Here is a 227879-nt window from a genome sequence, read left to right on the forward strand (position 1 = left end):
ATCTGATGCGGCTTGCCAACTCGGGCAGCATGAACATCGGCCGCAAGGTGACGACGCTGCGCGAGGCGATCAATGCGACCGGCACCAACGCGATCGCGCGCTGGACGCAGTTGCTGCTCTACGCGGACGGCCGCAAGATCGCCGCCGAAGACGACCCGCTGCTGCAACTCGTGGCCACGCGCGCGCGCTTCATGGAGATCGCGGTGACGCAACTTGCCAAGGCACATCTCGAAGAGGAAGACGCGGCGTTCCTCGTGGGGGTGTTCTCGTTCGTCGAGGCGGTGTTCGGCGGTCCGCTCGAAAGCACGCTCGAAGTGCTCACGCTGGCCAAGCCGATCCGCACGGCGATCGTGAAGCGTGAAGGCGCGCTCGGGCGGCTGCTCGAACTTTCCGAGGCGCTGGAGCGTGCGGACTGGGCCCGTGTGGACGCGCTGTGCGCGGAACTCGAGCCGCTCGACGCCGCAACGGTCGCGGCGATCTCGCTCACGGCCGCGGAATGGGCAGGCACGTCCGGCCGCGATGCGGAAGACGAGGGGCTGGAGCGGATCGAGGATTGAGCGGGCGGGGCGGTGCCGCAAAGCCATGCGGCGCCGCGCTCAGTCGTGACTCAGTCGGAGTCAGGCGGTTAGCGGTACGTGGGTGAAGAAGCGCGCGAGCTGCTGCGCGAGATCGTTCAGCGCGCTCATCTCTTTCTGTGAAATGCGGCGTGGCTCCTGGGTCACGAGCCAGTCGCCGTACATCAGCGCCACGGGCTCGACGCCGGGCGCGCCCACGGGCAGCAGGACGAACGCGCGCGCGTCGTCGAAGCTCGAGCGATACCACCCGGGCAGGCGCGCGAGTATCTTCGCATCGCGCGCATTCTCGATGAAAATGCCGACCTTGTTCGCGATGGCGAGGTGAAACACGTCGGGCTGGAACGCAGCGGAAAACGCGAGCTTGGGCAGCACGTCGCCCATGTGCGGGCCGAAGCCGTGCTGCGCCTCGAACATGTTCGCCCCGCGTCGCACGAATACCACGCTGCGGGCGAAACCCAGGCCCGCGAGCACGGTTTCGGTCGCGAGCGTGAGGGCGGTGCTCAGCGCGCTGTCCGCCGGCAATGCGCGCAGGTCCTCGACGCCAGCCGCAATGCGCGCCTCGGGATCGAGCGCTTCGCGAGCGATGGCGTCGGCATTGGCGCGCAATTCGACGATCTCGCGCATGACGCCGTCTTCGGCTTCTTCGCGCGCAAGCGCGAGGCTCATCTGCACGAGCACGTCGGCATCGGTCGAGAGCGCGCGGCCGTAGTGCTGCGCCAGTTCGGCGATATGCGTCTCGCGCATCTCTTCCGAGAGGCCCTGCGTGGTCAGCACGCGCGCGACTTCCGTCGAATAGTTGGTGATGGCGCGCAGCCACTGCACGTCGCGCGGTTCCTTGTCGGCCGGGTCGTACTGGCGCATGCCCGCACGGATCGTGTCGGGCAGGCGCCAGCGCGTGGCGGCTTCGAGGCCGAGCTCTTCGAAGGTCACGCCGAGCACTTCGAGGCAGGCCTCGTCGTCGCTCGCGCCTTCGTCGATCTCGCGGCGGATCTGGTCCCACTCGGGCTCGAGATAGAACACCACGAGCAGCTTGCCCACCTGGCGCATGAGCGTGCAGACCACGGCCTCTTCGCCCGCGCGCAGGTCGCCGTGCTCGGTGAGCTTGCGTGCGACGCAGCCCGAGAGCATGGTGCGGTTCAGTTCGAGCTTGGCGTCGATGCGGCGCGGCGCGCTGTGGTGAAAGTGATCGACGATCTTCAGGCCGACGACGAGATGGCCGACCGCGTCCATGCCGAGGACCATCAGCGCGCGCGTGACGGTCGTGATGTTGCCGCCGAACGCCATGTACATGGCCGAATTCGCGAGACGCAGCACCTTCTGCGTAAGCGCGAAATCCGAGAGCACGACCTTCACGAGCGCGCTGAAATCGTAATCGTCGTTGGTCATCGCCGCGACTGTGGTGCGCAGCGATTGCGACAGCAAGGGGAAGTCCCCGCGTTCATTCATGCGGGCCCACAAGCGGTCTAGCAGGACGGCCTTTACCATCTGAACCATGTCAATTTCGCGAAAGCCCTGCTGTTTGCGATGCCCGCATCATTGCACCTCGTGCACGTGCAACGCACCCGAAACGAAGCGCTGCTGCAATTCTTCTGAAGGCAGCGCCTTGCAGACGAGCCATCCCTGGATATGCTCGCAACCCATGTTCGTCAGCAGCTCGCGCTGCGCCTCCGTCTCCACGCCCTCTGCCACGAGCTCGAGATCGAGCGTACGCGCGAGCCCCACCACCGCGTTCACGATCGCCTGATCGTTGCGCGAAGTGATGAGGTTCTCGACGAAGCTTCGATCGATCTTCAGCTTCGAGAGCGGGAAGCGCTGCAGATACGCCAGACTCGAATACCCGGTGCCGAAGTCGTCCACCGCGAAGCGAATGCCAAGCGAGGTGAGCTCTTCGAGCAGCGTTTTCGCATGCTGCGGATCGTGCATGAGCAGGCTTTCGGTGATCTCGAACACCAGCCGGCCCGGGTCGACCCCGGTGAGCTCGATCGCCTCCTCGACACTTTCCCTGAACCGCGGATTGCGGAACTGCTGGGGCGAGACATTGACCGCCACGTACTGCAGCTCGATGCCTTGCTCGTCCCATTGGGTCAGTTGCATACAGGCAGCCTTCAAAACCCAGTTGCCGAGATAATTAATCAGGCCGACGGATTCCGCAAGCGGAATAAACGTTGATGGCGGCACGAGACCGTGCAATGGATGTTGCCAGCGGATCAATGCCTCCACGCCGACCACGCCGCGCGAAGCGCTGCTCGTGATGGGCTGGAAGTGTAGCGAGAATTCGCCGTTGCGCACACCGTCGTAGAGGTCCGACTCCAGCTTCAGGCGTATGGCGTCGGTGGGATCGTCGACGGGCACGTGCAACGTCAGCGTGTTGCCGCCGATCGCCTTGGCCTGCTGCAGCGCCTGGTCCGCGCGGCGGATGAGCGGCGTGGTGTCGGCGCTGGCATCGGCCTCGCCCTCGCCCGCCCCGGAGGCGTCCGTGCGCTGGTCGGGATGGAAGGCAATGCCGATGCTCGCCGAAAGGTGCACGGGCTGGTTGCGAAACGAGTACGGCTGCAGGATGGAGGTGAGCAGGCGGCGGCCGAGCGCTTCGGCGGCGGCGCGCACTTCGTCGGGCGCGGCGTGGCGTTGCGGCGTGATCAGGATGGCGAACTCGTCGCTGCCGATGCGCGCGATCATCTCGCCCTGCAGCGCGAGGTGGGTGAGGCGCCGCGCGGTCTCGCGCAGCAGCTCGTCGCCGGCGTCGTAGCCGAGCGCGCGGTTCACACGCTGATAGTCGTCAAGGTCGAGCAGCAGCAGCGCCACCGGCACGCCGAAATGGTCCGCGTCGGCCTGGGCGCGCTGCAGCTCGGGCGCGAGCGCGGTCTGGTTGGGCAGACCGGTGAGCGGATCGTGATGGAGCGCGTGCGTGAGCGCGGCCTCGGTGCCCTGCCAGCCGGAGACGTCGAAGCCCGCCACGGCGAAGCCGGTCGTCTCGCCATACTGGGCGCGCTGCACGCGCAGCTCCACGGGAAGCGGGTAGGTGAGCGCCTTGACGAGGTCGATGGTGTCCTTTTCCACGGCGCCGCTGTGCGCGGCGCGCGCGATCAGCGCCTCGAGGCGCTCGTGATGCTCGGGGGTGACGATGTCGGCGAGCGTCGCGCCGAGCAGGAACTCGCGGTGATATCCCGCGAAGCGCAGGCTCGCGTCGGAGACGTAGAGAAAGTGCAGCCTCGCGTCCACGTGCACGAGGAAGTCCACCGCGGCGGCCGTGTTCTCGAACGAGAGCGAAACGGCGTCGGCGTAGTCGGGTTCGGCGGCGGGAGGCGAGGGGGGCACGAGCGGCGCGGCGGCTTTGTCGTCGGCTGTTTCGGCTGCGCGCGCCGCGCTCTGCGCCTGCGCGGCATGTGAGGCGTTCGCGTCGCCAGGCATGGGCGGGTCGCCGGCAACGCCCTTGAGGCCGGCAAGCGCGTAAAACCGGTCGACGACCGTGCGCAACCAGCCCTCGCGGGGCGCGGAGATCCTGTTCGCTTCCATGTCTGTCGCTGGCAACCCTTTGTTTGTCTGTGGCATCCCGGCCGGTTTCCACGTCCGGCTGAAGCCGCCCATCAGAGCAAGTTATCGACCCGGGACGGGAAATCTTTAGCCGCGGCGACCGAAAAAACACCTAACGCATAAACGTGACGGGAGATCGGTGCGGTGGCGTCCAGATTCGGTTAAAGTGGCGCCGGTCGAGACGCCGTTCGCCATGCGCGATGGGTCGGCGCGCGTGAAGCGCCCGTCTTGCGGGCCGCAGGGGCGGCCCGGCGCGTCGGCGGCCATTACCGGCCATTCCATCCGTACGAGTCATCCGCCATGTCCGATTCATCGTCAGCGTTTGCCGCGCCGGCAAGCGAGGCTGCGCGAGACGATGCGGGCAGGGGCACCCCTGGTTCCGCGCCTTCTATGCCGTCAGCTTCACAACCGGACCTTGCTACCGGGTCATCAACGGGTCCGCAGCCGTTCGTCTATCTCGGGCGGCAGCCTATTCTCGATCGCAATGGCGCGCTCAACGCCTATGAGCTGCTGTTCCGCGGCGGCGCGCAGAACCGCGCGGACGTCGACGACGACGCGCTCGCCACGGCCCAGGTGATGACCCGCACGATCGGCCAGCTCGGCGTGCCCGCGGTGCTTGGCCGTCACTACGGCTATGTCAATATCAGCCGCGAGTTGCTGTTCGACGACATCGTGCATCTGCTGCCGCCGGGCCGCTTCGTGCTGGAGGTGCTCGAACACGTGCGCTTCGACGCCGCGGTGCTGGAGCGTCTCGCGCAACTGCGCCGCGCCGGCTACCGCATTGCCTTCGACGACGTGTGCGAGATCACGGAGAACCTGCTGCGCGCGTTGCCCTACGCGGACATCATCAAGGTCGACCTGCTGCAGACCGAGCGCGCGGCATTGCCTGGGCTCGTCGCGAGCCTCGCCGCGCACGGCAAGACGCTGATCGCCGAGAAGGTCGAGACGGGCGAGGATTTCGAGCTGGCCTCGTCGCTCGGCTTCGAGCTGTTTCAGGGCTACTTCTTCGCGCGCCCGCAGGTGCTGCGCGCGCCGCGCGTGCGCGCGTCGCGCCTCGCGCTCGTGCGCCTGCTCGCGCTGGTCGCCAACGACGTCGGCACGGCTGAACTCGAGCGCGAACTGCGCAGCCACCCCGGCGTAGTGGTGCAACTGTTGCGTCTCGTCAATTCGAGCGCGTACTCGCCGGGGCGGCCGATTTCGTCGCTGCGCGAAGCGGTGCTCGCGGCGGGCACGCGCCAGATCGCGCGCTGGGCGCAACTGCTGCTCTACGCGAGCGGACGCGACCTGCCGTGGGGCTCGGACCCGCTCGTGCAGCTCGCGGGCACGCGCTCGCATTTCATGGAACTTGCCGCGCGCAGCCTGAGCCCGCAGGACCCCGATTTTGCCGATGCCGCCTTCATGACCGGCATCTTCTCGCTCGTGCACGTGCTGGTCGGCTCGACGCCCGAGCACACGCTCGATCGTCTCGGCCTTGCACGCGAGATCGTCGAGGCCGTGGACGGTCATCGGGGCGAGCTCGGCACGCTGCTGCGCATCGCGACCGCGGCCGAGCGCGGCGATCACGACGGCGCGCAGCGCCTCGCGCGCGAGGCGGGGGGCATGTTCAATGCGCTCACGCCGCCGCTGCTCGGCGAGTTGAACCTGTGGGCCGGCGCGTGGTTCACGGCTTATGCCGAGGGTTGAATACAGCTTGTCAGGTTTGCGCCCGCGGGGACGCGCTGCGAGTGCCGCAATTGTGTGATCCAATATCGGTATCGTCGCGGCGTCATGCGTCTCATTTGCATGATGGGCAAGACCCGCGGGCAAAACGCGCGCCGGCGTGGCGATTCAACTCGAGGGCATTTGACATGAAACCGAGGTTCTTTGCGGCGGGAGCCGCGGCGCTCGTCTGCGCCGGGCTTGCGCTCTTTACGCTGTCTGCGCAGGCAACGCTCAAGCCAGGCGATTCCGCCCCCGACTTCACGACCCAGGCATCGCTGGGCGGCAAGACCTACACCTATTCGCTCGCTTCGGAGCTCAAGAAGGGGCCAGTGGTGGTGTACTTCTATCCGGCTGCGTTCACGAAGGGCTGCACGATCGAGGCGCACGAATTCGCTGAAGCGGTCGATCAGTACAAGCAGTACGGTGCGACCGTGATCGGCGTTTCGCACGACAACATCGACACGCTCACGAAGTTTTCGGTGAGCGAGTGCCGCAGCAAGTTCCCGGTTGCCGCCGACGAAGACTCGAAGATCATCAAGTCGTACGACGCGTCGATGCCGCTGCACGAGTCGATGGCCAATCGCGTGTCGTATGTGATCGCGCCGGACGGCAAGATCATCTACGAATACACGAGCCTGTCGCCGGACCAGCACGTGAGTAACACGTTGCGCGCCTTGAAGGAGTGGGCCGCGCAGCATCCGCAGCAGTAGGGATCGCGAGTCATCGCAAACCGTAGTAAGCCATGAGGCCCGCCACGCGCGCGGGCCGCGTCGCGATCTGTCCCAGTCGTCCCTCCGCGTTTCGCCCTGGTTTTTCTCTCCCGCCGCACGGATTCCTCGCATGCCGATCGTCGTCGTTCTACTTGCCTTTGCCGCGCTCGTCTACGGCGCGTACTGGTCCTTCAACGCCATCGCGGCGCACTTCGGCACGGGCGTTGCCGTGGGCGCAGCGGTGGTTGCCGCAGCGTTGTTCGCCGCGCTCATCGCCTGGGTGTGGCGCCGGATGCGCGACGTGGCGCCCAATGTGCGCGGCGAAGGCGACTGGACACACCGCGTGGCCGGCGCCTGGGGCGAGGCCCGTCTCGCGGCGGGCAAGCGCTTCTGCGAGCTGACGCAGGGCGGCGCGCATGGCGCGTATATCTTCGCCGACCTGCAAGGCGCCCAGGCGGCGCGCGATGCCAACGGCTGGCACGTGGCGCTGCGAGTGGCCGACCCGAAGCGCCCGCTCTGGCAATTGCCGATGCCAAGCGAGCGCGAAGCGAAGCGCTGGGCGCGTATTTTCACGCTGGCGATTGCGCAAAAACTCTGAGCGCGGCGGCGGCGCTGAACGATCCGGGCGCAGCGCTGTCCCAACTACTTCCCGGCAACGCAGACTGGATATGTCACGAAAACCCTGGATCGCGGCGGCCTTGATCGCCGTCTGCGCCACGCTGCTCGCGGCGTGCGACCAGCAAAAGGTCGCCGACGCCGTCAACGCGATCAAGCCCGATTCGATGGCGTTCGGCGGCCTGCGCATTGGCGTGTCGACGGTCGAGGACGTGCGCCGGCAGGCGGGCAAGCCCGAAATGGTGTGGGAGGACGACGACGGCGCGCAGCGCCTCGAATACCCGCGCGGGCCCAACGGCCTCACCACGTGGATGCTCGACTTCGACGCGAACGGCAAGCTCGTGGCGATGACCCGGGCGCTCACGGCGCAGAATATCGCTCAGGTCGTGCCTGGCATGACGCAGGACGAAGTGCGGCGCCTGCTCGGCAAGCCGGCCACGGTAGCAAAATATGCGCTGAGCCACGAGGAAGTATGGAGCTGGCACTGGGCCGAAGGCGGTGTGGCGGGGGACGGCATGTTCAACGCCCATTTCGCGCCGGATGGGCTCGTGGTCAGGACCTCGCGCTCGGACGCACCGGGTCACGAGCAGCATTGAGTCGGCGAGCGCGCCGATCGCATCGATCGCGCCAGCCGCAAGGAGAAAGCAGATGAAACGTATCGCGTTGCTATGGCATGTGGTGAAGGGCGATGCGCGCGTGCTGTGGCACGCGCTGCGCCAGCCGGGGCGTCCCGTGTGGCTCGTGCCCGCCACGGCGCTGCTCGCGCTCTATGCGCTCGACCCGTTCAACATCGCGATGCCGGTCGCCGGTGTCGTGGACGACGGCATCATCGTGCCGCTCGTGCTGCACCTGATCGTGCGTTGCCTGCCTGCGCATTTGCGCCACCCGCGCCCTCGCCAGGCACGCGCATAAAAAAACGGCTGAAGCCACGCTTCAGCCGTCTTCTACTGAGGGAGCGCTCGCTCACTCCGCTTGCGCCGCGGGCGCCGCGCGCCCGCGCTTCGCATCCCACCACACGCGCAGCCGGTCCATGTACAGGTACACCACCGGCGTCGTATAGAGCGTGAGCATCTGGCTCACGATCAGCCCGCCCACGATCGAGATACCGAGCGGCGCGCGCAACTCCGCACCTTCGCCGCGCCCGAACGCGAGCGGCAGCGCGCCGAGCAGCGCCGCACAGGTCGTCATCATGATCGGCCGGAAGCGCAGCAGGCAGGCCTGGTGAATCGCGTCGCGCGAGCTCAGCCCCTCACGCGAGGCCTGGATCGCGAAGTCCACCATCATGATCGCGTTCTTCTTCACGATGCCGATCAGCAGAATCACGCCGATCAGCGCGATGATGCTGAACTCCGTCTTGAAGAGCAGCAGCGCGAGCAGCGCGCCCACGCCCGCCGAGGGCAGGGTGGAGAGAATCGTGAGCGGGTGGATATAGCTCTCGTACAGAATGCCCAACACGATATACACGGCCGCGAGCGCCGCGAGAATCAGCAGCGGCTGGTTGTCGAGCGACTGCTGGAACGCCTGCGCCGTGCCCTGGAAGCTGCCGTGGATCGTCGCGGGCATGCCGATCTCGCCCATCGTGTCGTAGATCGCCTGGGTGGCGTCGGAGAGCGATTTGCCGGGCGGCAGGTTGAACGAGATCGTCGAGGCCACGAACTGGCTCTGGTGATTCACCGAAAGCGGCGTGGTGCCGGGGCCGAAGGAGGCGAGCGACGAGAGCGGCACCATCGTTTCCTTCGACGTGGACACAGCCGCGCCCGACGACGCGCTCGACTTGCCGCTCGCGGCGAGCGAGTTGGTCGCGAGGTTGCGCGCGGAGTCGGCTGCGATGGCCGCGGCGCTCGTCGCCGTGGTGGCGGCCGTGCCGCCCGTCTTGGCGGTGGTGGGGCCCGTCACCGTGCCCGCCGTCGCGTTGGTGCTCTGCGCGCCGCTCGCCGTGCCGCCCGAGGTGCTCACCCAGATCTCGTTGAGCATGGTCGGGCTCTGCCAGTACTTCGGCGCGACTTCCATCACCACGTGGTACTGGTTGAGCGGGTTGTAGATCGTCGAGACCTGGCGCTGGCCGAACGCGTCGTAAAGCGTGTTGTCGATCTGCGAGGGCGTGATGTTCAGCCGCGCGGCGCTCTGCCGGTCGATGTTGATCATCGATTCGAGGCCGCCTTGCTGCTGGTCCGAATTCACGTCGGCGAGTTCGGGGCGCGCCTGCAGCGCTTCGGTGAGCTTCGGCCCCCACTTGTAGAGGTCGGCGGTGTTGTCCGCGAGCAGCGTGAACTGGTACTGCGCGTTCGACTGCCGGCCGCCCACGCGAATATCCTGCACCGCTTGCAGGAAGGTTCGCGCGCCCGCCACGTTCGAGAGCGGCCCGCGCAGTTGCGCGATCACTTCGTCGGCGGAAATCTTGCGCTCGCTCTTGGGCTTGAGCGAGACGAACATGAAGCCCGAGTTGGTCGCGCGCCCGCCCGAGAATCCCGCGACCGATTCCACGGCGGGGTTCGCCTGCACGATGCGCATCATCTCGGCGAACTTCACCTTCATCGCCTGGAACGAGGTGGACTGGTCGGCCTGGATGCCGCCGACGAGGCGCCCCGTGTCCTGCTGCGGGAAGAAGCCCTTGGGCACGATCACGTAGAGCGCGACGTTCAGCGCGATGGTCGCGACGAGCGTGAGCAGGATGACGAACGGATGCGCCAGCGCCCAGCCGAGCGTGCGCTCGTAGCCGCCCTGCATGCGCTGGAAGCCGCGCTCGAGCCACTGCGCGAAGCGGCCTTCTTCCTTCTTCTCGTGCGCTTCTTCGAGCAGGCGCGAGCACATCATCGGCGTGAGCGTGAGAGAGACGGCGAGCGACACCGCAATGGCGAGCGAGAGCGTGAGCGCGAACTCGCGGAACAGGCGCCCGACGATGCCGCCCATCAGCAAAATAGGCAGGAACACGGCGACGAGCGAGACGCTGATCGAGAGCACCGTGAAGCCCACCTCGCGCGCGCCGAGCAGCGCCGCCTTCATGCGCGGCACGCCGTTTTCGATATGCCGCGAAATGTTCTCCAGCACGACGATGGCGTCGTCGACGACGAAGCCGGTCGCGATGGTGAGCGCCATCAGCGAGAGGTTGTCGAGCGAAAAGCCCATCAGGTACATCGCCGCGAAGGTGCCGATGATCGAGATGGGCACGGCCACGCTCGGAATGAGCGTCGCGCGCCAGTTGCGCAGGAACAGGAACACCACCATCACGACGAGCGCCACGGCGATGATGAGCGTGCGCTCGGTGTCCTTGAGCGAGGAGCGGATCGTGACCGAGCGGTCGGACGTCGGGATCACCTCGACGTCGGCGGGCAGCGACGCCTTGAGCTGCGGCAGCATGGCGATCACGCGGTCCACGGTCTCGATGATGTTCGCGCCCGGCTGGCGGTAGAGGATCACGAGCACGGAACGCTTGCCGTTGGCGAGTCCGATGTTGCGCAGGTCTTCCACCGAATCGACCACTTCGCCCACGTCGGAGAGCTTCACGCCCGCGCCGTTGCGGTAGGCGATCACGAGGTCCTTGTACTGGCTCGCCTTGCTCGCCTGGTCATTGGTGTAGAGCTGAAAGCGCTGCGGACCGAATTCGATATCGCCCTTGGGGCTGTTCGCGTTGGCCGAGGCGAGCGCGGCGCGCACGTCCTCGAGGCCGATGCCGTAGTGAAAGAGCGCATGCGGCTCCAGCTCCACGCGCACGGCCGGATTGGCCGAGCCGCTCACGTCGACTTCGCCCACGCCGTCCACCTGCGAGAGCGACTGCTGCAGCACCGTCGCCGCCGAGTCGTAGAGCTGGCCCGCGCTCAACGTGGGCGAGGTGAGCGCGAGAATCAGAATCGGCGCGTCGGCGGGGTTGACCTTGTGGTAGGTCGGGTTCTGCCGCAGGCTCGTGGGCAGGTCCGCGCGCGCCGCGTTGATCGCCGCCTGCACGTCGCGCGCCGCGCCGTCGATGTCGCGGTTCAGGCCGAATTGCAGCGTGATGCGCGTGCTGCCCACCGAGCTTTGCGAGGTCATCTCCGAGACGTCGGCGATCGAGCCCAGATGCCGCTCCAGCGGGCTCGCCACGCTGGTTGCCACCGTCTCGGGGCTCGCGCCCGGCAAGGTGGCCTGCACGGAGATGGTCGGAAAGTCCACCTGCGGCAAGGGCGCGACCGGCAGCTTCGTGAACGCGAAGAGGCCGGCCAGCGCGATGCCGACGGCGAGCAGCGTGGTCGCGACGGGGCGCGAGATGAACGGGCGCGAGAGATTCATCGCGTCAGCTCTCCGACGAAGACGACGCCGCGCCGTGCGAACCGCCGCCAAAGCGCTGGCGCAGACGCTGCGCGATCCGGTCGAACGCGAGGTAGATCACCGGCGTCGTGAAGAGCGTGAGCGCCTGGCTCACGATCAGGCCGCCCGCAATCGCGATGCCGAGCGGCCGGCGCAGCTCGCTGCCCGCGCCGTAGCCGAGGATCAGCGGCACGGCGCCGAGCAGCGCCGCCATCGTCGTCATCATGATCGGCCGGAAGCGCAGCAGACACGCCTGGTAGATCGCCTCGCGCGGCGGCTTGCCTTCGTGGCGCTCGGCCTCGAGCGCGAAGTCGATCATCATGATGGCGTTTTTCTTCACGATGCCGATCAAGAGCACGATGCCGATGATGCCGATGATGTCGAGGTCGTGCCCGGTCAGGATCAGCGCGAGCAAAGCGCCGATCCCGGCCGACGGCAGCGTCGAGAGAATCGTGATGGGATGCACGAAGCTCTCGTACAACACGCCGAGTACGATATACATCGTGACGATGGCCGCGAGGATCAGGAACAGCTCGTTGGACAGCGACGCCTGGAACGCGAGCGCGGCGCCCTGGAAGCGGGTCTGGAACGAGCCCGGCAGGCCGATGTCTTTTTCCGCCTGCTGGATCGCCTTCACCGCCGCGCCGAGCGAGGAGCCCTGAGCCAGGTTGAACGAGATCGTCGTGGCCGGGAACTGCGAGAGATGCGTGACGAGCAGCGGCGCGGGCCGCTCGTGAAACTTCGCGATGGCCGAGAGCGGCACCTGGCCCGTGCTGGAGGTCGAGGAGGGCAGGTAGATCGAATTCAGCGCGTCGGTGTAGTGCTGCAGAACCGGATCGGCTTCCAGAATCACGCGGTACTGGTTCGACTGCGTGAAGATCGTCGAGATGATGCGCTGGCCGTAGGCGTCGTAGAGCGCGTTGTCCACCGTCGCGGGCGTGATGCCGTAGCGCGCGGCGCTCGCGCGGTCGATCTCGATGAACACCGAGCTGCCCTGGTCCTGCAGGTCGGTCGCCACGTCCGCGAGTTCGGGCAGTTGCTTCAGGCGCTGCACGAGCTTCGGCACCCAGATCGCGAAGTCCTGGATGTTCGGCGTGGTGAGCATGAACTGATACTGCGTGGGGCTCACCGTCGAGTCGATCGTGAGGTCCTGCACCGGCTGCATATAGAGCGTCGCGCCCGGCACGTGGGCCACACTCGTTTGCAGGTCGCGGATGATCTCGCTCGCCGTTTCGCTGCGGTCGTCGCGCGGCTTCAGGTTGATGAGCATGCGGCCGCTGTTGAGCGTGATATTGGTGCCGTCCACGCCGATGAACGAGGTGAGGCTCTCGACGTTCTCGTTCTTGAGAATTTCCGCGGCGAGCGCCTGCTGGCGCTCGGCCATCGACGCATACGACACCGATTGCGGCATCTGTGTGATGGCCTGGATCACGCCCGTGTCCTGCACGGGGAAGAAACCCTTGGGCACGATCACGTAGAGAATGCCGGTGAGCACGAGTGTGATGAGGAACACGATCATTGTGAGGCGCTGGCGTGCGAGCACCCATTCGAGCGCCACGCCGTAGCGGCCGATCACATAGTCGAAGAACGCATGCACGCGCGCCTCGAAGCGGTGGCTTTCGGGCGGCGGCGTGTGGCGCAGCATTTTCGCGCACATCATCGGCACGAGCGTGAGCGAGACCACGGCCGAGATCACGATCGTCACCGCGAGCGTGATGGCGAATTCGTGGAACAGGCGGCCCACCACGTCGCCCATGAACAGCAGCGGAATCAGCACGGCGATCAGCGACACCGTCAGCGAGATGATGGTGAAGCCGATCTGCTTCGAACCCTTTAGCGCCGCTTCGAGCGGCGTGTCGCCCGCCTCCACGTAGCGCGCGATGTTCTCGATCATGACGATGGCGTCGTCCACCACGAAACCGGTCGCGATGGTGAGCGCCATCAACGACAGGTTGTCGAGCGAGAAGCCGCACAGGTACATGACCGCGAGCGTGCCGATCAGCGATAGCGGCACCGAAAGGCTCGGAATGATCGTGGCGTAGATGTTCGCGAGGAACAGGTACATCACGAGCACCACGAGCACCACCGACATCAGCAGCTCGAACTGCACGTCGCGCACCGAGGCGCGGATCGTGGTGGTGCGGTCGGTGACGATCTGCACGTCGAGCGAAGACGGCAGCGATTCCTGCAACTGCGGCAACAGCGCCTTGATGCTGTCCACCACCTGGATCACGTTCGCGCCCGGCTGGCGCTGCACGTTCAGGATGATCGCGGGCGTGCCGTCCGCCCATGCGCCGAGCTTGGTGTTCTCCGCGCCCTGCACGATGTTCGCGACGTCGGTGAGCATGACGGGGCGGCCGTTGCGGTAGGCGATCACGGCGTCCTTGTACGCGTCGGCGTCGGTGAGCTGGTCGTTCGCATTGATCGTGTAGGCGCGCGTGGGGCCGTCGAAGTTGCCCTTGGGCGTGTTGACGTTCAGGTTCGAAATGCTCGTGCGCAGGTCGTCGAGGTTCAGGCCGTAGGCCGCGAGCGCGCGCGGATTCGCCTGGATGCGCACGGCTGGGCGCTGGCCGCCCGAGAGGCTCACGAGGCCCACGCCCCCCACCTGCGAAATCTTCTGCGCGAGGCGGGTGTCGGCGAGATCCTGGATCTGCGTGAGCGGCAGCGTCTTCGAGGTGATCGCGAGCGTGAGGATCGGCGCGTCGGCGGGGTTGACCTTGGCGTAGATCGGCGGTGCGGGCAGATCCGAGGGCAGCAGGTTGCCGGCCGCGTTGATGGCGGCCTGCACTTCCTGTTCGGCCACGTCGAGCGGCAGGTCGAGGCTGAACTGGAGCGTGATGACCGAGGAGCCCGCCGAACTCTGCGACGACATCTGGTTGAGCGACGGCATCTGCCCGAACTGACGTTCGAGCGGCGCCGTGACCGAGGACGTCATCACGTCCGGACTCGCCCCCGGGTAGAAGGTCTGCACCTGGATGGTCGGGTAATCGACTTCGGGCAGCGCGGAAAGCGGCAGAAAGCGCAGCGCGACGAGACCGACCAGCATGATCGCCGCCATGAGCAGCGCCGTGCCGACCGGCCGCAGGATAAAGGCGCGGGATGGATTCATGCTGGCTTACTGGGCTTGCGTCTGCGAGGCGTGGCGATGGCCATGACGCGCGCCCGAGGCCGCGCTGGCCCCTGATGCGCCTTGCGCGCCCGCGGCTCCCGACGCTCCCTTGGCGTGTTGCGGATGCTCGGCGGGAATCGTGATCTTCGCGCCTTCGCGCAGACGGTCGGAGCCGTCGGTCACGACGCGCTCGCCCACGGTGAGGCCCGAGGCGATGCTGGTGCGTTCGGCATCGACGGGGCCGACCTTCACGAGCCGCACCGTCACCGTGTTATCGGGCTTCGCGACATAGACGTACTGCCCCTGCGAGCCGTTGAGCACGGCCGAAGTGGGCACGATCACGGCGTCGTGGATCGTATCGACGAGCAGGCGCGCGTTCACGAACTGGTTCGGAAAGAGCCCCTGCTCATGGTTCGTGAAGCTCGCGCGCAGCTTGACGGTGCCCGTGGTGGTGTCGATCTGGTTGTCGATGGTCTGGAGCGAGCCGGCTTCGAGCAGCGTCGTGTTGCTGCGGTCGTAGGCCGTGACCGACATTTTCGTGCCCGCGCGCAGCTGCTTCATGATGGGGGGCAGGTTGTCCTCCGAAGTCGTGAAGATCACGCTGATCGGCTCGAGCTGCGTGAGCACGACGATGCCGTTGGTGTCGCTGGGCGTCACGTAGTTGCCCGGATCGACCTGGCGCAGGCCCACGCGGCCCGAGACGGGCGCCGTGATGCGCGCGTAGGTCAGGTCGAGCTTGTAGGTATCGACGCTGGCCTGATCGGACTTGACGGTGCCCTCATATTGCTTGACGAGCGAGGCCTGGGTGTCGACCTGCTGGCTCGCGATCGAGTCTTGCGAGAGCAGCGTCTGGTAGCGCTTGAGGTCGAGGCGCGCCGTGGCGAGCAGCGCCTGGTCGCGCGCGAGCTGGCCTTCGGCGTTGGCGAGCGAGATCTGGTAGGGGCGCGGGTCGATCTGGGCGAGCACGTCGCCCTTTTTCACCATCTGGCCTTCCTGGAAGTACACGTCCTGAAGCGTGCCGGATAGTTGCGTGCGCACCGTGATGTCGGCAAGCGGCGTGACCGTGCCGAGCGCGGTGATGACGATGGGCATGTCGCCGGCCTTCGCCGTCGCCACGCTCACGGGCTGCGGCATGTTGGCCATGGCGCCCGGACCGCCGCGCCGCGCGTGCGCGCCGGCCGCCGGTGCGGCGTTGCCGCCCGAGAGCGCCTTGTTCCACGGCTGCCAGCGCGCGAGCACGATGCCGGCGATCACGATGACCACACCCAGTGCGATGAACTTGCCCTTGCCGCGCCTCGCGGCGACCGGAGCGGGGGACTGCGGCGTCGTGTCTTTATGGGGGGAATCCGGGCGCTTTTCTTGTTGATCCATCGGTCAGGTCGGTAACAGGTTCTCGAAGCGGGGTTCTCGAAGGCTCTTGGCGGAGCGCACTACAGGGGGCCGGCCGCGAAGCGCTCGCACAAGCGCGCCGCAGCGCATGGCGCCGGCGCAACGGCGCGCGCCGATGCCACCCAGGCCGTGCGCTAGCAAGATGTCAGGACGCGCCGCGCTGCGGCCCGGGTGCCGCGCCATGCGCTCACGGGCATGGACGGCGTCGCTGGCGGCTGGCTGGCGTAACGGGCGAAGGGCGGCGGCGCGGCTGGCCCTTGCCGCCAAAAAGCATGATGCTACGTTGCCCCCTTCGTTACAGTCCAGTGCCGTTTCTTTCGAGACGTTACGAGCGTTACACCCTTCGAGTGCTTTTTGTAAGGCGCAGCCGCTCGTGTTGTCAGGTCGCGTGGGGCAGGCGCAGGGCGCCGCCGATTTCGTCGACGACGTGCGCAACGCATTCGCGCATCAGCGGCACGACGTGGCTGACGAGCCACTCGCGCGGGCACTGCTGCGCGGCGCCGCCGCAGTTGATGGCGTAGATCTCGCCGTTGGGACCCGCGAACGCCGTGGCGATGGCGTTGAGCCCTTCGTACCATTCGCCGATCGCGAGCCCGTAGCCGTGGGCGGCGGTCTCGGCGAGCGCGGCGTCGAGACGGCTGCCGAAGACGCCCCAGTCGTTGCCGGTCGAAGTCTGCAACGCGGCGGTGAGTTCCGCGCGCGCGTGCGGGTCGAGCGCGGCGAGGTAGGCGCGTCCGACGGCGGTGCGGCCCATGTCGATGCGCGAGCCGACCTCGAGGCGCGTGACGAGCACGGCGGTGCGCGGGCGGATCGCGTCGATCACGACCATGTCCAGACGGTCGCGCACGGTCAGGTGCACCGAGAGCGCGGTGCGCTCGGCCAGCCGCGTGAGAAACGGCCGCGCCCGGCTGCGGATGTCGGCGTTGCGCAGGAAGCCGTTGGACAGTTCGAGCACCGACGAGGTGAGCACGAAGCGTTCGCTGTCGGGCAGCCGGGCGAGAAAGCCCGTGCTCACGAGCGTGCCCGTGAGGCGCGAAAGCGTGGGCTTGGGAATGCCCGTCAGTTCGGTCAGTTCGCGGTTGCTGAGCGGCGCGTCGGCGGCCGCGACGCAGCGCAGGACGGCAAGGCCGCGCGCGAGCGCCGTCACTTCGTCGGCGCCACCGTCTTTATCTCGCGGAGTGTCTTCAGGAAGGCGCGAATCGGGTGCGGAAGTCATTGGCGGGACAATTTTCCGAAACAGGATTTCAGTTTTGAGATTTCGCGCGAGCCGTTACAAAGTCAGCGCGGGCGTGCCACGCGATACAGCCGTTTGCGTTCGATCAAGGCGGCGCTCCCTAAATTAGGGCGCTAATTCTCAGACGATTGTAATGGATGCCAGAAGCTCGACGATTGGCGCATTTTGGCGAGATTTTGCTTGACTTAGTCAGCATGTAGGTAAAAAATGGAATGCGATTTCGGCAATCCGCCTCGACCCCGCAAAATTGCGGGGTTTTAATGTGCCATGCGGTATGCAATTCGCATAATTGCGCATCTTTTTCCGACGGCACGGCGCATCCGAATACCGGCTCTCAGGTTCTAGCACGGCCCTCGGAATGGCTAGAACTTTTCAAGGCGCCACGTGCAAACGTGGCGCTTTTTTTTCCGCCGGCTCCAAATCCACGAACGTGCGCCAGGCGGCCGGTCAGGCGACCTCGCCGCTATAGCGCTCCCGCAACTCACGCTTGAGCACCTTGCCGATCGGGCTGCGCGGTAGGGCGTCGACGATCACCACGTCGGCAAGCCGCTGCATCTTCCCCAATTGCCCGTTGGCCCAAGCGGCGAGCGTGACGGCGGTCAATGCCGAACCGCGCCGGAGCGTGACGAACGCCACCGGCGTTTCGCCCCAGCGCGCCGATGGAACGCCAACCACCGCGGATTCGGCGACTTCGGGGTGTCGGGCGAGCACCTGTTCCAGATCACTTGGATAGATGTTGAAGCCGCCCGAGATGATCATGTCCTTCTTGCGGTCCATCAGCACGAGGAAGCCGTCTTCGTCGAAGCGGCCGACATCCCCGGTTCGAATGAAGCGCCGCCCATCGCCGTCGTACCACTCGGCTTGCGCCGTCTTGTCCGGTTGCCGGTAGTAGCCGGTCATCATGGCAGGCGAGCGCCCGACGATTTCACCGGCTTCCCCGGCGGCGACCTCGCGTCCGTCGGCATCGATCAGGCGCATTTCATGGCCGTTCAGCGGGCGGCCAACGGTGTGCAGCTTGTCGGGAAACTCGTCCGCGCAAAGCTCGCATGACGCGCCGCCTTCGGTCATGCCATAGAACTCGGTGAGTTTGCCCGGCCACCTGTGCAGGGCGTCCGCCTTGAGGGCCGCCGCGAACGGCGCGCTCGTGCAGAACTTCGAGTGGAAGCTGGACAGGTCGTAGCGATCGAAGTCCGGATGGCCGAGGATGCGTTGGTATTGCACCGGAACCAGCATGGTGTGCGTGACGTGCTTGCGCTCGGCAAGCTCGAGATATTGCTTCGCATCGAACTTCGGCATGAGGACGACCGTTCCGCCGAGCGCGAGCGTCGGGAAGAAGCTCACCAGCGTGGTGTTCGAATAGAGGGGCGTCGCAATCAAGGTGACGGCGTGCGGCCCGTATCCGCGCTCGAGACTTCGCAGCGTATAGGCGTAGCGCATCGCGTGCGACTGGACGATCCCTTTGGGCGCGCCCGTCGTGCCGGACGAGTAAATGATGTTGAACGCCCACTCCGGCCGAATTTCCACGTGCGAGGGCGCGGCGCCCACGGGCGCGAGCCACGCATCGAATTGCCCGGCTGCACCGATGTCGACGACGCGCAGCGCAGGCGGCAGCGTGACGCCCGCAAGCAACTGGCAAACCGCCGCATCGGCGAAGAGGATTTGCGCCCGCGAGTTCTCCAGCATGGCGACGAGGCTGTCCACATGCGTGGAGGGCGACAGCGGGGCGACCGCGAGTCCTGCCCGGAGCGCGCCGAAGAAAACGGCGGCATAGGGGATCGAACTCGACGCACAAATGGCCACGACGTCTTCGGGTGCCAGCCCGTCACGCTGCAGCGCGGCCGCACAGCGGTCGATCAGCGCATCGAGCGCGGCGAACGTGACGGTCTCGTCTTCGCAGACAATGGCCGCGCGCGCGCCGTGTTCCGCCGTGCGTTGGCGAATCATGGCGGTCAAGTCGACGAACGGGGAGTCGGGGGACGGGGACTGCACGGACATGGCCTCATACCTCACTGGAAAGATGTTTTCGCGGGCGTGATGCAGTTCTCTTGCGCAATGGTCTCCCTTTTGATGGGCGCGCGGGCACGCTTCACGGTTTGTGAACGTGCGTTCGATTCTCGGGCTGGTCATTGCGCCAGGCAACGACAATTTTGTTGGACAGACCGTCAAGGCGACTTTGACAGCTCGCCCCCAAGGACGCGGCGTCATGTGAACCGACCTACGTTCCCTTTCTGCCATACCATCGCTCATCACCCGTTCGATGGAGTCGCACATGCTCTCCGAAGAGGAACTGGCGTTGCTCGACGCCATCCGCGAAACCGGCAGCCTGTCGCGCGCGGCGGCACGGCTGAACAAGGCGCCTTCCACGATCTCCCATGCGGCGCGCCAACTCGAGGCGCGCTTCGACGCGCTGCTCTTCGACCGCCGGCGCTACCGGCTGCAGCTCACTCCAGCCGGGCATCTGCTCGCCGAGGAGGCGAGCCGCCTGATGCAGGACGTCGCGCGCATGACGCAGCGCGTGCGCCAGGTCGCGAACGGCTGGGAAGACCGCTTGTGGATCGTCACCGACGAGATTCTCGAATTCGAACTGCTCATGCCGGTGATCCGCGACTTCGACGCGCTGCAGTCGGGCGTCAAGCTGCGTTTCACGCACGAGGTGCTTTCCGGCACCTGGGAGGCGCTGCGCGACGGCCGCGCCGATCTCATCGTCGGTGCGACCAACGAACCGCCCGCCATCGACGGCCTGCACTGGTTCGAACTCGGCGTGATGGAGTGGGTGTTCGCGGTGGCGCCGCGCCATCGGCTCGCGGGCGAGAAGGCGCCGCTCACGCGCGAGCGCATGCTGGCCGAGCGCGGCGTAGCGGTCGGCGATTCGGCACGGCTCACGCCGGGCCGCGGCTACGGGCTGCTCGGGGGGCAGGAGGTGCTGGCGGTGCCGTCGATGCGCGCGAAGATCCTCGCGCAGCGCGAGGGCCTGGGTGTCGGCTGGGTGCCGCGGCGGCGCGCGGCGAAGCTCATCGAGCGCGGTGAACTGGTCGCGAAGGTCACGGCGAACCCGCGCGAGCCGAACATGCTTTACGTGGCGTGGCGCGGTGAACACGTGGGACGCGCACTGCAATGGTGGATCGACCGGCTGCGCGAGCCGCGTCTTGCCAGGCGCCTCGTGGACGGAATCGAGGTCACGGGCTGAAGCCGGCTGCCCGTGCAAAACGTTCGACAGATTCGAACGTCTGCGCCAAAACCGTCGTACGGCAGAAAGCGCGCCGCCCGGCAATATGGCATCACAGTCTCAGATCGAGACTATCCCCTTCAAGGAGAACGTCATGAACCGCTTTGCAAACAAAACTGTCCTCGTCACCGGCGGAACCAGCGGCATCGGCCTCGCTGCCGCACAGGCCTATGCCGCCGAAGGCGCGCACGTCATCGTCACGGGCCGCGACGAAGCCGGCCTCGAAGCCGCGCGGCGCGCGCTCGGCCCGAACGCGCACGCATGGCGCAACGACGCGGCCTCGATCACCGGCGCGCGCGAGCTGGCCGCCGCCGTGCGCGACGCCGGCCTGCGCCTCGACGCGGTGTTCATCAATGCGGGTGTGGCGAAGCTCGCGCCGTTCGAGCAAGTGGACGAAGCGCTCTGGGACGTCACCTTCGACACCAACGTGAAGGGCGCGTACTTCCAGATTCAATCGCTCCTGCCGGTGCTGGGCGACGGTGCGGCTATCGTGCTCAACGGCTCGATCAACGCGCATATCGGCATGCCCACGTCGTCGGTGTATGCGGCGAGCAAGGCCGCGCTGATCTCGTTCGCGAAGACACTTTCGGCCGAACTGCTGCCGCGCGGCATTCGCGTGAACGTGGTGAGCCCCGGGCCCGTGAAGACGCCGCTCTACAACAAGTTCGGCATGGATGCAGCCGCGCTCGCGGCGGCCGAGGAATCGATTCGTGGGCTGGTGCCGCTCAAGCGCTTTGCGACGGCGGAAGAGATCGCGTCGACCGTGCTGCATCTGAGCGCGGCGGAATCGGCCTTCATGATCGGCACCGAAGTGATCGTCGCCGGCGGCATGGGCCAGCTTTGATGATCCGTTAGTGATGCGTACGGAATGCGGGCGGCAGGGCGCCGCCCGCGTGAGCGTACTGCGCGTCGGTCAGGAAACCGTTTCGCGTTCCGGCGTGGCCGTGATCTTGTGGATCGACAGGTCGGTGCCGTTGAATTCCTGTTCGCGATCGATGCGCAGCCCAACGAATTTGCGCAGCAGGCCGTACACCACGAGCCCGCCAAGGAAGGCGATCGCGATGCCCGCAATCGTGCCGACGATCTGCGCGGCGAGCGAGACGCCGCCCAGGCCGCCGAGCCAGCGCTGGCCGAAAACGCCCGCGGCGATGCCGCCCCATGCGCCGCACAGGCCGTGCAGCGGCCACACGCCGAGCACGTCGTCGATGCGCCAGCGGTTCTGCACGCAGGTGAACATATAGACGAACAGCGCGCCGGCAACCGCCCCCGTCACGAGCGCGCCGAGCGGATGCATGATGTCCGAGCCCGCGCACACGGCCACGAGCCCCGCGAGCGGCCCGTTGTACGTGAAGCCCGGATCGTTGCGGCCTGCGAACCACGCGGCGAGCGTGCCGCCCACCATCGCCATGAGCGAGTTGACGGCAACAAGACCGCTGATCTTGTCGATGGTCTGCGCGCTCATGACGTTGAAGCCGAACCAGCCCACCGCGAGCACCCATGCGCCCAGCGCGAGGAACGGGATGTTCGAAGGCGGGTGCGCGGCGATGCGGCCGTCGCGCGTATAGCGGCCGTGGCGCGGCCCGAGCAGCAGCACGGCCGGCAGCGCGATCCAGCCGCCGAACGCGTGGACGACTACCGAGCCCGCGAAGTCATGGAACGGCACGCCGAACACGTGCGTCATCGCATCCTCGAAACCGAGGCGGTTGTTCCACACCATCCCCTCGAAGAACGGGTAGATGAAGCCGACGATCACGAAGGTCGCGAACAGCTGCGGATTGAACTTCGAGCGCTCGGCGATGCCGCCAGACACGATGGCCGGAATGGCCGCCGCGAAGGTGAGCAGGAAGAAGAAGCGCACGAGCGCGTAGCCGTTGTGCTCGGCGAGCACGTCCGCGTGCGAGAAGAACTGCACGCCGTAGGCGAGCGTATAGCCGATGAAGAAGTAGGCGATCGTCGAAATCGAAAAATCGACGAGGATCTTCACGAGCGCATTGACCTGGTTCTTCTTGCGCACGGTGCCGAGTTCGAGAAACGCGAACCCCGCGTGCATGGCGAGCACCATGGCGGCGCCCAGCAGCAGGAATAGCGTGTCGGTGCCGGTTTTTAGATTGTCCATCTGGCGTACCCAGTTTGCCCAAAATGGCGCATAGTGAGCAAGATATGGGCCAGCTTCAGCGCCAAACTGGTGAATTCGCAGCCAAAGCAGGCGTCAAGCCGGTGCGGCCGTGCACCGATGCGGAAAAATGGCAGGCGCCGTATCGCCGGTGCCGGTGCTGATTTCCGGGGCGTATGCACCATGTTCCGGCACAATCCCGGGGCTTCCGCGCAAAGGTGGGGAACTCGCGCGCCAAGTTAGGGCGCTTAATTCGATTTTCCTTTCCGCATCAATGGATTGTCGGCGAATCGAAATCCTCTCGCGTTTTCGCGAGGATAAATTTCGGGCGCACATAGGGCGCAAACGCCGACATAATGGCCGGATTGCCACTTCACGCACGTCCGGTCGCCCGGTACCCGCCACGCAATGCGCCTCACGACCAAAGGGCTTCTGCTGATCGCGATTCCCGCCGTGTTCGAACTGAGCTTGCTGTCGGCCATCGTGAAGGCCGAGACCGACGCCGCCGCCGCGGAGCGCTGGGGCCAGCACAGCCAGGCGGTGCTGGCGCAGGCTTCGCGCGTGCTCGAACCGGTGCTGGTCGAGTCGGTCAAGCTGCGCGGTGCGGTGGCGGCCAACGACACGAGCTATGCCACGCCGGTCTCGATGTGGATGGACGTGGACCGCCGCATCGACCGGCTCGTCGAACTCGTGGCCGATAATCCCACACAGGTCGAGCGCGCCGTGCAGATTCGCCACGCCGTGCAGAACTATCGCCAATGGTCGGACCGCGTGCAGGACCTCTTGCGTTCTGGCCGGCGCGTCGACCTGGCCGAGCGCTTTCGCGCGCTCATGGCCGCCGACGTGCTCGACCGCGTGCGCACGCAGATCGTCTCGTTCCAGACCGAGGAGCGCCGCCTCGACGTATTTCGGGTGTCCGCCGCCGAAGCGGCGCGCGCCCAGCAGCAGACGCTCGTGATGACGGCAGTGCTTGGTTCGATCGTGCTGGTTGCGCTTGCCGTCTGGGTCTTTACGCGCGGGGTGCGCGGGCGGCTCGATGCGCTTTCCGACAACGCGAACCGGCTGGCCGCGAACGAACCGCTTGCGCCGCTCACGGCGGGCAACGACGAAATCGCCGAACTCGACCTCACGCTGCACCAGATCAGCCAGCGGCTGATCGAAGCCGAGCGGCTGCGCCTCGGTTTTCAGGCCGACCTTGCACGGCGCGCAGACCAGCTCGCACGCATCAACGAAAACCTTCGCCAGCAGACTCAGGAAAACGAGATGTTCATCCACGGCGTGTCGCACGATCTGCGCGCGCCGCTCGTGAACCTGCAGGGCTTTTCGCGCGAGCTCAATCACGCGTGCAACGACCTGCGCGAGCGTATCGCGCATTCTTCGCTCTCGCCGCAGGTGCGCGCGCGCATCGAGCGCACCATCAACGAGGATATCGGCGAGGCGCTGCGCTATCTGCAAACGGCGGTGCTGCGCGCATCGCACATCATCGACGCGCTGCTGCGGCTCGCGCGCGCGGGGCGCGTGGAGTACCGGCGACAGCGTATCAGTGTGCAGGAACTGGTGCAGCGCGTGGTCGACGCGATGCACGCGTCGATCCGCGCACGCGGCGCGCAGGTGAGCGTGCAAACGCTGCCCGACGTATGGGGCGACCCTACTGCGCTCGAACAGGTGTTTGCAAACCTGATCGGCAACGCGCTCAGCTATCTCGATCCGGCGCGCGACGGGCGCGTCGAGATCGGCACGGCTCATGCACCGCCGGGCGTGGAGTCGCTGCAGATTTTCTATGTGCGCGACAACGGGCTCGGTATTCCCGAGGTCGGCCTGCCGCGGCTCTTTCAGGCGTTTCAGCGCATGCACGGCAACGTGGCGCCAGGCGAGGGCATCGGGCTCGCGCTCGTGCGCCGCGTGGTCGAGCGGCACGGCGGGCGCGTGTGGGTGGAGTCGACGGAAGGCGAGGGGACGACGTTCTATCTGTCGCTGCCCGATGCGCTTGCGGTCGCGCCGCCGTTGCCCGGCGACGCGGAGCAGATCATCAGCGCGCTCGAACGCGCGGAGCGCTCGGAGGCTTCGCCCAGTAGCCTTGCGGAATAAGGTGCGGGCGATGGCGCGGGTGGCGCGAATGCGAAGGCAAGCGAGCGAAGCGAATCGCGGGCGGCGCCTGCAACGGCGTTGCGACCACCGGCAGGCGCTTAGACGTCCAGACAAGCGCGCTCTATCGGAGCTGTCCGAATTGGCGGCTGGCGCGCGCGTCGCCCCGTGCGAAACAGGGGCGACGCGCGCGTGGGATCAGCGCTCGCTCACGGCTCGATGCGCGTGCCGAGGAGCACGAGGAACTGGCGCAGCCATTCGGGATGGGCGGGCCACGCCGGCGCGGTGACGAAGGGCGCGTCGGTCACGGCGATGTCGATGGCGATGTCGGCATATTCGCCGCCCGCGAGCCGCACCTCGGGCGCGCAGGCCGGATAGGCCGAAATGCGCTTGCCGCGGATCACCTCGGCCGCGGCGAGCAGCTGGGCCGCATGGCAGATCGCCGCGATGGGCTTGTTCGCCTGGGCGAAGTGACGCACCATCTCGATGACCTTCGGGTCGAGGCGCAGATATTCGGGCGCGCGTCCCCCTGCGATGGCGAGCGCATCGTAGCTGGCGGCGTCGATTTCGTCGAAAGTCGCGTTGAGCGCGAACTGGTGCCCCGGCTTTTCGGTGTAGGTCTGGTCGCCCTCGAAATCGTGGATGGCGGTCTTCACGCGCTCGCCAGCCTTCTTGCCGGGGCATACCGCATCGACGCGGTGGCCGACTGCCTGCAGCGCCTGGAACGGCACCATCGTTTCATAGTCTTCGGCAAAATCGCCGGTGAGGAACAGGATCTTCTTGACGGCCATCGTTTGTCTCCGGAGGTGGACGGTGGAACAGATCGTGCGCCTGGGCAGTCTACTCCATCATGTTTGACGATTTCGCAAAGCACGGCGTCGCGGGCGCCGCACTGCACACCATCGACTGGCGGCGCTACGTGCCGGGCCGCGATGCGAGCGCGCTGGCCGCGTTGTTCCGCGCGTCCGTGACCACGCTCGCTGCCTCGTTCTACGACGCGGCGCAGCGCAGCGCGTGGGCTGCGGCCGCCGACGATCTCGCGGACTTCGACGCGCGTCTTTCTCGCGGGGTCACGCTCGTGGCGTACTGTGACGGCGCGGCAGCGGCGTTCGGGCAGCTCTTTCCGCTCGATCACGTCGAGATGCTTTACGTCGCGCCGGTGTGGTCGCGCCGCGGCCTCGCGACGCTGTCGCTGGCGCGGCTCGAAGCGCTCGCGCGCGAGGCCCGCTCGACGGTATTGAGTGCCGACGCGAGCGCGGTGTCGCGGCCGATTTTCGAGCGCGCGGGCTTTTCGCTCATTTCGTCGGAGTCGGTGTTGCGCGACGGCGTATCATTGCCGCGTTTTCATCTATGCAAGCCGCTTCATGCGGCGAATTTTTCAGGATGACCATGTATTCGAAGGTTTCGACGCAAACGCTGACGCTGGCCTCCCTGCTTGTGTGTGCGGCGCTCGCCGGCTGTAACAAGCACGATGCTTCCGCACCCGATCTGAGCAAGCAGTCCGCCGACGCCGTGAAGCAGGCCACGCAGGACGCCGCCAACCAGGCCGCGCAGCAGGCTGCGCAAACGCTCGACAAGGCCGCGAGCTTCGTGAACCAGCAACTCGGTGCAGCGCAGCAGAAGCTCGATTCGGCGGCCTCGCAAGGTCAACAGGCGAGCGCGTCCACGGCCGAGCTGGCTTCGGCGGCGCAGGGCCAGTTGCGCGGCGCGGCAAGCACGGCGCAGGCCTTGCTCGGGCAGGCCGCCGCGGCCACCGGGACCGGCTTGACGAGTGCGGGGCATTCGTTGCAGCGCTGGGCGAGCAACGCGGCCGCGTCGGCGCCGGCATCGGATGCTTCGAAGTAAGGCCGCAGCCGTGCGGGCCGCGACTGACGGGTTGACGCTACGAATTAATGTAATTATGATGGTTACACTTTTTGACGCGCGTGGTTCGAACCATTCGTGCGCCGCACAGCAGTGGCAGGTTTGCCGTGAATACGAGTAGCCGTTTCGCTTTTGCCGTTCACGTGCTCGCGCTGCTGGCGCAGCAGGAGGGCGTGCCGCTGTCGTCGGAGATCATCGCGGGCAGCGTGAACACCAATCCCGCGCTGATCCGCCGGCTCCTGTCGATGCTTGCCAGCGCGGGCCTCACGTCGTCGCAACTGGGCGCGGGCGGTGGCGCGCTGCTCGCACGCGAGCCGCAGGCAATCACGCTGCTCGACGTCTACCATGCAGTCGACGACGCGCAGTTGTTCGCCATGCACCGCGAGGAGCCGAATCCGGCCTGCCTCGTCGGGCGTCACATCCAGCAGACGCTGCGCGGCGTGATCGACGACGCACAGCGCGCCATGGAGGCGTCGCTCGCCACGCGCACGCTCGCGGACGTCGTCGACGACATGACGCGCAGCGAGCGCAAGCTCGAACGCGCGCGGGCGCGGCGGGCCTGAGCGGGCTGCGCGCAAGCAGAATCATCAGCGGGGCATTGCCCCGTTTTTTCACCCCCGAAATGTAACTTCGTTAGTTACATAATTACGGAAAACAGGAGTCAGTTCATGAGCAAGACGCTGAAAATCGCCCTCTTTGGCGCAACCGGCATGGTCGGTTCTCGCATCGCCGCCGAAGCGGCGCGCCGCGGCCACCAGGTGAGCGCGCTGGTGCGCCAGCCCGAGCGCGTGGCGGCCGCACCGAACGTCCACGCGGCGAAGGCCGATCTGCTCGACGCGGCGAGCGTCGCAGCCGCGGTGCGCGGTCACGATGTGGTGGCGAGCGCCTATGCGCCGCCCAAGGATCAGCTTGGCGACCTGCTGGTCGCGAGCCGCGCGCTCGTGGAAGGCGTGCGCGCCGCGGGGCTCGAGCGTCTCGTCGTGGTGGGCGGCGCCGGCTCGCTGGAAGTGGCGCCCGGCAAGCAGCTCGTCGATACCGAAGGCTTCCCCGACGCCTACAGGGCGATCGCGCTCGCCCATCGCGAGGCGTTCGACTACTACCGTACCGTCACCGACATCGACTGGACCTTCTTCGCGCCGGCCGCGATCATCGCGCCCGGCGAGCGCACGGGCACATTCCGCACGGGCGCCAATACGCTGATCGCCGATGCGAAGGGCGAGAGCCGCATTTCTGCCGAGGACTACGCAATCGCCTTCGTCGACGAACTCGAGCAGGGCCGCTTCATTCGTCAGATCACAACGGCGGCCTACTGAGGCGCGACGCGGCGCGTCCTGCGCGCTGACAAACTGTTACGCACGCGCGCGGCGCGGCGAGGTGGAGTGCGGCTAAACTGGAACGTCCTGTTTTTGCCCCTCCGCCATGAATACCAGCATCGGACGCGATGGCGCGGGCGCCGGGCCGTCGCGCATGCGCATCGACCCGGCGGATCGTGCACTTCTTTCACGCGCCGCGCCGGCGCGCCCGGGTCTACGCGCGTTCCTGCGCGCACTCATGCTCCTCGCTTGCCTCGCGGCGTGCCTTGCCGCGCCGCTGCGGGCCGCCGCCCAAGCCGCGCCGGCGCCCGTGCTGCCGGTGCTCAAGAGCATCATCACCGGGGCGCCGGCGGCTGCCTCGGGGGCTTCGGCGGCCGAGGCGGCCTCTGCGCCGTCACCGGCGAGCCAGGCCGAGTTCACGCGCTCGCTCGACAGCGTCATCAATACGCTCGACAACGAGCGCCAGCGCACCGCGCTCCTGAATCAGCTCAAGAAGCTGCGCAGCGCGTCGCAAAACGTGGCGCCCGCGCCCGCTTCGGGCGCGGCGGCGAACTCGGCGGGGCTGCTGGGCGCAATCGCATCCGGGCTCGCCTCGGTCGAGGCGGACGCCCGCCGCGGCCGCAGTCCGTTTCACTACTGGGCGGGGCGCTTCAGGGCAGCCGGCGTCGAGCTTTACGACATCGCCTCGGGCGGAGAAGGCGAAAGCCTCGGCCGCATCGTGTTCGATCTGTTCGCCATGCTGGCCGGCTGGGGCGCATGCGCCGCGGTGCTGCGCTGGATCGAGCGGCGGCTGCTCAGGCGTTTCGATGTCGAGACCGGCCTGCGGCCCGATCCCCGCACCATCGATCTGCTGATTTTCGTCGTGCATCGCGCGGCGCCGTGGATCGTGGCGTTCCTCGGCGCGCTCGTGGTCGAGCGTTCGCTGCCCGACGCGCTCGGGCGCACGCTCGCCCTCGTGATCGCCTACGCGATCGTCGCGGGCGCGGTGTTCTCGTCCATCTGCCTGATCATGTTTTCGCTGTTCGGTTCGGGGCACCGGCGCGCGGCCGTGCGCCTGCTGATCGCGCGCTCGCGCCGGCTGCTCTTTGCGATCGGCGTGCTGGCCGCGCTCGGCGACGCCGCGACCAATTTCGAAGTCGCGCGCCAGCTGGGCGCGAACACGGCGGCACTGGTGAGCACCGCCGCGAACATGGCGGCCGCAGTGCTGACGGTGGTGTTCGCCTTTGGTTTCCGGCGCCCGGTCGCGCATCTCATCCGCAACCGCAGCTATTCGCTGCGCCACGGCCACAAGGCGCTCACCGAAGTCCTCGACGTGCTCGCCTCGCTCTGGCAACTGCCGATGCTGCTGCTCGCCGGCGCTTCGATCGTCGCCACGTTCGGCGGGATCGGCAGCCGCGACGACGTGCTGCAGATTTCCGTGGTCTCCGCGCTCCTGCTCGTGCTCGCGTTCTTCCTCTCGGCGGTCGTGCTGCGCATCACGCGCCCGAACCCCGCGCGCGTGCGGCGGCGCTCGCCGTATCTGCGGCGCCTGCTGCGCTTTGCCGGCACGCTGCTCGTGGTGTTCATCTGGTTCGCGTACTTCGAATCGTGCGCACGCCTGTGGGACATTTCGCTCGCCGCGATCATCGAGGCGAGCGTGGCCGCGCGCGGCATCGCGCACGCCATTTTCGCGATCGTGTCGACGGTGTTCCTCGCGTGGCTCGTGTGGATCACGGTCGATACTGCGATCCTCGAAGCGCTCAATCCGAGCGGTCCGCGCACCAAGGGCCGCGCGCCCAGCACGCGCGCGCGCACCATGCTGCCGCTCGTGCGCAACGCGGTGCTCGTGACGATCCTCACCATCACCGGAATCGCCACCGCGGCGAATCTCGGCATCAACGTCACGCCGCTGCTCGCCGGCGCGGGCGTGATCGGTCTCGCCATCGGCTTTGGCGCGCAGTCGCTCGTGGCCGATCTCATCACCGGTCTGTTCATCATCATCGAAGAGACGATTTCGGTGGGCGACTGGATCGACATCGACAACGGGCATGCGGGCACGGTCGAGCATCTGTCGATCCGCACCGTGCGGCTGCGCGACGGGCAGGGCGCGATCCACGCGATTCCGTTCTCGCAGATCAAGATCGTGAAGAACCTTTCGCGCGATTTTGCGTTCGCCGTGTTCGAAGTGCGCGTGCCGTTCTCGGTCGATCTCGATACGGTCACGCGCATGATTCGCGAGACCGGCGCGGAACTCGTGGCCGATTTCCGCTATCGCCGCGAGATACTCGGGCCCGTGGAAGTGTGGGGGCTCGACCGGTTCGACCCGAACTGGATGGTCGTGAAAGGGCAGATCAAGACGCGGCCGCTGCAGCAGTGGAGTGTGGCGCGCGCGTTCAATGCGCGCCTGAAGCGCCACATGGACGAAGCCGGCATCGAGATGCCGGTGCCGCAGATGCAGGTGCACATGTCCTCGCGCGGCGGCGATGTCGAGGAGCCGCATGGTCATCCGCATCCGCATGGCGTGCACGTGGGCGGCGGCGTGGCACGCGATGCCTCGCACGAGCCGCGGCCCGCGCCGCCGCCGACGGCGGGCCCCGAGGGCGCACCGCCCCAGATTCCCACGGCGGGCAGCCGCGGCTGAAGGTCTGCGCCGCTCAGGTCAAACTCAAATCACCTGTGACGCCTTCGATGGATAGGGGCCAGTCGCGTTAAGACACGAGCGCCGTCTTGCGCACGAGCGGCAGCACGTCGTTGACCTGCGTTGAGATGTGCTCGGCGGCGACGCCGTAGACATGCAGCGAGACGGCCTGCGCGTCGCTGCCGTTCGACAGCCGGTGAATGCTGGCGCGCCCGCGCCCGCGTCCGCCGAACGACACCGCGCCGCTCGCGCGCGGATGCGAGCGCATCACGTCGGCGCCCTGGCGTGCGTCGTCCCACGCGTAGAGCGTTTCGGTCAGCGTGCCGTCGAGCACGGCGTAACCGCACCAGGTGTGATGCGCATGGATCGGGCTCGCGTGGCCCGGCTGCCAGACGAGCGCCGCGACCGCGTAGCGGCCGCGGCTGTCGGCCGCGATGACATGACGCCGATACGTCTGCGCGCTGCCTTCGCGCTGCGCGGGAGTGACGAGCGCCGGATCGGCGAGCGCACGCGTGAGCGCCGCGCGCAGGCCGCGCGCGAAGCGGGCGCAGCGCGACGGGTCGTCGGGCGTCGCGCAGGCATCGAAAGCGGCGTCGAGCGCGGCGGTGAAGCGGGCGACGGCGGCAGCGTGCTGCTCCGCGGTGTGGAAGGCGTTCAGCAGGGCGAGTTCGGCAGGGGCGTTCATGGCGTGTTCTTCTTCCGGTTTCTACAAGAAGATTTATAGCCGTTCGCGCCTGGAAAGCGTTTTCCTATTCTTTTCCCGTTTGCCCATCGTGTAGAATAAATTTCTACGCTTCGGGGAGTGCGGAAATGGATCTCATCGACAGAAAGCTGGTTGAGTTGCTGCAGCAGGACGCGACCATGCCGGTCGCGGAGTTGGCGCAGCGCGTCAATCTTTCGCAAACGCCGTGCTGGAAGCGCGTGCAGCGCCTGAAGGAAACGGGCGTGATCCGCGCGCAGGTCGCGCTGTGCGACCCGCGCAAGCTCGGCGTGGGGACGACGGTGTTCGTCGCCGTGCGCACGAACCAGCACACCGAGGCATGGGCGCAGACCTTCACGCGCGCCGTGCAGGAGATTCCCGAAATCGTCGAGGCGTATCGCATGAGCGGCGAGACCGACTATCTGCTTCGTATCGTGGTCTCCGATATCGACGACTTCGACCGCGTCTACAAGCAGCTCATCCGCGCCGTGCCGCTGTTCGACGTCAGTTCGAGCTTCGCGATGGAGCAGCTCAAATATTCGACGGCGCTGCCGGTGCGCAGCGGCACCTAGCGGCATCTGGCGGGACCCGGCGGCTCGCGCCGCAAGCCGTCTGCAAGGTATGGCGGCGTAGAATGCCCGTTCCTGTCATCCAACTCGAGGCTGGGCACGACCGATGAACGAACCGCGCAGGAAGAACCCCACTGTCGGCGTTGCCGTGCTCATCGTCGTAGTGGTGCTGTTCGTGATCGGCACCGTGCTGTTCAACGCACTGAAAAGCAAGCGCGAGTACGACGAGACCGTGGGCGCCGGCGCGGCGCACGCATCCGCGAGCACGGCCGCGTCGCAAGCCAGCGGCTCGACGCAGTGACGCGCCGGGCCGTTTTCTTCTTATTCCTCCGGTAGCCGGATGATGCTCGCGTCCCGGCGAATCAACCAGGACGCTGTGATCATCTGCTTGCACTGGTGGGCGAGCAGCTTGAGTTCCTGCGGCAGTTCCGCCGAGGCGCCGAGCGCGCGCTCGGCTTCCACCACCATCGCATCGAGTTCGCGCGTGAGCTGCTTCGTGATGTCGGCCTGATCGGCGGGCGCAGGCGTGCCCGCTTCGGCGGCGACGAGGTTCTCGCGCACGCACGACAGCGCGCGCTCGAGTGCGTCGAGCTTGACCTCCGGCTGGTCGGGCCGCGCCGTGCTGCGCAGGAGCGGGGCGGTGGCGGTGATCTGCGAGGCGAGCACGTGGCTGCGCACGAGCAGGTCGTTGAGCTCGGGCACGAACTTCTGCGCGGCCTTCGGTTCGAGCATCATGCGCTGGAACGCCTGGCCGAGATTCGCGAATGCCACGTGCACGTTCTTGCGCGCGAGCCGGTAGCGGAAGTCGCGCGCGAGCGACGGTGCCGCTGCGGCTACGCTCGCCGTGGCTTGCGCGGTCTGTGCAGCGGTTTTCGCGCCCACGGCCGACACGGGCGAGCCGGGAGCGCCGGCGGTGGGCGAGTCGTCGAGGGTCGCGGCGGCGGCTGCGGGTTCGTCGATGACGCTCGCCGCGTTCGCCGAAGCGCTCGCCATGGCGCTCACGCTGCTCGTCACCGGATTCGCCACGCCGCCCGCATCGCCTGCGCGCGTCGCCGCCGGCGCTGCATGGGCGGCCACGCGCGCGCCTGCCTCGCTCACCCCGGCCCCCGCGAACGCCGGCTGCGGCGCGCTCGTGCGCCCGCTCCACCACCAGCTCGCTTCGAGATAGCTGCGCGTCGCGGCGATCATGTCGTGCACGAGCTTGCCCATCAGGCGGTATTCCCAGTACGGAAACAGATGGCTCGCGGCGATGGCGATCATGCAGCCCACCACCGTATCGATCGCGCGCTCGCCGATGATGCGCATGCTGCCCGGCGCGAGCAGATGGAACATCAGGAGCACATAGGCCGACGTGAACACCACGCTCGCCGTGTAGTTGAAGAGCAGGAGGCTGTAGCTCATCACCATCGCCGCGAACATCGAGACGAGCAGCACGAGCGGCTGCTTCACGAGCAGGATCAGCGCAATGCTCGCGATACAGCCGATCAGCGTGCCGACGATACGCTGCGCGTTGCGCTGGCGCGTGAGCGAGTAGCCGGGCTTCAGGATGATGATGCTCGTCATCACGATCCAGTAGGCGTTGGTGAGTGGCAGAAGCCGCCCGAGCCAGAAGCCGACCGCCACGGCGATCGTCACGCGCAGCGCGTGGCGAAAGCTAGGCGAGGCCATCGTGAGATTCGAGAAGATCTGCAGCCAGGACACGCGGCGGTTCGTCACGAAACGTGTGAGCGCTTCGTCGATGCGCAGTTCGGTTTCGGTCGTCGGCACTTCGCTCGCGAGGCTGCGGCGCATGCGGTCGATCAGGCGTGTCGCGCTCCAGATGCGCCGGAACGACGCCGAGATCGCCGCATAGGCCTCCGGGTCGGTCGCGGCCAGGTCGCGCTTTTTCAGCAGCTCGAGTTCGTATTCGATGGCGCGCAACTCGGCTTTGACATTCACGCTCGCGCGCGGCGCCTCGTTTTGCAGCACTGCAAGGCCGATGTCTTCGAGATCGGCGGCGGCCTTGCGGATCAGGTCGCGGTAGAACACGAGCAGGTCTGAGCCGCCGAAGGTGTTGCGCACGAGCGGGTAGTCGGTGTGTGCGCCCACGAACAGCTCGTGCAGATCGACCGTGTTGATGAACAGGTTGAAGTGCATCGCGCGCCGCGCATCGATCTTGCCGGCCCTGAGCTTGGGCAGGTTGCGCAGCACGATGTCGCGTGCCGCGTCCTGGCGCTCGACGGCGGCGATCTGCTTCGCGACGAGGTTGCGATAGCACTCGTCGAGATCGTTGTCGAGGTCGAAGAACTGGGCGCGCGCGAGCAGATAGTCGGCGCAGGCGAACACGCTTTCGGCGAGCGCCTGCTGCTCGATGCGATCGAGCATGAGCTGGCTGATCATGGTCGACCACGCCGTGTACCAGAGGCCGCCCAGCAGGATCCACAGCGCATTGACGAGCGCGAGGTGCGGCGTGAAATGCTCCTCGAGCGTCATCACCATCATGAAGAGGGTGGCGAAGCTGATCTGCGGCCACCGGTTGCCGTAGACCACGATCAGCGAGAGCACGAAGGTGAGCGGCACCACGGTGGCCCAGAGCGCGACGGGGCTGAAGGTGGCGAGGCCGGTGGCGTAAGCGGAGAGAAACCCGATTACGCTGCACGCGAGCATTTCGTTGCGCTTGTACTTGAGCGGCCCCGGCATGTCGACCACGCAGGCGCCGAGCGCGCCGGTCGAGATGGTGAAACCCAGCTCGCTCTTGTGAAGGACGAACAGGCACAGGACGGCCGGAAGCGAGATGCCGATCGCGATGCGCAGGCCGCCGTAAAAGTACTGGCTATAGAGGAATTTCCTGATTTCTACGGAGTAGCGCATCGACTGCCGAGGGAGTTCGAGAGCGGACGGTACGCCGCGGACTGTGGCGCTGAGTCTAACGTATTTCGGGCGCGATCTGACCGTCGATGCATGCCGGAACGGGCCGAAGCTGGCGCCGGCGTCTCAGTCCACGCTGAGCGTGCTCGCGTTCGCTGCGGCGGCCGCGTCGCCGAGCAGGCCGTGCGTGCCGTTGATGCGCCGCATGCGCGTGCGATACCAGAAGGTCCAGGCCATCAGGCCGCCGAACACGCCATAGCCGATGATCGGCGAGACGACGAGAAAGCGCTCGATCGGCCAGGTGGCGGCCAGGTACGTGCGGAGCGCGGAATCGAGACAAAGCCCGAAGCCCCAGATGAACGTGAGCAGCCGCATGGCCGCCGCGAAGCTCGTGTTTTCCTTCCAGAGCTGTTCGAGCCGCGCGACGCCCTCGCGCGTCTCACGCGCGACCGTCGCTCGCGTGAGATAGAACACGAGCGGGCGCCTGGCGAGAAGCGAGATCAGAAACGCGGCGCCGATCGCGCCCGAGGCGAGGCTTTCGCGCATCAACAGCACGCGCGGGCTGCCGCCGAATGCCACGGCGAGCACAGAGAGTACGATGCCGAGCAGAATGACGGCGGAGAGCGCATCCACCCGCCGAAAGCGCACCAGTTCGACGATGCTCCAGGCAAGCGGCGGCGCGGCCGAGGCAATGAGGCCGCCGACTTCGCCCCAGTGCGGCTCGGCGAGACGGTAGGCGACCCAGGGAAGCAGGAGATTGACCGCCAGTTCGGCAACGAATGCGGGACGCAGCTTCATGGGGTGCGTGCTCCTGTGGGTTCGCCCAAGGGAATGTCGCAAGTATGGTTCATGCGCCGCGCGGCGGCAAACTGGCTGCACAGCGGCCGACGGCGGATCGGCTTGCCCCTTGCGCGAGGAGGTGTCACGCCTGTGTCATGCCTGTGCCGATTCAGCCGCGCTGTGCGACACTGCCGCGTGTCCGGCCCGATGCGGCCTGCTTTCTTTCTCGTTGCCCATGACCGCACGCGCGCCCATCCCGTTGCAGGAAATCGAACTCGTCGCCGTTCGCGCGCAGGGCGCGGGCGGCCAGAACGTGAACAAGGTGTCGAGCGCGATTCATCTGCGCTTCGACATCCGCGCCTCGTCGTTGCCCGAGGTGCTCAAGATGCGCCTGCTCGCGCTCGCCGACCGCCGGATTACGAGCGAGGGCGTCGTCGTGGTCAAGTCGCAGGAATACCGCACCCAGGAACAGAACCGCGTGGCCGCGCTTGCGCGCCTGGAGGAACTGGTCGACAGCGTGAGCGTGACGCGCAAGGCGCGCGTGGCGACGCGTCCCACGCGCGCCTCGAAGCTGCGCCGGCTCGACAGCAAGGCGCGCACCGGTGAGCTGAAGGCGGGGCGTCGGCGTGTCACCGACTAGCGACCCGGATCACGCGGCGGCTTGACCCGGCTCGCGCCACGGGCGCTCGCGCGGCCCGTGCTCGGGCGGAAAGTCCGCGCACAACATGTGCGCCAGACGCGGTCGAAATTGGAGATGCCCGCACCGAAGTCGGGTTCGGCATGGCTTGGGACGGACGGCGGCGCGGGCGGTTCGCGGGCGCCTCTACCGCCAGGGCCGCGCAACTGCCTTCCAAAGCAGGCGCTCGCCTTCGGTGCGAGCGCCTCGCATGCCGACCGCCGGCGGCCTGGGTTTGCCGCTCAGTGCGCCGTGTTGGGCACGTCGAGAATCAGGATGATGGTCCAGTCCGCGTCGCCTTCGTGGTGGTATTGGCGCTCCGCCACGATGAACGGCTGCTGCTTGCCGGCCGGGCCGAGAAACAGCACGTCGCCTTCCATCGGCAGGCATTCGATGGGGGGCAGCGCGAGATACGCATCCTGGTTGCCGCCGCGCGGCATCAGTTTTTCGATCTTGCGTGAGGCCGCTTCGGTCCATTCGATGTCGAGCTGGATGTTGCTCATTGCGTTTCTCCGCGCGTGGCGCGCACAAAAGGTTGGGTCTGCCGACCGCGTCTAGCCGACCGCGTCTAGCCGACCGCGTCTGGCCGACCGCGTCTAGCCGACCGCGTCTAGCCGACCGCGTCTAGCCGACCGCGTCTAGCCGACCGCGTCTAGCCGACCGCGTCTGGCCGACCGCAACTGGCCAACCGCGGCGTTTTCGAGGTGCGCGACTTTAGCATACCGCGCCGGCGCGTCGGCGCGGGCCGCTGCGCGCGAGGCCACAAACGCAGCGAAGTGCCGCGGCGAAGAAAAAAGCCGATGGCGGCTAAACCGGCATCGGCTTCATTCCCGGGAAGGCGTCGCCCGCGTGCGCTGGGCTGCGCGCGGCCAGCCTCGTCCGTTCTTACTGGGCAGGGGCCTTCTTGTGATGCGGATGCCCCGACTTGTGATGCATCATGGGCGCCGGCGCAGGCGCGGCTTCCTGTTGCTGCTGCAGCGCCTGCGCGCGTTGCAGGACGTCGTCGGCCTTGGCCGGGTCGGTGCTCATCGTGATGCCGTTATCCGACTGCGCATGCGCAGCGCCCGCCAGTGCGGAAAGTGAAATCAGGACTGCGAGGGACACTTTTTTCATCTCTACCTCCGAAGGAGCGGTTTATGGACCCAGCCGGTGCCTGTCCAAGCAGGATGGACACCCCATTCTAACGATCAAATACTCGCTCCAGATGACATCACGTAAGCCGTTCGTGCGGGAGTTACATCTCGTTACATCTAACGTCGCCTAACGGTCATATTAGAACCAGCCGATCATCCGATACACATAGAACTGGGCAACCCCAATCGATTCGTGGAGCGCCGTTTCAGCGGACTTGAGATTTGCGAGGCGCGGAAGCAGGCCGCGCTCGACATGCCGCACGCTGGAAACCGCAGGCAGCGGGTCCATGTCGAAACGCCGGAAATCGAGCATCGCACGGCGCATCTGGTACGAGGACGTGACGAGCAGGAGCGTTTCGTCATTCCCGGCGCGGACGATGGGCGCGACGTTGCGCGCGTTCTGATACGTCGTGAGGCTCTGGTTTTCGAGCACGAGATCGGCGCTCGGCACACCGGCGCGCAGCAGGTAGGGCGCGTAGTTGTCGGCCTCGGCGCTCGCATGGTGCTCCGGGTTGCCGCCACTCACGATCACGCGGCATGTGCCGCCCGCGCGCGCGCACTGTGCGTACAACTCGGCGGCAAGCGCGATGCGTGCGTAGACGTCGCGCGCGGGGAACAGCCGGCCGCCGTGCGATTCGGTGCCGCCGCCCAGCATGATGATGGCGGTGCGCGCACCGAAGTGCGCCGGGCCGATTTTCGCCTGATCGTAGGGAGTGCGATACAACTCCGGCTGGGCGATATCGAGCAGCACCGCGGTGAGCCAGCCGGTCGCGAGCAGCCAGAAGACCGCGGCCGCGCAGACCGCGACACGCCAGCGCGCGCTGCGCCACAGCAGGCCGAGCGCAACAAATAGCACAAACAAAACGAATAGAATCAATTTGGATGAGGTAACGTATTGTTTTCGGGAAAATGCGCGTCCAACCGACCTTTGCGCCGCGAGCGTGGCGCGGCGTTGGCCGTGCGGGAAGCGGTGAAGCCGCTTTCACGGGGGCCCGGATAACCTGCAGTCCCTGCCGCTGCTCATCGCACGGATAGGGCGCGTGGGCCCGCCAGGGCACAGACTGCGCCATTCTCAGGTCCGCGTTGCGCCGCAGCCGGCTCGCGTGAGACTCAATGATCGCAGGACTGCATTTTAAGAAAGAAGTGAGATGACCACGTATTCCAACGAAGCAGTACTCGAAGCGCTGAGACGGGTGCAGTATCGACAGGTCCCGTGGGCGCGTCGTCCTGAGGTGTTCCAGTATTTGCGCGATCTCGGCATGATGGACATCGTCCGGCAGCGCACGGTTGCGCCGGCGCCGGGTTTCCATGCGCCGGTCGATATCGCGGTGCTGACCGATCGCGGCCGCGCCGAATTCGCCCGGCTCGCTCGCGACGAGCGCACGGTGCAGTGGAGCGCGCATCGCGTGGCCGACTATGTCGCGGAGCGCGTACCCCAATCCGGCCTCGAAGCCAGCCAGTAGTACCCCCGTTTGTACCCCCGTCCTCTTCGTCCCGCCAAAAAAAAGCCCGCATCGAAAGATACGGGCTTACCGGAATTACTGCTGCCACGCTGTGCTTGATGGCGTAAGGATAGACCGCACATGAAGCGCGGTGGTTCCCCGGGGCAGGGTATTTGCTGAGCCCGCGACGTGCCGGACGCTCTTACCGTCATCGCTGCTCGTTCGTCGGTTCCGGCCGTCCCCTCGATGGTGTTTCGCTGGCCGGCTTACCGGCGCTGCGCTGGTTCCTGCCTCTGCGGCGCGCTGCGACGGGCATTGTCCGCAATATCGCCCCGCAAGTCGCCGCGCGGCACTGGCGGTTTGCTCGCGTTCGGGCCAGGCGCTACGGGCGGCATGGCGTGCGCGCCGGTGCGCGCGATCGACCATGTCGGTACGGAGGCATGCGGCGGGTGGGCCGCGGCGCTGAACGACACGAACGAAGCGGTCGGCGCGAAAAGGGCGAGGGCGAACAGCGAAACCATGATGCCCCGGATGTGCAGGTTCATGGATTTCATGGTGATTCCCCGTCAATCCAGTTTCTTGACGTTAGTGGACATGCTCCTAAGCTAACGTCGGGCACGAAAGCGCGCTGTAAATATTAGTAAAGAGATGTATCGCGCGATGCCGATCGCCTGGTTGCGGACGCAGCGACGTCGATGCGGCCCGCATCAGTGGGGAGGGGTGGCGCTACTGGCACGACCGGAAAGCGGTCTGCAGCGGCCAAGAAATACGCAAGGATGGGGAGAAAAACACGCCGGGCGCACGATGCGCCCGGCGGGAAAGCAGTTCAAGCGCGGCTCAGGCCATCTTGACCGGCGCGCGCCACGATTCCGGATTGGTCCAGAACGCGCCGCGCAAGCGATCACGGCTGGGCGGTGCGGGCGGCTTGGTCGCCGTGGCGCCGATACGGCCGCGCAGCGAAATTTCACGCCCGTTCGTGCTCAGTCGCTTGACGATCTCCGCAAGCGTGCCGTCTGCCTGCCACTCGTCGAAACGACGGCGGCAAGTCGGCGGCGAGGGGTAGCGGCCCGGCAGCTTGGACCAGCCTTCACCCGTCGAAAGCACCCAGAGCACCGCGTTGACCACAGCACGCGCTTCGACGCGAGGCCGTCCGCGCCGTTCGCTCCGTGCCGGTTCAGCACAGAACAACGCCTCGACCAGCGCCCATTCGTTGTCTCTCAAATCGTCGAACAGCATCATGTTTCACCTCAGCGAAGCTATCTCCGGTGCGCTGCCCCGCGCTGCGCACTCTTCATGGACTCCCGGCCGGATGCCGGAGTACCAGGCGGGCCCGGCTGGATCGTCCCGGACTGCATGCTTCCGGTACGTCCATCGAACCTGTGCGTGCCTTAATGCGAAAACCGTGCCAGCACGTACGTTCTCGTCTTGAAGCCGCGTGGCGCCAAGCCCGCGCGGGAGATTGCCAGGGGCGTATAAGACTCGAAAACACTTATCGAGAAAATCGGGAGAATCACCAATCTTGTGCAGACAAGCCCGTCCGCCGTGCGTTTGCGCCGTATTGCTGCATTGCGGCGAATAATGGGTGGCGAGGTTCCTCTATACGTAACGAGGGGTGACCGGCATAAAATTGCATGAAAACGGACAATTCATGAGGCAAGCGGATGAATGTGACGCTGCGGCAGTTGCGGGTTTTCATCGAGGTTGCCCGGCTGCAGAGCTTTAGCCGGGCCGGGGACGAAATCGGGCTCACGCAGTCGGCGGTGAGCCGATGTGTACGCGAGCTCGAAGCCGAGATTGGCGTGAAGCTCGTCGACCGGACCACGCGCGAGGTGCAGCTCACCGATGTCGGCGCGAACCTGATCGCGAGCATTCCGCGCCTGCTGGGCGATCTCGATGACGCCCTGCGTGAAATTCGCGAGATCGGCGAGCAGCGGCGCGGCCGCGTCGTCGTGGCGGCCAGTCCGACGGTCGCGTGCCGCTTGATGCCCCAGGTCGTCGCCGCGTGCGGGCGGCAGTTTCCCTACATCACGCTTGGCTTGCGCGACGACGTGCAGAGCGACGTCGTGCGCAAGATCCGCTCGGGCGAGGTGGACTTCGGCGTCATCATCGGGCCCTTTGCCGCTGAGGATCTCGAAACCGAATGCCTGACTACGGACTCGTTCTGCGTGGTCGTGCGCGGCGATCACGCGCTCGCGCTGAGCCAGGAAGTCGCGTGGAAGGAGCTGGACGGCGAGCGTCTGGTGATGCTGGATTACGCTTCGGGCAGCCGCCCGCTCATCGACGCCGTGATGAGCGAGCAGGGCGTGCGTGCACGCGTGGTGCAGGAGCTGGGCCATCCGGCCACGGTCTTCGGTCTCGTCGAAGCGGGGGTGGGCATCAGCGTGTTGCCCTGGCTCGCGCTGCCCATGCCGGCGGGTGCTCCCTTGCTTGCGCGGCCGCTCGTGCCGCGCGCGCAGCGCACCGTCGAACTCGTGCGGCGGCGCGACCGCTCGCTTTCGCCGGCCGCCGAGGCGGTCTGGTCGCTGATCCGTCAACTTGCCGGCCAGCCCGAAGCGCGGCACTGAAACCGCTGCGCGTATGCCTGGAGGCGCGGAGCTCGTCGCGCGGGGCCGCGCGATACACTGCATGCTTTCCCACATTCTGTGCCACCCGGAACCCCGATGAGCGATTTCGAACCGTCGTCCTCCGTCTGTCTGCCCCGTGAAGCGGTGCGTGCGTTGCGCTCGTCGCAGATCCGCGAAGTGGCGAACGCCGGGTTCGGCGTTCCCGACGTGCTGCCGTTCTGGTTCGGCGAGTCCGACCGTGTGACGCCACCGTTCATCCGCGAGGCGGCGGCCGACGCGCTGGGGCGCGGCGACACGTTCTATACGCACAACCTCGGCATCGCGCCGCTGCGCGAATCGCTCGCGCGATACGTGAGCGAACTGCACGGCGCAACGTCGGTGGATAACGTGGCGGTCACGAGCGCGGGCGTCAACGCGTTGATGCTGGCGGCGCAGCTCGTCGTCGGCGCGGGCGACCGGGTGGTGGCAGTGACCCCGCTGTGGCCGAACCTCGTCGAAATCCCGAAGATTCTCGGCGCCACGGTCGAGACGGTCTCGCTCGACTACGGTGAGCGCGGCTGGACGCTCGATCTCGACCGGCTGCTGGCGGCGCTCACGCCCGAGACGCGTCTTCTCATGATCAACTCGCCGAACAATCCGACCGGTTGGGCGATGACGCGCGACCAGCAGCGCGTGGTGCTCGAGCATTGCCGGCGCCTCGGCATCTGGATCGTCGCCGACGAGGTCTACGAGCGCCTTTACTACGGCGCCACGAGCGAGCGCACCGCGCCCTCGTTCCTCGATCTTGCGTCGCGCGAAGAGCGCCTGATCTGCGTCAATTCGTTCTCGAAGGCCTGGCTCATGACCGGCTGGCGGCTCGGCTGGATGGTCGTGCCGCGCACCTTGACCGACGATCTGGGCAAGCTGGTCGAGTACAACACCTCGTGTGCGCCCGCGTTCGTGCAGCAGGCCGGCATTGCGGCCGTCGAGCACGGCGAGCCGTTCACGCGTGCGCTGGTGGCCGATCTGCGCGCCTCGCGCGACCACCTCGCCGCGGCGCTGGCGAAGCTGCCCGGCGTCGATGTGAAAGTGCCGCACGGGGCGATGTACCTTTTTTTCCGGCTGGCGGGCGCGCAGCACAGCCTCGAGTTGTGCAAGGCGCTGGTGCGCGACGTGGGCCTCGGCCTCGCGCCGGGAAGCGCGTTCGGACCGCAAGGGGAAGGCTTCGTGCGCTGGTGCTATGCGTGCGACCCCGCGCGGCTCGACGCCGGCGTCGAGCGACTCGCGCGCTACCTCGAGACGGTGGGAGCGCATTGAGTGTGCGTCGGCGCGGCTTGCACCGCGCCATGCACCGGCGTGGCGCCAGCGGGCATAAAGCGGTGACGGGGCCCGGATTAAAATGAGGCCCCTCATGCGGAATGGCGTCTTTACGCACCCGGCGTTTTTGCGTAATATGGCGCTCAGTCAAGCGATTCCCTGCGGGAACTTCGCGGCTCCCTCCGGCTGGGTCTGGCTCTTTGCCTGAATTTCGGCCCCCCGGTGCGTGCTCCCATCAATATGACCGATCAGAATCGGGCGAGCGCGTCTCCAAGTTCCATATCGTCTTTCGTCTGTCTGATCCGGTTCCTTGAACCTGATTTACCTTACTTAGGGTCTGACCTGGCTGCATGAATACCCAAGAGGCGAAAATCGTCCTCGAGACTGCATTGATCTGCACGCAGGAGCCGTTGAAGATCGGCGAACTGCGCAAACTGTTTGCCGACGACATTTCGGCCGACACGGTCCGCAACCTGCTCGAAGACCTGCGGCATGAATGGTCCGGGCGCGGCGTCGAGCTGGTGGGGCTCGCGTCGGGCTGGCGCTTTCAGAGCAAGCCGGCCATGCGGACGTACCTTGACCGGTTGCACCCCGAAAAGCCGCCGCGCTATTCGCGCGCGGTCCTCGAAACGCTCGCGATCATCGCGTACCGGCAGCCGGTCACGCGCGGCGATATCGAGGAAATTCGCGGCGTCACGGTCAACACGCAGGTCGTCAAACAGCTCGAGGACCGTAACTGGATCGAAGTCATCGGTCATCGTGACGTGCCGGGCCGCCCGGCACTCTATGCAACGACACGGGAGTTTCTCGACGATCTCGGCCTGAAGTCGCTCGACGAATTGCCGCCGCTCGACGATCCGTCGAGCCAGTTCGGCGAGCAACTGCTTGCCCAGCATGCGATCGAGTTTCCCGATAGCGCCGCGGCACAGTTCGTTGCGCAAGGCCAGCCCGAGGCTGACTCCGGTGTCGCGGGCGCGGAAGATGCGCTGACGCCGGTAGCGGAAGGGGAAACGCCGGGCGATGAAACGCCCGCACAGCCCGAAAGCGAAGCGCGCGAGACGCACGCAACGGAAGAAGCGGAACCAACGCACGAGGCGGCAGGCGCAAACGTTGCATACGCAGCCGATGCCCCGGGCGAAGCGGTACATGACGAAGCAAGCCTCGCGCAGCACGGGTCAGCCCCGGACGCTCACGCGCAGGATGCCGCGCACGCAGCAGATGCGGCGGGCGAAGAAGAACACGAAGACCGCCGCGACGCGGCGCAGGACGACCCCGTCTCGACGACGGACGACGAAGCCGCACGACGCGGCATCTGAAGCAACAAGCATTTTTGACGCGCCCCGCAAGCGGGCGCGCAACCTGACATTTTGAGGTTGTTTTGACTGATATCCACGACACCGATTCGACCGACGCGTCCTCCGCGCGCGACGACGACACGCGGGCTTCGCAGGTCGAAGGCGAAGCACAGGGCGGCGAGGGCGAAGAGCGTCCGCGCCGCGGCCTGCGCCGCGGGCCGCGCAGCCTGATCGCGCGCCGCCGCGCGGGTGCGAAGGCCAAGGCCACAGAAGGCGCGGAGGGCGCGGACGCGCCCGCAGCGCCCGCTGACGCGCCGCAAGCGGCGCCTGAGCGTGCTCCTGCCGGGCGCGCACCGCGCAACAAGGACGCAGGCGCGAAGAAGCCGGGCCGCCGCCAGAATGCGGGCGCTGCCGCTCAAGGTGAGCGTCAGGGCGAACGCCAGCAGGGCGAGCGCCAGCAAGGCGCGGGCAAGCGACAGAAGGGCCAGGTGCGAGGCGAAGGCCAGCCGGCCGCCGCCGCGGGCGAGTCCACGCAGGACGACCTGTTCCTGTACGTGACGTCGCCGGCGTTCGACGCCGACAACGGCGCCGGTTCGGGCGTGCGGGCGCCGATGCTGCGCCGCGGCCGTGCCCAGCAGCCCAAGCGCGTGCTGAGCCCGGACGACGACGCACCGAAGCTGCACAAAGTGCTGGCGGATGCGGGCATGGGCTCGCGCCGCGACATGGAAGAGCTGATCATCGCCGGGCGCGTCTCGGTGAACGGCGAGCCCGCGCACATCGGCCAGCGCATTCTGCCGACCGACCAGGTCCGCATCAATGGCAAGCCCATCAAGCGCAAGCTGCAGAACAAGCCGCCGCGCGTGCTGATCTATCACAAGCCGACCGGCGAAATCGTGAGCCACGCCGATCCGGAAGGCCGTCCGTCGGTATTCGATCGCCTGCCGCCGATGAAAACGGCGAAGTGGCTGGCCGTCGGCCGTCTGGACTTCAACACCGAAGGTCTGCTGATGCTGACCACCTCGGGCGATCTGGCCAACCGTTTCATGCACCCGCGTTACAGCGTGGAGCGTGAATACGCCGTGCGCGTGGTGGGTGAGCTGACCGAGGGGAATCGCCAGAAGCTGCTCAAGGGCGTCGAGCTCGAGGACGGCCCCGCGAGTTTCCTGCGCATCCGCGACGGCGGTGGCGAAGGCACGAATCACTGGTATCACGTCGCGCTGGCCGAAGGCCGTAACCGCGAAGTGCGCCGGATGTTCGAGGCGGCGGGACTGATGGTGAGCCGCCTGATCCGCACGCGCCACGGCCCGATCGCGCTGCCCAAGGGTCTCAAGCGCGGCCGCTGGGAAGAGCTCGAAGACAACCAGGTGCGCGCGCTGATGGCAGCGGTCGGCCTGAAGGCGCCGAGCGAAGAGAAGGGCGGTCGCGGCGGCAAGGAGCAGGAGCGTCGCCAGCCCGATCCGATGCAGACGTCGATGGGCTTCATCAACCGCGAGCCGGTGCTGAGTTCGCACGGTGCGATGGGTCAGCCGCGTCAGGGCCAGGGACGGCGCGGTGCGGCGGGCGGCTTCGGCGGCGGCGCGGGTGCCGGTCACGGCAATTTCGGCGCGGCCTCCGGTTTCGGCGGCCGTGGCGGCAACCGTGCGGGCGGCCGCGAGGTCGACGGCAACCGTGCGCCGGGCGCGCAGGGCAAGCGTGCGGGCGGCAATGCCGGCGGCAACCGCCGCAGCGGTCCCGGCAACGGCGGCAACGGCGGCAATGCCAACCCCAACGGCAACCGCGCGGGCGGCAACAGCCGTGGCGGCCCGCGTGGCACGCCGCGCAACCGCACGCGCGGGCACTGACGCGTGAAGCGCGCGACGCCCGGCTGCGACATGCGGCGGGCGTCGCGGCGATGCAACGGCGGCAATGCGCGCGGTTCGCGCATAAAACACCGGAAAATCCCCTTGCTAGCCCATAAATAACGGCAAAAGGCGGCTTGGGCTTGACCGGTGATTTGCGTTAATGTGCAAAAAAGGCTAGAATCACAAAGTCGCTGGGCGTGCGGCTGTTTTTCTGCGCTGTAATACGCGCCCCAGGTGCGACCACCTGGCTAAGTGAGAAGATGGGCGTTTCGCCCATTTTTTTTTGGTTCGCCCCAAATTGGATACCAACAGATGCCGACGTTTCACGTTCGGCATTGTCAATTTGGGGGCCTCCAATCATCCGGGTCGTTCGTCATCGTGGGGCAGGTAGGTGAGAAGCGCGCGCGCTCACCTGGCGCGCGGCCCGCGAATCCCTAGCGAAGCAAGAATTAGAGCGAAGGAAGTTGCCGGCCCGCTGCGCAGAACATCTGGAGTGGGCATTGTGCAACTGACGGAACTGATTGAAACCACGGTCACCGGGCTCGGTTACGAGCTGGTCGACCTCGAGCGCACCGGGCGCGGCATGCTGACCATCTTCATCGATCAGCCCGCGGGGATCGCGATCGAGGACTGCGAGAAGGTCACGCGTCAGCTGCAGCACGTTCTGACGGTCGAGAACATCGACTACGAGCGACTCGAGGTTTCGTCGCCCGGTCTCGACCGTCCGCTGAAGAAACTGGCGGACTTCGAACGCTTCGCAGGCTGCGAAGCGGTAATCACGTTGAAAAAGCCATTGGACGGACGGAAATCGTACCGGGGTATCGTGCATGCTCCCGAAGGCGATTCCATCGGTCTGGAATTCGAAGGGAAGGCGGGTCCCGCGATGCTCGATTTCACGCTCGCGGACATCGACAAAGCACGCCTTGTCCCCAAAGTTGACTTTAGGAGCCGCAAACAATGAGTCGCGAAGTGTTGATGCTGGTGGATGCGCTGGCACGCGAGAAGAATGTCGACAAGGACGTGGTGTTCGCCGCCCTTGAAGCGGCGCTTGCGTCGGCCTCCAAGAAACTCTTCGACGAGGATGCGGATATCCGCGTGCATATCGATCGCGAAAGCGGCGAGCACGAAACGTTCCGCCGCTGGCGCGTCGTGCCGGACGAGGCGGGCCTGCAGGAGCCGGACCAGGAAATCCTGCTGTTCGAAGCCCGCGAGCAGGACCCCGAAGCGCAGATCGACGGTTTCGTCGAGCAGCCGGTACCTTCGGTCGAGTTCGGCCGTATCGGCGCGCAGGCCGCCAAGCAGGTCATCCTGCAGAAGGTGCGCGACGCCGAGCGCGAGCAGATCCTGAACGACTTCCTCGAGCGCGGCGAAAGCATCATGACCGGTACGGTCAAGCGCATGGACAAGGGCAACTTCATTGTCGAATCCGGCCGTGTGGAAGCGCTGCTGCGCCGCGACCAGTTGATTCCGAAGGAAAACCTGCGCGTGGGCGACCGCGTGCGCGCGTGGATCGGCAAGGTCGATCGCACCGCTCGCGGCCCGCAGATCGAACTCTCGCGCACGGCGCCCGAGTTCCTGATGAAGCTGTTCGAAATGGAAGTGCCCGAAATCGAACAGGGCCTCCTCGAGATCAAGGCGGCGGCGCGCGATCCGGGCGTGCGCGCCAAGATCGGCGTGGTGGCTTACGACAAGCGCATCGACCCGATCGGCACCTGCGTCGGCATCCGCGGTTCGCGCGTGCAGGCCGTGCGCAACGAGCTCGGTGGCGAAAACGTCGACATCGTGCTATGGTCGGAGGATCCCGCCCAGTTCGTGATCGGCGCGCTCGCGCCGGCTGCCGTGCAGTCGATCGTCGTCGACGAGGAAAAGCACTCGATGGACGTCGTGGTCGACGAGAGCGAACTCGCGGTCGCGATCGGCCGTAGCGGCCAGAACGTGCGTCTCGCCAGCGAACTGACCGGCTGGCAAATCAATATCATGACGCCGGACGAATCCGCGCAAAAGCAGAATCAGGAGCGCACGGTGCTGCGCGACCTGTTCATGGCGCGTCTCGACGTGGATGAGGAAGTCGCCGACATCCTGATCGACGAAGGCTTCACGAGCCTCGAAGAGATCGCCTACGTGCCGCTCAACGAAATGCTGGAAATCGAGGCGTTCGACGAGGACACCGTGCACGAACTGCGCAACCGCGCTCGCGACGCGCTGCTCACGCAGGCGATCGCGAACGAGGAGAAGGTGGAAAGCGCCGCGCTGGACCTCAAGAGTCTGGACGGTATCGACCCGGACCTGCTCGCGAAACTGGCGCAGCATGAAGTTCACACCCGCGACGAGCTCGCCGAGCTGGCCGTGGATGAACTGGTCGAAATGACGGGAATGGAAGAGGACGCCGCCAAGGCGTTGATCATGAAGGCACGTGAGCACTGGTTCCAGTAACCCGCCAACGGGAAACTGCATCAGGGCGCGACGAGCAGGAAGCGACCATGACCCACTGAACTGAACGCGGCGGAGCCTTGCAGAACGCGAGGCACCGAAGGCCGCATGACCCGATGTCAACCGCAAGGAATCGGTCCTTGCATTAAGAGGAATGAATGGCGAGTAACAACGTAGCCCAATTTGCCGCGGAACTGAAAATGCCTGCCGGCGTGCTGCTCGAGCAGCTGCAGGCGGCGGGCGTCACGAAAGCGAGCGAGAGCGATGCCTTGTCGGAGACCGACAAGGCGCGTCTGCTCGATCACTTGCGCAAGTCTCACGGCTCGACTGATGCAGACAAACGCAAGATCACGCTGACGAAACGGCATACGTCGGAGATCAAGCAGTCCGATTCGACGGGTAAGGCACGCACCATTCAGGTCGAGGTGCGCAAGAAGCGCACGTTCGTCCGCCGCGACGAGTCCGCCGGAGAGGCGGAGGCATCGAATCATGCAGCCGACGCAGCTGCTGCCGCCGAAGAGGCGGAGCTGCAGCGCCGCGAGGAAGAAGCGCGCCGCGAGGCAGAACTGCTCGAGCGTCAGGCCCAGGAGCTCAAGGAGCGCCAGGAACTGCTCGCCCGTGAAGAGTCGGAGCGCCGTGCGCGCGAAGAGGCCGCCGAGGCCGAACGCCGCCGCGCCGAAGAAGAAGCTGCAAAGAAGAGGGCAGCGGCCGATACCGCCGCTCGCGAACTGGCCGCTCAGGCCGTGGCTGCGCAGCGCAATGCCGAAGCGGAAGCGAAAGAAGTGAAGCAAGCGCAGGATCAGCAGGAAGAACAGCGCGCCGCAGCCGAGCGCGCCGCGCAGCGCGAGGCGGCCCAGAAGGCCGAAGCCGCCGCGCGCGAAGCCGCCGATAAGGCGCAGAAAGAACAGGACGAGATCGCCCGCCGCCGCGCGGCTGCAGAAGCCGAAGCGCGCGCGATCCGCGAGATGATGAACACGCCGCGCAAGGCGCAGGTGAAGGCGCCCGAGCCGCCCAAGCCCGTCGAGCCGGCCAAGCCCGCCGAAGCCAAGGGCACGCTGCACAAGCCGGCCCGTCCGGAAGGTGCGCCGGCACGTCCGGCCGCCGGAGCAGGCGCCGCGGCGAAGAAGCCGGCCACGACTGCCGCGCCTTCGACGAGCGCGCCGGGTGCCGGTGCGGGCGACCGCAACAAGAAGCCGGGCGCAGGCAAGGGCGGCTGGCAGGACGACGCGGCCAAGCGCCGTGGCATCAAGACGCGCGGCGACTCGTCGGGCGGCGTGGACCGCGGCTGGCGCGGCGGCCCGAAGGGCCGTGGCCGTCACCAGGACGCGTCGACGTTCCAGGCGCCGACCGAGCCGATCGTGCGTGAAGTGCACGTGCCGGAAACCATCACGGTGGCCGACCTCGCGCACAAGATGTCCGTGAAGGCATCGGAAGTCATCAAGGCGATGATGAAGATGGGCCAGATGGTCACCATCAACCAGATGCTCGACCAGGAAACGGCGATGATCATCGTCGAGGAACTCGGCCACCGTGCGGTTGCCGCGAAGCTCGACGATCCGGAAGCGCTGCTGGTCGAAGGTCAGGGCACGGCTACGGACGCCGAGCAACTGCCGCGTCCGCCGGTCGTCACGGTCATGGGTCACGTCGACCACGGCAAGACCTCGCTGCTCGACTACATCCGCCGCGCCAAGGTTGCCGCGGGCGAAGCGGGCGGCATTACGCAGCACATCGGCGCTTACCACGTCGAAACGCCGCGTGGCGTCATCACGTTCCTCGACACGCCGGGTCACGAGGCCTTCACGGCCATGCGTGCTCGCGGTGCAAAGGCAACCGACATCGTCATTCTGGTGGTCGCAGCCGACGACGGCGTGATGCCGCAAACCAAGGAAGCGATCGCGCACGCCAAGGCTGCGGGTGTGCCGCTCGTCGTGGCGATCAACAAGATCGACAAGCCGGACGCGAATCTCGAGCGCGTGAAGCAGGAGCTCGTCGCAGAAGGCGTCGTGCCGGAAGAGTACGGCGGCGACTCGCCGTTCGTGCCGGTGTCGGCGAAGACCGGCGCAGGCATCGACGACCTGCTCGAAAACGTGCTGCTGCAAGCCGAAGTGCTGGAACTCACGGCACCGGTCGCAGCGCCGGCCAAGGGTCTCGTGATCGAAGCGAAGCTCGACAAGGGTAAGGGGCCGGTTGCAACGATCCTCGTCCAGTCCGGCACGCTGAACCGTGGCGACGTCGTGCTCGCTGGCAGCGCCTACGGCCGCGTGCGCGCCATGCTCGACGAAACCGGCAAGCCCACGAAGGAAGCGGGCCCGTCGATTCCGGTCGAGATCCAGGGTCTGTCGGAAGTGCCGGGCGCGGGCGAAGAAGTCATCGTGCTGCCGGACGATCGCAAGGCGCGTGAAATCGCCATGTTCCGTCAAGGCAAGTTCCGCGACGTCAAGCTCGCGAAGCAGCAGGCCGCGAAGCTCGAAAACATGCTCGAGCAGATGGGCGAAGGCGAAGTGCAGAACCTGCCGCTCATCGTCAAGGCGGACGTGCAGGGTTCGCAGGAAGCGCTGGTGCAATCGCTGCTCAAACTGTCGACCAGCGAAGTGCGCGTGCAGATCGTGCACAGCGCGGTCGGTGCGATCAGCGAGTCGGACGTCAACCTGGCAACGGCATCGAAGGCGGTCATCATCGGCTTCAATACGCGTGCAGATGCGCAGGCGCGTAAGGTTGCCGAGGCGAATGGCATCGACATCCGTTACTACAACATCATCTATGACGCAGTGGATGAGGTGAAGGCGGCGATGTCGGGCATGCTGGCGCCGGAGAAGCGCGAGACGGTCACGGGCATGGCCGAGGTGCGTCAGGTGATTCGCGTGCCGAAGGTCGGCCTGATCGCAGGTTGTATGGTCACGGACGGTTTCGTCAAGCGTTCGTCGTCGGTGCGCGTGATCCGCAACAACGTCGTCATCCATACCGGCGAACTCGACTCGCTCAAGCGCTTCAAGGACGACGTCAAGGAAGTCAAGCAAGGCTTCGAGTGCGGTATGTCAATCAAGAACTTCAACGACATCGTCGAAGGCGACCAGTTCGAAGTGTTCGAGATCACCGAAGTCGCGCGTACGCTGTAATACAGCGGCGCCTGCGGGCAGACCTTCGGGTCGCCCGCCTGACCGCGGGTTTGCCGCGGTTTTGCCGATAACGGGCGGGGCAGGCGCTGGCCAGCCCCGCCCGTTTTGTTTTTTGCGCGGCCGTGTGCGCCTTCATGGACGCAACGCCGCCCGAATGCCTCGCAGATCAAGAGGTGGAACCATCATGCCGAAAAAACGTACTTCCCCGAATCGCAACGTGCAGATCGCGGATCAGATCCAGCGCGATCTGTCTGAGCTGATGCGCGAAGTCAAGGACCCGCGAATCGGGCTCGTGACGATCCAGAGCGTGGAACTCACGCCCGACTATGCGCACGCCAAGGTCTACTTCACGACCCTCACGGGCGACCCGAAGACCACGCAGGAAGCGCTCAATCACGCCGCAGGTCATCTGCACAACCAGCTCTTCAAGCGCCTGCATATTCACACGGTGCCGACGCTGCATTTCCACTATGACCAGTCGGTCGAGAAGGGTGTCGAGATGTCGCGCCTGATCGACGAGGCGAACGCGACGCGCGCGAAGGACGACTGACGCGGGCAATGACTGGATCATCGAAACAGGATCAGGGCGGGCAGCGATCTGACGCGGCGCGACCGAGAGTCCCGCGCCGCCTGCTCGACGGCGTGCTGCTGCTCGACAAGCCCGTTGGCCTTTCGAGCAACGACGCGTTGATTCGTGCGAAGCGCCTGTACCGCGTGAAGAAGGCCGGCCACACCGGTACGCTCGACCCGCTCGCGTCGGGTCTGCTGCCGCTGTGCTTCGGCGAGGCGACCAAGTTTTCGCAGGATCTGCTCGAAGCCGACAAGACCTATGAGGCGACCATGCGCCTCGGCATTCGCACGGCCACCGGCGACGCCGAAGGCGAGGCGATCGAAACGCGCGAGGTCACCTGCGACGAAGCCGCCGTGCGTGAGACGATGACACGCTTCCTCGGCGACATCGTGCAGGTGCCGCCGATGTATTCGGCGCTCAAGCGCGACGGCAAGCCGCTCTATGAATATGCGCGTGCGGGCCAGACGGTCGAGCGCGAAGGGCGCGAGGTGAAGATCCTTGCGTTGGAGATGATCGCCAGCGCGCTTCCCGAGGTTCCCGAGGTGACGTTTCGCGTGACCTGCAGCAAGGGCACGTACGTCCGCACGCTTGCCGAAGATATCGGCGAGGCACTTGGCTGCGGCGCGCATCTCGTGATGCTGCGGCGTACGGGTGTGGGCGCGCTCACGCTCGAGCATGCAGTGACGCTCGACGCACTCACCGCCGCCGACGAGCCCGAGCGCGACACCTGGCTGCGTCCCGTCGATGCGCTGCTCTCCACGTTCCCCGCCGTGACGCTCAATGTAGAGGCGGCGCGCCGCTTCACGCATGGCCAGCGCTTGCCGCTCAACGAGCTGGTGCTCGATCGCGCGGTTTGCGAAGCGGCTGGACGCGTGCGCGTCTATGCAGAGGATGGGCGCCTGCTTGGCGTCGCGAAGGCCGCGAACGGCGTGCTTGCGCCGGAGCGGCTGGTGGTCAGCGGCGCAGCCTGAGCACGCTTGCGTCGCGCCTGGCGCGCACGAATAAAAACGGCACGTCGGTGAGGAAGCGGACGTGCCGTTTTGCTATGGATACCCGCAAGCGCTAGCGCATCGACCTCAATGCGCTGCCGAAGCCGCTGCACCCGCGTCCGCGCCACCGGCACGCTCGGGCCGCGTGATCCAGATGAGTGCGATCAGCACGATGAAGATCATCGAGGAAATCCAGAACAGGTCGTTCACGCCAAGTTGCGCGGCCTGCTGCGAGAGCATCCGGTCGAAGAGCCCGTGCGCCTGGGAAGGATCGAGACCCGCGCCCTGGAACTGCTGCATCGACTGGTTGAAGACCGGGTTGGTCGGCGTAGCCACTTCGTTCAGGCGCGCGTGGTGAAACGTCGTCCGGTGATCCCACGCTGTTTCGAAGATCGAGGTGCCGATACCGCCGCACATGATCCGCACGAAGTTCGACAGGCCCGACGCCGCGGGAATGCGATGGCCCGGCAGACCCGACAGCGTGATCGACACGAGTGGAATGAACAGACCCGCCATGCCGATGCCCTGGATGAGCGTAGGCAGCGTAAGCGCCCACGTGTCCACGCCCGTCGTATATTGCGAGCGCATCCAGAAGCACAGCGCGAACACGATGAAGGCTGTCGTCGCGATATAACGCGGGTCGGTGCGCGGCAAGATCTTGCCCGTGATCGGCGAGAGCAGGATGGCGAAGAAGCCCACGGGCGCCATCACGAGGCCCGCGTCCGTTGCGGTGTAGCCGAGGGTGGTTTGCAGCCACAGCGGCAGTAGCACGAGATTGCCGAAATACAGCCCGTAGCCCACCGAAAGCGCAATCGTGCCGCCCGTGAAATTGCGTCGCGCAAACAGCGACAGGTCGACCACAGGGTGATCTGCGGTCAGCTCCCACACCACGAAGAACGCGAATGCGATCACGGCGGTGAGCGCGAGCACGACGACCGTGGTGGACGAGAACCAGTCGAGGTCCTTGCCCTTGTCGAGCATCACCTGCAGCGAGCCCACCCAGATGATGAGGAGCGCGAGGCCCACGCCGTCGATCGGCGCCTTCCTCACCTCCGAATCGCGATTGCGGAAGATCGCCCACGTGGCGAGCGCCGCGACGATGCCCACCGGAATGTTCACGTAGAAGATCCAGGGCCACGAAATGTTGTCGGAGATCCAGCCGCCGAGAATCGGGCCGGCCACCGGCGCGATCAGCGTGGTCATCGACCACATCGAGAGCGCCATGGGCGCCTTCGCGCGCGGGTAGCTCGCGAGCAGCAGCGTTTGCGAAAGCGGGATCATCGGGCCGGCGACGGCGCCTTGCAGCACGCGCGAGGCGAGCAGGAAGGGCAGCGTGGGCGCGAGGCCGCACATCCATGACGAGATCACGAACAGGATAATCGACGCCATGAACAGGCGCACCTGGCCGAAACGCTGTGTGAGCCAGCCGGTGAGCGGCACGGAGATCGCGTTGGCCACCGCGAACGAGGTGATGACCCACGTGCCCTGGTCCGACGACACGCCGAGGTCGCCCGAGATCGACGGGATCGACACGTTCGCGATCGAGGTGTCGAGCACGTTCATGAACACCGCGAGCGACACCGCGATGGTGCCGATCACGAGTTGCGCGCCCTGTAGCGGCGGATGCGCGACGGGTTGTTGTGCTGCTGCCATGGCGTCCTTTCTTGTTGACCTGTTGGAGGCCGCGCGAAACAAAGCGGCGCGGGCTGACGATCAGCCCGCGCCGGCGTCTGCGAGTGCTTTTATCAGGGCTTCAATCAGCCTTTTGCGCCCGGCTTCGCCGCGTGAGCGGACGACACCTGCGCCTTTGCGGATGCGTTGCCGGTCACGCCGCTGGCGTTGTTGCTGACGCTAGCCGCCTTGTGCGCGTTCGGACCGGCGTTTTCGGCGATGATGCGCGCGATTTCCGCGTCGGCTTCCGCGCCGTACTTGGCGAACACATCGGTCTCGTAGACGGTGTTCTGCGCATTGCCGAGCTGCGTGCCCGAATCGTTGCGGATGCTCACGTCCACCTGCATCGAGAGGCCGATACGCAGCGGGTGCTTCTGCAGGTCTTCCGGATCGAGCGAGATACGCACCGGCAGGCGCTGCACCACCTTGATCCAGTTACCCGTCGCGTTCTGCGCCGGCAGCAGCGAGAAGGCCGAACCCGTGCCCGCCGAGAAGCCCACCACCTTGCCGTGGTAGACGACCGACGAGCCATAGACGTCGGCCGTCATCTCGACCGGCTGGCCGATGCGCATGTGCTTGAGCTGCACTTCCTTGAAGTTGGCGTCGACCCACAGCGAGTTCAGCGGCACCACCGACATGAGCGGATTGCCCGGCGAGACGCGCTGGCCCACCTGCACCGAGCGCTTGGCCACGTAGCCGGTAACCGGTGCGGGCAGCGTGTTGCGCGCATTCGCCAGATAGGCGTCGCGCACCTTGGCGGCGGCGGCTTCCACGTTCGGGTGATTGGCGATGGTCGTGTTCGCGGTCAGCGCGCGGTTTGCGGCGAGCTGCTGCTGTGCGGCTTCGAGCGCGGCTTCGGCACTGCGCACGGCGTCGCGTGCGTGCGAGATCTCTTCCTGCGAGACGGCGCCCGTCTGCGCGACCTGCATGCGGCGGCGCAGGTCGTCCTGCGCACGCGAGAGGTCGGACTGACGCTGGGCGACTTGCGCTTCGTACTGGCTGTCGTCGGCGAAGAGGCCGCGCACCTGGCGCACCGTCTGCGCGAGTTGCGCTTCGGTTTGCTCGAGCGTTACGCGTGCGTCGGCCGGATCAAGCAGCACGAGCGGGTCGCCTACGTTCACGGTTTGCGTGTCGTCCGCTTTCAGTGCGATCACCGTGCCGGTGACCTGCGGCGTAATCTGCACGACGTTGCCATTCACGTAGGCGTCGTCCGTGCTTTCGGTGAAGCGTGCGACGAGGAAGTAGTAGAGGCCGTAGGCAACGGCTGCAATCACGATCACGAGGACAAGCAGCGTCATCATGCGCTTGCGCTTGCCGCTGTTCGCGTTCGGCTGCGGGTTGGCCGCCGGCTGCTGGGGGGTGCTCATGGAAGGATCTCCGGATGCTTGCGTGCTGTTCGTTCAGTTTTTGATGTTCGTGTGCTGCTCGGCGCTCAGTTCGACACGGGCGCGGCGTTTGCAGCGTTCGCCGCCGCTGCCGCGTTCTGCGGCGAGCGCGTACCGCGCCACGGTGCGCCGTTCACGTCGCTCTGGCCGCGCGCTTCGCTGCCGACTTCGGCCGGTGGCGTGAGCCCCGCGCCTTGCGCTTCGAAGCCGCCGCCAAGCGACTTGATGAGCGCCATCTGCTGGTCGCGGCGCTGCGCCTTCAGGTTCGACACCGTCTGCTCCGCGGCCAGGCGGTTCTGGTCGGCGGTGAGCACCTGAAGCTGCTCGGAGAGCCCCGCCTTGTAGCGGATCACCGCGAGCTGCCAGGCCTTGGTCGACGCGTCGAGCGCGCGATCGGCGTCCACCAGTTGCCGGTCTGCCGAACGGATCGTCGACACGTTGGTCGCCACGTCCTGGAACGCGCCGATCAGCGTCTGGTTGTAGTTCGCGACATCGAGCTCGAAGTCGGCGTAGCGGCCCTTCAGTTGCGCGCGCAGCGCGCCCGCGTCGAAGAGCGGCAAATGCACGGCCGGGCCGATGTTCGCCTGGCGGCTCGTGAAGTTCAGGAATTTGCCCCAGCCGAACGCGTCGAAGCCGAAGCCGGCCGCAAGGTTCACGTCGGGATAGAACTCGGCCTTGGCTTCCTTCACGTCGTGCATCGCGGCTTCCACCTGCCAGCGCGCGGCGACGATGTCGGGGCGGCGCGCGAGCAGGTCGGCGGGCAGATTGTCGGGCAGGGCGACGTTGGCGACCGGGTTGAGCACCGGTTGCGCGATCTGCAGGCCGCGGTCGGGGCCCTTGCCGAGCAGCGCGCCGAGCTGGTAGCGCACGGATTCGATCTGGCCGTCGATCTGCGAGAGGTTCGCCTGGCTCGTCGCGATGTTGCCGTTCGCGGTCTGTTTCTCGACGTTGGTATCGAGGCCCGCCACCACGCGGCCGTTCGTGATCGTGCCGATGGTCTTGCGGTTGTCGATCTCGTGCACGGCGATGTCGCGCAGCTCGTAGAGCTGGGCGAGCTGGTTGTACGTGCGGGCGACCGACGAGGCGAGCGTGATGCGCGCCTGCTGCATGTCGGCCTCGGCGGCACGCTGCGAGGACACGGCTTGCGCGAGGCGCTGACGGTTCTTGCCCCAGAGGTCCAGATCCCACGAGGCGCTGGCGAGCACGTTGTTCTCGCTATACCAGGTGCCGCCATACGGGGGCGGGAACAGGGCGTTGGCCGAGTATAGCTCGCGGGTCCACGAGTAGCTCAGGTTGGCCTTCGGGAAGAGCGCCGAGCGCGAGGTTTCGATATACGACGAGGCCTTGGCGAGGCGCGCCTGCGCCTGAGCGATGGTCGGGCTGCCTTCGAGCGCCTCGTCGATCAGCTTGGGCAGCTGCGGATCGCCGAACTGGTTTGCCCAGTCGAGCGTCGGCCACTGGCCGCCTTGCGCCGGAATGCTCTGCGAGCTTTCGAACTGCTGCGGCTGATCGATGGTCTTGTCGCTCTTGATGCCGATGTAGTTCGCGCAACCCGCAAGGGCGAGCGCCGCGACCGCGGCGGCGACCGCCGCCCGGCAGGACAGTGCCCGCACGGCCGGAACGGGCGCAAACTCGGTTTGGGATTTCATTGCTCGTCTCGATGCGTGAGAGTGTGTGGTGATACTGGACGCTGCAGCTATTTTCTTGTTCGGCGATTTCAAATTTGCTTGCCCCGTCATCAATTCTCGGGCGGATTCGGGTTCGAACTCTGGCTAGCTTCGCAGCTATTCGAAAGAATCCGCCGCAACATGCTCTTCAGGAAGCCCACTTCCTCAGGCGTGAATCCGGCCGACAGATGCTCGGTGACACTGCGGAAAATCGCCGGCATGCGCGCGGCGATGGCAAGGCCCTCGGGCGTGAGCGCGAGGCGCACCGCGCGGCGATCTTCGGAGCTGCGCACGCGCTTGAGGAGCCCGCGCTTCTCCAGCCGGTCGACGAGACGTGTGACGGCGCTTGCGTCGATGCCGTACTCGCGGGCGAGTTCGGCTGCGAGCGTGCATTTGCCGGTCGCCACCATGAAGAGGATGCTGGCCTGCTGGCTCGTGACGCCGAGTTCGGCGACGGCGCGCTGGGTGACCATGTTCGACATCGTCGATTTCACCCGCGAGATCAGGTAGCCGACGCTTTCGCCGAGGTCGTAGTCGCGGACTTCGGGCGGGGGCGTGGGAGTCGAATCCGTCATGATTCTGCTGCGAGTGCAATGGTTGACCAGGCAGGGATTATAGGGGCGGTTAGTTGACGCGGCAAGGTTTATTCTGCCTTTGCCGAGAAACCTTTGCAGAGTAGGGGCTTAATCCGGCCCCGTGGGCATGGGAAAATCCGGCGTGAACGGCGCGCGGCGGCGCCCGTCGAATTTTTACCCGCGTTGCGCGGTTGCGACGCCGGCCGCCCCGATCCAGGGTGCTTCCTGATATGCGCGAGATCAATTCATCTGCGCGTGCTATAATTTCAGGTTCCCAAAAGTGCGTCATCGCAGCGATGCTGAATTGACCCGCCGGCAGCAAGTCCGGGGCGGGTCGAAGCGGCGGCCGCGCGCCCTCGCCGGGCCTGCCAGCAGGGCATGCGCGACGCACTCAACTGTACCCAGGTTCCTATGTCCCGCGCTCTTCGCAACATCGCCATCATTGCCCACGTCGACCACGGCAAGACCACGCTCGTCGACCAACTGCTGCGCCAGTCCGGCACCTTCCGCGACAACCAGCAGATCGCCGAACGCGTCATGGACTCGAACGACATCGAAAAAGAGCGCGGGATCACGATTCTGTCGAAGAATTGCGCCGTCGAGTACGAGGGCACCCACATCAACATCGTCGACACCCCGGGCCACGCCGACTTCGGCGGTGAAGTGGAACGCGTGCTGTCGATGGTCGACTCGGTGCTGCTGCTCGTCGACGCCGTCGAAGGCCCGATGCCGCAAACGCGCTTCGTCACGAAGAAGGCGCTCGCGCTCGGCCTCAAGCCGATCGTCGTCGTGAACAAGATCGACCGTCCGGGCGCCCGTATCGACTGGGTGATCAATCAGACCTTCGACCTGTTCGACAAGCTCGGCGCGACCGAAGAGCAGCTCGACTTCCCGGTGGTCTACGCTTCGGGCCTGAACGGCTACGCTTCGCTGTCGCCGGATGCGCGCGAAGGCGACATGCGCCCGCTGTTCGAAGCCGTGCTCGAGCACGTGCCGGTTCGCGACGCCGATCCGGAAGGCCCGCTGCAGCTGCAGATCACCTCGCTCGACTACTCGACCTACGTCGGCCGTATCGGCGTGGGCCGTATCAAGCGTGGCCGCATCAAGCCGGGTCAGCCGGTGGCGCTGCGCTTCGGCCCGGAAGGCGAGGTGATGAACCGCAAGATCAACCAGGTGCTGTCGTTCAGCGGCCTCGAGCGCGTGCAGGTCGAATCGGCCGAAGCCGGCGACATCGTGCTGATCAACGGCATTGAAGACATCGGCATCGGCGCGACGATCTGCGCGGTCGACACCCCCGAAGCGCTGCCGATGATCACGGTGGACGAGCCCACGCTGACGATGAACTTCCTCGTGAACTCGTCGCCGCTCGCCGGCCGCGAAGGCAAGTTCGTGACGAGCCGCCAGATCCGCGACCGTCTCACGAAAGAACTGAACCACAACGTCGCGCTGCGCGTGAAGGACACCGGCGACGAAACCACGTTCGAAGTGTCGGGCCGTGGCGAACTGCACCTCACGATCCTGATCGAAAACATGCGCCGCGAAGGCTACGAGCTGGCCGTGTCGCGTCCGCGTGTGGTGCTGCACGAAGTCGACGGCGTGAAGCAGGAGCCGTACGAAATGCTGACCGTGGACGTCGAAGACGGCCACCAGGGCGGCGTGATGGAAGAACTGGGCCGCCGCAAGGGCGAAATGCTCGACATGGCTTCGGACGGCCGCGGCCGCACGCGTCTCGAGTACCGTATTCCGGCGCGTGGCCTGATCGGCTTCCAGGGCGAGTTCATGACGCTCACGCGCGGCACGGGCCTGATGAGCCACGTGTTCGACGCCTACGGTCCGATCAAGGAAGGCTCGCTCGGCGAGCGCCGCAACGGCGTGCTGATCTCGCAGGACGACGGCGCCGCTGTCGCCTACGCACTGTGGAAGCTGCAGGACCGCGGCCGCATGTTCGTGAAGCCGGGCGACGCGCTGTACGAAGGCATGATCATCGGCATTCACAGCCGCGACAACGACCTCGTCGTGAACCCGATCAAGGGCAAGCAGCTCACCAACGTGCGCGCCTCGGGCACCGACGAAGCCGTGCGCCTCGTGCCGCCGATCCAGATGTCGCTCGAATACGCCGTGGAATTCATCGACGACGACGAACTCGTGGAAGTCACGCCGCAGTCGATCCGTCTGCGCAAGCGTCACCTCAAAGAGCACGAGCGTCGCCGCGCGAGCCGCGAAGGCGCTGCCGAGTAATTGGCATTTTTAGCGCTTTTTTCTGCACTGCAATGCACAAAGACTCACAGAAAAGCCGCCGCTTTAAGGGCGGCTTTTTTGCGTCTGGCGGGGATTGTATTGCGGTGCGGGAAGAGTGCGTTGCGAATGCCGCAAGGGCCCGTGGAAAAAGGGTTCCCGCGTGGTGTTCGGTCGCATTGCATCCTGTGGCGAGATGCGCATATGCGCTATACTCCGCGGATGCATGATTTAGGTCCTTCCAAGCAGACTTGATTCGCAATCCGCTAAACGGTCAGGCCGTGGCGCGGAAGGTTGAGTAACCCGCTATTTCTCGAGAAACTCGAAGAAAGGTGAGCGTAAATGTCGGAAACGATGAAGCAATTCCAGCTGAACTCCTATTTGTTCGGCGGCAATGCTCCGTATGTCGAAGAGCTATACGAAGCATATCTTGACAACCCTGCGTCCGTTCCGGACAACTGGCGTGAGTACTTCGACGCACTGCAAAACGTGCCGTCGTCGAGTGGCACGGCAGACAACGACATCGCCCATGGGCCGATCGTCGAATCCTTCGCTCAACGCGCGAAGGCCAACGCATTTGTTCCGCGCGGCGGCGGCGAAGATCTCGCCACGGCACGCAAGCAAGTCTACGTTCAGTCCCTGATTGGCGCGTATCGATTCCTCGGCTCGCAATGGGCGAATCTCGATCCGCTCAAGCGCCGCGAACGTCCTCCCATTCCCGAACTCGAGCCTGCGTTCTACGACTTCACCGAAGCCGACATGGACCAGACGTTCAGCGCCACGAACCTGTATTTCGGTTTCGAGCGCGCGACGCTGCGCGAAATCGTCAAGGCGCTGCGCGATACGTACTGCGGTACGATCGGCGCCGAGTACATGTACATCAGCGATCCTGAACAGAAGCGCTGGTGGAAGGAACGTCTCGAGTCGATCCGCTCGACGCCGAACTTCTCGAACGACAAGAAGAAGCACATCCTGCAGCGCCTGACGGCCTCCGAAGGCCTCGAGCGCTTCCTGCACACCAAGTACGTCGGCCAGAAGCGCTTCTCGCTCGAAGGCGGCGAGTCCTTCATCGCCGCGATGGACGAAGTCGTTCGTCACGCGGGCGCGAAGGGCGTGCAGGAAATCGTCATCGGCATGGCTCACCGCGGCCGTCTGAACGTGCTGGTCAATACGCTCGGCAAGATGCCGGCTGACCTCTTCGCCGAATTCGAAGGCAAGCACGTCGACGACCTGCCGGCAGGCGACGTGAAGTACCACAAGGGCTTCTCGTCGGACGTCGCAACCGAAGGCGGCCCGGTCCACCTGTCGCTCGCGTTCAACCCGTCGCACCTCGAAATCGTCAACCCGGTGGTCGAAGGCTCGGCCAAGGCCCGTATGGATCGCCGCGGCGATGCAGACGGCCTGCAGGTGCTGCCGGTGCAGATCCACGGCGACGCGGCCTTCGCAGGCCAGGGCGTCGTGATGGAAACGCTGAACCTCGCGCAAACGCGCGGTTACGGCACGCACGGCACGCTGCACATCGTCATCAACAACCAGATCGGCTTCACGACCTCGGACCCGCGCGACGCGCGTTCGACGCTCTACTGTACCGACGTGGTCAAGATGATCGAAGCGCCGGTGCTGCACGTGAACGGCGACGATCCGGAAGCGGTCGTGCTGGCGATCCAGCTCGCGGTCGATTTCCGCACGCAGTTCCACAAGGATGTCGTGGTCGACATCATCTGCTTCCGTAAGCTCGGCCACAACGAGCAGGACACCCCGGCGGTCACGCAGCCGCTCATGTACAAGACGATCGCGAAGCACCCGGGCACCCGTGCGCTTTACGCCGAGAAGCTCGTGCAGCAAGGCGTGATTACGGCGGAAGACGGCGACAACTACGTCAAGGCGTACCGCGCCGCGATGGACGAAGGCCACCACACGGTCGACCCGGTGCTCTCGAACTACAAGAGCAAGTACGCGGTGGACTGGGTTCCGTTCCTGAACCGCAAGTGGACCGACGCTGCCGACACGGCCGTGCCGCTCGCCGAACTCAAGCGTCTGGCTGAGCGCATCACCACGGTCCCCGAGAACTTCAAGGTTCACCCGCTGGTCGAGCGCGTCATCAACGACCGCCGCGCGATGGGCAAGGGCGAAGCGAAGCTCGACTGGGGCATGGGCGAGCACCTCGCGTTCGCGTCGCTGGTCGCTTCGGGCTACGCAGTTCGCCTGACGGGCCAGGACTCGGGCCGCGGCACGTTCACGCACCGCCACGCCGTTCTGCACGACCAGAACCGCGAGCGTTGGGACGACGGCACGTACGTTCCGCTGCAAAACATCGGCGAGAACCAGGCGCAGTTCACGGTGATCGACTCGGTGCTCTCGGAAGAGGCAGTGCTGGGCTTCGAATACGGCTACTCGACCGCCGAGCCGAACACGCTCGTCGCGTGGGAAGGCCAGTTCGGCGACTTCGTCAACGGTGCGCAGGTCGTGATCGACCAGTTCATCTCGTCGGGCGAAGTGAAGTGGGGCCGCGTTTCGGGTCTCACGATGCTGCTGCCGCACGGCTATGAAGGCCAGGGTCCGGAGCACTCGTCGGCACGTATCGAGCGTTTCCTGCAGCTGTGCGCCGAGCACAACATGCAGGTCGTTCAGCCGACCACGCCGGCCCAGATCTTCCACGTGCTGCGCCGCCAGATGATCCGCCTGTTCCGCAAGCCGCTCATCATCTTCACGCCGAAGTCGCTGCTGCGTCACAAGGAAGCCGTGTCGGACCTGTCCGAACTCGCGAAGGGCACGTTCCAGCCGGTCATCGGCGAAGTGGACGAAGCCATCGACGCGAAGAAGGTCAAGCGCGTGGTCGCCTGCTCGGGCCGCGTGTACTTCGACCTCGTGGCACATCGCCGCGAAGCGAAGGCGAACGACGTCGCGATCATCCGTATCGAACAGCTCTATCCGTTCGCACACAAGCAGTTCGAAGCCGAGCTGAAGAAGTACGACAACGCGACCGAAGTGGTCTGGGTGCAGGACGAGCCGCAGAATCAAGGCCCGTGGTTCTACATCGAGCACCACCTGAAGGAAGGCATGAAGGAAGGCATGAAGCTCGCGTACAGCGGCCGTCCTGCTTCCGCCTCGCCGGCTGTTGGCTACTACGCGAAGCACTACGAGCAGCAGAAGGCGCTGATCGAAGGTGCATTCGGCCGCCTGAAGGGCGCGCAGGTCGCGAAGTAAGCACTAGAGCAACCGAACCGGGAAAGCGTGTGAATGCAACGCGCGCTTTCCCGCGCTCAAGTGCGCGACCCGGTTCGTCATACGGGGAAGTCCCCGAAAAAGTATTCAGGAAAATCACATGGCTATCGTAGAAGTGAAAGTCCCGCAGTTTTCGGAGTCGGTGTCGGAAGGCACGATGCTGCAGTGGAAGAAGAAGCCGGGCGAAGCTATCGCCCAGGACGAAGTGGTCATCGAGATCGAAACCGATAAGGTCGTGCTCGAAGTGCCCGCGCCGGCTGCCGGCGTGCTGGCCGAGATCATCGTCGGCGACGGCGCAACCGTCGAGAGCGAACAAGTGATCGCGAAGATCGACACGGAAGCCAAGGCTGGCGCCGCTGCGGCTCCCGCAGCCGCAGCCGCTCCGGCTGCTGCCGCGGCTCCCGCCGCTGCACCGGCTGCTGCTGCCGCCGCAACGACGGCAAGCAGCACGGTTGCCTCGCCCGCAGCGACGAAGCTGATGGCAGAGAAGGGTCTCGCCGGCGGCGACGTCGCCGGCACGGGCCGTGACGGCCGCATCACGAAGCAGGACGTGCTCGGCGCAGGCGCACCGAAGGCCGCTCCCGCAGCCGCCCCGGCTGCGAAGCCGGCTGCTGCCGCCAAGCCGTCGCTGCCGCAAGTCAGCGCACCGGCATCGGCTGCGAACTGGCTCAACGACCGTCCGGAACAGCGCGTGCCGATGTCGCGTCTGCGTGCGCGTATCGCCGAGCGTCTGCTCGAGTCGCAGCAAACCAACGCCATCCTCACGACGTTCAACGAAGTGAACATGGCGCCGGTCATGGATCTGCGCAACAAGTACAAGGACAAGTTCGAGAAGGAGCACGGCGTGAAGCTCGGCTTCATGTCGTTCTTCGTGAAGGCTGCGGTGCACGCCCTCAAGAAGTTCCCGCTCGTCAACGCGTCGATCGACGGCAACGACATCGTCTACCACGGCTACTTCGACATCGGTATCGCAGTCGGCTCGCCGCGCGGTCTGGTGGTGCCCATCCTGCGCAACGCAGACCAGATGAGCCTCGCCGACATCGAGAAGAAGATCGCCGAATTCGGCCAGAAGGCCAAGGACGGCAAGCTGTCGATCGAAGAAATGACGGGTGGTACGTTCTCGATCTCGAACGGCGGCGTGTTCGGCTCGATGCTCTCGACCCCGATCATCAACCCGCCGCAGTCGGCGATCCTCGGCGTGCACGCGACGAAGGAACGCGCCGTGGTGGAGAACGGCCAGATCGTGATCCGCCCGATGAACTACCTCGCGATGTCGTACGACCACCGCATCATCGACGGCCGCGAAGCCGTCCTGTCGCTGGTCGCGATGAAGGACGCGCTGGAAGATCCGGCTCGTCTGCTGCTCGACCTGTAAAGATCGGCCTCATCAAGCATCAAGTCTCACACTGAGCGCCGTGCGCGCGGACTCCGGAAACCGGGCTCCGCGTGCCGCGCTCACGTCTCGAAAGGATGACCATGTCCAAAGAATTTGACGTCGTCGTGATCGGCGCCGGCCCCGGCGGCTATATCGCGGCGATCCGCGCCGCGCAGCTCGGCAAGTCGGTTGCGTGTATCGAAAAGTGGAAGAACCCGGCCGGCGCGCTGAAGCTCGGCGGCACCTGCCTGAACGTCGGCTGCATTCCGTCGAAGGCGCTGCTCGCCTCGTCGGAAGAGTTCGAGAACGCCCAGCATCATCTCGTTGACCACGGCATCAGCGTCGGCGACGTGAAGATCGACGTCGCGAAGATGATCGCCCGCAAGGAAGGCATCGTCGAGAAGATGACGAAGGGTATCGAATTCCTGTTCCGCAAGAACAAGATCACGTGGCTCAAGGGCCACGGCAAGTTCACCGGCAAGAACGAAGCCGGCGTGCAGATCGAAGTGAGCGGCGAAGGCGAAACCGAAGTCGTCACGGCGAAGAACGTGATCATCGCGACGGGCTCGAAGGCTCGCCATCTGCCGGGCATTCCGGTCGACAACAAGATCATCTCCGACAACGAAGGCGCGCTCACGTTCGACAGCGTGCCGAAGAAGCTCGCTGTGATCGGCGCAGGCGTGATCGGTCTGGAGCTGGGCTCGGTGTGGCGCCGTCTCGGTGCCGACGTCACGATCCTCGAAGCGCTGCCGGAATTCCTCGGCGCGACTGACCAGGCGCTCGCGAAGGAAGCCGCGAAGCTCTTCAAGAAGCAGGGCCTCGACATTCACGTTGGCGTGAAGGTGGGCGAAGTGAAGGCGACGGACAAGAACGTCACGATCAACTACACGGACAAGGACGGCAACGCGCAAGTGCTCGAAGCCGACCGCCTGATCGTGTCGGTTGGCCGCGTGCCGAACACCGACAACCTCGGTCTCGAAGCGATTGGCCTGAAGGCCAACGAGCGCGGCTTCATCGACGTGGACGACCACTGCGCAACGTCGGTGCCGAACGTGTACGCGATCGGCGACGTGGTGCGTGGCCCGATGCTCGCGCACAAGGCCGAAGACGAAGGCGTGCTGGTGGCCGAGATCATCGACGGCCAGAAGCCGCACATCGACTACAACTGCATTCCGTGGGTGATCTACACCGAGCCGGAAATCGCATGGGTCGGCAAGACGGAGCAGCAGCTCAAGGCAGAAGGCCGCGACATCAAGACGGGCCAGTTCCCGTTCATGGCGAACGGCCGCGCACTGGGCATCAACAAGGCGGACGGCTTCGTGAAGATGATCGCCGACGCCAAGACCGACGAGCTGCTCGGCGTGCACATCATCTCGGCCAACGCATCGGACCTGATCGCGGAAGCCGTGGTGGCGATGGAATTCAAGGCTGCTGCCGAAGACATCGGCCGCATCTGCCATCCGCACCCGTCGCTGTCCGAAGTCATGCGCGAAGCTGCACTCGCCACTGACAAGCGCGCGCTCAACATGTAAGCGCCAAGGGCAGGGCGGCCGACTTTTTTGGCCGCGCTGCCCCGCAGTACCCAGCATCACGTACGGAGGCGGGTGGGCTTTTGCTCTCCCGCCTTTCCTCATTTGCGGCCCGGAAAATGAACGTCACCGAATACTACGAAAACGAACTGCAGAAGCGGGGATACAAGCCCGATACGGCGCAGCGCGCCGCGATCGACCGGCTGCAGCGGTGCTACGACGAATGGGCCGCATACAAGTCGCGGCGTTCGAACGCCTTCAAGAAGTTTCTCATCCACCCGGACCTGCCGCGCGGCGTGTACATGTGGGGCGGGGTTGGGCGCGGCAAGAGCTTCCTGATGGACAGCTTCTACGCGGTCGTGCCGCTGCAGCGCAAGACGCGTCTGCACTTTCACGAATTCATGCGCGAGGTGCACCGTGAGCTCGAAGAGCTCAAGGGCCAGGCCGATCCGCTCGACGAACTCGCGCGCCGCATTGCGAAGCGTTATCGCCTGATCTGCTTCGATGAATTCCACGTCTCGGACATCGCCGACGCGATGATCCTCTACCGTCTGCTCGACCGTCTCTTCGAGAACGGCGTGCAGTTCGTGATGACGTCCAACTACGATCCCGATCTGCTTTATCCCGACGGCCTGCATCGCGACCGCATGCTGCCTGCGATCGAGCTGATCAAGAGCAAGCTCGACGTGCTCAACGTCGATGCGGGCGTCGACTATCGCCAGCGCACGCTCGCGCAGGTCGAGGTCTATCACACGCCGCTCGGCGCCGCCGCCGACAAGGCGTTGCGCCACTCGTTCGCGGAGCTTGCCGCCGTCCCCGACGAAAGCCCGCTGCTGCGCATCGAAAAGCGCGAACTCAAGGCGCTGCGCAAGGCCGACGGCGTGGTGTGGTTCGATTTCGCGACGCTGTGCGGCGGTCCGCGTTCGCAGAACGACTATCTGGAGCTGGCGAGCCGCTTTCACGCCGTGATCCTCTCCGACGTGCCGCAGATGACGCCTCGTATGCAGTCCGAAGCGCGCCGCTTCACCTGGCTCATCGACGTGTTCTACGACCACAAGGTCAAGCTGCTGATGTCGGCCGCGGTGCCGCCCGAGGAGCTCTACGTAGAAGGGCCGATGGCCAACGAGTTCACGCGCACGGTGTCGCGCATCGTCGAAATGCAGTCGAAGGAATATCTCGAAACGCCGCGCCGCATTGTCGATACGGCGCTGACCTGAGCGCGCGGCGCCCGCGCCGGTCCCGGATGGTGTCACGCAGGCGCCAGGCCAGTCTCACATAGCGCGCCGGCACCCTTTTCAAGATTCGGACTCGTCTGATATGGGCGGCGGGGGCGAGTGGATATCGTTTGTCAGCACACCCGCTGACAAAGGACCTTCCATGACCCCGCATCGCGATATTACCGACGAAGAATGGCAGCGCGTGATGCTGCTCCTGCCCGAACTGCGCCCGCGCACCGAGTTGCGCGGCCGGCCGCTCGCCAATACGCGCTCGGTGCCCAATGGCGTGCTATGGGTTATGTATAGCGGTGCGAACTGGGCGGCCATGCCGCGCCGCTACCCCTCGTATCAAACCTGCCATCGCCGCTTCAAGACCTGGCACTACAACGGCGCGCTCACGCGTGTGATGGGCGAGTTGTTCGGCGAAGACGGCGTGAGGTTGTGCGGCACCATCGAAACGCGCATGCGCAAGCACGCGAGCCGTGCGGAAAAAGCGGCGCGCAGGCAGGAAGCGGCGCGCAACGCGCCGCGCAATTCGCCGTTCGTCCCGCTGGCGAGCGCGTCCGCGCAGTCGCAGCCTTTCAACTATCGCTCCGTGTATCGTCACACGGCGTAATACCGGCGCTTACGAAGTCCGGCCGAAGCGGCTCATGGGCGCGCTTCGGCCGGTTTCGTCTCTCAGGTCCCCTTGCCGGTTTGCGCACCGGTCTTCAGGTCGATCCGCTCACTCATCCACTTACTGCTGACGCACCCACGTCTGCGAGCGGCCGAGCAGCGAAATGCCCATGTAGCCGCGCACGACGAGCTTCTGGCCGCCGTCTTCCGTATGCATCTTGCAGCGGTACAGCTTGCCGTTCTCGGGGTCGAGAATGTGGCCGCCGTCATAACCCTCGCCGGTCTTCTTCATGCTGTCGATGATCGTCATGCCGAGGATCGGCTGATCCTTGCGCGAGTCGGTACAGGCAGTGCAGCGCCGGTCGGGCTGGTCGTTCGCGCCGAGTCCCTTGATGACCTTGCCGCTCAGGTCGCCGTTGGCGTCGGCGCTGATCTGCACGAGCGCTTTTGGCTGGCCGGTGTGATCGTCGATCGTCTGCCAGACGCCGACGGGCGTGTCGGTTTGAGCGTGTGCGGCGAGGGCGCCGCACAGCAGGGCACTCGCAAGCGCGACATGGCGCGCCGCGCGTCCGATGACTCGGTTCATGTCTTCCTCCACTGATGTTGTTTATCTGTCGATGCCGTCCTTGCGTCGCGCCTGGCACGCCGCAAGGTCAGGGCAGGATACTGGAAAGCACCGTGTGCGTTTGAGAGAAGGAACTCTAGTTTGGTCGGCCCGCTCGCCGCGCTGGACCAAAACGTCTGGCGATGCAAGGACACCGCGCAATTCCCAGGAAATTCTTGCTATGTGTTGTGGGAAAAGATACGTAATCGGCAAATTTTCTACGAGGGGCCCGAAACAAGTGAAAGTGAGTAATAATTGTGCCGATTTGTAAAAGTTAGAACTGTTCAAAGCAGGTACTACATGGACTACAAGTGGAGAGTTCGTCGCATCGCCTTGGCGGTGCTGGTATTAATCGGGGGAATCGGTACGGGCTGCGCACAGACGCCGCCTGACAATTCAGCAGCAGCGAATGCAGCAGCAGCGGCGCCCGTAGCACAGACCACCGCCGCACCCGCAGTACAGGACGACCAGGCCGCAACCCCTGCGCTGCCTTTGGCAGCGAGCCAGCCGAGCGTGCTCACGCCGGATGAAGCGAAGCAGAACGCCGCGGGCAACGTCGCCGAGCTGCAGCAGATGCTGCGAGGCTCGGAGCTCGCCGAGCTGCGCACGACCTACAACGGCTCGTATGGTGCGAGCTTGCTGTTTTACGGCAAGGAAATGACGTACTACGTCACGCTGTTCCAGAACAAGACGTTCTGGCGCGTGATCAAGACGAGCGACGAGACGCGCGCCGAAGCCATCTATCGCGACTTCGCGGTGAAGTCGGGACAGCTCGCCGAAGTGGAAATCCGCCGCACGCGCCTCGAAGCGCAGAAGGCGTTCACGGACCGCATGATCGCGCTCACGCAGGACCACGCGAACCGGCTCCAGGCGGATCTGGCCATCGCGCGCGAGCAGCAGGCGCTCGTCGCGGACCAGCAGAAGCAGGGCCGCGATCAGGCGAGCGCATTGCAGGCGCAGAAGACGGCGGCCCAGGCGCAACTGCGCACGGTTCAGCGTCAGGTGCGTGAACTGCAGCAACAAGTGGAAGGCGGTCTGCCGATCCGCTGATCGCCGGTGCGCGGTGTGGCCGGCGTGCTCACCCGGCGCCCGGCTGTGCAACCGGTTGCGCGGAACACGCGTATGCGGCACGCAAAAGGCGGAGCGTCATAGGCGCTCCGCCTTTCTTCATGGTGCGATCGTTCGGGTCGCGCTCAGTGCTTGCCGTGGCGATGCGTGTCGCGACCCTTGTGGGTTTCGTCTGCGGAATGGGGCTTCGGTTGAGAGCCGGCAGGCGAGGGGTCGACGGCGATCGGATCGCTCGCGGGGAACGTTTCTTCGAGCGCTTCGTCGAGCGGGTCTTGTTGCGAGGGTTGCGGGGCTTTCGGCTTGGATGCGCTCATGGCGGTCTCCGTTGCGATATGCGTCACGCCCAGAATAACGCAAAGCCGGAATCGTGACCGCGAGTCACGGCTGTCAGAGCGTGTCGGAAGACGGTGGAACGAAACTGAACGCAACCGCACCGTAGCTGTACAAAACGCGCGCACAAACAAGCAGGCGCGCCAAGGCGCGCCCGTACTGTACTGAATGTCGGCGTGATCGGCGTACCGTGCAGCGAGTACGCCAGCCAGCAGCGGCTTAGCTGTTGCCCGAGCCTTCGCCGCCGTTGCCGCCGTTGTTCACCGCGCCGTAGAGGCGGCGGCGGCGCGTGACGACGACCGGGCCGTCCTGAGAGCCACGGTCATTGCCGGGGGCGCTCGATGCGCCCGACGGCGCGCCGGACGGCGCCGACCAGTTTTCACGCGGCTCGCGCGGTTCACGCGGTTCTCGTTGTTCACGCGGGCCATGGCCACCGTGGCTGCCGTGCGGGCCGCGGCTCGTATGCTCGCCGTGCGAGCTGCGAGCGCCGCCCGGGCGCGGACCCGGACGGGTGCCGGTGTCGAGCTGGATGGTCGAAATGGCGCGCTTGTAGATGCCTTGCAGGCCAACGGGCGTGCGCAGCATCACCAGGTACTGATCGAACGACTCGATGCATCCGGTCAGGCGAATGCCGTTGACCAGATAGATTTCGACGCGCTTTCTTTCCTTACGCGCGGCGTTCATGAAGTCGTTTTGCGGGTGCGATTCTGCGGAAGGCATGGACTAGATTTGGCCAGGCGGCGCAATGCCGCAATCAGTTGGAAACGTTTGCTCGCCGCGATTCTACCTTGTGTCGGCGAAGCGCGCGTGCGGGAAAGTAAGCTTACTGCAGAACTATACCGGCTCGCGGCCGCGACCGCAGATTGACGAAAAATGCATCGCTGCGTCCCTTGTCGTCGGCTGCCGGGAAGGGGCGTGTCCGGATGACAGGTAGCGATGGGCAGCGACAGCGGTTTTCGGAAAGAGGCCTGCCGACGATAGGCCCGCGGATTGACAGACCCGCGCGACCTTTCGACGCGCATGCACTCACTCACACAGCGTAGTCCAAGACGGCCAGCCATGCTCGACCGATTCGAGGCGGATCACACGCTTATACGATTACACGATGGTTTTCGATCCGCTTGCGATGATTCTCGCGGTGCCCGAGGGCTTCGTTCCGTGCGGCGGCACACGAAAAGCGAAATCGCCGCCTGCGCGGAATAAGCGCACCCGCTGCAACGTTTAACGCGATATCGGTGATGAACCCAGTGGAGGTGATCATGGAGCGGTTTCGCAAAGGTCTCGCGTGTCTCGTTTGTGTGGCGCTGGCAGGCGTCGCGGGAGCCGGCCTCACGGCTTGCAGCGACATGAATTCAGGCGGGGCGTCGTCGAGCAGTTCGGGCGGCTCGTCGGGCGGCGGCTACTGAGCGGCGTGCGGCGTGTTGCGTCATCCGTCGCCGGAGTTCGAAGCGCAGGTCGTGGCGCAGCTCGGACCCATGCGCCGCTATGCGCGCGCCTTGACGGGCGACGCCGCCTGGGCTGACGACCTCGTGCAGGACGCCGCGGAGCGTGCGCTTTCGCGCTGGACTTCGTTTCGCCCGCAGAGCAATCTGCGCGCGTGGCTGCTCACGATCCTGCGCCATCTGTACATCGATCAGTTGCGCGGCCGGCGTGAGATTGCCGTCGACGACGAAGCTGCGCCGTGGCGCACGCTCGAGGCGCCGCACGGCGAGGTCGACGGTCTCGTGCTGCGCGATCTGCAGCGCGCGCTCTATGCGTTGCCTGCGGCGCAGCGCGAGGTGCTGCTGCTCGTGTGCGTGGAGGAGTTGAGCTACAGCGAGGCGTCGGCGGTGCTCGGGGTGCCGGCCGGCACGGTGATGTCGCGCCTGTCGCGAGCGCGCGAGCATCTGCGAGCGTTGCTCGATACGGGGCCGGTGCAGGATCCGGGGCGCGATCCGGCGCAACGCGCGGCGCCGCTCAGGGTGGTGGGGACGCTACGATGAACGACAACGATCTCGGCCACGAACGCGACGGCGAAGGCGTGCCGCCTGCTTCGCCAGAAGAGGACCTTACGATGCTGGGCGCTTTCGTCGACGGCGAACTGCCCGCGGGCGAGTGCGAGGCGCTGCAGGCGCGCCTCGCCGACGATCCGCGTGCAGCGGCGCGCGTCGCGGCCTATCGCGCGCAGAAGGCCGCGCTGCAGGCGTTGTGTGAAGGCGCGCGCGTCGCGGGCGAGGATGCGGCGTCCGGCGCAGCCGAACCGGCAGGCAGCGCGCCCGCCGTGTTCGTCCTGCGTGCGGGCGAGCCGTGGTGGTGGCGCGCCGGCATCGCGGCGTCGTGGGTGGCGGTGGGCGCGGGGCTCGCGGTGGCGGCCACGGCGCTCGTGCCGCGGCTCGCGCCGGGCCTGGCTCCAGAACTGGCAGCCGTCTCCGCGCCGGCGGCCGCGCGCAGCGAAACGCCCGAAGCGTTTGCGCGCCGCGCCGACATCGCGTACGCGGTGTATTCGCCGGAGCAGCGGCATCCCGTGGAAGTGGGCGCGGCCGACGAGGCGCATCTCGTCGCGTGGCTCTCCAGGCGGCTAGGCAAGCCGCTCTCGGTGCCGTCGCTGGCCGAATACGGCTATACGCTGGTGGGCGGGCGTCTCTTGCCCGGCAACACGGGGCCGGCCGCGCAATTCATGTACGAGAACGATGCGGGCGAGCGCCTCACGCTCTACGTGGCCAGTTCGGCCAGCGACCGGGATCCCGTGCGCCTCTTGCGCGATGGCAACCGCCGGACGTTCTACTGGAGCACCGAACGCACGGGCTATGCGCTCTCGGGGCCGCAGACAGAACCGAAGCTGCGCGAGATCGCGCTGGACGTATGCGGCGCGCTGGGCGGCAAGCCCGGGCAGTGGTGATGCGCGACGCCGGCGGAGCAGGCCCATGAGCGACCCCGCGCGCCGTGCCGCGCCGACCTTGCCTCCTGGCATCGACGAGGCCCGTTTCGCGCGTGCGCTCGCCGCGTTCGAAGGCATCGTCGGCGCGCCGAACGTCAGCCGTGGCGGCGCAGCGCTCGATCCGTATTTCGATCCGTTCGTACCGCTCGCCGATGCGCACGCCTTCGCCCCTTCCGCTGCGATCCTCCCCGCAAGTGTCGAAGAGATCCGCGCGATCCTGCGTGTCGCGAACGACACGCGCGTGCCGCTGTGGACCGTTTCCGCGGGGCGCAACTTCGCCTATGGCGGTGCCGCGCCGCGTCTGGCGGGTTCGGTCGTCCTCGACCTGCAGCGCCTGAACCGGATCCTCGAAGTGGACGAGCGCCTCGCATGGGCGCGCGTCGAGCCGGGCGTGAGCTACTTCGATTTGCACGCACATCTGCGCGAACAGCATCTGCGCCTGTGGGTCGATCCGCCCGCGGCGGGCTGGGGCAGCGTGGTCGGCAACACGCTCGAGCGCGGCTTCGGGACGACCGCCTATGGCGACCACGCCGCCTCGCAGTGCGGCATGGAGGTCGTGCTCGCCAACGGTGATGTAGTGCGCACCGGCATGGGTGCGATCGAAAACGGCACGGCGTGGCAACTCTACCGGCCGGGCTACGGGCCTTCGTTCGATGCGCTCTTTACGCAGTCGAACTACGGTGTCGTCACGAAGATGGGGCTCTGGCTCATGCCCGCCCCGCGGGCCTTCGTGATCGGCGAGATCCAGTTCGCGCGTGAGGACGATCTCGGCGTGCTCGTCGATACGCTGCGAGCGTTGCAGCTCGGCGGCACGATACGTCAGCACGCAGCGATCGAAGGCGCGATCCGCCGCGCCGCGAGCCTCGCGCCTCGCGCTCGCTGGTACGAAGGCGAGGGCGCGATGCCCGAGGCCGCCGTCGCCGCGATGCAGCGCGATCTGGGCGTGGGCCGCTGGAATCTGCACTATGCGCTTTATGGCGAGCCCGAGGTGATCGACGTGGAACGGCGCATCGTCGAGCGTGCGTTTGCCGGCGTACCGGGTGTGCGTTTCTCGGCGCGTCGCTATGCCGAAGGCGACGAACCGCGGGGCGGCGCTGACCGCAATCTCGCCGGCATTCCCGCGATGAGCGCGTTTCGCATGCTCGACTGGCGCGGTGGCGACGGCGCGCACGTGGACTTCTCGCCGCTGTGTCCCGCCGATGGCCGCGACGCGCTGCGCCAGTACGCACTCGTCAAGGCGCGCGCGGCCGAGTACGGTTTCGATTACTACGGCGGTTTGACCGCGGCGGGGCGCTATCTGCATCATGTATTCGCGGCGATCTTCGCGCGTGAGCGCCGCGACGATGCAGCCCGCGCGGGGGACCTGCTGCGCGCGCTGATGAGCGACGCGGGCGCGGCCGGCTACGGCGTCTACCGCTCGCATCTGCTCTACATGGACTACGCCGCGGCACAGTACGCCTTCAACGACGGCGCGCTGTTGCGTCTCGCGCAAACCGTGAAAGACGCACTCGATCCGCAGGGTGTGCTCTCGCCGGGCAAGCAGGGCATCTGGCCCGAGGCGTGGCGTGCGGAGCGCGGCTATACGTGATCGATTTAATCAAGACTGCGTAGCGATTGGCGGGAAGGATTCGTTGCAAGGCGCACGGAGGACACGATGGACAGGCGGGCTTTTCTCTGCGATGCCGGGGCCGTGGCGCTAGGCGCGGCTTGGCAGGCGCATGCGCTCAGCGTTGCGTTGGGCGTACGCGCGCCTCGTGCGGGTGCAGCGTTGGATGCGCCAGGCGCCGCAGTGTTCGACCCGGCACTCGAGCAGGGCCGCGTGCTCGCGCGCGCAGCGGCCCGCGCGGGATGTGTTGCGTGGGCCATCGGCGACGGCTGCGCCGACACGGCCGATAGCGACATCGGCACACTGTGGCACGCGCGGATCGCCCGGCGCCTCGAGCCTGGCGCGGACTTGACTGGCGCGTTGCGTCCCTCGGACCGATTCGTACTCGCGCGGCTAGCCAGCGCGCGCGGGGTGACGCTGCGCGACTTCGCTTAGGCAACCTTAGCAATAGCGCATCGACATCTCATGTCTGCGACTTCTTCGCCGCTTTTGCGATTTCTTCGTCGCGCAGCTGGCGGCGCAGGATCTTGCCGATGGTCGATTGCGGCAGCGACTCACGGAACTCCACGATGCGCGGCACCTTGTAGCCCGTGAGCTGCTGGCGGCAGAACTGGATCAGCGCGGCTTCCGTGAGCGCGGGATCGCGCTTCACGATGAACACCTTCACGCGCTCGCCCTGCACCGGATCGGGCACGCCGATCGCCGCCACCTCGCGCACGCCGGGGTGCATCGCGACCACGTCCTCGATCTCGTTCGGATACACATTGAATCCCGACACGAGAATCATGTCCTTCTTGCGGTCGACGAGACGGATATAACCGCGCGCATCCATCATGCCGATGTCGCCGGTCGTGAGCCACCCGTCGGCAAACACCTCTGCCGTTTCGTCCGGGCGATTCCAGTAGCCCTTCATCACTTGCGGACCCTTGACACAGAGCTCGCCGGCTTCGCCGATGCCGGCCCACGTGCCGTCGTCCCTGCGAAAGCGCACCTGCGTGGACGGCGCGGGCAGCCCGATCGAGCCTTCCGGATGCGCCTCGTCCCCCTCTGCATGCGTGATATCGACGGGATTCATCGAAACGATCGGCGAGCACTCGGTGAGACCGTAGCCTTCCACGACGGGCTTGCCCGTGACGGCCCGGAACCGGTCGGCAACGGCCTTCTGCATGGCCATGCCGCCCGCCATCGCGAGTTTGAGGCCCGAGAAGTCGCGCTGGCGGAACGCCGCGTTGTCGAGCAGCGCGCTATAGAGCGTGTTGACCGCGCTGATGCAACTGAACGTCTCGTGCTCCAGTACCTTCATCACGCGCTTCATGTCGCGCGGATTGGCGATCAGGATGTTGCGTCCGCCGAGCGCGAGGAAGATCAGCGCATTGATGGTGAGCGAATAGATGTGATAGAGCGGCAAGGGTGTAAGCACCGTCTCGGCGTTGGCGTCGAACTGGTTGCCAATCCACGCCTTTGCCTGCTGCACGTTCGCGAGCACGTTGCCGTGCGTGAGCATCGCGCCCTTCGCGACACCCGTGGTGCCGCCCGTGTACTGGAGGAACGCGAGATCGTCGGCGTGGGTCGCCATCGGCGCGTGCGGGGCGCGCGCGCCTTGCGCGAGTGCGTCGAGCAGGCGCACGGCACGCGGCAGGTGGTAGGGCGGCACCATCTTCTTCACGTGGCGCAGCATGACGTTGACGAAGCGGCCCTTGAGGTTTAGCCCTTCGCCCAGCAAGTCGCCGAGCGCCGTCACGACGATGCGTTGCACCTGTGTGCCGGGCAGCGCCGCTTCGAGCGTGGCGGCGAAGTTCTCGAACACGACGATGGTCTGCGCGCCGCTGTCCTGCAACTGATGCTCGAGCTCGCGCACGGTGTAGAGCGGGTTGACGTTGACGATCACGGCGCCGGCCTTGAGCGCGCCGAAGAGGGCAACCGGATATTGCAAGGTGTTGGGCAGCATGATCGCGACTCGCTCGCCTGGCTGCACGCCCGCGCCTTGCAGCCAGGATGCGAACGCCGTGGCCTTGCGGGCGAGTGTGGCGTAGGTCATCGGCGAGCCGGCGCTCACGTAGGCGACGCGCTTGCTGAAGCGCGCCGTGCAGTCGTCGAAGTAATGGGTGAGCGAGGCGTACTGGCTTGCGGGGATTTCGCGCGGCACGCCGGGAGGGTACGAGGCGTACCAGATGCCGTCGGTGTTGGGAGGGGCCGCCTGAGGTGGTGCCGCCTGAGGTGCGCAAGCTGCCACCGGGCTCGCCGGATCGGGCTGGGGCGTGTCGCTCATAGTGGATCTCCGGACGGTAGCGCAACCGAGTGCCTTTCATCATGCAACGCCGCGCGCCGTGCGGCCAGGAGGTCTTACCCTGTGTGCGCACGCGGGTGTTCGACCATCGTCAAAACCAGCAAAAAAGGCCGTGCGGGCGAACCCGGCACGGCCTTTCATGGTGGTGCTGCGGTGCGGCGTTACGGGGCCGCGGGCACGTCAGACGCCCGACACCTCTTTCGCGGTCTGCGTCATGTCGATGCCTCGACGTTCGCGGCTGAACGGGATCAGCACAGCGATCACGATGGCGACCGTGCCGGCGACGATCGCCATGGCCATCGAGTAGTCCTGGTTGTGCGTTTCGGCGAGCGACGCCTGCAGCGTGGCGTTCACCGAAGCGAACAGGTTACCGAGCTGATAGACGAGGCCCGGGAAGGTCGCACGCACTTCGTCAGGCGAAATTTCATTGAGGTGAACCGGGATCACGCCCCAGGCGCCCTGCACCGAAATCTGCATGAGGAACGCGCCGAGCGCGAGCAGCACCGGCCCTTGCGAGAACGCCCACAGCGGCAGCACCGGCAGCGCGATCAGCGCGGCGATGAAGATTGCCTTGCGGCGGCCGATACTTTCGGAAATCCGACCGAAGAAGAGGCCACCCACGATCGCGCCGATATTGAGCACGATGGTGATGATCGAAACCGTGTGCGGATCGAAGTGATGCTGTTCGCGCAGGAAGGTCGGATACAGATCCTGCGTGCCGTGCGAGAAGAAGTTGAACGCCGTCATCAGCACGATGGCGTACAGGGAGAGCTTCCAGTTGTGCTTGAGCGTGGTGAGCAGGCTCGGACGCGCGCGCTTTTCCATCTCCTTGAAGGCCGGCGACTCGGGCACGTGCATACGCACATAGACCACGAGCAGCGCGGGCAGCACGCCGACGAAGAACATGCCACGCCAGCCGATGTACTGGTACAGCACACCGAACACGATCGAGGCGAGCAGATAGCCGCTCGGATAGCCCGCCTGCAGCAGCCCGGAAATGATGCCGCGCGACTTGGGCGGAATGGTTTCCATGGTGAGCGCCGAGCCCACGCCCCACTCGCCGCCCATCGCGACGCCGAAGAGCGCACGCAGGACGATGAAGGTCGCGAGGTTGGGCGAGAAGCCCGTGAGCAGTTCGAGTATCGAGTAGCACGCGATGTTGACCATCAGCGTGGGACGACGGCCGTATTTGTCGGCGAGGCGGCCGAATATCAGCGCGCCGAGCGGACGCATGGCCAGTGTCAGCGTAATGGCAAAAGCCACTGCGGGGATTTTGGTGTTGAATTCGGTGGCGATGTCTTTCAGAACGAAAACCATCAGAAAGAAATCGAATGCATCGAGCGTCCATCCCAGGTACGCCGCGATCGTGACGTTCTTCTGTTCACGCGTCCAGCTCATGTTGATTGTTCTCCTGTGATACTAGGGGCAATGCCATGTCTCCTGTCGATCGCAATTGGCGCTTGCGCACCTCGCGCGATCTCATGCATGTGTCGGCATTGCCTTGTGTGGCTTGATTGTGTGGCTTGGAGCGGCCCCCCCGCAATGGGCTACGCGCCAGCAGTGTACGCCCGGCATTAAACATTTGCATGCATGTTGACTGGAACCCGTAGTAATCCCTGGGGGATTCAGCTAAATGCGAAAGCTTTTTGTTTTATTCGTAATTTAAATGTAATTTAAATGAAGGTCACTCAATGTGCGAATGAGTTAATCGATGCGCATGAATGAATGCAAACGAGCGGGCATTTGTCCGCTCGTTTGCGTTGAGAAGGCGCGCGTTGACACTCGTGTGCGCTATCCAGATGCCCCGCCGCCGCCGTGCCGGTCATCAGACCCGGCGAGGCAATCCGCTACTAAAAGATGTTGCGAAAGCCGACGGCGACGCCGGTCTGGTTGTTGCGACCCGGAAAGTCGGCCGTTGCCGAACCGGTGCCGCGCATGAAGTCGACCGTGCCATAGACTTCGGTGCGCCTCGACAGCGAGTACTCGGCCAGCAGGACTGCCGAGTAGCGCACGCCGGTGCTGAGCGTCACGCCGTCTTCATTGAGGCCGTTCTTTGCGTGGTCGTAGTAGTACGCTGCGGTCAGCAACAGCGGCGAGCTGACCTGCCACGTGGCACCCGCATAGAGACCGTTGTCGATACGGTTGGTTTTCGTCACGGGCGTCACGAAGTTGATCGCCGCGGGCGAGTTTGCGGCTGCCATGTACTGGTCGACCACGCCCGTATTGTCCTGCCCCCACAGCCAGCCGCCGTACAGGTGCACCGGACCGAGCGCATAGACCGCGCCGAGGTTGGCCACGCGGTACTTGTTGTTGTGTGCGTCGCTATTCTGCTGGTAGCCCGCGAGCAGCGAGACCGGACCGGCTGCGTAGGTGGCCGTGAAGCCGTACATGTTGCTCGCGCCGACGCTGCCTGCCACGCCGCCGAAGCTGTACATGCCTTCGACTTCGAGGCCGCCGAACTTGCCGTCGTACTTGACCGAGTTGTTCTCACGCAGACCGTAGCCGAGTGCGCCCGGCAGCCAGCCGTCCTGGTCGAAGTTGCCTACGGTCAGCGGGTCGAAGGTGTTACCCAGTTGATCGAACAGGGGCGTGTTCTGACGGCCCATCGTGACCGTGCCGTACTTGTTGCTCGACAGCCCCACGTACGCCATCCGGCTGAACAGCGTATTCGAGCTGGCCAGTTGGCCGTTCCAGAGATTGAACCCGTTCTCGAGGCGGAATACGGCCGAGAGGCCGCCGCCCAGATCCTCGGAGCCCTTCAGGCCCCAGCGGCTGCCGGTGACCGGACCTTGCGTCATCTGCAGTTCGTTGTCGTTGTGCGCGTTGGCGTTCGTGAGGTAGCGGATGCTGGTGTCGACGATGCCGTACAGCGTGACCGAGCTTTGCGCGAAGCTGTGCTGGCAAGCCAATGCGAGGGCGAGGCCGCCGACGGCGGATGCGATCTGGGTATGTCTCACGGTGGAATCCTTTCTTCTGCTGCGTGTTGTCAGTGCGTCGGGCCGCCGGGGTGCCGGGGCCCGAATTTTTCGTATGCCGAGCCAGTGGATGCCGGCCGGGGGGCCGATGATAGACGCTTGGTGAAGGGGTGAAAACGCTGGCTGTCGCGCGATTGCAACGGTTGCGCGCGCAATTAACTCGCCGCATGTTTGCTTTTTCAGCCGACTCAGCCCGCATATCGCCGGCGGCAAAAGCACAAATGCCGTTTAATGAACGGTCGTGCTTTTCCCTATTTTCCTGACTAGCGGGCGTCGCTAGAATCCTTGGCATCTCATCGCGTTCCGCAATCCGGAACGTCGGCCGGTCGACAGACATCAAGGAGACGAAAGCATGCGGGTCAGGGAAATGTTCGAACTGGGCGGTCAGGTCGCACTCATCACCGGCGGCTCGCGCGGGCTGGGTCTGCAGATGGCGCAGGCGCTCGGCGAGATGGGCTGCCACGTGGTGATCACGGCGCGCAAGGCCGACGAGCTGGCCGAGGCGGCGGCCCATCTGCAGGCGCTCGGCATCAAGGCGACCACGATCGTGAGCGACCTGCAGTGCGCCGAGGCCGTCAAGCCGCTCGTGGACGAGACGCTGGCGGCCGGCGGGCAGATCGACATTCTCGTGAACAATGCGGGCGCCACGTGGGGCGCCCCTGCGGAGGATTATCCCGACGAGGCGTGGCACAAGGTCATGAACCTGAACGTGAACGCGCCGTTCTTCCTCGCGCGCGAAGTGGGCAAGCGCAGCATGATCCCGCGCCAGCGTGGCAAGATCATCAACGTGGCTTCGATTGCCGGCCTGAAGGGGGCGCTCGGACCCATGCAGACCATCGCGTACAACACCTCGAAGGCGGCGGCCATCAACTTTACGCGTGCGCTGGCTGCCGAATGGGGCAAGTACAACATCAACGTGAACGCGATCTGCCCGGGCTTCTTTCCCTCGAAGATGTCGGCGGGCCTGCTCGATAAGCTGGGACAGGTGGTGATCGACCATACGCCGCTGCACCGTCTCGGCGACGACGACGATCTCAAGGGCGCCGTGGTGTTTCTCGCGAGCCGGGCGTCTCGGCATATGACGGGTCAATATCTCGCCGTGGATGGCGGCGCGAGCATCGTCTGATTGCGCACGGTACGCGGCGCCAGCGCTCAGCGAGCAGTTGGCGGCCGCGTTCTTCACAAGTCTTGCCCGACGGAGCCCGCCATGTCCACGTCCGCCCCGACGCCTTCTGCACATTCACCGTCATCGCCGCTGCCGGCCTCGCCGCATTGGCCCTCGCATCTTTCCCCGCATCTGAGCATTCCGCAAACGAACCTCTTCTATAACGCAGAGGTGTCGGCGGCACGCTATCCCGACAAGCCGTTCATCGTCTTCTACGACACCCCCGTCACATTCGCGCAGTTCAAGGACGAGGCCGAGCGCGTAGCCGGTTATCTGCAGCAGGAATGCGGCGTGAAGGCCGGCGACCGCGTGCTGCTCTACATGCAGAACAGCCCACAGTGGGTCATCGCTTACTACGGCATCCTGCGCGCCAACGCCGTGGTCGTGCCGGTCAACCCGATGAACCTCACCGAGGAACTCGCGCACTACGTGGAAGACAGCGGCGCGACCACGGCTTTCGTCGCGCAGGACCTCTACCCGCGTATTGCGCCGCTCGTGCAGGAAGGTGAGGGCCTGCAGCATCTGCTCGTTGCGACGTATAGCGACTATCTGAGGTGCGAGCCGTTTTCGCCGCCGCCCGAGTTCGTGAGCGCACCGCGCACTGTGAGCGGTCCGGGCGTTGCGCACTGGGTCGACGTGCTCGAGGCGCGCTGCGTACCCGGCGCGCTGACCGCCGGTCCCGACGACCTCTGCGTGATGCCGTACACCTCGGGCACGACGGGCAAGCCCAAAGGCTGCATGCACACGCATCGCAGCGTGATGGCGACGGCCGTGGGCGGTTGCAACTGGTTCGGAAGCAATCAGGATGCCGTACAGCTTTCGGTGCTGCCGCTCTTTCACGTAACCGGTATGCAGGGCGGCATGAACAGTCCGATCTACAACGGCTCGACGGTGGTGTTGCTGCCGCGCTGGGATCGCGACGCTGCAGCGCGTGCGATCGAGCATTACCGCATCAACGGCTGGCAGGCGATCTCGACGATGGTGGTGGACTTCATCTCGAACCCGCGCATTCACGAGTACGACCTGTCGAGCCTCGCCTGGATGCGCGGCGGCGGCGCGACGATGCCCGACGCAGTCGTCAAGAAGCTCAAGGATCTCACCGGGCTCGACTTCGTCGAGGGCTACGGCATGTCGGAAACGATGGCAGGCACCCATATCAATCCGCCGCAGCGTCCCAAGCCGCAATGTCTCGGCATTCCGGTATTCGATGTCGACTCGCGCGTGATCGATCCGATCACGCTGGAGGAGGTCCCGCCAGGCGAATCGGGCGAGCTGATCATGCATGCGCCGCAGCTGATGCAGGGCTACTGGCGCGACCCCAAGGCGACGAGCGAAGCGTTCATCGAACGCGACGGCAAGCGCTTCCTGCGCACGGGCGACCTCGTGCGGCGCGACGAAGAAGGCTATTACTTCATGACCGACCGCCTCAAGCGCATGATCAACGCGTCGGGGTACAAGGTCTGGCCGGCCGAGGTCGAGGCGCTGATGTACCGGCATCCGGCGATCAACGAGGTGTGCATCATTGGTACCCAGGACGCGCGCCGCGGCGAGACCGTGAAGGCCGTGGTCGTGCTCGATCCGAAACAGGCCGGCAGCGTGAACGAAGACGACATCATCGCCTGGGCGCACGACAACATGGCCGCGTACAAAGCGCCGCGCATCGTGCAGTTCGTGGACGCCCTGCCGAAGTCGGGCAGCGGCAAGATTCTGTGGCGCAAGCTGCAGGAACAAGAGGCCGAGGCGCGCCGCAACGCCTGAACGCGCAGGCCCGCGCAATTCTCTTTCGTTGTCCTTCAATATCGACCCCGTCTGGATAGCGCGCTAATGCGCGCGAATCCAGCCGGGTTTCGTCTTTATCGGGCTCGCACTTCGCCCTTGCGCATCAGGCGCCGGCAAGTGCAGGCAAACCGCCTTCGCGCCAATCCTGCTCCATCGCGGCTGCCATTCCCCATTCCTGTGAACCGCGTTGAGCGGGCGCGGCCAACGGCCATTCACCGGGCGCCTGTGCGTTCTTGCGAGCAAGGATCGCCTCGCACAGGAACTCCATGCTGTACGCCTTCAGCAGATGCGGGTGATTCGTCTCGATATAGGCGGCGACGCACGCATATTCGCCGGCGATCGATGCGAGCGAGTAGAGCGTACGTGCATCCCAGCGAAAACGCAGGCCGAGTTCGGCGAATGCCGTATTGAACGCGCACAGCTGCGCTTCCAGTTGACGATCTTGGCGGGTGTCCAGGTGGCTCATGGCTGTCTCCTCATGTCGAGTGGCGTGAAGCAAGAGTAGAAGCGCCAATGAATAACCGATAGTTAAAGTTTTTTTAGAAAAATATAAGTAAGGCTGTATGGATTGAGGATTAGGCTGGCCAATCTAGCGAGACCTGCATCCGGTCCGCGTAAACCCCGCTTAGCCATGAGCGCTGTACTGATATATTGTATTGGAAATATGAAATTATCCAGCAGCGCCGGCTAAACAGAACGTTGGAGACAAACGACCGATGTCCGCCGAAAGAGAATTCGTCACCGGGATGCCCCCGGTCACCTTGACGCTGGAGCCGATCAACGCAACCGCTTCGCTGCGCGATCAGGCTTACGCGAAGCTCAAGCAGGCCATTGCCGAAACCGACATCTACCGCTCGCGAGACGAGATCCGGCTAGACGAGAAGGAATTGACCGAGAAGCTCGGCGTGAGCCGAACGCCGGTTCGCGAGGCGATGACGCTGCTGGAACAGGAGGGCTTTCTGCGCACGGTGCCGCGCCGCGGTGTTTACATCCTGCGCAAGACGCGCAAGGAGATCGTGGAGATGATCTATATGTGGGCCGCGCTCGAAAGCATCGCCGCGCGCCTCGCCACGCAACGCGCCTCGGACGACGACATCGCGGGTCTGCGGCGCATGTTCGCGACCTTCGGCGATTCGACGCCATCGGACCACATAGAGGAGTACTCGGAAGCGAACATCATGTTTCACCAGTCACTGGTGGAGCTATCGAAGTCGCCCATCATCGTCGACACCATCAAGAACATCTTCATGCATGTGCGCGCGATCCGGCGCATGACGATCGCGCAGAGCGATCGCGCGTCGCGCTCGATCGTGGAGCACATGCGCATTATCGAAGCGCTCGAGGCGCGCGACACCGAGCGCGTCGAGCAGCTCGTGCGGCAGCACTCGATCGAACTCGCGCTGTTCGTGGAAGCCAACTGCGATTTTCTGGACTGACACGTAGGGGCGCCGCGTCGATCCGCCGGTTCATATCGGCTCGGCGCATGAGTCAGGGGCATCGATACGCAGGCCGTCTGAATGAGCCTCGCGATGCTGAAATAAAAGTATGGAGTCCGTAACAAGTTAGTTGGGACGTTTGGGCCGATTGTAGGTGTTTGCCCATGGTGTGCCGCATCAACGTTTGCCGCTTGGCGAGCGATCGAACGAGACAGCAACGGTGCAGCGCGGCGCGATGCAGTGCAGCAAACGCGGCATGGATAAAAAAACGTCTTGACTAATACTGTGTGTGGAATATTGTATATCACGGATCGCACAACGCCCCGCCAAAGAGGAGACGTCATGGCAGAAGCAGGCATCAACGAGGCACAGCAGAACCCTGTGCCGGAAGCGCAGCAAACGACCGATGGTTTTCATCTCGTCATCGACGCGCTGAAACTCAACGATATCGACACGATCTTCGGTCTCGTCGGTATTCCGATTACCGATCTCGCCCGTCTCGCGCAGGCCGAGGGCATGCGCTTCATCGGCTTCCGGCATGAGCAGAACGCCGGCAACGCCGCGGCCGTGGCGGGCTACATGACGAAGAAGCCGGGCATCTGCCTGACCGTCTCCGCGCCGGGTTTCCTGAACGGCCTCACGGCACTGGCCAACGCGACCACGAACTGCTTCCCGATGATTCTCATCAGCGGTTCGAGCGAGCGCGAGATCGTCGACTTGCAGCAGGGCGACTACGAAGAGATGGACCAGCTCAACGCGGCGAAGCCTTATGCCAAGGCGGCGTATCGCGTGCTGCACGCCGAGGACATCGGCGTCGGCATTGCGCGGGCGATTCGCGCGGCCGTCTCGGGCCGCCCCGGCGGCGTGTATCTCGACCTGCCGGCCAAGCTGCTTGCGCAGACCATCGACGCGGTGAAGGGCCAGCAATCGCTCATCAAGGTCGTCGACGCGGCGCCGCGCCAGATTCCCGCACCGGATGCGGTGCAACGCGCTATCGAAGTGCTCAGGAATGCAAAGCGTCCGCTGATCCTGCTCGGCAAGGGCGCCGCCTACGCCCAGGCCGACGCGCAAATCCGCGAACTGGTCGAGAAGAGCGGTATTCCGTATCTGCCGATGTCGATGGCCAAGGGGCTCTTGCCCGACACGCACGAGCAGTCGGCGTCGGCCGCGCGCTCGTTCGTGCTGGCCGAGTCGGACGCCGTGGTGCTGATCGGCGCTCGCCTGAACTGGCTGCTCTCGCATGGCAAAGGCAAGACCTGGGGCGCGGCCGCCGGACCGAAGAAGTTCGTGCAGGTCGACATCGCCCCGACGGAAATCGACAGCAACGTCGCCATCGAAGCGCCGGTGATCGGCGACATCGGTTCATGCGTGGAAGCGCTCGTGGCCGGTCTCGGCACTGACTTCCCGAAGCCGCCGGCAGAGTGGCTCGATGCCGTGGCCGAACGCAAGAACAAGAACCTCGAAAAGATGGCCGCGACGCTCGCGAAGAACCCGTCGCCGATGAACTTCCACAGCGCGCTGCGCGCGATCCGCGACGTGCTCAAGACGCGCCCCGACATCAACGTGGTCAACGAAGGCGCGAACACGCTCGACTACGCGCGCAGCATCATCGACATGTACCAGCCGCGCAAGCGCTTCGACTCGGGCACGTGGGGGATCATGGGCATCGGCATGGGCTTCGCGATCGGCGCGGCGGTGACGAGCGGCACGCAGGTCGTGGCGATCGAGGGCGACAGCGCGTTCGGCTTCTCGGGCATGGAGCTGGAAACGATCTGCCGCTACAACCTGCCGGTCTGCACCATCGTGTTCAACAACAACGGTGTGTATCGCGGCACGGACGTCAACCCGAGCGGCGGCTGCGACGTCGCGCCGACGGTGTTCGTGAAGAACGCGCGCTACGACAAGATGATCGAGGCCTTCGGCGGCATCGGCCATCAGGCGACGACGCCCGAAGAACTCACGAGCGCGCTGCTCGAAGCGATCGCGTCGGGCAAGCCCACGTTGATCAACGCAGTCATCGACGAATCGGCCGGGACCGAAAGCGGTCGTCTCACGAATCTGAATCCGCAAAGCGCGGCCATGAAGAAATAAGCCCCATAAATCAGCTAGATCAGATCGATCAGGTAGACCAGGAGATACGAGAAATGAGCAAACCCCTCGACGGTATCAAGATCATCGACTTCACGCACGTACAGGCCGGTCCCGCCTGCACGCAGATGCTCGCGTGGTTCGGTGCGGACGTGATCAAGGTGGAGCGCCCCGGCGCCGGCGACGTGACGCGCTCGCAATTGCGCGACATTCCCGAAGTCGATGCCCTGTACTTCACCATGCTCAACAGCAACAAGCGCTCGCTCACGCTCGACACGAAGAAGCCCGAAGGCAAGGAAGTGCTGGAAAAGCTGATTCGCGAATCGGACGTGATGGTCGAAAACTTCGGCCCCGGCGCACTGGACCGCATGGGCTTCACGTGGGAGCGCATCAAGGAACTCAACCCGAAGATGATCGTTGCTTCGGTGAAGGGCTTCAGCGAAGGCCACCACTACGACGACCTCAAGGTCTACGAGAACGTCGCGCAGTGCGCGGGAGGCGCAGCCTCGACCACGGGCTTCTGGGACGGTCCGCCCACGGTGAGCGCCGCTGCGCTCGGCGACAGCAACACGGGCATGCACCTCGCCATCGGCATTCTCACGGCGCTGATCGGCCGGGACAAAACGGGTAAGGGCCAGAAGGTGGCCGTGTCGATGCAGGACAGCGTGGTCAACCTGTGCCGCGTGAAGCTGCGCGACCAGCAGCGCCTGGACCGCCTGGGCTACCTCGAGGAATACCCGCAGTACCCGCACGGCACCTTCAGCGACGTCGTGCCGCGCGGTGGCAACGCAGGCGGCGGCGGCCAACCGGGCTGGGTTCTGAAGTGCAAGGGCTGGGAGACAGACCCGAACGCGTATATCTACTTCACGGTGCAGGGCCACGCGTGGGAGCCGATCTGCCGTGCTCTGGGCAAACCCGAATGGATCGACGACCCGAACTACGCTACGGCGCAGGCGCGCCAACCGCATATCTTCGACATCTTCGCGACGATCGAAGCGTGGCTCGCCGACAAGACCAAGTTCGAAGCGGTCGACATCCTGCGCAAGTTCGACATTCCGTGCGCGCCGGTGCTCAGCATGAAGGAAATTGCTAATGACCCGTCGCTGCGCGCGAGCGGTACTATCGTCGAAGTGCCGCACAAGGCGCGCGGCTCGTACCTCACGGTGGGCAGCCCGATCAAGTTCTCGGACCTGAAGCCGGAAATCACGGGTTCGCCGCTGCTCGGCGAGCACACCGACCAGGTGCTGGCCGACCTCGGCTACACGGCGCAGCAGATCGCGGCACTGCACGAGGTGCGCGCGGTTTGAGCTCCGCGTCGAGTTCCGCAAGCTGAATGCAGGAAGCAGGCGCGGCCGACGCTGCGCCCGCGCAGCACCGCAATACCAGAGTGGCAGGCAGGACGCCGCGCGGCATGTGCAATGCGTGCCGCGCGGCGCCGATAAACGACATCCCCCACAGAGTCATCGCATGCAATCCGCCATCGATTTCGAGCAGCTCGCAAACGCCATCGGGGACGCCATCGTCATCTCGGACGCAGCCGGCGACATCACATTCTGGAATCCGGCGGCCACGCGTATGTTCGGCTATACGCAGGAAGAAGCGCTCGGCAAGACGCTCGATCTGATCATTCCCGAGCGGCTGCGCGGCCGCCATTGGGATGGCTATCACAAGACGATGGCGACCGGCCAGACGCGCTATGGCAACGACGTGCTGCGCGTGCCGGCCGTGGACAAGGCGGGCAAGGCGCTTTCCATTGCCTTCACCGTGGCGTTGCTGCACTCGCCGCAGGGCGAACTCGACGGCATCGTCGCCGTGATCCGCGACGAAACGGCGCGCTTCCAGGAGGAGCGCGCGCTCAAGAAACGCATCACCGAACTCGAAGCACAGGCCCAGCAATCCTGAAACCTCGGGAGCTCTTCGATGCATACCGAAAGACTCGGACATTTTGAGGTCGAACTCTCGGCCCGACAAATGATTCACAACGGGGGCTGGGCCGCGTTCGCCGCGATCCACGCGGTCGAGCCCGCTGCCGACGAACCGGCGGCGGCTGTATTGCCCCGTCAATGGGTGGTCGACGAAACCGTATTCGAAAGCGAGGCGGCTGCGATTGCCGGTGCGCGCCAGGCGGCGCTCGCTTTCCTCAAGAGCGGCAATTCGCCCAGCCTGGGCACGTCATAGGGCAAAGCCCTCATCGAGCCGCGGCATACAGAATTCCAGCATCAGGCAAAAATCCAAACTGCGTGGGACCAGAATAAGGCGCTGAAGCGCAAACTCTGGCCGACATAGGAGACGTTTCATGAAGTCGTGGCTACGCTTTCGGCGCGCCAGATGCATTGGCGCGCCGCCGATTCCGTTTGTTCTCGCCGCAGCGCGCGCTCTTGTGCAGCAGGGAGGCGCATCATGGCGATGACGATTGCGGTCCCCCGTGAGATACACGAAGGCGAACGACGCGTAGCGGCGACGCCAGAAAGTGTGGCACAACTGATCAAACTGGGCTACGCCGTCGAAGTGCAAACGACGGCGGGCGCCAGTGCCTCCTACCCGGACGACGCTTACCGTGCGGCAGGCGCGCGCGTCGTGGACGACGCGCAGGCGCTCTTGAGCGGCGCGGATATCGTCATCAAGGTGCGTCCGCCTTCGAGCGAAGAAGTGCAGCGACTCAAGCCCGGCGCGACGCTGATCGGTTTCATCTGGCCCGCGCAAAACGCCGCGCTGCTCGAACAACTCGCGGCGCGTGAGGTAACGGTGCTCGCGATGGACTGCGTGCCGCGCATCTCGCGCGCGCAGAAGCTCGACGCGTTGAGTTCGATGGCGAACATGGCCGGCTATCGCGCGGTCGTCGAAGCGGCCCAGCATTTTGGGCGCGTTTTCACCGGGCAGATCACGGCAGCCGGCAAGATGCCGCCCGCCAAGGTGCTCGTGATCGGCGCAGGCGTGGCGGGGCTTGCGGCGATCGGCGCCGCGCGCGGTCTTGGCGCCATCGTGCGCGCGTTCGATACGCGCCCCGAAGTCGGCCAGCAAGTCGAAAGCATGGGCGCGGAGTTCCTGAGCATCGACATCGAGGAGGAAGGCGGCGGTTCGGGCGGGTACGCCAAACAGATGAGCGCGAAGTTCATCGAAGCGGAGATGGCGCTGTTCGAGGCCCAGGCGCGCGAGGTCGACATCATCATCACGACGGCGCTCATTCCCGGCAAGCCGGCGCCGCGCCTCATCGACGCGAAGACGGTGGCGTGCATGCGCGCGGGCAGCGTGATCGTCGACATGGCGGCCGAGCAGGGCGGCAACTGCGAACTCACTCGCCCGGGTGAAGTCGTGAATGCGAACGGCGTGACCGTCATCGGTTACACGGATCTGCCAAGCCGCATGGCGAACCAGTCGAGCCAGCTTTACGCGACCAACGTCCGCCATCTGCTGACCGATCTCACGCCTGCCAAAGACGGCGAGTTGAAGGTCGATATGGACGACGTCGTGCAGCGCGGCACCACTGTCATTCAGCGCGGCCAGGTGTGCTGGCCACCGCCGCCGGTGCAGGTTTCGGCCACGCCGCAAGCGGTTGCACAGGCGAAGCACGTCGCCGTCGCGACCGGCAACGGGAAAGAAGCCGCCGCGCAGGCCGCGCGCCGCAACGGTGTCTGGTCGCTCGCGGCGCTCGTCGTTGCCGCGTTGCTGCTGCTCGCGCTCGGCGCGGTCGCGCCGCCCGCGTTCGTTGCGCACTTCACCGTGTTCGTGCTGGCCGTGTTCGTCGGCTATCAGGTGGTCTGGAACGTCACGCCCTCGTTGCATACGCCGCTCATGAGCGTGACGAATGCGATCAGCGGGATCATCGTGATCGGCGCGTTGCTGCATCCGGGCAACGCCGGCACGATCGTGACCGTGCTGGCGGGCATTGCGCTCGTCGTCGCGACCATCAACATCGCGGGCGGCTTTCTCGTCACCCAGCGCATGCTGAAGATGTTCCAACGGACCTGAGGAGACGTCATGCTCAACGGAATCGGCAACATGGCGTGGCTCGGTGCGGCGACGCTCTTCATCCTCAGTCTGCGCGGGCTGAGTCATCCCGCCAGTGCGCAGCGCGGCAACCTTTATGGCGTGACCGGCATGGTGATCGCCGTGCTTGCCACACTGCTCGTCACGGGCGGTGCGGGCCTGCAAATCGCGCTCATCGCCGCGCTGGTGGGCGGCGGGATGGGCGCGATGCTCGCGCGCCGCGTGGAGATGACGCAGATGCCGCAGCTCGTCGCGGTGTTGCACAGCTTCGTCGGTCTTGCGGCCACGCTCATCGCCTTTGCGAACTTTCTCTCGCCCAAGGCGCCGATGAGCGGCGTCGAGCGCGCGATTCACGACACCGAGATCTATGTCGGGGCTTTCATCGGCACGGTCACGTTCAGCGGTTCGATCGTCGCGTTCCTGAAGCTGCAGGGCACGGTGAGCGGCAAGCCGTTCGTGCTGAGCGCGCGGCATCTGCTCAACGCGGTCGTGCTGGGCGCGTGCATCGCGCTCGGCTATCGCTTCGTCAGTGCTCCTGATGGCGGCGACGCGCTCTACGCGCTCATCGTGATGTGCGTGCTGGCGGCGGCGCTCGGCGTGCACCTCGTGATGGCGATCGGCGGCGCGGACATGCCCGTGGTGGTCTCGATGCTCAACAGCTATTCAGGCTGGGCCGCAGCGGCAACGGGCTTCATGCTCGACAACGATCTGCTCGTCACGACGGGTGCGCTGGTTGGATCGAGCGGCGCGATTCTCAGCTACATCATGTGCCGCGCAATGAATCGCAGCTTCGTTTCGGTAATCCTCGGCGGTTTCGGTACGGTGAGTTCCACGGCAAGCGAGGCGCCGCAAGGCGAAGTCGTGCCGACCAGCGTGGACGAAGTGGGGTCGCTGTTGCGCGATGCGCAGGAGGTCGTGATCGTGCCGGGCTATGGCATGGCCGTCGCGCAGGCGCAAGGCACCATCAGCGAGATCACGCGGCGGCTGCGCGCGCTGGGCATTCGCGTGCGTTTCGGCATTCACCCCGTTGCGGGGCGCTTGCCTGGCCACATGAACGTGCTGCTCGCGGAAGCGAAGGTGCCCTACGATATCGTGCTCGAAATGGACGAAATCAACGAAGACTTCACGAGCACCGACGTCGTGCTCGTGATCGGCGCGAACGATATCGTCAACCCGGGCGCGCAGGAAGATGCGGGTAGTCCCATCGCCGGCATGCCGGTGCTGGAGGTTTGGAAGGCGCGTACCGTGGTCGTCTCCAAGCGCAGCATGGCGACCGGCTATGCGGGCGTGGACAATCCGCTCTTCTATAAGGACAACACACGAATGCTGTTTGGCGATGCGAAGGGCAGCGTCGACGCGCTGCTGCGGCAACTCGAAGCCGCTTGACGTTTGAAGCAAGGCGCGGCGGGCTCACGTCTGCCGCGCTCGCTGTAACGGGGGAAGTGGCGGACGCACCGGCGTCGAGGCGATGCGCAACCAGCCCGCGCGCAATCACAACAGATGGAGGCAGACAACGTGGCATATACCGATCGTATCGATGGCGGCTACACCGCCCGGCGGCACAACCGCTGGGTGCAGCTCGTCGCTGGCATTCTCTGCATGGGGCTCGTGGCGAACCTGCAGTACGCGTGGACGCTCTTCGTCGTGCCGATGGATGCACGGCATCACTGGGGGCAGGCTGCGATTCAGCTCGCCTTTTCGATTTTCATCGTGACGGAAACGTGGCTCGTGCCGGTGGAGGGTTGGCTCGTAGACCGCTTCGGCCCGCGCCCCGTGGTCATGGGCGGCGCCTGTTGCGTGGCGCTCGGCTGGGTGCTCGACGCGTGGGCGCCCGCGCTGCCGGTGCTCTACGTCGCGGCAGTGATCTCGGGCATCGGCGCGGGGTGCGTGTATGGCACGTGCGTCGGCACTGCGCTCAAATGGTTTCCCGACCGGCGCGGTCTCGCCGCCGGCATGACGGCGGCAGGTTTTGGCGCGGGCGCGGCGCTCACGGTCATTCCGATCTCGAACATGATCCAGCAGTCGGGCTATGAGCGCGCGTTCGTGTTCTTCGGACTCCTGCAGGGTGCCTGCATCATGCTGCTCGCGCTGGTGATGGTGCGGCCGAAGCCTCCCGCTCACGCGGCGGGCATGAAGCGCATCGTCGCGACGAAGACCGACTACACGACGAGGCAAATGGTTCGCGCGCCCGTCTTCTGGGTGATGTATGCGATGTTCGTCTGCGTGGCGGCGGGCGGCATCATCGCGACGGCGCAGATCGGCCCGATCGCGAAGAGCTACGGCTTCGCCTCGATGCCGGTCACACTCGTCGCGGCGACGCTGCCGCTGCTCACCATGACGCTCTCGATCAACAATCTCTGCAACGGCTTTACGCGGCCGCTGTGCGGGTTGATTTCGGATCGCATCGGCCGCGAGAATACGATGTTCATCACGTTTCTCGGCGAGGGACTCGCGCTGCTGGGCTTGCGCGCGTTCGGCCACGACCCGTATCTCTTCATGTTGTTCTCGGGGCTCGTGTTCCTGTTCTACGGCGATATCTTTTCGAACTTTCCGGCGACCTGCGCCGATACGTTCGGAGCGAAGTACGCGGCCGGCAACGCGGGCACGCTCTATACCGCGAAGGGGACCGCGGCGATGCTCGTGCCGGTCGCTACGCTGCTGGCGATCCACGGCGGGTGGAACATGGTGTTCGACATGGTCGCCTGCGTGGCGATGATGGCGGGCGTGAGCGCAAAGGTGATCTTGCAGCCGATGCGCCGGCGCTGGATCTTTCAGTCGGGTGAGGAGTCGAGGATTGCCGATTCGGCGTTCGTCCCTTCGCCGCTGGGTTCGCATGAGTGAGCGCGATTGAGGCGCGCCCAGAAGCGTTACGGGCGGGCGGTGCGGTCGTGATCGCGGCGAGCGATTGCGGGGCGCAACGCCCGCATCATCCGCGCGGCGCCCTGTATTCTTGCGCGCACGCGTGAGCGCCGTACGCGCCGCGTATCGATGCGGGCTTGCTCGCGACGCGGGTCCGCTTCGGCGGCGCGCTCGTTTTCCAACCCGAGATGGGCATAACGGCCCTCACTGGCGCTCTTGCCGAGCCAGTGTTCGGGCAGCCGGGTTGCGAGCAGCCAGGTCGCGGCGGCGCCAAAGCTGACAGCGACGATCGCTGCGACGACAACGAGTTCCATTCGGTCTTCCTCAATCGGCTTGTCATGGGTTTGCACGCACGCGCCGTGCCGTGTGGCAATGTATACCATGAAACATAACGGAGCGAGGCAGGCGGATACAGGCCGCAAAACGAAAAAGCCCGCAGATTTGCGGGCTTTTTCGATGAATCCTGTGTGCTGCTAACTTCTGCTTGATGAGACGTGGTGCCCAAGAGAGGACTCGAACCTCCACAGTGTTGCCACCGCCAGGACCTGAACCTGGTGCGTCTACCAATTCCGCCACCTGGGCACGTCTTCAAGCTAGAACAAGATTGTGACGCGATTTCGCGTGCCTGTCAATAAATCTTTTCAAAAAATCTTCATCCCGGGAACGCGGCTGCTGCGTTTTACGCGATAGCAGGGCAGTTGTACTCGCTGCTGCCGCCGGAAATGAAAAAGGCCGGCATGAAGCCGGCCTTTTGAATCTGGTGCCCAAGAGAGGACTCGAACCTCCACAGTGTTGCCACCGCCAGGACCTGAACCTGGTGCGTCTACCAATTCCGCCACCTGGGCAAGGTGTCGTTTGCTGTTCAACGTGTTGTGCAGCAAAGACCAAAATTATAGCGGGATCGGAACGGCTGTCAAGCGTTTTATGGAAGGCGATAAAGCGCGGCTGCCCAGGCGTTGCAGACCGCGTGCAGTGGCCGTCTCGTCGCGCCGCAAGGCCGCTCCCACGGCTCGTAGGGTGCGATGCGAGTGTTAGAATGCCTCGCAGAAGTTCCGCCGGCCAAAGTCCGTGATTCTGGTGCTGCGTGCAGCGTGGCGCACGCAGCGCGAGCGGTCAGGCAATCCACGTACAGGCCGGCAGATTGCAGCACTCGAAGACCGGGCGCCGCCCGCATGTATCGCACATTCGGGCCGCGCGAAATCCGACGTCCACGCAACGAGAACAACCATCGATAAGCCCTTGAGCAAATATCCGTATCCGATTCCCAGCCGCGAAGAGATTCTCGGCGTGCTGCGGACCAGCGACTCGCCGTGCACCGCGAACGATATCGCCGAGGCGCTCTCCATCAAGCGCCAGGAGCGTGAAGGGTTCTTCAGGCGGCTCGCCGCCATGGAGCGCGACGGGCAGATCCGGCTCGACTCGCGCGGCCACTACCAGCTCGCCCATCCTTCGAATTTCGTCGCCGGTCGCGTGCAGGGGCATCGCGACGGCTACGGCTTCCTCGTGCGCGACGACGGGCAGGACGATCTGTTCCTGCCGCAAGGCGAAATGCAGAAGGTCATGCACAACGACCGCGTGCTTGCGCGCATCGTCGGCTATGACCGGCGCGGGCGGCCGGAAGGGCATATCGTCGAAGTCACCGACCGTGCGAACCGCAGTGTCATCGGGCGCCTGCTCAACGAGAACGGCGCGCTGATCGTCGCGCCGGAAGACAAGCGCATCGGCCACGATATCCTCGTCACGCAGAATCCCAAGAAGGCCAAGGTCGGCCAGGTCGTTGTCGTCGAGCTCACCGATTTCCCCAGTCGCCACTCGCAGCCGCTCGGCCGCGTGATGGAAGTGCTTGGCGACATCGACGATCCGGGCATGGAGATCGAGATCGCCGTGCGCAAGTACGGCGTGCCGCACGAGTTCAGCAAGAGCGCGCTCGACGAAGCCGCGAAGCTGCCCGACGCCGTGCGTCCCACCGACATTCGTTATCGCGTGGACTTGCGCGACGTGCCGCTCGTCACCATCGACGGCGAAGATGCGCGCGACTTCGACGACGCCGTGTATTGCGAGCCGATGCAGGTGGGCAAGGGCGAGGGCTTCCGCCTGATCGTCGCCATCGCCGATGTCTCGCATTACGTGCTGCCGGGCGGCGGTCTCGATGTGGACGCGATCGAGCGCAGCACGTCGGTGTATTTCCCGCGCCGCGTGATTCCTATGCTGCCCGAGAAGCTCTCGAACGGGCTCTGTTCGCTCAATCCGCACGTCGACCGCTGTGTGCTCGTGTGCGACATGGTGATCACCGCGCGCGGCGAGATCAAGGCCTACCAGTTCTATCCGGGCGTCATGCATTCGGCGGCGCGGCTCACGTATACCGAAGTCGCGGCGGTGCTGACCAACACCAAGGGCCCCGAGGCAACGCGCCGCGCGGCGCTGCTGCCGCAACTGCAGAATCTCTATGGCGTGTACAAGTCGCTCTTCGCCGCGCGCCAGAAGCGCGGCGCGATCGATTTCGATACGACCGAGACGTACATCGTCTGCAATGCGCAAGGCAAGATCGAGCAGATCGTGCCGCGCCAGCGCAACGATGCGCACAAGCTGATCGAAGAGTGCATGCTCGCGGCCAACGTGTGCGCGGCGGACTTCATGAAGCGCCACAAGCACCCGGGCCTGTACCGCGTGCACGCGGGGCCGACCGCCGAAAAGCTCGAAAACCTGCGCACCTTCCTGCGTGGCATGGGCCTTTCGCTCGGCGGCGGCGACACGCCGCACGCGAGCGACTACGCCGCGCTGATGGCGCACATCCGCGACCGCCCCGACGCGCAGATGCTGCAGACCATGCTGCTGCGCTCGATGCAGCAGGCCGTGTACAGCCCGGACAATATCGGTCACTTCGGTCTTGCGTACGAGGCTTACGCGCACTTCACGAGCCCGATTCGCCGCTATCCCGACCTGCTCACGCACCGCGCGATCTACGCGATCCTGCAGGGCAAGAAGTACCAGCCGCAGGCGCCCGAGGGCGTCGAGCTCAATACCGCGCTCTCGCCGCGCGCCCGCGCGCTGCAGGCCGAGGACGAGGAGAAGCGCGGCAAGCGCGCCCGCGGCGCCAACACGGCGATCTGGGAAGAACTGGGCCTGCACTGCTCGGCGAACGAGCGCCGCGCCGACGAAGCCTCGCGCGACGTCGAAGCCTGGCTCAAGTGCTACTTCATGCGCGACAAGCTCGGCGAAGAGTACGGCGGGATGGTGAGCGGCGTGACGTCGTTCGGCATTTTCGTGCAGCTCGACGCGCTCTTCATCGAAGGTCTGGTGCACGTGACGGAACTGGGCTCGGACTACTTCCAGTACGACGAGATCAAGAACGAACTGCGTGGCGAGCGCACGGGCATTCGCTATCGTCTGTCGGACCGCGTGCGCGTGCAGGTGAGCCGCGTGGATCTCGACGCACGCAAGATCGACTTCCGCCTCGTGCGCGATACGCCCGTGAAGCCGGGCGGCAACCGGCCGATGCCGGTCGACAAGAGCACCATGGAAGGTGGACCGCGTGTGCGCGCGCTGCCGGGCGGCGACATGGCGCGCCAGAAGAAGGCTGCGCCGGCGCCGAGCGTCGCGGTGAAGGAGGCGCGCGCGGCACGCGGCGCCGCCAAGACCGCGAAGAAGCGCTCGGCCGTGAAGCCGGCGCCCAAGAAGCAGGCGCCGCGCAAGAAGCGCTGAGCGCCATGCATGCGGAGCGTCAAACGCGCTCCGCAGCCAGTACCTATCCGGGCCGCGCCGCCGTGCGCGTGCCCGGTTTTTTCACTTGCTTGCCGCGCCGGGTTTTGCCGCATGGGCGCGCGGCTTGCATACGCCGGACCGCACGATGCGGCCGGCTGACTATCGTTGCTGGCGGCGCTGTGTCTGCGCCGCGAAACGTTCATCAGGGGTTGTATCAGTCATGTCACGTCTCAAGGTTCTTTACGGGTTTCATGCGGTGACCGCACGCTTGCGGCACGACGCGTCCACGGTCGAGGATGTCTACTACGATCCGACGCGCCGCGACCGCCGCATGCAGGACTTCCTGCACACCGCGAAGGAAGCCGGCGCGCGCGTGATCGCGGCCGACGAAACGCGCCTCTGGGGTCTCGCGCACACGGAGCGCCACCAGGGCGTGGTGGCCCGCGTGCACGATCTGGCGCTCGCGCAGAATCTCGCGGAGCTGCTCGACGGCATCCAGGGCTCGCCGCTCTTGCTCGTGCTCGACGGCGTGACCGATCCGCACAATCTCGGCGCGTGCCTGCGTGTAGCCGACGCGGCCGGCGCGCACGCGGTGATCGCCCCGCGCGACCGCGCCGTCGGTCTGAACGCCACGGCCGCGAAGGTGGCGAGCGGCGCGGCGGACACCGTGCCCTATATCACCGTGACGAACCTCGCGCGTGCGCTGCGCGAGCTCAAGGACGCGGGCGTGTGGGTGGTCGGCACCGCCGACGACGCGAGCGCGAGCCTCTACCAGACGAAGCTCGACGGTCCGGTCGCGCTCGTGCTCGGCGCCGAAGGCGAGGGCATGCGCCGCCTCACGCGCGAAACCTGCGACGAAGTCATGCAGATTCCGATGGCGGGCACGGTCGAGAGCCTGAATGTTTCCGTCGCTTCGGGCGTCTGCCTGTTCGAAGCGGTGCGCCAACGCTCGGCCGCGCGCTGACCGCCGGCAGGGTCAGCCGTTTCGCGATCCTGCGAGATGCGGGCAGCCCGTGCCCGCATCTCCGGTAAACTATGCGGATTCCGCGTTTTTCTCCTCCTCGGGCTGTACTCCCATGACTCAAGACGAACTCAAGCAACTGGTCGGCCAGGCCGCCGCCGACTATGTCAACGCGAACGTGCCGGAAGGCGTCGTAATCGGCGTCGGCACGGGCTCCACTGCGAACTGCTTCATCGACGCGCTGGCGGCGAGCAAGGGCCGCTACCGCGGCGCCGTGTCGAGCTCGGTCGCGACCACCGCGCGCCTCGAAGCACACGGCTTCAAGATTTTCGACCTCAACGAGATCGAATCGCTGCCCGTATACGTGGACGGCGCCGATGAAATCGACGGCGCCGGCGCCATGATCAAGGGCGGCGGCGGCGCGCTCACGCGCGAGAAGATCGTGGCTTCGGTGTCGGACGTGTTCGTCTGCATCGCCGATGCGAGCAAGCGCGTCGACGTGCTCGGCCAGTTCCCGCTGCCCATCGAAGTCGTGCCGATGGCGCGCACGGCCATTGGCCGCCGCGTGACGGCGCTCGGCGGCGTGCCGGTGCTGCGCGTGCAAAAGGACGGCTCGCCCTTTATCACCGACAACGGCAACGAGATTCTCGACGTGAAGGGTCTGCGCATCAGCGACCCGCGCACGCTCGAGGCGCATGTCAACGCATGGCCGGGCGTGGTGACGGTGGGTCTGTTCGCCGCACGCGGCGCGGACTTCTGCCTGCTCGGCGGCGAATCCGGCGTCGAGCGCATCGATTACCGCAAGGCCTGAGCGGCCTCGCGCGAGCGGCGCGTGCAACAGGCTTGCGCCTGATTGCCTGTGCGCTGCCGCTCTTTATTCCGGCAGGCCTGCGTGGCCTGCCGAACCGAACGTCGCGATTAATCATTAAAAGAACGCGATTTTCCGGATCTGGTTGTCCGCGCATCTATCTGAGACTTCAATTTGCCCTTCGATGATTTTTGAAAGGGAATCTCCGAATTCAAGGCGTTCGCAATTCGCTACGTTGAGAACCGCACACAAAAATGCGAATGACGTAGCAATAATCTGACTGTCTGAGATATAAATTCACCGTCCGGCGGCGTTATGCAAAAAGTTCGCTAAAAGAGACGTCGAAGCGACCGGACAGGGGAAGGGCGGCGCGCGAAAATGCGCGGCGGCTCATGGGTTTCGGTCAGGCGGTGCGTGAAAGTTGCTGGCGTACGCTGCGTGGCGCACGGGGAAATAATGACAACAGCGGGTGTTGAACGATTTGTGTCGGACTACTATTCAATGCAGGTCCGAAAAAAGGCACAGGGTTTTACGGGGTATTCCTTTTTGCTCTCTGGATTTTCAATTCTGCATTGATCGCCTGATTTGCGCGAATGCGTAAAGCTTGGTGGCGTTCTGCGCGCGAATCTAATCTGGTAACTCCATTAAACGGTCTTCCTATATCGGGCTGGTCCGCGGGGATATTCGCGCGTCGTAAATGCAGTGATTTTATCGACATTGCAATTGAAGTCGTGTTAAATGCGCCCGCACTATCAGGGGAGTGTGCGCGCATTCATCCAACGTTCCCCTGTTTTATCAGGAAGACCACAATCATGAAGAAGATTCAGGCCATTTCGCTCGCCGCCATGCTCTCTTTCGCTTCGGCTGCCGCATTCGCAGGCGGTGCCGGCGGTATGGGCGCGCCGTCGTCCTCCACCACGTCGGCGGTGGGCGCAGCGGGCGTCGGCTTTGGCGCTACGGCACTCACGTCGAACTCGACCTCGTCGGTCAACGGCAGTTTCACGTCGGCGCTGACGGTGCCGGGTCATATCGACGCTACGGTGTCGCAAGGCAACCAGTCGTTCTCGAACGCGAGCCTCACGTTCGGTTCGAGCTACACGACGCAAAACGGCAACTCGCAGACTTACGGCCAGACGGCTAACGGCAACGTCGGCCAGACCGGCACGACGACCACGAACCAGAATTCGTCGACGCTCGGCTTCACGAGCGCCACGCAGTCGGGTTCGCAGAACTTCAATTCGTCGGTGATCAACACGTCGTTCAACGGTTCGAGCGGCAGCTACGGCGGCTCGGGTTTCACGTCGAACGCGAGCGCGAACGGCACCGGCACGGCCAATGCCGATGGCGGCGTCGGCATCGTCGCAGCGGGCGGTTCGGGTTCGCTCACGGGCGGCATGCACTGGTAATCCGAACGGGTCAGCCGTTCACTAGCGCGTCGGAGAGGGGGCGCTGCCCCCTTTCCGTTCACGGAGAGAAGAATGAGCAAGCTGAAACAAAAAATGGCCGTTGCCGGGGTGTTGCTGTTTGCAGGCGCCGCGTGGGCGCAAACCACGCCGACGATGACGTCGGGGACCACGTCCACGTCGAGCCAGATGAGCACGGTTTCCAATACCGTCGTATTGCCGAGCGGCGGTACGTCGGACGTCACGTATCACGGCGGCTACGATGTGCGCACGACGCCGACGGTCTATGCGCCGGCCTTGACGGCCTCGGTGACCGAGACCTGCTGGGGCAGCATTTCCGCCGCGGTGTCGGTGGTGGGCGTGGGCGCGACGGCGGCGGGCACCATCAAGGACATGGACTGCAACAAGCGCTTGAATGCGGCTGTGGCATGGCGCATGGACCGCAAGGACATTGCGTTCAACATCATGTGTCAGGAAGACGACTTCCGCGAGGCTGCCGCGCTGACCGATCATCCTTGCGGCGACAATCGCAAGGTCGCGAAGAACGACGGCGCACCCATGCAATTGCGCAATGCCGACACGAGCCCGGACTCGAAGCTTCAGGAGCCGACCGACCCGTTCGTGCGCGAACGCGAGCATTTGCCCGCCTTGCCGCTTGCACAGGCGGTCGTGCCTTCGGCTCATTGAATCGCGCAAGGCTGAAGAGAAGAGGGCGCGCTCCTGTTCTCTTCAGCTGGCACCGCAAGATGCGATCGATTCGGAATCCTGTGCAATGCTGTTCCCTTCGACTTTGCTTGACGAGACGCGAATGAACTCGCGGTGCGCAACGAAAACGCGCGCGATTACGCGCTCATTCGACTGTTTCCGCCTGGTGCAGGCGCGGCAGCAGCCGGTCGAATTCGCGGCGCACGAGCCCGTAGCACTCGCAGGCGCGGGCTTCGAGGCCCTCGCGATCGAGCACGCGGATATGGCCGCGGCTGTGATGGATCAGGCCTTCGTCGTGCAGCTTGCCGGCCGCTTCGGTAACGCCTTCGCGGCGCACGCCGAGCATGTCGGCGATGAGCTGCTGCGTGACGCTGAGATCGTTGGACGCCACGCGGTCCACTTCGATCAGCAGCCAGCGGCACAGCTGCTTGCTGAGCGAGTGGTGACGATTGCACGCAGCGGTCTGTGCGACCTGCGTGAGCAGCGCGTGCATATAGAGCAGCATGAGGCGGCGCAGGAAGTCCGAGCGCGCGAATTGCTGCTTGAGGGCTTGCGCGCTCATGCGATAGGCGAAGCCCGCGCATTGCACCTGCACGCGGTTCGGCATCGTTTCGCCGCCCGTGAGCACGGGCACGCCCGTCATGCCTTCGCGGCCGACTGCCGCGATTTCGACCGAACTGCCGTCCTCCATCGTCGAAAGCAGCGAGACGATCGCGGTAGTCGGAAAGTACACGTGATGAATGCGCTGGCCGGAATCGCAGATCAACTGTTCGGTGCGCAGATGAACGAGTTCGAGGTGCGGGGCGAGAGCCTGCCATTCGTACGACGGGAGGGCGCCCAGCAAATGGTTGCCGTGAAGATCGGATTGAAGGGTTAACATGACTGGTCCTCGTGCGAAGCGGCGCGAGCCGCCTCCTGTTTTTTGATTCCGTGCGCCGAACTCGTTGTTGTCTGCCGTTTCCCGTGCGGCTCTTGTGTTCGTCGTGCCGGCCCCATAGTCCCGCTTGTTCGTGCCTCGTCCCACTCTCGCGTTTGTCTGCGCGGTTTCGTTCGTCCGCATCTGCGCTCGTGTGGCGATCTCTCTTTAGCAGGGTGTGTGCCAGTTGGTGCGAAAGCACGCATTGAAGCGGCTGAGCGCGAGTCGGCCATGCGGCAGCGCGGCGAAACACCGCATTTTTGTTTCAGTTTTGTACGGCGAATTCGCGGACCACCGCCCTGCGCATCGCCTCGGTGGAAGTCGCAAGCCGGTGATTTCATTGAATTATTTCCCCTGTCGAGCGGGGGATTCAGAAATGGCTCCTCGTTGAAACATGGCTCCGGGGCGATTCGGGCAGCGACCAGAAAACAAGCGGTTTTGATTCAGTTCTGTTGCAACGCAAACGAAGCCGCCGAAAAAAAGTTCGGCGCTGAAACGTCGCGTGCGAGTGGCTTTACGGCGCGCCCGCCGTTGCGCATGCGATCAGTGTGGGTATGCGTACAGATTGGCATGCCGAGGTTTGCTCCAATGAGGTCCGTAAAAAGCCTCGAGGCGTTGTGAGGCTTTAGAGGTCCGGGAGGCGCGTGACGCTTCGCACGAGCCCGCCGGCAGGCAGGCGCGGCGTTCGTCGACGTGACCCGACGTATTTCAACGGGGAGCTCACTGCATGAATCAGCTTGTGACGCCTGCCGGTTTGATCGCGGCAGCCAATGAACCCGAAGTCGCGCTCATCGTTCAGCCCGTGGTGCTGGCCGGGGGCTCGGGCACGCGGCTTTGGCCGCTCTCGCGCGAGCACTGCCCGAAACAGCTGATCGACGTGCTCGACGGCGAGTCGCTGCTCGAAGCCACGGTGCGGCGGCTCGACGGGGTGTATGCCGAGGCGGGCGCGGCGATCCGCAAGGCCGCGCCTGTCGTCGTGAGCAGCGAGGAACTGCGGCTCATGACCGTCGACCGGCTCGGCCGCAGCGGCACGCCCGCTCGCGTCGTGCTCGAACCGGTCGCGCGCAACACGGCGCCGGCGCTCACTGTGGCGGCGCTGGCGGCGCGCGCCGGGCACGAGGCGACGCTCGGTCGCGATGGCGCGCTTGCCGGATGCGACAGCGACCCGGTGCTCATCGCCATGCCGGCGGACCACCTGATCGCGGATCGCGCCGCGTTTGCCGCCGCACTCGAAGAAGCGGTGGGGTATGCGGCGCGCGGCGCGATCGTCACGCTGGGCGTGCCGCCGCAGCGCGCGGAGACCGGCTACGGGTACATCGGCGCGGGCGCGGCGCTCGGCGCGAGCGGCGCACGCGTGATCGAGCGCTTCGTGGAAAAGCCGGGCGCCGAACTCGCGGCGACTTACGTGGCCTCCGGCGATTACCTCTGGAATAGCGGCATTTTCGTGGTGCGCGCATCGGTGTGGCTTGCCGCGATCGCGCACTGCCGGCCGGCTATCGCGGCGCAATGCGCGGCGGCGTTCGAGGCGGCCGCCATCGACGCCGACGGCACCGTGCATCTCGACGCAGCAGCGCTCGCCGCGTGCCCGTCCGATTCCATCGACTACGCGGTGATGGAGTCGCTCGGCGCCGACGCACGGCTCGCGGGCGTGGTCGTGCCGCTCGTGGCCGGCTGGTCCGACGTGGGCGCGTGGGATGCGGTGTGGCAGGTGTCGAACAAGGACGAGAGCGGCAACGTGGCCCGCGGGCGCGTGATGTTCGAAGACGTGACCGACACGTTCGCACATTCGGACGGACGGCTCGTGGCCTGCGTGGGTGTCCACGGCGTGGTGGTGGTCGAAACGGCCGACGCGGTCCTCGTCGCGGCGAGAGATCGCGTGCAGGACGTCAAGGCGATCGTGGGCAAGCTCAGGCAGGAGCGCAGCGCGGTCGCGCAGCATCACCGGCGCGTGGAGCGGCCGTGGGGCTGCTACGACTCGCTCGATCAGGGCGAACGCTTCCAGGTCAAGCGCATCGTCGTGAAGCCGGGCGGGCGGCTGTCGCTGCAGATGCATCATCACCGCGCGGAGCACTGGACCGTGGTGCGTGGCACGGCGCGCGTCACGCGCGGCGAGGAGGTTTTCCTGCTTTCGGAAAACGAATCGACCTATATCCCGCTGGGAGTGAGGCACCGGCTGGAGAATCCGGGCAAGACGCCGCTCGAGATCATCGAGGTTCAGTCAGGCGGTTATCTGGGCGAAGACGACATCGTGCGCTTCGACGATGAGTACGGCCGGATACAACGGTGAACAAGTACAACATTGAAAAGCACGATGTTGGGCCGCGCGCGAAAAAGCGTGCGCAGAAGAAACATGCACGCCGGCATCCCTGCATATGCACAGCCAGGGACTGCCGATCGATTTGAAGCCAGTTGAAAGCGTGCCGATTGAAGTAAGCGGGCGATCCATACGATCGCCTTACAAAAACAGCAGCGCAAGGGCCGACGTAACACGCGTAAATACGAACAAGATGCATGCCGCAAGCATCATGTCAGGAGATATCCTGGCTGGCGAATTATGCGAAGCGCATGCAACGTAATACCTAAGTTCGACGACGCACGAGGGCCCGCGCAGTATCCGGCAAACAGGGGCGATAACGCCCACATCGGGGGGGTAGGGTCATGGAACTGGGGAACAAGGAACGCTCGCTCGTCAGCAAGGTGATGGACGGGCTGATTTCAGGCATCGTCGAGGAGCGGTATGGCGCCGTGCTGCCACCGCAGGACATCCTCTCGAAGGAGTTCGACGTGAGCCGCACGGTGATGCGCGAGGCGCTCTCCATGCTGCTCGCGCGTCATATGCTCGACGTGCGGCCGAAAATAGGCACGCGCATCCGGCCCATGCGCGACTGGCGCATGATCGACGAGGACGTCGTGAACTGGCGTTTCCGCTCGAAACCGGACAAGACGTTTTTGCGCGACGTAATCGAATTTCGCGGCCTGATCGAACCGGCGGCGTGCGCGCTCGCGGCCACACGCGCGAGCGCGGCCGACATTGCCGGCATTCGCGAGGCGTTCGAGGCGCTGCGCCAGACGAGCACCGACGATCCGAATTTCCAGACCGCCGACGCGCTTCTGCACACGCGCATCCTCGCGGCGAGCGGGAATCAGTTTTATCAGCAGATGGCCGCGATCATTCGTGGCGCGCTCTCGCTGGTGAATCCGATTCTCAGCACGCGTGACGGCGGCTGGAACAACGTCGTGGCGGCCCATGGGCGCATCGTCGAAGCGATCGAGCGGCGTGCGCCGAAGGAAGCCGAAGCGGCCGCGCTCGCGATGATCGAATACACCGCCGACGAACTCACTCGCGCGCTCGCGCCGGAGTTGGAGCAGCGCTAAGGCCGTTCGCGGCGTCGCTTCGCTCGCATCGATCCAGGCGCTGTGCGTGGATCGATGCGAGCGCATTGCGGCGCGCCGCGTGTGCCGGTATCGTGCGTGTCTTTGGGTGCGCCGCGCGTGACGTACATGACGTACGTCGTGCGGCCGCCCTCGACTTCACAGCCGGAGCACGCAGCACATGAGCGAAACACAAACGATACGTTGGGGCATCGTCGGCGCGGGCCGCATTGCGCATCGCTTCGCGCAGGGCGTCGCGCACGTGCCGCATGCGCGCGTCGAAGCGGTCTGGTCGCGGCGCGCGGCCACTGCGCAGGCGTTTGCCGCGACCTGCGGCGCGCAGGCGTGCGAGAGCGTGGATGCGCTCTTCGCGAGCGGCATCGACGCCGTGTATATCGCCACGATGCAGGACAGTCACGCCCAGTACGCCATTGCCGCGCTCGAAGCCGGCCTGCCCGTGCTGTGCGAAAAGCCCGCCACGGTCAACGGCGCGCAGCTCGAACGCGTGCTCGACGCGGCGCGCCGCGCGCAGCGCCTCTTCATGGAGGCGATGAAGCCGCCGTTTTATCCCCTCTATCGAAAGTTGCGCGCGCAACTGGACGATGACCCCATCGGGCCGGTCGGGCTCGTGCGCGCGGGCTGTTCGGTGGCCAGCGTGCCTGCTGACCATCCATCGCTTTCGTTCGAGCAAGCGGGCGGTGCGCTGCTCGACATCGGCGTGTACGAAATGTTTCTTGCCGTCGACTGGCTCGGCGCGCCGCGCGAGGTGCAGACCGTCGGGCGCCTCGGCTCGACTGGCGTGGATACCTTCGCGAGTCTCAATTGCCAGCATGAGCGCGGTATTGCGCAATTATTCTGCGGGCTCGATCTGCACGGTTATGGCGACGCACTGCTGGCGGGGCCGCACGGCAACGTGACGATACACGCGAACTGGTGGAATCCGGTTCGCGCAACGGTGCGCTATGTGGATGGCCGCGTCGTCGAACTCGACGAGCCGTTCGAGGGTGGCGGCCTCAACTACGAAACGGCGCACTTCTGCGAGCTGCTGCGCGCGGGTGCGCTCGAAAGCCCGGTGATGACGCACGATACCTCGCGCCGCATGCTCGCCATGGCCGACGCGGCGCGAGCGGCGCTCGGACTGCGTTTTCCGTGCGAATGACACGCTAAACAGCGGCCCGTAAGCGAAACGGCCCGCATGTGCGGGCCGTGTCTGTAAACGCATGTGCTATCAGTGGCGCGCAGGCAGCGCGAGGCGCCTTTCGTACCAGTGCTGCACCCATTCGAGCACCTGGCAAAGCACCCAGTACACGGCGGCGGCCGCGAGATAGAGCGGCAGCGGCTGATACGTCGAAGCGATGATTTCCTGCGCGCTGCGCAGCAGCTCTGTCACGGTGATGACCGAAACGAGCGAGGTGTCCTTGATGAGGCTGATGAGGCTGTTCGAGAGACTCGGCACGGCGATGCGCAACGCCTGCGGCGCGATCACGTAGCGCAGCGTCTGCGTGCGCGAGAGGCCTAGGCTATAGGCCGCAAGCCACTGTCCGCTATGAATGCCGAGAATCGCGCCACGCATGCTCTCCGAGAGATAGGCCGCCACGTTCGCAGAGAGCGCAATCACGCCTGCGGGCGTCGGGTCGAGCGAGATGCCGACGCTCGGCAATCCGTAATAAATGACGAAGATCTGCACGAGCAGCGGCGTGCCGCGCATCAGGCTCACATACACGCGCGCGATGAACACGAGCGTGCGGTTCGAGCTGATGCCCATGAGCGCGAGCACGGCACCGCCGATGAGCCCGAAGATCATCGAAAGCACGGCGAACTTGACCGTCAGCACCGCGCCCTGTGCGAGCACCGGCAGCGACTGGATGATGAGCGTATAGATGGGCATGGGCGTAGGTAACGAATGGAAGTGGCGCGGTTTGCAATGGAGGCATATGTGCGAAGGGCGGCATCGTGCGATGCCGCCCTTCGCGTCAGCCGGACTGTGCGGCGCTCGCGATCATTGCCGGATCATTGCGAGATCGGCTTGGTCACGTCGATGCCGAACCACTTGTCCGAGATCTTCGTGAAGGTGCCATCGGCTTCGAGTTGCGTCATCGCGTCGTCGATCGCCTTGGCGAACTTCGGATTGCCCTTCTTGAACGGGATGGCCGACGGGTTGCCGGCGCCGACCATCGCGCCCGTGCGCAGCGGCAACTGCGAGTTCTTCAGCAGGTAGGCGAGCATCAGGCGGTCGTTGAGCGCCGCGTCGAGGCGGCCCGCTGCGAGGTCGCGCAGATACTCGGGAGCGCCCGGGTAGGTCTTTACGTCGATGCCCGGCACCGACTTGGCCATGTCCATGTAGTTGGTGCCGAGGCCGACGCCGAGCTTCTTGCCCTTCAGGTCTTCGAGCGTCTTGAACTCGCGCGTGTCGTCCTTGCGCTGGATGAGCTGCGCGGCCGAGTACGTGTACGCCGGCGAGAAGTCGAGCACAGCCTTGCGCTGGTCGGTCACGCCGACCTGGTTCACGATCACGTCGAACTTGCCTGCCTGCAGGCCCGCGATGATGCCGCTCCATTCGGTCGTGACGAATTCGGGCTTGAGGCCCATTTTCGCGGCGACGGCTCGGGCGATGTCGACGTCATAGCCGACCAGTTCGCCGTTGGGCGCCTTCGAGTTGAACGGGGGGAACGTGCCTTCGAGACCGATGCGCAGCGTGCCGCGCGCCTTGACCTGGTCGAGCAGGTCATCGGCGTGGGCGCTGGCTGCGACGAACGATGCGCCAACGATTGCAAGTGCAAGGAGTTTTTTCAGCAAACCGGATTTCATGTTTTCCTCTTGTTCTGCTGCTGCGATTCTGGTGCTAGCGCACAGCGCCTCCGATGCGCCATGACTAGCCTGCCACTATAGCTTTACGCGCGGCCCGGGGCCAGCGCCCGCGCACATTCGGCGACGAGTGCCGGGCCGCGGTAGATGAAGCCCGTGTAGACCTGCACGAGCGAGGCGCCGGCCGCGATCTTCGCGCGCGCGTCGTCGCCCGAAAAAATGCCGCCCACGCCGATGATCGGCACGTCGCCGCCCAATTCGGCGCGCAGCTTACGGATCACGTTGTTCGAGGTGTCGAATACCGGGCGTCCCGAGAGGCCACCCGTTTCGTTCGCATTTGGCATGCCTTCCACCGCCGCGCGCGAGAGCGTGGTGTTGGTCGCGATCACGCCTTCGATCTTGTGGCGCAGGAGCGTATCAGCGATTTCCTTGACCTGCTCGTCGTCGAGATCGGGCGCGATCTTCAGCGCGAGCGGCACGAGCTTGCCGTGCATGTCTGCGAGACGCTGCTGCTTGTCCTTGAGCGCGGCGAGCAGCGCGTCGAGTTCGCCGCCGCCTTGCAGCTGGCGCAGATTCTTCGTGTTCGGCGACGAGATGTTGATCGTCACGTAGCTCGCGAACGGATAGACGCGCTCGAGGCAGAAGAGATAGTCGTCGGCGGCGCGCTCGATCGGCGTGTCGGCGTTCTTGCCGATATTCAGGCCGAGAATGCCGCGATAGCGCGCGGCCTGCACGTTCTTCACGAACTGCTCGACGCCGTGGTTGTTGAACCCCATGCGGTTGATGATGCCGCCCGCCTGCGGCAGCCGGAAAATGCGCGGGCGCGGGTTGCCCGGCTGCGGGCGCGGCGTCACGGTGCCCACCTCGATGAAGCCGAAGCCGAGCGCGGCGAAACCGTCGATCGCGGCGCCTTCCTTGTCGAGGCCCGCGGCGAGTCCCACCGGGTTGCGGAAGGTGAGGCCCATGACGGTGCGCGGCGAATCGGGCACGCGCGGGGCGAGCAGGCCCGCCATGCCGGTGCGGCCGGCGGCGCCGATCATGCGCAGCGAGAGGTGATGGGCGTCTTCGGCGTCCATGCGAAAGAGCTGGTCGCGGACGAACGGGTAAAGGGTGCTGAACACGGGAAGAAGGCGCGGGCGCCAGAAAATGGGAACCCGCTATTTTAGCGGTAACGCGGACCCTGGGCGATGCGCCGCGGGCTCAGGCTTCGGGCGTGAGCGGCGTGAGTGGCGCCCATGCGCCGTCGAAGAGCCCTTCGAGCGGCTGAAAGTGCGCCTTGTAGGCCATTTTCGGGCTCTCGCGGATCCAGTAGCCGAGATACACGTAAGGCAGCTGAAGGCTGCGGGCCTGCTCGATCTGCCAGAGGATGTTGTAGGTGCCGTAGCTCGTGTGGAGCGTGTCCGGGTCGAAGAACGTGTAGACCGACGAGAGCCCGTCGCCGAGGATGTCGATCATGCTCACCATGCGCAACGCGCCGGGCTCGTCCGGATGAGCAGGGTCCGGTTCGCGGAATTCGACCAGCCGTGAGTTGATCCGGCTTTGCAGCAGGAACTGCTCGTACTGGTCGCGGCTGTCGCGATCCATGCCGCCGCCCGCGTGGCGCGCGGACTGATAGCGCATGTAGAGCGCGTAATGCGCCTCGTCGTAGTGCAGCGGCGCGACCGTGGCGACGAGCGCGCCGTGCCGCTTCCACGCGCGACGCTGCGTACGGCTCGGCGTGAAGCGCTCGACCGGCACACGCACCGGCACGCACGCGCGGCAGCCATCGCAGTAGGGGCGATAGGTGAACACGCCCGAGCGCCGGAAGCCGGCCTTCACGAGATCGGTATAGACGTCGGAGTTGATGAGATGACTGGGCGTTGCCACCTGCGAGCGCGCGATGCGCCCCTCCAGGTAACTACAGGGGTAGGGCGCCGTTGCATAGAATTGCAGCGCGGAAAGCGGTGAAAGCGGCAGCTCGTTTGGATGCGTCACGTTGGCAGCTCTCGTAGCAGTTCGGATCGTCGCGTGGCGCGCGCGTCGCGCACCCAGCCTCACGCGCAAGCCTTGCCAGGCCATACGGCGCGCCGCACAGGGCGTGCCAGGGAAGGCCGGGCTGCGATGGGTTCGCTATTCAGTCTAACATTGACGCCGAACATGTATCCATCGAATTGCGTGGGCTGTCGCAAGCCCGCACGCGAGCGATCATACGCCGCTCATGTGCCACTCATTTGCCGCTCGCCTGCCATTCACGCTGCGGGCAAGAACTCGTCTGGCGCGCCCCTGCCGCCGAGCAGATCGGCGAGCACGGCTTTGTCGAACTTCCAGGGAATGGGCGCGGCATTCACGTGCGTGCGCACGTGGGCGATGAACGCCTTGCGCGAGATTTCGCGCCCGCCGAGCGAGGCGAGATGCGCGGTGTTCTGCTGGCAATCGATCAACTCGACGCCGTGACGGCGCAGATGCGCGACGAGGGCCGCGAGCGCGATCTTCGACGCGTCGGTCATGGAAGCGAACATCGACTCGCCGAAGAACATCGTGCCGAGCGCCACGCCGTAGAGGCCCCCCACACGCTCGCCGCCGAACCAGGCCTCGACGCTGTGCGCATCGCCCACGCGGTGCAGGGTGGAGTAGGCGTCGATCACGTCGCCGGTGATCCACGTGCCGCGCTGGCCGCGCCGCGGCGCGTTCGCGCACGCGCGCATCACGGCGGCGAAATTGTTGTCGACGCGAATTTCCCACGCGTCCTCACGCAGCACACGCTTGAGCGTTTTCCTGAAGGAGGGCGAGACCTTGAATTCGTCGGGGCGCAGGATCATGCGCGGGTCGGGGCTCCACCAGAGCACCGGCTGGCCGTCCGAGTACCACGGGAAAATGCCGCGCCGGTAGGCATCGATGAGGCGTGACGGCAGCAGGTCCGCGCTGGCGGCGAGCAGGCCTGGCGCGCCGCTCGACGCGCCGAGTGCGCGCTCGACGGCGGGAAACGGTTCGTCGGGCGAAAGCCAGGGGACCATCGTCGCGGGCTTGGTTAGAAGGGCGATCAGCCGTCGCGCAGCGAGCGCAGGACGTCGCCGGTGTGCAGCCCGAAGCTGCCCGACTGGCGATCGGCGAAGAAACAGCGCAGGGTCTGCCCGACCGTTGGGAACGCAATGTCGTCCCAGGGAATTTCGTGCTCGTCGAAAAGCCGCACTTCGAGACTTTCCTCGCCGGCTGCGATATCGATGTCGAGCAGGCGCGCGAGATAGAACAGATGCACCTGATGCACACGCGGCACGTTCAGGAGCGAAAAGAGGTTCTGCACCTCGACGCGCGCGCCGGCTTCCTCGAGCGTTTCGCGTGCCGCGGCTTCGGCGGTCGTCTCTCCCATCTCCATGAAGCCGGCGGGCAGCGTCCAGTAGCCGTAGCGCGGCTCGATCGCGCGGCGGCACAACAGCACCTTGTCTTCCCAGACCGGAACCGTGCCGACCACGTTGCGCGGATTCTGATAGTGGATGGTGCCGCAGTGTGAGCAGACGTAGCGTTCGCGATTGTCGCCGGGCGGAATGAGCAGGCTGACCGCCTGACCGCAAGTCGAGCAGAATTTCATGGGCACGATAGGGGGATGGGTGATGCGAGTTTATCACCGCTCAGCGGCTTCGCTCATGTGCCCAACGATGGGAAGACCGCGCCTGGAAGAGGCGTAAACGGAAAAAGGGTTACAGGCCAATGACCTGTAACCCTTTCGAATTCTGCTGGTTGCGGGGGTAGGATTTGAACCTACGACCTTCGGGTTATGAGCCCGACGAGCTGCCAGACTGCTCCACCCCGCGTCCGTCGAAGAAAAGATTATATGACAGTTCGCGCCGCGTTGCAACAACAAATGACGAGCGCCTTTCCACGCGTTTGCAAAAAGTTTGCAGGACACGCGTGGATGGCTTCTTGAATCGTCAGGATAGAATCGGGGCTCGTTCGGCGCCGTGCACGCTCTTCGCGATGTTCACGCTGCGCCGTTGCCTTGTACAACGCACTGCGACAACGCACTGCGCCTCATTTGCCTCTTCCATGGACATTCCCCTCGATCTGCAATCGATAGCCGCGCAAGAGCATGCGCTGGTGTTCCCGCGTTTCGACGCCGATCGTGCCTGGCAGCTCGGCTCGCATCTGCATGAACTCGCGCGCGCCCGCGCGCTGCCCGTCGCCATCGATGTGCGCACCTTCGGCCAGCAGCTCTTCTTTTGCGCGCTGGACGGCGCCACGCCCGACAATGCCGACTGGGTGCGCCGCAAGTCGCGCGTGGTCGAGCACTTTCGGCGCAGCTCCTATGCGATCGGCCTGCGCATGCAGCAAACCGGTTCGACGCTTGCCGACAAGCACGGCCTGCCGATCGCCGATTTCGCGCCGCATGGCGGTTCGTTTCCGCTCACGGTGGAGGGTACGGGCGTGATCGGCTCGATCACGGTCTCGGGCCTGCCGCAGCGCGCCGATCACGAACTGGTAGTCGAAGCGCTCTGCGCGCAACTCAACGCCGACTACGCGCAGCTCGCGCTCGCGAAGGTCTGAGACGATGCGCATTCCTCCGTTCTCGGCCTGGACCTGGCTCGTCATCGCGATCGTCGCGGAAGTCATCGCCACTTCTGCGTTGCGCGCGTCGGATGGCTTCACGCGGCTCGTGCCGTCGGCGATCGTCGTGGTGGGGTATGGCATTGCGTTCTACGGGCTCTCGCTCACGTTGCGCAGTTTGCCGGTGGGCATCGTCTATGCGGTGTGGTCGGGCGTGGGCATCGTGCTCATTACGCTCGTGGCGATGGCGCTCTATCGGCAGGTGCCCGATCTGCCGGCCGTGCTCGGGCTCGGGCTCATTGTGGCCGGCGTGGTCGTGCTGAATCTGTTCTCGAAGATGCAGGCGCATTGAAAGACGGCGGCCGAACCGGCCACCGCACTGGCCACATTCGCGCCAGACATTGCGCCTCGCGCGTAACATGGCCGGTTACCGCCGTGCACCGCGTCGTCCTCCGGCGGCAGTGCTTTCTGCTGATTTTCCCCATTGGGGCTGGACATGATCATTCGTTTTCCCGCCGACGCGCCGCTCTATCGCGACGCCAATCTGACCGTGGTCTTTCCCGCGCTCGTCGACGGCACACGCGTTCCCTGCGCGATTTCCGTCGAGGCGCTCGAGGACCATTTCGGTGCGCTGCCCGCGAACCGCGACGCGTGGATGCAGGCGTTCGACGCCGGCCGATCGCGCATCGAAGCTGTGGCGCGCGCCCATCTCGAACTCAGCAACGGCACGCCGGTGCTGCTCAAGAGCGGTCACTTTCCCCCCGGACGCCTGGACTCGTAGGCTTGTACGCGTAGTCAGGCACGCCCCGCACGGGCGTCACGGGAAATTTCGGTTGCCGCAACTGGCTAGCGTCGTCATGAGCATCGTCGAACGCAAGGACCGCGAACTCCACGCAAGGCACGCAGCGCGCGCGCACGATCAGCGCGAGCGCATCCTCGACGCTGCGCGCCGCATCGTCATGCGCGAAGGGCTCGCTGCGCTCTCCATGCGCAAGATCGCCGACGCGATCGGTTATTCGCCTGCGTCCCTCTATCTTTATTTCGCCGGCCGCGACGAGATTGCCGAGGCGCTCGGCCGCGAATGTTACGCGCAACTGCTTGCGCAGCTCGAACCGCTCGGGCTGATCGCCGACGCGCGCGAACGGCTTCATGCCCTCGCGCATGCATACGTGGCGTACGGCTGCGACCATCCGCAGACTTACGAACTCATCTTCATGGCGCACAAGACGCGCGCAGAGCACGTGGGAGCGGCCGCACGCCGTCATCGCGCCGCGCTGGCCGAGGCGGCGGGCGAGCCTGAGGCCGGCGCTGCGCCGGCCTGCGGCGCACAACTCTTTGCCGCGACGCTGTCCGTGCTGACGCCGCCAAGCGGGGCGCATGTCGATGGGCCCCTGCTTGCGCAGTCGCTTTGGGCCACGCTGCACGGCGCGGTGATGCTCACGCTCGCGCGTGCCGGCTTTGAGCACGCGGCGCCCGGTCCGTTGATCGACGCCACGCTCGATGCGTGGTTCGGCGCGCGCGCCGCTGCGGCTGCGTCGCCGGCCGCGCAAGCGCCCGGTGTGGCGTCGTGATAGCCTCAGAATGCCTGTGATCGCGCCTCGCCCGATTCAGGCGCCGCTCATCGTTCTGCCTTGCCAATCGCCATGTCACACGAAGCCAACGCAAGCCCGACCGCAGCCGACGCCGACTCGCACGTGCTTACGCGCGTAGCGAACCGCATCGGCTATATCGAACTCGAGCGCCCGCAGGCGCTCAATGCGCTCACCACCGCCATGGTCCGCACGATGCACGCCGCGCTCGATCGCTGGCGCGACGACCCGGACGTGCTCGCGGTGATCGTGCGTACGCGCCACCCGCGCGCGTTCTGCGCGGGCGGCGACATTCGCTTTTTGTACGAGTCGTACCGCGCGGGCGACCAGGCGGCGCTCGACACGTTCTTCGCCGACGAATATCGCCTCAACCACGCCATCTTCACGTTTCCGAAGCCGTACATCGCGATGCTCAACGGCGTGGTCATGGGCGGCGGCATGGGCATCTCGCAGGGCGCGCATCGCACGGGCGGGCTGCGGCTCGTGGGTCCGACCACGCGCATGGCGATGCCGGAGACGCGCATCGGCCTCTTTCCCGATGTCGGCATGGGCTGGTTCCTCGCGCGCACGCCTGGCGCGATCGGCCGGTATCTCGCGGTGACAGGCGAGACGCTCGATCAGGCGAGCGCCGTGTATGCGGGCCTGGCCGATGCGTCGCTCGACGAGTCTGCGTGGCCGGCGCTGCTCGATGCGCTGGAGAGCGAGCCGTTTGCGAGCGGCGCGGAAGTGGTCGCGCGCATGCGCCAGGCGGCGCTGCCCGCGCCCGAATTGCGGCGCCTCGCCGAAGGATCGTCGCTGGCCGCGGTGCGCGGCTGGATCGACCAGCATTTCTCGCTTGCCGATGTGCCGGCCATGCTGGCATCGCTCGAAGCCGCTCGCCATGCGCGCGCGGGCGACGAGGCAAAATGGGCCGGGCAGATGGTGGACGTTCTGCGCGAGCGTTCGCCGCTTTCCATGGCGGTGTCGCTCGAGGTGGTCTCGCGCGCGGAGGGCACGATGGCCGACTGTCTGCGCCGCGACCTCGACCTCACGCGCTCGAGCTTCGCGATTGGCGACGTGCTGGAGGGCATCCGTGCGCGCATCATCGACAAGGATAATCAACCGCATTGGCGCTTCGCGAATATCGAAGACGTGCGCCGCGAAGACGTCGAGCGGATGTTCGAGAGCCCCTGGCGCTTGATGGAGCACCCGCTGCGCGAACTCATCGGTTGAGCTGGCTGGCGCGAGGGAGCAGTGGAGGAGGTGTGAGGGGGAAAGCGCGGTGGGAAAACGCGGGCCGCGCATGGCGCACGGCCCGCAGGCGCAGTCAGTCTTCGGCCGTTTCGCTCATGAACGCGCGCATGAAAACCAGCGCGCCCCAACCCCACATCGCATTCGAGGCGAAGCCCGTGGCAAGCCGCGGCAGCATGTTGCCGGTCGGCCAGATGCCGCGCAGAGGATCGACGACGAACACCATTGCCGCAGTGAGGACGATGCCGCCGAACACGAAGGCCTGAACCCACGGCGCGGGCCGCGAAGGCGACACGCGCAGCAGCCACGCCATCAGCACGGCCCAGATGGCGCTCCAGATCGCATTCACGAGGAACTCGGGCAGCCCGAGCGGCTGGAATGGGTTCGTCGAAAATCCGGCCGCGTCGATGACCTGGGCGGCATGCAGGAGCGCGAGCGTCGCTTCGCGAAAGAAGAGCGACGCGAGAAAGCCGGATACGAACGGCAGAATCAGTTTTTGCATGGAATCGTGCGAGAGCTTCTTGGCCTCGCTGCGCAACGCGCCTTATGGAGCGTGATGCGCGCGGCGTGCCGGTGTTTTTGTGGGTGCGTGCGCCATTATATCGGCGCGCGGTGCGCGCGAGGCGCACCGTACGCTAAAGCGTCGGGTAAAGCACGAAAGTGGAAAACCTAAGCTCAAAAAAATCGTTCTAAAGGGTGCGAGCGGTCCCTAGACTGGTTCCCCATGAAGACGGCGCCGCCGTCGCCGGGCGCTCTCGCGAGGCGCACGGGGAACGCGCCGGCGCATTCCGTCTGCTGTCGAATCCTCTCAATCGAGCCACGAGCGGCGCATTCGCTTGCGCGGCGTGCCCGCGCGTGCTCGCTGGCCGGCAGTCACCCGATTCGTTTCGAATTTCCAGGCAGGAGCAATGCATGAATGTGTTCTGGTTCATCCCGACCCACGGCGACAGCCGCTATCTGGGCACGACCCAGGGCGCGCGCGCGGCCGATCTCGCGTATTTCCAGCAGATCGCCGTCGCCGCCGATACGCTCGGCTATGAAGGCGTCCTGCTGCCTACCGGGCGCTCGTGCGAGGACGCGTGGGTCGTGGCGTCGAGCCTCATCGCCGCGACACGGCGCCTGAAGTTCCTCGTGGCGATCCGCCCCGGCCTCTCGTCGCCGGCACTCTCCGCACGGATGGCCGCGACGTTCGACCGGCTCTCCAATGGCCGTCTGCTCATCAACGTCGTGACGGGCGGCGACACGGCCGAGCTGGAAGGCGATGGCCTCTTCGTCGATCACGACACGCGCTACGAAATCACCGACGAGTTCCTGCATGTCTGGCGCAAGCTGCTCGCCGCGTCGCACGCGAACGAGGCGATCGATTTCGAGGGGCGACATCTGCGCTCGGTAGGCGGCAAAGTGCTGTATCCGCCAGCGCAGCATCCGCATCCGCCGTTGTGGTTCGGCGGCTCGTCGCCGGCCGCGCACGCCATGGCGGGCGCGCACATCGACACCTATCTGACGTGGGGCGAGCCTCCCGAAGCCGTCGCGCGCAAGATCGCCGACATCCGCGCGCGCGCCGCCGAGCACGGCCGCACGATCCGCTTCGGCATTCGCCTGCACGTGATCGTGCGCGAGAGCGAAGACGAAGCGTGGGCCGCCGCCGACAAGCTCATCAGCCACCTCGACGACGAGACGGTTGCGCGCGCCCAGGCCGCATTCGCGAAGATGGATTCGGAAGGCCAGCGCCGCATGGCCGCGCTGCACGGCGGCAAGCGCGGCACGCGCAAGGACCTCGAGGTGTATCCGAACCTGTGGGCTGGCGTGGGCCTCGTGCGCGGCGGCGCGGGCACGGCGCTCGTCGGCAATCCTGAACAGGTGGCCGCGCTCATGAAGGAATACGCGCAGCTTGGCATCGAGACGTTCATCTTGTCCGGCTATCCCCATCTCGAGGAATCCTACCGGTTTGCGGAACTCGTGTTCCCGCTGCTGCCTGGGCGCACGGCGAAGGGCGCGGGCGGCCCCCTTTCGGGGCCTTTCGGCGAAGTGGTCGGGAATCACTATCTGCCGAAAGTGAGCCAGAGCTGAGGCGCTGGAGAACGGCAGCAATCGTGGAGGATGCAACGATGACGCAATCCGTAGTAAGGGCCGCACCCGCGCGCGATCACACCACCCCAGGCGGTGCGCTGCGCGCCGCGCGGAGATTCGTGCGGGGGAGCCGGCGGCGGCTCGCGCCCTGGCTCGTGCCGCTGGCGGTGTTGGTGATCTGGGAGATCGCCGCAAGAAGCGGCGCGCTCTCCACGCGCGTGCTGCCCGAGCCGCTCGCCGTAGTGCGGGCGGCCTGGTCGCTGATCGAGTCGGGCGAAATGTGGGCGGACGTGCGCGTGAGCACGTGGCGGGCGCTTTCGGGGTTCGCGATCGGCGGCGGCATCGGGCTCGTGCTCGGATTGGCTACCGGGCTTTTCAAGCCCGCGGAAACCGCGCTCGATTCGACCGTGCAGATGGTCCGCAATATCCCGGCGCTCGCCATGATTCCGCTCGTGATTCTGTGGTTCGGCATTGGCGAGGAGGCGAAAGTCTTTCTCGTGGCGCTGGGCGTGTTCTTTCCCGTCTACGTGAATACGTTTCACGGCATCCGCTCGGTGGACGCCAATCTCGTCGAGATGGCGCGCAGCTATGGGCTCAAGGGTTTCGCGCTCTATCGCGAGGTGATATTGCCGGGGGCGTTGCCATCGATTCTCGTCGGCGTGCGCTTTGCGCTTGGGCTGATGTGGGTGACGCTGATCGTCGCCGAAACGATCTCCGCGCAGTCGGGCATCGGCTACATGACGATGAACGCGCGCGAATTCCTGCAAACCGATGTGGTGGTGGTCGGCATCCTGCTCTATGCGGCGCTCGGCAAGCTCGCCGACTGGCTTGCGAAGTCGCTCGAACGCGTGGCGCTGCGCTGGCACCCCGCTTATCAACAGGAGAACGAAGCATGAGCGCGAGTCAACTGGCGTCGAATTACGGTGTGGGGTGGGAAGATGCCGGTCGCGTGCAGGCGCGCGAGCGCAACGACAGGGCGCAAGCGGCGCGCGAGGGCGTGGCACCGCGTACGCCTACGCCCGAAGTGGACGCCGCCGTTGCCCTTCGCGGTGTGGGCAAGCGCTACGGCGAGCACGCCGTGCTCGCCGGCTTCGACCTCGCGATCGAGCGCGGCAGTTTTGTGTCGATCGTCGGACGCAGCGGTTGCGGCAAGTCCACGTTGCTGCGCCTGATCGCCGGCCTCGAAACGCCCGACGAGGGCGTGGTCGAGCGGCGCGGCGCAGATGGCGCGCCGCTCGATACGCGCATCATGTTTCAGGACGCGCGCCTCTTGCCGTGGAAGACCGTCTTGCAGAACGTGATGCTCGGACTCGGGCGCGGCGCGCGTGACGACGCCCGCGCGGTGCTCGACGAAGTGGGCCTGCTCGCGCGCGCCGACGAGTGGCCCGCGCGCCTCTCGGGAGGCCAGCGCCAGCGCGTTGCGCTCGCCCGTGCGCTCGTGCATCGTCCGAGCCTGTTGCTGCTCGACGAGCCGCTCGGCGCACTCGACGCGCTGACGCGCCTCGAGATGCATGCGCTGATCGAGCGCCTGTGGCGCGAGCATCGCTTCACCGCGTTGCTGGTGACGCACGACGTGCACGAAGCTGTCGCACTCGGCGACCGTATTCTGCTCGTCGAGGCAGGGCGCATCGCGCTCGATCAGCGCGTGCCGCTCGAGCGCCCGCGGGCGCGCGTCGACGCACGCTTTGCTGCGCTCGAGGAGAGCGTGCTGCAGCGGGTGCTAGGCCACGGCCCACTGCCAGCCGCCGGGCGGCCAACGGGCGCAGTGGCTTAAATTATTCATCAGGAATCCTGTTGTTTTTACCCGAACCCACGGAGCCGAATCTATGAGCATTACCGCTATCAACGTGCGCAACCAGTTTCGCGGCAAGATCAAGGAAATCATTCGCGGGCCCGTCGTTTCGGAAGTCGATGTCGATACGGCATTCGGCATCGTCACCTCGGTCATCACCACGCGCTCGATCGACGAACTCGAGTTGAAGGTGGGCTCGGAAGTGGTCGCGCTGGTGAAGTCGACGGAGGTCTCGATCGCGCGCCTGTGAAGCGTGCCCGCGCGCCGGCGCCGCCTGCGAGTCGCGGCGCGCGCAAGTGCTAGCATGAACCGTCAACGGAAGACGGAAGAGGCGAGCATGGAGCCGAAGGGCATCGACATGGGCGACTACCAGGAGCGCTACAAGGACTACGATATTGAAGTCGCAGTCGAGCAGGTGCTCACGGGCGTGAAGGCGCACTATCGTGTGCTGAAGGACGATACGATCGTGGAGGACTGGCAGCTCGTGCCTATCACGCGCCTCTGGTCCACCGAGCACGCGGCGGCCGAGGCGGGCTTCGAAGCGGCGCGCGCGTGGATCGATGCGCGCGGCACGCAAGCGAGCTAGCGTTTGCCTTGCGAACTCGCGCTGGGCGACTGGCTTGCCCGGCGCGCTGCATCGGCGAACATGTCGCGTAGTTGCTGGCGCTCGGCCCCGGTCAAATGTGCAGCGGCGGCCGGCATCGTGAGGACCAGGTGCAGCGTGAGGTTGCCGCGCCCGCCGTTGCGGTCCGCGAGTCCAAGACCCGGCAGACGGATCGGCGTGCGCGCATTCGCGTTCGCCGGAATTTTCACGTCGAACGTGCGGCCGAGCACCTTGGCCTGAACGCCGCCGCCTAGCATGGCCGTCACGAAGTCGACTGGAAGCTCGCAAGCGAGATCGAGCCCGTTGCGCGTAAAGCCCGGGCCGCAAACGATGGAGACGGAGAAAGTCGCGTCTCCCGGTGGGCCGCCGTTCACGCCGGGGTGGCCGCCGTCGGCCACCACCAGACGCTGGCCGTCCCATGCGCCGTGTGGAATTGCGACCACTTCCGACTTGCGCCATGTCTTTACGCCGGTGCCGTGACATTGTTCGCAAAGCGCGCCGCGATCTTCCTGTTCGCACGCGGGACACGGACCTTTGACAGGGTAGTGGGCTTGAACGCCGCCGCCATTGATCGCGACTTCTAGCGGCACGAATAGCTCGACGAGGCAGTTGGCGCCGCGCATGGGCGGCGCCGCGCGACGCTGACGCGGTTGCGCTTCGCCGTTGCGGGTCTTGCCGGCCGAACTCGCGGCGCCAGTTGTCCTCGCCGTTGGCGCGATGCGCCTGCCGCTCAGAATCTCGAAGGCCTCCTGAATGAGCTTGAAGACCGGCTCGACTGCCGCCTCGCGACCCTTGTTGCGGTCGGGGTGGTACTTCGCGCGCAGTTGACGGTAGGCGCGCTTGATTTCTGCCGGGGACGCAGTCTCCGGCAGGTGCAGCCGCCTGTAGTATTGCTCGAAGCTCAAAGACGTTCCCGGGTGTCTCTCGTGCACAGACGCAATTGAGCCCGCAACCCGTGCGGGCTCATTTGTTCACTGCTGAATTCTTTGGGGTGGCTGATGGGACTCGAACCCACGACAACAGGAATCGCAATCGAGTCGGCGAACAGCAAATTCAGGTTAAAAATCAAAGCGCTGTGATTTTGATTTCGGAATATGGCCCACTTTATCGACCCACACCGGTGTGGGTTTGCGGCGGGGCATTCCGAAATGCTGTCGCTATTTTAGCCGCTCCTCCTAATTTCGTTGCTCTGGTATCCGCACTGAGTCCAAGCCAGTCGGCGAGTTCGTTCGTGGTCAGGTAGTCGCTCATCGATGGCTCTATTCGCTACTTGCCTTGAGTGCGTGGGTTCCCAGCTATTGGGGGGCGATTACCTGTTACATGCATAACTGCGACGTCGGCCATGCTACTATTTCCTTTCAATTTGAAAGGAGACTGCCGATGGGCTGGAACGTGCGTTTTACCGACTACCGTGGTTACGACCTCCATTCGGAAATCCTTGAGTGCCCCAATGAAATGTGGGTATGGCGCGCGAAAGTAAGCAGGGGCCCAGAACGCGAGATCGCTTCGAGTGAAGACCTGAAGACGAGCCACAGGACTCGGGACGATGCCGAAAGCGCCGGGTTCGCTTGGGGGCGCGCGATGGTCGATGAAATCTTGATGGGCTAGGCAAACCTGTTTCACTCGGCGCTCTCGTCGCATCGGAAGGCGCGAGAGCGGCTCGTTCGCCGGCTGCTGCTATGACGCTCCCGCGCGCTTCGCTTGTCGATCTCGGTGTAATAGGCAGTCATTTCCCTGCCGCTATGTGATGGGGGGATTGCCCCAAGTCGCTAAAGGTTGCTGCCACAGCGGCCGTTAACGATTTCCGTGGCGCGTCCACATTCACTTAACGATCTCTAAAAATTCACCCTCGGCGCCGGTGTTAGATTGCAACCGGGAGGAGAGCCAATGAACAATCACGTCATTCGCTACAAGGGATACATCGTCGATTTCACGCCGTTTGATGTTGGCAACGGAGAATTCGGTCCGCGGTGGGCCATCGCAATGGACGATACTGTCTGGGCTGGCAGTGTCCCGTTGTCTAGTGGTCGTTTGATGCATCGCGGTACCTACGAAGAGGCAACAGCAATCGGGAAGCTGCAAGCTTTGCAAATGATTGACCTCGACTAATGCTGCGTGTCAGGTTACGCAATCACTGCGCTGCGTATTGATTTGATTGATCTCGTCGTCGTACTTGGCCATCTCTCTGCTGTTGTCTGGCAGGGATCCGGCAGCGCACGAATGTACTGAACGCTGCCTCGAAAATCCTTGGTCGTTTCCGACGCAAATGTGTGATTAACTTGCTCCCGCTCGCGCCCATGCGAGCGCGCAGCAAGCGAAATCGGTGCAATGGTTCGGGAGAATCATTGCCAGTCGTCGGGGACAGACTTTGGACAAAGTTGACGAGCTCACAACTGCCTACGAGGCTTGGGTTGCGGCACGCGAAGGATTGGCGCGTGATCTGCCGCCGCTGATCCTCGAAAACCCAAACGACGATTTGATACGCGCCCTGATCGCGCGCGAGGTCGCTACCCATCGCCAATTCGTTGCTGCGAAAGAGCGGGCAAACGGCATTACTTAGGCGACGGTTCGAAGGTGTTTCATGCCGGGCTCAGGCTGACGACCCAGGCCAGCTACGCGCACACTCAAAAGATTGCAGCGTCGCATGCGGGATCGCTTTCGCGACCAACCGCTCGCGCCGCTTCGACTTGAATTGCTTACACCGGCGCTTAAACGGATTCCAGAAAGCAAAAAGCCCAGTTCATCGAACTGGGCTAAGTGCTTGAATTCTTTGGGGTGGCTGATGGGACTCGAACCCACGACGACAGGAATCACAATCCTGGACTCTACCAACTGAGCTACAGCCACCGCTGTTTTCTCAACTAGCGCTGCTTCGAAAGCGGCGTCAATCAAGAAGCAAGATTATATACATACTAAAGTTGCCTTGCCTAGCCCTTTATTCAAGAATTTCGTCCGGAACGCGCAGATATTCGCGGGCCTCGTCGAAGATCGCGAGATCTGCCTTCGCGAGCTTGCGGCTGTCCGAGAGGATGCGGCGCCAGCCGCGCGCGCCGGCCACGCCGCGGTAGAGGCCCAGCGCATGGCGCACGATCGCGCCCAGGTAAGTGCCGCGTGCGATTTCGCTCGCGCAGTACTCGATGAGCTTCGCTTCCACTTCCTCGCGCGTAAGCGCAGCATCGGTCGAGCCATAGAAGCGCGCATCGACGTCGGCGAGCACGTAGGGGTTGTGGTACGCCTCGCGGCCGAGCATCACGCCATCGACGTGCCGTAGATGCTGCTCGACTTCGTCGAGCGTCTTGATGCCGCCGTTGATGATGATTTCGAGCTGCGGGAAGTCGCGCTTGAGCTGGTACGCGTAGTCGTACTTGAGCGGCGGGATCTCGCGGTTTTCCTTCGGGCTCAAGCCCTTCAGGATCGCGTTGCGCGCGTGCACGATGAAAACCTCACAGCCCGCTTCGGCAATCGTGCCGACGAAGTCGCGCACGAACGTATAGTCCTCGACCGTATCCACGCCGATGCGGTGCTTGACCGTAACGGGTACGGATACGACATCGCGCATCGCCTTCACGCAGTCCGCCACCAGTTGCGGTTCGTTCATCAGGCATGCGCCGAACGCGCCGCGCTGCACGCGCTCGGACGGGCAGCCGCAGTTCAGGTTGATCTCGTCGTAGCCCCACTGTTCGCCGAGCTTCGCGGCGCGCGCGAGGTCGTCGGGTTCGCTGCCGCCCAGCTGAAGCGCGACCGGCGCCTCGGCCGGCGTGAACGCGAGATGGCGCGGCACGTCGCCGTGGATGAGGGCGCCCGTCGTCACCATCTCCGTATACAGCCACGTGTGCCGGGAGATGAAGCGATGCAGCGAACGGCAGTGGCGATCGGTCCAGTCCATCATCGGCGCGACAGAAACGCGGCGGGGGCTGGCTTGACGGGTGGCGGACATGGCGATGGGAAACCGGGGAGTAACGGCTGACGTGGATCAACCTTGCATTTTAACGCATGCGGGCCTGGCTCTTCGTACCCTTTGCGCACTGCGCCAATTTGCCGGATACCTAAGCAGGAAGTGCGCCCAATGGCCATTTTCGGCCGAAAAACCCTATCCGCGTTATGTAATCCGCCTGCAATTTGCTGCGTCGCGCAAATTTTTTTGGGAGCGCTTTTAGGGTCTGTTCGGCGCTCAGCCCCGTCAGATCTGCCTGACAGGATTGTTGTGGAACGGAGAATAGTAAATTCGGATTATCGCGATTATTTTCCGATAGTAGGTGTATACACTGAGTTTCGTTGACGCAGCTCGTGGGCACTGACCTCCCAGGCGCGGCGCCTTCCCGATCCGCAACTGAACCTGATATTGGAGTCCACCATGAAGACCAAACTCATCGCAGCGCTGCTGGTCGCAGCTACCGCTTCTGTTGCCGCTCCGGCGTTCGCCAGCGGCTACGGCCCGGCACCGTTCTATCGCCCGGACGTCGGCGCGCCCGCTTCGCAGCGTGGCCAGAGCGTCCAGACCGTGGCCGCCGAACGCGTCCAGGAACAAGGCGCCCAAACGGCTTACGGCGGTGTCGCCGGCTCGGCTTCGCAGTCGGGCAGCCACGCAAAGGCCACGGGCCCGCAATCGGTTTTCTTCGGCCAGTAAGTCGCGCCGAAGTTTCCGATTCGTTGCTGAGCCGCCCGCGAGTCGGGCGGCCTGAAAGCCGGATGTCGTTGCGACGTCCGGCTTTTTGCTTTTCTGCGGCCGTTCTGTTTCTTTCCCGTGCGCCGCTCAGGAAGCGGCGCGCAGGCGCTTGTCGATCGCTTCGCGAATGCGATCGAAGGCCGCGTCGAAGGCGTTGTCCTGGGTCGGAAAGCGGCCAGCGGCGATGCCGTCGACCGGCACGTTGGCGTTTTCGGCGTCCGTGAGGCTCTGGATGATCTGCGTCGAGACGTAAAAACCGGCTTCGTGATCGCCGTCCACGCCGGCTGTCATGTCGAAACCCATATATTCGTAGCTGCGTCGGTTTTCCATGCCGATTTCTCCTGGTAGGCGCACGTGCGGATTCTGGCACGTCTGTCGCCGAGCGGCGCCGCGACCGCCGCGGCGCATTGCGCCACTTGCGGAAGCATGCGGTCGTATTCTGCAACTCCTGAAAAATTTCCCGCGTCGTGGTAGTTTCGGCGCTCCCCAACCGAACTGATGGACAACGTTTCCATGGAATACCGCACACTCGGCGAGACCGACGTCAAGGTGAGCCTGATCGGGCTCGGCACGATGACGTGGGGCGAGCAGAACACGGAGCGCGAGGCGCATGCGCAGATCGACTACGCGCTCGACCAGGGCGTCACGCTGATCGATGCCGCTGAAATGTACCCCGTGCCGCCGCGCCCGGAGACACAGGGACAGACCGAGCGCTTCATCGGAACGTGGCTCGCGCAGCATCGCGCGGCGCGCGAGCGTATCGTGCTCGCCACCAAGATTGCAGGCCCGGCGCGCCAGCCGCACAATCCGCAGCACATTCGCGGGCCGCAGAACCAGTTCGACCGCAAGAACCTGACCGAAGCGCTCGACGGCAGCCTGAAGCGCCTGCAGACCGATTACGTCGACCTGTATCAGCTGCACTGGCCCGATCGCAGCACGATGACGTTCGGCCGCAGCATGTACCCGTATCTCGACGATGCATACACGGTACCGATCGAGGAAACGCTCAACGTGCTCGCCGATTTCGTGAAGGCGGGCAAGATCCGCCATATCGGCGTGTCGAACGAAACGCCGTGGGGCGTCGCGCAGTTCCTGCGTGCGGCCGAAAAGCTCGGGCTGCCGCGCATCGTGAGCATCCAGAATCCGTACAGCCTGCTCAACCGGACGTTCGAGAGCGGCCTGTCCGAATTCGCGCACCGCGAAGCCGTGGGCCTGCTCGCGTATTCGCCGCTCGCGTTCGGCTGGCTTTCGGGCAAGTACGAGGGCGGGGCGCGTCCCGAAGGCGCGCGCATCACGCGGTTCGAGCGCTTCAAGCGCTACAGCAAGCCGGAATCGGTGGCCGCAACGACGCGTTACGTGGAACTCGCCCGCGCCCATGGCTACACGCCTGCGCAGTTCGCGCTCGCGTTCGTCAACAGCCGGCCGTTCCTCACCAGCAATCTGATCGGCGCGACCTCGCTCGAGCAGTTGAAGGAAAACATCGCCAGCGCCGACGTCAAGCTCACCCCCGAAGTGCTCGCGCAGATCGACGCGCTGCACGAGCAGCAGCCGAATCCGGCCCCTTAAAGGGAAAGCGGCAAACCGCGCTGTCCCTCACCGGGCCGCGCGGCGTCGCGTGAGGCGCCAACGCAGCAAAGGCGTTGGCGATTCGCAAGGCATACACTACGATCCAGCATGCGCCGCCGGGGCGCCATCACGCCTCGCGTGACGGCGCGCCGGCGGCCGTTCATACGCTCAATCCCGGAGAATTTTTACAATGACGAGCGCACGTCCAGCGCAATCGCCCCCGTCTTACGGCTGGCCCATTTTTATTTTGCTGGCGGTGGCCGGCCTCTTCTACGTGAAGTGGTTCCCGTACTATCACCGCGCATTTACCGCCGAGGAGACGCACTCCATCGGCAAATCGATCCTGATGGGCGGCGCGGCCACCGCCCCCGATCCCTCGTTCTCCGCCGCGCTCGATTACGCCTATGCCTACGGCAAGGCGATCTGGCAGGCCATGGTGCTCGGCCTGCTGCTCGGTTCCGGCGTGCAGGCGCTCCTGCCCGTGCAATGGGTCGCGCGCGTGCTCGGCCGACGCGGCTTCGGCAGCGTCGCGGCGGGCGGCCTGCTCGCCGTGCCCGGCATGATGTGCACCTGCTGCGCCGCGCCAGTGGTCGTGGGCCTGCGCGCGCGCAATGCGTCGGCTGGTGGCGCGATTGCGTTCTGGCTCGGCAACTCCGTGCTCAATCCCGCGACGCTCGTGTTCATGGGCTTCGTGCTCGGCTGGCAGTGGAGTGCGCTGCGTCTCACGCTGGGCCTGCTGATGGTGTTCGGCCTCGGCTGGGTCTGCAACCGGCTCGTGACGCCCGAGGAATCGCGTGCCGCCGACGATCGCCTCGCGCAACTCGCCCAGCAGCAGGCCGAAGGCGGCAACGTCTTCGTGCGCTGGGCGCGCATCTTTGCGCGCATGGCCGTGCGGCTGGTGCCGGAATACATCGTGCTGGTGCTGTTGCTTGGCGCCGCTCGCGCATGGCTGTTCCCGCATATCGGCCCGGAAGTCACGAGCGGCCTTGGGTGGATCGTCACGTTCGCCGTGGTCGGCATGCTGTTCGTGATCCCTACGGCCGGCGAGGTGCCGATCATCCAGGCGATGCTGGCGCTCGGCATGGGTGTGGGTCCAGCGGGCGCGCTGCTGATGACGCTGCCACCCGTGAGCGTGCCGTCGTTCGCGATGCTGGCGGGCTCGTTCCGGCCGCGCATGCTCGCGGTCGTGGGCACGACGGTGGTGTTCTTCGGCATCGCCGCCGGGCTCGCGGCGGTGGCGCTAGGCTTCTAGGGACGCCGGGACGAGGCAGGCGCCATGCGTTCAGCGTTGGCATTCTTGTAATACGCGGGCGGTTCGCCGTCCGCCACGGAGCGGGCCGCGGCCCGAAAACCAGCATGGCAAAGCAAAAAACCAATCCGAAACTCGAGCAGGCGCTCACGCGCGGCGATCTCGCCATTCGCCAGGCCAATTCGGCACGCGCCACGGCGGTGCTTCGTGCGCTCGGCAAGATGATCGTCGAGGCTTCGGCCACCATCGGCGTCGAGGCGGATACCTCGATCCCCGACGGCGATCGCATCTACGACCCGGCCGACGGTCTCTGGCCGCAGTCGCTGCTGGTCTCGCTCGATGGCCCGGTGGAGGAGTCGGATCCCGAAGAGATCCGCACGGTGCGCTTGCTCGCCCAGACCCAATCGACGATGTTCCGCGTGGAATGGCATCGCGCCGACGGCAAGGTCGGCCGCCAGGAAGGCGGCCCGTTCGCGACGGTCGCGTTTATTTCGGACGTCGATATTCCCTGGGGCGACGACGAGGACTGAACGCCGCGCTATGGGGTGTCAGCGCATCATGCGCCGGCGGAACAGCACGGATGCGATCGCGAACGGCACCACTACGTAGATCGCGAGCACGAGCAGGTGCAGGCCGGCCTGCTCGACAGGCCGGTCGAGCATGGCGGGGCGGATCAACGCAACGGCATGCGCGAGCGGTAGCATCAACGTGATGTGCTGCGCGGCGGCGGGCAGTTGCGCGATCGGAAAGAACACGCCGGAGAGCAGCAGCATCGGCGTGAGCACGAGCGTCTGATAGAACATGAAGAAGTCGTAGGACGGTGCGAGCGCGGTGACGATCATCGCGCAGCTCGCGAAGGCGAGGCCCGCGAGCGCGATCACGGGCAGCGCGAGCAGCATGGAAGGAAAGCTCGCGTAGCCGAGCAGGCCCGCCACCACCATGATCGCCACCCCCGATAGCATCGACTTGCTCGCGGCCCACATCACCTCGCCGAGCACCACGTCGCCGAGCGTGAGCGGCGTGTGCATGATCGCTTCCCAAGTGCGCTGCACGTGCATGCGCGAGAAGCCCGAGTACATCGACTCGAAGCTCGCCGACATCATCACCGAAGACGACACCGTGCCTGCCGCGAGAAACGCGATGTACGAGACGCCGTCGACGTGCCCGACCATCAGCCCGAGCCCGAAGCCCAGACCGAAGAGATAGATCATCGGATCGGCGAGATTGCCGAACATCGACGCGAGGGCGAGCTTGCGCCAGACCAGATAGTTGCGCCGCCACACGGCCATCCAGTGCGTCGCGTTCGAAGGCAGCGCGGCGCGCGGCTCGCGCACGCTCGCATGTTCGGGGCGCGAGGGCGTCGGGTTGTTGGTGCGTGTCTGCATGGTGTCCTTGGCGATTCGTACGCGGGCGTTGATCCTGCCGCCGTTAATCCTGCATCTCGCGGCCCGTGAGCCGCAGGAACACGTCTTCGAGATTCGCGGGCCGGTGCAGATAGCGCAAATCAGAGCGATGGCGCAGCTTCGCATGGACAGGCGCAGGGTCGTCGACATAACAGAACAGCGTCTCGCCGCTGATCTCGGTGCGCTTCGCGTCGGCCGCAAGTTCATCGCGCAACGCGACCGGGTCCGGTCCGTACACCTCGATCACATCGCAGCCGATCTCCGATTCGATCAGCGCCTTGGGTGCGCCCTCGGCGATCTTGCGGCCTTCCTCGATCACGCAGACCCGATTGCAAAGCCGTTCGGCCTCCTCCATGAAATGCGTGGTGAGGAGAATCGTTTTGCCGCGCGCGAGCAGCGAGCGCAGCCGCTCCCAGATCAGATGCCGTGCCTGTGGATCGAGGCCCGTAGTGGGCTCGTCCATCACAAGCACGTCCGGGTCGTTCACGAGCGCGCGCGCGAGTGTGAGACGTCGGCGCATGCCGCCTGAGAGTTCGCCCACGCGTGCGTCGGCCTTGCTTTCGAGGCGCGCGAATTCGAGCAACGGCGCGACGAGGTCGCGCGTTTCGCGCGCGGACAAGCCGAAGTAGCGGCCGAACACGAGCAGGTTCTCGCGCACGGTGAAGTCGGGGTCGAGATTGTCGAACTGCGGCACCACCCCCACGCGCTGGCGGGCGTGGCGCGCGCGCGCCGGCACCGGCTCGCCGCACAGGCTGATGCGACCCGCATCGGGCGAAACGATGCCGAGCAGCATGCGCAGTGTCGTGGTTTTTCCCGCGCCGTTCGGGCCGAGCAGTCCGAAGCACTCGCCGGGAACGACGTCGAACGACAGGCCGTTGACGACCGTCCTGTCTCCATAATGTTTGATGACCTGCTCGAATTCGATGGCGGGTGCGGGCATGGACCGGTTGAACGTGAGTCGATCGGGCATCGCGCGAGTCGCTCGAAGTACCGAACGAAAAATCGCACGAAACGAGGCGGCCCATTTTAGTGCATTGCTGCGCGGCGGGTCGGGCGTCGCTCACAAGTGTTTTGACGATGCACGAGGTAAATGCATGTCGCGGCAAGCATCCAGCACTGTGCAAGATGCATGCGCCGATTGGGACGCGCCTGGCGTTTTTCGATGCACACCTGGCGTTTTCCAGCCCTTGCGTGTGGAATTGCGGCGCACCATCATGAGAATCGCACAGCCTGCAAATCACGCGGGCGGGGAGAAGCGATCATGGCGAGCTATAAAAAAATTCTGCTCTGTTACGACGGCTCGCGCGAAGGCCGCAAGGCGCTGCGGTGCGGCGCCGATCTTGCACTCGATCTGCAGGCCGAGACGCACTTGCTCTCGGTCGTCGACATGCGTTCGACGATTGCCCAGAGCGCCGGCCTGTTGACCGACGTGGCCTGCGGCCGCTTCGAGGAAACGGCGCGCGAGATTCTTCAGGAAGGCGTGGACTGGCTAACTGAGCGCGGCGTGCGCGCTCAGGGGCATTTCGCGTTCGGTCATCCGATCGACGAAATCGCGAATCTGGCCAACGAGCTGAATGCCGACCTCGTGGTGGTGGGCCACCGCTGCCGCACAGGGCTCTCGCGTTGGTGGATGGGCGCCGGCAACACGCCGCTGCTCGACCGCGTTTCGTGCAGCATTCTCGTGGCGTGTTCGTCGGCGGCTGAGGAAAAGCAGCAGCAAGCCGCCGCGTAGGGGATCAAGCGGGCCGGCTCGCCTGGAACCGGCCTGTTAGCGCTGCCACTGCCGATCTGTCTCAGTTCGAGACGTTTCCTTCGCTTAGCTCGACCGCCGAGAGCTTCCACGAGAAGAGCCCGTGACGCTGCAGAATGGCGGCGTAGTGCTCGCCCGTACTGCCGCGGTCCCACGTGAGCGCGAACTCATTGAGGCCGCGATAGCCCGCCGTGGTCACCGGCCGCGCCTCGGGCGCGGGGGTGCCGGATACGGCCGGGGCCGGTGGCGCGGCGGAGGCGGCTGCCGATTGCGGCGGCTCTGCCGATTGCGCGGATGGCGCGCCGGATTCCGCTGGCGGCGGCGCGTGTGGCCGGTCGCCGGGCTTGCCCGTCGGCGGCATACCATCGAGCAGGGCGGCCACGCCTTCCGGTGTGGCGTAGGCATCCACGAGCGGACTAATCAGTGCCGCGCCAATTACGGCGCCGAGGATCAGCAACGGATTGCTGCTGTGCTGCCCCTCGACGCGCCGGTGCAGCATCTCGCCCACCTGCTGTTTCAGGCTCAGGCGCAGCGCAGGGTAATCGACGTATTCGTTGAGCGCGACGGCGTCACGCGCGTCGGCCGCGGCTTTCATGTGTTTCACCGCGATATAGGGCGACGCATAGGCGTAGCCGATCGCGGCAACGACCATTGCGACGGCGACCGTGATCGCAACGGGCTTTTTCCAGCCTTGGGTCTTGCGCGGGGTAGAGAGAGATTCCGTCATCGGCATAGGGCAAATCGTTTAAACACGGTGTTGACCGCAAACCGGGCCAAACGATCCCGCCCGTAACCTCTTCTCACATTTGGGCAGCGTTGCTGCTTACTTCGCGAGTGCCGCGGGCAGGTCGCTGTGCTGCTCGGCGATGCAGCGGTCGATTGCGCGGCAAACCGCGTCGACCGTGCCGACTAGGATGAGCCGCGACGGACCCTGATAGACGCGCACGGGCGCGCGGCGCATGGGCTGTTCGGTGTTGAGCGTGCTGTTGAGCGACACGCGCGCAAACGCCGGCTGTGCCGAGGGCAGCACGGGCAGGTCGGCTGTGCTGGCCGCCTCCATCTCAGGCGAGTCTTCGAAGAGCGAGCCGCTCAGTGCGGCAGCCGAACCGCGGACTTCGCGGACCGCGCACGAGGCGATTCCACGGAGATGGCGAAGGCGGCCGAATTGGCGGAAGGGCAGCAGGCGGGCAAGACGTTCCATGACTCTCTCCAGGTATGCGCAGATGGTGCGCAAACAATATGCAAACCGCGCTGAGACGGATTCCTTAGAATTCGGTGGGGCGGATCAGCCCGACCGCGATGCCTTCGAGCGCGAATTCCGCGCTGCCGGCCTCGACGAATATATTGTCGTAATCGGGGTTCTCGGCGATGAGCTCGAGCCCGTTCGGACGGCGCTTCAGGCGCTTGACGGTGACGTCGTCGCCGAGGCGCGCCACGATGATCTGGCCGTCTTTCGCTTCGGCCTTTTTCTGCACGGCGAGCAGGTCGCCGTCGAGGATGCCGGCGTCGCGCATGGAAAGGCCGCGCACCTTCAACAGGTAGTCGGGGCGGCTCGAGAAGAGCGCCGGGTCGCACATGTAGTTCTGCGAGATGTGCTCCTGCGCGAGGATCGGGCTACCCGCAGCGACGCGGCCGACGAGCGGCAGCGAGAGCTGCATGATGCTCGGGTGCGGGAGCGTGAACTGGTGCGGCAGGTCGTCGGGCCCCGGCACGAGGCGGATGCCGCGCGAGGCGCCCGCAGCCAGTTCGATCACGCCCTTGCGCGCCAGCGCACGCAGATGCTCCTCCGCGGAGTTGGCGGAGCTGAAGCCGAGTTCCGCCGCGATCTCGGCGCGCGTGGGCGGAAAGCCTGTGCGCTCGATGGCCCGGCGAACCAGATCGAAAACCTGCTGCTGTCGTGCGGTGAGTTTGGTCATGGCGCCACTGTATGTTTGAACAGGTAACTGTATTTTTATACAGTACTCGCCACTTTTCAAGTGTTACTTGAAGTTCATCGACTGAACGTTGCCATCAGGCCGTTTTCCCGTGTTTGCGCGGATGAAGCCACGCTTTAACAGCGACTTCCTCTGTCCTTACCACTTTTGCGTATTAAAAAATAAGAAAACATCATTTTTAATAATGTAAGGAGATCGCTAGACTGGCCTCCATCGTTAGCTGCAGTTTCATCAATGAGCGCAAACGAGCACACACGAGAACGGAGAACAGATAGATGGGCACGACACATACGGGGCGCGCGGGCTGGCTGAAAACACTGGCGGCAAAACTGGTCATCGGCGTTGCGCCGCTCGTCGGCGTCACGGCGATGGCGGCTATGGTGCCGCTGGCCGCTCACGCGGATACATCGCTGCTCAACGTCTCCTACGATCCGACGCGCGAGCTGTACCAGGACATCAACGAAGCCTTCATCAAGCAGTGGAAGGCGAAGACGGGCGAAACGCTCACCATCAAACAGTCGCATGGCGGCTCGGGCGCACAGGCGCGCTCGGTGCTCGACGGTCTGCAGGCCGACGTCGCGACGCTCGCGCTGGCATGGGACATCGACGCGCTCGCCAACAAGGGCATCGTCGCGAAGGACTGGCAAAAGCGCCTGCCCGACAACGCCTCGCCATACACGTCGACCATCGTGTTCCTCGTGCGCAAGGGCAACCCCAGGCACATCAAGGACTGGGACGATCTGACCAAGCCGGGTGTCTCGATCGTCACGCCGAATCCGAAGACCTCGGGCGGCGCGCGCTGGAACTATCTCGCGGCGTGGGCGTATGCGCTGCACCAGCCGGGCGGCAACGAGCAGAAGGCGAAGGACTTTGTCACGAAGCTCTACAAGAACGCGGGCGTGCTCGACTCGGGCGCGCGGGGAGCCACGACGAGCTTCGTGCAGCGCGGCATCGGCGATGTGCTGATCGCATGGGAAAACGAAGCATTTCTCTCGCTCAAGGAGTTCGGCCCGGACAAGTTCGAGATCGTGGTGCCTTCGGTGAGCATTCTGGCTGAGCCGCCGGTTGCCGTGGTGGACAAGGTCGTCGACAAGAAGGGCACGCGCAAGGAGGCCGAAGCCTACCTGCAGTTCCTCTATAGCGAAGAGGGCCAGGAGATCGCCGCGAAGAACTTCTACCGTCCGCGTTCGGACAAGGTCCCAGCGGCGCTCACGGCGAAGTTTCCGAAGCTCAAGCTCTACACGGTCGACGACACGTTCGGCGGCTGGCCCAACGCGCAGAAGACGCATTTCGCGGATGGCGGCGTGTTCGATTCGATCTATCAGCCGCAGTAAAGCTGTCGAGCAGTCAAGCAGCAGGCGGTCAAGCAGTAAGCGGTCCGCATAACGACGTGACCGCATAACAACGAAGCGCGCCTCCGGGCGCGCTTTTCGGCGCGAATCTGCAACGCACGAATCGCGCAACCCATGTCTGGACGATGAGCATGACAACGTTTCGATTGCGCAAGCCCAGTGCGCTGCCTGGCTTCGGTTTGACGCTTGGCATCACGGTGGCCTATCTGAGCCTCGTGGTGCTCATTCCGCTTGCCGCCACCTTTCTCAAGACGGCGACACTCGACTGGAGCCAGTTCGTGCGCGCCGTGTGGTCGCCGCGCGTGATCGCGTCGTACCGGCTCACGTTCACCGCCGCGCTCGGCGGGGCGCTGATCAACGCGGTATTCGGCTTCCTGCTCGCGTGGGTGCTCGTGCGCTATACGTTTCCGTTCAAACGGGTGATCGATGCGCTCGTCGATCTGCCGTTCGCGCTCCCGACTTCCGTGGCGGGCATTTCGCTCGCCGCCGTGTATGCCGGCAACGGCTGGATCGGCCAGTTCCTGCAGCCGCTCGGTCTGAAGATCGCCTTCACGCCGCTCGGCGTGCTCGTGGCGCTGACCTTCATCGGCTTGCCGTTCGTCGTGCGCACGGTGCAGCCGGTGCTCGAGGACTTCGAGCGCGAACAGGAAGAGGCCGCTGCGTGCCTCGGCGCCTCGCGCTGGCTCACGTTCCGCCGTGTCGTGCTGCCCGCGGTGCTGCCGGCGCTCCTCACGGGTTTCGCGCTCGCGTTCGCGCGTGCGCTGGGCGAGTACGGCTCGGTCATCTTCATCGCCGGCAACGTGCCGATGAAGTCGGAGATCACGTCGCTGCTCATCATCACCAAGCTCGAGCAGTACGACTATGCGGGCGCAACGGCGCTTGCCGTGATGATGCTCTGCGTCTCGTTTGTCATGCTGCTGCTCATCAATTCGCTGCAGTGGTATTTGCAGCGCCGCACGAGCCGGGGTGTAACGGCCGGCAGCGCGCCGAGTGCCGTGGTGGGCGCAACCGTCGCGGGAGGTGCGCAATGAGCACGCTGCCGCAACAACGAAGCACGCGCCGGCCGGACCCGGTCACCGAATCACCGTGGGTGCGCTGGCTGCTGACCGGCATTGCGCTCGCGTTTCTCGCGCTGTTTCTCGTGGTGCCGCTCGTCGCGGTGTTCTGGCAGGCGCTGTCGAAGGGTATCGGCTTCTACTTCACGTCGCTCGTCGATCCCGACGCGCTCTCCGCGATCAAGCTCACGCTCATCACCGCGGCGATCGCGGTGCCGTTGAATCTGGGCTTCGGCCTCGCGGCGTCGTGGGCGATCGCGAAGTTCGAGTTTCGCGGCAAGGCGCTGCTCACCACGCTGATCGACCTGCCGTTTTCAGTTTCGCCCGTGATTTCAGGTCTCATCTACGTGCTGCTGTTCGGCGCGCAGGGCTGGCTCGGGCCGTGGCTCGAAGACCGCAACGTGCAGATCATCTTCGCGGTGCCGGGTATCGTGCTCGCCACCATCTTCGTGACGTTCCCGTTCGTCGCGCGCGAGCTGATTCCGCTGATGCAGGCGCAGGGCAACGACGAAGAAGAGGCCGCCCACGTGCTGGGCGCCTCGGGCTGGCAGATGTTCCGCCGCGTGACGCTGCCCAATATCCGCTGGGGTCTGCTGTACGGCGTGATTCTCTGCAACGCGCGCGCCATGGGCGAGTTCGGCGCGGTGTCGGTGGTGTCGGGTCATATTCGCGGCCAGACCGACACGATGCCGCTGCACGTCGAGATTCTTTACAACGAGTACAACTTCGCGGCGGCGTTCGCCGTGGCATCGCTGCTCGCGTTGCTCGCGCTCGTCACGCTCGGCCTGAAGCTGCTCGCGGAGCGCCGCCTTTCGGCGGAACTGCGCGGCGCGGACGAGATTCCCGCCTACGCCGGCCCGCAACCCGTGGCCGTGCAACATGTTTCACAACACGCAGCGCCTCGCGCCGTGCGCCAACCGATTCAAGTAGGGGAGCAGTAAACATGGGCATCACCGTCAGCAATCTGCACAAGCGCTTCGGCGACTTCACCGCCCTCGACAACGTCTCGCTCGACTTTCCGCCGGGCGAGCTGGTTGCGCTGCTCGGACCTTCCGGTTGTGGCAAGACCACGCTCCTGCGCGTCATTGCGGGCCTCGAATACGCCGACGCGGGCCAGGTCGTGCTGCAAGGCCAGGACGTGGGCGAGGTGGGCGCGCGCGAGCGCCAGGTGGGCTTCGTGTTCCAGCATTACGCACTGTTCCGCCACATGACGGTGTTCGAGAACGTGGCGTTCGGCCTGCGCGTGAAGCCGCGCGGCGAGCGGCCCTCGGAGGCCGTGATTCGCGAGAAGGTGCATGAACTGCTCAAGCTCGTGCAGCTCGACTGGCTCGCGCAGCGCTATCCGTCCGAGCTGTCGGGCGGCCAGCGTCAGCGCATCGCGCTTGCGCGCGCGCTCGCCGTCGAGCCGAAGGTGCTGCTGCTCGACGAACCGTTCGGCGCGCTCGACGCCAAGGTTCGCAAGGAGTTGCGCTCGTGGCTGCGCCGCCTGCACGACGACCTGCATATCTCGACGATCTTCGTCACGCACGACCAGGAGGAAGCGCTCGAGGTGGCCGATCGCATCGTCGTGATGAATCATGGGCACGTGGAGCAGGTCGGCAGCCCGCAGGACGTCTATGATCATCCGCAGACGGCCTTCGTCTACGAATTCCTGGGCGCCGCGAACCGGCTGCGCGGCAGCGTCGATGCACGCGGTTTCGTCGCCGAGGGCGCGGCGCAGCCGATCTCCGTGCACGCGAGCTTCGAAGGGCCCGCGCTCGCCTACGTGCGGCCGCACGACCTCGTGCTGCACCGCCAGGCGAGCGATCATCGCGACGGCATCGTCGTCGACGTGCGTCGCGTGGTGACGCTGGGCGGCTCGGTGCGCGTGGAGCTGGAAAGCCGCACGGGCGGCGCGCTCGAAGCCGAGCTCGACCGCGAGTCGTGGCGTGCGCTGGGCCTTTCGGTCGGCGAGGGCGTGACGGCCGTGCCGCGCGGGCTTCGCGTATTTCCGGCGCAATGAGCGCTGTAAAAAGCGGCGCAGCAAGCGTTACAGTGCTCACATCGACAAAAACGAATAATCGGTCAGCAGTCCCGGAGAGAAGACCATGAATTTTCAGCAGTTGCGTTTCGTGCGCGAAGCCGTACGGCAGAACATGAACCTGACCGAAGTGGCGAACGTGCTGTATACGTCGCAATCAGGCGTTTCCAAGCAGATCAAGGATCTCGAAGACGAGCTCGGCGTGGACATTTTCATTCGCCGCGGCAAGCGCCTGACCGGCCTCACGGAGCCCGGCAAGGCCGTGCATCAGCTGATCGAGCGCATGCTGCTCGACGCCGAGAACCTGCGCCGCGTGGCGCGCCAGTTCGCGGACCAGGACAGCGGCCACCTCGTGGTCGCGACGACGCACACGCAGGCGCGTTACGCGCTGCCTAAGGTCGTGCACCGGTTCCGCGAAGTGTTTCCGAAAGTCCATCTCGCGTTGCGTCAGGGCAATCCGCAGCAGATCGCGCAGATGATCATCAACGGCGAGGCCGACATCGGCATCTCGACCGAGGCGCTCGACCGCTTCCCGGACATCGTCACGTTCCCGTGCTACTCGTGGCATCACGTGGTGGTCGTGCCGAAGTCGCATCCGCTCGTGGGCCGCGAAAATCTCACGCTCGAAGACGTGGCCGAGTATCCGGTCATCACCTACGACCAGGACTTCACGGGCCGCTCGCACATCGACCAGGCGTTCGCGAAAGCGAGCGTGGTGCCCGACGTGGTGCTGACCGCCATCGACGCGGACGTGATCAAGACCTACGTCGAACTCGGCATGGGCGTGGGCATCGTCGCGGCGATGGCCTACGACCCGAAGCGCGACAGCGAACTCGTCGCGCTCGACACGGAGCATCTCTTCGATGCGAGCACGACGCGAGTGGGCCTGCGCAAGGGCGCATTCCTGCGCCAGTACGCGTACCGGCTCATCGAAATGTTCGCGCCGCAGCTCACCGAGCAGCAGATCGCGAGCCAGCTGCGCGAGGCAACCTGAAAAGCGCGCTGACTTTCTCGGCGGGCGGCGGATCGCTTAAAATCGCCGCCATGAATACTTCCACTTCCTCCTCAGCGGCGGCGCCCAGGCTGCCGCGCATTGCCGTGCTCGCCACGGGCGGCACGATTGCGGGCTCCGCCGCGGACGCCGCGAACACCGCGGGCTACCAGGCCGGCGTGATCGGCGTCGCGCAGCTGCTCGCAGCCGTGCCGGGCCTCGACGCCATCGCCCAGATCCATGCCGAGCAGGTCGCGAGCATCGACAGCAAGGACATGTCGCTTGAGCTGTGGACTACGCTCGCGCAGCGCGTGAACGAACTGCTGGCCAGCGACGAGATCGACGGCGTGGTGATCACGCACGGCACGGATACGCTCGAAGAAACCGCGTACCTGCTGCATCTCACGGTGAAGAGCGCGAAGCCATGTATCTTGACGGCCGCCATGCGGCCCGCCACGGCGCTTTCCGCCGACGGCCCGCTCAATCTGCTCAATGCCGTCACGCTCGCGGCGAGCGAGGCGGCGGCGGGACAGGGCGTGCTGGTGGCGTTCAATAACCGCATTCATTGCGCACGCGACGTCGCGAAGATCAGCACCTATGCGGTGGATGCATTCCAGTCGCCGGAAATCGGCGCGCTGGGCTGGGTGCAGGATGGGCGCGTGGAATTCCAGCGCCGCGCGCTGCGCCCGCATACGGTCGATGCGCCGTTCACGGCACCGGTCCAATGGCCGCAGGTCGAGATCGTGACGAGCTACGCGGGCGTGTCGCGCGCGGCGGTCGAAGCACTCTTTGCCGCCGGTGTGGATGGGTTCGTCGTGGCCGGCACGGGCAACGGCTCGATTCACGGCGCGTTGCAGCAGTCGCTGGCCGAAGCGGCCGCCAAGGGCGTGGCCGTCGTGCGCGCCTCGCGCGTCGGCTCGGGCCACGTGATGCACAACGGCGCGGCCAAGGACGATACGCTCGGCTTCGTGTCTTCGGGCACGCTTAGCCCGTACAAGGCGCGTGTGCTGCTGCTGCTCGCGCTGGCGGCTGGCACGACCGACAAGGCGGGGCTGCAGGGCGTGTTCGACACGTACTGAGCCTGGCCGCGTACAAAGTAAAACGGGCCTGGCGGATCGCTCCGCCAGGCCCGTTTCGTTTCTGGCCCTGTTCGTGTGTCGCCGCACTTACTGCAGCGGCGGAATCACGAGCACCTGACCCGGATAGATCTTGTCCGGGCTCTTGAGCATCGGCGTGTTCGCCTCGAAGATCGCGTCGTTCTTCGCGCCGCTGCCATAGTACTTTTCGGCGATCTTCCAGAGGTTGTCGCCGGCAACGACCGTGTGGTGCTGCGCTTCGGGCGCGGGGTTGGTCACGGTCATCTGGTCGTCGACCTTGTCGACGTTCTGCACGTTGCCGGCCGCGACGAGGATCTTCTCCTTGGTGGGCTGGTCGGCGGCGTTGCCGGTGACCGTCACCGTGTGCGAGACGCCGTCGTAGGTCACGCCGAGGTTGTCGGCGTCGAGGCCCTGCGAGCGGATATAGGCCGCGATCGCGTCGCCGGCCTTCTGGTTCAGCTCGGCGAGATTCGCGGCGGGGTCTGCCGGTGCGGCAGCGGGTTCCGCGGCGGCGGCCGGCGCGGCAGCCGTGCCGAAGAGTTTTTCGCCTGCTTCCTTGATGAAATTGATAATGCCCATCGATCACACTCCTCACGTGCTGGAAATGACTGGGTGGTCACGCGTCGGGTCCACATTGACCCGTCGGCATGACAGCCCGATGAAAGCACGATTCTAGAAACGTGGTCGCGAACGCGTCCATCGGGGCAGCGTCAAAGAGTGTGAAACCGGGGAAAGAAGAGAGAAGGCAAAGAAAAACGGGCATCCGACACGCGGACACCCGATGACGACGTCTGACCGACCAAGGCTTCCCCGCCGTCACCGGGCGCCGCTTTCGGACCCCACTGGCCGCCCTCAGCCCAGAGCGGCACCGATTTGCCTCGCGACGGTTGCCGCCGCCGCGAAGCGCCCCACGGGAGGCTGATGCACACGCTCGAATGCCTGCGCACCAGCCGGTATGCGTGATCCGGTTCTACAGGCGGTCCGCCCGTTGCGTCGCGCGAACCGCCGTGCTGCTACCTGCTACCGCTGAAAATCAAGCCACCTTCACCTGCGCTTGCGGCTCGGCGATCTCGAAGTTCGCCATGATCTCGAGCGCGCGGATCATGGCCGAGTGGTCCCATGCCTTGCCGCCGTTCGCGGCGCACACGCTGAAGAGCTGCTGCGCGCTCGCGGTATGCGGCAGCGCGATGCCCAGCTTGCGCGCGCCGTCGATCGCGAGATTCAGGTCCTTCTGGTGCAGTTCGATGCGGAAGCCCGGATTGAACGTGCGCCTGGTCATGCGCTCGCCGTGCACTTCGAGAATGCGCGACGAAGCGAAGCCGCCCATGAGGGCCTTGCGCACGCGCTCGGGGTCCGCACCCGAACGTGCTGCGAACAGCAGCGCTTCGGCCACGGCCTCGATGTTCAGCGCGACGATGATCTGGTTCGCCACCTTGCAGGTCTGGCCCGCGCCGTTGTCGCCGATGAGCGAAATATTCTTGCCCATCAATTCGAACAGCGGCTTGGCAAGATCGAACGACTTCTGCGGGCCGCCCACCATGATCGTGAGCGTGGCTTCGCGTGCGCCGACTTCACCGCCCGAGACCGGCGCGTCGAGATAGTCGCAGCTGAGTGCGTTGATCTGTTTGGCGAACTGTTGCGTTTCGAGCGGCGAGATCGAGCTCATGTCGATCACGAGCTTGCCGGCCGAGAGACCCTTGGCGACGCCGTCGTCGGCGAACAGGACGTTGGCGACATCAGGCGTGTCCGGCACCATCACGATGACGATGTCCGATACCTTCGCGACAGCCGTCGAATCGGCGACGACTTCGGTTTGCGTGCGCAGGTCGTCGGGCACCGGATACTTGCCGTTCACGGCGAGCGTGTGGCCGCCCTTGATGAGATTACGCGCCATGTGCGCGCCCATGATGCCGAGTCCGATAAAGCCAATCTTTGCCATCTTGTGTCTCCGTTTAAGCGAATGCGTGAATGTGCGTCGTTGCGTCCGATTGCGGGCTCAGGCGAGTTCGGCGGTGCGCTGCTTCGCGCTGCGCAGCCAGCCGAGGCCTTCGACGGTCGTCGTGCGCGGCTTGTACTCGCAGCCGATGTGGCCTTCGTAGCCGAGCGAGTCGAGCAGATCGAACAGGAACGGGTAGTTGATTTCGCCCGTGCCGGGTTCATTGCGGCCAGGATTGTCGGCGAGCTGGACGTGGGCGATTTTCGCGAAGTGCTTCTTGATCGTCGCGGCGAGTTCGCCTTCCATACGCTGCATGTGATAGATGTCGTACTGCAGGAACAGGTTGTCCGAGCCGGTCTTTTCGATCACGTCGAGCGCTTCGCCGGAGCGGTTCAGCGCGAAGCCGGGAATGTCGTACGAATTGCACGGCTCGACCAGCAGGCGGATGCCTTCGCGTTTCAATTCACCCGCGGCGTAGCGCAGGTTCTCGACGATCGTGGCGAGCGCCGTGTCGCGATCGACGCCTGCCGTCGGAATGCCGACGAGGCAGTTCAGTTGCGGCACCTTCAGCGCCTTCGCATAGTCGATCGCGCGGCCCACGCCTTCCTGGAATTCGCCGCGGCGCTCGGGCAGGCAGGCAATGCCGCGCTCGCCCGCTTCCCAGTTGCCGGCGGGCAGGTTGTGGAGGACGAGCTTCAGCCCGTTGACCTCGAGGCGCTCAGCCAGTTCGGCGGCGTTGTACGGATACGGGAACAGGAACTCCACGGCGTCGAAGCCCGCTTGTGCGGCCGCTGCGAAGCGGTCGAGGAAGGGCACTTCGTTGAACAGCATGGTGAGGTTCGCGGCGAATTTTGGCATGGTGCTGGGTCTCGCTGGTCGGTCAATGAAAGAAGTCAGGCGGAAGGTCACGCAGTCAATCATTCAGGCAGCGCGCCGATGCCGGGCGCGCTGCTCGTGCTGCGTTGATGCGGGCTCGAGTGCGCTCAGTCGAGGGCATTGATCGCGCTGATGGCAGTCGGCGCGTGCTCGGGTTTTTCGGCCAGTTCCTCGAACTCGTTGATGGCGTCGATCTCGGTGCCCATCGAGATGTTGGTCACACGCTCGAGTATCACTTCGACGACGACCGGCACGCTGTGCTCGGCGGCGAGCGCCTGGGCCTCTTTAAGCGCCGGGGCGATCTCTTCGGGCTTGAACACGCGCAGCGCCTTGCAGCCGAGGCCTTCGGCGACCGTCACGTGATCGACGCCATAGCCGTTCACTTCAGGCGCGTTGATGTTCTCGAACGCGAGCTGCACGCAGAAGTCCATGTCGAACGCGCGCTGCGCCTGGCGGATCAGGCCGAGATACGAGTTATTCACGACGACGTGCACGTACGGCAGCTTGAACTGCGCGCCCACGGCCAGCTCTTCGACCATGAACTGGAAGTCGTAGTCGCCCGAGAGCGCCACGATGGGACGCGTCGGATCGGCTGCGCGCACACCGAGCGCCGCGGGAATCGTCCAGCCGAGCGGGCCCGCCTGGCCGCAGTTGATCCAGTTGCGCGCCTTGTACACGTGCAGGAACTGCGCGCCGGCGATCTGCGAAAGGCCGATGGTGCTCACGTAGCAGGTGTCGCGGCCAAACGCCTTGTTCATCTCTTCGTACACGCGTTGCGGCTTGATCGGCGTGTTCTCGAAGTGCGTCTTGCGAAGCATCGTGCGCTTGCGCTCCTGGCAGTCGGCCACCCACGCGCTGCGATCCTTCAGCTTGCCCGCGGCCTTCCATTCCCTGGCGATTTCGACGAACAGTTCGAGTGCGGCCTTCGCGTCCGAGACAATGCCGAGATCCGGGCCGAACACGCGGCCGATCTGCGTCGGTTCGATATCGACGTGCACGAACTTGCGACCCTTCGTGTACACCTCGACGCTGCCCGTATGGCGGTTCGCCCAGCGGTTGCCGATGCCGAGCACGAAGTCTGAGGCGAGCATCGTGGCGTTGCCGTAGCGTTGCGAGGTCTGCAGGCCGACCATGCCGGCCATGAGCGGATGGTCGTCGGCAATCGCGCCCCACGACATGAGCGTCGGGATCACGGGCACGCCCACGGTTTCGGCGAACTGCACGAGCAGGTCTTCGGCTGCCGCGTTGAGCACGCCGCCGCCCGAGACGATCAGCGGCTTGTCGCTCGCGTTGAGCAGTTCGAGTGCGGCTTCGATCTGCTTGCGCGTCGCGCGCGGCTTGTAGACCGGCAGCGGCTCGTACGTGTCGATGTCGAATTCGATTTCGGCGAGCTGCACGTCGATCGGCAGATCGACCAGCACCGGACCCGGACGGCCCGAGCGCATCAGATGGAACGCCTGCTGGAACACGCGCGGCACGAGCGCCGGCTCGCGCACGGTGACGGCCCACTTGGTGACGGGCTTGGCGATCGACTCGATGTCGACGGCCTGGAAGTCTTCCTTGTAGAGGCGCGCGCGGGGCGCCTGGCCCGTGATCGCGAGGATCGGAATCGAATCGGCCTGGGCCGAGTAGAGGCCCGTGATCATGTCGGTGCCCGCGGGACCCGAGGTGCCGATACACACGCCGATGTTGCCCGGCGTGGCGCGCGTGTAGCCTTCGGCCATGTGCGAGGCGCCTTCGACGTGGCGCGCCAGCACGTGCGTGATGCCGCCGGCCCTTTTCATCGCCGAATAGAACGGATTGATGGCGGCGCCCGGCACGCCGAAAGCGGTGTCGATGCCTTCTTTTTCGAGCACCAGAACGGCGGCGTCGACGGCTCTCATTTTGGCCATGATTGTCTCCTGAATGTCTCGTATGCGAGGAATGGCGATGCGTTGAGGCCCACTTTAGGGGCGCAGGAAAGGTTTGATAAGATCAGTCCAGGTCGTTTATTCCGAAACAAAAAGTATGGAATGCCGGCGGGAGGGGGCTTTCCGGCTCGCAACCCGACGGGGGAGACACGCAATGGACCGCTTCAAGCAGATCGAGACCTTCGTGCGCGTCGCGGACGCGGGCAGCCTCGCGGCGGCGGCGCTCGAGGAAGGCGTTTCGCCGGTGATCCTCGGGCGTCGTATCGACGCGCTGGAAAAGCGCCTCGGCGTGAAGCTCATCTACCGTTCCACGCGGCGGCTCGTGGTGAGCGAGGAGGGCGCGGCCTTTCTCGAACGCTGCCGCGGCCTGCTCGCCGACTGGGATCAGGCCGAAAACGAACTATCCGCCGGGCGCCAGGTGGTGAGTGGCCATCTGATCGTCTCGGCGCCGGCGGCGTTCGGGCGCAAGCACGTCGCGCCGCTCGCGCCCGAGTTCCTCGCCGACAAGCCCGAACTGCAGGTGTCGTTCAACCTCACCGACCGCGTGGTCGATCTGGTGCGCGAGGGCTACGACCTGTCGATCCGCATCGGCGGCGCGGTGGACCCGAACTTCGTCGCCGTGAAGCTCGCCACCAACCGGCGCGTCGTGTGCGGCACGCCCGAATATTTCCGCAGGCACGGGCGGCCGAAAACGCTCGAAGACCTGCCAAACCACAATTGCCTCGCGTTCAACCTGCAGGGCGGCCAGAACCGCGGCTGGTACTTCAGCCGCGGCGGCAAGCTCGTCACCGTGCGCGTGGGCGGCACGCTCGACTGCAACGACGGCGAGCTGCTGCATCGCTGGGTGACCGAGAGCCTCGGCCTCGGCTGGCGTTCGACCTGGGAGATCGACGCCCAGCTCGCGCGCGGCGAACTCGAAACGGTGCTCGACGAATACGCGCTGCCCGATTACGACATCCTCGCGGTGTATCCGCAGCAGCGCTACGTGCCGGCGCGCGTGCGCTACTTCATCGACTACCTCAAGGAGGTCTACGCGCGGCCGGGGTACTGGGCCGGCGCGTAGTCGCGCATTTCGCATTTATTTTTCGTTTTCGTGCACACGGAGCGGGAATAAACTGGCCCGAGCTTCGGTAGTGCCTGTATGCGGCCACGGTCGCGTAAGCCAAACGAAGACGCGAGGGGACGACGTGGGAGAAACCGCGTACGAGCAGGATGAGGCCGCACGCAGCCGCCGCTTTCAGGCGCTGGCGCTGCCGCATCTCGATGCGGCCTACAACCTCGCGCGCGGGCTCTCGCGTAACCCGGGCGACGCGGAAGATATCGTCCAGGAGGCGTTTCTACGGGCGTTCCGCTTCTTCGACGCGTTTCGCGGCGACGAGGCCCGCCCCTGGCTGCTCGCGATCGTGCGGCGCGTCTGGTACGACGAATGGCGGCGGCGCGCGGGCGCGGAAGAGGTGGCGCCGTTCGACGAGTTGCGCGACGACGCGCCGCTCGAAGGCTGGGAAACGGGCGGCGTCGATCCCGAGACGCTCGCGATCCGCGCCGAAGACACCCGTTATGTGCAGGATGCGCTCAGGCGCCTGCCGGTGGAGTATCGGGAAGTACTGGTGCTGCGCGAGCTGGAGGAGCTGGGTTATCGCGAGATCGCGGCGATCGCCGATCTGCCGCTCGGCACCGTGATGTCGCGGCTCGCGCGTGGCCGCAGACGGTTGGCGACGCTGCTGGCGGCGTACCACGGCGGCGAGCGAAACAGGTCAGCGGCAGGCAGTGCAGTCGGTGAGACTGCAAACGATTCGGTTGTCCGCGCCCCCGGCTGCGCGGACGACAGGGCAGGAGTCGGGGGAAGCAGTCAAGCCAGGAGACCATCCGGCCGGGGGAACGGCGGTCGGTTCCGCGAGGAGCCGGCCGCCGACGGCGGAGCGCCGTTGCGCACTCGCTCTCAAACCGAAGGCCGAACGACGGAGGCGCCCGATGAACTGTAACGAAGCGCGCCCGCTGGTCGACGCGAGCGTCGACCGCGAACTGTCCGCCGCCGACGAATGGCGTGTGCGCGAGCATCTCGCAGGCTGCGAGCCATGCCGGCGTGTCGCCGACGACGCGCAGGCCATCTCTCGAATGATCCGATCCGCGCCATACCACCGTGCGCCGGCTGGGCTGGCTGCACGTATCGTCGCGGCATTGCCGGCGACGGACGTACCGCCGGCGAAAGCAGTGCCTTCGCCAACCCCCGCGCGCGCTTCGGGCGGCTGGCGCGCCTGGCTGCGCAACTGGTGGCCGGGCAGCGGCGGCGGGGCGCGAGGCGAGGCGGGCGGTCGTGGCTGGGGCGCTGCGTCCGTCAACGCGGGGCCGCGCGCGGCCACGCTCGCGTGGTTCGGCTGCGCGGTGTTGGTTCTTTGCGCGCTGGCAGTGATTGCCACGCTGCAACTGCGCCGCCCGGCCGCTGAGATGGCCTTCGTCGACGATCTCGTGTCCAGCCACGTGCGGGCCCAGATTTCGGGCCGCGATATCGACGTGATCTCGACCGACCGCCATACCGTGAAGCCGTGGTTCAATGGCCGGATCGACTACGCGCCGCCTGTCTTCGATCTGGCGCAGCAGGGCTTCGCGCTCGCGGGAGGGCGCCTCGATTATGTGGGGCGCGAACGCGTCGCCGTGCTCGTCTATCACCATGGCAAGCACGTGATCGATGTCTATGTGTTCCCGCCAGGCGCGAACGGGCCGGCCGTCTCGGGCGCCGTGCCGCAGAGTTCGAGCGAAGGCTACGCACTCCTGCGCTGGCGGGCGGCGGGCATGACATTGTGGGCGGTGTCGGACGCCGGTGCGGACGCGCTCGACGGCCTGCGCGCGGCGCTCGACGCCCGTCTCGCGGGCGGCGCGAGCGAGGCGGCCGGCAGCTAGGCTGTCGCCTCACACGGCCGCACAGGGGCGCCTTCATGGCGCTCCTCGCCGCGCAAGTCATTGAAAACACGCCCGAATCATCGCCCGAACGCACGATCTGTCTTGCGTGCGTAGCCCATCCGCGCTACAATCTTCGGCTTCTCACTTGCCGCACCGGTTCCGACGCCCGGGTGGCTTAAATCCACAAGGAGTGATACATGCGTCATTACGAAATCGTCTTCATCGTGCACCCCGATCAGAGCGAGCAGGTGCCCGCCATGATCGAGCGCTACAAGAGCACGATCACCTCGCACGGTGGCCAGATCCACCGCATCGAAGACTGGGGCCGTCGTCAACTGGCCTACATGATCGAGAAACTCGCGAAGGCTCACTACGTCTGCATGAACATCGAATGCGACCAGGCCACGCTCGACGAACTGGAACACGCGTTCAAGTTCAACGACGCTGTTCTGCGTCACCTCATCGTCAAGATGAAGAAGGCCGAAACCGGCCCGTCGCCGATGATGAAGGAAGTGCAGCGCGAAGAAGCCAAGAAGGCGGCTGCCCAGCCGACCGAAGCGCAGGCTTAAGTACGTAAGCCATCAGGATTCAAGCAAAGTCATAGCCAACCCCGCGTGAACAGGCTTCAACTTACCGCTAGCGTCGTCGAACGCGAACCGGTGCGGTATACCCCCGCCGGCGTTCCGATCGCAAGCGTCACGTTGCAGCATCGCACGGAGGTCGTCGAAGCCGGCATTCCCCGCTTCGTCGAACTCACGATGCCCGCGGTCGCGGCCGGCAAGGCCTGCGGTCTCGTAGAAAGCTGTGAGATGGGCGTGGAAGCGCTCTTCACCGGTTTTCTGGCGAAAAAGCACCGCAATGCGCGAACCCTGGTGTTTCACATCACCGAAATGCAAGGCACAGGAAAGGACTAATCATGCCCCGCCCGACTGGTAAGAAATTCGACAAGCGTCGTCAGCAACAAAACCCGCTCTTCAAGCGCAAGAAGTTCTGCCGCTTCACGGCTGCAAACGTCGAACAAATCGACTACAAGGACCTCGACACGCTGAAGGACTTCATCGGCGAAAACGGCAAGATCACGCCGGCTCGTCTGACGGGTACGAAGGCCCACTATCAGCGTCAGCTGGACACGGCTATCAAGCGCGCGCGTTTCCTCGCGCTGATGCCGTACACCGACCAGCACAAGGCCTAATAAGACGACGCGATAAGGAGCAATAGAATGCAGATCATTCTTCTGGAAAAAGTCGTCAACCTGGGTAACCTCGGCGACATCGTCAAGGTGAAGGACGGTTACGCACGTAACTTCCTGATCCCGAACAAGAAGGCACGCCGTGCTACGAAGGACGCAATCGCTGAATTCGAAGTCCGCCGCGCAGAACTCGAAAAGGTCGCCGCTGAAAAGCTGGCAGCCGCTCAAGCCGAAGGCGAAAAGCTGAACGGCCTGACCGTCCAGATCGGCCAGAAGGCCGGCGTGGACGGCCGCCTGTTCGGTTCGGTCACGAACGCGGACATCGCCGTTGCGCTCACGAAGCAAGGCTTCGCAGTGGAAAAGGCGCAAGTGCGTCTGCCGGAAGGCCCGCTGAAGATGGTGGGCGACCACCCGGTGCAGGTTGCACTGCACACCGACGTCCTCGTCGACGTCACGGTGTCGGTGCTGGGCGAGCACGCCTAAGTACCCACGTGCGGCCCTCACGGGCCGCGCGGTTTGACGCAAGATTCAGGAAGGGCAGGAGCCGCAGGGCTTCTGCCTTTTTTGTTGTGCGCTGCCTGGACGCTCCGCGCATTGCAAGTTTTCAAGCTTGTTCGAGGCACCCCCTTGTCCGATAATTGCCCTCCATGAACGCTCCGAAAGATCCCCAACTCGACTCGCTGAAAGTCCCGCCGCATTCGATCGAAGCCGAGCAATCGGTGCTCGGCGGCCTGCTGCTGGATAACGGCGCATGGGACCGGATTGCCGACTTCCTCTCGCAAAGCGACTTCTATCGCTACGATCACCGCATCATCTTCGAGCACATTGGCCGGCTGATCGCCGCCACGCGCCCGGCCGACGTGGTGACGGTGTACGAGGCGCTCGGCACCTCGGGCAAAGCGGATGACGTGGGTGGCCTCGCGTACCTGAACGCGCTCGCGCAGAACACGCCGAGCGCCGCGAATATTCGCCGCTACGCGGAAATCGTGCGTGACCGCGCGGTGCTGCGCCGCCTCGTTTCCGTCGCCGACGAAATTTCCGCCGACGCCTTCAACCCGCAGGGCAAGGAAGTGCGCCAGCTGCTCGACGAGGCCGAGTCGAAGGTGTTCTCGATCGCCGAAGACGGCGCGCGCGGCACCCAGGGCTTCCTCGAGATCGGGCCGCTGCTCACGCAGGTCGTGGAGCGCATCGACACGCTCTATCACACGGCCAACCCGAGCGACGTGACGGGCACGCCTACGGGCTTCATGGACCTCGACCGCATGACGTCGGGCATGCACGGCGGCGAGCTGATCATCGTGGCAGGGCGCCCCTCGATGGGTAAGACCGCGTTCTCGATGAACATCGGCGAGTACGTGGCCGTCGAGTATGGTCTGCCGGTGGCCGTGTTCTCAATGGAAATGCCGGGCACGCAGCTCATCATGCGTATGCTCGGGTCGGTGGGCCGTCTGGATCAGCACCGCATGCGTACGGGCCGTCTGACCGATGAGGATTGGCCGAAGCTCACGCACGCCGTGCAGAAAATGAGCGAGGCGCAGATCTTCATCGACGAAACCGGCGGCCTGAATCCGATGGAATTGCGCTCGCGCGCGCGGCGTCTGTCGCGCCAGTGCGGCAAGCTCGGGCTCATCATCATCGACTACCTGCAGCTGATGAGCGGCTCGGGCACGGGCGAGAACCGTGCGACCGAAATTTCGGAAATTTCGCGCTCGCTCAAGAGCCTGGCGAAGGAACTGGATGTCCCTGTGATCGCGCTCTCGCAGTTGAACCGCGGTCTGGAGCAGCGTCCGAACAAGCGGCCGGTGATGTCGGACCTGCGCGAATCGGGCGCAATCGAACAGGACGCGGACGTCATCCTGTTCATTTATCGCGACGAAGTCTACAACCCCGACAGCCCCGACAAGGGCACGGCCGAAATCATCATCGGCAAGCAGCGTAACGGTCCGATCGGACCCGTTCGCCTCACGTTCCACGGTCAATACACGAAGTTCGATAATTTTGCCGGAGCGCAGACCTTCTACGGCGAATAACGCAAAGCGTTGCGCGGCTTGCGCCAAAGTGGCGCAAATGCCGCGTTGGCGACTGCCGATCCATGCGGCAGCTCTCGCCTGACGATACAATGTTGCCGTTTTATGACAGTCATCTCTGTCACTTATTTTGCCGCCCGATTGCCGCGAAGTGACCGCGAAGTCACCGCTTCGTGACGGCAATCCGAGACCAATTTCCGGGATACCAATGTTCGGTCGATTCATGCCCACCGAGGGCAAGTTCTTCGAGATTTTCAATGCGCATGCGAAATGCATCGTTTCCGCGAGCCGCGAACTCGAACTCCTGATCGATAACCTCGCTGACGCCGAGGTTCACAAGCAGAATGTGCAGGCCTCCGAAAAGGCCGCCGACAAGCTCACGCACGAGGCGATCGACCTTCTGCACAAGACCTTCATCACACCGCTCGACCGCGACGAGATCCACAAGCTGATCACCACGATGGACGACTGCCTCGACCTGATGGAAGACGTCGCCACGGCCATCTCGCTCTACGACGTGCAAGCCGTGACCGCCGAGGCGAGCCAGCTGGCGCACGTGGTGACGGCCACGGCCGAGCGCGTGCAGCTGGCGGTGGGCCTGCTCTCCGATATGAAGCAGGCGCGCGAGATCCTGCAGGCCTGCGAAGACATCGACCGTCTGGAGTCCGACGCCGACCGCTTGCTGCGCGGGGCCATTTCGAAGCTCTTCCGCGAGGAAGACGACGTCAAGAACCTGATCAAGCTGAAGGCGATCTACGAACTGCTCGAAGCGATCACGGACAAGTGCGAGGATGTCGCGAACATCATCGAAGGCATCGTGCTAGAGAACGCCTGAGCACACTGCGATGCAATCGATACAACTCGCTCTCTGGGCGGTCGCGACGCTGGTCGCCATCGCTCTCGTCTTCGACTTCATGAACGGCTTTCACGACGCGGCGAATTCCATCGCCACGGTCGTGTCAACGGGCGTTCTGAAGCCGCAGCAGGCGGTGGCTTTTGCTGCCATGTTCAACGTGATCGCCTATTTCGTGTTCCACCTGAAGGTGGCGCAGACGGTAGGCAAGGGCACCATCGATCCCGATATCGTCGACCACTACGTGGTGTTCGGCGCGCTGATGGGCGCGATCGGCTGGAACGTGCTCACCTGGTACTACGGCATTCCGTCGAGTTCGTCGCACGCGCTGATCGGCGGTCTCGTGGGGGCGGCGCTCGCGAAGTCGGGCTGGGCCTCCCTCAACTTCGACGGCCTCATGAAGACCGTGGCGTTCATCTTCATCTCGCCGCTGCTCGGTTTCGTGCTGGGTTCGTTCTTCATGCTCACGGTGTCGTGGCTGTACTTCCGCACGCCGCCCAGCAAGGTCGACCGGCGCTTCAGGCGCCTGCAACTGCTCTCCGCGAGCCTCTATAGTCTCGGCCACGGCGGCAACGACGCGCAGAAGACCATCGGCATCATCTGGATGCTGCTGATCGCAACGGGCTACTCGGCGATCGGCTCGGACGCGCCGCCCATCTGGGTGATCGGCGGCTGCTATCTATCGATGGGTCTCGGCACGCTGTTCGGCGGCTGGCGCATCGTGCGCACGATGGGGCAGAAGATCACCAGGCTCAAGCCGGTGGGCGGTTTCTGCGCGGAGGCGGGCGGGGCGCTCACGCTCTTCACGGCTTCGTGGATGGGCATTCCCGTTTCGACCACGCACACGATCACCGGCGCGATTGTCGGCGTTGGCGCGACGCAAAAACTCAGCGCGGTGCGCTGGGGCGTGGCGGGCAACATCGTCTGGGCCTGGGTGCTGACCATACCGGCCTCGGCCACGCTGGCCGCGGCCGCATGGTGGCTCGGTCACCGCTTCATGTAAAACCTGCGGCGCCTTCGGGCGCCGCAGTGCTTTTGAGGCTACGCCCGCGCGCTGACGCGCGCTTCAGATCAGTGGCGTGCTGGCCCCGTCCATCGGAATGAGCGCGCCGGTGACGTAGCTCGCGCGGCGGCTCGCGAGGAAGAGCGCGACATCGGCAATTTCCTCCGGCTTCGCGTAGCGCCCGAGCGGCACCTTCGATTCGCCGTTCGCCAAGGCCTCTTGCGCACCGACGCCCGTGCGTTGCGCCTCCAGGTGAACGGCCTCCTGCAGCCGCTCCGTGAGCGTGGCGCCGGGGTTGATCGCGTTGATGCGGATGCCATAGCGCGCGTGGTAATGCGCGAGGCCCACGGTCGCGAGCATCAGCGCCGCGTTGGCCGCGCCGCCCGCGATATGGATGTCACTCGCGAACTTGCCGCCCATGCCGATGATGTTGACGATCGCCCCGGGTTCCATGCTCTCGCCCGACTTGATCCGCTGCACCATGCGGCGCAGCACCTCCTGCTGCGGGTAGATGTAGGGAAAATATTTCGCCTCCATCGTGGCCCTGAACGCGTCCGCATCGAGGGTTTCCGGGTCGTAGCGGCGTGCCGCGCCCGCGCTGTTGATGAGGATATCGATGGGGCCGACCGCGGTGGAGACTTCTTCGACCACGTCGGCGGCGCTATGCGCTTCGTGCAGGTCCGCGCGCGTGAGGTGCACGTGCAGGCCTTCGCTCGCTAGTTGCTCACGAGCACGCGCGAGATTGGCGGGGTCGCGCGAGACGATCGCCACGCGGGCGCCTTCCTGCGCAAAGGCGCGCGCGCAGGCAAGGCCAATGCCCTTGCTGCCGCCCGTCACGAGTACCACCTTCTTGCTGAGTCCAAGATCCATCGTCGCCTCGCTGCGCGAAAGTATGAAAAACGGTCCCAAAACGATAGCAGAGGCGCGGGGCGCCGCAAACCGCTGCAAGCATGCTCGGCCGTTCGGCCAGGGGCAACGTGCCGCGCAGCGCCGTGGCCGGGTCGCTTCAGTCGCCGCCGTTGGCAAAGCGCGCGATGGGGTCGTCGCTGGACTGGGTCGGGGAGGGCGAGGCCGGGCCGGCCGTCGAGGCGCGCATGATCTGCGCGCCTCCCGCGGCTGGCGAAGTCGCCTGGATCGGCGTCGAGCCCACCTGGCCGGCCTGGCGCGCCGCTGCGCTTGCCGTGGGCGGAGGGGGCTCGAAGGCGTCGGCGGCGGCGTCGATGGCGTCGCGCGGGGCGCTGGCGGCGGAGTTGGTAGCGTATGCAGGCGCGTTGTTGGCGGGCGCGGCCGCCGGTGCGAGCGCGCCCGCGTTGCGTGCCTGCGTCTGCGCCGCGCCGAGCGCGGCGGGCGGCGGCTCGCACGCGTCGGCCGGCGTGGTCGCCGGCGTTGCCGCATAGGCCGCCTGCGGTGCGCCGACGACGCGGTTCTGGCTCGCGGCCGCGACTCGCGGCACGGGCTGCGCCGCCGCAGTCGGCGCGACGCTCGCCATTGCGGCAGCCGGTGGCGCGGTGTTCGCGCCAGGCACGCGTTCAGCCGGCGCAGACGCTTCCCAGGTCGGCGTCTCGAAAGGCGTGCGTTTGGGCGGCGCCATGCGGCGGATCCCGTCGAAGCGCTTCGCCCAGTATGGGTTGGTCAGATAGTCGAGTCGCACTGTGCCGCCGGTCGAAGGCGCGTTGACGAAGCGCAGGTTGCCGACATATATCCCGACGTGCGAATGCGGCCGCCCCGTCGTATTGAAGAAGACGAGGTCGCCGGCGGCAATCTCGTCGGGCTCGATCGTTTCGCCGCGCATGCTCATGTCGGCCGTGGTGCGGGGCAAGTCCACCGAGGCCGAGCGCGCGAGCACGTATTTGACGAGACCGCTGCAATCGAAGCCGCTGTCGGGCGTATTGCCGCCCCAGCGATACGGAATGCCGACGAGGCCCATCGCCTGGATGGAGATTTCCTCGCGGCCCACACTGTGATCGACGAAATTGGGGAAGCCCGCAGGCTTGGTGCGCCACGCGTTTTCGCCGGCAGACGAACCACTGCGCGATACCCTTTGCGGCGCACTGGAGCACGCGGCAAGCAGGACTGCGATCAGAAGCGGAAGCCAGAGTCGACGCATGAAGCGGAGGTGGCGCGCGCGACGCTCGCGCCATCGGGAAAACGGATCATGGGCGGATGGTAGCCCGCCCGTCAGCGCTTTCGCAAGAATTCTTCACAACTTACTTGAAGTTCGTGCGCCAACTGTTGTGCCTGGGGGACGCCTGGCCAATAAAAAAAGGACCGTATCCGGTTCCCCGGATACGGTCCTCGCCATCTGCACGGGCGCCCCAGAAAGGCGGCGCCCAAGCGAATGGATTACAGGATATCGGACGCGTAATCGGCAAGCCGGGAGCGTTCGCCGCGTGCGAGCGTCACGTGGCCGCTGTGCGCCCAGCCCTTGAAGCGGTCCACCACGTAGGTGAGGCCGGAGCTGCCTTCGGTCAGATACGGCGTGTCGATCTGCGCGATGTTGCCGAGACACACGATCTTCGTGCCCGGACCCGCGCGCGTGACGAGCGTCTTCATCTGCTTCGGCGTCAGGTTCTGCGCCTCGTCGATGATCAGATACTTGTCCACGAACGTGCGGCCGCGCATGAAGTTCATGCTCTTGACCTTCAGGCGCGAGCGGATCAGTTCCTGGGTCGCGGCGCGCCCCCATTCGCCGGCGGCGTCATCGGTCTTCTGAAGCACTTCGAGGTTGTCGTCGAAGGCGCCCATCCAGGGCTGCATCTTTTCTTCTTCGGTGCCCGGCAGGAAACCGATGTCCTCGCCGACCGGCACGGTCGCGCGCGTGACGATGATCTCGTTGTAGCGCTTCTCGTCGAGCACTTGCGCCAGGCCCGCCGCGAGCGCGACGAGTGTCTTGCCCGTGCCGGCCTGGCCGAGCAGCGTGACGAAGTCGATCTCCGGATTCATCAGCAGGTTCAGCGCAAAGTTCTGCTCGCGGTTGCGCGCCGTGATGCCCCACACATTGTTCTTGTGGTGGCCGTAGTCGCGCAGCGTTTGCAGGAGCGCCGTCTTGCCGTTGAGCTCGCGCACGATCGCGTGGAACGCCGGTTCGCCGTTCTGCGGCTCGAGATAGACGAACTCGTTCACGAGCATCGAGAGGCACTCGGGACCCGTCACGCGGTAATACGTCGTGCCGGTCTTGGTGTCCTGCCAGGACTCCATGCCCTTGGCGTGCTTCGACCAGAAGTCCTGCTGGAGCGCACGCACGCCCGAGTAGAGCAGGTCCTTGTCTTCGAGAACCTGGTCGTTGAAGTAGTCTTCCGCAGGCAGGCCGAGCGCATGAGCCTTGATGCGCATGTTGATGTCTTTCGACACCAGCACGACGAGGCGGTCCGGCCGATCGCGCTGCAGCGCGCGCACCACGCCGAGGATCTGGTTATCGGCTTTGCCCTGGGGCAGGCCGTCGACCGGATCGATATGCGTGAGCGTGGTCTGGAAGTACAGGCGACCAAGCGCCTCGCGGCTGCCGAGGCGGCCAAGCGAAATGCCTTCCGAGATCGGGCCCGCATTGGCGACCAGCTGGTCGAGCGTGCGGCTCACCTGGCGCGCGTTGCGCGCGACTTCCGACATGCCCTTCTTGTGGTTGTCGAGTTCTTCCAACGTCATCATCGGCAGATAGACGTCGTGTTCCTCGAAACGGAACAGGCAGGTCGGGTCGTGCATCAGCACGTTGGTGTCGAGCACAAAAAGCTTCTGGACTTCGGTGCTCTCTTCGGGATGCACGCGTTTTTTCGCGCCGGCGCGCGTGGCGGGCGCAGCGGCGCCGCCGGAGGCTTTTGCCGAGGCGGGTTTGCCGCCGCGCGCAACGGGTGTCTCGTCGGCATCGGTGCGGGCCTCGAGAGGCTGCAGCAGCGCTGCCGTGACTTGCTTGCTGTGGTTGCGCTTGTTGCGCGCGGGCGCCGGTGCGACCGGTTCGAGCGCGGCCAGTTCGGCGCTGGCGCTCGAAAGCGGCACCGTGCGCAAGGTGGTTGCGGCGTTGGCGGCCTGAGTCATCGGCTCGGCGACACTGCCGGGGCCGTATTCTGCAACGTCGGCCGCGTCGTTCTCGCTCGCGGCCTTGCGTGTGCTGCGCGTCGTGCGGGCACGCGCCTTGTATTCTTCGGGCGGCAGCAGGTTGCCGAGCTTGCTGGGGGGAGTAGGCAAAGGCATGGTGTCCCTCGAAAAAATCGGGTCGAGTGGTCGCGGGGTTACCCAGTAAGGCGCGCTTTCGGGCGGTGCGTGCGGGTGCCGGGTAGGCCTCCGCCGTTACTGCGCAAGGTGCGCGCTCATGTCAGAAAATGCCGGTTCGCCTGGTTTTCGATCAGCTCCTTGATGTTTGCGCGCGCCGGGTCGCAAAGCCGGCACGAACGGGGAGAAAAGCGGAAGAGAACAGCATCGAACAAACAAAAAAGCCGCCGCCCCGGATGACGAGGCAAGCGGCTTCACTTCGGTGTTGTCCCGTTGCCTCGGATACGCCCTTCCGGTCATTCCATGACCGGCTGCGAAACCGCCGCAACGCGACGTAAAAAGGGTTGGACAGGCACTCATTGCAGCCCAATATAACGCTCCTCAAAGCGCTTGTACAGCCTCCAGCACTTCATCGACATGGCCCGGGACCTTGATGCCGCGCCACTCCTGGCGCAACACGCCAGTTGCGTCGATGAGGAAGGTCGAGCGTTCGATCCCTCGTACCTGTTTGCCATACATTTTCTTCAGTTTGATGACGTCGAAGAGCGTGCACAGCGCTTCGTCGGCATCCGATACCAAGGTAAACGGCAGTTCGAGCTTGGCCTTGAAGTTATCGTGCGAACGCACGCTGTCGCGCGACACGCCCACGATCTGCGCGCCGGCCTTTTTGAACTTCGGATAGAGGTCGCGGAACTGCAGGCCTTCGGTCGTGCAGCCGGGCGTGTTGTCTTTCGGATAGAAGTACAGCACCACCTTGCTGCCCTTCAGGCTCGACAGCGTGAAGTCGCCGCCGGTAGCAGGGGCGGTGAAGTCCGGGACGGGGTGGTCGACTGCGATGGTCACGTCAGGCACGTGGCTCTCCCTTTGTTATTGGCTGGCTTTGCCGCAGCGCACGGCGCCGTTTCGCCGGGACGGCGTGCCGCCCGCGGCGGGCGGTGTTGCGCGGGCGCGGGTCCTGGCAGACACCCCGCGGCGCGCAGGCGGCGGATTCAGTCGGGCTGCACGATCAGCTGGCCGGAGCGGCCGGCGATCTCGCCCCAGGTGACAGGGTACGATGGCAGCGAATCCGGGTCCAGCGTCGCATGGTAGTCGCCCATCGTGGCAAACGTATGGCCTTGTGCGCGCCAGCCGGCGAGCAGCTGTTCGAACACCGGTGCGAGCTTCTGGCCTTCGAGTTCGGCGTGCAGCGTGAAGACCTGATCGTGCGGGTTGTTTTCGGTGCGCTTGAGCATCCACGCCGCGACCGTATCGGTATCGACGCCATCGACACCGAGCACCTCGTCGAGCGTGGGCAGCGTGGTGGGCATCTGCACGTGGTTCAGCGTGCGGCCCGCCACCACCGGACGGTAGGGCGAATGACCGCGCCCGTCGGAGGCGTAGCGCATGCCCCACGTGTCGATCTGCTCGAAGGCGGCTTCGTTCATCTGCCAGCCTGCCGCGCCGTGCGTGACGGGCGGCGTGCCGAAGATCCGCGTGAAGCGGTCGTGGCTCTTCTGCATCTGGCGCGCGGTCCACCGCGCGTCGCGCTTGCGCACGTTGTCCTGCCAGTACACGTGATCCCACGTATGGATGCCGCACTCGAAGCCGGCTTCGTGAATCGCGCGCATTTCCGCCGCGGCTTCTACGCCGATGTCGGGCCCCGGCAGCAGCACGCCGTACATCAGCTGCTTCACGCCGTAGTGCTCGACCACCGACGTGCGCGAGACCTTCTTGAGAAAGCCAGGTCGCAACACGCGACGCAGCGCCCAGCCCGTGTGATCGGGGCCGAGGCTGAACAGGAACGTGGCGCGCGCCTTGTAGCGGTCGAAGATGCGCGCGAGATTCGGCACGCCTTCGCGGGTACCGCGCAGCGTGTCGACGTCGATTTTCAGGACGATGCGGGCCAAGAGGCGATGACCTTTCTCTAACGCTTAATGTTGCTCGACGAGCGCACGCGCTTCGGCGACATGGCTGCGGTATGCTTCGAAGATCTTGCGCAGCGCTTCGTCGAAGGTCGACTTCGGCGCCCAGCCGAGTTCCTGCTTCGTGTTGTCGATCTTCGGCACGCGGTTCTGCACGTCCTGATAGCCTGCGCCGTAGTACGCGCCCGACGACGTTTCGACGAGCTGCACCTTCTTGGCCGTTTCCGCGTATTCCGGGAATTCGGCGGCGAGCGCGAGCATCTTGTGCGCGAGTTCGCGCACCGAGAAGTTGTTGGTCGGGTTGCCGATGTTGTAGATCTTGCCCGTGGCGACGCCGTCCTTGTTCTCGATGATCTTCATCAGCGCAGCGATGCCGTCGTCGATGTCGGTGAACGCGCGCTTTTGCGCGCCGCCATCCACGAGGCTGATGTTCTCGCCGCGCACGATGTGGCCGAGGAACTGCGTCACGACGCGCGACGAACCTTCCTTCGGCGTGTAGATCGAGTCGAGGCCCGGGCCGATCCAGTTGAACGGACGGAACAGCGTGAAATTCAGGCCTTCCATGCCGTAGCCCCAGATCACGCGGTCCATCAGCTGCTTCGAGCACGCGTAGATCCAGCGCGGCTTGTTGATCGGGCCGTAGGTCAGGGCGGACGCATCCGGGTCGAACTGCTCGTCCGAGCACATGCCATAGACTTCCGATGTCGACGGGAAGACGAGGTGCTTGCGGTACTTCACGGCCGAACGCACGATCGGCAGGTTCGCTTCGAAGTCGAGCTCGAACACGCGCAGCGGCTGCTGCACGTAGGTGGCGGGCGTCGCGATGGCGACCAGCGGCAGGATCACGTCGCACTTCTTGACGTGGTACTCGACCCACTCCTTGTTGATCGTGATGTCGCCTTCGAAGAAGTGCATCCGCTCATGCTTGACGAGGTCGCCGAGGCGATCCGTCTGCATGTCCATGCCGAACACTTCCCAGTTCGTGCTTTCGAGGATGCGCTTGGAGAGGTGGTGGCCGATAAAGCCGTTCACACCCAGGATCAGAACTTTTTTGGTCATGGACGGGGGACAGATGAAATGAGTTCGGAGAACGCGGCGGGGCTAATGACGGTCTCCTGACCGTTATGCTGATGCCGCAGTTCGTGGATCGCGATGGCGCGTGCGTCGCCGCAAACGGCGAAAAGCGCATTATCGCTTACGTGGATGCCCACGGGCAATCCGGCGAGGGTGCGGACCCTTTCGGCGTCTTGCGAGCCGGGGCGCACGAGACGCGCGCGGGCAATCACGAAACGTTCGTTGCCGATGTCGGTGAACGCGCCCGGATAGGGCGGCGCGACGGCGCGGATCAGGTTGTACACGTGCTGCGCGCTCTCGCCGAAGTCGATGCGGCCGTCTTCCGGCTTGCGCCCGCCGTAATAGCTGCCCTTCGTGAGATCGTTCGGCAGATGCGGCGCTTCGCCCGCGATCAGCGCGGGCAGCACGCGCCAGAGCGTCTGCTCGGCGGCGACCGTCACCTTGTCGAAGACCTGCGCGGCGGTGTCGTCGGGCAGGATCGGCACCGGGGTTTGGGCGACGATCGCGCCCGCGTCGGGCTTCGCGCCCATTTCGTGCAGCGTGGCGCCCGTTTCGGTTTCGCCGTTGAGCACGGCCCAGTTCGTGGGCACGCGGCCGCGGTATTTCGGCAGGAGCGAGCCGTGCACGTTGTACGCGCCGCGCCCGGCGAGGGCGAGCAGGTCCACGGGCAGCATGTGCCGGTAGTAGAACGAGAAGATGAAGTCCGGGCGCGCTGCCGAAACGGCCGCGCGCAACTCGGCGCTCTTCGGGTCGGCGGGCGTGACGACTTCGATGCCATGCTCCTCGGCCACCGACTTCACGCTGCCGAACCAGATGTTTTCGGTCGGGCTGTCTTCATGCGTGACGACGAGCGCAACGTCGACGCCGCCCGCGAGCAACACCTGCAGACAGCGCACGCCCACGTTGTGATACGCGAACACAACGGCGCGCGGTTTCATTGGCCGGCTCCTTCATTGGCCGCGTTCGTGGTGGCCGGCCTTGCAGCCGCACCTGCCGCTCGCGCGGGTTCAGCCGGTTGCGCGAAGGCGGCCGCCTGCATGAAATCCTGGCGCGGCGTATCGACGACGGCGCGGCCATTGCGCTCCTCGAGGATCGTCTGGATCAGGTAACGCGGACGCGCGCGCACCTGCTGGTAGATGCGGCCGATGTACTCGCCGAGCAGCCCGAGCGCGAAGATGATCACGCCGAGCAGGAAGAACGTGATGGCGAAGAGCGTGAACACGCCTTGCACTTCCGCGCCGAGGACGAAGCGGCGAATCAGCAGCAGCAGGAAGAGGCCTGCCGAGCCGAGCGAGAGGATCACGCCGATGAACGAGAGCCATTGCAGCGGCACGACGGAGAAGCCCGTCACGAGGTCGAAATTCAGGCGAATGAGGCTGTAGAGCGAGTACTTCGATTCGCCCGCGAAGCGCTCCTCGTGCGCGACCTCCACCTCGACCGGGTTCTGCGAGAACGTGTACGCGAGCGCCGGGATGAAGGTGTTGATTTCGCCGCAGCGGTTGATCGTGTCGATGATGCGGCGGTTGTACGCGCGCAGCATGCAGCCCTGATCGGTCATCTTGATGCGCGTGATGCGCTCGCGCAGACGGTTCATCGCCTGCGAGGCCTTGCGCCGCCAGAGGCTGTCCTGGCGCTGCTTGCGGATGGTGCCGACGTAGTCGTAGCCCTCGCGCATCTTCTCGACGAGCTTGCCGATTTCCTCGGGCGGATTCTGCAGATCGGCGTCGAGCGTGATGACGATCTCGCCGCGGGCCTGCTCGAAGCCCGCGAGAATCGCCATGTGCTGGCCGTAGTTGCCGTTGAGCAGGATCGCGCGCGTGGTATCGGGCCGCGCGCGGAACTGCTCCGCGAGCATCGCGGCCGAGCGGTCGCGGCTACCGTCGTTGATGAAGATCACTTCGTACGAGGTGCCGAGCTTGTCGAGCGCCGGATACAGGCGCGCGAACAGCTCGGGAAGGCCAGCTTCCTCGTTGTAGACCGGAATGATGACCGAGACTTCCGGCGTGTCCGGGGTCAAGGTGCCTTGTTCCGTTTGACTCATGTGTGCGTCGATTCCGTTATTGGATGCTGCGGTTTGCTGCATGCGCAAATCGGCGGCGCATGCGCCGCGCCGTCCGCCTGCGTTTCCCCTGTGTCGACCCGAGTTGGCGCTTTAGCGCTGCCACGGGTCCCATGCCCGTCGGAGCGGCGTTATCCCGTCCCCGACTTCCGTTACTGCCTGTTTTGCCAACTACTTCGCAAACTTCGCGCAAATCTCGTCCACCGCGCTGCACACGCGCGCCACGTCGGATTCGGTCATCTGCGTGAAGAGCGGCAGCGTGACCGTGCTCGCACCGAAGCGCTCCGCGTGCGGGAACATGCCCGCCTTGAAACCACGCTCGCGGTAGAGCGTGAAGAGGTGGATGGCCGGGTAATGCACGCCCGAGCCGATGCCGCGCTCCTTGAGTTCGCCCATGAAACCGGCGCGGTCGATCGCGAGCGTGTCGAGCGGCAGCGTGATCTGGAACATGTGCCAGTTGCTGTTGGCGAAATCGGCGAGCGGCAGGCCGACGCCGAGCTTAACCGCCGCGCCGCCTTCGAAGCCCGCGAAGTAAGCCCGCGCAAGCTCGCGGCGCTGCCGGATGAAACGCTCGATGTGCTTGAGCTGGCCGAGCCCGACGCGCGCCGCCACATCCGTGAGATTGTACTTGCCGCCGAGCACGTCGCAGTCCATGCCGTCGAAGCCCGTGCGCGTAATGCCCTGGAGACGGTATTTCTGCGCGAGCACGGCCTCGGCTTCGTCGTTGAGGACGAGCGCGCCGCCTTCGATCGACGTGAGGTTCTTGTTGGCGTGGAAGCTGAACGAGACGATGTCGCCGATCGCGCCGATGCGCTTGCCGTTCCAGCTCGAGCCGAACGCCTGCGCGGCGTCCTCGATTACGCGCAGCTTGTGCTGGCGGGCGATCGCGTAGAGCCGGTCCATGTCGACGGGCAGGCCCGAGAGAAAGACCGGGATGATGGCTTTGGTCTTCGGCGTGATGGCGGCTTCGAGCTTGTCGAGATCGATGTTGCGCGTGACGGGATCGATGTCGGCGAACACCGGCGTCGCGCCCACCTCGTAGATCACGTTGCTCGTGGAAACCCACGACGCGGGCGTCGTGATGACTTCGTCGCCGGGACCCACGCCGGCAAGGCGCAAACCGATTTCGAGCGTCGCCGTGCCCGAGTTGAAGGTGCGCACCGGACGGCCGCCGCAATACTCCGAGAGCGCCGCTTCGAACGCCTGGTTCTGCGGGCCGGTCGTGATCCAGCCCGAACGCAGTACGTCGGCGACGCCCTGGATGGTTTCCTCGTCGATTTCGGGACGCACGAACGGCAGGAACGGAAGGGTCGACTGCGGGGATGACTGGGTCATGAGTGCTTGCTCTTTGCTCGTCAGAAAGTGGGGCCGGGCGGCAAGGCCGCCGCGGCGCATCTTACGAAATACTTATATGGGCGCAATATGCCGCGCTGCAAGCGGCCTCGCCACGCGCGCCACAGCGCGCCGCGGCGCGTCAGCTGCGCGCCAGCACGAACACGCCGATCAGGATGATGCCGATGCCCACGAGCCGCTGCACGCTCAGCACCTCGCCGAACAGATACCACGCCGCGAACGCGTTGACCACGTAGCCGAGCGAGAGCATCGGGTAGGCGATCGAGACGTCCACGCGCGAGAGCCCGACGATCCACACGACCACGCTGAACACGTAGCAGGTGAGGCCGCCGAGAATCGGCACTTGCGTCGCGAGCTTCAGGCCAATGGGCAAGATGTTCGCACGGCTGAATTCGAAGTGTCCAACGGCATTGACACCCGCTTTCAGCAACAGTTGCGCGCAGGCGTTGAGGCCGACGCCGGCGAGGATGCAGATGAGGGAAATCGGATTCATCGGAAAGGGTGGTTCAACGGTTATCGGGTTGGGGCGGAAGCTGGGCTGCAGGCCGACCGTGCCGTTCAGGCCAGCCTGGGCCGCCGCGCACCCGCGGCCCGGCCCGATTATCGCCCATGCGTCAATCGGGGCCAGGAAGCGCTCAGGATTGCGGCTTTTCAACGATCACGCGGCGCGCGTCACGCGCGATCACCTGCATCGGCAGGCCTTGCGCAGCCAGTTCTTCGTAGCGTTTCACCGGAATCAGCGCGAGCGCATAACGGTCGGACTTCCAGCGCGCCTCCCAGTCGGCAATGGTCGGCACCCATTTTTGCGGCTCCTCGGAGATGCCGAAGGCCAGCTCGTCGGTGACCTCGACCATCGTCATCGTGTGGCGCACGTAGAAAGGCATCGTGTGGTCGAGTACGCCCACCGAGTAGAACGGCGCGTCCGGCGGCAGTTTCGCGATGGCGGCGCGCACTGCGGGCGCGAGCGGCGCGCCGGAACTCAGCGTGCCGAACACGTCGTGGCCCGTGCCCGCAATGGTCGCGAGCAGCAGCCACGCGGTGCCGAGCGCAACCGCTGGCGCGCGCGCGCCGTTTTGGGGCGTGCGTTTCGCGCGGTTCAGGCGCAGGCCGACCATGGTGACGACGAAGGCCACCGCGGCCGCGCCGAACACCCAGACCTGGAACTCGCGGTAGAGCGCGTTGGGATTGCGCGCGTCGCCAAGCCGCGTGAGCACGAACGAGCCCGCCATCAGCGCGACGGCGAACACCGCGTAACCCGCGAGGTGCTTGTTCCACTGGGCGCGCGTCATGACCGGCAGATACATGCCGATGATGAGCGCCACGGGCGGCGCGATCGGCAGGACGTAGGAGACGAGCTTCGAGTGCGAGGCGCTGAAGAACAGGAAAATGAACACCGTCCACACGAGCATCAGCATGACGGGCGAGAACCCGTTGGGCTGGCGCGGCGCGCGCAGCGCATGGCGCACGCTCTGCACGCTCACCGAAAGCCACGGCAGGAAGCCCACCAGCATGACCGGCACGAAGTAGTAGAACGGGCCGGGGCGGTTCTGCGCGGGCGTGAGGTAGCGCTGGAACTGCTGGACGATGAAGAAGAAGTTGAAGAACTCGGGATTGCGCTGCTGCACGAGGATGAACCACGGCGACACGATCGCGAAGAAGACGATCAGACCGCTCACGAGATAGAGGCGCTTCCAGAGCGCCCAGTCGCGCGAAATCGCCGTATAGAGCACCAGCACGGCGCCTGGCAGGATCAGGCCGACGAGGCCCTTGGACAGCACCGCCATCGCCATGGCGGCCCAGCACACCCACATCCACAGGCGCGCGTTCGCCTTGGGCAGGGTCGGGCGCTGGGCGAGCAGCAGCGCACACAGCGTGAGTTGCATCCAGAACGCCAGGCCCATGTCGAGCGTGTTGAAGTGGCCCATCAGGTTCCAGTACGGCGCGCAGGCGAGCACGACCGCGGCGAAGAAACCCGTGGCGGCGTTGAACACGCGCGCGCCGGTGAAGCCGATCAGCAGCACGCCCGCGAAGCCGGTGAGCGCCGTGTAGAGGCGCGCCTGCCACTCGCCGATGCCGAACCACGCGAAGGTGAGCGCGTTCATCCAGGTTTGCAGCGGCGGCTTTTCGAAGTACTTGTAGTCGTTGTAGCGCGGCGTGATCCAGTCGTCGCTCGCGAGCATTTCGCGCGCCATTTCGGCGTAGCGGCCTTCGTCGCTCGGCAGCAGGTGGCGCCAGCCGAGCGGCAGGAACCAGATCACGGCGAGGGCGAGGATCAGGAGCAGGATCGCGCTGCGGTTGAGCGGTAGCCTCGATGGCGTATCGTTCATGGGTTTCAGCCTGTTCTTGTTGCAGTCGTTGCGGTCGGGGTGCGAAGCGCGCGCTGGCCGCGCGCGGTGTGCGGCCGGGTCCGGGGCGCGCGCTACGCACACGGCGCGCAAGTGTACTACGCCGCCGCGCGGCGACCTGATGGCAAGCTTAAGGGGAGCTTTCGATCAGAAGCGCGGCCGCCACACGGCGGCCTTCGGCCATGAGGATGTTGTAGGTGCGGCAGGCGGCCTTGAAGTCCATCGCCTCCACACCGATGCGCTTCCTGGCGAGCGCCGCGGTCAGGCGCGGATGCGGAAAGCGCAACCGCTCCCCGCTGCCGAAGACGACCACTTCGGGGTTCAGCGGGAGAAGCAGCTCGAAGAGTTCGGGCGTGAGGGCGTCGAACGACTGCACCGGCCAGGGGGTGACCGGCGATTCGGGCATCACGATGATGCTGCCCGTATGGCGTTCGAGGTTCACTTCCACATAGTCGGCGCCGTAACCGGTCACGGTGTTCAGCGCGGCGCTGGAGTCCTGGTGTAATTTCAAAACGGGGTTCCGGGGTAAGGGCAGGTCGGGTGCGCAAGCGAGGGGGCGCATATCCTGTGCCGCCGCCGGCCTCGGCGAACCGCCTTGCAGCCCGCCGTGTCACCCGCTTCGCGACCCGCCTCGTGGCCGATTGCGCATTGCGGAAGTTGGTCAAAATCCGCTAAATTATAGCTTTTTAGCCGCCGCTGCGGCGGGGCTCGCGGGTAGACCGCGCCGGCAGGCCGCTACGCGCGCCATCCGCGCATCGGGCGAGGGCAGCCACAAGCTGCTGGGGCGGTTTTGGGGTAGTCGGGTCGGCCAGCGCACGCTTTGCGAAGCGTCGCGCGCGCGCCCCGTGCTCCCCACGCAATCGTGCACGGCTTTTGTCCCGCCGGGGGCGCCCCTCCGGCTCCCTTGCCTGTCCTGTCCACCAAGGCGCCATCCGCCGGCCGGTCGACGGCATTTCAGCCTGTTCCAGCCCTTTTACCGCGTCTTAATCGCCTCTGACGCCCTGACTGATTCTCTGACCGCTTTACTGACCGATAACGATAGCCCGCCGTGAAACCGATTCTCAAATCCAACAAGCTGCAGAACGTTTGCTACGACATCCGCGGGCCGGTGCTCGAGCACGCGAAGCGCCTCGAAGAAGAAGGCCATCGCATCATCAAGCTGAACATCGGCAATCTCGCGCCGTTCGGTTTCGACGCGCCCGACGAGGTCATTCAGGACATGATCCTGAATCTGCCGGGCTCCTCGGGGTATTCGGATTCGAAGGGCGTGTTCGCCGCGCGCAAGGCGATCATGCATTACGCGCAGCAAAAGGGCATCAAGGGCGTCGAGCTCGACGACATCTACATCGGTAACGGCGCGTCCGAACTGATCGTGATGGCCATGCAGGCGCTCCTGAACGACGGCGACGAAGTGCTGCTGCCCGCGCCCGACTATCCGCTGTGGACGGCGGCGGTGAGCCTTTCGGGCGGCACGCCCGTGCACTACATCTGCGACGAGTCGAACGCGTGGATGCCCGACCTCGACGACATCCGCTCGAAGATCACGCCGAATACGCGCGCGATCGTCGTCATCAACCCGAACAACCCGACCGGCGCCCTCTATTCGGACGACCTGCTGCGCGGGCTCGTTGCGATCGCGCGCGAGCACGGCCTGATCCTGTTCGCCGACGAGGTCTACGACAAGATCATCTACGACGGCAAGACGCACACGGCGCTCGGCTCGCTCTCGGAAGACGTGATCACCGTCACGCTCAACAGCCTGTCGAAGAGCTATCGCGCGTGCGGCTACCGCGCGGGCTGGATGTTCCTCTCGGGCATGACGGGAGAAAACCGCCGCCGCTCGAAGGACTACACGGAAGGTCTCGGCATTCTCGCCTCGATGCGCCTGTGCGCGAACGTGCCGGGCCAGTACGCGATCCAGACGGCGCTGGGCGGCTACCAGAGCATCAACGAGCTGATCCAGCCGGGCGGTCGCCTCTATCGCCAGCGCGAACTGGCGTACAACATGCTCACGGCCATTCCGGGCGTGACCTGCGTGAAGCCGGAAGCGGCGCTCTACATGTTCCCGCGCCTCGACCCGAGGCTCTATCCGATCGAGAACGACCAGCAGTTCATCCTCGATCTGCTCTTGCAGGAGCGCGTGCTGCTCGTGCAGGGCACGGGCTTCAACTGGAAGCAGCCGGATCACTTCCGCGTGGTGTTCCTGCCGAACGTCGACGACCTGACCGATTCGATCAACCGCATCGCGCGCTTCCTCGACGGTTATCGCCAGCGGCACGGCACCTGAGCCAGTCACACGCATTCCCTTTTCAAACACTTGGACGAACACACGCTGCATGGATCCGATCAAAGTAGGTCTCTTGGGCTTCGGCACGGTGGGCAGCGGCACCTTCACGGTACTGCGCCGCAACCAGGAAGAAATCAAACGCCGCGCGGGCCGCGGCATCGAGGTGGCGCGCATCGCCGTGCGCAACCCGGCCAAGGCCACGACGGCGCTCGGCAGTGAAGCCGGCAGCGTCGAGCTGACGACCGACTTCGACGCCGTGGTCGACGATCCCTCGATTTCGATCGTCGCCGAAATGATCGGCGGCACGACGCTCGCCAGGGATCTCGTGCTGCGCGCCATTGCCAGCGGCAAGCATGTCGTCACCGCGAACAAGGCGCTGCTGGCGGTGCACGGCACCGAGATCTTCGAAGCGGCGCGCGCCAAGGGCGTGATGGTCGCGTTCGAAGCGGCGGTGGCGGGCGGCATTCCCATCATCAAGGCGCTGCGCGAAGGTCTCACGGCCAACCGCATCCAGTACATCGCCGGCATCATCAACGGCACGACCAACTACATCCTCTCGGAAATGCGTGAGCGCGGGCTCGACTTCGCGACCGCATTGAAAGCCGCGCAGGAACTGGGCTACGCCGAAGCCGATCCGACCTTCGACATCGAAGGCGTGGACGCCGCGCACAAGGCGACGATCATGAGCGCGATCGCGTTCGGCGTGCCCGTGCAGTTCGACAAAGCCTATGTGGAAGGCATCAGCAAGCTCGACGCCATCGACATCAAGTACGCGGAAGAACTGGGCTATCGCATCAAGCTGCTCGGCATCGCGCGCCGCACCGATCGCGGCATCGAGCTGCGCACGCATCCCACGCTGATTCCGGCCAAGCGCCTGCTCGCGAACGTGGAAGGCGCAATGAACGCCGTGGTCGTGCACGGCGACGCGGTCGGCACGACGCTCTACTACGGCAAGGGCGCGGGCGCGGAGCCGACGGCATCCGCCGTGGTGGCCGATCTCGTCGATGTGACGCGTCTGCACACGGCCGACCCCGAGCACCGCGTGCCGCATCTGGCGTTCCAGCCGGACAGCCTCTCGAACACGCCGATCCTGCCGATCGACGAAGTCACGAGCGGCTACTACCTGCGCCTGCGCGTGGCGGACCAGACCGGCGTGATGGCGGCCATCACGCGCATCCTCGCGGACAGCGGCATCTCGATCGACGCGCTGCTGCAAAAGGAAGCGGAGCAGGTCGACGCGCAAGGCAAGGCGGAAACCGACATCATCCTGATCACGCACGAGACGATCGAGAAGAACGTCAACGCGGCGATCGCGCAGATCGAAAAGCTAGCGACGGTGAAGTCGCAGGTCACGAAGCTGCGTATGGAAGGACTGAACTAAGGCAAGGGCTATGAATTACGTATCTACGCGCGGCGCGGGCGCCGGCGAGCATCATTCGTTTTCCGACATCCTGCTGGGCGGCCTCGCGCGCGACGGCGGCCTGTATCTGCCGGCCGGGTATCCGCAGATCAGCAAGGAAGAACTGGCGCGCTGGCGCGGCCTTTCGTACGCGGACCTCGCGTTCGAGATCCTCTCGAAGTTCGCGGGTGACATTCCGGCCGACGACCTGCGCGACATCACGCGCCGCACCTACACGGGCGAGACGTACCGCAACGTGCGCCATGGCGAAGACGCGAGCAAGATCACGCCGCTCACCACGCTCGGCGAGGAAAACGGCGCGCCGCTCTCGCTGCTCGAACTCTCGAACGGTCCGACGCTCGCGTTCAAGGACATGGCGATGCAGCTGCTCGGCAACCTGTTCGAGTACGCGCTCGCGAAGGCCGGCCAGGAGCTGAACATTCTCGGCGCGACTTCGGGCGACACCGGCAGCGCGGCCGAATACGCGATGCGTGGCAAGAAGGGCGTGCGCGTGTTCATGCTGTCGCCGCACAAGAAGATGAGCGCGTTCCAGACGGCGCAGATGTTCAGCCTGCAGGACCCGAACATCTTCAATCTGGCCGTGGAAGGCGTGTTCGACGACTGCCAGGACATCGTCAAGGCCGTTTCGAACGACCACGCGTTCAAGTCGCAGCAGAAGATCGGCACGGTCAACTCGATCAACTGGGCGCGCGTCGTGGCCCAGGTCGTGTACTACTTCGCCGGCTACTTCGCGGCGACGAAGTCGAACGACGAGCGCGTCTCGTTCACGGTGCCCTCGGGCAACTTCGGCAACGTGTGCGCGGGCCATATCGCGCGCATGATGGGTCTGCCGATCGAAAAGCTCGTGGTCGCGACCAACGAGAACGACGTGCTCGACGAGTTCTTCCGCACCGGCATTTACCGCGTGCGCGGCTCGGCCGAGACGTATCACACGACGAGCCCGAGCATGGACATCTCGAAGGCGTCGAACTTCGAGCGCTTCGTCTACGACTTGCTGGGCCGCGACCCGGCGCGCGTGACGCAGTTGTTCCGCGACGTCGAGGAGAAGGGCGGTTTCGATCTCGTGGCGAGCGGCGACTTCGTGCGCGTGAAGCAGTTCGGCTTCGTTTCGGGCCGCAGCAGCCACGACGACCGCATCGCCACGATTCGCGACATCTACTCGCGCTACAAGACGATGATCGACACCCATACGGCCGACGGCGTGAAGGTCGCCCGCGAACACCTGCAGCCCGGTGTGCCGATGATCGTGCTCGAAACCGCGCAGCCGGTGAAGTTCGGCGAGACGATCCGCGAAGCGCTGGACCGCGAGCCGGAGCGTCCGGCGGCGTTCGAAGGCCTCGAGGCGCTGCCGCAGCGCTTCGAAGTCGTGCCTGCCGACGCGCAGCGCGTGAAGGACTATATCGCCGCTCACACGGCGCACTGATGGACGCAGCCGGGGCCGGATCGGTTCGCGGTCCCGGCGCGTGGACATCGCATCAGCTTTTACGCGTCGGCGGGTCGATCGTACCCGCGCGCTGCATCACTTCAGCCGGGCCTGCGCACTCGCAGGCATTGCGCGCCAGGGATATCCACGGCATAAGGCACGGCGCGCCGGTCGCGCCGCTACAATAACGACAGACCAACCGCTGCTGGCGGCCCCGCCGCCCACGTCCGAGACGACCTCGATGTCCACGCCTACGTCCCCGTCTTCCGCTGCGCCGGCGCCCGCACCGCGCGCGCCGATGCTCTCTACTGCCGACGCCCTCGCCACGCTGCTTGCCGCGGCGAAGCCGCTCGCCGGTGCCGAAACGATTTCGACGTTCGACGCGCTGAACCGCGTGCTCGCCGCAGACGTCGTCTCGCCGCTCGACGTGCCGCCGATGCATACGAGCGCAATGGACGGCTACGCGGTGCGCGTGGCCGATCTCGCGCAAGGCAGCCGCCGTCTGCCGGTTTCGCAGCGCATTGCCGCGGGCCACGCGCCACAACCGCTCGCGGCAGGCACGGCCGCGCGCATCTTCACGGGCGCGACGGTGCCGCCGGGCGCAGACGCCGTGGTGATGCAGGAGCAGACCGAGGCCGCGCAAGGCGCCGTCACCTTTGTGCACGCGCCCAAGGCGGGCGAATGGATCACGGCACAGGGCGCCGATATCCGCAAGAATACGGTGATCCTGCCGGCGGGCACGCGCCTCACGCCGGCGGCACTCGGGCTCGCGGCGTCGGTGGGGTGCGCCACGCTCACCGTCGTGCGCCGCGTGAAGGTCGCGGTGTTCTTCACCGGCGACGAACTGACGATGCCCGGCGAGCCGCTCAAACCCGGCGCGATCTACAACTCGAACCGCTTCACGCTCACGAGCCTCTTGCGCAATCTCGGCTGCGAAGTCACCGACTACGGCATCGTGCCGGACCAGCTCGAGCTCACGCGCGCGACGCTGCGCGAGGCGGCCGCTGGCCACGACCTCATCCTCACTTCGGGCGGTGTCTCGGTCGGGGAGGAGGATCACGTGCGGCCCGCCGTCGAGGCCGAAGGGCGCATCAACCTGTGGCAGATCGCGATGAAGCCGGGCAAGCCGCTCGCGTTCGGCGCGGTGCGTCGGACGCAGGGGGCGGCGGACGCGGAAACCGGCGAGGCGTTTTTCATCGGGTTGCCGGGCAACCCGGTGTCGAGTTTCGTCACCTTTCTGTTGTTCGTTCGTCCGTTCCTGCTGCGCCTTGCGGGCGCGACGCAGGTGAGCCCGCGCGCGCTCTCGCTGCGCGCCGACTTCACCCAGGCGAAGAGCGACCGCCGCAACGAATTCCTGCGAGCGCGCGTGAACCCGGCTGGCGGTCTGGACCTGTTCCCGAACCAGAGTTCCGCGGTCCTCACGTCCACGGTCTGGGGCGACGGTCTCATCGACAATCCGCCCAATCATGCGATCAGCGCCGGCGAGACCGTGCGCTTTATTCCGTTCACCGAATTGCTGTACTGAAAAGCCTCGAGCGATGAAGATCCAGTTGAAATTTTTTGCGAGTGTGCGCGAGGCGCTAGGCGTCGCGGACGAAACGGTCACGCTGCCAGATGCCATCGTGACGGTCGGCGATGTGCGCGGCTGGCTGCGTGCGCGCGGCGGTGTGTGGGCCGAGACGCTGGCGGAAGGCCGCGCGCTGCGCATGGCTTGCAATCACGTGATGACGGATCCGCGCACGCGTATCACCGAGGGCTGCGAAGTCGCCTTTTTCCCGCCGGTGACGGGCGGCTGAGCGCCACAGGAGACTCACGATGCCCGTGCGCGTACAAACGGAAGATTTCGATCTCACCACCGAAGTTGCGCAACTGCGCGCGCGCAATCCGGCGATCGGTGCGGTGGCGTGCTTCGTCGGCACGGTGCGCGATCTGAACGACGGCAGCACGATCGCCTCGCTCGAACTCGAGCACTATCCGGGCATGACCGAGAAGGCGCTGGAGGCGATCGTCGACGATGCACAACGACGCTGGGCCGGCATCGAGGTGCTGATCGTGCACAGGGTGGGCAAGCTCGCGCCGCTCGACCAGATCGTGCTGGTCGCGACGACCTCGAAGCATCGCGGCGACGCGTTCGCGTCCTGCGAGTTCGTCATGGACTACCTCAAGACCGAGGCGCCGTTCTGGAAGAAGGAAGTGACGGAGCAGGGCGCGCGCTGGGTCGATGCCCGCGAGAGTGACGATAAGGCGCTGGCGCGCTGGGGGGTGGCCTCGGGGAATGCGTCGCGGGAATCCAGCTAGGCGCTCGTCCGCAGGGTTGAAGGGACGGACTCAGCTCACCCGCACCCCTATTTAACGCAACTAACCGCCTATTCGGATATACCGCTTGAAGCAGATGCGCTCACTCCGCGGGCGTGTTCTCGCCGACATCCATCTGGCGGCCAACGAAACGGGCCGGAAACGGCTCGCCGGTCGGGCGCGTTGGCAAGTCATGACCGTGCCTGGCGTGGCGCCTGCGAGGCGCCACGCGATCGAGAATCGCCTGTTGCTCGGGTGGAATCGTGTAGTCCCAACCAAAGCGGCTCAGTTGGAGGCTTTGCGCGATACGCAGCGCGGGTTCCATGAACTGCACCGCCGCCGCGGGCTCGTAGCGAGCCTGAACCGTATCGAGGAAAAGATAGAGCCAGCGGCTGAAATGCTGCGGCTCGACGCCAGGCACCGGATCGTGCGCCTGCTGCACGTTGCCGCGGTAGCTTTTGGTGCCGAGCACGAGGCTCGACCAGAAGCGGCACATCTTGGGCAGATGTTCGTCCCAACGTCCAGCGAGCACGCCGTCGAACACCGGGCCGAGCATGGCGTCGTCGCGCACGCGGTCGTAGAACGCGTAGACGAGTTCGCGGATGTTTTCTTCAGTTGGCCGGGCGTGCAGCGCGGCAGCGGGAGGGGTGTCGGGGCGAGTCATTTGGGGCGGGTGATACCTGGGGTGCCTGGAGTGTAGTCGGCGGCGGGGCGCCGGCACGATGCGACAACGGGCCGCATGCAAGCTGCCAGGCCCTGCGAAGCGTCCATCGGAGTGACAATGATACTCAGTCCAGGCAAAACCTGCATGCTAACTGCATGTTATTGTATGGGTTCTGTCACCTGCACCCTCTCTGTCATTGCGATCGCCATGAGACTGACCGACTACACCGACTATTCCTTGCGCGTGATGCTGTATCTCGCGCTGCGTCGCGACAGCCTGGCCACGATCCAGGAGATCTCGGACGCCTACGGCGTTTCGAAGAATCATCTGATGAAAGTGGTGCAGCGCCTGGGCGAACTCGGCTGGGTCGACACCGTTCGCGGACGCAATGGCGGCTTGCGGCTCGCACCGGCGTCGCTCGATCTGAGCGTTGGCGCCGTTGTCCGTGAGACAGAGAGCGACTTCTCGCTCGTCGGCTGCTTTCCGGACGAACATGGCGACCGGCGCAGCTGCGTCATCGAGCCGCAATGCCGACTCAAGCACGCGCTGGCCGCGGCGCGCGATGCGTTTCTCGCGGAACTCGACTGCCATACCATCGGCGAACTGGCCCAGCCTGCAGGCGAACTGACCGGGTTGCTCGGCCTCGCGCCGATCCAGTTCATGCCGCGCGCCCAGGCGGCTCGCTCCGCGTCTTCGCGCGAGCATTGAAGCGCGCGTCAGCGTCACCTCTTCGTTTTTCTTCCCCTACGAGTCGCGGTGTTCAGCCGTGACGCGCTGCCTCGCGCGGCAGCGGCCGCCTCGCATTCTTCCCCGTTTTCTCACGCCGCGGCAGCAACGGTAGACGGACGCTGCCCGCGCCTGAATCGCAAAAATCGGAAAAAATGACGCCAGAGCGCTTGAAACCGGCGCGTCCCCCCTCAAATTTGGTGACAGTCTAGAAATCTGGAGGTCTCGCATCAAATGAGAATCGACAAACTCACCACCAAGTTCCAGGAAGCCATCGCCGACGCGCAAAGCCTCGCGGTGGGCCACGATAACCAGTACATCGAACCCGTTCACCTGCTGGCTGCGCTCGTTGCGCAGCAGGACGGCTCCGCGCGCTCGCTCATGTCGCGTGCGGGCGTGCAGGTCCAGGCGCTGCAGAACGCGCTGAACGACGCCATCAACCGCTTGCCGCAGGTGCGGGGCACCGACGGCAACGTGCAGATCGGCCGCGAACTCACGGGGCTGCTCAATCAGGCCGACAAGGAAGCGCAGAAGCTCAACGACACGTATATCGCGAGCGAGATGTTCCTGCTCGCCGTATCCGAGGACAAGGGCGAGGCGGGTCGTCTTGCGCGCCAGCACGGCTTGACGCGCAAGGCGCTCGAAGCCGCGATCGTCGCGGTGCGCGGCGGCGCGCAGGTGCACAGCCAGGACGCCGAGAGCCAGCGTGAAGCGCTCAAGAAGTACACCGTCGATCTGACCGAGCGCGCGCGTTCGGGCAAGCTCGACCCCGTGATCGGCCGCGACGACGAAATCCGCCGCTCGATCCAGATCCTGCAACGCCGCACCAAGAACAATCCGGTGCTGATCGGCGAACCGGGGGTGGGCAAGACGGCCATTGTCGAAGGCCTCGCGCAGCGCATCGTCAACGGCGAAGTGCCCGAAACGCTCAAGGGCAAGCGCGTGCTCTCGCTCGACATGGCCGCACTGCTCGCGGGCGCGAAATATCGCGGCGAGTTCGAAGAGCGCCTGAAGGCCGTGCTCAACGACATTGCCAAGGACGAAGGGCAGACCATCGTCTTCATCGACGAAATTCACACGATGGTCGGCGCCGGCAAGGCCGAAGGCGCGATGGACGCGGGCAACATGCTCAAGCCGGCGCTGTCGCGCGGCGAACTGCACTGCATCGGCGCGACTACGCTCGACGAGTATCGCAAGTACATCGAAAAGGACGCCGCGCTCGAACGCCGCTTCCAGAAGGTGCTCGTCGATGAACCGTCGGTCGAGGCGACCATCGCGATCCTGCGCGGCCTGAAGGAGAAGTACGAGCTGCACCACGGCGTGGAGATCACCGACCCGGCTATCGTCGCGGCGGCGGAACTCTCGCATCGCTACATCACCGACCGTTTCCTGCCGGACAAGGCCATCGACCTGATCGACGAAGCAGCTTCGAAGATCAAGATGGAAATCGATTCGAAGCCCGAAGCAATGGATAAGCTCGATCGCCGCCTGATCCAGTTGAAGATCGAGCGCGAGGCCGTCAAGAAGGAAAAGGACGAAGCGTCGCAAAAGCGTCTGCAGCTGATCGAGGAAGAGATCGACCGGCTGAGCCTCGAATATAAGGATCTCGAAGAGATCTGGACCACCGAGAAGGCCGCGGTGCAGGGCGGCGCGCAGATCAAGGAAGAGATCGACCGCGTGCGCGCGGAGATCAATCGCTTCCAGCGCGAAGGCAAGCTCGAGAAGGTCGCGGAACTGCAGTACGGCAAGCTGCCGGAGCTCGAAGCGCAGCTCAAGCAGGTGACGCTCGCGGAGGCGAACGAGCAGAACAACCCCACGCGCTTGCGCCTGCTGCGCACGCTCGTGGGCGCCGAGGAAATCGCGGAGGTCGTGTCGCGTTCGACCGGCATTCCCGTTTCGCGCATGATGCAGGGCGAGCGCGAGAAGCTGCTGCAGATCGAAGAGAAGCTGCACGAGCGCGTGGTGGGTCAGGACGAGGCCATTACCGCCGTCGCCGACGCGATTCGCCGCTCGCGCGCCGGTCTCTCGGACCCGAACCGGCCGTACGGCTCGTTCCTGTTCCTCGGGCCGACGGGTGTGGGCAAGACCGAGCTGTGCAAGGCGCTGGCGGGCTTCCTGTTCGATTCGGAAGATCACCTCATCCGCATCGACATGAGCGAGTTCATGGAGAAGCACAGTGTGGCGCGTTTGATCGGCGCGCCGCCGGGATACGTGGGCTACGAAGAGGGCGGCTATCTGACCGAGGCCGTGCGTCGCAAGCCGTATAGCGTGATCCTGCTCGACGAAGTCGAAAAGGCGCACCCGGACGTGTTCAACGTGCTGCTGCAAGTGCTCGACGACGGCCGCATGACCGATGGCCAGGGCCGCACCGTCGACTTCAAGAACACCGTAATCGTGATGACGTCGAACCTCGGTTCGCACCTCATTCAGGCGATGGCGGGCGAGCCGCAGGAAGCGGTGAAGGACGCCGTGTGGAACGAAGTGAAGCAGCAGTTCCGCCCCGAGTTCCTGAACCGGATCGACGAGGTCGTGGTGTTCCATGCGCTCGATCGCTCGAATATCGAGTCGATTGCGAAGATCCAGCTGCAGCGTCTGCGCGAGCGTCTGGAGAAGCTCGACATGGAGCTCGTGGTGTCGGACGAGGCGCTGAGCCAGATCGCCAAGGTCGGCTATGACCCGCTGTTCGGCGCACGGCCGCTCAAGCGCGCGATCCAGCAGGAGATCGAGAACCCGGTCGCCAAGCTGATCCTCGCGGGCAAGTTCGGGCCGAAGGATGTCATCCCGGTCGGCGTGCACGACGGCAAGTTCGTGTTCGAGCGCGTGGTGCACTAACGCGAGTAGCAACCCTCGGCTGAGGCGCGCGCCGGCAGGCGGCGCACTGAGCCGAAACGAAAAGGGCAGCGGAGTGATCCGCTGCCCTTTTTTCATGCCTGCAAGGAAGCGCTAATGGGCGCTCATGCCTGCTTGTTGCCGCCGCCGAGCAGCGACGCCAGCCCACCAAGCGTGCCGAGCACGCTTTCGGTGTTGATCTGGCCGCCTTGCGGCACTTCGCCGGTCGGCGTGCCCGCGTTGACCACGTGCGGCAGCACCTGGGCGAGCAGCCCGCTCACCTGGTCGGGCTGCATGCCGACCTTCTGCGCGAGACCCGAGACGACGTCCGAGCCGAGCACGTTGTGCAGCTGATCCGCCGAAACAGGCTGATTCTCGCCGTTGCCGACCCACGACTGCACGATGTCGCCGAGGCCGCCTTGCTGGAACTTCTCGATGAGGCCGTTCAGCCCGCCGGGCTGGTTGTTGACGAACTCCATCGCCGCGGCGAGGAGCTGGGCCTGGCCGCCGCCTTGCTGTTGCGACTGCGAACCGAGCAGGGAACCGAGGGTATCTAGCAGACTCATGACGATCTCTCTGGGTGATGGCCGCGACGGGGACGCGGCCGGTAAGTCGGACGGCGCACGCGAGGGTGGCGCCGCGTTTTCGAGGTCCAGTGCACGGCTTGCGCGCGCCGGACGATGGCGGCAATCAGGCGCCGGAAGCGGCCGTAGCGGACGCGGCCTTGTCTTTCTTCGACTTCCTGGGCTTTTTCGCCTTCGTATCGGATGCCGTGGCCGGAGCTGCCGCAGCGGAGCCCGCTTCGGGCGCGCTGGCAGCGGCGGCTGTCTTGTCTTTCTTGCTCTTGTGCTTCGACTTGCCCGCGGCCGTGTCCGAGGCGGCTTGCGCCGTGGTCGCGGCCGCCGGCGTCTGCGCCGTCATCGGATTGGCCGTGGTCGCAGCGGGCGCGGCGCTCGTGGCAGCGGCGCTCTTGCCGCTCTTCGCGCTAGCCGTCTTGCCCGCGGGCGGCGCCGAGGAGCCGTTGATCGTGAGCCCCGCCGCCTCGAGGTTCTGCACCGACTTCGGGCCAATGCCCTTGACGCGGTTCACCAGGTCGTCGGCATCCTTGAACGGGCCGTTCTTCGTGCGTTCGTCGATGATCGCCTTGGCATGGACGGGGCCGATGCCCTTGACCGATTCGAGCGCGGTTTCGTCGGCGGTGTTCACTTCCACGGCTGCGGCGAGCACGGCGGACAGCGACAGGCCGATTGCGAGGAAGAGCATCAGCAGCTTCTTGAGCATGGCAATCACTCCATTGAGGGCATTTTCAGTGAGCCGGGAACGGACGACGCATCCAGCGGAGGGGGCTGCGGTACAAGAATAGGCCAGATGGCGTATCTGTGGATCGCGAGCGCTCGATTTATACCGGCCGAAGTGTGGCAAGTAAATCGCGCCGCACAATATTTAATACTTCTGTGCACTCTGGCGACGCGAAACGCGCGGAAGTCAGCGCAATCCGGCTCAAACGCGATGGGGCCCGACGATGGCGAGCTTCGCCATGCGCCGGTAGAGCGTCGCGCGCGAAATGCCCAGTGCCAGTGCGGCGGCGTTCGGACGCCAGCGGTGCGCCGTGAGCGCCGCGACGATGCGTGCGCGCTCGTCCTCGTCGGAGAGCGGCGACGCTGGCGGAATGCCGGCTGGGCAGCCGGATGCGGCCGGCGCTGCGAGTGGCGGCAGGCGTGCCGCGAGGTCGCCGCTCAGGTGCCGCGCTTCGACCAGCACGGTGTCGCAGACGGCGCATGCGTAACGCATCGCATTGCGCAGTTGCCGCAGGTTGCCGGGCCACGCGAACTTCGCGAGCCGCGCCGCGAGCGTGGCGTCGAGTGCGAGCGGCCGGCCGGCGGCCTGCGCTTCTTCCGCAAAGACCGTGTCGATGAGCATCGCGATGTCGCGCCGCTCGCGCAGCGGCGGCAGCGTGAGCACCGCGCCGCTCAGGCGATAGTAGAGATCGTCGCGGAATGCGCCCGCGCCGGCCATCTGCGCGAGGTCCCGGTGCGTTGCGCAGACTACGTCGATATCGACGCGCACCGGCGTTTCGCTCCCGAGCGGCAGGACTTCGCCCTCGGCCAGCACGCGCAAAAGGCGGGTCTGCAGCGCGAGCGGCATGTCGCCGATTTCGTCGAGAAAGAGCGTGCCGCCATCGGCCATCGCGATCTTGCCGCGTGCGCCGTGCCGGCGCGCACCCGTGAACGCGCCCGGCGCATAGCCGAACAGCTCGCTCTCGATCAGCGACTCGGGCAGCGCCCCGCAATTCACCGCGATGAACGGCCGATTGCGTCGCGCGCTGGCGTCGTGGATGGCGCGCGCGAACACCTCCTTGCCGGCGCCGGTTTCGCCGAGCAGCAGGATCGGCAGGCGCTTGCCCGCCACGCGCTGCGCGATGCGCGCGTTTTCGGCCACGCGCGGGTCGGCGCTGCGCAGGAAGGGGCCGAGCGCGCTGCGGTCGTATTCGTGCGCGTCGGCGGTGTCGCGCCGCAGCGGCATCGCGCCATGCGCCGCGCCGGCGCCGCTGCGTGCGCTGTGTCCGCCGTAACCGCTCGTCCCAAGCGGCGCGCGGATGCGCGCATACAGCATCGAGCCGTTCGCGCGCAGGCGCAGCGCCGCGATGGTTTCGATGCGGCCGATGTCGCGCAACTGCACGTGCGACGAATCGAAAATCTCGTCGATATGACGCGGGCCGTCCAGGCACGGCATGCATTCGCGCGCGCGCCGGTTTGCGGCGACCACGTTGCCGTTTTCGTCGAAGGCGATCAGCAGTTCGGGCTGCGCTTCCACGTAATTGCGATTCTGGTGACCGAAGAGTATCCAGCACGACGAGAGGCGATGCAGGAAATAGCCGTCTTCGATGAGCGTGGCACTCTGGCGCACGAGCTGGTTGACGATGCGCTGACTCTCGCGATTGTCGGGCGATTGCACGGCCGACGCATCGAGTACGCCGATCAGCTCGCCGCCCGGCGCGAAGATCGGCGCGGCGCTACACGTGAGCGTGGTGAACGCGGCGCGGAAATGGTCCGTCTTGTGCACCGTGATGGGCGCGAGATCGGTGAGCACGTTCGCGATGCCGCAGGTGCCTTCCTCGCTCTCGGACCAGCACGAGCCGATATAGAGACCCGCGTGCTTGAAGTCGTTGCGGCGCTCTCGGTCCAGGCGATAGTCGATCGTCACGCCGTGCGCGTCGGTCAGCATCACGCAGTAATCGGCCTCGCGCACCATGTCGTGCAATCGCGTGAGGCACTGGCCGGAGGCGCGCAGAAAGGACTCCTCGCGATCGCGGATCTCGCGCAGCTCGGCGGCGCTCAGCACGCGCGGGCCGATCACGGAGCCAGGGTCCAGCTGATAGCGCTCGAACGAGCGCTGCCACGACGAGACGAGGCGCGGCGAGTCGGACGGCGCGGGCAGGCGGCCTTCTACGGCGCCGCGCACGCGCTCGGCGTGCCGGGTAGACGCAAGGGCGTAGGGCATGAGCGGTTCCAGGCGACGGCTCGCGGTGAGCGTCGGAGTAACGTCGGGTTACGTCGGACCGGAAAGCGTTCGGCGGGAGTCTTTTGTAGCACATCCTTTGCGCGCGATCACACCGCAGCGCAGCATGCGAGACGGCTGAGACGATCGTCTCAGCGGCTCGTGCCGCGCCTTTCGGCGCGGCGGACCTGGGCGTTCAGTCGCCGCTCTGGCACGCCACGCGGGGCTATGCGCGTAGTCCTTCAAGCGGGCGGTTGGTCGTGCGAGCGGCGCGTCGCTCGCGCGAGACGGTGACTGAGACGCCGCGCGCGACGCTGATCGTGCCGGCGCCACCCCGTGCATGTGCCGCAGAACCCCGTCACGCGGCCTTCTGCGCTATCGCCGCGCTTTCTCGACGTCATTGGCATGACGCTTGCAGAGTCTGGCGGCAAAGGCGGCGCACGGCAATGCACGGTGCGACGCCATCAGGAGACAAAATCCGTGACGACGCCCGTGACTGTAGGCGTGATCGCCAACCCCGCATCGGGCCGCGACATTCGCCGTCTCACTTCGCATGCTTCCGTCTTTCCCACGGCCGAGAAGGCGAACATGGTCGTGCGCCTGCTCGCAGGCCTGGGCGCGCTCGGCGTGACGCGCGTGCTCACGTTGCGCGACAACACCGGCGTGGCCGCGCTGCTCCTGCGCGCAATCGAGACGCACACGGCCATTGCCGCGCACGAACCCTGGCCCGAGGTCGTGTTCGTCGATCTGCTCGTGGACGAAAGCGTTGCCGATACGCACGCCGGTGTCGATCACATGGTGCGAGAGGAGGTTGCGCTGATCGCGGTGTTGGGCGGCGACGGCACCCATCGCGCGGTCGCGGCCCATTGCGGCGCGACGCCGCTGCTCGCGCTCTCCACCGGCACCAACAACGCCTTTCCCGAACTGCGCGAGGCCACCGTCGCGGGCCTCGCGGGCGCGCTCGTCGCGACCGGCGCGGTGCCCGCCGAGTCGGCGCTTTCGCGCAACAAGCGGCTCGTCGCGCGCTGCGTGGAAGGGCCGTCGCGCGGGCGCGAAGAAATCGCGCTCGTCGACATTTGCGTGGCGCGTCAGCCGTTCATCGGTGCGCGTGCGATTTCTGAAAGTTCGGATATCGAATCACTTTTTCTGACCTTCGCGCCGCCTGACGGCATCGGTCTCTCGTCGATCGGCGGGGCTTGGGCGCCGGTCGGGCGCGATGCGGCGCACGGCCTGCATATGACGTTCGCCCAGCCTGGCGCGCCCGAGGGCAGCGGCGCAGGCGTGCCGTTGCTCGCGCCGATTGCGCCGGGCCGCGTCGAGCGCCTGACGATGCTTACCTGCCAGCGCCTCGAAGTCGGCGTGGCGCTGCCGCTCGAAGCGGGCCACGGCACGCTCGCGTTCGACGGCGAGCGTGAAATCGAACCGGCGCGAGGCGACCGCTATGAAGTGACGCTCGACTGGCACGGTCCGCTGACCGTCGATGTCGCGCGCACGCTGCGTTACGCGGCGTCGCATCAGCTGTTGCGCGAGGCCGCCGCGCGCGCATAGCGATTGGGCTTGCTTCCTCCACGCATCACCGAAAGAAGGAGACATCGCATGGACACACCCTTGAAAGGCCAGGTCGCGATCGTGACCGGCGGCGCGCGCGGCATCGGCCGCGGCATTGCGCTCACGCTCGCGCAAGCCGGCGCGGACGTGCTACTCGCGGATCTGCTCGAAGAACCGCTTGCCGCGACTGCGGATGAGTTACGGGCGCTGGGCAGACGCGCCGCCTTCGCCAAGGTCGACGTCACCCAGGCTGTCCAGCTCGAAGGGATGGTCTCGCAGGCGCTTTCGGAATTCGGTGGCTTCGATATTCTCGTGAACTGCGCCGGCGTGATTTCAATTAGTCCGGTATCCGAATTAACAGAGCGGGACTGGGACTTCGTCATGGGCGTCAACGCGAAAGGCGTGTTCCTCGGCTGCAAGGCTGCGCTGCCGCATTTCCGTACGCAAAAGCGCGGGCGGATCATCAACGTCGCTTCGATCGCGGGCAAGGAAGGGTTCCCGAATCTTGCGCACTACAGCGCGTCGAAATTTGCGGTGGTTGGCTTCACCAACGCGCTCGCCAAGGAAGTCGCGCGCGAGGGCATCACCGTGAACGCGATTTGCCCCGGCATCGTGCGTACGTACATGTGGGACCGGCTCTCCGACGAATGGAAGACAGAAGGCGAGAGCGTCGAAGAGTCCTGGCAGCGCCATCAGCTCACGCTGATTCCGCAGGGCCGCGCGCAAACGCCGGAGGACATGGGCCGGCTCGCCCTGTTCTTCGCGACGATGGACAACGTCACAGGCCAGTCGGTGAACGTCGACGGCGGTTTCACTTTTCACTAGGAGCAGTCGCATTTCCCCGCAGCAAGCCAATCCAGAGCGGTACAAGCGTCGTACACCCAGGAGACAACCATGTCAGTTCAGTTGAACAAGGAGCAGTTGCTCACCGCGTATCGCTCGATGCGCACGATTCGCGAGTTCGAGGAACGCTTGCACGTCGAGTTCGCGACCGGCGAAATTCCAGGCTTCGTGCACCTGTACGCGGGCGAGGAGGCCTCCGCGGTCGGCACGATGAGTCATCTGAACGATAACGACTATGTCGCCACCACGCACCGCGGCCACGGCCACTGCATCGCCAAGGGGGTGGACGTGCGCGAGATGATGGCCGAGATCTATGGCCGTGCCACGGGGTCGTGCCGGGGCAAGGGCGGCTCGATGCATATCGCCGATCTGTCGAAGGGCATGCTGGGCGCAAACGGCATCGTCGGCGCAGGCGGTCCGCTCACGTGCGGCGCCGCGCTCGCCGCCAAGCAGAAGAAGACGGGCGGCGTGGGCGTGTGCTTCTTCGGTGACGGCGCGTCGAACCAGGGCGTGATCTTCGAGTCGATGAATCTCGCCTCCGTGTGGCGCTTGCCGGTGATCTTCGTCGCGGAAAACAACGGCTACGCCGAGGCGACGTCTTCGACGTGGTCGGTCGCGGCCGACAATATCGCCGACCGTGCGAACGGCTTCGGAATGCCGGGTGTGATCGTCGACGGCTTCGACTTCTTCGCCGTACACGAGGCGCTGGGCGAAGCCATTGCACGCGCCCGCAGCGGCGGCGGCCCGACGCTCGTGGAGATGAAACTCTCGCGCTATTTCGGCCACTTCGAAGGCGACGCGCAAACCTACCGAGCCCCTGGCGAAGTGCAGAAGCTGCGCGAGGAAAAAGACTGCCTGAAGCGCTTCGAAGAGCGCGTGGTGCGCGCCGAACTCGCGAGCAGCGACGATCTGCGCGAGGTGGACGCCGAAGTGAAGCAGCTGATCGACGATGCCGTGACGCAGGCCAAGGCCGCGCCGCTGCCGCCAGCCGAAGCGCTGCTCACTGACGTGTACGTGTCGTACCCTTAAGCGCTGCGCACTCAAGTCATCAGGATTCCAGATCAAGGAGACGGAAATGGCACGGAAAATCACCTATTCGCAGGCCATCAACGAAGCGCTTTCCCAGGAGATGGGGCGCGACGAAAGCGTGATCGTGATGGGCGAGGACAACGCGGGCGGCGCGGGCGCGCCAGGCGAGCAGGACGCGTGGGGCGGCGTGCTCGGCGTGACAAAGGGCCTTTACGGCAAGTTCCCCGGGCGCGTGCTCGATACGCCGCTCTCGGAAGGCGGTTTTATCGGCACGGCAGTGGGTGCGGCGGCGTGCGGCATGCGGCCGGTCGCGGAGCTGATGTTCATCGATTTCATGGGCGTGTGCTTCGACCAGATCTTCAATCAGGCGGCGAAGTTCCGCTACATGTTCGGCGGCAAGGCCGTCACGCCGGTCGTGATTCGCACCATGTATGGCGCGGGCTTGCGCGCGGCGGCGCAGCACTCGCAGATGCTCACCTCGCTCTTCACGCATATTCCCGGGCTGAAGGTCGTGTGCCCGGCCACGCCCTATGACGCCAAGGGCCTCATGATCGAGGCGATACGCGACAACGACCCCGTGATCTTCTGCGAGCACAAGCTGCTCTACACGATGGAAGGCGACGTTCCGGAGGAATCCTATTCGATTCCGTTCGGCGAGGCCAACATCGTGCGCGACGGTGACGACGTCACGATCGTCACGTATGGACGCATGGTGCACTACGCGCTCGATGCTGCGCAGAAGCTCGCGAAAGACGGCATCGAGGCGGACGTGATCGACCTGCGTACGACCTCGCCGCTCGACGAGGAAACGATCCTCGAAAGCGCGCGCCGCACGGGCCGGGTCGTGGTCGTGGACGAAGCCAATCCGCGCTGCTCGATCGCGACCGACATTGCGGCACTCGTTGGCCAGAAGGCGTTCAAGGAACTGAAGGTACCGGTCGGCATGGTCACTGCCCCGCATACGCCTGTGCCGTTCGCGGCATCGCTCGAAGACCTCTACATCCCCTCGGCGGAGAAGATCGCCGACGCCGCGCGCGCAGCAAGGAGCTGAAGTCATGCCGATTCACATGATCACGATGCCCAAATGGGGCCTGTCGATGGAGCAGGGCCAGGTGAACGGCTGGCTCAAGTCGCCCGGCGACAAGGTCAGCAAGGGCGATGAATTGCTCGACGTGGAGTCCGACAAGATCGCGTCGGGCGTCGAGTGCGCGTTCGAAGGCGTGTTGCGGCGGCAGATCGCGCAGGAGGGCGACACGCTGCCCGTGGGCGCGCTGCTTGGTGTGGTCGCCGATGCCGAAGCGGCCGACGCGGATATCGACGCCGCGGTGGCCGAGTTCCAGCGCGACTTCGTGCCGGCGCAGGCGGGCGACGCCGACGCGGGACCGCAGCCGGAAAAGTCGCAAATTGGCGGCAGGACCGTGCGCTACCTGAAGCAGGGCGAAGGCGAGGGCGTGCCTGTCGTGCTGATCCATGGCTTCGGCGGCGATCTCAACAACTGGCTCTTCAATCACACCGATCTCGCGGCGGAGCGCACCGTCTGGGCGCTCGATCTGCCGGGTCACGGCGAGTCGGGCAAGGCGCTCGAGAGCGGGAGCCTCGGCGAGCTCGCGCAAAGCGTGATCGCGTTCCTCGACGCGCAGAAGATCGACCGCGCGCATCTCGTCGGGCACTCGCTGGGCGGTGCAGTGGCCATGGCGGTGGCCGAGCAGGCGCCCGGGCGCGTGACTTCTCTTGCGCTGATTTCGAGTGCAGGCCTTGGCAGCGAGATCGATGGTGCGTATATCGAGGGCTTCGTCGCGGCGGGCAATCGCAATGCGCTCAAGCCGCACGTGACGAAGCTGTTCGCCGATCCCGCGCTGGTCACGCGTCAGCTCGTCGAGGACCTCGTGAAGTACAAGCGGCTCGAAGGCGTGCAGGCCGCGCTCGGCAAGATTGCCGCGCAGGCGTTCGAAGGCGGCGCGCAGCGGCGCGTGTTCCGCGAGCGGCTTGCGTCGCTCGCGCCTCGCGCGCTCGTGATCTGGGGCGAGGTCGACCAGATCATACCGGCGCGCCATGCGCAGGGCTTGCCGTCGCAGGTGCGCGTGGAGGTGATTGCGGGCAAGGGGCACATGGTGCAGATGGAGGCGGCGCAGGAGGTCAATCGCCTGCTCAAAGCCTTCTTCGACGAAGGAGCCTGAGCATGGAGGCCGCCACGTCTGGAGTGTCCCGCTCGTCGAGTACGGCGCTGGGTCAGGAGGGCCTGCGCAGCCGCGAGAAGCTCGCGCGCATTCCGGTGAAGATCGTGCCGCCTGCCAGCGCCGACGCGGTCTTGCCGAAGCCGCCCTGGCTGCGCGCGCGTCCGCTCATGAGCGAAACCGTAGCGGGCGTGGCGGCCGTATTGCGCGAGCATCGGCTTCATTCGGTATGCGAAGAAGCGATGTGCCCGAACATCGGCGAATGCTTTGCACAGCGCACCGCGACTTTCATGATCATGGGCGGGCTGTGCACGCGGCGCTGTCCGTTCTGCGATGTCGCTCACGGACGTCCCGCGCCGCTCGACGAGGACGAGCCCGCGCACCTTGCGGCAGCGGTCGCGGCGCTGGGCTTGCGTCACGTCGTCATTACATCGGTCGATCGCGACGACTTGCGCGACGGTGGCGCGTCGCACTTCGCGCGTTGCATTGCGCGGGTGCGCGAGCGCGTAGCGGGAATCGGCGTCGAGGTGCTCACGCCCGATTTCCGCGGCCGTGTCCCGCGCGCGCTCGAGGCGCTTTCGTACGCGTGGCCCGACGTGTTCAACCACAACATCGAGACCGTGCCCTCGCTGTATCGCGCGGCGCGGCCGGGCGCGGACTATCACGGCTCGCTCGATTTGCTTGCGCGCGCGAAAGCGGCGAACGGTGCGCTCGTCACGAAGTCGGGGCTGATGGTGGGGCTGGGCGAAACCGATGCGGAGTTGCTCGCGACGATGCGCGACCTGCTCGAGCATCGCGTAGAAGTGCTGACGATCGGGCAGTACCTTGCGCCGTCGCGGTTTCATTTGCCGGTGAAGCGCTACATGCATCCCGACGGATTCGCCGCGTTGCGTGCGGCGGGGCTGGCAATGGGATTTAGCGAGGTGGTGGCCGGGCCGCTGGTTCGCTCGTCGTATCACGCAGCACAGACCGTGGAGGCGGCGCGGCAGGCCGAGGCGGGGTGATCTGCATGCATTTGCAACTAACCGCCTAACGCCTCCGACGCCGACGAGCTAGGCGCGTTCTCTCACAAACCGCGTACTCACCCGCGAGAGATAAAGCAGGAGTCCGGCACCGGCAATCAGGAGGCTCGCCATGTTGGCGAGCCAGAACCCGCGCGCGCCCGTCGCCCAGGCGGGCACCGTGCCGGTCACGTCGAAGCCCAGCGCGTAGCCGCCGCCGAGGCCCACGCCCCAGAGCGCAAGCGCATAGATGATGGTCGGCACGACCGCGACCCGGTATGCGCGCAACGCGAAGGCGGTGGTGATCTGCAGGGCGTCGAACACGTGATAGCAGGTGACGATGGCGACGAGCGGCATGGCTGCGACTGCCACGGCAGGGTCCGGCGTATAGCCGCCGATGATGAGCGGCCGCAGTACGAACACGATCGCGCCATAGCAGCAGGCAATCGCTACGGCCGTCGCCACGCCGTGCCGCGCGAGCGTGCGCGCTTCGGCCGGGCGGTCGCCGCCCAGCGCCTGGGCGACGAGCGTCGAGGTCGCCACGCCGATCGAAAGCGGCGTCATGTAGAGCACGGCGCCGATGTTGCCGGCGATCTGATGGCCGGCGAGCGTGGTCGTGCCCATACGTGCGATGAAGATCGCCATGAACGTGTACGACGTCACTTCGATGAGGTACGAAAGCCCCATCGGAATGCCGAGCTTGAGCAGTTCGGCCTGGCGTTTCCACTCGGGCCAGCAGAAGTGCCTGAAGATTTCGAACGGTGCGAACACGTCCACCCGCGTGAGCGCGAAGGCCGCGCACAAGGCGAGCGCCCAGTTGATCGAGGTGCTTGCGAGCGCGCAGCCTGGCCCCCCGAGCGCCGGCACGCCGAGGCCGCCGAAGATGAGCCACGTGTTGAGCGGCACCTTGAGTACGAGCGCGCCGACTTGCAGGAACATCACGAGGCGCGGGCGCCCCACGGCATTGGCGAGCGAGCTGTAGATGCGAAAGGCCAGCGCCGCGGGCAGCCCGAACGAGAGCAGCCGCAGATAGCCGACGGTGCGCTCGCGCAGTGCTTCGGGCGCGTGCGCGAGGTCGAGCAGCGGGCCGGGAAAGTAGAGGATCGTAAATCCGATCGCCATCAGCACGAGCGCGAGCCAGAACGCCTGGCGCACTTCGAGACCGATTTCCGTGTCCTTGCGCGCGCCATAGAGCTGCGCCGCTACGGGCTGCAGCGCGCTGAGAATGCCCGTGAGAGCGATATAGACCGAGATGTAGATCGACGAACCCAGGCCGAGCGCGGCGAGATCGAGCGCCGAGTAGCGACCGACCATCGCGGTGTCGATCACGCCGAACGCGATGATCGCGAGTTGCCCGACCAGCACCGGCCACGCGAGCGCGGCGATGCGCCGGACGTCGCCGGCGAAAGTCGTCGTCAGCACGGCCTCAGTCCGGACGCTTGCGCCAGACATGTTTCTTGAGCGGCGGCGTCGGACGGTCGATGCGCACGTACAGGCGGAAGCGCTCGTCGCGGTCGGCGACGCGGCGGCCTTCCCAGACGAGCTTCCACACGTAGTCCGGCATCGAGCTCGGCTCGCCGTATTCCTGCGTGTCCTGGCGCAGGATCACGTCGCAATCCTCGTTGAACGCGAAATGCATCCTGCCGAAGTACGCGAAGGTGGCGATCTGCGCATCGCCGAGGCGGACGGGCGAGATGCACTGATAGTCGGCGGGCAGGTGCGCGGCGATCTGCTCGGCCACGTCCTTGTAGGTCCGGCTGTAGTTGACGACCGGCAGCCACAGCGTCATGAGCAGCACCCACATGAGCGTGGTGCCGCCGCTCGAGAGCACGACGCTGCGCCACAGCACCTTCGGATGGCGCGCCACGCGCCATCGCACGAGCACCATCCAGCACACGGTAACGGCCACCGCGCACGCGAACGAGAGAATCTTGAACTCCGGCACGAAGCCGGGTGCGAGACGCGCGAGGTTGCGCGCGAGCGGTGCCGGGAAACCGGTCATGCCCGCGAGCCACACGAGCCACACGAAGGTGCTGAGAATCGTGAAGCTCAGCACCGCGAACCAGTCGATCGCGTTGATCGCGCCGCGCTTGAGCGTGGGCAGCGCGAAGGTCGCGAGCACCGCCAGCGCGGGCAGCACGAGCATGAAGAGCCGGTTCGATTCGTGGCTCTGCACGACCACGAGGATGAGCAGCGGCACGATCACCGACAGCGGAATCGCGATGTGCGGTTTGCGGCGCAGTCCCGCCCAGCTCACGAAGGCCCAGATCGCGAGGGGCCACGCGGGCCACGTGAAGAGCGGCAGATTCTTGGCGGCGTAGCGCAGCACGTAGCCAGGGGGGCCTGCGAAGGCGTTGACGTTGGTGTGCGCCCACTGGTTGAGGAACCAGACGGCGTCGTCGGGATACAGATGCAGCGCCAGCAGCGGCCACGAGGCCGAGACCACGAGCGCCACGGGCAGGCCCGCCACGAGCAGCCAGCGCGAGCGCGTTTCGGGCGCGATGGCGAGCATGGCGAGCGTGCCGATGAGGAGCGCGCCCACGAGCACCGGGCCGCTCGAGAGCATCACGATGCCGAGCGCGAGGCCCCACCAGAGGGCGCCCTGGACCGGCTTGTCGATGGCGCGCACGACGCCGTACAGCAGCATGGCGATGCCCACGAACTGCATGAGCTGCGGCGTGGTTTCGTGACCGCGCTCGGCGAGGCCGAAGCAGCCCAGCAGAACGAGCAGGGCGCCGTCGCCGAGCGTGCGGCCGTAGTCGCGCGGCTCGGGCTCGCCGCCGAACGCGTACTTGAACGGCTGCACTTCGGGGCGGCGGCCCAGCAGATACGCGCTGTACCAGACGAACGCGCACGCGAGGCAGAACAGCACGCCCGTGGCGATGCGTGATGCGTTGCTGGCGTCGACCCACGGTGCGAAGAGACGGATGCACGCGGCGCCGAGCCAGTAGCCGAGCGGACCGTTCTCGGTCACGTACTTGCCGACGAGATTGGGTAGCAGCCAGTCGTGCGAGGTGCCCCCCGCCATCGTCCACATCACGCCGAAGCCCGCCGCATCCTCGTTCTTCCACGGGTCGCGGCCAAAGAGGCCGAACGCGGCGAAGACGATACAGATGGTCAGCAGCAGCCAGCGCGGCAGGGCGCTGGTGGCGGAGGCGGTCAGTCGAATGGCTGGCTTCATGCAGTACGAAGGGAGACGGATAAACCGGGCGTGTTCGAGCGGGCGGCTCGCATGCGGGGGTCAAGCAGGCATGCGCGGCAGACGGTACACCCGGCCGTGTGCCGTGGAGCAATCCGGCATTCTAGCCGGGCCGGCGACCGCGCGTCACGGCGTTAGCCGCGGGATAATCCACAGAAACATCTAAAAAGGGGCGGTAGGTCGCACCCTTATAGCTGCTGGACGGCGCAACGGTGGCGCGGGCAACAAAAAAGGGCAGCGTACGCTGCCCTTTTTGTGCACGTTCAATGCGGGACCGGCCAGCAGCCGGTGCGGCGAGGTGCTTACTTGCCGGCCTTGCCAGAGGCGCGTGCGCCGAACTTCTTGTTGAACTTCTCGACACGGCCTGCCGTGTCCATGATCTTTTGCGTGCCCGTGTAGAACGGATGCGATTCCGACGACACTTCGATCTTGGCGAGCGGGTAGGTCTTGCCGTTGAATTCGGCGGTTTCGCGCGTCTGGATGGTCGAGCGGGTCACGAACTTGAAGTCGTTCGAAACGTCGATGAACAGGACTTCGCGGTAATCCGGGTGAATGCCTTCTTTCATGGTTATTCCTTAAATCTGGCGGTAGCCAACCCGCGTGCCAGCAACACCATGTTGCCGACTTTGCCCGCGCGAGCCACTTACCCAAGGGTCGAAAAACGGCGATTATGCCAGATAATCAGCCGGTTGGCGAATTTTTGAGGCTCCCGCGCGTCAGGTTTCAGGCCGGCTGGCCGGCCAGTGCGCCCACGCGCGCCGGGTCCTGGCGGTAATAGCGCGCGAGCAGCCGGTAAAGCTCGGGATATTCGGCCTCGAATGCCTTCGGTTTGACGAAAAGCGCCTCGCTGCACACCGCGAAGAACTCCGACGGGTGGTCGGCGGCATAGGGATCGATCAGCGAATCGCGCTCGAAGCGCGCCCAGCGGCGCTCCGGCACGGCGTCCACCTTGTCGCAGAACTGGTCGTAGGCGTTGTCGAACACGTCGCCCCACGCCTGCGCGTCGAGCGGGGCGTGCCAGCGCCGAAAGAGGGGCGGATGGCCGTCGGCCTCGCCGTTAAGCATATCGATCTTGTGCGCGAACTCGTGGATCACGACGTTGTACGCGTCGCTGCCATCGGTCATCTGCGCGTCTTCCCACGAGAGGATCACGGGGCCGCCTTCCCACGCCTCGCCGCTCGCGTCGTGTTCCACCTCGTGGACCACGCCGTCCTCGTCCTCCACGGTCTTGCGGATCACGAATTCGCCCGGATAGACGACCACGCCCACCCAGCCCTTGTAGAGATCGAGTGAAAGATTGAGCACGGGCAGCGACGCCTGCGCGGCGATCGCTACGCTCATCGGGTCGGTCAGCTCGAGATCGTGCGCCGTGGAGAACTCCTTTTGCGCGAGGAAAAGGCTCGTCATCTCGCGCAGACGCACGAGGTCGGCGGCGTCGAGGTGCTTGAGAAAGGGCAAGCCCGCGAGCGTCGCCTGCCAAAGCGCGTCGTCGATCGCGTAGGTGCGCAGCGCCTTTTCGCGGCGGCGCGCGTCGAACCAGTGAGAGAGTTTCGAAAGCATCGCTGGGTGTGTTTTCCCGTGCGTCTGGATGTCGTTCAATCGATCTGCTTTTGCCACGCGGCGAAGATCCCGCCGCACACCGCCACGCCGATCAGGAAATAAAACCCGTCGAGCGAACTCAGAAAGCTCGCCTGCTGCGCGACCATGCGGCTCACCTGCGCGAGGGCAAGTCCGTGCGCTTCGCTCGCCGACCGGCCCATCAGTTCGAAGGAATGCGTCAGCGCGGCGTAGGTGCTCTGGAACGCCGGGTTGAACGGATTCACGAACTCGGCGAGCCGCGTCTGGTGCAGCGCGAGCCGGTGCTGCTCGACGATGATAACGGTGGCTGTGGCGAACGATATCGTCAACTGCCGGACGATGTTTTTCAAGCGGTAACCGTGCGTGAATTCTTCGATCGCGAAGATGCGGAACGTGAGATTGGCGACGGGCAGCACGATGAAGAGCAGCAGCAGGCCACGCAGCAGCAGCGGCGGGATGAGCCAGGCTTCGCTAGCCTGCGGCGTGAGCCGCGTCATCCAGAACGAAATGAACGCCGAGAGCACGAAGCCGGGCACGATGATCCACTTTTTGTGCGTAATGAGCTTCGCGTAGCGGAAATAGAAAAAGAGGGCGCCGGCCGAGATGAGCGACGTGATGCCGGTGAGGCGTCCGGCGTTTTCGACGGGGTAGTTGAAACCGCCTTCGAGCAGCCGCGAGACCAGGTAGCTGAGCGCCGTGCTCAGGTAGTAGTAGACCATGTAGAGCAGCAGGCCCACCCGGAACGGCTTCTCGCGCAGTGCGTGCAGGCGCATGAGCGGCTTCGGATGATGCCACTGGTGCCAGCCGAACCAGGCGAGCGCCGTGATCCCGACGAGCGTGAGCAGAATGATTTCCGGCGACGCGCTGAAGAGTTCGAAGCGCACCTGCTGCATGGCGATCTGCAGCGCGCCCTGTGCAAACGCGAAGATGAGGTACGGCCAGAAGTGCGCTTCGCCGCGCTCCTCAGGCAGCAAGTGGCCCGTATCGGGCAGCGCGAGCAGGGCCAGCACGGCATAGAGCACGCCTGCGGGCGCGGAAAACGCGAACAGGGCGCGCCAGTCGAAATGCGCGACGAGCTGCCCGCCCACGAGCGGTGCGAGCGCGCTGGAGAGCACGATGAGAATGAGGAACGCGCGCGTTGCCACTGGACGCTGCTGCGGCGTGAAGCTGATCTGGATGAGGATGCGGCAGGTGCCCATCATCGGGCCGATGAAGTAGCCCTGGAAGCCGCGCGCGAAGGCAAGCTCGATCGACGATTCGCAAAGTGCCGCCGCGATCGCGCCGACGGCATAGAGCAGCAGGCAGCTCCCCACGTAGCGGCGGTAGCCCATGCGCTCCACCCACCATTGCTGCTGCAGGATGCCCAGAACGGCGCACACGGCGTAGGCGCTCGACGACCAGACGAGCTCGTCGGGCGACGCGTTGATGCCGCCCGCGATATGGCTCGTGAAGAACGAGAAGATCGCATTGTCGTAGTAGTCGAGACCGGTCGCGAGGGCGAGCACCCACGGGAAAAAGTCGCCGCGCAAGCGCGCCGCGCTGAAGATCGGCTCGCGAGGCTGGGCCGTGCTCATGCCGATTCGTCGTTCTCCCGTGCGTTGCCCGAAGGCTCTGCCGGTCTGCCGCCCGTCGCGGCCGCCTTGCGTCGCCGCGTGGCGGCGAGGCGCTGCTCGATCAGCTGATCGGACGGCTCTCCCGCGAGGCGCCGCTGCAGGTAGTCGAGGTCGTCGGCCAGCTCCATGCGCACCGTCTGCGCCTCCTTCAACTCGCGGCGCACGGCCGCGATGCGCGTGTCGAGCGTCTCGATCTGCTGCGCCAGTGCATCGGCGATCTGCTGGAGCGACTCCTGCGAATAGCGCCGGCGGCCTTCGCCAACCTGTTCGAGCGGCCGCTTGAGCATTTCGGTGATGCCGTGCAGCGAAAAGCCGAGCGCGCGCAGCCGCAGGATGCGCGAAAATTGCTCGAGGTCGTGCTCGTCGTAGAGCCGGTAGCGGCCTTCACTGCGCGAGGGGCTGACGAGCCCCCGCTCTTCGTAATACTTGAGCGTGCGCGGCGTGACGTTCAGGCGCTCGGCTGCGTCGCGCACCGTGAGCAGCGCGGGGGAATCCTTGGGCATGGGGAACTCTTTTTTCGCCGGGACGCGATCAAGACACGCTGCGCATTGTACTTCAACGTGAACGTGCACGTACAGGTTGCGAGGTGCAGTGATCCGCTGCCGGAAAAGAAAAACGCCCGCGAAGTCGCGGGCGTTTTGCGGTGATTCGAGCGGGCGAGGGCCTTTAGCCGCCGCGGCGCATCATGTCGAAGAACTCGGAGTTGTTCTTCGTCTGGCGAATCTTGTCGAGCAGGAATTCCATGGCCTCGACTTCGTCCATGTCGTGGATGAACTTGCGCAGCACCCAGATCTTCTGGAGGATGTCCGGCTTGATCAGCAGTTCCTCGCGGCGCGTGCCCGACTTGTTCAGGTTGATCGACGGGTAGACGCGCTTTTCCGCGAGACGGCGTTCGAGGTGCACTTCCATGTTGCCGGTGCCCTTGAACTCTTCGTAGATCACGTCGTCCATGCGGCTGCCGGTTTCGATCAGCGCCGTGCCGATGATGGTGAGCGAGCCGCCTTCTTCGATGTTACGTGCCGCGCCGAAGAAGCGCTTCGGACGCTGGAGTGCGTTGGCATCCACACCGCCCGTGAGCACCTTGCCCGATGCGGGCACAACGGTGTTGTAGGCGCGCGCGAGACGCGTGATCGAGTCGAGCAGGATCACGACGTCGTGCTTCATTTCGACGAGGCGCTTGGCCTTCTCGATCACCATTTCGGCGACCTGCACGTGACGCGCAGCCGGTTCGTCGAAGGTCGAGGCGATCACTTCGCCCGCCACCGAGCGCTGCATTTCGGTCACTTCTTCCGGGCGCTCGTCGATCAGCAGCACGAACAGGACCACGTCGGGGTGGTTCTGCTTGATGGCGTGCGCGATGTGCTGGAGCATCACGGTCTTGCCGGACTTGGGCGAAGCGACCAGCAGGCCGCGCTGACCCTTGCCGATAGGCGCGATCATGTCGATGATGCGGCCCGTCACGTTCTCCTCGCCGCGCATCTCGCGCTCGAGCAGCAGCACCTTGTTCGGGTGCAGCGGCGTGAGGTTCTCGAACATGATCTTGTGCTTCGAGGCTTCCGGCGGCTGGCCGTTGACCTTGTCCACCTTCACGAGCGCGAAATAGCGTTCGCCGTCCTTCGGCGTGCGCACTTCACCTTCGATCGTGTCGCCGGTGTGGAGGTTGAAGCGGCGGATCTGCGACGGGCTGATATAGATATCGTCCGTGCTGGCGAGATACGAGGTTTCCGGCGAGCGCAGGAAGCCGAAGCCGTCGGGGAGCACTTCGAGCGTGCCGTCACCGAAGATCGTTTCGCCCGTCTTGGCGCGCTTTTTGAGAATCGCGAACATGAGTTCCTGCTTGCGCAGGCGGTTCGCATTTTCGATCTCGAGGCCATTGGCCATCTCGATCAATTCAGACACGTGCAGAGACTTGAGCTCGGAAAGATGCATACGGAGAACCCGTCGGGGAGGAGTGCGACGAAAAGAATGGGGGAAAAGAAGCGAGCGGAACCGCTCAAGGACTTTTGGTTGAAACTTCGCTTCAAGCTTGCTTGAAACTTTTATAAGGGCGCCGGTAGACGCTTTATGAATTCTAGCATAGCACACGCCAGAAACCGTCAGTGAAGACCGACAGCAAGTTTCGGCGTGTTTTTATGGTGCGTGTTGTCGCGTGACAACACGCACCGTTGCTTGGCTCATCCCCTTGCTGGCCGGGCGATGCGCCCGGGCGGGGAGGGGCGGCCAGCGAGGAAGTTACAGGTGGCTGTCCAGGAACGCGGTGAGCTGCGACTTCGAGAGCGCGCCGACCTTCTGCGCCGCCACGGCGCCGTTCTTGAAGAGGATCAGCGTGGGGATACCGCGCACGCCGAACTTCACCGGCGTCGACTGGTGCTCGTCGACGTTGATCTTCGCGACCTGAAGGCGATCGCCATAATCCTTCGCGACTTCATCGAGAATCGGCGCGATCATCTTGCACGGGCCACACCACTCGGCCCAGAAGTCCAGCAGCACGGGCTTGTCGGATTTCACGACGTCCTGTTCGAACGATGCGTCGCTGATATGCTTGATTTGTTCGCTCATTGTATGAATACCTCTTTCGATTCGAGGCCGAGTAAATTGCTCGCCACGATACACCAAAACTGAAAATTCTTCCGGGGCCGCCTGGGCGGCCAGACCGAACCCCAGTCATACGTCCGAATCACACGCCCTTCGCACGCAAACCGCGTGGCCCAGCCGATTGCCGACGCCAGTGTAGCCTAAATCCCTATGCGTTGCCGACGGTGATAGTACTCATGCCGCAAGCAGGGTTTCCGTCCTCCAGGCCACATTCGGCGGCACATTCTGGCGGCGGCGCGAGCCTTTTCGCGGGGGCCATTTCGTGCGGTACCTCGTGCTCCTGCACGCTATCTGGAGGCGATGCGAGCCATTGCAAGGGGGTAGCTACCTGGGCGCGCAACGATGCTCGGCGCGGCTCGGCGCGTTTTTTCGCACTGCAGCAGTCGCATTGGCGCGCGACCGATGTTAGAATGCGCCGTGACGGGCCTCCTCGCATGGAGGGGCGGTCAACCTGGTCAGGTCGGGAACGAAGCAGCCACAGCCGTTTTCCGCCAGTGCCGAGGGTCAGGCTCGTCACCTTCCTCTTTTCTTCCGTTTTTCTCCGCAGATACGAGATTGACGCCGCGCAATCGACTGCGCGACGCGGTTCTTCGTTCGTCGTGTTTGTCACGCCTGCATCGCCACTGTTTTCGTCGTCCGCAATCGCCGGCTCGCGCCATTGCGCGGCGGCCGCGAACCGGGCATTGGCCGCCTTTCGATTCATCTGGACGCGCGGGCGTTGCTGATACAATTTCCAGATGACCTATCAAGTTCTCGCACGCAAGTGGCGACCGAAGGATTTCGCTTCGCTCGTCGGACAGGAGCACGTGGTGCGCGCGCTCACGCATGCACTCGACGGCGGCCGCCTGCATCACGCGTACCTCTTCACAGGCACGCGCGGCGTGGGCAAGACGACGCTGTCGCGTATCTTCGCCAAGGCGCTCAACTGTGAGACCGGCGTGACGTCGAAGCCCTGCGGCGTGTGCCGCGCGTGCCGGGAAATCGACGAAGGGCGTTTCGTCGATTACGTCGAGATGGATGCGGCGAGCAATCGCGGCGTGGACGAAATGGCCGCGCTGCTCGAGCGTGCGGTCTACGCGCCGGTCGATGCGCGCTTCAAGGTCTACATGATCGACGAAGTGCACATGCTCACGAACCACGCCTTCAACGCGATGCTGAAGACGCTGGAAGAGCCGCCGCCGCATGTGAAGTTCATCCTCGCGACGACGGACCCGCAGAAGATTCCGGTCACGGTGCTCTCGCGCTGCCTGCAATTCAATTTGAAGCAGATGCCGGCGGGCAACATCGTGGAGCATCTCACGCATATTCTCGGAGAAGAGAAGGTCGAGTTCGAGGCGCAGGCGCTGCGCCTGCTCGCGCGCGCCGCAGACGGCTCGATGCGCGACGCGCTTTCGCTTACCGACCAGGCCATCGCGTATTCGGCCAACCAGGTCACCGAAGAAGCGGTGCGCGGCATGCTCGGCGCGCTCGATCAAAGCTATCTGATCCGCATGATCGACGCGCTCGTGGCCGGCGACGGCGCGAACGTGCTCGCCATCGCCGACGAAATGGCGCTGCGCAGCCTGTCGTTTTCCGCCGCGCTGCAGGACCTCGCGAGTCTGTTCCATCGCATTGGCTGGGCGCAATTCGCGCCTTCATCGGTGCTCGACGAGTGGCCCGAAGCCGACGACATTCGCCGTTTCGCGGAAGCGTTGAGCCCGGAGCAGGTCCAGCTTTTCTATCAGATCGCGACCCTCGGGCGCAGCGAACTCGGCCTGGCACCCGACGAATACGCTGGCTTCACGATGACGCTCCTGCGCATGCTGGCGTTCGAGCCTTCCGTGAGCGCGGGCAGCGTGGGCAGTGCGCCTGTGTCGAAGCCCGCTGCGGCCAGCGCGGGCGCGCGTGCGGCGGCTCCGGTAGCGGCGTCGGCGCGCAGTGCGGCGCCTGCCGCTGCGCAGCCAGTCGTGCCGAAGCCCGCCGCCCCGCTGCCGCAGCCGACCGAAGCCGCACCGGCGAAGATGCCCGATGCCGAGCCGCAAGCGAGCGCGTCCGCGCCTGCGCCTGCGCAGTTCGCGAGGCCCGCGGACGAAGCGCGCGTCGTCCCGCCCTGGGAGGACGAGGGCGAGTCCGCGCCGAACCCGGGCGCAGCGCCACAAGCTGCGCCTGTGGCACCGGTCGAGCCGGCTGCGGCGGCTCCCGCGCCAGAAGAGACACAACCTGTGCAGAGCGTGGCCGCTGCGCCCGCGCCGCAATTCGAATCTCGTGAGGAACCCGCCGCTGCGGCATCCGCGCGTGGTGGTGCAAGCGCTGCGCTTGACGTGCTGCGCAGCAAGGGCATGCGTGTTGCCACGGGCCGTCCCGCTGCCGCTGCAGGCGCGAGCGCCCCGGCGCCCGCGCCGAAGGCCGCACCGCGCATGGAAGTGAAGGTGCCGACGCCCGATCCGGCTCGCCGCGCCGCCGCGCACGAAGCGCAGGCACGACAGACGCCGCGCAACGCAAACGCGCAGCAAGACGCTTCGGGCGCGCCGCCGTGGGACGATATTCCACCCGACGACTACGTGCCGCTCGGCGCCGATGACGCGTACTTTGCGCCGCCCGACGACGGCTTCGTGCCTCCTTACGACAGCGAGCCGTCCGCGCCGCGCGGCGCCGCTGCGATGCCGACGCCGTCGCCGGCCGTGGTCGATGTGAGCAAGCTGCCGCCGGGCATTGCGCTCGATCCGATCGGTTTCGCGGGCGACTGGCCTGCGCTTGCCGCCACGCTTTCGCTCAAGGGCATCTCGTACCAGCTCGCGTTCAACAGCGAGCTGACGGCGCTCGAAGGCACGCTTCTCAAATTGAGCGTGCCGGTGCCGCAGTACGCCGAAGCCTCGCAGGTCGCGAAGCTCAAGACGGCGCTTGCCGAGCGTCTTGGCAAGACCGTTGAAGTGAGCGTGGAAGTCGGCCCCGCGCGCCGCACGGCGGCCGCGCTCGACGCCGCCGATCGCGCCCAGCGTCAACGCGAAGCCGAGCGCGAGATCGGCGCCGACCCCTTCGTGCAGCAACTGATTCGCGATTTCGGCGCGAGCATCGTGCCGGGCTCGATCCGGCCGGTCGCGCCGGAAGCCGCATCGGGCGGCACTCAGGCCGCCCACTGATTTGCGCCGCGCGGCGCGCAAAGCGTCGCGCGCTTTTGAGCGCATCGATTCGAACGACTACGATCCAGAAGGAGCAGTGACTATGTTGAAAGGCCAACTCGCAGGGCTCATGAAGCAAGCCCAGCAGATGCAGGAAAACATGAAGAAGATGCAGGAGCAGCTTGCCCAGATCGAAGTCGAGGGTCAGGCTGGCGCCGGTCTCGTCAAGGTCACGATGACCTGCCGCAACGACGTTCGCCGCGTGTCGATCGATCCGAGCCTGCTCACGGACGACAAGGACATGCTCGAAGACCTCGTGGCCGCGGCGTTCAACGACGCGGTGCGCAAGGCCGAAGCCACGTCGCAGGAAAAGATGGGCGGCATGACCGCCGGCCTGCCGCTGCCGCCGGGCTTCAAGATGCCGTTCTAAGGAACGTGGCGAGCGCCGCGTCTGCGTGAGGCAGACCGGCGCCCGCGTGTCCCGCGTGCCTCGTCGCGACCCGGCAGGGCTGCGCGGGCGTCACGGCGTCGAAAGTAGCAAGCAGTAGCAAGCAGTAGGTAGCAAGCAACACCAGGCAGCAGGAAGCACCCCGAAGCAGGTTCCGCTTCAAACCCCCGTCGCGCATCTCGCGCTGAATCCGCATGAAACAACCTTCCGCTCTCGCCGCTCTCGTCGAGGCGCTGCGCGTGTTGCCCGGTGTCGGGCCGAAGTCGGCGCAACGCATGGCCTATCACCTGATGCAGCACGACCGCGACGGCGCCGAAAAGCTCGGCAACGCGCTCCTGTTCGCGACCGGGAATCTGAAGCACTGCGAGAAGTGCAATACCTTCACCGAAGCTCAGGTGTGCGAAACGTGCCTCGACGAGGAGCGTGACCCTACGCTGCTGTGCGTCGTCGAAACGCCGGCCGACCAGATCATGCTCGAACAGACCTTGACGTACCGCGGTTTGTATTTCGTGCTGATGGGGCATCTGAGTCCGCTCGACGGCATCGGTCCGAAAGAGATCCATTTCGACCGGCTCGTGAAGCGCGCGTCGGATGGCGTCGTCAAGGAAGTGGTGCTCGCCACCAATTTCACGAACGAGGGCGAGGCGACGGCCCACTATCTCGGTCAGACGCTCAAGGCGCGCGGACTCGCCGTCACGCGTCTCGCACGCGGCGTGCCGGTGGGTGGCGAGCTCGAATATGTCGACGCGGGCACCATCGCGCGGGCCATGCTCGACCGGCGCTCGATGTAGCGTCCCGCCAGGCTTCGATCGCGGCGCACTCGATGTGGTGCCGCTCGCCGAACAGAATGAAAGGAGACCCCATGAGTGCAGCCGCCCCTTCCCACGATTCCCCCCATTCCCGGTCGAACGCATCCGCAGCGAAAGGCGCGGGCCCGCTCGCGGGCGTCAAAGTCCTCGAACTCGGCACGCTGATCGCCGGTCCGTTCGCCGCTCGCTTTCTCGGCGAATTCGGCGCCGAGGTCATCAAGATCGAAGACCCCAAGGGCGGCGATCCGCTGCGCAAATGGCGCAAGCTCTACCCGGAAGCGGGCGGCACGTCGCTCTGGTGGGCCGTGCAGGCGCGCAACAAGAAGTCCGTCACGGTGAATCTCAAAGCCGAAGAGGGCAAGGAGATCGTGCGGCGGCTCGCGAAGGAAGCCGACATCGTCATCGAGAATTTCCGACCCGGCCTGCTCGAAAAGCTTGGGCTCGGCTACGACGTGCTCTCGAAGCAGAATCCCGGCCTCGTGATGGTGCGGCTCTCGGGCTACGGCCAGAGCGGCCCGTATCGCGACCGTCCGGGCTTCGGCGCGATCGCCGAATCGATGGGCGGCCTGCGCCACATCACCGGCTATCCCGATCTGCCGCCGCCGCGCATCGGCATTTCGATTGGCGACTCGATCGCTGCGCTGCACGGCGTGATCGGCGCGATGATGGCGCTCCATCATCGCAACATGAACGGAGGCAGCGGCCAGATCGTCGATGTCGCGCTCTATGAGGCCGTGTTCAACATGATGGAGAGCGTGGTGCCCGAGTACGGCATGTACGGCATGGTGCGCGAGCGCACCGGCGCGTCGCTGCCGGGCATCGTGCCGTCGAATACGTACCCGTGCCGGGACGGTAGCATCGTGATCGGCGGCAACAGCGATCCGATCTTCAAGCGCCTGATGATGGCCATCGACCGCGCGGACCTCGCGAACGATCCGCAACTCGCCCACAACGACGGCCGCGTGCCGCGCACGGCGGAGATCGACGGCGCAATCGCGGCGTGGCTTTCCACGCGCACCATCAACGAAGCGCTCGACGTGCTCAATGCCGCCGACGTGCCCGTGGGCCGCATCTACAGCGTGGCCGACATGTTCGCCGATCCGCAGTTCGCGGCGCGCCAGATGATCCAGCAGTTCCGCTGGCAAGCGCCGGGGGAGCAAGAAGGCGAAGGCGTGGACATCGCGCTGCCCGCGGTCACGCCCAAGCTTTCGGCGACGCCCGGCGACACGCGCTGGCTTGGTCCCGCGTTGGGCGAGCATACGGATGAAGTCCTGAGGACGCTGGGCTACGACGCGGACCACATCGCACGGTTGCGCGAGCAACACATCGTCTAAGGCGAGTGCCTTATGCAAGACGGCTCGCCGGTGAACCACCGGCGAGCCGTTTTCGCTTTGCGTCCTGCGTGGCAGGAAACGTTCAGGGCTCGATCACGATCTTGCCCGTCACCTTGCGCGAGGCCATGTCCTTGAGCGCCTGCGCGGCGTCGGCGAGCTTGTAGCGCTTCGAGACGTACGGCTTGAGCTTGCCTTCACCGATCCAGCCCATCATCTGCGTGAACGCTGCCGCATTGTGCTGCGGTTCGCGACGCGCGAAATCGCCCCAGAACACGCCGACGAGGCTCGCGCCCTTGAGCAGCGCGAGATTGAGCGGCAGCCTGGGAATCTCTCCATTCGCGAAGCCGACCACGAGATAGCGGCCGCGCCAGCCGATGCTGCGGAACGCCGGTTCCGCATACTCGCCGCCCACCGGGTCGTAGATCACGTCGGGGCCTTTGCCGTCGGTGAGTGCCTTGATGCGCTCGCGCAAGTCCTCGGTGCTGTAGTTGATGGTGGCGTCCGCACCGAAGCGGCGGCAGACTTCGAGCTTCTCTTCGCTCGAGGCGGCCGCGATTACGCGCGCGCCGAGCACCTTGCCGATTTCGACCGCCGCGAGGCCCACGCCGCCCGCCGCGCCGAGCACGAGCATCGTTTCGCCTGCGCGCAGGGCCGCGCGATCGACCACCGCGTGATGCGACGTGCCATACGCGAGCGTGAAAGCGGCGGCCGTCGCGAAATCGGCGCCTTCGGGCAGCGCCACGCACGCCGATGCGTCCGCAAGCGCCTGCTCGGCGAACGCGCCAGTGCCCACATAGGCCACTACGCGCGTACCGGGCGCGAGCTTCACGCCTTCGCCCGCCGCGCGCACGACGCCCGCGAGTTCGGCGCCGGGCGTGAAGGGCAGCGGCGGCTTCATCTGATACTTGTTCTCGATGATGAGTACATCGGGAAAGTTCACGGCCGCGGCCTTCACGTCGATCACGACCTGACCGGGGCCCGGCACGAGGTCGGGCGAGTCTTCGAGCGTGAGCGAGTCGGGTGGTCCGTACTGGTTGCAGCGGATTGCGCGCATCGTGTCTCCTGTCTTTTCCGGTTCGGTTGCTTGCAGTTGCGTCGGTCATGCATTCGCTACCGCGGGACAGTGTACGGCAATCCGCCGCAATGCGAACGATCGTGCGATTTATTTCGCGTCGATGACCGGGTGTCTTTCGAGCCGTGCCGTGGATGCGAATGCGCCTCGCGCCGGCGCATGATTTCGACGTGCAGCCCAGTGGCAGACGCGCCCTGGCGTATGGGCCGGGCTGTCGTTCGCGTGCCTTCTTTCCTCGGTTACAATCGCTCGATGCGAATACTACTCAGCAACGACGACGGTTACCTCGCCCCCGGCCTTGCGGCGCTGTATGAAGCGCTCAAGCCGCTCGGCGAAGTCACGGTCATGGCGCCCGAGCAGAACTGCAGCGCCGCATCGAACTCGCTTACGCTGTGGCGCCCGCTGTCGGTGTTGCGATCGGCGAGCACCGGCTTCTATTACGTGAACGGCACGCCCACCGACTCGGTGCACATCGCACTCACGGGCATGCTCGACCAGCAACCCGACCTCGTGGTCTCCGGCATCAACAACGGCCAGAACATGGGCGAGGACACGCTGTACTCGGGCACGGTGGCCGCGGCGACCGAAGGCATTATGTTCGGCTTGCCGGCCATCGCGTTCTCGCTCGTCGATAAAGACTGGGTGCATCTCGATTCCGCCGCGCGCGTCGCGGCCGAGATCGTTGCGCATTACCTCGCGAACCCGCTGCCGGGTCATCCGCTGCTGAACGTCAACATTCCGAACCTGCCGTACGAAGAGCTTGGCGACTGGCGCGTCACACGCCTCGGCAAGCGTCATCCTTCGCAGCCCGTGATCCGCGAGACCAACCCGCGCGGCGAGCCGATTTACTGGATCGGGCCGTCGGGCAGCGCACGCGATGCGAGCGAGGGCACGGACTTCCACGCGGTGGCGAACGGCCATGTGTCGATCACGCCGCTGCAACTCGATCTCACCCATACGCAAATGCTGTCCGCGACGCACGACTGGGCGCGCAAGGGCGGCAGTGCTTCATGACGGGCGAGCGCACGAAGCGTTTTCCGCTCGGGCTTGCGGATCTCGTACGCGAGCCGCGCCGGCGCGACGCGCGTCCGGGCGAAGCACGCCCCTCGCTCGCGAACGCGGGCAACAGCAGTCCGTCGAAACCGGGCGTCGGCACACTCGCGAAGCCCGGCGCGAAGGTAGGTAATCCGGCCGTCGCGAAGTCCTCCGTGAGCACACCGTTCAAGGCGCCGCCTGCGAAGCCGGTCAATGCGAAGCCGGTGAGCGCAAAGCCGGCGGGTTCGATCAAGCCTGCGCATCCTGCCGGCAACGCTGCCGCGCCGCGCGCCGCCATGCCGGGCGGCGTGAGTGTGCCGCGTGCTGCTGTGGCCGTCACGGGCGCGCCCGCCGTTGCGCTCAACGGCGCGCATGCGCTGACTTCGGAACGCATACGCGAACGCATGGTCGAACGCCTGCGTGCGAACGGCATCGCCGATGCGCGCGTGCTCCAGGCGCTCGCGGCCGTGCCGCGCCACATGTTCATCGATCCGGGTCTCGCGACCCAGGCCTACGAAGATGCGGCGTTGCCGATCGGTCATCACCAGACCATCTCAAAGCCTTCCGTGGTCGCGCGCATGCTCGAGCTCGCGGGCGCGGGCCGCGTGCTGGAGCGCGTGCTCGAAATCGGCACCGGCTGCGGCTATCAGGCAGCGGTGTTGAGCCAGATCGCACGCGACGTGTATTCCATTGAGCGCATCAAGCCGTTATACGAGCGCGCGAAGACGAATCTTCGTCCGCTGCGTATCCCGAATATCCGCTTGCACTACGGCGACGGACGGCTCGGTTTGCCGTCGGCGGCGCCGTTCGACGCGATCGTGATCGCTGCTGCGGGCTTCGACGTGCCGCAGGCGCTGCTCGAGCAGCTCGCCATTGGCGGGCGGCTCGTGGCGCCGGTCGCGGTGTCCGGCACCCAGAGTGCCGCCGGCGAAGCGACGCAGGTCCTCACGCTCGTCGAGCGTACGGGGCCGGCGCAGTGGCGGGAGTCACGCCTGGATCGCGTTTTCTTTGTCCCCTTAAAATCTGGAGTGATCTGAATCCGATGAGTATGTTGCGCGCGATCAAAAGAAACCGCCTGAATGTCGACCTGCCCGAAGCCACGCTGATCGCAGCCCAGCGCGGCGCCGCGGTCGCCGCGCTCTGTCTTCTGGCCGCCTGCGCCACGCGACTCGATCAGGCACCCGTGGTCGACCGCACCGCGCCGCTCGGCACGGCGGCTGCACAGCCTCCGGTGCCGCTCGGGCCGCCGCCTCCGGGATATTACCGGGTGAAGCCGGGCGACACTCTCTATAGGATTGCGCTCGAAAACGGCCAGAATTATCGCGACATCGCGACGTGGAACAATCTCACCAATCCGAACCAGATTGAGGTGGACCAGTTGTTGCGCGTCGTGCCGCCGGGTGCGAATCCGTCGGCATACACGCCGGGTGTCGTGACCGCGCCGGTGCCGGGCGTGGGCGCTGCACCGGGCGCTCCGGCAGCGGGGACGCCGGCGCAGCCGCCGATCTACGGTTCGGGTGCGAACGCAGCCCCGCCGACGGCCGCCGTGCCGCCGCAGCCGGGTGCGAGCGGCGGCGATGTCGCCGCGGCGCCGGGCGGCAACATCGCGCTCACGTGGCCGGTGCGTGGTCCGGTGCTCAACGGCTTCGACGATACGAAGAACAAGGGCATCAATATTGGCGGTGCGTCGGGCGATCCTGTCAAGGCAGCCGGCGATGGACGCGTGGTTTATGCCGGAAATGGGCTGCGCGGTTACGGCAATCTCATTATCATCAAGCATGACGCGACGTTTTTGACCGCGTATGCACACAACCGGACTTTGATGGTAAAAGAAGGGGATGCGGTCACCAAAGGTCAGAAGATCGCCGAAATGGGCAATACCGACTCGGACCGGGTGATGCTGCATTTCGAAGTACGCCGTCAGGGTAAGCCCGTCGACCCACTGAAGTACTTGCCGCCGCAATAAAAGCGAGCCGACCATGCCGAAATCGAAGCGCCGTCTGCAGCAATCCGAGTCTGACAGCCAAGCCGCCCAGGTTTCGGTGGAGGACGGCGCGCAGGCGGGCGACGACGACGCGTCGCCCGAACTCGACGGCGGCCGCGACTACGAAGAGCGCGAGGAGCGTGAAGAGCGCGATTCGCAGTCCGACGAAGGCGGCTCGGGCGAGGGCACCGAAACCGCCGATGCCGCACCCGACGCCGACGATTTCCGCGCCATGCTGCAGGCCGAACTCACGGCCGACACTATCCAGCATTATCTGAACCGGATCAGCGTGAAGCCGCTCCTCACTGTCGAGGAGGAGCAGCGCTACTCGCGGCTCGCCAAAGCCGGCGAGTTCGAAGCGCGTCAGGTCATGATCGAGCGCAATCTGCGCCTCGTCGTCAGCATTGCCAAGGGTTACCTCAATCGCGGCGTGCCGCTGCTCGACCTGATCGAGGAGGGCAACCTCGGCCTCATGCACGCGATCGAAAAGTTCGATCCCACGCGCGGCTTCCGTTTCTCGACGTATGCGACCTGGTGGATCCGCCAGAGCATCGAGCGCGCGATCATGAACCAGGCGCGCACCGTGCGTTTGCCGGTGCACGTGATCCGTGAGCTCAACCAGGTGCTGCGCGCGAAGCGACATCTGGAGAAGAACTCGCTCAACGCCGATTCGGCCTCGGAGCGGCGCGACGCGAGCATCGACGACATCGCGTATCTCACGGGCAAGACCACCGAGGAAGTCACCGACATTCTCGCGCTCAACGAACACACGGCCTCGCTCGACGCTCCGCTCGACCTCGACCCGGCCAGCAGCCTGCTCGACCTGCTCTCGGACGACCAGAGCCAGTCGCCCGATGCCGAAGTGCAGCATCGCGAACTGGAAACGCTTACACGCGCGTGGCTCGGCCGGTTATCCGATAAGCATCGCCACGTCATCGAACGGCGCTTCGGGCTGAACCATATCGAGCCCGCCACGCTCGAAGAGCTGGCCGACGAAATGGGCCTCACCCGCGAGCGCGTGCGGCAGATCCAGCAGGAAGCGCTGGTGCGCCTCAAGCGCTTTTTCGCTTCGAACGGCGTGCGCAAGGACGCCGTACTCTAAACCCTCGCAGTCCATCTGAATGACAGTTCCTGTACTCGTATTCGACATCGAGACGATTCCCGATGTCGACGGCATTCGCCGTCTCGACGATCTGCCCGCCGCGCTCACCGACACCGAAGTCGCCGAGCACGCCTTCGCCGCGCGCCGCGAGAAAACCGGCAGCGATTTCCTGCCGCATCACCTGCAGCGTGTCGCTGCTATCTCGTGCGTATTTCGCGACGGCCAGGGCTTTCGCGTGCGCTCGCTCGGCACGCCCGAAGACGGCGAGGCGCGCCTGATCGATTCGTTCTACCGCACGATCGAGAAGTACTCGCCGCAGCTCGTGTCGTGGAACGGCGGCGGCTTCGACTTGCCGGTGCTGCACTATCGTGCGCTCGTGCACGGCATTCGCGCGGTGCGCTACTGGGAAACGGGTGAAGAGGACCGCGAGTTCAAGTGGAACAACTACCTTAGCCGCTACCACACGCGTCACACCGACCTGATGGATGTCCTGGCGATGTATCAGCCGCGCGCTAACGCACCGCTCGACGCGCTCGCGAAGCTCTGCGGTTTTCCGGGCAAGCTCGGCATGGACGGCGGCCAGGTGTGGACCGCGTTTCAGGAAGGCCGCATCGAGGAGATCCGCAACTACTGCGAAACCGACGTGGTCAACACGTATCTGCTCTATTGCCGGTTTCAGATGATGCGCGGCGGTTTCACAGAGCGCGAATATGCGGATGAGATCGAGTTCGTGAAGCAGTCGCTCGCCGCGGAATCCGCACCGCATTGGGGCGAGTATCTCGAGGCCTTCGCGAGCTAGGCACGGCGTCGTCCCTCAGCCGAGTTCGAGCACGATCGGCTGATGATCCGAAGCCTGGGTCGCGCCGTCTATCTCGCAGCTTCGCAAGCGTGGGCGCAAATCCTCCGTGATGAAGACGAAGTCGCACGCGAGCGGACCGTCCGACCATTGCTTCGTGTCATAGACGCCGGCCGTTGGCGGCGGCGTCGCGCCCGCATGCAGCGCGGTCCACGCGTCGACGAAGGCTGGGCTGCCCGCGAGCGGTTCGAGCATGCGCGTGTACGCCTCGCTGCCCCACGCGCTGTTGAAGTCGCCGCAGACGATCGCGGATAGCGGGCGCGCGGTGCGGGCGAACGGGCCCACATCGTTTTCGGCGGGCGCGGGATGCGCCGCGTGATCGGCGGCTTCCTGCTGCAGGCGCCGCAGCTCGTCGACTTGCGCGAGCCGCTGGCGCAGCGAATAAAACTCCAGATGCGTGACCAGCACGCGCAGCGCGCCGCCCGGCACGTCGAGCACGGCTTCGAGCGCCACGCGTTGCATCGAGGGTGCGGTGGAGTCGGCGGGCCACGGCAGAGCATGGCGAAAAACCTGCGCGAGCGGCAAGCGCGTGGCGAGCGCGTTGCCGAACTGGCGGCGCGGCATTTGCGCCGTGCCTTGACTGGAGGCTTGCGCGCCACGCGGCGCAGGCAAGTCGGCGCCGATCGCCTCGATGACCGTATAGCCGGGCAGCAGCGCGCGCAGTTCGGCGAACTGATCGTCGCCGGGACCACCCGGCAGCGCCCGGAAGCCGCGCGTGATCTCCTGCAGGCACAGCACGTCGATGTCGGCGAGGCGCTGCGCCTCGCGCACCGTGCGCGCGAGATCGACGACGCCAGAAGCGTCGCGGCCCCACTGCACATTCCAGCTCACCAGTTTCATCGGCACGCTCCTCGTATGGTGCGGCGGCGGTTCGCGCACGCATGTTTAACCCTAGCCTGTTTTTCCCGATATGTCGTATGACGAATGCGATGGCAGCGACGCAGAGGGGGCGCAGCGCGCCCAATCGGTCCAGTGCGCAAACGGCAGCGACGCAGCGCGGGCGCCGACTTCGACTACAATCTCGCCTTCGCCCACAATTCACTCATCGTCAGTCAGGAATCCGCTGGTGTCTCAAGCTGCCCCCGACCCTCAAGCCGAGCCTGCCCAGGCCGAGCCTATGCCGTCCACGCCCACGAAAAGGCGCAGCAAGCGCGAGCGCCGCGCCGAAAAGCGCGCCGCCATCGAAGCTTCGGTCGCTCATGCCCCCATTCTCGAGATCGAGTCGCTCGACATGGAGGCCCGCGGCGTTGGCCGCACCGTGACCGAGACGGGCGAGCCCGGCAAGGTGATCTTCGTCGAGGGCGCGTTGCCGGGCGAGCGCGTGACCTACCTGAGCTACCGCAAGAAGCCTACGTTCGAACAGGCGCAGGTGGTCGACGTGCTGCGCGAGAGCGCGATTCGCACGAAGCCGCAATGCGCGTTCTTCGGCACCTGCGGCGGCTGCTCGATGCAGCACCTCGACGTGCGCGCGCAGATCGCCGTCAAGCAGCGCGTGCTCGAAGACAACCTCATGCACCTCTCGAAGGTGCGTTCGGAGACGATGTTCCGACCGATTCACGGCCCGTCGTGGGGCTACCGCTATCGTGCGCGTCTCACGGTGCGCAATGTGCCGAAGAAGGGCGGCGTGCTGGTCGGCTTCCACGAGAAGAAGAGCAGCTACGTGGCCGACATGACGAGCTGCGAAGTGCTGCCGCCGAACGTCTCGGCAATGCTCGTGCCGTTGCGTCATCTGGTGGCCGCGCTGTCGATTCGCGATCGCATGCCGCAGATCGAACTCGCCGTAGGTTCGAGCGTGACGGCGCTCGTGCTGCGCATTCTCGAGCCGCTCACGGCCGCAGACGAAGACCTGCTGCGCGCGTTCGCGGACGCGCACAACGTCCAGTTCTGGCTGCAGCCGAAGGGCCCGGACACGGTGTTCCCGTTCTATCCGCTCGACAAGGAGCTGGACTACACGCTGCCCGAATACGGCATTCGCATGCCGTTCAAGCCGACGGACTTCACGCAGGTCAATCACCAGATCAACCGCGTGCTGGTGGGCCGCGCGCTGCGCCTGCTCGCGCCCCAGGCCGGCGACCGCGTGCTCGATCTGTTCTGCGGCATCGGCAACTTCACGCTGCCCCTCGCGCGTCTCGCGCGCGAAGTGGTGGGGATCGAAGGCAGCGATACGCTGACGGCGCGCGCGCTCGAAAATGCCCGCGCCAACGGCGTGGACGGCCACACGTCGTTTGCGTGCCGCAACCTGTTCGAAGTCACCGCCGACGACATCCGCGCGCTCGGCCACTTCGACAAGTTCCTCGTCGACCCGCCGCGCGAAGGCGCGTTCGCCGTTTCCCAGGCGCTCGCGGAAATCGCGCAGAGCGGCAATGGCCCGCTGCCCAAACGCATCGTCTATGTGTCGTGCAGTCCCGGGACGCTGGCCCGCGACGCGGGGGTGCTCGTCAACGAGGCCGGCTTTCGGCTCAAGGGCGCGGGCGTGGTCAACATGTTCCCGCACACGTCGCACGTGGAATCGATCGCGCTGTTCGAGCGCGACTGAGCAAACGCCGCGACAGCGCAGGCGCGTAGCCTGCGCTGCGGCCGCTGAAGCGAAAAAAAACGCCACCGGAAACCGTGGCGTTTTGCTTTGCAGCGGGCCTCAGGCTAGAGGCGCGGCGATCACCAGATCTGCCACCAGGACTTGTTTTCCTTGCCGGGACGCGCGTGACCGGTGATGTACGGGCTGTCCGGGAAGGTGCCGGCGAGCACGCGGCGCGTGTCTTCGGCGAGCTGCGGCTGATCGAGCTTCTGGTACGACAGGATCATGATGTGCAGCGCGTCTTCGATTGCCGGCGCGCTCTTGTAGTCCTGAATCGCGAGCTGCGCGCGGTTGATGGCCGCCACATAGGCGCCGCGGCGATAGTAGTAGTCGGCCGCGTGCACTTCGTGCGAAGCGAGCGCGTTCACGATGTAGCGCATGCGCTGGGCGGCGTCCGGCGCGTACTTGCTCTGCGGATACTTGTCGACCACCACCTTGAACGCGTCGTACGACTCGCGCAGCGACTTCGGGTCGCGCTCGCTCATGTCCTGGCCCGAGAAGCGGCCGAACAGACCCAGGTCGTCGTTGAAGTGGATCATGCCCTTGAGATAGTACGCGTAGGCGATGTCCGGGTGATCCGGGTGCAACTGGATGAAGCGGTTGATCGCCTGGTCGGCGGAGTCGTTCTCGTTGTCCTTCCAGTTGCAGTAGGCCACGTTGATCTGCGCCTGCTGGGCGAAGTGGCCGAACGGGTCGCGGCCCTGGAGTGCTTCAAAATATTTTGCGCACTTGCCCCAGTCGCCGCCGGAGAGCGCGTCCTGGGCCTCCGTATATAATTTGTTGTTGTTCCACGCTGCCGTTTCGTCGGTCTTTTCCGGCAGGCCGTGGCAGGCCGCGACCACGGCGAACGCCGCGCCGCAAGCAGCAAGCCGAATGATGTTGCCAATCTTGCCGAGCGTGTTTGCTCGCGTCGCGCGCATTGCGTTTCGGGCCACCGCGTGTTGGGCCAGTTTCGTAATCGTGTTCAAGGCTCGCATTTATCCAGTCCAGCTTCAGGTCTACAGGTGACCCAGACTCAATGACCCGTACAGTTATTCCGGGGGCCGGCGCTCCCGGCGCCCAAAACAGCATCAGAGATTATAGCCTGGGCGATGCGCCCGATGACGCAGCCTCCAGTGAGGGGCTCGACGACGAACTCGCAGGCGAGGGCGTCGGCGGCGCCCCGCGTGCGCGCGGCGACGAAGCCCCGCGCTCGGTTCAGGTGCCAGATGAGCTCGCTGGCGAGCGCCTCGACAAGGTGCTCGCCAAGGTATTTCCAGAATTTTCACGCAGCCGTTTGCAGGGCTGGATCGAAGAGCAGCGCGTGCGCGTGGACGGCAAGCCGGCGAAGGTGCGCCAGCCGGTGCCGCTCGGCGCGACCATCGAGCTCGTGCCGGACCTCCTGCCCGAGCAGCTCGCGTTCGCGCCCGAGCCGGTGCCGCTCGACATCGTCTACGAGGACGACGCCATTGTCGTCATCAACAAGCCCGCCGGGCTCGTCGTGCATCCGGCCGCGGGCAACTGGAGCGGCACGCTCCTCAACGGTCTCCTGCATCGCTATGGCGAAGCCGCGGCGGGTCTGCCGCGCGCGGGAATCGTGCATCGGCTCGACAAGGAAACGTCCGGGTTGATGGTCGTCGCGCGCACGCTAGAGGCGCAGACGGACCTCGTTCGCCAGCTGCAGGCGCGCACGGTCAAGCGCCGCTATCTCGCGCTCGTGTGGGGCAACATGGCCGAGGAAGGCACCATCGACGCACCCATCGGCCGCGACCCGCGCGAGCGCACGCGCATGGCGGTGGTGAAGGGCGCGTCGGGCAAGCCCGCGCGCACGCACTTCCGGCGCATCGACAAGACGCTCTGGCACAACCAGCCCGTGAGCGCCATTCATTGCGACCTGGAAACGGGGCGCACACATCAGATTCGTGTTCACTGCGCGCACATCGGTCATCCGCTGCTGGGCGATCCGGTGTACGGCCACGCGCGCGGCAAGCGCTCGGTCGCGGCGCTGCCCGATGGCTTCGCGCGCCAGGCGCTGCACGCGTGGCGTCTCGGCCTCGTTCATCCAGTCACGGGCCGCTCGATGCAATGGCGCGCCGAAGTGCCCGACGACCTGGACGCGCTGATCGAGGCGCTCGGCTTCGGCGGCGAGGAAGACGAGGACGAAGCCGGCTTCGATGAGGACATGTTCGACAGCGCGTACACCGACGAAGGCTACGTGATCGGCAGCGACGAAGAAGATGACGAAGACGACGAAGACGACGAGCAAACCGAGGATAAGCACGCATGACGACCTGCCCGGAACTGACATCCGACGCTTTGCTGCATCCCGACTGGCAGGTTTCGCCGCGCGTACGCGCCCTGGTGACGACGCGCGACGGCGGCGTGAGCGAGCCGCCATTCGGGCGTTGGCAGGCGGCGCAGGGCGGTGAAGGCATGGATCTCCCCGGCGGCCTGAATCTCGGCCGCGGCTCCGGCGACGATCTTGCGCACGTCGAGGCGAACCGCGAGCGGCTGCTCGCGCATGCGGGCGTGCCGGCCGCGTGGCTCAAGCAGATCCACGGTCCGATCGTGGTCGACGCCGCGCAGGCGCTTGCGGCCGCGCGCGCGGGCGCCCCGCTCGAAGCCGATGCGAGCGTGAGCGCCGAGCCCGGCATCGCCTGCACGGTGATGGTGGCCGACTGCATGCCCGTCTTGCTGTGCGATGGCGAGGGCCGCGCCGTGGGCGCCGCGCACGCGGGCTGGCGCGGGCTGGCCGCGGGCGTCATCGAGCGCACGGCCGAGCGCGTCGCGGCGCTCGCGGGCTGTGCGACGGCCGACCTGCATGCGTACCTCGGCCCCGCGATCGGGCCGACGGCCTTCGAGGTCGGCGCCGACGTGCGCGACGCGTTCATGACCCATGCGGAGCAGGTCGACGCGGCGCGACGCGATGCCCATCGCGCCGCCACCGCGGCGGCCTTCGTGGCGCGCCCCGAGGCGAACGGCAAATACCTTGCAGATCTTCCCGCGCTGGCGCGGCTGCGGCTCGATACGCTCGGCGTGCGCCACGTGAGCGGCGGCGACCTGTGCACGGTTACGCTGCGCGAGCGCTTCTATTCGTACCGGCGCGATCGCGTCACCGGCCGCATGGCCGCGCTGATCTGGCTCAATCCCTGACCTCGCTGCGCCGCGCCGCCGTCGTGAAACGGCGAGGCGGCGCGTGGCGAGTCAGACGATTTTTGTTGCACTGCAGCTATTCCCGCAACGCACTGTGCTCCTCTCACGGTGCATTAGCTCCCCGATTGCCGCATTGCACTGCAAACGCTTGCCGCGACGGCGGATTTTCGTGCGCCAGGCCGCACAGCAATGTGTCGCGGCAGTTAAACAATTGATTACATCGGGAAAACGATAATTAAAAAAATATCGCAGCGCGGCAAAATCGGGCACAAGCATTGACACGCTTTGCAATGGGGAGCAAGAATGTCCTTCACCCACGGGACAGGTCGTGACGAGCGCCGCAACGGCGCCCGTATGCGTACCACCTGCCTCTCAACCAGTCCTTCGGGACACATCGGTCAAAAGCAGGCATGACGGCATCTCAACGTTCCAAGACTGCCCCGGGCACGGGCGCCTCAACTGATGGTGCGACGCGCGGCAATCCGCCTTTTGCTCCCGACGCAGCCGGCATGCAGCAGTATCTCGACGCGTGGACGAACGCCTGGAAGAGCGCCCTGAATGCTGCGCAGCAAACCGGCGGCGCGGCGCAGCAAGCGCCCTTCGCGGGACTCGCGGCCAACTGGTGGCCGCCGGCGGGCAACGGCGCGCCGGGCAATCCTTTCGCTGCGGGTAATCCCTTTGCCGCAGGCAACCCTTTCGCTGCGTCCAATCCTTTCGCTGCGGGCAATCCATTTGCAGCCGGCAATCCCTTCGCCGCGGGCAATCCGTTCGCTGCCGGCAGTCCTTTCGGCGCAGCCAATCCGTTCGGTGGCGCGAACCCGTTTGAAGGTTTCAAGCTTCCCACGGCATCGATCGAACCCACGCGCCTTCAGCATCTGCAGGCGGAATATTCGCGCGACGCGCTCGACTTGCTGCGTCAGGCCACCGACACCACGCCCAAGGCGCCCGAACTCAAGGACCGGCGCTTCAGTTCCGACGCCTGGAAGGCCACGCCCGCGTATGCATTCACGGCGGCGTGGTATCTGCTCAACGCGCGCTACCTGCACGAACTCGTCGACGCGCTCGATACCGATGCGAAGACGCGCGAGCGCATTCGCTTCGCCGTTCAGCAGTGGACCGCGGCAGCTTCGCCCAGCAACTTCCTCGCGCTCAATCCCGACGCGCAGAGCGCCTTGCTCGAAACCCATGGCGAGAGCCTGCGCCAGGGTGTGATGAACCTGATCGGCGACATGTCGCGCGGCAAGATTTCGCAAACCGACGAGTCGCGCTTTGTGGTGGGCCGCAACCTCGCGACCACCGAAGGTTCGGTCGTGTTCGAAAACGCGCTATTCCAGCTGATCCAGTACAAGCCGCGCACGGCCACCGTGCGCGAGCGGCCGCTTCTGATCGTGCCGCCGTGCATCAACAAGTACTATATCCTCGACCTGCAGCCCGAGAACTCGCTCGTCGCGTATGCGCTGGAGCAGGGGCAGCAGGTGTTCCTCGTCTCGTGGCACAACGGCGACGCGTCGATCGCGGACCGGTCCTGGGACGACTACATCGAAGAGGGCGTGCTCACGGCGATCGAGACGACGCGCAGCATCAGCGAGCGCGAGCAGATCAACACGCTCGGTTTTTGCGTGGGCGGCACGCTCCTCGCCACGGCGCTGGCCGTCGCCGCGGCGCGCGGCGAACATCCCGCTGCATCGATGACGCTGCTCACCGCGATGCTCGACTTCGGCGACACGGGCGTGCTCGATGTGTTCGTCGACGAAGCCCACGTGCAGATGCGTGAGCAGACCATCGGCGGCAAGAACGGCGGCACGCCGGGGCTCATGCGCGGCGTCGAGTTCGCAAACACGTTCTCGTTCCTGCGGCCCAACGATCTGGTCTGGAACTACGTCGTCGACAATTATCTGAAGGGCCGTACGCCCGCGCCGTTCGACCTGCTGTTCTGGAACAGCGACTCGACGAGCCTGCCGGGGCCGATGTACGCGTGGTACCTGCGCAATACGTACCTTGAAAACAAGCTGCGTGAGCCGGGCGCGCTCACGGTGTGCGGCGAGGAAGTGGATCTGTCGCGCATCGACGTGCCGACCTTCATCTACGGTTCGCGCGAGGATCACATCGTGCCCTGGCGCACGGCGTATGCGTCGGTGCCGTTGCTGTCCGGGCCGCTGAAATTCGTGCTTGGCGCGTCGGGCCATATCGCCGGCGTGATCAACCCGGCATCGAAGAACAAGCGCAGCTTCTGGAGCGTCGAGGCCGACGCGAAGCATCTGCCGGAAGAAGCCGACGACTGGTTCGCGGTTGCCGAGGAAAAACCCGGCAGCTGGTGGCCGACCTGGGCCGAATGGCTCGATCAGTACGGCGGCAAGAAGGTGAAGCCGCGTGCGCAAGCCGGCTCGGCGGAATTTCCCGAGATCGAGCCGGCGCCGGGGCGCTATGTGCAGCAGCGCGATTGAGGCAATTGAAACGCTTGCTGCGGAATTCGGATTAACAACTTGACGGGCGGGGCGCATGGCGCGCCACCAAGTCGCCCGGAGGATCTGGAAATGACTGACATTGTGATCGTTTCGGCCGCACGTACGGCAGTAGGTAAATTCGGCGGTTCGCTCGCGAAGGTGGCGGCGCCCGACCTGGGCGCGATCGTCATCAAGGCCGCGCTCGAGCGCGCGGGTGTGAAGCCCGAGCAGGTGAGCGACGTGATCATGGGTCAGGTGCTGACGGCCGGTTCGGGCCAGAACGTGGCGCGCCAGGCATCGATCAAGGCGGGCCTGCCCGCGGCCGTTCCCGCCATGACGATCAACAAGGTGTGCGGCTCGGGCCTGAAGGCGGTGATGCTCGCGGCCAACGCGATCATCGCGGGCGATTCGGACATCGTCGTGGCCGGCGGCCAGGAGAACATGAGCGCCGCGCCGCACGTGCTGCCGGGCTCGCGCGACGGCTTCCGCATGGGCGACGCGAAGCTCATCGACAGCATGATCGTCGACGGCCTGTGGGACGTGTACAACCAGTACCACATGGGCGTGACGGCAGAGAACGTCGCGAAGGAATACGGCATCACGCGCGAAGAACAGGACGCGTTTGCGGCGCTCTCGCAGAACAAGGCGGAAGCCGCGCAGAAGGCGGGCCGTTTCGACGAAGAGATCGTCTCGGTGGAAATTCCGCAACGCAAGGGTGAGCCGCTGCAGTTCAGGACCGACGAGTTCGTGCGCCACGGCGTGACGGCCGAATCGCTCGCGGGCCTGAAGCCGGCGTTCAACAAGGAAGGCACGGTGACGGCGGCGAACGCGTCGGGCATCAACGACGGCGCAGCCGCGGTCGTGGTGATGTCGGCGAAGAAGGCCGAGGCGCTGGGCCTCACGCCGCTCGCGCGCATCAAGGCGTACGCCAGCGGCGGCGTCGATCCGAAGGTGATGGGCATGGGCCCGGTGCCGGCGTCGAAGCGGGCGCTGGAGCGCGCGGGCTGGTCGGTGAACGATCTCGATCTCATGGAGATCAACGAGGCGTTCGCGGCGCAGGCGCTGGCCGTGAACAAGCAGATGGGCTGGGACACGTCGAAGATCAACGTGAACGGCGGGGCGATTGCAATCGGTCACCCGATCGGCGCGTCGGGCTGCCGGATTCTCGTGACGCTGCTGCACGAAATGCAGCGCCGCGACGCGAAGCGCGGCCTGGCCTCGCTGTGCATCGGCGGCGGCATGGGCGTGGCGCTCGCGCTCGAGCGCGCTTGATGTCACTGCCGGAGCGGACTGCGAGTGGTCCGCTGCGGCGCTTGTGACCAGCGGGGTGACCAATAACCGCGAACGGCGCAGCCGGAAAACGATAATGGAGTGTGGTTTATGTCAGAGCGTATTGCGTATGTAACGGGCGGGATGGGCGGCATCGGCACGGGCATTTGCCAGCGCCTCGCCAAGCAGGGTTTCAAGGTGGTCGCAGGCTGCGGCCCGCATTCGCCGCGCCGCGCGAAGTGGCTGGAAGACCAGAAGGCGCTCGGTTTCGACTTCGTGGCCTCGGAAGGCAACGTGGGCGACTGGGATTCGACGCGCCAGGCGTTCGACAAGGTCAAGGCCGAGGTCGGTGAAATCGACGTGCTCGTGAACAACGCCGGTATTACGCGCGACGTCGTCTTCCGCAAGATGACGCGTGAAGACTGGACGGCCGTGATCGACACCAATCTCACGAGCCTCTTCAACGTCACGAAGCAGGTGATCGACGGCATGGTCGAGCGCGGCTGGGGCCGCATCATCAACATCTCGTCGGTGAACGGCCAGAAGGGCCAGTTCGGGCAGACCAACTATTCCACGGCCAAGGCCGGCATTCACGGCTTCACGATGGCGCTGGCCCAGGAAGTGGCGACCAAGGGCGTGACGGTCAACACCGTTTCGCCGGGCTATATCGGCACGGACATGGTGAAGTCCATCCGTCCTGACGTGCTGGAAAAGATCGTCGCGACGATTCCCGTGCGCCGTCTCGGCGCGCCGGAGGAAATCGCGTCGATCGTGGCGTGGCTCGCGTCCGACGAGTCAGGCTTCGCAACCGGTGCTGACTTCTCGCTGAATGGCGGGTTGCACATGGGCTGATCCCGAGCGCAGCGCGCCTGCAGGGGACGCGCGAAGCTGGGATCGAGGACGGCAGCGGGCCTGTTTGCTCACCGGGGCAGGCCGTTTCCGGGCTAGACCAACGCGCGACGGCAATGGCCGCCGCGCGTTGGCGCTAACAAGGGCGACACATGACGACTACAAAGAAAACCGCCGAACGTCTCATCAAGAAATATCCGAATCGTCGGCTGTACGACACGGAGACGAGCACGTACATCACGTTGACGGACGTGAAGCAACTCGTGCTGGAGCAGGAGGAGTTCAAGGTCATCGACGCGAAGACCAACGAGGATCTGACGCGCAGCATCCTGCTGCAGATCATTCTCGAAGAGGAAAGCGGCGGTCTGCCGATGTTCTCGTCATCGATGCTGTCGCAGATCATCCGTTTCTATGGACATGCGATGCAGGGCATGATGGGCACTTACCTGGAAAAGAACATCCAGGCGTTCATCGACATCCAGAACAAGCTCGCGGACCAGTCGAAGAGCCTTTACGAAGGCAACGCGATGAATCCCGAAGTCTGGTCGCAGTTCATGAACATGCAGGCGCCGATGATGCAAGGCATGATGACGAGCTACATCGAGCAGTCGAAGAACATGTTCGTGCAGATGCAGGAGCAGATGCAGAACCAGGCGAAGAACATGTTCAGCAGCTTCCCGTTCAAGCCCGTGACGCCGGGCGGCGCGGCGGCGCCGGCACAGGGCGCGCCTGAAGGTGGCGAAGAAGAGAAGAAGTAAGCGGCGCGGCGCACACGGCGGGTGGCGCGCGCCGCCAGGTCGCGGTGCGCTGTCGCTTACCCGGCGCGCCGTGGCGGCGCGTTGCCGCGCGAGCGCTGTGCTTCGCTTTGCGAGGCGGCTGGCGCGGGTGCAATGCCGCCGCCCTCATTTGCCATCAAGCGCTTTGCAGGTCGCGCAACGCTTCAGGGTGCGCCACGGCCACCCGCAAGAGGGTTTGCGCGGCGCCGGTCGGCTTGCGGCGGCCTTGCTCCCAGTCCTGCAGCGTGCGCGTGGAAACGCCCAGCAGTGCTGCGAACGCGCTTTGCGAGAGGCCGGCCCCCGCACGCGCGAGCGCGGCGGCGGTGGGCTTGTGGCCCGTGACGCGCAATGCGCCACTCGAGGCACGGCGGCATGCTTTCAACTCGCGCGCCGGCTTTAGCAGTTCAGGCTGAAACAGTTCCATTTTCTCGTTCATGTTTTCGTTCTCTCCGCGCAACGGTCCAGGTTGCGTTGTCCGTGCTCGAGGCGCACCCGGCGAAAATTATCCGGATGCGCAGTTCACAGGCGAGCGATAGCTGAACGAAGTTTGATTCCGTCCATATTCAATCCGACCCCGGCGCCACGACGCGCGCATCCACCATGCTGCGCCGCACGATACGCCAAACGGGTAAAATGGCGGATTGGCTTGACCCCGCGCGGCGCTACCTTCGCTCTGCGCCCCACATCCGGACGTACACGTGAAAAACCCTGTTGAATCAATGACCTCCCGCAATCCTGCTCCGCGCGTCGGGATGGTTTCCCTCGGCTGCCCGAAGGCGCTTGTCGACTCCGAGCAGATCATTACCCAGCTGCGCGCCGAGGGGTACGAAATCTCGGGGTCCTACGACGGCGCGGATCTCGTGGTCGTCAATACCTGCGGCTTCATCGACGAAGCGGTGCAGGAGAGTCTCGACGCCATCGGCGAAGCGCTTTCCGAGAACGGCAAGGTGATCGTCACCGGGTGTCTCGGCAAGAAGGCGAGCGCGAGCGGCTCGAACCTGATCGAGGAAGTGCATCCGAAGGTGCTTGCCGTGACCGGCCCGCACGCCGTGGGCGAAGTCATGCAGGCCGTGCACAGCCACCTGCCTAAACCGCACGATCCGTTCGTCGACCTCGTGCCGGCGGCGGGCATCAAGCTCACGCCGCGCCATTACGCGTACCTGAAGATCTCCGAAGGCTGCAACCACCGCTGCACGTTCTGCATCATCCCGTCGATGCGCGGCGACCTCGTGTCGCGCCCGGTCGCCGAGGTCATGCTCGAAGCGGAAAACCTCTTCAAGTCCGGTGTGAAGGAGCTGCTCGTCATTTCACAGGACACGAGCGCTTACGGCGTGGACGTGAAGTACCGCACCGGCTTCTGGAACGGCAAGCCGATCAAGACGCGCATGACCGACCTCGTCGCGGCATTGGGCGAGCTGGCTGCGCAATATGGCGCCTGGGTGCGCCTGCACTACGTCTACCCGTATCCGAGCGTGGACGAAGTGATTCCGATGATGGCCGAAGGCCCGTTCAAGGGCCACGTGCTGCCGTATCTCGATGTGCCGTTCCAGCACGCGCATCCCGAGGTGCTCAAGCGCATGAAGCGTCCCGCAAACGCGGAGAAGGTCATGGAGCGCGTGAAGGCCTGGCGCGAAATGTGCCCCGATCTCACGATCCGCAGCACGTTCATCGCCGGCTTCCCCGGCGAGACCGAAGCGCAGTTCGAAACGCTGCTCGACTTCATCCGCGAGGCCGAACTCGACCGCGTGGGCTGCTTCGCCTATTCGCCGGTCGAAGGCGCAACGGCGAACGAGCTCGACGGCGCGCTGCCCGACGACGTGCGCGAGGAACGCCGCGCGCGCTTCATGGAAGTGGCGGAGCAGGTCTCGGCCAAGCGCATCCAGCGCAAGGTGGGCAAGACCCTCAAGGTGCTGATCGACGAGATCAACGTCGACGGCGGCATTGGCCGCACTGCGGCGGATGCGCCCGAGATCGACGGCGTGGTGTATGTCGCGCCGGCGACCAAGGCATCGAAGCGCTACAAGGTCGGCGACTTCGTTTCGGTGAAGATCACCGGCGCGGATGGCCACGATCTCTGGGGCGAGGTCTGAGGGGCATGACGAGCGTCGCTCCGCAAGTCCTCGCTTATGGCGAGGCCATGGTCGAGTTCAACCAGGCGTCGAAAGACCGCCCCGAGTATTTGCAGGGCTTTGGCGGCGACACGTCGAACTTCGCCATCGCGGCGGCTCGCCAGGGCGCACGCACGGGTTTCGTCTCGGCCGTCGGCGACGATCATTTCGGACGCCTCCTGATCGACCTGTGGACGCGGGAAGGCGTCGACACCTCGACGGTGCGGGTGGACGCCACGGCGCCTACGGGCGTCTACTTCGTCTCGCACGGCCCGGCCGGCCATGCCTTCGACTATCTGCGCAAGGGTTCGGCCGCGAGCCGTTACACACCGCGCGATTTGCCGCTCGACATCATCGCGGCTGCGCGTGTGCTGCATCTTTCCGGCATCAGCGTGGCGATCAGCGATAGCGCCTGCGACGCTGTACTCGCCGCCGTCGAGCATGCCCGCGCCAACGGCGTGCGCGTGAGCTTCGACACCAACCTGCGCCTGAAGCTGTGGCCGCTCGCGCGCGCCCGCGCCGTGATGAACGAGGTGCTGCGCCTCACCGATATCTGCCTGCCCAGCTGGGACGACGTGGCGGTGCTCACAGGCCTCGACGATCGCGACGCGATCCTCGATTACCTGCTCGCGCGCGGCGCCCGAGTGGTCGCGTTGAAGCTGGGCAAGGACGGCGCCTATGTGGCGACGCCCGACGAACGGCGCGTCGTGCCGGGCCACGTGGTCGCGGCTGTGGATGCCACGGGCGCTGGCGACTGCTTCGGCGGCGCATTCGTCGCGCGGCTCGCAGCCGGCGACGATCCGTTCGCGGCGGCGCGCTATGCGAACGCGGCCGCCGCGCTTTCGACGCTCGGCTTCGGCGCGGTTGCGCCAATCCCGTATCGCCAGGATGTCGAGCGTTTGCTGGCAAATCTGCCTGAAAGCGCAGCACACGAATAACAAGATTCATCCATCCAGGAAGACGAGGAGCAAGACTATGGAACGCGAAGTAGTGGTGGCAAGTGGCGTGCGCACGGCAATCGGCGACTTCGGCGGCAGCCTGAAGGACTTCTCGCCGACGGATCTCGGCGCGCGCGTGGTGCGCGAAGCGCTCTCGCGCGCGAACGTGGAAGGCGACGCGGTGGGTCACGTGGTGTTCGGCAATGTCGTGCACACGGAGCCCAAGGACATGTACCTCGCGCGCGTGGCCGCCATCAACGGCGGCGTTGCGCAGCACGCGCCGGCCTTGACCGTGAACCGCCTGTGCGGCTCCGGCCTGCAGGCGATCGTTTCGGCGGCGCAAACCATTCTGCTCGGCGACGCCGATATCGCGATCGGCGGCGGCGCGGAAAACATGAGCCGCGCGCCGTACTCGATGCCGGCCGCCCGTTTCGGCCAGCGCATGGGCGACACGCAGCTCGTCGACATGATGACCGGCGCGCTGCACGACCCGTTCCAGACGATCCACATGGGCGTGACGGCGGAAAACGTCGCGAAGAAGTTCGGCATCACGCGCGAGGCGCAGGACGCGCTCGCGCTCGAATCGCATCGCCGCGCCGAGCGTGCGGTCGTCGAAGGCCGCTTCAAGGATCAGATCCTGCCCATCTCGATCAAGTCGAAGAAGGGCGAAATGCTGTTCGATGCCGACGAGCACGTGCGCCATGGCGCGACGCTCGAGGACTTCTCGAAGCTCAAGCCCGTGTTCGCGAAGGAGAGCGGCACGGTGACGGCGGGCAACGCGTCGGGCATCAACGACGCGGCCGCCGCGGTGCTGCTGATGAGCGCGGACGCTGCCCGCGCGCGCGGCGTGAAGCCGCTCGCGCGCCTCGTCTCGTACGCGCACGCGGGCGTCGATCCGGCGTACATGGGCATCGGCCCCGTGCCGGCCACGCAGAAGGCGCTCGAGCGCGCGGGTCTCGAGGTCAGCGACCTCGACGTGATCGAAGCCAACGAAGCCTTTGCGGCGCAGGCCTGTGCGGTGTCGCAGGAGCTCGGGCTCGACCCGGCCAAGGTCAATCCGAACGGCTCGGGCATCTCGCTCGGCCATCCGATCGGTGCGACCGGTGCCCTCATCACCGTGAAGGCGCTTTATGAACTGCAGCGTATCGGCGGCCGCTACGCGCTCGTGACGATGTGCATCGGCGGCGGCCAGGGGATTGCGGCCATCTTCGAACGGATTTGACGCCGACTCGTGACGCGCGGCTCGCGGCTCGCGCAAGGCCGCTGCGCAAGTGAAGGAAGGATGCAGATGGAAGGATTGACGCAAGCACAGCGGCCGCCGCGCGCGGCCGCCCGACAGCGCAGCGCCAGCAAGGCGCGCGGCTGGATCGTGGCCGTGGCCGCAGCGGCCATGGTCCTCGCGCTGCCGATCGCGGCGCACGCGCAGGACGCAGGCGCGCAGCCGCCGGTCAAATCCACGCTCAAGCCGAACCCCGAGTTCGCGAAGCTGCCGCAATACGTCGGCACGCTCGGCAAGCGCCAGATCGTCATGCGTCTCGGCGCCAAGGCCGGCGACGACGACCCGACCGGCGTGCATGGCGAATACCAGTTCACGGACACCGGCGAGGTGATCCTGATCGCCGGCGATCGCGCCGACGCGACGCTCGAAGCCGAGGACTCGAACGACGGCACGCATATCACCGGCAACTGGGTGGGCACGTTCGCCGAGGACGGCTCGCTTTCGGGCGACCGCATGGACCCGGACGATTCCCATCCGGTGCCGTTCGATCTGAAGCCGCTCGCGGCGGGCGCCGCGGCTCCGGCCGTCTCGACCGGCGCGGCGAGCGCGAGCGCGTCGACGTCGAACGGCGCACATGCCGTGAACGGCGTGAGCAATCTCATCCTCGGGCAGTAAGCGCCGCTGCGGGTGTTACTCTTCGGTATGCGGCGTTGCGCGCGCCATCGCGCAAGCCGCGCGCCGCAACGTCATCGCGCCTCAACCGAATACGCTCCGACATGACCAAATCCGACTCCAGCCGCGCATTGCAGACGCGCATCGTTCATCCGCAAGACGACCTCACGCCCGGCTTCGAGTCGTTCGCCGCGCCAGTCACGCGGGCTTCGACCGTGGTGTTTCCCGACCTCGCTTCGGTTCGCGCGCTCGACTGGCGCAACGACGCGCAATGGCGTTACGGCCTGCACGCCACGCCCACCTCGGCCATGCTGCAAAAGCGCATCGCCGAGATCGAAGGCGGCGAGCATGCGCTGCTGCAACCCTCGGGCCTCTCGGCCATCTCGAACGTCTACTTCGGGCTGCTGAAGTCGGGCGACGATGTGCTGATTCCCGATAACGTCTATTCGCCGAACCGCGACCACGGCGATTGGCTCGCGCGAGACTTCGGCCTTACGGCACGCTATTACGATCCGATGATCGGCGCGGGCATCGCCGAGCTGATCCAGCCGAACACGAAGCTGATCTGGCTGGAAGCGCCCGGCTCGGTGACGATGGAAGTGCCCGACGTGCGCGCGATCACCGCGGCGGCGCGCGCACGCAACGTCGTGACGGCCATCGACAATACGTGGTCGGCGGGCCTCGCTTTCAGGCCGTTCGAGCACGGCATCGACATCTCGGTGCAGGCGCTCACGAAGTATCAATCGGGTGGCAGCGACGTGCTGATGGGCGCGACCATCACGGCCGACCGCGATCTCTATCTCAAGCTGAAGGCCGCGCGCATGCGGCTTGGCATCGGCGTCTCGGTCGACGACTGCTCGCTCGTGCTGCGCGCGCTGCCGAGCATGAAGGCGCGCTTCGAGGCGCACGATCGCACCGCGCTCGGACTCGCGAGCTGGCTCAAGACGCGCCCCGAAATCGCGGTGATGCTGCATCCGGCGTTCGAAGACTGCCCGGGTCACGAGTTCTACAAGCGCGACTTCACGGGCGCGGGCGGTCTCTTTTCCGTGGTGTTCGACGAGCGCTATAGTGCGGCGCAGATCGACACGTTCTGTGAGTCGCTCGAACTCTTCGCGTTGGGCTGGAGCTGGGGCGGGGCGCATAGCCTGGCAATGCCGTACGACGTCGGTTCGATGCGCACGGCCGAGAGCTGGCCGCATCGCGGCACGCTGGTGCGTTTCTACATCGGCCTCGAAGACGAAGCCGATCTGCGCGCCGATATCGAGCGCTCGCTGGCCAGGCTCGCGGAAAAAACAAGCACCCCTGAATAACCTGCATAAAGCCACAACGGCCGCTCGCGTCCACAAGGACACGAGCGGCCGTTGGCGTGTCTGCCTGCCGCGAAACCCGAATCAGAACAGACGCAACAAGCCGTCGAGCCCGACGAAGTTGAACGCGATGCTCGCCGCCTCGCGTACCACGGGCTTCGCGCGGAACGCGACCGACAAACCGGCCACGCCCATCATCTTGAGGTCGTTCGAGCCGTCACCCATCGCGATTGCGCGGCGCGGGTCGATGCCGATTTCGGCACAGGCTTCGACGAGCGTACGCGCCTTCACGTCGGCGTTGACGATCTCGCCCGTCACGCGGCCCGTGAGCTTGCCGTCGACGATCTCTAGCGTATTCGCGCGCGTGTAGTCGAGCCCGAGACGCGCTTTCAGGCGCTCGGTGAAGAACGTGAAGCCGCCGGAAACCAGTAGCGTCTTCAGCCCCGCGGCCTTTGCGCCCGCGAGCATCGGCTCGGCGCCCGGCGAGAGCTGCAGGCGTTCCTCGTACACGCGCTCCAGCGCGCTCGCGTCGAGCCCCTCGAGAAGCGCCACGCGGCGCGTGAGGCTTTCGTTGAAGTCCTTGATCTCGCCGCGCATCGACGCTTCGGTGATCGCCGCGACCTCGGCCTTCAGACCGCAGAAGTCGGCGATTTCGTCGATGCATTCGATCGTAATGAGCGTCGAGTCCATGTCCATTGCCAGCAGGCCGAAATCGGCGAGCGTGCGGCCGGCGTCGACGAACGCATAGTCGAGCTGATGCGTGCCGCAGTAGACCTCGAGGTCGGCGCGCTGGGCCGGCTCGGCGTTCTCGATGCGCAGCGCGTGGGCGTCGATCGGCGCGAGGCGGCTGCCGCGGGCGAGGCCGAGGAGCGGCTTGTGATGGACGGTGTCGAGCGGGGCGGGACTCTGGATGACGAGGTTCATGGCAGGACGGGCAAAGCCGACGCGCGGCGTCGTCGGATCGATCGGATGAATAAGGGCGCAGTCGCGCGTGTGCGTGCAAGACCTCGCAGTGCTCCCTGCAATGCGCGGTAAAGCCCGTCATTGTAACGTCCCGCCGACCGCTGCGGTCGCCTGCGCCGCCCGTCGCGTTGGTGCGCCTGGCGGATGCTTCCCCGTTTTTGGCGTGCGTTTGCGAACACCTTACAGCGACGAAAGCGCCCATTCGAGGCACAATGAAAGTTCATGCGGCGATCCGACGGGGGCGGCCGCCGCGTGCCGTCAACCGAACGTGTCGCGACTCGCGTCGCGCGATGCGTCATGTGCGCCAAGGCGCCAGGGGAACCGGTATGCAGGACGCTCGCAAGGCCCCAACCACGACATCTGCCCGAACGCCGCGCGGCGAGCGGGCCCCGACATCGGACGCCGCCGCACCGGCCACGCCTGGCGCGTCCGTGCACCGCTTGCCTCGTAGCGCACGGCCCCGGCGCGACGACTCAGCCGACAGCGAAATCGACGGCATACGCATCACGAGCGCAAGGCGCGTCATCGATGCGGACAGCGGCACGCACAAGCTCGAACTCGTACGCTACTACGAGCGCGCCGCGCGCTGGATCCTGCCGCATCTGGCCGATCGCCCCGTGTCGCTCGTGCGGGCACCACGGGGCTTGAGCGGCGAGATGTTCTTTCAGCGCCATCGCGCTCGCGCCCCGCTGCCTGAACTCAGCGAACACGAAGGGCTAGACCCGGGCCATCCGCCGCTGCTCACGATCAATACGGCGCGAGCGCTGATCAGCGCCGCGCAGATGGATGTCATCGAGCTGCACACGTGGAACGCCTGCGTCCACGACATCGAGCGGCCGGATCGGGTCGTGTTCGACCTCGACCCCGATCCGGCACTGGGCTGGGACCGCATGATCGAGGCGGCGCAGTCCACGCGCGCCTTGCTTGCGGAGCTGAGGCTGGAATCGTTTTGCAAGACGAGTGGCGGCAAGGGGCTGCATATCGTCGTGCCGCTCACGCCGGAGGCGGGCTGGGACGACGCGAAGGCGTTCGCCCGTGCGATTGCGCAGCATCTGGCCTCCGTCTGGCCCACGCAGATCACGGCCACCATGGGCCCCGAACATCGCAAGAAGAAGATTTTCGTCGACTATCTGCGCAATGCGCGCGGGGCGAGCACGGCGCTCGCGTATGGCGTGCGGGCGCGGCCGGGCCTGGGCGTGTCCGTGCCGATCGGCTGGGACGAACTGGAGGCGACGACGGGCGGCGCGCAATGGACGCTTGCGACGATCGACGCGCGCCTCGCACAGATCGAACAAGCCGACCCCTGGGCCGCCTATGGGCGCGTGCGCCAGACGTTGACGGCGGAACTGACGCTGGGTCTCGAAACCGCCGGCAAGTAGCGGCACCAGGTGAGGGTTGGCGCGTGCCGTGTATGCATGGCGCGTCGTCGCACGGCAAGCAAATCGCTCGCGATGACAAGCAGGATAAAACCTGGTCCGCTCGATGCATGTGCTCGGCGCAAGGCAGCGCGCAGCGCGCTAGACTGCTAACAGACCATCCGCCGCACGGGAGCGGAGCGTCGTACCTCGCGTTTTCGCGGCTCGCCGCGTTCGTTGCGTACGCCGCTTTCGCTCGCGGGCGCGGCCGTTCCCGCCAGGAGGTGACGCATGCCTTGCCGCAGCTCCCGCCATACTCGCCGCCGCCACGCGGCGCTCGTCCAGTTTGTGCTCGCCGCTTCCTGCGCGATCGCGCTGCCGGCACTCGCGGCCACGCCGATCACGGTCACCTCGAAGGCCGCAACCGACGGGCCGATCCGCTATACGGTTCGGGTCGCGTCGAAGGCGTTCGGCGACGCCCAGGAGACCCGCACGCTGCGTTCGGGCGATACCGACGACTTCACCTGGCGGACCACGCCGCCGGGCGGCGCGGTCGCGACGCCGCAAGGCTGCCCGGACTACGCTTCGTTGCCGCTCGACGCGAACGGCGCGATGGTCCGGCAGACCCAGTTGCGTCTTGCGCCAATCGTCGCGAGCAATGGCACGGCCACCGTGCAGGTGAGCTTCCGCGCCCAGGCGCCGCACGGCACGCAGTCGGTGTCGAGCAACGGCGCTTCGATCACGTGCCCCGCCGTGGTCGCGCATAGCGAAGTCGCCCACCTTACGATGCCGACCAATGGCACCGCGAAGACGCTCAAGCTCGGCGACGGCACGCAGATCACCATCTCGGCGCAGCGCTAGGGCGCGCCTTGAGCGCGGGATGGCCGGCGAGGCGCACAACGCGCGCCGGCCGCGCACGGCGCCCAGGCGTTAAGCGCGTGCCTTGCGCTCGAGGAGCCGCGCAGCGAGAAAGCGATGCTGGGGCGAGAAGAGGCGCCGGTACGCGAGCAGTACCGCGCCCACCGTGCCGAGCGCCGACGAAGCCGCGATCAGGAACATGATCACGATCTGATAGCGCACGGCCTGTAGCGGCGATTGCCCCGCGAGCACCTGGCCCGTCATCATGCCGGGCAGGCTCACCACGCCGACCACGGCCATCTGGTTGAGCGTCGGAATCATGCCGGCGCGCACGGCCTCGCGGGCGCTCGCCTGCGCGGCTTCCCAGCGTGTCGCGCCGAGTGCGAGCGCGCTCTCCACACGATCGCGCCGCGCGGTCAGCTCCTGCATCATGCGCTCCACGCCGAGCGACACCCCTGTCAGCGTGTTGCCGAGAATCATGCCTAGGATCGGAATCGCATATTGCGGCTCGTACCACGGCCGGATGCGGATCACCACGAAGAGCCCGACCGCCGCGACGAGCC

205 protein-coding genes, 4 tRNA genes, 1 other RNA gene and 4 pseudogenes (1 of these 214 running past the window's edge) are annotated in these 227879 nt (G+C 65.6%); 130 read left to right on the forward strand and 84 right to left on the reverse strand.

Annotation, left to right across the window (positions count from 1 at the left end; genetic code table 11):
- Positions 1-557: pseudogene (locus AB4Y43_RS03445) on the forward strand (diguanylate phosphodiesterase); the annotation flags it as partial.
- A 60-nt stretch (positions 558-617) separates the two neighbouring features.
- Here the strand turns inward: AB4Y43_RS03445 and AB4Y43_RS03450 are convergent.
- The gene (locus AB4Y43_RS03450) at positions 618-2060 is read right to left on the reverse strand and encodes an HDOD domain-containing protein (RefSeq protein WP_342945998.1); all 1443 of its coding nucleotides are present in this window, start codon (positions 2058-2060) and stop codon (positions 618-620) included.
- Between the two features lie 48 nt (positions 2061-2108).
- Positions 2109-4088 carry a putative bifunctional diguanylate cyclase/phosphodiesterase gene (locus AB4Y43_RS03455; RefSeq protein WP_368683994.1) on the reverse strand — a complete coding sequence of 660 codons (1980 nt, stop codon included), beginning with the start codon at positions 4086-4088 and terminating at the stop codon, positions 2109-2111.
- A gap of 408 nt (positions 4089-4496) precedes the next feature.
- Between AB4Y43_RS03455 and AB4Y43_RS03460 the strand changes: the two genes are divergently transcribed.
- The 5 genes from AB4Y43_RS03460 (at position 4497) to AB4Y43_RS03480 (ending at position 8044) form a co-directional block, all read left to right on the forward strand.
- The gene (locus AB4Y43_RS03460; protein WP_368610317.1) at positions 4497-5789 is read left to right on the forward strand and encodes an EAL and HDOD domain-containing protein; all 1293 of its coding nucleotides are present in this window, start codon (positions 4497-4499) and stop codon (positions 5787-5789) included.
- Positions 5790-5953: 164 nt separating this feature from the next.
- Entirely contained in the window at positions 5954-6517 is a 564-nt protein-coding gene (locus tag AB4Y43_RS03465; protein ID WP_342945580.1) for a peroxiredoxin, read from the forward strand.
- 130 nt (positions 6518-6647) lie between these two features.
- A complete protein-coding gene (locus AB4Y43_RS03470) occupies positions 6648-7115 on the forward strand; it encodes a hypothetical protein (RefSeq protein WP_069267902.1) in 468 nt (155 codons plus the stop codon).
- Between the two features lie 70 nt (positions 7116-7185).
- The gene (gene bamE / locus AB4Y43_RS03475) at positions 7186-7728 is read left to right on the forward strand and encodes an outer membrane protein assembly factor BamE (protein ID WP_368727045.1); all 543 of its coding nucleotides are present in this window, start codon (positions 7186-7188) and stop codon (positions 7726-7728) included.
- Positions 7729-7780: 52 nt separating this feature from the next.
- Complete coding sequence (locus tag AB4Y43_RS03480; RefSeq protein ID WP_368604084.1) at positions 7781-8044, forward strand: hypothetical protein; 264 nt, start codon at positions 7781-7783, stop codon at positions 8042-8044.
- 51 nt (positions 8045-8095) lie between these two features.
- Here AB4Y43_RS03480 and AB4Y43_RS03485 read toward each other — a convergent pair whose 3' ends face one another.
- From AB4Y43_RS03485 to AB4Y43_RS03505, 5 genes are all read right to left on the reverse strand, one after another.
- Positions 8096-11395 (reverse strand): efflux RND transporter permease subunit, encoded by a 3300-nt coding sequence (locus tag AB4Y43_RS03485; protein WP_368727046.1) that lies wholly within the window; start codon positions 11393-11395, stop codon positions 8096-8098.
- A 4-nt stretch (positions 11396-11399) separates the two neighbouring features.
- On the reverse strand, positions 11400-14522 hold the full coding sequence (locus AB4Y43_RS03490; RefSeq protein ID WP_368727047.1) for an MdtB/MuxB family multidrug efflux RND transporter permease subunit: 3123 nt from the start codon (positions 14520-14522) through the stop codon (positions 11400-11402).
- Positions 14523-14528: 6 nt separating this feature from the next.
- On the reverse strand, positions 14529-15893 hold the full coding sequence (locus AB4Y43_RS03495) for an MdtA/MuxA family multidrug efflux RND transporter periplasmic adaptor subunit (protein WP_368727048.1): 1365 nt from the start codon (positions 15891-15893) through the stop codon (positions 14529-14531).
- 397 nt (positions 15894-16290) lie between these two features.
- Positions 16291-17127: an IclR family transcriptional regulator gene (locus AB4Y43_RS03500; protein WP_368727049.1), complete on the reverse strand. Its 837-nt coding sequence runs from the start codon at positions 17125-17127 to the stop codon at positions 16291-16293.
- Between the two features lie 465 nt (positions 17128-17592).
- On the reverse strand, positions 17593-19140 hold the full coding sequence (locus tag AB4Y43_RS03505; protein ID WP_368727128.1) for a class I adenylate-forming enzyme family protein: 1548 nt from the start codon (positions 19138-19140) through the stop codon (positions 17593-17595).
- 274 nt (positions 19141-19414) lie between these two features.
- On the opposite strand from AB4Y43_RS03505, the gene AB4Y43_RS03510 reads away from it, so the two are divergent.
- Positions 19415-20332, forward strand: a complete 918-nt coding sequence (locus AB4Y43_RS03510; RefSeq protein ID WP_368727050.1) for a LysR family transcriptional regulator — start codon at positions 19415-19417, stop codon at positions 20330-20332.
- A 133-nt stretch (positions 20333-20465) separates the two neighbouring features.
- Positions 20466-21215, forward strand: coding sequence for an SDR family oxidoreductase (locus AB4Y43_RS03515; RefSeq protein WP_342945588.1), 750 nt, complete (start codon positions 20466-20468; stop codon positions 21213-21215).
- Between the two features lie 69 nt (positions 21216-21284).
- Here the strand turns inward: AB4Y43_RS03515 and AB4Y43_RS03520 are convergent, their stop codons facing one another.
- Positions 21285-22487 carry an ammonium transporter gene (locus tag AB4Y43_RS03520; protein WP_069267892.1) on the reverse strand — a complete coding sequence of 401 codons (1203 nt, stop codon included), beginning with the start codon at positions 22485-22487 and terminating at the stop codon, positions 21285-21287.
- 405 nt (positions 22488-22892) lie between these two features.
- Between AB4Y43_RS03520 and AB4Y43_RS03525 the strand changes: the two genes are divergently transcribed.
- Positions 22893-24572: an ATP-binding protein gene (locus tag AB4Y43_RS03525; RefSeq protein ID WP_368727051.1), complete on the forward strand. Its 1680-nt coding sequence runs from the start codon at positions 22893-22895 to the stop codon at positions 24570-24572.
- Positions 24573-24778: 206 nt separating this feature from the next.
- Here the strand turns inward: AB4Y43_RS03525 and AB4Y43_RS03530 are convergent, their stop codons facing one another.
- Positions 24779-25360: a DJ-1/PfpI family protein gene (locus AB4Y43_RS03530; protein ID WP_368727052.1), complete on the reverse strand. Its 582-nt coding sequence runs from the start codon at positions 25358-25360 to the stop codon at positions 24779-24781.
- Positions 25361-25419: 59 nt separating this feature from the next.
- Here AB4Y43_RS03530 and AB4Y43_RS03535 point away from each other — a divergent pair, with 59 nt between their 5' ends.
- From AB4Y43_RS03535 to AB4Y43_RS03555, 5 genes are all read left to right on the forward strand, one after another.
- A complete protein-coding gene (locus AB4Y43_RS03535; RefSeq protein ID WP_083245542.1) occupies positions 25420-25956 on the forward strand; it encodes a GNAT family N-acetyltransferase in 537 nt (178 codons plus the stop codon).
- Positions 25953-26414, forward strand: coding sequence for a hypothetical protein (locus AB4Y43_RS03540; protein ID WP_368727053.1), 462 nt, complete (start codon positions 25953-25955; stop codon positions 26412-26414). The genes AB4Y43_RS03535 and AB4Y43_RS03540 overlap by 4 nt, the downstream gene beginning before the upstream one ends.
- Positions 26415-26539: 125 nt before the next feature.
- A complete protein-coding gene (locus AB4Y43_RS03545; RefSeq protein ID WP_069267928.1) occupies positions 26540-26995 on the forward strand; it encodes an Rrf2 family transcriptional regulator in 456 nt (151 codons plus the stop codon).
- Positions 26996-27100: 105 nt separating this feature from the next.
- The gene (locus tag AB4Y43_RS03550; RefSeq protein ID WP_342945594.1) at positions 27101-27745 is read left to right on the forward strand and encodes an NAD(P)H-binding protein; all 645 of its coding nucleotides are present in this window, start codon (positions 27101-27103) and stop codon (positions 27743-27745) included.
- A gap of 238 nt (positions 27746-27983) precedes the next feature.
- Positions 27984-30365: a mechanosensitive ion channel domain-containing protein gene (locus AB4Y43_RS03555; RefSeq protein WP_342946000.1), complete on the forward strand. Its 2382-nt coding sequence runs from the start codon at positions 27984-27986 to the stop codon at positions 30363-30365.
- A 67-nt stretch (positions 30366-30432) separates the two neighbouring features.
- Here AB4Y43_RS03555 and AB4Y43_RS03560 read toward each other — a convergent pair whose 3' ends face one another.
- Positions 30433-31047: a cysteine dioxygenase gene (locus AB4Y43_RS03560; RefSeq protein ID WP_368727054.1), complete on the reverse strand. Its 615-nt coding sequence runs from the start codon at positions 31045-31047 to the stop codon at positions 30433-30435.
- Positions 31048-31172: 125 nt separating this feature from the next.
- Here AB4Y43_RS03560 and AB4Y43_RS03565 point away from each other — a divergent pair, with 125 nt between their 5' ends.
- Positions 31173-31634: an Lrp/AsnC family transcriptional regulator gene (locus tag AB4Y43_RS03565; protein ID WP_028204798.1), complete on the forward strand. Its 462-nt coding sequence runs from the start codon at positions 31173-31175 to the stop codon at positions 31632-31634.
- 103 nt (positions 31635-31737) lie between these two features.
- Positions 31738-31932: a hypothetical protein gene (locus tag AB4Y43_RS03570; RefSeq protein ID WP_368727055.1), complete on the forward strand. Its 195-nt coding sequence runs from the start codon at positions 31738-31740 to the stop codon at positions 31930-31932.
- Positions 31933-31952: 20 nt separating this feature from the next.
- Here AB4Y43_RS03570 and AB4Y43_RS03575 read toward each other — a convergent pair whose 3' ends face one another.
- Together AB4Y43_RS03575 and AB4Y43_RS03580 are read right to left on the reverse strand one after the other, a co-directional pair.
- A complete protein-coding gene (locus AB4Y43_RS03575; protein WP_368727056.1) occupies positions 31953-34481 on the reverse strand; it encodes an FUSC family membrane protein in 2529 nt (842 codons plus the stop codon).
- Positions 34482-34604: 123 nt separating this feature from the next.
- The gene (locus tag AB4Y43_RS03580) at positions 34605-35276 is read right to left on the reverse strand and encodes a VC0807 family protein (RefSeq protein ID WP_342945597.1); all 672 of its coding nucleotides are present in this window, start codon (positions 35274-35276) and stop codon (positions 34605-34607) included.
- Between the two features lie 217 nt (positions 35277-35493).
- Between AB4Y43_RS03580 and arfB the strand changes: the two genes are divergently transcribed.
- Entirely contained in the window at positions 35494-35898 is a 405-nt protein-coding gene (gene arfB, locus AB4Y43_RS03585) for an alternative ribosome rescue aminoacyl-tRNA hydrolase ArfB (RefSeq protein WP_368727057.1), read from the forward strand.
- Between the two features lie 278 nt (positions 35899-36176).
- On the opposite strand, the gene AB4Y43_RS03590 is transcribed toward arfB, so the two are convergent.
- From AB4Y43_RS03590 to AB4Y43_RS03600, 3 genes are all read right to left on the reverse strand, one after another.
- The gene (locus AB4Y43_RS03590; protein ID WP_028212153.1) at positions 36177-36437 is read right to left on the reverse strand and encodes a hypothetical protein; all 261 of its coding nucleotides are present in this window, start codon (positions 36435-36437) and stop codon (positions 36177-36179) included.
- Between the two features lie 382 nt (positions 36438-36819).
- Entirely contained in the window at positions 36820-37047 is a 228-nt protein-coding gene (locus AB4Y43_RS03595; RefSeq protein ID WP_028204804.1) for a hypothetical protein, read from the reverse strand.
- Positions 37048-37206: 159 nt separating this feature from the next.
- Entirely contained in the window at positions 37207-37929 is a 723-nt protein-coding gene (locus AB4Y43_RS03600; RefSeq protein WP_342945598.1) for a YdcF family protein, read from the reverse strand.
- Positions 37930-38215: 286 nt separating this feature from the next.
- Between AB4Y43_RS03600 and AB4Y43_RS03605 the strand changes: the two genes are divergently transcribed.
- Complete coding sequence (locus AB4Y43_RS03605) at positions 38216-38530, forward strand: hypothetical protein (protein ID WP_069267881.1); 315 nt, start codon at positions 38216-38218, stop codon at positions 38528-38530.
- A gap of 245 nt (positions 38531-38775) precedes the next feature.
- Here the strand turns inward: AB4Y43_RS03605 and AB4Y43_RS03610 are convergent, their stop codons facing one another.
- Both AB4Y43_RS03610 and AB4Y43_RS03615 read right to left on the reverse strand, forming a co-directional pair.
- On the reverse strand, positions 38776-39063 hold the full coding sequence (locus AB4Y43_RS03610; protein WP_141710846.1) for a hypothetical protein: 288 nt from the start codon (positions 39061-39063) through the stop codon (positions 38776-38778).
- A 295-nt stretch (positions 39064-39358) separates the two neighbouring features.
- Positions 39359-39745 (reverse strand): annotated as a pseudogene (locus AB4Y43_RS03615) (transposase); the annotation flags it as partial.
- Between the two features lie 425 nt (positions 39746-40170).
- Here AB4Y43_RS03615 and AB4Y43_RS03620 point away from each other — a divergent pair.
- From AB4Y43_RS03620 to rluB, 4 genes are all read left to right on the forward strand, one after another.
- Positions 40171-41073 (forward strand): LysR substrate-binding domain-containing protein, encoded by a 903-nt coding sequence (locus tag AB4Y43_RS03620; RefSeq protein WP_368727058.1) that lies wholly within the window; start codon positions 40171-40173, stop codon positions 41071-41073.
- 96 nt (positions 41074-41169) lie between these two features.
- The gene (locus AB4Y43_RS03625) at positions 41170-42369 is read left to right on the forward strand and encodes a pyridoxal phosphate-dependent aminotransferase (RefSeq protein WP_368727059.1); all 1200 of its coding nucleotides are present in this window, start codon (positions 41170-41172) and stop codon (positions 42367-42369) included.
- 350 nt (positions 42370-42719) lie between these two features.
- Complete coding sequence (scpB, locus tag AB4Y43_RS03630; protein WP_368727060.1) at positions 42720-43685, forward strand: SMC-Scp complex subunit ScpB; 966 nt, start codon at positions 42720-42722, stop codon at positions 43683-43685.
- A 62-nt stretch (positions 43686-43747) separates the two neighbouring features.
- Entirely contained in the window at positions 43748-45505 is a 1758-nt protein-coding gene (gene rluB, locus AB4Y43_RS03635) for a 23S rRNA pseudouridine(2605) synthase RluB (protein ID WP_368727061.1), read from the forward strand.
- A 157-nt stretch (positions 45506-45662) separates the two neighbouring features.
- On the opposite strand, the gene AB4Y43_RS03640 is transcribed toward rluB, so the two are convergent.
- Entirely contained in the window at positions 45663-45866 is a 204-nt protein-coding gene (locus AB4Y43_RS03640) for a hypothetical protein (protein WP_141710845.1), read from the reverse strand.
- Between the two features lie 141 nt (positions 45867-46007).
- Between AB4Y43_RS03640 and rimP the strand changes: the two genes are divergently transcribed.
- From rimP to truB, 5 genes are all read left to right on the forward strand, one after another.
- Positions 46008-46466 carry a ribosome maturation factor RimP gene (rimP, locus tag AB4Y43_RS03645; RefSeq protein ID WP_254314233.1) on the forward strand — a complete coding sequence of 153 codons (459 nt, stop codon included), beginning with the start codon at positions 46008-46010 and terminating at the stop codon, positions 46464-46466.
- Positions 46463-47938 (forward strand): transcription termination factor NusA, encoded by a 1476-nt coding sequence (gene nusA, locus AB4Y43_RS03650; RefSeq protein ID WP_069267875.1) that lies wholly within the window; start codon positions 46463-46465, stop codon positions 47936-47938. Before rimP ends, nusA begins: the two co-directional genes overlap by 4 nt.
- A gap of 155 nt (positions 47939-48093) precedes the next feature.
- The gene (infB, locus tag AB4Y43_RS03655; protein ID WP_069267874.1) at positions 48094-51051 is read left to right on the forward strand and encodes a translation initiation factor IF-2; all 2958 of its coding nucleotides are present in this window, start codon (positions 48094-48096) and stop codon (positions 51049-51051) included.
- A 184-nt stretch (positions 51052-51235) separates the two neighbouring features.
- The gene (rbfA, locus tag AB4Y43_RS03660; RefSeq protein ID WP_042272510.1) at positions 51236-51601 is read left to right on the forward strand and encodes a 30S ribosome-binding factor RbfA; all 366 of its coding nucleotides are present in this window, start codon (positions 51236-51238) and stop codon (positions 51599-51601) included.
- 8 nt (positions 51602-51609) lie between these two features.
- Positions 51610-52593, forward strand: a complete 984-nt coding sequence (gene truB / locus AB4Y43_RS03665; protein WP_368727062.1) for a tRNA pseudouridine(55) synthase TruB — start codon at positions 51610-51612, stop codon at positions 52591-52593.
- A 105-nt stretch (positions 52594-52698) separates the two neighbouring features.
- Here the strand turns inward: truB and AB4Y43_RS03670 are convergent, their stop codons facing one another.
- From AB4Y43_RS03670 to AB4Y43_RS03685, 4 genes are all read right to left on the reverse strand, one after another.
- Positions 52699-54264 (reverse strand): DHA2 family efflux MFS transporter permease subunit, encoded by a 1566-nt coding sequence (locus tag AB4Y43_RS03670; RefSeq protein ID WP_342945604.1) that lies wholly within the window; start codon positions 54262-54264, stop codon positions 52699-52701.
- Between the two features lie 104 nt (positions 54265-54368).
- Positions 54369-55649 carry an EmrA/EmrK family multidrug efflux transporter periplasmic adaptor subunit gene (locus AB4Y43_RS03675; protein WP_368727063.1) on the reverse strand — a complete coding sequence of 427 codons (1281 nt, stop codon included), beginning with the start codon at positions 55647-55649 and terminating at the stop codon, positions 54369-54371.
- A 65-nt stretch (positions 55650-55714) separates the two neighbouring features.
- The gene (locus AB4Y43_RS03680; RefSeq protein ID WP_342945606.1) at positions 55715-57316 is read right to left on the reverse strand and encodes an efflux transporter outer membrane subunit; all 1602 of its coding nucleotides are present in this window, start codon (positions 57314-57316) and stop codon (positions 55715-55717) included.
- Between the two features lie 89 nt (positions 57317-57405).
- Positions 57406-57909, reverse strand: a complete 504-nt coding sequence (locus AB4Y43_RS03685; protein ID WP_368727064.1) for a MarR family winged helix-turn-helix transcriptional regulator — start codon at positions 57907-57909, stop codon at positions 57406-57408.
- 411 nt (positions 57910-58320) lie between these two features.
- Between AB4Y43_RS03685 and typA the strand changes: the two genes are divergently transcribed.
- From typA to AB4Y43_RS03715, 6 genes are all read left to right on the forward strand, one after another.
- Positions 58321-60147 carry a translational GTPase TypA gene (gene typA / locus AB4Y43_RS03690; RefSeq protein WP_069267869.1) on the forward strand — a complete coding sequence of 609 codons (1827 nt, stop codon included), beginning with the start codon at positions 58321-58323 and terminating at the stop codon, positions 60145-60147.
- Between the two features lie 339 nt (positions 60148-60486).
- A complete protein-coding gene (locus AB4Y43_RS03695) occupies positions 60487-63351 on the forward strand; it encodes a 2-oxoglutarate dehydrogenase E1 component (protein ID WP_368727065.1) in 2865 nt (954 codons plus the stop codon).
- A gap of 118 nt (positions 63352-63469) precedes the next feature.
- Positions 63470-64744, forward strand: a complete 1275-nt coding sequence (gene odhB, locus AB4Y43_RS03700) for a 2-oxoglutarate dehydrogenase complex dihydrolipoyllysine-residue succinyltransferase (RefSeq protein WP_368727066.1) — start codon at positions 63470-63472, stop codon at positions 64742-64744.
- A 101-nt stretch (positions 64745-64845) separates the two neighbouring features.
- Complete coding sequence (lpdA, locus tag AB4Y43_RS03705; protein WP_324158690.1) at positions 64846-66276, forward strand: dihydrolipoyl dehydrogenase; 1431 nt, start codon at positions 64846-64848, stop codon at positions 66274-66276.
- Positions 66277-66392: 116 nt separating this feature from the next.
- Positions 66393-67490 (forward strand): cell division protein ZapE, encoded by a 1098-nt coding sequence (zapE, locus tag AB4Y43_RS03710; protein WP_324148234.1) that lies wholly within the window; start codon positions 66393-66395, stop codon positions 67488-67490.
- 160 nt (positions 67491-67650) lie between these two features.
- Positions 67651-68106, forward strand: coding sequence for a transposase (locus AB4Y43_RS03715; protein ID WP_368727067.1), 456 nt, complete (start codon positions 67651-67653; stop codon positions 68104-68106).
- A gap of 120 nt (positions 68107-68226) precedes the next feature.
- Here AB4Y43_RS03715 and AB4Y43_RS03720 read toward each other — a convergent pair whose 3' ends face one another.
- Positions 68227-68691, reverse strand: a complete 465-nt coding sequence (locus AB4Y43_RS03720; RefSeq protein WP_342920643.1) for a DUF2147 domain-containing protein — start codon at positions 68689-68691, stop codon at positions 68227-68229.
- A 132-nt stretch (positions 68692-68823) separates the two neighbouring features.
- Here AB4Y43_RS03720 and AB4Y43_RS03725 point away from each other — a divergent pair.
- Together AB4Y43_RS03725 and AB4Y43_RS03730 are read left to right on the forward strand one after the other, a co-directional pair.
- Positions 68824-68961 (forward strand): annotated as a pseudogene (locus AB4Y43_RS03725) (Fis family transcriptional regulator); the annotation flags it as partial.
- 48 nt (positions 68962-69009) lie between these two features.
- Complete coding sequence (locus tag AB4Y43_RS03730; protein ID WP_368727068.1) at positions 69010-69759, forward strand: DUF2968 domain-containing protein; 750 nt, start codon at positions 69010-69012, stop codon at positions 69757-69759.
- Positions 69760-69902: 143 nt separating this feature from the next.
- Here AB4Y43_RS03730 and AB4Y43_RS03735 read toward each other — a convergent pair whose 3' ends face one another.
- The gene (locus AB4Y43_RS03735) at positions 69903-70091 is read right to left on the reverse strand and encodes a hypothetical protein (RefSeq protein WP_069267862.1); all 189 of its coding nucleotides are present in this window, start codon (positions 70089-70091) and stop codon (positions 69903-69905) included.
- Between the two features lie 235 nt (positions 70092-70326).
- Complete coding sequence (hfq, locus tag AB4Y43_RS03740) at positions 70327-70827, reverse strand: RNA chaperone Hfq (RefSeq protein WP_342945611.1); 501 nt, start codon at positions 70825-70827, stop codon at positions 70327-70329.
- A 518-nt stretch (positions 70828-71345) separates the two neighbouring features.
- Between hfq and AB4Y43_RS03745 the strand changes: the two genes are divergently transcribed.
- The 5 genes from AB4Y43_RS03745 to AB4Y43_RS03765 all read left to right on the forward strand — a co-directional run bounded on the left by AB4Y43_RS03745 (position 71346) and on the right by AB4Y43_RS03765 (position 75065).
- Positions 71346-71513: a hypothetical protein gene (locus AB4Y43_RS03745; RefSeq protein WP_368624882.1), complete on the forward strand. Its 168-nt coding sequence runs from the start codon at positions 71346-71348 to the stop codon at positions 71511-71513.
- 69 nt (positions 71514-71582) lie between these two features.
- Positions 71583-72089, forward strand: coding sequence for a sigma-70 family RNA polymerase sigma factor (locus AB4Y43_RS03750; protein WP_069267926.1), 507 nt, complete (start codon positions 71583-71585; stop codon positions 72087-72089).
- A gap of 71 nt (positions 72090-72160) precedes the next feature.
- Positions 72161-72985 carry an anti-sigma factor gene (locus AB4Y43_RS03755; protein ID WP_368727129.1) on the forward strand — a complete coding sequence of 275 codons (825 nt, stop codon included), beginning with the start codon at positions 72161-72163 and terminating at the stop codon, positions 72983-72985.
- Between the two features lie 25 nt (positions 72986-73010).
- Entirely contained in the window at positions 73011-74612 is a 1602-nt protein-coding gene (locus tag AB4Y43_RS03760) for an FAD-binding protein (protein ID WP_368727069.1), read from the forward strand.
- 66 nt (positions 74613-74678) lie between these two features.
- Entirely contained in the window at positions 74679-75065 is a 387-nt protein-coding gene (locus tag AB4Y43_RS03765; RefSeq protein WP_368684011.1) for a hypothetical protein, read from the forward strand.
- Between the two features lie 28 nt (positions 75066-75093).
- Here AB4Y43_RS03765 and AB4Y43_RS03770 read toward each other — a convergent pair whose 3' ends face one another.
- From AB4Y43_RS03770 to AB4Y43_RS03780, 3 genes are all read right to left on the reverse strand, one after another.
- A complete protein-coding gene (locus tag AB4Y43_RS03770) occupies positions 75094-76899 on the reverse strand; it encodes an AMP-binding protein (protein WP_368727070.1) in 1806 nt (601 codons plus the stop codon).
- Between the two features lie 198 nt (positions 76900-77097).
- Positions 77098-78315 (reverse strand): MFS transporter, encoded by a 1218-nt coding sequence (locus AB4Y43_RS03775; protein ID WP_368727071.1) that lies wholly within the window; start codon positions 78313-78315, stop codon positions 77098-77100.
- Positions 78316-78767: 452 nt separating this feature from the next.
- Positions 78768-79874: a porin gene (locus tag AB4Y43_RS03780; RefSeq protein WP_342945616.1), complete on the reverse strand. Its 1107-nt coding sequence runs from the start codon at positions 79872-79874 to the stop codon at positions 78768-78770.
- 370 nt (positions 79875-80244) lie between these two features.
- On the opposite strand from AB4Y43_RS03780, the gene AB4Y43_RS03785 reads away from it, so the two are divergent.
- Both AB4Y43_RS03785 and AB4Y43_RS03790 read left to right on the forward strand, forming a co-directional pair.
- Positions 80245-81018: an SDR family oxidoreductase gene (locus tag AB4Y43_RS03785; RefSeq protein WP_368727072.1), complete on the forward strand. Its 774-nt coding sequence runs from the start codon at positions 80245-80247 to the stop codon at positions 81016-81018.
- An 81-nt stretch (positions 81019-81099) separates the two neighbouring features.
- Positions 81100-82815, forward strand: a complete 1716-nt coding sequence (locus AB4Y43_RS03790; RefSeq protein ID WP_368727073.1) for a long-chain fatty acid--CoA ligase — start codon at positions 81100-81102, stop codon at positions 82813-82815.
- 124 nt (positions 82816-82939) lie between these two features.
- On the opposite strand, the gene AB4Y43_RS03795 is transcribed toward AB4Y43_RS03790, so the two are convergent.
- Complete coding sequence (locus AB4Y43_RS03795; protein WP_368727074.1) at positions 82940-83302, reverse strand: hypothetical protein; 363 nt, start codon at positions 83300-83302, stop codon at positions 82940-82942.
- A 250-nt stretch (positions 83303-83552) separates the two neighbouring features.
- On the opposite strand from AB4Y43_RS03795, the gene AB4Y43_RS03800 reads away from it, so the two are divergent.
- The 8 genes from AB4Y43_RS03800 to oxlT all read left to right on the forward strand — a co-directional run bounded on the left by AB4Y43_RS03800 (position 83553) and on the right by oxlT (position 93188).
- Positions 83553-84272, forward strand: a complete 720-nt coding sequence (locus AB4Y43_RS03800; RefSeq protein WP_069267852.1) for a GntR family transcriptional regulator — start codon at positions 83553-83555, stop codon at positions 84270-84272.
- 342 nt (positions 84273-84614) lie between these two features.
- Positions 84615-86363, forward strand: coding sequence for an oxalyl-CoA decarboxylase (gene oxc, locus AB4Y43_RS03805; protein WP_368727075.1), 1749 nt, complete (start codon positions 84615-84617; stop codon positions 86361-86363).
- Positions 86364-86416: 53 nt separating this feature from the next.
- Entirely contained in the window at positions 86417-87667 is a 1251-nt protein-coding gene (gene frc / locus AB4Y43_RS03810) for a formyl-CoA transferase (RefSeq protein WP_069267850.1), read from the forward strand.
- A gap of 160 nt (positions 87668-87827) precedes the next feature.
- Positions 87828-88262, forward strand: coding sequence for a PAS domain-containing protein (locus AB4Y43_RS03815; RefSeq protein ID WP_368604111.1), 435 nt, complete (start codon positions 87828-87830; stop codon positions 88260-88262).
- Between the two features lie 18 nt (positions 88263-88280).
- Entirely contained in the window at positions 88281-88538 is a 258-nt protein-coding gene (locus AB4Y43_RS03820; protein ID WP_069267849.1) for a hypothetical protein, read from the forward strand.
- A 222-nt stretch (positions 88539-88760) separates the two neighbouring features.
- Positions 88761-90329, forward strand: coding sequence for a Re/Si-specific NAD(P)(+) transhydrogenase subunit alpha (locus AB4Y43_RS03825; protein WP_368727076.1), 1569 nt, complete (start codon positions 88761-88763; stop codon positions 90327-90329).
- Positions 90330-90338: 9 nt separating this feature from the next.
- Positions 90339-91733 carry an NAD(P)(+) transhydrogenase (Re/Si-specific) subunit beta gene (locus tag AB4Y43_RS03830; RefSeq protein WP_368727077.1) on the forward strand — a complete coding sequence of 465 codons (1395 nt, stop codon included), beginning with the start codon at positions 90339-90341 and terminating at the stop codon, positions 91731-91733.
- Positions 91734-91862: 129 nt separating this feature from the next.
- Positions 91863-93188, forward strand: coding sequence for an oxalate/formate MFS antiporter (oxlT, locus tag AB4Y43_RS03835; RefSeq protein ID WP_368727078.1), 1326 nt, complete (start codon positions 91863-91865; stop codon positions 93186-93188).
- 26 nt (positions 93189-93214) lie between these two features.
- Here oxlT and AB4Y43_RS03840 read toward each other — a convergent pair whose 3' ends face one another.
- The 3 genes from AB4Y43_RS03840 to AB4Y43_RS03850 all read right to left on the reverse strand — a co-directional run bounded on the left by AB4Y43_RS03840 (position 93215) and on the right by AB4Y43_RS03850 (position 94051).
- Positions 93215-93520: a hypothetical protein gene (locus tag AB4Y43_RS03840; RefSeq protein ID WP_368616170.1), complete on the reverse strand. Its 306-nt coding sequence runs from the start codon at positions 93518-93520 to the stop codon at positions 93215-93217.
- 181 nt (positions 93521-93701) lie between these two features.
- Positions 93702-93788 (reverse strand) — tRNA-Leu (locus AB4Y43_RS03845).
- Between the two features lie 176 nt (positions 93789-93964).
- Positions 93965-94051, reverse strand: a tRNA-Leu gene (locus AB4Y43_RS03850).
- A 394-nt stretch (positions 94052-94445) separates the two neighbouring features.
- Between AB4Y43_RS03850 and rnr the strand changes: the two genes are divergently transcribed.
- From rnr to AB4Y43_RS03875, 5 genes are all read left to right on the forward strand, one after another.
- Entirely contained in the window at positions 94446-96908 is a 2463-nt protein-coding gene (rnr, locus tag AB4Y43_RS03855; protein WP_069267581.1) for a ribonuclease R, read from the forward strand.
- A gap of 220 nt (positions 96909-97128) precedes the next feature.
- Positions 97129-97872: a 23S rRNA (guanosine(2251)-2'-O)-methyltransferase RlmB gene (gene rlmB / locus AB4Y43_RS03860; RefSeq protein WP_069267580.1), complete on the forward strand. Its 744-nt coding sequence runs from the start codon at positions 97129-97131 to the stop codon at positions 97870-97872.
- 112 nt (positions 97873-97984) lie between these two features.
- On the forward strand, positions 97985-98680 hold the full coding sequence (gene rpiA, locus AB4Y43_RS03865) for a ribose-5-phosphate isomerase RpiA (protein ID WP_069267579.1): 696 nt from the start codon (positions 97985-97987) through the stop codon (positions 98678-98680).
- A gap of 809 nt (positions 98681-99489) precedes the next feature.
- On the forward strand, positions 99490-100083 hold the full coding sequence (locus tag AB4Y43_RS03870) for a hypothetical protein (protein ID WP_069267578.1): 594 nt from the start codon (positions 99490-99492) through the stop codon (positions 100081-100083).
- Positions 100084-100155: 72 nt separating this feature from the next.
- Positions 100156-100767, forward strand: coding sequence for a hypothetical protein (locus AB4Y43_RS03875; RefSeq protein ID WP_368727079.1), 612 nt, complete (start codon positions 100156-100158; stop codon positions 100765-100767).
- A gap of 163 nt (positions 100768-100930) precedes the next feature.
- On the opposite strand, the gene AB4Y43_RS03880 is transcribed toward AB4Y43_RS03875, so the two are convergent.
- Positions 100931-101665 (reverse strand): Crp/Fnr family transcriptional regulator, encoded by a 735-nt coding sequence (locus AB4Y43_RS03880; protein WP_368727080.1) that lies wholly within the window; start codon positions 101663-101665, stop codon positions 100931-100933.
- A gap of 763 nt (positions 101666-102428) precedes the next feature.
- On the opposite strand from AB4Y43_RS03880, the gene AB4Y43_RS03885 reads away from it, so the two are divergent.
- The 3 genes from AB4Y43_RS03885 (at position 102429) to AB4Y43_RS03895 (ending at position 106232) form a co-directional block, all read left to right on the forward strand.
- A complete protein-coding gene (locus AB4Y43_RS03885) occupies positions 102429-103988 on the forward strand; it encodes a mannose-1-phosphate guanylyltransferase/mannose-6-phosphate isomerase (protein WP_368727081.1) in 1560 nt (519 codons plus the stop codon).
- 371 nt (positions 103989-104359) lie between these two features.
- Positions 104360-105076, forward strand: a complete 717-nt coding sequence (locus AB4Y43_RS03890) for a FadR/GntR family transcriptional regulator (protein ID WP_069267574.1) — start codon at positions 104360-104362, stop codon at positions 105074-105076.
- Between the two features lie 178 nt (positions 105077-105254).
- Positions 105255-106232, forward strand: coding sequence for a Gfo/Idh/MocA family oxidoreductase (locus tag AB4Y43_RS03895; protein WP_342945628.1), 978 nt, complete (start codon positions 105255-105257; stop codon positions 106230-106232).
- 69 nt (positions 106233-106301) lie between these two features.
- On the opposite strand, the gene AB4Y43_RS03900 is transcribed toward AB4Y43_RS03895, so the two are convergent.
- The 7 genes from AB4Y43_RS03900 to AB4Y43_RS03930 form a co-directional block, all read right to left on the reverse strand.
- On the reverse strand, positions 106302-106961 hold the full coding sequence (locus AB4Y43_RS03900) for an amino acid ABC transporter permease (RefSeq protein WP_028204859.1): 660 nt from the start codon (positions 106959-106961) through the stop codon (positions 106302-106304).
- Between the two features lie 122 nt (positions 106962-107083).
- Positions 107084-107881, reverse strand: coding sequence for a cystine ABC transporter substrate-binding protein (locus AB4Y43_RS03905; RefSeq protein ID WP_342945629.1), 798 nt, complete (start codon positions 107879-107881; stop codon positions 107084-107086).
- Positions 107882-107964: 83 nt separating this feature from the next.
- Entirely contained in the window at positions 107965-108999 is a 1035-nt protein-coding gene (locus AB4Y43_RS03910) for a quinone-dependent dihydroorotate dehydrogenase (RefSeq protein WP_368727082.1), read from the reverse strand.
- 79 nt (positions 109000-109078) lie between these two features.
- On the reverse strand, positions 109079-109852 hold the full coding sequence (locus AB4Y43_RS03915) for an arginyltransferase (protein ID WP_069267570.1): 774 nt from the start codon (positions 109850-109852) through the stop codon (positions 109079-109081).
- 254 nt (positions 109853-110106) lie between these two features.
- Complete coding sequence (aat, locus tag AB4Y43_RS03920) at positions 110107-110871, reverse strand: leucyl/phenylalanyl-tRNA--protein transferase (RefSeq protein WP_069267569.1); 765 nt, start codon at positions 110869-110871, stop codon at positions 110107-110109.
- 26 nt (positions 110872-110897) lie between these two features.
- Complete coding sequence (locus AB4Y43_RS03925; protein ID WP_069267568.1) at positions 110898-111443, reverse strand: NUDIX hydrolase; 546 nt, start codon at positions 111441-111443, stop codon at positions 110898-110900.
- A gap of 146 nt (positions 111444-111589) precedes the next feature.
- Positions 111590-111666: transfer RNA gene (locus AB4Y43_RS03930), tRNA-Met, on the reverse strand.
- A 232-nt stretch (positions 111667-111898) separates the two neighbouring features.
- On the opposite strand from AB4Y43_RS03930, the gene AB4Y43_RS03935 reads away from it, so the two are divergent.
- The 5 genes from AB4Y43_RS03935 to AB4Y43_RS03955 all read left to right on the forward strand — a co-directional run bounded on the left by AB4Y43_RS03935 (position 111899) and on the right by AB4Y43_RS03955 (position 115197).
- A complete protein-coding gene (locus AB4Y43_RS03935; RefSeq protein ID WP_342945649.1) occupies positions 111899-112396 on the forward strand; it encodes a heme-degrading domain-containing protein in 498 nt (165 codons plus the stop codon).
- A 4-nt stretch (positions 112397-112400) separates the two neighbouring features.
- Complete coding sequence (locus tag AB4Y43_RS03940) at positions 112401-112748, forward strand: multidrug efflux SMR transporter (protein ID WP_042268604.1); 348 nt, start codon at positions 112401-112403, stop codon at positions 112746-112748.
- 144 nt (positions 112749-112892) lie between these two features.
- The gene (locus tag AB4Y43_RS03945; protein ID WP_069267565.1) at positions 112893-113177 is read left to right on the forward strand and encodes a DUF1488 domain-containing protein; all 285 of its coding nucleotides are present in this window, start codon (positions 112893-112895) and stop codon (positions 113175-113177) included.
- A 76-nt stretch (positions 113178-113253) separates the two neighbouring features.
- The gene (locus AB4Y43_RS03950; protein WP_368727083.1) at positions 113254-113967 is read left to right on the forward strand and encodes a TetR/AcrR family transcriptional regulator; all 714 of its coding nucleotides are present in this window, start codon (positions 113254-113256) and stop codon (positions 113965-113967) included.
- 72 nt (positions 113968-114039) lie between these two features.
- Positions 114040-115197 carry an enoyl-CoA hydratase/isomerase family protein gene (locus tag AB4Y43_RS03955; protein ID WP_368727084.1) on the forward strand — a complete coding sequence of 386 codons (1158 nt, stop codon included), beginning with the start codon at positions 114040-114042 and terminating at the stop codon, positions 115195-115197.
- 94 nt (positions 115198-115291) lie between these two features.
- Here the strand turns inward: AB4Y43_RS03955 and AB4Y43_RS03960 are convergent, their stop codons facing one another.
- Entirely contained in the window at positions 115292-115717 is a 426-nt protein-coding gene (locus AB4Y43_RS03960) for a hypothetical protein (protein ID WP_069267614.1), read from the reverse strand.
- A 410-nt stretch (positions 115718-116127) separates the two neighbouring features.
- Between AB4Y43_RS03960 and ssuD the strand changes: the two genes are divergently transcribed.
- From ssuD to AB4Y43_RS03985, 5 genes are all read left to right on the forward strand, one after another.
- A complete protein-coding gene (ssuD, locus tag AB4Y43_RS03965) occupies positions 116128-117285 on the forward strand; it encodes an FMNH2-dependent alkanesulfonate monooxygenase (protein WP_368727085.1) in 1158 nt (385 codons plus the stop codon).
- A 38-nt stretch (positions 117286-117323) separates the two neighbouring features.
- The gene (gene ssuC, locus AB4Y43_RS03970) at positions 117324-118181 is read left to right on the forward strand and encodes an aliphatic sulfonate ABC transporter permease SsuC (protein ID WP_342945653.1); all 858 of its coding nucleotides are present in this window, start codon (positions 117324-117326) and stop codon (positions 118179-118181) included.
- Positions 118178-119059 carry an ATP-binding cassette domain-containing protein gene (locus AB4Y43_RS03975; protein WP_368616190.1) on the forward strand — a complete coding sequence of 294 codons (882 nt, stop codon included), beginning with the start codon at positions 118178-118180 and terminating at the stop codon, positions 119057-119059. The genes ssuC and AB4Y43_RS03975 overlap by 4 nt, the downstream gene beginning before the upstream one ends.
- Before the next feature lie 52 nt (positions 119060-119111).
- Positions 119112-119327: a molybdopterin-binding protein gene (locus AB4Y43_RS03980; protein WP_028204871.1), complete on the forward strand. Its 216-nt coding sequence runs from the start codon at positions 119112-119114 to the stop codon at positions 119325-119327.
- 87 nt (positions 119328-119414) lie between these two features.
- On the forward strand, positions 119415-119663 hold the full coding sequence (locus AB4Y43_RS03985; RefSeq protein ID WP_069267560.1) for a DUF6566 family protein: 249 nt from the start codon (positions 119415-119417) through the stop codon (positions 119661-119663).
- On the opposite strand, the gene AB4Y43_RS03990 is transcribed toward AB4Y43_RS03985, so the two are convergent.
- Positions 119660-120586: a DnaJ C-terminal domain-containing protein gene (locus AB4Y43_RS03990; protein ID WP_368684025.1), complete on the reverse strand. Its 927-nt coding sequence runs from the start codon at positions 120584-120586 to the stop codon at positions 119660-119662. The genes AB4Y43_RS03985 and AB4Y43_RS03990 overlap by 4 nt on opposite strands.
- A 475-nt stretch (positions 120587-121061) precedes the next feature.
- Between AB4Y43_RS03990 and AB4Y43_RS03995 the strand changes: the two genes are divergently transcribed.
- From AB4Y43_RS03995 to AB4Y43_RS04005, 3 genes are all read left to right on the forward strand, one after another.
- A complete protein-coding gene (locus AB4Y43_RS03995) occupies positions 121062-121289 on the forward strand; it encodes a hypothetical protein (protein ID WP_368727086.1) in 228 nt (75 codons plus the stop codon).
- Positions 121290-121568: 279 nt separating this feature from the next.
- The gene (locus AB4Y43_RS04000; RefSeq protein WP_069267557.1) at positions 121569-121790 is read left to right on the forward strand and encodes a hypothetical protein; all 222 of its coding nucleotides are present in this window, start codon (positions 121569-121571) and stop codon (positions 121788-121790) included.
- 259 nt (positions 121791-122049) lie between these two features.
- Positions 122050-122241, forward strand: a complete 192-nt coding sequence (locus AB4Y43_RS04005) for a hypothetical protein (protein WP_141710819.1) — start codon at positions 122050-122052, stop codon at positions 122239-122241.
- Positions 122242-122452: 211 nt separating this feature from the next.
- Here AB4Y43_RS04005 and AB4Y43_RS04010 read toward each other — a convergent pair.
- Both AB4Y43_RS04010 and dusA read right to left on the reverse strand, forming a co-directional pair.
- Positions 122453-122528 (reverse strand) — tRNA-His (locus AB4Y43_RS04010).
- Positions 122529-122616: 88 nt separating this feature from the next.
- Positions 122617-123618, reverse strand: a complete 1002-nt coding sequence (dusA, locus tag AB4Y43_RS04015) for a tRNA dihydrouridine(20/20a) synthase DusA (protein ID WP_368727087.1) — start codon at positions 123616-123618, stop codon at positions 122617-122619.
- A 417-nt stretch (positions 123619-124035) separates the two neighbouring features.
- Here dusA and AB4Y43_RS04020 point away from each other — a divergent pair, with 417 nt between their 5' ends.
- Complete coding sequence (locus AB4Y43_RS04020) at positions 124036-124308, forward strand: hypothetical protein (RefSeq protein WP_028204875.1); 273 nt, start codon at positions 124036-124038, stop codon at positions 124306-124308.
- Between the two features lie 126 nt (positions 124309-124434).
- Here AB4Y43_RS04020 and AB4Y43_RS04025 read toward each other — a convergent pair whose 3' ends face one another.
- The gene (locus tag AB4Y43_RS04025) at positions 124435-124677 is read right to left on the reverse strand and encodes a hypothetical protein (RefSeq protein ID WP_342945658.1); all 243 of its coding nucleotides are present in this window, start codon (positions 124675-124677) and stop codon (positions 124435-124437) included.
- A 183-nt stretch (positions 124678-124860) separates the two neighbouring features.
- Between AB4Y43_RS04025 and AB4Y43_RS04030 the strand changes: the two genes are divergently transcribed.
- From AB4Y43_RS04030 to AB4Y43_RS04040, 3 genes are all read left to right on the forward strand, one after another.
- Positions 124861-125913: an NADP(H)-dependent aldo-keto reductase gene (locus tag AB4Y43_RS04030; RefSeq protein ID WP_368727088.1), complete on the forward strand. Its 1053-nt coding sequence runs from the start codon at positions 124861-124863 to the stop codon at positions 125911-125913.
- A 190-nt stretch (positions 125914-126103) separates the two neighbouring features.
- Positions 126104-127165 carry a permease gene (locus tag AB4Y43_RS04035; protein ID WP_069267553.1) on the forward strand — a complete coding sequence of 354 codons (1062 nt, stop codon included), beginning with the start codon at positions 126104-126106 and terminating at the stop codon, positions 127163-127165.
- Between the two features lie 104 nt (positions 127166-127269).
- Entirely contained in the window at positions 127270-127692 is a 423-nt protein-coding gene (locus AB4Y43_RS04040; RefSeq protein ID WP_042268617.1) for a hypothetical protein, read from the forward strand.
- 18 nt (positions 127693-127710) lie between these two features.
- Here AB4Y43_RS04040 and AB4Y43_RS04045 read toward each other — a convergent pair whose 3' ends face one another.
- Together AB4Y43_RS04045 and nodI are read right to left on the reverse strand one after the other, a co-directional pair.
- Positions 127711-128547, reverse strand: coding sequence for an ABC transporter permease (locus tag AB4Y43_RS04045; protein ID WP_133184261.1), 837 nt, complete (start codon positions 128545-128547; stop codon positions 127711-127713).
- 43 nt (positions 128548-128590) lie between these two features.
- Complete coding sequence (gene nodI / locus AB4Y43_RS04050; protein WP_368684087.1) at positions 128591-129505, reverse strand: nodulation factor ABC transporter ATP-binding protein NodI; 915 nt, start codon at positions 129503-129505, stop codon at positions 128591-128593.
- A 321-nt stretch (positions 129506-129826) separates the two neighbouring features.
- Here nodI and AB4Y43_RS04055 point away from each other — a divergent pair, with 321 nt between their 5' ends.
- Positions 129827-130297 carry a universal stress protein gene (locus AB4Y43_RS04055; RefSeq protein ID WP_069267551.1) on the forward strand — a complete coding sequence of 157 codons (471 nt, stop codon included), beginning with the start codon at positions 129827-129829 and terminating at the stop codon, positions 130295-130297.
- A 61-nt stretch (positions 130298-130358) separates the two neighbouring features.
- Here the strand turns inward: AB4Y43_RS04055 and AB4Y43_RS04060 are convergent, their stop codons facing one another.
- The 3 genes from AB4Y43_RS04060 to lexA all read right to left on the reverse strand — a co-directional run bounded on the left by AB4Y43_RS04060 (position 130359) and on the right by lexA (position 132231).
- Entirely contained in the window at positions 130359-131042 is a 684-nt protein-coding gene (locus AB4Y43_RS04060; protein ID WP_368616196.1) for a DUF2939 domain-containing protein, read from the reverse strand.
- 96 nt (positions 131043-131138) lie between these two features.
- Positions 131139-131516: a hypothetical protein gene (locus AB4Y43_RS04065; protein WP_368727089.1), complete on the reverse strand. Its 378-nt coding sequence runs from the start codon at positions 131514-131516 to the stop codon at positions 131139-131141.
- A 64-nt stretch (positions 131517-131580) separates the two neighbouring features.
- The gene (gene lexA, locus AB4Y43_RS04070) at positions 131581-132231 is read right to left on the reverse strand and encodes a transcriptional repressor LexA (protein WP_042268621.1); all 651 of its coding nucleotides are present in this window, start codon (positions 132229-132231) and stop codon (positions 131581-131583) included.
- Between the two features lie 293 nt (positions 132232-132524).
- Here lexA and AB4Y43_RS04075 point away from each other — a divergent pair, with 293 nt between their 5' ends.
- The 6 genes from AB4Y43_RS04075 to AB4Y43_RS04100 all read left to right on the forward strand — a co-directional run bounded on the left by AB4Y43_RS04075 (position 132525) and on the right by AB4Y43_RS04100 (position 138746).
- Entirely contained in the window at positions 132525-133583 is a 1059-nt protein-coding gene (locus tag AB4Y43_RS04075) for a sulfate ABC transporter substrate-binding protein (protein WP_368604200.1), read from the forward strand.
- Positions 133584-133732: 149 nt separating this feature from the next.
- Positions 133733-134632, forward strand: coding sequence for a sulfate ABC transporter permease subunit CysT (gene cysT, locus AB4Y43_RS04080; RefSeq protein ID WP_342945663.1), 900 nt, complete (start codon positions 133733-133735; stop codon positions 134630-134632).
- Positions 134629-135597: a sulfate ABC transporter permease subunit CysW gene (gene cysW, locus AB4Y43_RS04085; RefSeq protein ID WP_069267548.1), complete on the forward strand. Its 969-nt coding sequence runs from the start codon at positions 134629-134631 to the stop codon at positions 135595-135597. The genes cysT and cysW overlap by 4 nt, the downstream gene beginning before the upstream one ends.
- A 2-nt stretch (positions 135598-135599) precedes the next feature.
- Positions 135600-136658: a sulfate/molybdate ABC transporter ATP-binding protein gene (locus AB4Y43_RS04090; RefSeq protein ID WP_368727090.1), complete on the forward strand. Its 1059-nt coding sequence runs from the start codon at positions 135600-135602 to the stop codon at positions 136656-136658.
- 85 nt (positions 136659-136743) lie between these two features.
- On the forward strand, positions 136744-137670 hold the full coding sequence (locus AB4Y43_RS04095) for a CysB family HTH-type transcriptional regulator (RefSeq protein WP_069267546.1): 927 nt from the start codon (positions 136744-136746) through the stop codon (positions 137668-137670).
- A gap of 50 nt (positions 137671-137720) precedes the next feature.
- Complete coding sequence (locus AB4Y43_RS04100; protein WP_368727091.1) at positions 137721-138746, forward strand: asparaginase; 1026 nt, start codon at positions 137721-137723, stop codon at positions 138744-138746.
- Between the two features lie 87 nt (positions 138747-138833).
- Here the strand turns inward: AB4Y43_RS04100 and lysM are convergent, their stop codons facing one another.
- The 4 genes and pseudogenes from lysM to gcl all read right to left on the reverse strand — a co-directional run bounded on the left by lysM (position 138834) and on the right by gcl (position 143468).
- Positions 138834-139343 (reverse strand): peptidoglycan-binding protein LysM, encoded by a 510-nt coding sequence (lysM, locus tag AB4Y43_RS04105; RefSeq protein ID WP_069267544.1) that lies wholly within the window; start codon positions 139341-139343, stop codon positions 138834-138836.
- A 454-nt stretch (positions 139344-139797) separates the two neighbouring features.
- A pseudogene (locus tag AB4Y43_RS04110) lies at positions 139798-140718 on the reverse strand (2-hydroxy-3-oxopropionate reductase); the annotation flags it as partial.
- Positions 140719-140760: 42 nt separating this feature from the next.
- The gene (hyi, locus tag AB4Y43_RS04115; RefSeq protein ID WP_368727092.1) at positions 140761-141558 is read right to left on the reverse strand and encodes a hydroxypyruvate isomerase; all 798 of its coding nucleotides are present in this window, start codon (positions 141556-141558) and stop codon (positions 140761-140763) included.
- A gap of 125 nt (positions 141559-141683) precedes the next feature.
- Positions 141684-143468: a glyoxylate carboligase gene (gcl, locus tag AB4Y43_RS04120; RefSeq protein ID WP_368727093.1), complete on the reverse strand. Its 1785-nt coding sequence runs from the start codon at positions 143466-143468 to the stop codon at positions 141684-141686.
- Positions 143469-143640: 172 nt separating this feature from the next.
- Between gcl and AB4Y43_RS04125 the strand changes: the two genes are divergently transcribed.
- From AB4Y43_RS04125 to AB4Y43_RS04170, 10 genes are all read left to right on the forward strand, one after another.
- Positions 143641-144549: a LysR family transcriptional regulator gene (locus AB4Y43_RS04125; RefSeq protein WP_368616201.1), complete on the forward strand. Its 909-nt coding sequence runs from the start codon at positions 143641-143643 to the stop codon at positions 144547-144549.
- 124 nt (positions 144550-144673) lie between these two features.
- Positions 144674-145468 carry an RNA polymerase sigma factor gene (locus tag AB4Y43_RS04130; RefSeq protein WP_368727094.1) on the forward strand — a complete coding sequence of 265 codons (795 nt, stop codon included), beginning with the start codon at positions 144674-144676 and terminating at the stop codon, positions 145466-145468.
- Positions 145458-146384, forward strand: a complete 927-nt coding sequence (locus AB4Y43_RS04135) for an anti-sigma factor (protein WP_368727095.1) — start codon at positions 145458-145460, stop codon at positions 146382-146384. The genes AB4Y43_RS04130 and AB4Y43_RS04135 overlap by 11 nt, the downstream gene beginning before the upstream one ends.
- A gap of 197 nt (positions 146385-146581) precedes the next feature.
- Positions 146582-146953 (forward strand): 30S ribosomal protein S6, encoded by a 372-nt coding sequence (rpsF, locus tag AB4Y43_RS04140; protein ID WP_028216785.1) that lies wholly within the window; start codon positions 146582-146584, stop codon positions 146951-146953.
- A 45-nt stretch (positions 146954-146998) separates the two neighbouring features.
- Positions 146999-147298 (forward strand): primosomal replication protein N, encoded by a 300-nt coding sequence (gene priB / locus AB4Y43_RS04145; RefSeq protein ID WP_028204898.1) that lies wholly within the window; start codon positions 146999-147001, stop codon positions 147296-147298.
- Between the two features lie 2 nt (positions 147299-147300).
- The gene (rpsR, locus tag AB4Y43_RS04150) at positions 147301-147576 is read left to right on the forward strand and encodes a 30S ribosomal protein S18 (protein WP_027797225.1); all 276 of its coding nucleotides are present in this window, start codon (positions 147301-147303) and stop codon (positions 147574-147576) included.
- A 27-nt stretch (positions 147577-147603) separates the two neighbouring features.
- Positions 147604-148056, forward strand: coding sequence for a 50S ribosomal protein L9 (rplI, locus tag AB4Y43_RS04155; protein WP_069267538.1), 453 nt, complete (start codon positions 147604-147606; stop codon positions 148054-148056).
- A gap of 164 nt (positions 148057-148220) precedes the next feature.
- Positions 148221-149603 (forward strand): replicative DNA helicase, encoded by a 1383-nt coding sequence (locus tag AB4Y43_RS04160; RefSeq protein WP_069267537.1) that lies wholly within the window; start codon positions 148221-148223, stop codon positions 149601-149603.
- A gap of 205 nt (positions 149604-149808) precedes the next feature.
- A complete protein-coding gene (locus AB4Y43_RS04165; protein WP_069267536.1) occupies positions 149809-150435 on the forward strand; it encodes a DUF47 domain-containing protein in 627 nt (208 codons plus the stop codon).
- A 10-nt stretch (positions 150436-150445) separates the two neighbouring features.
- Positions 150446-151456, forward strand: coding sequence for an anion permease (locus AB4Y43_RS04170; protein ID WP_368727096.1), 1011 nt, complete (start codon positions 150446-150448; stop codon positions 151454-151456).
- 63 nt (positions 151457-151519) lie between these two features.
- Here AB4Y43_RS04170 and AB4Y43_RS04175 read toward each other — a convergent pair whose 3' ends face one another.
- The 12 genes from AB4Y43_RS04175 to AB4Y43_RS04230 form a co-directional block, all read right to left on the reverse strand.
- Complete coding sequence (locus AB4Y43_RS04175) at positions 151520-152326, reverse strand: SDR family oxidoreductase (RefSeq protein ID WP_368727097.1); 807 nt, start codon at positions 152324-152326, stop codon at positions 151520-151522.
- 136 nt (positions 152327-152462) lie between these two features.
- Entirely contained in the window at positions 152463-153563 is a 1101-nt protein-coding gene (locus AB4Y43_RS04180; RefSeq protein ID WP_368727098.1) for an NlpC/P60 family protein, read from the reverse strand.
- A 236-nt stretch (positions 153564-153799) separates the two neighbouring features.
- Positions 153800-155641: a PhoH family protein gene (locus AB4Y43_RS04185; protein ID WP_368727099.1), complete on the reverse strand. Its 1842-nt coding sequence runs from the start codon at positions 155639-155641 to the stop codon at positions 153800-153802.
- A 399-nt stretch (positions 155642-156040) separates the two neighbouring features.
- Positions 156041-156502: a peroxiredoxin gene (locus AB4Y43_RS04190; RefSeq protein WP_028204906.1), complete on the reverse strand. Its 462-nt coding sequence runs from the start codon at positions 156500-156502 to the stop codon at positions 156041-156043.
- A gap of 146 nt (positions 156503-156648) precedes the next feature.
- Positions 156649-157545: a polysaccharide deacetylase family protein gene (locus AB4Y43_RS04195; protein WP_342945672.1), complete on the reverse strand. Its 897-nt coding sequence runs from the start codon at positions 157543-157545 to the stop codon at positions 156649-156651.
- 24 nt (positions 157546-157569) lie between these two features.
- A complete protein-coding gene (locus AB4Y43_RS04200; RefSeq protein WP_342945673.1) occupies positions 157570-158619 on the reverse strand; it encodes a bifunctional UDP-4-keto-pentose/UDP-xylose synthase in 1050 nt (349 codons plus the stop codon).
- Positions 158616-159572: a formyltransferase gene (locus AB4Y43_RS04205; protein ID WP_069267529.1), complete on the reverse strand. Its 957-nt coding sequence runs from the start codon at positions 159570-159572 to the stop codon at positions 158616-158618. The genes AB4Y43_RS04200 and AB4Y43_RS04205 overlap by 4 nt, the downstream gene beginning before the upstream one ends.
- Positions 159569-160675 carry a glycosyltransferase gene (locus tag AB4Y43_RS04210; protein WP_256094951.1) on the reverse strand — a complete coding sequence of 369 codons (1107 nt, stop codon included), beginning with the start codon at positions 160673-160675 and terminating at the stop codon, positions 159569-159571. Before AB4Y43_RS04210 ends, AB4Y43_RS04205 begins: the two co-directional genes overlap by 4 nt.
- Positions 160676-160864: 189 nt before the next feature.
- Positions 160865-162028: a DegT/DnrJ/EryC1/StrS aminotransferase family protein gene (locus AB4Y43_RS04215; RefSeq protein WP_342945674.1), complete on the reverse strand. Its 1164-nt coding sequence runs from the start codon at positions 162026-162028 to the stop codon at positions 160865-160867.
- Between the two features lie 139 nt (positions 162029-162167).
- Positions 162168-162539, reverse strand: a complete 372-nt coding sequence (locus AB4Y43_RS04220; protein ID WP_028204911.1) for an SMR family transporter — start codon at positions 162537-162539, stop codon at positions 162168-162170.
- Between the two features lie 142 nt (positions 162540-162681).
- Entirely contained in the window at positions 162682-164373 is a 1692-nt protein-coding gene (locus AB4Y43_RS04225; protein WP_368727100.1) for a glycosyltransferase family 39 protein, read from the reverse strand.
- Positions 164374-164521: 148 nt separating this feature from the next.
- The gene (locus tag AB4Y43_RS04230; RefSeq protein WP_368727101.1) at positions 164522-164902 is read right to left on the reverse strand and encodes an Mth938-like domain-containing protein; all 381 of its coding nucleotides are present in this window, start codon (positions 164900-164902) and stop codon (positions 164522-164524) included.
- Between the two features lie 537 nt (positions 164903-165439).
- On the opposite strand from AB4Y43_RS04230, the gene AB4Y43_RS04235 reads away from it, so the two are divergent.
- From AB4Y43_RS04235 to AB4Y43_RS04260, 6 genes are all read left to right on the forward strand, one after another.
- Positions 165440-166678 carry a pyridoxal phosphate-dependent aminotransferase gene (locus AB4Y43_RS04235; protein ID WP_368727102.1) on the forward strand — a complete coding sequence of 413 codons (1239 nt, stop codon included), beginning with the start codon at positions 165440-165442 and terminating at the stop codon, positions 166676-166678.
- Between the two features lie 49 nt (positions 166679-166727).
- Entirely contained in the window at positions 166728-168059 is a 1332-nt protein-coding gene (locus tag AB4Y43_RS04240; protein ID WP_368727103.1) for a homoserine dehydrogenase, read from the forward strand.
- Between the two features lie 10 nt (positions 168060-168069).
- Positions 168070-169521, forward strand: coding sequence for a threonine synthase (gene thrC / locus AB4Y43_RS04245; RefSeq protein ID WP_069267524.1), 1452 nt, complete (start codon positions 168070-168072; stop codon positions 169519-169521).
- Positions 169522-169762: 241 nt separating this feature from the next.
- Positions 169763-171046, forward strand: coding sequence for a gephyrin-like molybdotransferase Glp (gene glp, locus AB4Y43_RS04250; RefSeq protein WP_368616210.1), 1284 nt, complete (start codon positions 169763-169765; stop codon positions 171044-171046).
- 13 nt (positions 171047-171059) lie between these two features.
- Positions 171060-171317: a molybdopterin converting factor subunit 1 gene (gene moaD / locus AB4Y43_RS04255; protein WP_069267522.1), complete on the forward strand. Its 258-nt coding sequence runs from the start codon at positions 171060-171062 to the stop codon at positions 171315-171317.
- A 19-nt stretch (positions 171318-171336) separates the two neighbouring features.
- Positions 171337-171819 carry a molybdenum cofactor biosynthesis protein MoaE gene (locus AB4Y43_RS04260; protein WP_368727104.1) on the forward strand — a complete coding sequence of 161 codons (483 nt, stop codon included), beginning with the start codon at positions 171337-171339 and terminating at the stop codon, positions 171817-171819.
- 100 nt (positions 171820-171919) lie between these two features.
- Here AB4Y43_RS04260 and AB4Y43_RS04265 read toward each other — a convergent pair whose 3' ends face one another.
- On the reverse strand, positions 171920-172480 hold the full coding sequence (locus tag AB4Y43_RS04265) for a group III truncated hemoglobin (protein ID WP_368727105.1): 561 nt from the start codon (positions 172478-172480) through the stop codon (positions 171920-171922).
- A 207-nt stretch (positions 172481-172687) separates the two neighbouring features.
- Between AB4Y43_RS04265 and AB4Y43_RS04270 the strand changes: the two genes are divergently transcribed.
- Together AB4Y43_RS04270 and clpB are read left to right on the forward strand one after the other, a co-directional pair.
- Complete coding sequence (locus AB4Y43_RS04270; protein ID WP_069267519.1) at positions 172688-173188, forward strand: Rrf2 family transcriptional regulator; 501 nt, start codon at positions 172688-172690, stop codon at positions 173186-173188.
- Positions 173189-173440: 252 nt separating this feature from the next.
- The gene (clpB, locus tag AB4Y43_RS04275; RefSeq protein WP_368616212.1) at positions 173441-176038 is read left to right on the forward strand and encodes an ATP-dependent chaperone ClpB; all 2598 of its coding nucleotides are present in this window, start codon (positions 173441-173443) and stop codon (positions 176036-176038) included.
- A 122-nt stretch (positions 176039-176160) separates the two neighbouring features.
- On the opposite strand, the gene AB4Y43_RS04280 is transcribed toward clpB, so the two are convergent.
- The 3 genes from AB4Y43_RS04280 to AB4Y43_RS04290 form a co-directional block, all read right to left on the reverse strand.
- Positions 176161-176601, reverse strand: coding sequence for a YidB family protein (locus AB4Y43_RS04280; RefSeq protein ID WP_069267517.1), 441 nt, complete (start codon positions 176599-176601; stop codon positions 176161-176163).
- A 124-nt stretch (positions 176602-176725) separates the two neighbouring features.
- The gene (locus AB4Y43_RS04285; RefSeq protein ID WP_368616213.1) at positions 176726-177316 is read right to left on the reverse strand and encodes a ComEA family DNA-binding protein; all 591 of its coding nucleotides are present in this window, start codon (positions 177314-177316) and stop codon (positions 176726-176728) included.
- 219 nt (positions 177317-177535) lie between these two features.
- Entirely contained in the window at positions 177536-179536 is a 2001-nt protein-coding gene (locus AB4Y43_RS04290) for a sigma-54-dependent Fis family transcriptional regulator (RefSeq protein WP_368616214.1), read from the reverse strand.
- Positions 179537-180013: 477 nt separating this feature from the next.
- Between AB4Y43_RS04290 and AB4Y43_RS04295 the strand changes: the two genes are divergently transcribed.
- The 6 genes from AB4Y43_RS04295 to lipA all read left to right on the forward strand — a co-directional run bounded on the left by AB4Y43_RS04295 (position 180014) and on the right by lipA (position 186131).
- Complete coding sequence (locus AB4Y43_RS04295; protein ID WP_069267607.1) at positions 180014-181081, forward strand: ATP-NAD kinase family protein; 1068 nt, start codon at positions 180014-180016, stop codon at positions 181079-181081.
- A 48-nt stretch (positions 181082-181129) separates the two neighbouring features.
- Positions 181130-181906 carry an SDR family NAD(P)-dependent oxidoreductase gene (locus AB4Y43_RS04300; protein WP_368616215.1) on the forward strand — a complete coding sequence of 259 codons (777 nt, stop codon included), beginning with the start codon at positions 181130-181132 and terminating at the stop codon, positions 181904-181906.
- Between the two features lie 69 nt (positions 181907-181975).
- Positions 181976-182953 carry a thiamine pyrophosphate-dependent dehydrogenase E1 component subunit alpha gene (locus AB4Y43_RS04305; protein ID WP_342945686.1) on the forward strand — a complete coding sequence of 326 codons (978 nt, stop codon included), beginning with the start codon at positions 181976-181978 and terminating at the stop codon, positions 182951-182953.
- 46 nt (positions 182954-182999) lie between these two features.
- On the forward strand, positions 183000-184004 hold the full coding sequence (locus tag AB4Y43_RS04310) for an alpha-ketoacid dehydrogenase subunit beta (protein WP_342945687.1): 1005 nt from the start codon (positions 183000-183002) through the stop codon (positions 184002-184004).
- A 4-nt stretch (positions 184005-184008) separates the two neighbouring features.
- Positions 184009-185130, forward strand: coding sequence for an acetoin dehydrogenase dihydrolipoyllysine-residue acetyltransferase subunit (locus AB4Y43_RS04315; RefSeq protein WP_342945688.1), 1122 nt, complete (start codon positions 184009-184011; stop codon positions 185128-185130).
- A gap of 2 nt (positions 185131-185132) precedes the next feature.
- Positions 185133-186131: a lipoyl synthase gene (gene lipA / locus AB4Y43_RS04320; protein WP_368606712.1), complete on the forward strand. Its 999-nt coding sequence runs from the start codon at positions 185133-185135 to the stop codon at positions 186129-186131.
- A 48-nt stretch (positions 186132-186179) separates the two neighbouring features.
- On the opposite strand, the gene AB4Y43_RS04325 is transcribed toward lipA, so the two are convergent.
- From AB4Y43_RS04325 to trxA, 8 genes are all read right to left on the reverse strand, one after another.
- Positions 186180-187550, reverse strand: coding sequence for an MATE family efflux transporter (locus AB4Y43_RS04325; RefSeq protein ID WP_368606711.1), 1371 nt, complete (start codon positions 187548-187550; stop codon positions 186180-186182).
- A gap of 4 nt (positions 187551-187554) precedes the next feature.
- Complete coding sequence (locus tag AB4Y43_RS04330) at positions 187555-189309, reverse strand: ArnT family glycosyltransferase (RefSeq protein WP_368727106.1); 1755 nt, start codon at positions 189307-189309, stop codon at positions 187555-187557.
- 320 nt (positions 189310-189629) lie between these two features.
- Positions 189630-189893, reverse strand: coding sequence for a type B 50S ribosomal protein L31 (locus AB4Y43_RS04335; RefSeq protein ID WP_069267507.1), 264 nt, complete (start codon positions 189891-189893; stop codon positions 189630-189632).
- A 157-nt stretch (positions 189894-190050) separates the two neighbouring features.
- Positions 190051-190887 (reverse strand): M90 family metallopeptidase, encoded by an 837-nt coding sequence (locus AB4Y43_RS04340; RefSeq protein ID WP_368727107.1) that lies wholly within the window; start codon positions 190885-190887, stop codon positions 190051-190053.
- Positions 190888-190922: 35 nt separating this feature from the next.
- Positions 190923-192479, reverse strand: coding sequence for an MFS transporter (locus AB4Y43_RS04345; RefSeq protein WP_342945693.1), 1557 nt, complete (start codon positions 192477-192479; stop codon positions 190923-190925).
- On the reverse strand, positions 192476-193021 hold the full coding sequence (locus AB4Y43_RS04350; RefSeq protein WP_368727108.1) for a MerR family transcriptional regulator: 546 nt from the start codon (positions 193019-193021) through the stop codon (positions 192476-192478). Before AB4Y43_RS04350 ends, AB4Y43_RS04345 begins: the two co-directional genes overlap by 4 nt.
- 163 nt (positions 193022-193184) lie before the next feature.
- Positions 193185-194447 carry a transcription termination factor Rho gene (gene rho / locus AB4Y43_RS04355; protein WP_027818379.1) on the reverse strand — a complete coding sequence of 421 codons (1263 nt, stop codon included), beginning with the start codon at positions 194445-194447 and terminating at the stop codon, positions 193185-193187.
- Between the two features lie 303 nt (positions 194448-194750).
- A complete protein-coding gene (trxA, locus tag AB4Y43_RS04360) occupies positions 194751-195077 on the reverse strand; it encodes a thioredoxin TrxA (protein ID WP_027818380.1) in 327 nt (108 codons plus the stop codon).
- A gap of 455 nt (positions 195078-195532) precedes the next feature.
- On the opposite strand from trxA, the gene ffs reads away from it, so the two are divergent.
- The 5 genes from ffs (at position 195533) to AB4Y43_RS04385 (ending at position 200802) form a co-directional block, all read left to right on the forward strand.
- Positions 195533-195631: signal recognition particle sRNA small type (gene ffs, locus AB4Y43_RS04365), an RNA gene on the forward strand.
- 219 nt (positions 195632-195850) lie between these two features.
- Positions 195851-198232 carry a DNA polymerase III subunit gamma/tau gene (locus AB4Y43_RS04370; protein WP_368727109.1) on the forward strand — a complete coding sequence of 794 codons (2382 nt, stop codon included), beginning with the start codon at positions 195851-195853 and terminating at the stop codon, positions 198230-198232.
- 82 nt (positions 198233-198314) lie between these two features.
- Positions 198315-198641, forward strand: coding sequence for a YbaB/EbfC family nucleoid-associated protein (locus tag AB4Y43_RS04375; protein WP_069267501.1), 327 nt, complete (start codon positions 198315-198317; stop codon positions 198639-198641).
- 212 nt (positions 198642-198853) lie between these two features.
- Positions 198854-199450: a recombination mediator RecR gene (gene recR / locus AB4Y43_RS04380; RefSeq protein WP_368727110.1), complete on the forward strand. Its 597-nt coding sequence runs from the start codon at positions 198854-198856 to the stop codon at positions 199448-199450.
- Between the two features lie 71 nt (positions 199451-199521).
- On the forward strand, positions 199522-200802 hold the full coding sequence (locus tag AB4Y43_RS04385; RefSeq protein WP_368616220.1) for a CaiB/BaiF CoA transferase family protein: 1281 nt from the start codon (positions 199522-199524) through the stop codon (positions 200800-200802).
- 82 nt (positions 200803-200884) lie between these two features.
- On the opposite strand, the gene AB4Y43_RS04390 is transcribed toward AB4Y43_RS04385, so the two are convergent.
- On the reverse strand, positions 200885-201856 hold the full coding sequence (locus AB4Y43_RS04390) for an NADPH:quinone oxidoreductase family protein (protein ID WP_069267499.1): 972 nt from the start codon (positions 201854-201856) through the stop codon (positions 200885-200887).
- A gap of 270 nt (positions 201857-202126) precedes the next feature.
- Here AB4Y43_RS04390 and surE point away from each other — a divergent pair, with 270 nt between their 5' ends.
- Genes surE through AB4Y43_RS04415 form a run of 5 tightly spaced genes read left to right on the forward strand, consistent with a single transcriptional unit; the run spans position 202127 to position 206794 of the window.
- Entirely contained in the window at positions 202127-202888 is a 762-nt protein-coding gene (gene surE / locus AB4Y43_RS04395; RefSeq protein ID WP_069267606.1) for a 5'/3'-nucleotidase SurE, read from the forward strand.
- Entirely contained in the window at positions 202885-203946 is a 1062-nt protein-coding gene (locus AB4Y43_RS04400) for a protein-L-isoaspartate(D-aspartate) O-methyltransferase (RefSeq protein WP_069267498.1), read from the forward strand. Before surE ends, AB4Y43_RS04400 begins: the two co-directional genes overlap by 4 nt.
- A 5-nt stretch (positions 203947-203951) precedes the next feature.
- On the forward strand, positions 203952-204875 hold the full coding sequence (locus AB4Y43_RS04405; RefSeq protein WP_069267497.1) for a peptidoglycan DD-metalloendopeptidase family protein: 924 nt from the start codon (positions 203952-203954) through the stop codon (positions 204873-204875).
- Positions 204876-204888: 13 nt separating this feature from the next.
- Positions 204889-205995 (forward strand): RNA polymerase sigma factor RpoS, encoded by a 1107-nt coding sequence (rpoS, locus tag AB4Y43_RS04410; RefSeq protein WP_069267496.1) that lies wholly within the window; start codon positions 204889-204891, stop codon positions 205993-205995.
- Between the two features lie 19 nt (positions 205996-206014).
- Complete coding sequence (locus tag AB4Y43_RS04415) at positions 206015-206794, forward strand: 3'-5' exonuclease (protein WP_368606703.1); 780 nt, start codon at positions 206015-206017, stop codon at positions 206792-206794.
- Positions 206795-206809: 15 nt separating this feature from the next.
- Here the strand turns inward: AB4Y43_RS04415 and AB4Y43_RS04420 are convergent, their stop codons facing one another.
- Positions 206810-207691, reverse strand: a complete 882-nt coding sequence (locus tag AB4Y43_RS04420; RefSeq protein WP_368727111.1) for an endonuclease/exonuclease/phosphatase family protein — start codon at positions 207689-207691, stop codon at positions 206810-206812.
- Between the two features lie 277 nt (positions 207692-207968).
- On the opposite strand from AB4Y43_RS04420, the gene rlmD reads away from it, so the two are divergent.
- Complete coding sequence (rlmD, locus tag AB4Y43_RS04425) at positions 207969-209387, forward strand: 23S rRNA (uracil(1939)-C(5))-methyltransferase RlmD (protein ID WP_368727130.1); 1419 nt, start codon at positions 207969-207971, stop codon at positions 209385-209387.
- A 119-nt stretch (positions 209388-209506) separates the two neighbouring features.
- Here rlmD and AB4Y43_RS04430 read toward each other — a convergent pair whose 3' ends face one another.
- Entirely contained in the window at positions 209507-210403 is an 897-nt protein-coding gene (locus AB4Y43_RS04430; protein ID WP_368727112.1) for an outer membrane protein assembly factor BamD, read from the reverse strand.
- A 41-nt stretch (positions 210404-210444) separates the two neighbouring features.
- Between AB4Y43_RS04430 and AB4Y43_RS04435 the strand changes: the two genes are divergently transcribed.
- The 6 genes from AB4Y43_RS04435 to phaR all read left to right on the forward strand — a co-directional run bounded on the left by AB4Y43_RS04435 (position 210445) and on the right by phaR (position 217878).
- Complete coding sequence (locus tag AB4Y43_RS04435; protein ID WP_368616223.1) at positions 210445-211692, forward strand: RluA family pseudouridine synthase; 1248 nt, start codon at positions 210445-210447, stop codon at positions 211690-211692.
- On the forward strand, positions 211689-212558 hold the full coding sequence (gene pgeF / locus AB4Y43_RS04440) for a peptidoglycan editing factor PgeF (protein WP_368727113.1): 870 nt from the start codon (positions 211689-211691) through the stop codon (positions 212556-212558). Before AB4Y43_RS04435 ends, pgeF begins: the two co-directional genes overlap by 4 nt.
- 509 nt (positions 212559-213067) lie before the next feature.
- Positions 213068-215002, forward strand: coding sequence for a class I poly(R)-hydroxyalkanoic acid synthase (phaC, locus tag AB4Y43_RS04445; protein ID WP_368727114.1), 1935 nt, complete (start codon positions 213068-213070; stop codon positions 215000-215002).
- 90 nt (positions 215003-215092) lie between these two features.
- Positions 215093-216274, forward strand: a complete 1182-nt coding sequence (locus AB4Y43_RS04450) for an acetyl-CoA C-acetyltransferase (RefSeq protein WP_342945703.1) — start codon at positions 215093-215095, stop codon at positions 216272-216274.
- 108 nt (positions 216275-216382) lie between these two features.
- A complete protein-coding gene (locus AB4Y43_RS04455; protein ID WP_069268124.1) occupies positions 216383-217123 on the forward strand; it encodes a 3-ketoacyl-ACP reductase in 741 nt (246 codons plus the stop codon).
- Positions 217124-217272: 149 nt separating this feature from the next.
- Positions 217273-217878, forward strand: coding sequence for a polyhydroxyalkanoate synthesis repressor PhaR (phaR, locus tag AB4Y43_RS04460; protein ID WP_133186007.1), 606 nt, complete (start codon positions 217273-217275; stop codon positions 217876-217878).
- A 154-nt stretch (positions 217879-218032) separates the two neighbouring features.
- Here phaR and AB4Y43_RS04465 read toward each other — a convergent pair whose 3' ends face one another.
- Positions 218033-218332 (reverse strand): DNA-binding transcriptional regulator, encoded by a 300-nt coding sequence (locus AB4Y43_RS04465; RefSeq protein ID WP_069268122.1) that lies wholly within the window; start codon positions 218330-218332, stop codon positions 218033-218035.
- 283 nt (positions 218333-218615) lie between these two features.
- On the opposite strand from AB4Y43_RS04465, the gene rimO reads away from it, so the two are divergent.
- The 5 genes from rimO to AB4Y43_RS04490 all read left to right on the forward strand — a co-directional run bounded on the left by rimO (position 218616) and on the right by AB4Y43_RS04490 (position 224143).
- Positions 218616-219986: a 30S ribosomal protein S12 methylthiotransferase RimO gene (rimO, locus tag AB4Y43_RS04470; protein ID WP_368604218.1), complete on the forward strand. Its 1371-nt coding sequence runs from the start codon at positions 218616-218618 to the stop codon at positions 219984-219986.
- Between the two features lie 5 nt (positions 219987-219991).
- Positions 219992-220942, forward strand: a complete 951-nt coding sequence (locus AB4Y43_RS04475) for a sugar kinase (RefSeq protein WP_368727115.1) — start codon at positions 219992-219994, stop codon at positions 220940-220942.
- Between the two features lie 37 nt (positions 220943-220979).
- Entirely contained in the window at positions 220980-222164 is a 1185-nt protein-coding gene (gene bktB / locus AB4Y43_RS04480; RefSeq protein WP_368727116.1) for a beta-ketothiolase BktB, read from the forward strand.
- Between the two features lie 66 nt (positions 222165-222230).
- Positions 222231-222836, forward strand: coding sequence for a hypothetical protein (locus AB4Y43_RS04485; RefSeq protein WP_069268118.1), 606 nt, complete (start codon positions 222231-222233; stop codon positions 222834-222836).
- A 101-nt stretch (positions 222837-222937) separates the two neighbouring features.
- Complete coding sequence (locus tag AB4Y43_RS04490) at positions 222938-224143, forward strand: cystathionine beta-lyase (RefSeq protein WP_069268117.1); 1206 nt, start codon at positions 222938-222940, stop codon at positions 224141-224143.
- 81 nt (positions 224144-224224) lie between these two features.
- Here AB4Y43_RS04490 and serB read toward each other — a convergent pair whose 3' ends face one another.
- On the reverse strand, positions 224225-225064 hold the full coding sequence (gene serB, locus AB4Y43_RS04495; protein ID WP_342945706.1) for a phosphoserine phosphatase SerB: 840 nt from the start codon (positions 225062-225064) through the stop codon (positions 224225-224227).
- A 470-nt stretch (positions 225065-225534) separates the two neighbouring features.
- Here serB and ligD point away from each other — a divergent pair, with 470 nt between their 5' ends.
- Together ligD and AB4Y43_RS04505 are read left to right on the forward strand one after the other, a co-directional pair.
- Positions 225535-226482 carry a non-homologous end-joining DNA ligase gene (gene ligD / locus AB4Y43_RS04500; RefSeq protein WP_342945707.1) on the forward strand — a complete coding sequence of 316 codons (948 nt, stop codon included), beginning with the start codon at positions 225535-225537 and terminating at the stop codon, positions 226480-226482.
- Between the two features lie 267 nt (positions 226483-226749).
- Positions 226750-227319 carry a DUF6013 family protein gene (locus AB4Y43_RS04505; RefSeq protein ID WP_069268114.1) on the forward strand — a complete coding sequence of 190 codons (570 nt, stop codon included), beginning with the start codon at positions 226750-226752 and terminating at the stop codon, positions 227317-227319.
- A 69-nt stretch (positions 227320-227388) separates the two neighbouring features.
- Here AB4Y43_RS04505 and fetB read toward each other — a convergent pair whose 3' ends face one another.
- Positions 227389-227879, reverse strand: the 3' portion of a protein-coding gene (gene fetB / locus AB4Y43_RS04510; RefSeq protein WP_342945708.1) for an iron export ABC transporter permease subunit FetB. The gene runs 322 nt beyond the window's last position; the window shows 491 of its 813 coding nt (coding positions 323-813); its start codon lies off the right edge, out of view — the gene reads right to left on this strand; it ends in the stop codon at positions 227389-227391.

The organism is Paraburkholderia sp. BR10872, from assembly GCF_040965835.1.
Lineage (GTDB): Bacteria > Pseudomonadota > Gammaproteobacteria > Burkholderiales > Burkholderiaceae > Paraburkholderia > Paraburkholderia nodosa_A.

Coding starts and splice junctions, on each gene's coding strand:
- AB4Y43_RS03450 (WP_342945998.1), bottom strand. CDS start 2,060: ATGGTAAAGGCCGTCCTGCTAGACCGCTTGTGGGCCCGCATGAATGAA.
- AB4Y43_RS03455 (WP_368683994.1), bottom strand. CDS start 4,088: ATGGAAGCGAACAGGATCTCCGCGCCCCGCGAGGGCTGGTTGCGCACG.
- AB4Y43_RS03460 (WP_368610317.1), top strand. CDS start 4,497: ATGCCGTCAGCTTCACAACCGGACCTTGCTACCGGGTCATCAACGGGT.
- AB4Y43_RS03465 (WP_342945580.1), top strand. CDS start 5,954: ATGAAACCGAGGTTCTTTGCGGCGGGAGCCGCGGCGCTCGTCTGCGCC.
- AB4Y43_RS03470 (WP_069267902.1), top strand. CDS start 6,648: ATGCCGATCGTCGTCGTTCTACTTGCCTTTGCCGCGCTCGTCTACGGC.
- bamE (WP_368727045.1), top strand. CDS start 7,186: ATGTCACGAAAACCCTGGATCGCGGCGGCCTTGATCGCCGTCTGCGCC.
- AB4Y43_RS03480 (WP_368604084.1), top strand. CDS start 7,781: ATGAAACGTATCGCGTTGCTATGGCATGTGGTGAAGGGCGATGCGCGC.
- AB4Y43_RS03485 (WP_368727046.1), bottom strand. CDS start 11,395: ATGAATCTCTCGCGCCCGTTCATCTCGCGCCCCGTCGCGACCACGCTG.
- AB4Y43_RS03490 (WP_368727047.1), bottom strand. CDS start 14,522: ATGAATCCATCCCGCGCCTTTATCCTGCGGCCGGTCGGCACGGCGCTG.
- AB4Y43_RS03495 (WP_368727048.1), bottom strand. CDS start 15,893: ATGGATCAACAAGAAAAGCGCCCGGATTCCCCCCATAAAGACACGACG.
- AB4Y43_RS03500 (WP_368727049.1), bottom strand. CDS start 17,127: ATGACTTCCGCACCCGATTCGCGCCTTCCTGAAGACACTCCGCGAGAT.
- AB4Y43_RS03505 (WP_368727128.1), bottom strand. CDS start 19,140: ATGTCCGTGCAGTCCCCGTCCCCCGACTCCCCGTTCGTCGACTTGACC.
- AB4Y43_RS03510 (WP_368727050.1), top strand. CDS start 19,415: ATGCTCTCCGAAGAGGAACTGGCGTTGCTCGACGCCATCCGCGAAACC.
- AB4Y43_RS03515 (WP_342945588.1), top strand. CDS start 20,466: ATGAACCGCTTTGCAAACAAAACTGTCCTCGTCACCGGCGGAACCAGC.
- AB4Y43_RS03520 (WP_069267892.1), bottom strand. CDS start 22,487: ATGGACAATCTAAAAACCGGCACCGACACGCTATTCCTGCTGCTGGGC.
- AB4Y43_RS03525 (WP_368727051.1), top strand. CDS start 22,893: ATGCGCCTCACGACCAAAGGGCTTCTGCTGATCGCGATTCCCGCCGTG.
- AB4Y43_RS03530 (WP_368727052.1), bottom strand. CDS start 25,360: ATGGCCGTCAAGAAGATCCTGTTCCTCACCGGCGATTTTGCCGAAGAC.
- AB4Y43_RS03535 (WP_083245542.1), top strand. CDS start 25,420: ATGTTTGACGATTTCGCAAAGCACGGCGTCGCGGGCGCCGCACTGCAC.
- AB4Y43_RS03540 (WP_368727053.1), top strand. CDS start 25,953: ATGACCATGTATTCGAAGGTTTCGACGCAAACGCTGACGCTGGCCTCC.
- AB4Y43_RS03550 (WP_342945594.1), top strand. CDS start 27,101: ATGAGCAAGACGCTGAAAATCGCCCTCTTTGGCGCAACCGGCATGGTC.
- AB4Y43_RS03555 (WP_342946000.1), top strand. CDS start 27,984: ATGCTCCTCGCTTGCCTCGCGGCGTGCCTTGCCGCGCCGCTGCGGGCC.
- AB4Y43_RS03560 (WP_368727054.1), bottom strand. CDS start 31,047: ATGAACGCCCCTGCCGAACTCGCCCTGCTGAACGCCTTCCACACCGCG.
- AB4Y43_RS03565 (WP_028204798.1), top strand. CDS start 31,173: ATGGATCTCATCGACAGAAAGCTGGTTGAGTTGCTGCAGCAGGACGCG.
- AB4Y43_RS03570 (WP_368727055.1), top strand. CDS start 31,738: ATGAACGAACCGCGCAGGAAGAACCCCACTGTCGGCGTTGCCGTGCTC.
- AB4Y43_RS03575 (WP_368727056.1), bottom strand. CDS start 34,481: ATGCGCTACTCCGTAGAAATCAGGAAATTCCTCTATAGCCAGTACTTT.
- AB4Y43_RS03580 (WP_342945597.1), bottom strand. CDS start 35,276: ATGAAGCTGCGTCCCGCATTCGTTGCCGAACTGGCGGTCAATCTCCTG.
- arfB (WP_368727057.1), top strand. CDS start 35,494: ATGACCGCACGCGCGCCCATCCCGTTGCAGGAAATCGAACTCGTCGCC.
- AB4Y43_RS03590 (WP_028212153.1), bottom strand. CDS start 36,437: ATGAGCAACATCCAGCTCGACATCGAATGGACCGAAGCGGCCTCACGC.
- AB4Y43_RS03595 (WP_028204804.1), bottom strand. CDS start 37,047: ATGAAAAAAGTGTCCCTCGCAGTCCTGATTTCACTTTCCGCACTGGCG.
- AB4Y43_RS03605 (WP_069267881.1), top strand. CDS start 38,216: ATGACCACGTATTCCAACGAAGCAGTACTCGAAGCGCTGAGACGGGTG.
- AB4Y43_RS03610 (WP_141710846.1), bottom strand. CDS start 39,063: ATGAAATCCATGAACCTGCACATCCGGGGCATCATGGTTTCGCTGTTC.
- AB4Y43_RS03620 (WP_368727058.1), top strand. CDS start 40,171: ATGAATGTGACGCTGCGGCAGTTGCGGGTTTTCATCGAGGTTGCCCGG.
- AB4Y43_RS03625 (WP_368727059.1), top strand. CDS start 41,170: ATGAGCGATTTCGAACCGTCGTCCTCCGTCTGTCTGCCCCGTGAAGCG.
- scpB (WP_368727060.1), top strand. CDS start 42,720: ATGAATACCCAAGAGGCGAAAATCGTCCTCGAGACTGCATTGATCTGC.
- AB4Y43_RS03640 (WP_141710845.1), bottom strand. CDS start 45,866: ATGATTGGAGGCCCCCAAATTGACAATGCCGAACGTGAAACGTCGGCA.
- nusA (WP_069267875.1), top strand. CDS start 46,463: ATGAGTCGCGAAGTGTTGATGCTGGTGGATGCGCTGGCACGCGAGAAG.
- infB (WP_069267874.1), top strand. CDS start 48,094: ATGGCGAGTAACAACGTAGCCCAATTTGCCGCGGAACTGAAAATGCCT.
- rbfA (WP_042272510.1), top strand. CDS start 51,236: ATGCCGAAAAAACGTACTTCCCCGAATCGCAACGTGCAGATCGCGGAT.
- truB (WP_368727062.1), top strand. CDS start 51,610: ATGACTGGATCATCGAAACAGGATCAGGGCGGGCAGCGATCTGACGCG.
- AB4Y43_RS03670 (WP_342945604.1), bottom strand. CDS start 54,264: ATGGCAGCAGCACAACAACCCGTCGCGCATCCGCCGCTACAGGGCGCG.
- AB4Y43_RS03675 (WP_368727063.1), bottom strand. CDS start 55,649: ATGAGCACCCCCCAGCAGCCGGCGGCCAACCCGCAGCCGAACGCGAAC.
- AB4Y43_RS03680 (WP_342945606.1), bottom strand. CDS start 57,316: ATGAAATCCCAAACCGAGTTTGCGCCCGTTCCGGCCGTGCGGGCACTG.
- AB4Y43_RS03685 (WP_368727064.1), bottom strand. CDS start 57,909: ATGACGGATTCGACTCCCACGCCCCCGCCCGAAGTCCGCGACTACGAC.
- typA (WP_069267869.1), top strand. CDS start 58,321: ATGTCCCGCGCTCTTCGCAACATCGCCATCATTGCCCACGTCGACCAC.
- AB4Y43_RS03695 (WP_368727065.1), top strand. CDS start 60,487: ATGTCGGAAACGATGAAGCAATTCCAGCTGAACTCCTATTTGTTCGGC.
- odhB (WP_368727066.1), top strand. CDS start 63,470: ATGGCTATCGTAGAAGTGAAAGTCCCGCAGTTTTCGGAGTCGGTGTCG.
- lpdA (WP_324158690.1), top strand. CDS start 64,846: ATGTCCAAAGAATTTGACGTCGTCGTGATCGGCGCCGGCCCCGGCGGC.
- zapE (WP_324148234.1), top strand. CDS start 66,393: ATGAACGTCACCGAATACTACGAAAACGAACTGCAGAAGCGGGGATAC.
- AB4Y43_RS03715 (WP_368727067.1), top strand. CDS start 67,651: ATGACCCCGCATCGCGATATTACCGACGAAGAATGGCAGCGCGTGATG.
- AB4Y43_RS03720 (WP_342920643.1), bottom strand. CDS start 68,691: ATGAACCGAGTCATCGGACGCGCGGCGCGCCATGTCGCGCTTGCGAGT.
- AB4Y43_RS03730 (WP_368727068.1), top strand. CDS start 69,010: ATGGACTACAAGTGGAGAGTTCGTCGCATCGCCTTGGCGGTGCTGGTA.
- AB4Y43_RS03735 (WP_069267862.1), bottom strand. CDS start 70,091: ATGAGCGCATCCAAGCCGAAAGCCCCGCAACCCTCGCAACAAGACCCG.
- hfq (WP_342945611.1), bottom strand. CDS start 70,827: ATGCCTTCCGCAGAATCGCACCCGCAAAACGACTTCATGAACGCCGCG.
- AB4Y43_RS03745 (WP_368624882.1), top strand. CDS start 71,346: ATGAACCCAGTGGAGGTGATCATGGAGCGGTTTCGCAAAGGTCTCGCG.
- AB4Y43_RS03750 (WP_069267926.1), top strand. CDS start 71,583: ATGCGCCGCTATGCGCGCGCCTTGACGGGCGACGCCGCCTGGGCTGAC.
- AB4Y43_RS03755 (WP_368727129.1), top strand. CDS start 72,161: ATGCTGGGCGCTTTCGTCGACGGCGAACTGCCCGCGGGCGAGTGCGAG.
- AB4Y43_RS03760 (WP_368727069.1), top strand. CDS start 73,011: ATGAGCGACCCCGCGCGCCGTGCCGCGCCGACCTTGCCTCCTGGCATC.
- AB4Y43_RS03765 (WP_368684011.1), top strand. CDS start 74,679: ATGGACAGGCGGGCTTTTCTCTGCGATGCCGGGGCCGTGGCGCTAGGC.
- AB4Y43_RS03770 (WP_368727070.1), bottom strand. CDS start 76,899: ATGAGCGACACGCCCCAGCCCGATCCGGCGAGCCCGGTGGCAGCTTGC.
- AB4Y43_RS03775 (WP_368727071.1), bottom strand. CDS start 78,315: ATGAGCTGGACGCGTGAACAGAAGAACGTCACGATCGCGGCGTACCTG.
- AB4Y43_RS03785 (WP_368727072.1), top strand. CDS start 80,245: ATGCGGGTCAGGGAAATGTTCGAACTGGGCGGTCAGGTCGCACTCATC.
- AB4Y43_RS03790 (WP_368727073.1), top strand. CDS start 81,100: ATGTCCACGTCCGCCCCGACGCCTTCTGCACATTCACCGTCATCGCCG.
- AB4Y43_RS03795 (WP_368727074.1), bottom strand. CDS start 83,302: ATGAGCCACCTGGACACCCGCCAAGATCGTCAACTGGAAGCGCAGCTG.
- AB4Y43_RS03800 (WP_069267852.1), top strand. CDS start 83,553: ATGTCCGCCGAAAGAGAATTCGTCACCGGGATGCCCCCGGTCACCTTG.
- oxc (WP_368727075.1), top strand. CDS start 84,615: ATGGCAGAAGCAGGCATCAACGAGGCACAGCAGAACCCTGTGCCGGAA.
- frc (WP_069267850.1), top strand. CDS start 86,417: ATGAGCAAACCCCTCGACGGTATCAAGATCATCGACTTCACGCACGTA.
- AB4Y43_RS03815 (WP_368604111.1), top strand. CDS start 87,828: ATGCAATCCGCCATCGATTTCGAGCAGCTCGCAAACGCCATCGGGGAC.
- AB4Y43_RS03820 (WP_069267849.1), top strand. CDS start 88,281: ATGCATACCGAAAGACTCGGACATTTTGAGGTCGAACTCTCGGCCCGA.
- AB4Y43_RS03825 (WP_368727076.1), top strand. CDS start 88,761: ATGGCGATGACGATTGCGGTCCCCCGTGAGATACACGAAGGCGAACGA.
- AB4Y43_RS03830 (WP_368727077.1), top strand. CDS start 90,339: ATGCTCAACGGAATCGGCAACATGGCGTGGCTCGGTGCGGCGACGCTC.
- AB4Y43_RS03840 (WP_368616170.1), bottom strand. CDS start 93,520: ATGGAACTCGTTGTCGTCGCAGCGATCGTCGCTGTCAGCTTTGGCGCC.
- rlmB (WP_069267580.1), top strand. CDS start 97,129: ATGTCACGTCTCAAGGTTCTTTACGGGTTTCATGCGGTGACCGCACGC.
- rpiA (WP_069267579.1), top strand. CDS start 97,985: ATGACTCAAGACGAACTCAAGCAACTGGTCGGCCAGGCCGCCGCCGAC.
- AB4Y43_RS03870 (WP_069267578.1), top strand. CDS start 99,490: ATGAAGAAGATTCAGGCCATTTCGCTCGCCGCCATGCTCTCTTTCGCT.
- AB4Y43_RS03875 (WP_368727079.1), top strand. CDS start 100,156: ATGAGCAAGCTGAAACAAAAAATGGCCGTTGCCGGGGTGTTGCTGTTT.
- AB4Y43_RS03880 (WP_368727080.1), bottom strand. CDS start 101,665: ATGTTAACCCTTCAATCCGATCTTCACGGCAACCATTTGCTGGGCGCC.
- AB4Y43_RS03885 (WP_368727081.1), top strand. CDS start 102,429: ATGAATCAGCTTGTGACGCCTGCCGGTTTGATCGCGGCAGCCAATGAA.
- AB4Y43_RS03890 (WP_069267574.1), top strand. CDS start 104,360: ATGGAACTGGGGAACAAGGAACGCTCGCTCGTCAGCAAGGTGATGGAC.
- AB4Y43_RS03895 (WP_342945628.1), top strand. CDS start 105,255: ATGAGCGAAACACAAACGATACGTTGGGGCATCGTCGGCGCGGGCCGC.
- AB4Y43_RS03900 (WP_028204859.1), bottom strand. CDS start 106,961: ATGCCCATCTATACGCTCATCATCCAGTCGCTGCCGGTGCTCGCACAG.
- AB4Y43_RS03905 (WP_342945629.1), bottom strand. CDS start 107,881: ATGAAATCCGGTTTGCTGAAAAAACTCCTTGCACTTGCAATCGTTGGC.
- aat (WP_069267569.1), bottom strand. CDS start 110,871: ATGGTCCCCTGGCTTTCGCCCGACGAACCGTTTCCCGCCGTCGAGCGC.
- AB4Y43_RS03925 (WP_069267568.1), bottom strand. CDS start 111,443: ATGAAATTCTGCTCGACTTGCGGTCAGGCGGTCAGCCTGCTCATTCCG.
- AB4Y43_RS03935 (WP_342945649.1), top strand. CDS start 111,899: ATGGACATTCCCCTCGATCTGCAATCGATAGCCGCGCAAGAGCATGCG.
- AB4Y43_RS03940 (WP_042268604.1), top strand. CDS start 112,401: ATGCGCATTCCTCCGTTCTCGGCCTGGACCTGGCTCGTCATCGCGATC.
- AB4Y43_RS03945 (WP_069267565.1), top strand. CDS start 112,893: ATGATCATTCGTTTTCCCGCCGACGCGCCGCTCTATCGCGACGCCAAT.
- AB4Y43_RS03950 (WP_368727083.1), top strand. CDS start 113,254: ATGAGCATCGTCGAACGCAAGGACCGCGAACTCCACGCAAGGCACGCA.
- AB4Y43_RS03955 (WP_368727084.1), top strand. CDS start 114,040: ATGTCACACGAAGCCAACGCAAGCCCGACCGCAGCCGACGCCGACTCG.
- AB4Y43_RS03960 (WP_069267614.1), bottom strand. CDS start 115,717: ATGCAAAAACTGATTCTGCCGTTCGTATCCGGCTTTCTCGCGTCGCTC.
- ssuD (WP_368727085.1), top strand. CDS start 116,128: ATGAATGTGTTCTGGTTCATCCCGACCCACGGCGACAGCCGCTATCTG.
- ssuC (WP_342945653.1), top strand. CDS start 117,324: ATGACGCAATCCGTAGTAAGGGCCGCACCCGCGCGCGATCACACCACC.
- AB4Y43_RS03975 (WP_368616190.1), top strand. CDS start 118,178: ATGAGCGCGAGTCAACTGGCGTCGAATTACGGTGTGGGGTGGGAAGAT.
- AB4Y43_RS03980 (WP_028204871.1), top strand. CDS start 119,112: ATGAGCATTACCGCTATCAACGTGCGCAACCAGTTTCGCGGCAAGATC.
- AB4Y43_RS03985 (WP_069267560.1), top strand. CDS start 119,415: ATGGAGCCGAAGGGCATCGACATGGGCGACTACCAGGAGCGCTACAAG.
- AB4Y43_RS03995 (WP_368727086.1), top strand. CDS start 121,062: ATGGGCTGGAACGTGCGTTTTACCGACTACCGTGGTTACGACCTCCAT.
- AB4Y43_RS04000 (WP_069267557.1), top strand. CDS start 121,569: ATGAACAATCACGTCATTCGCTACAAGGGATACATCGTCGATTTCACG.
- dusA (WP_368727087.1), bottom strand. CDS start 123,618: ATGTCCGCCACCCGTCAAGCCAGCCCCCGCCGCGTTTCTGTCGCGCCG.
- AB4Y43_RS04020 (WP_028204875.1), top strand. CDS start 124,036: ATGAAGACCAAACTCATCGCAGCGCTGCTGGTCGCAGCTACCGCTTCT.
- AB4Y43_RS04025 (WP_342945658.1), bottom strand. CDS start 124,677: ATGGAAAACCGACGCAGCTACGAATATATGGGTTTCGACATGACAGCC.
- AB4Y43_RS04030 (WP_368727088.1), top strand. CDS start 124,861: ATGGAATACCGCACACTCGGCGAGACCGACGTCAAGGTGAGCCTGATC.
- AB4Y43_RS04035 (WP_069267553.1), top strand. CDS start 126,104: ATGACGAGCGCACGTCCAGCGCAATCGCCCCCGTCTTACGGCTGGCCC.
- AB4Y43_RS04040 (WP_042268617.1), top strand. CDS start 127,270: ATGGCAAAGCAAAAAACCAATCCGAAACTCGAGCAGGCGCTCACGCGC.
- AB4Y43_RS04045 (WP_133184261.1), bottom strand. CDS start 128,547: ATGCAGACACGCACCAACAACCCGACGCCCTCGCGCCCCGAACATGCG.
- nodI (WP_368684087.1), bottom strand. CDS start 129,505: ATGCCCGCACCCGCCATCGAATTCGAGCAGGTCATCAAACATTATGGA.
- AB4Y43_RS04055 (WP_069267551.1), top strand. CDS start 129,827: ATGGCGAGCTATAAAAAAATTCTGCTCTGTTACGACGGCTCGCGCGAA.
- AB4Y43_RS04060 (WP_368616196.1), bottom strand. CDS start 131,042: ATGACGGAATCTCTCTCTACCCCGCGCAAGACCCAAGGCTGGAAAAAG.
- AB4Y43_RS04065 (WP_368727089.1), bottom strand. CDS start 131,516: ATGGAACGTCTTGCCCGCCTGCTGCCCTTCCGCCAATTCGGCCGCCTT.
- lexA (WP_042268621.1), bottom strand. CDS start 132,231: ATGACCAAACTCACCGCACGACAGCAGCAGGTTTTCGATCTGGTTCGC.
- AB4Y43_RS04075 (WP_368604200.1), top strand. CDS start 132,525: ATGGGCACGACACATACGGGGCGCGCGGGCTGGCTGAAAACACTGGCG.
- cysT (WP_342945663.1), top strand. CDS start 133,733: ATGACAACGTTTCGATTGCGCAAGCCCAGTGCGCTGCCTGGCTTCGGT.
- cysW (WP_069267548.1), top strand. CDS start 134,629: ATGAGCACGCTGCCGCAACAACGAAGCACGCGCCGGCCGGACCCGGTC.
- AB4Y43_RS04090 (WP_368727090.1), top strand. CDS start 135,600: ATGGGCATCACCGTCAGCAATCTGCACAAGCGCTTCGGCGACTTCACC.
- AB4Y43_RS04095 (WP_069267546.1), top strand. CDS start 136,744: ATGAATTTTCAGCAGTTGCGTTTCGTGCGCGAAGCCGTACGGCAGAAC.
- AB4Y43_RS04100 (WP_368727091.1), top strand. CDS start 137,721: ATGAATACTTCCACTTCCTCCTCAGCGGCGGCGCCCAGGCTGCCGCGC.
- lysM (WP_069267544.1), bottom strand. CDS start 139,343: ATGGGCATTATCAATTTCATCAAGGAAGCAGGCGAAAAACTCTTCGGC.
- hyi (WP_368727092.1), bottom strand. CDS start 141,558: ATGCCAAAATTCGCCGCGAACCTCACCATGCTGTTCAACGAAGTGCCC.
- gcl (WP_368727093.1), bottom strand. CDS start 143,468: ATGGCCAAAATGAGAGCCGTCGACGCCGCCGTTCTGGTGCTCGAAAAA.
- AB4Y43_RS04125 (WP_368616201.1), top strand. CDS start 143,641: ATGGACCGCTTCAAGCAGATCGAGACCTTCGTGCGCGTCGCGGACGCG.
- AB4Y43_RS04135 (WP_368727095.1), top strand. CDS start 145,458: ATGAACTGTAACGAAGCGCGCCCGCTGGTCGACGCGAGCGTCGACCGC.
- rpsF (WP_028216785.1), top strand. CDS start 146,582: ATGCGTCATTACGAAATCGTCTTCATCGTGCACCCCGATCAGAGCGAG.
- rpsR (WP_027797225.1), top strand. CDS start 147,301: ATGCCCCGCCCGACTGGTAAGAAATTCGACAAGCGTCGTCAGCAACAA.
- rplI (WP_069267538.1), top strand. CDS start 147,604: ATGCAGATCATTCTTCTGGAAAAAGTCGTCAACCTGGGTAACCTCGGC.
- AB4Y43_RS04160 (WP_069267537.1), top strand. CDS start 148,221: ATGAACGCTCCGAAAGATCCCCAACTCGACTCGCTGAAAGTCCCGCCG.
- AB4Y43_RS04165 (WP_069267536.1), top strand. CDS start 149,809: ATGTTCGGTCGATTCATGCCCACCGAGGGCAAGTTCTTCGAGATTTTC.
- AB4Y43_RS04170 (WP_368727096.1), top strand. CDS start 150,446: ATGCAATCGATACAACTCGCTCTCTGGGCGGTCGCGACGCTGGTCGCC.
- AB4Y43_RS04175 (WP_368727097.1), bottom strand. CDS start 152,326: ATGGATCTTGGACTCAGCAAGAAGGTGGTACTCGTGACGGGCGGCAGC.
- AB4Y43_RS04180 (WP_368727098.1), bottom strand. CDS start 153,563: ATGCGTCGACTCTGGCTTCCGCTTCTGATCGCAGTCCTGCTTGCCGCG.
- AB4Y43_RS04185 (WP_368727099.1), bottom strand. CDS start 155,641: ATGCCTTTGCCTACTCCCCCCAGCAAGCTCGGCAACCTGCTGCCGCCC.
- AB4Y43_RS04200 (WP_342945673.1), bottom strand. CDS start 158,619: ATGACCAAAAAAGTTCTGATCCTGGGTGTGAACGGCTTTATCGGCCAC.
- AB4Y43_RS04205 (WP_069267529.1), bottom strand. CDS start 159,572: ATGAAACCGCGCGCCGTTGTGTTCGCGTATCACAACGTGGGCGTGCGC.
- AB4Y43_RS04210 (WP_256094951.1), bottom strand. CDS start 160,675: ATGAGTCAAACGGAACAAGGCACCTTGACCCCGGACACGCCGGAAGTC.
- AB4Y43_RS04215 (WP_342945674.1), bottom strand. CDS start 162,028: ATGACCCAGTCATCCCCGCAGTCGACCCTTCCGTTCCTGCCGTTCGTG.
- AB4Y43_RS04220 (WP_028204911.1), bottom strand. CDS start 162,539: ATGAATCCGATTTCCCTCATCTGCATCCTCGCCGGCGTCGGCCTCAAC.
- AB4Y43_RS04225 (WP_368727100.1), bottom strand. CDS start 164,373: ATGAACGATACGCCATCGAGGCTACCGCTCAACCGCAGCGCGATCCTG.
- AB4Y43_RS04240 (WP_368727103.1), top strand. CDS start 166,728: ATGGATCCGATCAAAGTAGGTCTCTTGGGCTTCGGCACGGTGGGCAGC.
- thrC (WP_069267524.1), top strand. CDS start 168,070: ATGAATTACGTATCTACGCGCGGCGCGGGCGCCGGCGAGCATCATTCG.
- glp (WP_368616210.1), top strand. CDS start 169,763: ATGTCCACGCCTACGTCCCCGTCTTCCGCTGCGCCGGCGCCCGCACCG.
- moaD (WP_069267522.1), top strand. CDS start 171,060: ATGAAGATCCAGTTGAAATTTTTTGCGAGTGTGCGCGAGGCGCTAGGC.
- AB4Y43_RS04260 (WP_368727104.1), top strand. CDS start 171,337: ATGCCCGTGCGCGTACAAACGGAAGATTTCGATCTCACCACCGAAGTT.
- AB4Y43_RS04265 (WP_368727105.1), bottom strand. CDS start 172,480: ATGACTCGCCCCGACACCCCTCCCGCTGCCGCGCTGCACGCCCGGCCA.
- AB4Y43_RS04270 (WP_069267519.1), top strand. CDS start 172,688: ATGAGACTGACCGACTACACCGACTATTCCTTGCGCGTGATGCTGTAT.
- clpB (WP_368616212.1), top strand. CDS start 173,441: ATGAGAATCGACAAACTCACCACCAAGTTCCAGGAAGCCATCGCCGAC.
- AB4Y43_RS04280 (WP_069267517.1), bottom strand. CDS start 176,601: ATGAGTCTGCTAGATACCCTCGGTTCCCTGCTCGGTTCGCAGTCGCAA.
- AB4Y43_RS04285 (WP_368616213.1), bottom strand. CDS start 177,316: ATGCTCAAGAAGCTGCTGATGCTCTTCCTCGCAATCGGCCTGTCGCTG.
- AB4Y43_RS04290 (WP_368616214.1), bottom strand. CDS start 179,536: ATGCCCTACGCCCTTGCGTCTACCCGGCACGCCGAGCGCGTGCGCGGC.
- AB4Y43_RS04300 (WP_368616215.1), top strand. CDS start 181,130: ATGGACACACCCTTGAAAGGCCAGGTCGCGATCGTGACCGGCGGCGCG.
- AB4Y43_RS04305 (WP_342945686.1), top strand. CDS start 181,976: ATGTCAGTTCAGTTGAACAAGGAGCAGTTGCTCACCGCGTATCGCTCG.
- AB4Y43_RS04310 (WP_342945687.1), top strand. CDS start 183,000: ATGGCACGGAAAATCACCTATTCGCAGGCCATCAACGAAGCGCTTTCC.
- AB4Y43_RS04315 (WP_342945688.1), top strand. CDS start 184,009: ATGCCGATTCACATGATCACGATGCCCAAATGGGGCCTGTCGATGGAG.
- lipA (WP_368606712.1), top strand. CDS start 185,133: ATGGAGGCCGCCACGTCTGGAGTGTCCCGCTCGTCGAGTACGGCGCTG.
- AB4Y43_RS04330 (WP_368727106.1), bottom strand. CDS start 189,309: ATGAAGCCAGCCATTCGACTGACCGCCTCCGCCACCAGCGCCCTGCCG.
- AB4Y43_RS04335 (WP_069267507.1), bottom strand. CDS start 189,893: ATGAAAGAAGGCATTCACCCGGATTACCGCGAAGTCCTGTTCATCGAC.
- AB4Y43_RS04340 (WP_368727107.1), bottom strand. CDS start 190,887: ATGCTTTCGAAACTCTCTCACTGGTTCGACGCGCGCCGCCGCGAAAAG.
- AB4Y43_RS04345 (WP_342945693.1), bottom strand. CDS start 192,479: ATGAGCACGGCCCAGCCTCGCGAGCCGATCTTCAGCGCGGCGCGCTTG.
- AB4Y43_RS04350 (WP_368727108.1), bottom strand. CDS start 193,021: ATGCCCAAGGATTCCCCCGCGCTGCTCACGGTGCGCGACGCAGCCGAG.
- rho (WP_027818379.1), bottom strand. CDS start 194,447: ATGCATCTTTCCGAGCTCAAGTCTCTGCACGTGTCTGAATTGATCGAG.
- trxA (WP_027818380.1), bottom strand. CDS start 195,077: ATGAGCGAACAAATCAAGCATATCAGCGACGCATCGTTCGAACAGGAC.
- AB4Y43_RS04370 (WP_368727109.1), top strand. CDS start 195,851: ATGACCTATCAAGTTCTCGCACGCAAGTGGCGACCGAAGGATTTCGCT.
- AB4Y43_RS04375 (WP_069267501.1), top strand. CDS start 198,315: ATGTTGAAAGGCCAACTCGCAGGGCTCATGAAGCAAGCCCAGCAGATG.
- recR (WP_368727110.1), top strand. CDS start 198,854: ATGAAACAACCTTCCGCTCTCGCCGCTCTCGTCGAGGCGCTGCGCGTG.
- AB4Y43_RS04385 (WP_368616220.1), top strand. CDS start 199,522: ATGAGTGCAGCCGCCCCTTCCCACGATTCCCCCCATTCCCGGTCGAAC.
- AB4Y43_RS04390 (WP_069267499.1), bottom strand. CDS start 201,856: ATGCGCGCAATCCGCTGCAACCAGTACGGACCACCCGACTCGCTCACG.
- surE (WP_069267606.1), top strand. CDS start 202,127: ATGCGAATACTACTCAGCAACGACGACGGTTACCTCGCCCCCGGCCTT.
- AB4Y43_RS04400 (WP_069267498.1), top strand. CDS start 202,885: ATGACGGGCGAGCGCACGAAGCGTTTTCCGCTCGGGCTTGCGGATCTC.
- AB4Y43_RS04405 (WP_069267497.1), top strand. CDS start 203,952: ATGAGTATGTTGCGCGCGATCAAAAGAAACCGCCTGAATGTCGACCTG.
- rpoS (WP_069267496.1), top strand. CDS start 204,889: ATGCCGAAATCGAAGCGCCGTCTGCAGCAATCCGAGTCTGACAGCCAA.
- AB4Y43_RS04415 (WP_368606703.1), top strand. CDS start 206,015: ATGACAGTTCCTGTACTCGTATTCGACATCGAGACGATTCCCGATGTC.
- AB4Y43_RS04420 (WP_368727111.1), bottom strand. CDS start 207,691: ATGAAACTGGTGAGCTGGAATGTGCAGTGGGGCCGCGACGCTTCTGGC.
- rlmD (WP_368727130.1), top strand. CDS start 207,969: ATGCCGTCCACGCCCACGAAAAGGCGCAGCAAGCGCGAGCGCCGCGCC.
- AB4Y43_RS04430 (WP_368727112.1), bottom strand. CDS start 210,403: ATGCGAGCCTTGAACACGATTACGAAACTGGCCCAACACGCGGTGGCC.
- AB4Y43_RS04435 (WP_368616223.1), top strand. CDS start 210,445: ATGACCCGTACAGTTATTCCGGGGGCCGGCGCTCCCGGCGCCCAAAAC.
- pgeF (WP_368727113.1), top strand. CDS start 211,689: ATGACGACCTGCCCGGAACTGACATCCGACGCTTTGCTGCATCCCGAC.
- phaC (WP_368727114.1), top strand. CDS start 213,068: ATGCAGCAGTATCTCGACGCGTGGACGAACGCCTGGAAGAGCGCCCTG.
- AB4Y43_RS04450 (WP_342945703.1), top strand. CDS start 215,093: ATGACTGACATTGTGATCGTTTCGGCCGCACGTACGGCAGTAGGTAAA.
- AB4Y43_RS04455 (WP_069268124.1), top strand. CDS start 216,383: ATGTCAGAGCGTATTGCGTATGTAACGGGCGGGATGGGCGGCATCGGC.
- phaR (WP_133186007.1), top strand. CDS start 217,273: ATGACGACTACAAAGAAAACCGCCGAACGTCTCATCAAGAAATATCCG.
- AB4Y43_RS04465 (WP_069268122.1), bottom strand. CDS start 218,332: ATGAACGAGAAAATGGAACTGTTTCAGCCTGAACTGCTAAAGCCGGCG.
- rimO (WP_368604218.1), top strand. CDS start 218,616: ATGACCTCCCGCAATCCTGCTCCGCGCGTCGGGATGGTTTCCCTCGGC.
- AB4Y43_RS04475 (WP_368727115.1), top strand. CDS start 219,992: ATGACGAGCGTCGCTCCGCAAGTCCTCGCTTATGGCGAGGCCATGGTC.
- bktB (WP_368727116.1), top strand. CDS start 220,980: ATGGAACGCGAAGTAGTGGTGGCAAGTGGCGTGCGCACGGCAATCGGC.
- AB4Y43_RS04485 (WP_069268118.1), top strand. CDS start 222,231: ATGGAAGGATTGACGCAAGCACAGCGGCCGCCGCGCGCGGCCGCCCGA.
- AB4Y43_RS04490 (WP_069268117.1), top strand. CDS start 222,938: ATGACCAAATCCGACTCCAGCCGCGCATTGCAGACGCGCATCGTTCAT.
- serB (WP_342945706.1), bottom strand. CDS start 225,064: ATGAACCTCGTCATCCAGAGTCCCGCCCCGCTCGACACCGTCCATCAC.
- AB4Y43_RS04505 (WP_069268114.1), top strand. CDS start 226,750: ATGCCTTGCCGCAGCTCCCGCCATACTCGCCGCCGCCACGCGGCGCTC.